A 229,767-nucleotide genomic window follows, 5' to 3' on the forward strand; every position below is an offset into this window, starting at 1 on the left:
GGCGTTTCGCCTAAGCACCACCGCGCGCCAGTTCATCCTCATCGGCGGCGATGCCGGGATTGGTCATTTTTACTATCGCCACGAAGGACCGATTACCGAGGACACGCCGCACAGCGCCTATCCGGGAAGCTACGCCCTGTCCAAGGTACTGGAAGAGGTGATGCTGGAGCAGTTCGGTATCCAGTATGACTTGAACGGTTGTTGTCTGCGTGCGCCGTGGATCATGGAAAAGGATGACTTCAAATACACGTTGTCCTTTGGCGATGATGTGTTCGGCGGGCCTGACTGGAAAACACTCGTTCCGGAAGCCGACGCGAGACGTTACGCCATCGAAGGCACTGTGCCACTGCTGCGCGATGCCGACGGGCGTCCACTGAAGCGCAACTTTGTGCATGTCGATGACTTGGTCGGCGCCATATTGGCCGCCATCGACAATCCACGCGCGAAGCGGCAACTCTTCAACATCAGCATGGACCAGCCTGTCGACTACGGTGAAGTCGCCGGCTACCTCGCCCGCAGCCGCGGCCTCGATTCGGTCGATATACCAAGCCAGTTCCATTCGAACTGGATGGACAACAGCAAGGCCAAGTACCTGCTGGATTGGCGACCCGACTACGATCTGGAATTGCTTATCGACTCGGCCTGGAAGTACGAGCGCTCACAGGATGACCCTCGCATCGTCTGGTATCCGGGTTGATGTGGCGGGCACGCCGTGCCCGTCTGTATCAAGGGAGGAAGGCATGAGGAAGATACTATTGCTAAGCGTTGCCGTTATGGCGCTTTGTGCCGGACAGGCTCTGGCCAAAAAGCAGCTTGTCATCGTCGTGAAGGGGCTCGATAACCCGTTCTTCGAGGCAATCAACCAGGGTTGCCAAAAATGGAACAAGGAAAACCCGGACTCGGAATACGAATGCTTCTACACCGGCCCAGCCTCGACCTCTGACGAGGCCGGAGAGGCGCAGATCGTCCAGGACATGTTGGGCAAGGCCGACACCGCGGCGATCGCCATCTCGCCGTCCAACGCCAAGCTGATCGCCCAGACGCTGAGGACCGCCAATCCGACGGTTCCGGTGATGACGCTGGATGCGGATCTTGCCGCCGAGGACTCTGCATTGCGCAAGACCTATCTCGGCACCGACAACTACTTGATGGGCGCGCGCATCGGCGACTACATCAAGAAAGCCAAGCCAAACGGTGGCAAGATCTGCACGATCGAAGGCAATCCGGGCGCTGACAACATTCTACGTCGCGCCCAAGGCATGCGCGATACGCTGACCGGGCAGAAGGGGCTGGCGGAACTGAAGGGCGAAGGCGGTTGGACGGAGGTCGCCGGCTGCCCGGTCTTTACCAATGACGACGGGGCGAAGGGCGTCCAGGCGATGACCGACATCCTTGCCGCCAATCCCGATCTCGCCGCCTTCGGCATCATGGGCGGCTGGCCGCTGTTCGGCGCGCCACAGCCGTATCGCGATCTGTTCAAGCCCATGGCCGAAAAGATCGCCAGCAACGAGTTCGTCATCGGCGCTGCCGACACGATCGGCGACGAGGTGGCGATCGCGCGTGAAGGCCTGGTGACGGCACTCGTCGGCCAACGGCCATTCGAAATGGGCTACAAGGCACCCTCAGTGATGGCGGACCTGATCGCCGGAAAGCCGGTTGAAGATCCGGTGTTCACAGGTCTTGATGAGTGCACCAAGGATACAGTCGATACCTGCATTCAGAAGTAACCGCGCCGTTCGGAGCGCCTCAGCCCATGGGCGCTCCGAACGGCCATGATGATCCTGAAACGACTGGAACCAAGGACAGCGACCGCCAACAGGAGCGTCAGCCTGACGAGGCTTCCGGCAAAACGTTGAAAATGACCGCAACGGAACCGAATGCGGCCATTTCCATGGGATAGTTATTGGCGACGCTGCGGCCTTTTTACCCAATTCCGCGTGCGTAAGCAGGTGGACTTCGCTGTCAGCTTTACGCCCAGTGATCCGGCATCATGCGGCATTACGCAATGCCTGGTTTCAATTGGAACCGAACGTAGTGAAGGTTGGATGGATTGCCCGGGCCAAAGACCGCGTCTGAGTTTGGACTTGGCAACGTCCTGTGCTGGCGCTTAGGCTACCGTTCATTCGACAAAAACTGCTTGAAACGGTCGGATTTTGGGTTCCGAAAAATTTCGCCAGGATCGCCTTCTTCCTCGACGACGCCTTTATGCAGAAACACAACTCTATTGGATACGTCGCGTGCAAACGCCATCTCGTGCGTGACGACGAGCATCGTTCGACCTTCTTCGGCCAGAGAGCGCATGACCTTCAGGACTTCACCAACAAGCTCCGGATCAAGTGCAGATGTCGGTTCGTCGAAGAGCATGACCTTTGGCCGCTGCGCGAGCGCACGCGCGATTGCCGCCCGTTGCTGTTGCCCTCCGGACAGGTGTGCTGGATAGTAATTTCTTTTGTCGGCGATACCGACCCGCTCAAGCAAAGCCTCCGCCTCTTCAACGCATTCGGCTCGATTGCGCTTTTGCACATGGACGGGTGCTTCGATCACGTTCTCAAGTATCGTCATGTGAGACCAGAGGTTAAAGCTCTGGAAGACCATTCCAATGTGTTCGCGAAGGCGGTCAACCTGTCGCCGATCGGCCGGCTGGGTCCTGTGCCGCCCCCTCGTCAGCGCGAACATTTCGCCGCCAATGCGGATTTCACCGCTATCGGGAACTTCGAGCATGTTGATGCATCTCAGCATCGTCGACTTTCCGGATCCGGACGAGCCGAGAATCGAGATCACGTCGCCTTCCTGAGCTTCCAGGGAAATCCCTTTCAAAACTTCAAGTGGACCAAAGCATTTACGCAGATCCTTAACTGAGACGGCGGCCATGCCATTCTTATTGTCGGCCGTTAGAAATATTCCCCTGTCAGACATGCGCACTCCCGTTTATGTCAAGGATGGTGGCCTCATACGAAGATGAGGCGAGAGCCAAAATTCGATGATCATCAGCAACCGCGTGACGAGGAAGGTAACGGCGAGATAAATCGCACCGGCGACAATGAAGACCTCAAAGGCGCGGAAGCTGTCGGCAATCAGCTTTCCCGCAAGGCCAGTGACTTCCATGATGGTGATGACAGACGCCAGCGCGGTCGCCTTGAGCATCAAGATGACTTCGTTGCCATAGGCTGGAAGCGCCTGCCGAATGGCGATTGGCAAGACGATGCGCCTGAACAGCAGCGGGCCTGACATGCCGCAGGCACGGGCTGCCTCCACCTGCTGAACGGAAACCGCCTGTAATCCTCCGCGGAATATCTCGCTTGTATAGGCCGCTGTGTTTAACGTCAGTGCGATCACTGCACACCAATACGGCTCACGAAAGATTACCCAAAGCCCCAGTTCCTGCAGCAGCGGCCGGAATTGTCCAAGGCCGTAGTAGATCAAAAACATCTGTACGAGCAGCGGCGACCCTCGAAAGACGAAAACGTAGCCCCGCGTGAAACCACGGCCGATCGGCCCCCCGGCCACCGCAACGAGCGAAATGACAAGAGCGAGGATACCGCCGGCAAGAATGGATGTCGCGGCAAGCTCCAATGTGAGCGGGAGACCTGGCAGCAGCGTGAGAAACGTCTCCCACATGAAGGCGAAGTCCATTACAAAGCCCTCCGGGTGCCACGTAGGGTTCTCGTTTCCAAGTGACGGAAAACGTTCGAGGATGCCCACGTGATGACGAGATATAGAACGACGGCGGTCAGGTAGAACTCGAAAGGTCGCCTGGTCGAACCGGCCGCGATCTGAGATTGACGCAGAAGTTCGACTAGTCCTGTAACGGAAATAAGCGCCGATTCCTTCAGCACGAGCTGCCAGGTATTGCCTAGTCCAGGGATGGCGTAGCGGAGAACCAGCGGCGCGATGATGCGACGAAACTTCGGCCAAGGCCGCATCCCGACAGCACTCGCCGCCTCAAGCTCGCCGCCGGCAACGGACTTGAAAGCGCCGCGAAACACTTCGGATTGGTAGGCCGCCGAAACGACGCCGAGAGCCAATGTGCCGGTAAGGAACGCCGGCATGCCAATGAAGCCTTGGTAGCCAAAGAGGCCGCCGACATACCCAAGAAATGCGCTCCCGCCGAAATAGAACAGGTAGATGACAAGAAGATCCGGCACACCGCGCAGGATGGTCGTATAACCATCTGCTAGCCACCGCAGAACAACGTAGCGCGATAGTTGCATGAACGTGATGACCGATCCAAGGATCGTACCCGTCAGGAAACCGCAAACGGAGACCCCCAGGGTCATAGCCGCCGCACTCAGGAGCAATGCACCCCAACCGATTTCACCAAACCCGACAAGCGCCACATATTTGTGAATGAGTTCCATTCGTATCTTGGCCTCTCCGCGCCTGGTGAGTTAATCCGCAGCCCGTCGATGCGCCCAAATACGCTGGAGCTTTGACATGTTCTTGAGTGAACTCTGAACGTGCGCGCGCGCAGCCGCCTCGGCCGCCTCGGGATCGCGCGCGCAGATGGCATCAGAGATGGCACGATGTTCGTCCAAATCGGTGTGCTCAAGATCCACCCAGAGAACCTCGAGCCACAGCGCCAGCCGCAGTTGTTGATACACTTGGTCGCTTAACCGAACGAGCGCATCGTTGCGCGTCGCCTCGAGGATTACCCGGTGGATGTAGAGCCCGAGATCGAGGTTTCGCGCCGCATCGGAAGGCGTGTCGTTCGCGCTCTCCTTGAGTTCGACCATCTGCACGATGACGCCGCGGAGCCTGTCGAGGTCTTCGTCCGTCGCCGTGGCGCACGCGAGCCGGGCCGCACACACATCGAGCGCCTCTCTGACAACCAAAAGATTGCAGAACGCGGTGATATCCAAATCCGAAACTGTGTAGCCAAGGTTTCTTTGGCCAACGACCAGACCTTCCTCTTCGAGCTTCATCAGCGCTTCACGAAGTGGCGTTCGGCTTACCCCAAACCTCTTTGCAAGCGTATTTTCAGATAGTCGTTCGGATGGGCGGAGTTGCCCGGTAAGGATCAAATCCTTCAGTTGAGCATACGTGGTTTCACGCAGCGAGCCGCGCGGCTCGTTTTTACTGAGTGTCAAGCCAATCCCCTTTCATCATCCCCAGACCCAAAATACAGGCCCCTGCGAAGACGATATCTTTTTTCCTCTTGCAGGATCAAGCGGAATACGAATATGTATACAATGTTGCCCACAACATTCAATCGAATTTTGTCGACAAGTGACAATCGGTACAACCGAACGGGCATAAGGGCGAACGGAGGACTTGCATGCCGGAGATATTATCGATCGAGGAACTCCGTGCCCGGTATGAGAACGCATCCGGGGCTGACATTTTCGATCCAGAGTTTCGCAAAGTTGCGGACCTGGTCTTCGGGGAAGGCGATAACCGCCAGGCCCCCTATTGCGGCGTTCCAACTTTGCTGAAGGCCCCTCTTCGGCAAGATGCTGCTCCTCGTTTTACAGACATCGATGTCGCGCTTCTGGGGATCCCGTTGGATCTAGGCGTAACGAACCGCCCGGGCGCACGTTTCGGTCCGCGCGCGGTTCGCAACGTCGAGAGAGTTGGGCCCTATGATCACGTGCTGCGCTCGGTTCCCGCTGCGCACGTCCGTGTCGCAGATGTGGGTGATGTGCCCTTTCGCAGCCGATTTGATCTGACCAGTTCGCACGAGGATATAGAGCGGTATGTTCGCAGCATCGTCGAGGCTGGGGTCGTGCCGCTCTCGGTCGGCGGTGATCACTCGATAGGACTGCCATTGCTTCGCGCCGTTGGTCGCGATCGTCCGGTTGGCATGATCCACATCGATGCTCATTGCGATACGAGCGGCTCGTTTGAAGGCTGCAAGTTTCACCATGGCGGTCCATTCCGACAAGCCGTACTCGACGGCGTGTTGGATCCCCGCCGGACTATACAGATCGGCATTCGCGGCAATTCGGAATATCTCTGGGAGTTCTCCTACGCCTCCGGAATGACAGTTATTCACGCCGAGGAGGTTGAGGAATTCGGCATCAAACGGGTGATCGAAAAAGCCCGCGCGATAGCGGGCGGTGGCCCGACCTATGTCAGCTTTGACGTGGACGCCCTGGATCCGGCATTTGCTTCGGGCACCGGCACACCGGAAATCGGCGGGCTCACCTCCACGCAGGCGCTTGGCATCCTTCGCGGTCTGTCCGGTCTCGACATTGTCGGCGGTGACGTTGTTGAGATCGCCCCTCAATACGATCCGACAACAAACACGGCGCACGCCGCCGCTCAAGTTTTGTTCGAACTCCTCTGCCTTGCCGCAGAGGCGATAAGGATCCGCGTGTCCGGCAAGGATTGAGCCCTCACGCTGATCAAAAGCAACCGCCGCTCGACAACGAGCGGCAAACCAAAAAGGGGAATAAAATGAAGAAAAGCAAACTTGCACTCGCCAGCCTCGTTCTTGGCACCGTTGCTGCGAGCAGCGCCCATGCCCAGAGCAAGCCAACCGAGATCACCATTGCCACTGAAGGCGCCTACGAGCCCTGGAACTTTACCGGGCCCGACGGGAAGCTTGCCGGCTTTGAAGTCGATCTCGCCAATGATCTTTGCGCACGCATGAAAATCAAATGCAACATTGTTGCGCAGGACTGGGACGGGCTCATCCCATCGCTGACTGCCAAGAAGTTCGATGCCATCATGGCATCGATGATCGTCACCGAGAAACGCCTTGCCGTCATCTCTTTCAGCGAGCCTTACGCTCCAACCGCGGCAGCCATGATGGTTGAAAAGTCTGGCCCGCTCGCAAATCTGCCCGGCACCGGAACGACTATTGACCTCGCAGGCGACAAAACAAAGGTCGAACAAGAATTGCAGCCCCTTCGCGACGCGCTGAAAGGCAAGGCGGTTGGCGCGCAGGTCTCCACGGCAAACGTGGCTTTCCTTGACACTTATTTCAAGGGTGTCGTCGACCAGCGCGAATACAAGACCGTCGAGCAACACGACCTCGATCTGCAGGCGGGTCGAATCGACGCTGTCGTGGCACAAAAGACATCGCTGACCGCGACGCTCTCGAAAGAGGATTTCAAGGACTACACGATTGCTGGGCCAACCTTCACCGGCGGGGTATTCGGTCAAGGAATTGCTGCCGGCCTGCGCAAGGACGACACCGAGCTGAAAGCGATGTTCGATGAGGCGATCGGCGCCGCAAAGGCTGACGGAACAATCAACAAGCTCTCAAAAAAATGGATGAAGATCGGCCTCGAATAATCGACCGATCCCTTTCCGACCCGAAAAACTACGGCCGTCGAGCGCTCAAGCTGCTCGGCGGCGGCATGAGACTGCTGCGAGTTTTCAACGCGCCTAGATCACCACTGGAGGGCTATCGTGACCATTCTTCTCAATTCCCTGGAAGCGCGCGACGCGGCGTTTGTCCTTCATCCCTATACCAATGCGTCACAGCATTTGAAGGACGGCCCGCTTATCATTTCCAAGGGTGAAGGAATTTACATAATCGACAGCGACGGCAATAAGTATATCGAAGGACTCGGTGGACTGTTCTGCGCTTCGCTTGGCTTTAGCGAGCAACGGCTCGTCGACGCTGCGACACGGCAAATGCAGGAATTGCCGTTCTATCACAGCTTTGGTGGCAAGTCGCATGAGACGGCCATCGAACTCGCAGAGCGGCTGATCCGCCTGGCTCCGGTCCCCATGTCGAAGGTGTTCTTCGCCAATTCTGGTTCAGAGGCCAACGACACCGCCCTGAAACTTGTCTGGTACTACCACAATGCCATCGGCATGCCGGAAAAGAAAAAGGTCATCTCCCGTTGGCGAGCCTATCATGGGGTAACAATTGCCTCGGCAAGCCTGACGGGGCTTCCCAACAACCATCGTGATTTCGATTTGCCGATCGACCGGGTTCTCCATACTGACTGCCCGGAATATTATCGCTATGGCCGTCCGGGCGAAACCGAGGAGGAATTTGCGACCCGTTGCGCGGTTTCGCTTGAAGAACTGATCCTTGCCGAAGGGCCTGAGACGATCGGCGCCTTCTTCGCTGAGCCGCTGATGGCGTCCGGCGGCTGCATCGTTCCGCCGCCGACCTATTATGAGAAGATCCAGGCTATTCTGAAGAAGTACGACATTCTGCTGATTGCTGATGAGGTGATCTGTGGTTTCGGCCGGCTCGGCACGATGTTCGGCTCCGAGAGTTTCGGGCTGCGCCCCGACATGATCGTCATGGCCAAGCAGCTTTCGGCGGCATACCAGCCGATCTCCGCGCTGATGGTCAACGAGAAGGTCCACGCGGCCATCGTCGCCGAGAGCGAGAAGATCGGAACCTTCGGGCACGGCTTCACCTATAGCGGGCACCCGGTTGCCACTGCCGTCGCATTGGAAACCCTAAAAATCTACGAGGAGCGCGACATCGTCGGGCATGTGCAAGACGTGGCGCCGCTCTTTCAACGAAGACTCCGCGCGCTCAGTGAACATCCGCTCGTCGGAAACGCGCGCGGACGCGGCCTGATCGGTACGCTGGAGCTTGTTCGCAACAAGGAAACCAAGGAGCCTTTCAAACCGGGGGACGGTATCGCGATCCATGCTGGCAAGAGGGCACAAGTGCACGGCGTCGTTACGCGTGCGCTCGGCGACAACTATTCTCTTTGTCCTCCCCTCATCATCACGGAAGCACAGATCAACGACATGTTCGACCGCTCCGAGAGGGCCCTTGACGACACCTACACCTGGGCGCGCGCCAATAATCTCTATTGATAAAGGAAGATAGCATGCGGAACTTCGAACAACCGGGGCGCTCGATTGCCGTTGGCCGCAGCGGCATGGCTGCAACCTCCCATCCCATGGCAACCTTGACGGCGATCGACATCCTCAAAAGTGGCGGCAAGGCCATAGATGCTGCGGTGGCAGCCTGTGCCGTCCAGTGCGTGGTCGAGGCGGGCTCCACCGGTATTGGCGGGGATTGCTTCGCGTTGTTCGCACCCAACGGTGGCGACCAGGTGATCGCCTTTAATGGGTCTGGCCGAACGCCAGCGGCAACGGACTTGAAATGGTTCAAGGACCAAGGCGTTTCCGAGATCACGCGGTCGTCGCCTCATGCGGTGACCATTCCAGGCGCCGTCGACGCATGGACGCGCCTCGTCGCAGATCATGGTCGCATGTCGATGGCCGATATCTTGGCGCCAGCGATCGCGCTTGCGCGTGACGGCTATGGCATTACGCCGCGCGTTTCCGCCGACATTTCGCATCAGCGCGCCATGCTCGCACTCGACCCGTCGACCCGCCGCATTTTCCTCGATAATGATGAAGTCCCCGCAGTTGGATCCATCCAGCGCCAGCCGGAACTCGCCGAGACGTTGTCGGCGATCGGCAGCCACGGCCGAGATGCTTTTTATCGCGGTGACGTCGCCGAAGACATGGTCTCTTATCTTCGCTCGCTTGGCGGTCTGCACACCATCGCGGATTTCTCTTCCGCCACGGGAGAATATGTCACACCTATCAGCACGACCTATCGCGGATGGACGGTGCATGAATGCCCTCCGAATGGACAAGGCATCATCGCGCTGATGATCCTCAAGATTCTCGAACGTTTCACGCCGTCGGGGCATCCTTTAAACGCCGACAATCTGCACATTGAAGTCGAGGCGACCAGGCTTGCCTATGCTGCTCGCGAACGCTGGTTGGCAGACGCGGCAACGTCAAACGTCCCGGTCGATTTTCTTCTATCAGACGAACTGGCCGACAGCCTTGCCTCAAAGATCAAACCGAATGAAGTTTGCGATGCTGGCGGTCTCATCGACGGCGTCGAGCACTCCGACACGGTCTACATCTCGGTGGTCGACAAAGACCGCAATGCAGTCAGCTTCATCAATTCGATTTTCCATCCTTACGGCAGTGGCCTTATGGCACCGAAGTCGGGGGTGCTTTTTCACAATCGCAGCCAGAGTTTCGTACTCGCGGAGGGGCATCCAAATGCGATCGGCCCGCGCAAGAGGCCGATGCACACGATCATCCCGGCGATGGTGACGCGAAACGGCAAGGCAACCCTCTCGTTCGGTGTTATGGGCGGTCACTATCAAGCAATGGGACATGCGCACTTTTTATCGAAGCTGTTCGATTATGGCATGGACATCCAATCGGCGGTCGACCTTCCTCGTCTGTTCCCCCTCCCCGGCACCGTGACCATTGAAGCCGAGGAAACAATCCGAACCGCGATCGGCGAAAATCTCCGGGGCCGAGGCTTCAAGGTGATCCCACCGAAATGGGCCATCGGCGGGGCACAGGCGGTCTGGATCGATCATCAACTCGGAACCCTGCTCGGCGCGTCTGATCATCGCAAGGACGGTTGCGCCCTCGGGTACTGATTTCAGAACATCGGAGAACGTGATGTCCGACTATCCACAAACTCAACTCCATATCGGCGGCATCTGGCGCGACGGCTCCAAGGAGCGCATTTCGATCGTCAATCCTGCCTCCGATGCGATCATTGGAACCGTAGCAAATGCCGGGCGGGATGACCTTGACGAAGCCCTTGCAACAGCCGCAACCGGGTTCACGGTCTGGTCTCAATTCAGCGCATTCGAACGCGCCAAGCTATTGCACAGCGCTGCCCAATTCCTGCGGGACCGGGTTGAGAAGATCGCGAGAATGATGACCCTTGAACAGGGGAAGCCAGTCGCGGAATCCAGATCAGAGACTTTGGCAGCAGCCGATACGATCGATTGGTTCGCCGAGGAGGCGCGGCGCGCGTATGGCCGGGTGGTCCCTGCTCGGTCTCTCAATGTTCGCCAGATCGTCATCAAGGAGCCGGTCGGTCCGGTCGCCGCGTTCAGCCCCTGGAATTTTCCGTTGAACCAGGCCGTGCGCAAGGTGGCTGCTGGTCTTGCGGCTGGCTGCTCCGTCATTCTCAAAGGACCGGAAGAAACACCGGCGAGTTGTGCCGAACTTGTCCGCGCGTTCGCCGATGCTGGCCTGCCTGCCGGCGTGCTCAATCTTGTCTATGGCGTACCCGCTGATATCTCCAACCACCTCATTCCCCATCCGATCATTCGCAAGATCTCGTTCACGGGTTCGACGGCTGTCGGCAAACAGCTTGCCGCACTCGCAGGTGCGCATATGAAGCGGGTGACCATGGAACTTGGCGGTCACGCGCCGGCAATCGTGTTCGACGATGCCGACGTCGATCTGGCGGTCCGGATCTTGGCTGGTGCGAAATTCCGCAATGCGGGACAGGTTTGCGTTGCCCCGACCCGCTTCCTCATACAGGAGAAGGTCTATGCCAAATTCCTCGATGGCTTCGTCAAGGCGGCCGAAGCGATCACGGTTGGCAATGGATTGGATGACGACGTCACAATGGGGCCGCTTGCTAACGGGAGGCGGGTCGAGGCAATGGAAGAACTGACGGCCGATGCTGTCGCGTGCGGTGGAAAGATCGCTACCGGCGGAGAGCGGATTGGAAACCAAGGATATTTCTACAGACCTACAGTGCTTTCCGACGTGCCCCTCGGCGCCCGGGTGTTGAACGAGGAACCGTTCGGCCCAATTGCCGTGGTGAGCCCTTTTTCGACCTATGAAGCTGCAATTGAGGAAGCCAACCGCCTCCCCTATGGCCTGGCGGCGTATGCTTATACCACGTCCGCGAAAACAAGTGCGGCACTCGGCCGCGACGTACAAAGCGGAATGCTGTCAATCAATCATCATGGTCTGGCGCTGCCGGAGCTTCCCTTTGGCGGCATAAAGGACTCGGGCTATGGGTCCGAAGGCGGAACCGAGGCGATGGACAATTTCTTCAATTCCAAGCTGATTACAGAATCCATCTGACCAATTGAATGCGAGGAAGCATCATGCGCCGCCTTTTGCCCGACACGTTCACGATCCTCCTCGTCTGCAGCGTCGCCCTTGCCTCGCTGCTTCCGGCAAGCGGCAGTTTTGCCGACTATTTTGGGATCGCGACCAGCTTCGCCATCGGATTGCTTTTCTTCCTGCATGGCGCGCGCCTGTCCACTGATGTTGTCATCGCCGGCATCCTTCATTGGCGCCTGCATCTCGTCATTCTTCTGACGACATTCGGCGTTTTCCCCTTGCTTGGCATGGCGCTGGGCCTCATCCCCGATTCGGTCCTTCCACAGCCGCTTTATCTCGGCGTCCTCTTCCTGTGCGTCCTACCGTCGACGGTGCAGTCTTCAATCGCATTCACCTCAATGGCCGGCGGCAATGTTCCGGCTGCGATTTGCTCGGCTTCGGCTTCCAATATATTCGGTATGTTGCTGACGCCGCTGCTTGTTGGCTTGCTCTTTTCCGTCGGCGGCCATGGCGGTTTTTCCTGGAATGTCTTGCAGAATATCCTTTTGCAACTGCTTGCGCCTTTTGTCATCGGGCAGATCCTGCAGCCATGGATCGGGAAATGGATCCGCTCGAAGAAGAAAATCCTCGCGCCCGTCGACCGAGGTTCAATCCTGATGGTTGTCTATCTCGCCTTCAGTCAGGCCGTGGTGGAGGGACTGTGGCAGCTCTACTCGCTGCGAGACATCGCGATCGTTGTCGGGCTCGACATGCTGCTGCTCGCCTTTGTGCTGACCTTCGCCATGCGCGGCAGCCGCGTTATGGGTTTCAGCAAGCCAGACCAGATCACCATCACATTTTGTGGATCGAAGAAGAGCCTTGCCAGTGGCGTACCAATGGCAGGCGTCATCTTCGCCGGGCAGTCGATCGGTGCGATCGTCCTGCCCCTCATGCTCTTTCACCAGATCCAATTGATGGTTTGCGCAGTAATCGCTCAGAAATATGCTGCTTCCGCTGCTACCGCATGACAAGTGCAGAGCGGGAACATGTGACCGGAAATACCAACTAGAGCCATACGGCCGAGATGCCGGCGTCGCAGGCCGTGGCAAACGAATGACGGTCGGAATTGCCAATATTCTGACACGCCTTCAGACAATTGCCCGGTCCCAGCCGCCATAGTGCTCGTCACTGCGCTTCCCACGCGATAGGCTGAGCGCGACCAGCGCCAGACCGATCGCCAGGTTGGCCAAGGTGCCTGCAATATTGCCGCCCGCAAGCAGGAACGGCGATATCGCCACCCAAGCGCCGAGCGCCACGTTGAGAAAGCGCACCGGGCGGACGACCTCCGCCATTGCCGTGACTGCGGTTAATATGACGAGGCACCCGGCGACATGATCACTGAAGTAGAGCGGCGGATCACTGCCGACGATGAGTGGCGTCATGATGAGGATTGCGCCAAGCAGAACGCTCGCCGTCAGCGTCCAGGGATAATTGACACCGCTTGTCATGAACTCCTTCAGCAGTTGCGAGGCCGGACGATCAAGATCGGGCTTCGGGGTCTGGTTTTCCGAAAGCGCGGGCCCGCCCATCCAGAATGTCCGCCAGAACGGTTCGCCCGCCCTCCTGGCTCGCCACAGATATTGGATAGTCGCCAGTACCTCGTCGACCGAATACGGGATCAACACGATGGTGACGGCGGCCTGCACGATGCAGAGCGTGCACAGCGCGCCAATCAGCGGCGGTTGGATGATGATGAACGAAACACTCACTGCGCCCAGCGGGACGATCAGCAAGCCGAACAGCAGCACCATCCAGGGCATGGTACGCCAGCGTCGGCGATCGCCGATCGCGCCGGCGAGGATATCGAGCCCGTAGGCAAAGGCGCCGAGACCGGCATCGGCGACTGGAAAACCTTTTGACACCCACGATGTCACGACAGCTTCGCTACCATTGCGAACGGGTGCCCCGCCCGGTCCAAAGAACGGATCCCAGAGGCCGTCGATGTGGCCCATCTGATAGGCGGCGAGATAGCGCGAAACGAACAAGCCAACGAAAGCGAGCGCCACGATCGGGATGCGCTGGGTGAAAGAGGATGGCGAATAGCTCCAGCCGAGCGGACGATCGTCGTCCGCCGCAAGCGCCCGCGTACTGATCCCTGGTGTTGGTGCAATCATGACGGCGAATGCAATGATCAACATGCCAACCAGCGGGTCGGCTGCGTAGGCGGCCGCACTTGGCGTCCAGAAGACGAGCGGGGCGAACATGATCCAGATGCCGACACCCGCAGTGATCCATTGCGCCCACGACCAGCGGCGATACATGCCCAGAAGCGCGAATGTCACCACGAGAGAGCCGGACATTACCTCGCTTGCCCCGAGCCGCCCGTCGCGGACAGCCGGCTCTGCGATCTCGTGCCCCAGGGCAGGCGGCGGCGGTACGACGATCGGATCAAAAAGCCCGAGCGTCATCGGCGAGCTAACGAGCCACAGTCCCAGGGCGACATTTGCCAGCGGCGCCCAAAGTGTCCGGCGCCGGTGTCGCTCCACGGCCGCCTCGACCTCTCCGTTGCTCCGTTCAAGCGGCGCGCGCAGCCTTCTGGCTGCTTCGTCGATCTCCGGCTCGGACGCGGCCACAACAGAGGGTTCCAGCTTGTTCTTCGCATACCAGGCGGTCGGATCTTCTTTCAGCCGCCGGATCATTTCCGGCAGCGTGGCGGCGAGGCTGTGCCTCGGCTCCCAGGCAAGCAGGGCGCGCGCCCGGGAAATGTCGATCTCGTAATGGTCGTCCGAGGTATCAAGCATCCAGGGCTTGATGTCGGTATCCTGATCCAATACCTCCGTCTGGACCCATGCCCCACTCTTGGCGAGGCTCTTCGGCAGGACGAAGGTGCGCCAGTCCTCATCGTGAAGCAACCGGCCGATACGTGTCTGCAGTTCCCCATAGGAGAGGGATTCTTCCTCGCCGATCAGCATCACGCTCTCATCCGGAAGCTCGGTGCGACGCTCGACGGCGCGCACGACTGCATCGACAAGGTCGTCCTTGTGCAGATAGGGCTGACCTGCACCGAGATCGCCGCTGAACAGGTAAGCAGTCGGAAGCCGCTCGAAAATACGGGCGATCTGTTGTGCGATGAAGGTAGCGCGGCAGTCCTCGTCGTAGACACCGGCAAGTCGCAGGATCGCGGTCTTGATCTTGCCGCGCTCGTTCTCGACCACCGATTCAGTCTCTGCTTTCGACTGCGGATAGGCCCAAGAAGGCTCGAGCCGAGAGTTCTCGTTGATCCTTGCGCCTTTACGCGGGCTCGGAGCATGCACCAGCAAGGTGCTGGCGAAGATAAACTGCTCGATCTTGATTGTTTGCAACGCGGCGAGCAGCCGGCGCGTTCCCTGCACATTGACCGCATCGTATTTTTGGCTGCTCTTGCCGGTTGTGTCAAAGTAGGCGGCGAGATGGATCACCGAGACCAGCCGACCACCGCTCCGCTCGCGCATCACCTCCACCGCCTGCCGCACGCTATCGTCGGAGGTGAGGTCGACTGCGATCGTCTCGAAGCTGTCCGAGGGTTTCGAAGCGGCCAGGTCGAAACCCAACAAACGGTATCGATCTCCCAAAGCCTGACCGATCGCCTGTCCAAGGAAGCCGGTCGATCCCGTGATAAGAATGGTCGGTCTATTTGTCTCTTTCGGCATGTCGAAACCTTTGCGGGAACTCCTCGCAAACGTCTCTTCCAAAGAGAAGGTTCCACCGAGCCGTGTCTTGCCGGTAGAACCGCGCGGTGGCGAAAGAGCTTGCACAAGCCCTCGGCATCCTTGGAGATAACCGGATAGATCTCGCTATAGGTGCCTCAAGATAGGTATTGGCGACCATGCCCGTTCCATGCAATCGGCGCGGAATGGCGAGGCGCCGGACGAGATTTGATTGCGTTATCGAAGGAGGGTGCGTCGGCTGCAGATGGCCGATCGCGCGAATGACGCGCAGCGCCTGCGGCTGGTGACGCGGCACAAGAGGTGTCAACGCTTCGATCGCGAGAATACGGTCATCATCAAGAGGAACGGGACCACAAAAAAACTCGCCGCCGTGGACTACGCGGGGTCCGGTCACCAATACCCGGCCGATGTTGCCGCAAACACTGCACCGCAAGAGCTAGCCGATCTTTGTCAAGGACGATTGACAAACTTGTTGAAACGGCTGGTATCGCCGCTTTCCGTCCGGTCCTGATAAAGGAAGGCAAGCGCGTTTTCATCGAAGATCTGAAAGAACTCGTCCCAGGAAATTTCTTCGAGTGTTTCTTCAGGCGCTCCGAAATCGATCCGCAACACCCCACCTTCCTTGGCGCCTTTAACGCGCGAGGGGCGGCCGTTGCGGGCCTCGACCCATTTCTGAATCTTGCTGTGATCGGTTGTGGTGTGTGACGCTGTCATCGTAGTCTCCATTGCGCCCGGCCGCCCAACGAAGGTTGCTGGGCCATCAGTTCATCGCTTTTTATGTTGGCTCTCCTGGCTTCGTCCCCGCACCAAACCGCGATCCTCGTCCTGGACGGCCGCACCTTGCTTGAGATTTCTTCCGCGGGCTGATGCACTGCGAGCGGCCGGAGACTTTTTGAGGTCCGCGGCGGCGTCGAAGCGCTCTTCGCCAAGCGCCAACGCGCTCCAAATGCGTCGAACTCGCCGAGCCGAGAAATGTTCCGGTATTTCGCGCGATCGTGTCCCTGGAGGTGGTGTAGGTCGCGGCTGAAGGCCGTGCTTTCCGACATAGGGCCGGAGGGATATCAGCGGGCCACAGCGGGCAGACTGATTTGCGGATCATCGCTCATTTGCGCCATGGTCTCAAGTGTCAGGTACCGGGCGCGTTGGACGGCCCATTCGTCATTCTGTTCGAGCAGCAATGCGCCGACGAGGCGGACGATGGCTTCGTCATTCGGAAAGATGCCAACGACCTCGGTGCGGCGCTTGATTTCGCCGTTGAGACGCTCGATTGGATTCGTCGAATGCAGCTTTGCCCGGTGCTCTTTCGGGAAGGTCATGTAGGCGAGCACATCCTCTTCGGCATTGTCCATGATGGTGGCGAGCTTTGGAACTTTCGGCCTGATCTGATCGGCGACGCTGCGCCATTGAGCGCTGGCTGCCTCCGAGGTCTCCTGGGCGAAGGCCGTTGCGATGAAGGCGGATACGACGCGCCTGCCGCTCTTTCCGGCATGTGCCAGGACGTTCCTCATGAAGTGGACCCGGCATCTTTGCCAGGTGGCATTGAGAACCTTGGTGACAGCCGCCTTGAGGCCTTCATGCGCATCGGAGACGACAAGCTTCACGCCACGCAATCCTCGGCGGGTCAGCCGGCGCAGGAACTCTGTCCAGATCGGCTCGGCTTCGGACGTGCCGACTTCCATACCAAGGACCTCACGCCGCCCGTCGCTGTTGACGCCGACGGCGATGATGACGGCGACGGAAACGATGCGCCCGCCGCGGCGGACCTTCAGATAGGTGGCATCGATCCAGATGTATGGCCAGTCACCTTCAATCGGCCTGTCGAGGAACGCCTTCACCTTGACGTCGATCTCCTCGCATAGCCGCGATACCTGGCTCTTGGAGATGCCGCTCATGCCCATGGCTTTGACCAGATCATCAACCGAGCGCGTCGAGATGCCTTGAATATAGGCTTCCTGAATGACGGCCGTCAGAGCCTTCTCCGCCATTCGACGCGGCTCTAGAAAGCTTGGGAAGTAGCTGCCCTTGCGCAACTTAGGAATGCGCAGCTCGACGGTTCCGGCCCGCGTCTCCCAGTCCCGGTCACGGTAGCCGTTGCGCTGGGCGAGCCGCATCGGGCTCTTCTCACCGAAACCAGCACCGGTCGCGCCGCCAACCTCCAGCTCCATCAACCGCTCGGCCGCAAAGCCAATCATCTCGCGTAACAAATCCGCATCGGCGCTCTTTTCAACAAGCGAACGCACGTTCATCATGTCATTGGTCATCGGTGATCTTTCCATCAGGTTGGTCTTGAACAACCCGACCCTAAATGGAAAACACTGATGGCCGCCTAAACCTCAGGACCTACACCACCTGATGGGACACGATCTTTCGCGCATCGAATGTCCCCGGAATTCTCATTTCGGAACCATCATCGGCGTCATACGTTCAGGACTAACGAGACATGAAACGGGAGGGTTGTATGGGTACGGGCAACCTCGATGTTTTCGAAAAGACGCTTCAAACCACCAATATCTGGCTCGATGAGATCACTGCCGCGCTTGGCCCGGACCGCCGCGTCGCATGGAAGGTGCTCTCCGTAGTCCTTCATAAACTGCGGGACCGCTTGCCGGCAGCGCTATCGGCCCACCTGAGTGCGGAACTTCCGCTGCTTGTGCGCGGCGTTTACTATGATCAGTTCGAGCCGGACAAACTGCCGATGCGATGGGATTATGACGAATTCGTCTCTGAAGTGTCGAAATGGCTTTCCGATACAAGACCGGTTGACCCCGACCTCGCCATCCAAGCTGTTTTCCGGGTCCTTTCGCGCCATCTGCCCCGCGGCCAGATCGACAAGGTTCAAAACGCGTTGCCGGAAGGACTGAGGTCCGTCTGGCAGACGGCCGAAGAAGACGCGGGGTTTGTACTGCCAACCAAAGCTCGTTGATCGCGCGGTGATTGCCGGCATGGCAAAGGGGAGCCGCAGCGTTCGAGCTATATCCTGAAGGAGATATGAGATGAAAGTGAGTGAAGCCATGTCCCGCGACGTCCGCGTCGCAAGCCCCGAACAAACGATCGAGCAGGCTGCCAGGATGATGGCGAGCCTGGACGCCGGTGTGCTGCCGGTCGGCGAGCATGACCGGCTCGTCGGCATGATCACCGACCGCGACATCGCCATCCGCGGCGTCGCGCAAGGAAAGGGTCCGAATGCGAAGGTACGGGACATCATGACGTCCGACGTCAAATATTGCTACGAAGACGAAGAGATCGCCGATGTAACCCTCAATATGGCTGACATTCAGGTTCGGCGCCTGCCGGTGCTCGACCACGACAAACGCCTCGTCGGCATTCTGTCGCTCGGCGATGTTGCCGTCACCAACGAAGAGGGACTAGCCGGTGTAGCGTTAACTGGCATTTCCCGGCCCGGCGGCGAGCACAATCAAATAGGCTGAGTTGCGCTATGCTTGAAGTGTCGGATTTTGCCCGCGCGCGGCGCCATATGGTTGACACGCAGATCGCCGGCCGCGGCATCCGGGATCAGCTTATACTCGACGCAATGCGTGAAGTCCCCCGGGAAGCGTTCGTCGACGAAGGCTATGAAGAGTTCGCTTATGAGGATAGTCCGCTACCGATCGCCGAAGGTCAGACGATCTCCCAGCCGTATGTCGTAGCGATGATGATCGAAGCCGGTGAAGTAAAGCCGAGAGACACCGTCCTCGAAATCGGCGCCGGCTCAGGCTATGCCGCGGCGGTGTTTAGCCGGATCGCCCACCAGGTGTTTGCGATCGAACGGCATCCGGCACTCGCTGCCACTGCCCGTGCTCGCCTGCGCGATCTCGGTTACGACAACGTTAGTCTGCGCGCAGGGGACGGAACAAAAGGCTGGCCGGAAAAGGCGCCGTTTGACGTGATCATCGTATCAGCCGGCGGGCCGAGGATACCTGCGTCCCTGAAAGAGCAGCTCGCCATCGGCGGACGGCTCGTGATACCCGTCGGAACGGAGGAGCGCAGCCAGACACTTCTGAAAATCACCCGTGATAGTGAGGCAGACTTTCGGACCGAGGACATCGGCGCGGTTTTGTTCGTACCGCTGATCGGAGAACAAGGATGGAACGAAGGAACGTGGGCGCTGCATCATCGTTGCGAAGCGCTTCCCTCGCAGTCCGTCCCACTGCCAAAGATGATCGCAGACGCCGCGGAACCCCTTCCCGATCTTGACGATCCGGCGTTTGGACGGCTGTTCGATCGCTTCGCCGATCGGCGTGTCGTTCTTCTGGGTGAAGCGAGCCACGGTACAGCGGAATTCTACCGGGCACGGGCGGCCATCACCCGTCATCTCATCGAAACCCACAATTTCACGATTGTCGCAGTCGAGGCGGATTGGCCGGATGCAGCAACGATCGACCGTTATGTGCGACATCGTCCCGTGCGGGCAAAAACCGAACGGCCATTCCAGCGGTTTCCAACCTGGATGTGGCGAAATTCCGAAGTCGATGCGTTTATCGAATGGATGCGCAGTTACAACGGAAATGTGAACCCAGATCGGCAGGCCGGTTTCTATGGGCTCGATATCTACAACATGAGCGGCTCGATAGCGGCCGTGCTCGACTACCTCGACAAGGTGGACCCCGAGGCCGCCGCCATCGGCCGCCATCGATACGGCTGCCTCACGCCGTGGCAGAAAGAGCCCTCCAGCTACGGGCGCGCCGTGCTGACGAAAAGCTATCGATCATGCGAGAGCGCCGTTATCACACAATGCCGCGAATTGCTCGCACGACGGATCTCGGACGCCCAGGATGAGGCCAGCCTTTTCGATGCGACGCAGAATGCGCGGCTCATTGCATCGGCCGAACGCTATTACCGGATCATGTATTATGGTGGATCCGAGGCTTGGAACCTGCGCGATACCACGATGTTCCAGACGCTTGAGCATATCCTTGCAATGCATGGCGAGAAGGCCAAGGCCGTGGTGTGGGCTCACAATTCCCACATCGGGGATGCCCGCCACACAGAAATGGGCGTCGTGCGAGCAGAACTGAACATCGGTCAGCTCTGCCGTGAGCGCTTTGGTGAGGATGCCGCCCTGATCGGGTTCGGCACCCATGCGGGTACGGTCGCGGCGGCATCCGATTGGGACGCCGACATGGAAGTGATGAGCCTGCGTTCAGCCCATCCCGACAGTTATGAACACCTCTGCCACGATTCCGTTGTGTCCCGCTTCCTGCTTGATCCTGGTCGCGAACAGACCTTGCGCCGCGAGCTGCTGTCGCCCCGCCTTGAACGCTTCGTCGGCGTGATCTATCGCCCCGAGACGGAACTCATGAGCCACTATGCGCAGGCCACGCTGCCGCGGCAGTTCGATGCCTTCGTCTGGTTCGATCAAACGTCGGCACTGACGCCGCTCGGTCCACAGCATGCACGCCCCGGCGCGCCGGAGACCTATCCGTTCGGGTTGTAATCAAAGGCGGAGGGCTGCGACAACTCGGGGCCGAACTTCATCCCGCAGGAGTGTGACACTTGGACCGTTTGGAAAAGGAAACGAGGTGATGACGGCACATCCACGTGAAGCGACGCTCTACCGCATGGTCATGGACGAGCACATTTGCCCGTTCGGCCTGAAATCGCGCGACTTGCTCAAGCGGGAGGGTTATTCCGTCGACGATCACTGGCTGAGAAACCGCGAGGAAACCGACACATTCAAGGCCACGCATCATGTGAAGACAACGCCGCAGACATTCATCGACGGCAAACGCATCGGCGGTTATGCCGATCTCCGGCGGTACTTTGGCAAGCCTGTCCATGATCCGAAGGCGATTACATATCAGCCGGTGATTACGGTGTTTGGCATGGCAGCGCTGATGGCGTTGGCCATGAGCTGGGCGGCTCTGGGGGACCTTTTGACGATCCGGACGGCCGAGTGGTTCATCGCGATTTCCATGTGCATCCTGGCTGTCCTGAAGCTCCGCGATGTCGAGAGTTTTTCCAATATGTTCCTCGGGTATGATCTGCTGGCGCAACGCTGGGTGCGCTATGCCTTTCTCTACCCATTCGGCGAGGCCCTGGCGGGCGTCCTCATGATCGCCGGAGCACTCCTCTGGCTCGCTATTCCCATCGCCCTCGTCATCGGCTTGATCGGCGCGACCTCGGTAATCAAGGCGGTCTACATCGACAGGCGCGAACTCAAATGCGCCTGTGTCGGCGGCGGCAGCAACGTGCCCCTCGGTTTCATCTCGCTGACGGAGAATCTCATGATGGTCGCCATGGCGATCTGGATGCTCGTGAAATAGGGTTCCAACTGCCTAAGATAAGCAGGCGTCGGCTTAACAAAATGAACGAAAGGATCGATTGAGCGTTTCAGGACCGTGAGCAACGCGTTGCGAGGAGAGCATGATGGCCCAGGCCCAAACTAATCCGGCGTATCATACCGAAAAGATAAAATCCGAAATGAATGCGCTTATTCGGCACCTGCGCGGAGACGTCGACAAGGTTGATGACCCGCAGTTCAAAGCCCTACTCGAGACGTCTGCGGAAGTGATCGGTGGCCTGATCAAGGCGTTCAACGACTATGAGCAAAAGAACGAGGCTGCCTGGAAACGATAAGCTGTTCGTCAATTGCAGCAGCATATCTGTCGGTCTAGCGTCGCCCACCGCCGCCGCTAGACTTCGTTGCGACGGCTGGATGAGGCGAAGGCGCATCGACAGGCTCACCGTTTGGGTTCGGCGACGGCGACTCTCTTGTGTCTCGGCACGGATGTCGATCGTCCGGCTCCCGTGGCTCTCCCTGGTCGTCGGGACGGCGGACAGGCTTCTCTTTAGGGTCGATCCTTTTGGGCGTACCATCAATTTTCTTCGGCATGGCCAGTTACTCCAGCTTCCACAATTAGAACCGGCTGGCAGGCTGAAGGTTCCGAGGCAAACAACAATTGAAATGGCTTATGAGAGTAAATCGGGCGATTGAAAAATAGTGGCAGGGCCGCTTCCGACGTTGGTTGTCTCGGCGGCTTCATGTGTCGTTGTCCGGCCGACTGAGGCGATGCAGGCCCGACATTTTGGAACCATCGGCATGCCACAGTGTTCTTGCTTCGACAGTGACGCAACCGGAGACGACACCAATGTTAATTCACTTCACGTTTAACGATGGACATGGCGTGGAACCGGGCGGTGCACAGGATTTTGATGACCTGAAGGCCGCCAAGCAGGAAGCGCTCCGCGCGCTGGTTGGGTGGATGCTGGAAGATGACCGGCGGTCCGGCGAAATCATCGGTGCAGTTGCTGGCGCCGATAGTGGCGGCAATGCGCTTTTCTCGGTGACGATGCACGTAACTATGGAAGACATGGCCCCACCTTGATCGTGGTCAGATGGAGACGAGTCATGTGGTCCCGCCTATGAAGCACAAATGAGACCCGAGCGCGAACGAGTTTCACCGCGCTGGCCTCCTGTCGCTTCTTAATACTCATCGCTGGTTGCGCCTCCATCGATCCGGTACGATGCGATGGGGCTGCGGAACACTTCCATGCAGAAGAAGAGCCGTCGGCGCGCAGTCTGGTTAGGTGTTGGCGGGAGAAGAGCCCCAGCGCGCCGGGGCTCCGTGTTCACCGCATATTACTTCACATAGACGATCTTGCCGCCGTTGGCCGCTGTCTGAACGCCAACCACATTCGTAAGCTGCACATTCTTCTTTTGAAGAATTGCCATGAGAGCGGCGTCCTTTTGCAGTTCGGCCTGCGCCTTGCTCATAGCTTCCGGAGTTGCATTTTTGAATTCTGCTGGGATTTGCTTCGAGGTGTCGTCTTCGCTTCCCTGCTGCGCGACGTTGACAATGGTGACCATGTCATCAGTCATCATCGGCGTGGTCGAACTCGTTGTCTGCGCATAGCCAAAGCCGCCGCTCGTCGTAGCCGAGAGCACAGTTGCAAGTATAAGTGTGATGATCGGTTTCATTGTCTCCTCCTGTTTTATTGAGAACTGACGGCACCAACCGCTCACCGTGTGATCCTCCTACAGTTCCACCAACTACGGCAGAGAGAGAGAGAGAGAGAGAGAGAGAGAGAGAACCAAAGGTCGCTCGAATTGTTCCGGAGTGAGGAAAATTTCGGGATTGGGCAGTACTTGCTGCCCGCCTCTAGACAGTAGACGCTCCCTGAAATCCCCGTGCGGACCCATGATGAGGGCAATCCGGGACAACGAGACTGCCGCCGAAGCCATAGGAAAGGATTGGGCGAGCCACGCGACGTTGCCGCTCAGATCACTTCCCCTTTCGGCGCGCTGCCTTTGGGTTCCGCCACTAACGATTCAACTGACAACAGCCGGTAAAACGGCGTTTTCATCCGTCTGCAGATGCCGACGACACAAGATAAAGCGGAACAGAGAGATAGGATCCAACTCAACCCGTCTCTACCGGGCGCGCATGAGAAACGCGTTAAATCAAGGCCTGGTGGCAAAGTGGTTCTAGTGGTGAAAGCCTGGCGCTTGGTACCCCGCGGATGACCGGCAAGATCCGACCCAATGCCGTCCTTAGCGAGGCCAAGTTCAAGGACAGTTTCGTGCTGATTGCCGTCATTCAGATTTGCTCGCGTTCCATGCAAGCTCTCCCGGCACGTTACCCCTCTCGTTCTTCCGGCCAAATCTTCATGGCCATGTCAGCAACATCGATCAACTCCTGCCGCGACGCACCGCTCTTGGCCTGCACGGCCATGCCGGTCGCGACAGTGATCACGTAGCCCGCCAACGCTTTCGCGTTCCAGCCCGATGGCAACTGACCAGCCTCCTGGAATTGCTTGAACCGCGCGGCGACATCGGCTTCCGCTTGCCGCCTAAGTTTCGCCATTGCTTGCTGGACTGCCTCTGATTCCGGACTGGTTGCGAGCGCCCCCTGAACCATCAGACAGCCCTCCGGCGTGCCCTCGCCTGAGACGAGATCGACCTCGCCCATCAGAATGCCCCGCGCCACCTCGCGGGCGGATGTCTTGGCGAAAGCCTCTTTATAGAGGCTTTCGCTGTAGCGGTCGTAATGCTCGACGGCCTTCATGAACAAGCTCTCCTTGTTGCCGAAGGCGTTGTAGACGCTGGCCACCGTCAGCCCCATCGCCTGCGCCAGTGTGGAAATCGGCGTCCCTTCATATCCGTGGCGCCAGAACAGGCGCAGCGCCGTATCCAGCGCCGTGCTCTCGTCGAACTGTCTCGGCCGTCCCCTGGGAATTTTTAGAACCATCGCTATAAAATCTTTGACACGCCTGTTGTGCCTAATATTATATTGATCGCTCTAATAATCAAGCCACTCCCGCGCAGCGCGGGTCCCGACGTTGAGAGGAGAGCGGAAAATGCAACCGACAACGCACCCTCCGGCCGGCCGCAGAGAATGGCTCGGCTTCGCCGTTCTGGCGCTTCCCACTCTGCTCGTGTCGATGGACATGACGGTACTCTATCTGGCGACGCCGTCGCTGAGTGCCGCGCTCCAACCGAGCGGCGCGGAACTCCTGTGGATTTCCGACGTCTATGGCTTTCTGATTGCTGGCGCACTCATTCCCATGGGCGCCATAGGCGACCGCATCGGCCGTCGCCGCCTGCTTCTGATCGGCTCGGTCTTCTTCGGCCTTGCCTCGATCCTGGCAGCCTTTTCGACCAGTGCCACCATGCTGATTGCCGCCCGCGCGATCCTGGGCATTGCCGGTGCGACCCTGCTGCCCTCGAGCCTGGCAATGATCCGCAACCTGTTCCACTGGCCCAAGGAGCGCAGCATCGCCATTGGTATCTGGACGACCTGCTTTACGCTCGGCGGCGTGCTCGGCCCGCTTGTCGGCGGTCTGCTGCTTCAGCATTTCTGGTGGGGCTCCGTCTTTCTCTTGGGCGTTCCCGTGATGGCCGCGCTGGTCGTACTCGGCCCGATCTTCCTGCCCGAGGTCCGTGAAGATGACGGGCATGCCGTTGATATCCTGAGCGTCGCCATGTCGGTGACCGCGTTGCTGGCGATCGCCTACGGCGTGAAGCATCTCGCCGAGACCGGCGTCACGATCACTGCGGCTGCCGCATTCGTGCTCGGTGGGGTCGTGGGCTGGGCTTTCATCCGCCGTCAGGGCCGTCTGACCGCTCCGCTGGTCGATCTCGGCCTGTTCAGGAACGGCGCGTTTACCGCCGCGCTTGGTGCGAATATGATGGCTCTGTTTGCCTGGGTCGGCGCATCCCTTCTGACCGCGCAGTATCTCCAGCTCGTCATCGGTATGTCACCCATGACGGCGGGGCTGTGGACCATTCCGCCGGCAATTGCGTGCGTCGTCGGGTGCTTGGGCGCGCCTGTGCTGGTACAGCGGATTGCGCCAGCGACAGTCGTCACGCTCGCTCTTCTTCTGGTCGCCACCGGATTCGCGATCATGGCTGCATTCACCTCCAGCTTCGGACTGGTAGCCATCATTTCAGGCATGATCATTCTGGGGCTTGGCGTCGCGACCATTGTGACGCTGGGTACCGATCTGATCCTCTCGGCGGCACCGCCGGAGAAGGCCGGCGCGGCATCAGCCATCTCCGAGACCGGCGCTGATCTCGGCGGTTCGTTCGGCGTTGCGGTGCTCGGCAGCGTGGGCGTAGCCGTCTACCGGACTGCGGTCGCCATACCCGACGGCTTGAGCCAGGACAGTGCCGCGGCTGTGCGCGACACGCTCGGCGCGGCCGTCGACGTCGCCAACGCTCTGCCGAGCCCTTCCGGTTCGGTCCTGCTTGCGTCGGCGCAGCAAGCTTTCGAGCAGGGCTTGGTGTTCGCCTCGACCGCAGGATTCTGCGTCCTGCTGTCCACCGCAATCTTTTTTGCCTCGACCAACCTACGCCGCGGTGCCCTGTGCCCGGCAATTCAAAACCAAGGAGAAGTCTGATGACCAATGAGCGCAATGAACTGGCAATTCGTGCCCTGATCAAAGACTGGACCGACGCCATCTGCAAGGGCGACATCGGCCGCGTTCTGGCTAACCGAACAGACGATATCGTCATGTACGACGTGCCTGAGCCGATCCAGGTAACAGGGATCGAGGCCTATAAGGAGACATGGAAGCTTTTCTTCGATCACAACTCTGCGGGGTCTGACCGCTTCAGGCTCAGTGACGTTCAGATTGTTGCCAGTGACGATGTCGCCTACGCCCATGGGCTACTTACGATCGGCGGTGGCGACGCCCATTGCCGCCTCACGCTCGGCCTGCGGCATACCGACGGCGAATGGAAAGTGACGCACGAGCATCATTCGATTCCCATCAAGCTCGACTAGTGCCGGAAAAACCATACAGGCGACGGCGACCGCATCAGGTTGCTGTCGAGGTCGTCACTTTGTTTATCGACAACCACACTGAGGCGGTCAGGCAGTCGGCGGCTTCACTCTGCGATGCTGACGCTCACGGATTTCCCGTTGGACTCCCGCTCTCCACCCTGAGCTGCCCTAGGCGTCGGGTACCAAGCGTCAGGCTTTCACCACTAGTTCTTGATAACGAACTCTGATGGAATCTTGCCTGGAGGTGCTGGATCGACCTCGACGCTGGAAACGGATGCACCGATCGGCCCGTTCCAAAACTGTTTCAACATGGCGGCAATTGCGCCATCCGGCCCGGCGATCAGGGCTGTTACGGATCCGTCGTCTTCGTTGCGGACCCAGCCGGTCAGGCCGAGCCCCTGCGCCTGAGCACGCGTCCAGATGCGGAAGCTGACGCCCTGTACTCTCCCCGATATGTGGACAAGTGCCGCCTTGCGATCATCCGTCATCGCTGTCTCCATCAACGCCACCCTTTTTTGAATCTGGGGCATTCGGGGGCGAATGCAAGCGTGTTTTCATCCCGGATGAGCGTGCCACTCTCACCTAAGCTTTACCCGCGCGCCCGAAGAACCACCTAGAGCGGCATCAGTCGACAGATCAGGAATCTTGAAAATTTTCGTACGCCTTAGCCTGTTTGATCGGTCAGGATCGCAAGTCATCCTGACCGAGGCTGGGCGAGTTACCTACGAGGAAGTTTCGCGCCTATAGGGGTGGAGACATCTGCATTTCCCAGGTGATGTCGCCGATCGAATAGGCTCTACTGCGCTGCAAGGTCGTTCGCTGCCGAAAGGCCGTCGTCCGCTCCCGCTTTGACAAGCCCTCCGCGGAGGTGCTCCACATCGGATTGCCGAGCGTAGTGCAGCGTGGCGAGGAAGGACTCGATGCCGAATTCGGGGAGGAGCGTTCTAACCTTCTTAACATGGGCTGCAGCAGCGACCCCATCGCCAAGCCAGCCGTAACATGCCGCGACGAATGCGTGCTGGACGTAATCCATGACGGACAGGTGCATGAATGCTTCGATCGCCTCGCCGTACTGATGCGCAGCGAAGTGTGCTTTTCCAAGATGGCTCCAAAATCTTTCAGGGTGATGGGGATTCAGCCGCATTGCCTTGCGGATCCATTCGATTCCCTCTTCAGGCGACCCCAGCCAAGTCAACAGTTCCCCTTGCTGAACCACCACAAGGTCGTAGTTGGGGTTGAGGGAAAGGGCACGCTCCTGGTGATAACGCGCTGTGGTCAGCGCATTGTTGTTCACGCTCACCGCAGCCAAAATGCGATGCACGTCGGCATCGTTGTCATCCAGCGCCAACGCCCGATCCAGAGCAGCAACGATTTCGTTCCAGACGGCATCCTTGTCTTCGCACCAGCCGTGGACCCAGGCCTGGCCAAGAATGCACGCCCGCCAAGCATGGGCATGAGCATAATCCGGGTCGAGCGCGATGGCCCGGTTTATCAGGGACTGCGCCTGCTCATTGTCGGCAACGGTGCCTCTATGATGCAGCACCTTTGCGGCCAGCGCACACTCGTATGCGGCCATGTTTGCCGGTTTCGTCCGCGCAAGATGGTCGCGCTGGGCCGCCTCGACGCGCCCGGGTAAGGTTGCTGCTATCGCCGCTGTTATTTCATCCTGGATCGCAAATATATCGTCTAGCCTCCGGTCGTATTTGTCTGCCCATATGTGGCCATCACTGGCTGCGTCGATGAGCTGGACCGTTACGCGCACCCTATCGCCGATCTTACGGACACTTCCTTCCACCAGGTATTGCGCCCCGAGTTTCTCGGCGACTTCGCGTACGTTTACGGCTCGGTTCTTGTAGACGAAACTAGAGTTGCGCGAGATGACGAACAACTCGTGGCGGCGAGACAATTCGGTGAGAATGTCTTCGGTCAGGCCATCCGCGAAGAACTCCTGATCGGGATCACCGCTCATGTTGTTGAAGGGCAGAACCACTATCGATGGTTTGGAGACAGATCGCTTTGCGTCGAAATCCGCCGGCTGATGGGGCGAGTCGGAGCGCTCAATCCCGATACGAAACAGACGAACAGGACGGCTTATATTCTTGAGCGTCTTCTCCCCCAGATCCTCGATGGAGAGTTCGAGACGGTCGGCAATTTGTATTGCCACCGCGGCGGTGACACAGATGCCGCCGACGTCGGCCAGCTGCTCAATACGAGAAGCAATATTCACACCGTCGCCGAAAATGTCCTCGTCTTCGAAAATAATGTCGCCAAGATTGATGCCGATCCTGAATTCGATCCGCCGATCCTGAGGCACATCCGAATTCCGCCGCTGCATGCGCTGCTGGATCTCCACGGCGCACTTTACTGCATCGGTCACGCTCTGGAACTCGACGAGCATGCCGTCGCCCGTCGTCTTAATGATCCGGCCCTTGTTCTTTGCGATGGCAGGGTCGATCAATTCTATCCGGTGCGTTCTGAGGCGGGCGAGCGTGCCTGCTTCGTCGGCCTCCATCAGCCGGCTATAGCCTGCCATATCGGCCGCCAGGACTGCGGCTAGTCTCTGTTCCATTGATTTACCAACATAACGATAAAAGGGACGCGCCTTCTTTCGGACTAGGAGTGGCGATTCTATAGCACCCCAATAAAATCTCCTACCTAAATTAGCGTCTTCTTCCAAATAGAAGGCATAGGCGGTGTTGACGACCAGCAGGAAGAACGTGGCGAGATTCAGCAATGCATTCATTTCGCATGTGCGAAACAATAATTTCATGACCACCAAAATGTCAAAAAAGTATCACTTGTATGCCGATGCTGTGGTAGCGGCAACTCGATAGGCCGGGTAAGGTTCAGTCATTGCAGATGCGAACTCTGGTGCCTTTGGAGAAAGTGCCGGGATGGAGTTGAAATCCCTGGAAACGAAGGAGGAAAGTGGCGTGAATCCGGACTTGGAGGTGGTTCAGATCGGACGGGGCGAGTCGTTCAAGGCGTGGGAACACGGCTATCCCTTCCATACAGTTCGCTGGCATTTTCACCCGGAATACGAAATCCACCATGTCGTTGCGACGACCGGGCGGTATTTCGTGGGAGACTTCATCGGCGAGTTCGAACCTGGAAACCTAGTCCTGACGGGACCGAACCTTCCTCACAACTGGGTTAGCAACATTCCCGCAGGCACAGATGTGCCCCTGCGCGGAAGAGTAGTCCAGTTTACCGAGGGATTCATCGCCAATGCCATCAAAACCTTTCCGGAGCTCGATGCCTGTTCACAGATGCTTGAACTAAGCCGGAGAGGCGCGCTGTTTTCCGCTGCCGCCGCGTCTCGGGTCGGTCCCATGCTGGAAGAACTGGTAAAAGCGAAGGGGGTGCGCCGCATCGAGCTTTTCTTCGGCGTGTTGGGCGCGATGTGTTCGTCCAATGATGCTCGTTCGCTGGCGAGTGCCCGGTACCTGCCGGATCCGTCAGGCTTCATGTCAACCGGGGTCAACGAGGCGCTCGCCTACATCGACAGCCATCTGACCGAGCCCTTTACGGAAGGCGATCTCGCCGACCTGAGCGGGCAAAGTCCCAGCGCATTTTCACGCAGTTTCCGCCGCCATACCGGCATGGCGCTCGTGCGATACGTCAATCGGCTGCGGATCAATTTCGCATGCCATCTGTTGATGAGCAAATCCGAGATGTCGATCACCGACATCTGCTTTTCGGCCGGGTTCAACAACATTTCCAATTTTAACCGCCAGTTCCTGGTGCAAAAGGGCATGGCTCCTTCGCGCTTCAGGACCTTGCTGGCGCAAAACGTAAGAGCGGTGGAGGCCGCCTAAATAGGAGGACCGGGAGGAGCAATACACATCGCAGAAACAGGGAAGCGGATCGCAACGGCGATTCCGTATGTGAGATCGCTTGTCCTTAACACTGGCACCTGCGGATCGAGCCGGGTCCGAAGCCCGGGCTCGGAGCGATGCCTTATCAAGCTTGAGCAATCGAGCGGGAACCTAACGTCATAGCCATTGAAAATGGAGAAAACCCAATGACACAATTCACAATGAAAATGACTGGCGTGGCAGCACTTGTCGCCGGCCTTCTCAGCGGAACGTCCGCGATCGCCCAGTCGGGCTCAACGGTCGCCTTCCTAATGCCTGACCAGGCGTCTACCCGTTACGAGGAGCACGACTATCCGGGCTTTGCCGCGGAAATGAAAAAACTCTGCGCGGACTGCCAAGTCCTCTACCAGAACGCCGACGCCGACGCGTCCCGGCAGCAGCAGCAGTTCAACGCGGTCATGTCTCAGGGCGCGAAAGTGATCGTGCTTGATCCAGTCGATTCCACCGCGGCCGCGTCCCTCGTCAAGCAGGCGCAGGCGCAAGGCGTCAAGGTGATTGCCTACGACCGCCCCATTCCGGATGCCAAGGCTGACTTCTACGTTTCATTCAACAATGAGGGCATCGGCAAGGCTATCGCAGACTCTCTCGTGGCACATCTGAAGGCGAAGGGCGTATCGTCCGCCGACGGCGGCGTGCTCCAGATCAATGGGTCACCAACCGATGCAGCCGCTGGCCTGATCAAGAAGGGTATTCACGCTGGCCTCGACGGCAGCGGCTACGAGATCCTTGCCGAATACGACACGCCGGAATGGGCTCCGCCGAAGGCACAGCAATGGGCGAGCGGCCAGGTCACGCGCTTCGGCAAGAAAATCATCGGCATCGTCGCGGCGAACGATGGCACCGGCGGCGGCGCAATTGCCGCTCTCAAGGCAGCCGGCGTGGATCCGGTTCCGCCGGTCACCGGCAACGACGCAACGATCGCAGCACTTCAACTGATCATCGCTGGCGACCAGTACAACACGATCTCCAAGCCAAGTGAGATCGTTGCGGCTGCAGCCGCCAACGTTGCGGTAGATCTGCTTGCGGGCAAGACGCCGAAAGCTGAAATGGCCTTGTACGACACGCCCTCGCAGCTCTTTACCCCGGCGGTCGTTACCGCAGAGAACCTGAAGGCTGAGATCATCGACAAGAACATCCTGAAGGCGGAAGAGCTTTGCGTCGACCGTTATGCAGACGGCTGCAAGGCGCTCGGCATCGGCGACTGATCGGCTTTGAGCGCTACCCTCTGGCCGCCTTTTGCGCGGCCGGAGGGTTCACTTCTCAACCGATCGTATCGAAAGGCTTGCCAACCATGACCGACACTCAAAACCACATGGACCCAGCGGGCGAGCTGGTGCTTAGCCTGCGCGGCATCTCCAAGAACTTCGGTGCCGTTTCGGCGCTGACCAACATCGATCTCGACGTGCATGCCGGCGAAGTCGTTGCACTCGTCGGCGACAACGGTGCCGGGAAGTCGACCCTCGTGAAGACGCTTGCCGGCGTGCATCAGCCGACGTCCGGAACCATCACCTTCTGCGGCAAGCCTGTGACGTTGACGGACCCGAGTGCGGCGCTCAATCTCGGCATTGCGACAGTATTCCAGGATCTCGCACTCTGCGAGAATCTGGACGTGGTCGCCAACATCTTTCTTGGGCGGGAACTCAACAGGCTTCAGCTTGACGAAACGACCATGGAGGTGCGGTCCTGGAAGCTTTTGAACGAGCTTTCAGCGCGCATCCCCAGTGTCCGCATTCCGATTGCCTCGCTTTCCGGCGGCCAACGCCAGACCGTCGCGATTGCCCGTTCGCTGCTCCTCGAGCCGAAGCTCATTCTGCTGGACGAGCCCACGGCGGCACTCGGTGTGGCGCAGACAGCCGAAGTTCTCAACCTGATCGAAAGGGTCCGTGACCGCGGCCTCGGCGTCATCATGGTCAGCCACAACATGGAAGACGTTCGCGCCGTTGCTGACCGCATCGTCGTGCTCCGCCTTGGTCGCAACAACGGCGTTTTCACACCCGACGCGTCGAATCACGAGCTCGTGGGAGCGATCACCGGCGCCGCAGACAATTCGGTTTCCCGAAGAGCCGGGCGGCGACACGCACAGCAGCAAGTCTCCGAGGGAGGGCAGCTATGACCGGCACGGCCAACGAGAACGCGGGCGTCGCGACGATGCTGGATCGCAGCGACATTCGCGTGAAGCATGAAACAGGCATCAGCGGAGCCGTCCGCGCCTTTATCGATCGTATACGGTCGGGCGATCTTGGCTCCTTGCCGGTCATTGTCGGGCTGGTGCTGATCTGGACCGTTTTCGCAAGCCTCAATCCAGTGTTCTTGTCGAGCAACAACCTCGTCAATCTGCTTTTCGACTGCTCGACAGTGGGCGTGATTGCGCTGGGTATCGTCTGCGTACTGATGGTCGGTGAGATCGACCTTTCCGTCGGTTCGATCAGCGGTTTCGCCTCGGCCATTGTCGGCACGCTTTGGGTCAACCAGGGCGTGCCGGTCGCGCTTGCCATCCTTGCTGCCGTAACCTTCGGCGGGATGATCGGCTTCATCTACGCGCTGCTCTTCAATCGCCTGGGCATGCCGAGTTTCGTTTCGACGCTTTCCGGCCTGCTCGCCGTTCTTGGCATGCAGCTGTACATTCTCGGCTCCACCGGCTCGATCAATTTGCCCTATGGTTCGGCCTTGGTGAACTTCGGCCAGATGATGGTCATGCCGCGTCTCGTCGCCCATGTTTTTGCGGCACTGCCAGGCATCATTTTGCTGGTCACGAGTATCCGCACGATAAGCCGCCGCCGCGAGGCCAACCTTTCCGCACCGTCGCTCCGCAGCATCATTGTTCGGGCTGCGGCAATCACCATCGCGCTGGAACTCATCGTTCTTTACCTGAACCAGGACCGCGGTGTTCCGTGGATGTTCGGCCTCTTCGTCGGATTGGCCATGATCATGAACTATGCGCTGACGCGGACGCAGTGGGGCCGCTCGATGACCGCTGTAGGCGGTAACCGTGAGGCCGCACGTCGCGCCGGTATCAACGTCCGGCGCGTCTACACCAGTGCCTTCGTGCTCTGCTCGATGCTCGCTGCGCTTGGTGGCGTCTTGGCCGCTGCGCGTCTCGCATCCGCAAGTCAACAGGCGGGAACCGGCGACGTCAATTTGAATGCCATCGCGGCAGCTGTAATCGGTGGAACGAGCCTCTTCGGCGGCCGCGGCAACGCATACTCCGCGCTACTCGGCATCATCGTCATCCAGTCGATCGCCAACGGGCTGACTCTGCTCGATCTGTCGTCGTCGCTTCGCTACATGATTACCGGTGCCGTTCTCGCCGTCGCTGTCATCGTCGATTCCCTCGCGCGCCGGTCGCGGGTTTCGCACGGTCGCGCCTGACACAACGACAAACGCCAAGTAAGGATTGATATGAAACAGGAACTTTCTGGCAAGGTAGCAGCGATTACCGGGGCTGCCTCGGGGATCGGCCTTGAATGCGCCAAATCGCTGTTGCGGGAGGGCGTAAACGTCATCCTCATCGACAGAGCCGAGGATACCCTGAAGGCCGTATGTTCGGAATTGGGTCCGCAAGCTTTCCCTCTGATCGTTGATCTTGCCAATCCCGCAAGTGTCGCGACGATGATGCCGCGAATTCTCGAGAAGTTCGGTAAGCTTGATATCTTCCACGCCAATGCGGGATCCTACATCGGCGGGGAAGTCGTGGACGGTGATCCCGATGCTTGGGACCAGATGCTGAATCTCAATATCAACGCTGCCTTCAGATCAGTGCAAGCGGTGTTGCCCCACATGGTTGAGAGGAAGACGGGTGATATCATCATGACCAGCTCAATTGCCGGCCTGGTTCCGGTGGTATGGGAGCCGATCTACACGGCATCCAAACATGCGGTACAGGCCTTCGTTCATACGGTCAGGCGGCAGGTCGTGAAGCACGGCATCCGCGTGGGCGCGGTTGCGCCGGGTCCCGTGGTAACGGCACTCATCAGTGACTGGCCTCAGGAAAAACTCGATGAGGCGATCGCTTCGGGCGGATTGATGGAGGCGACCGAAGTGGCGGAAGCGGTATTGTTCATGCTGTCGAGACGCCGCAGCGTCACGATCCGCGATCTCGTCATCCTGCCGTTCAGCACGGACCTATGACGATGGCACGTTTTTTCATCGGGATCGATGTTGGCACAGGCAGCGCCCGCGCAGGCGTTTTCGACGAGAAGGGAGGTTTGCTCGCTTCGGCAAAACAACCGATCGCGATCTGGCATGAGGCCGGCGGCATCGTGGAGCAGTCCAGCGAGCAGATATGGGAAGCGGTATGCGGCAGCGTCAAGGAAGCGGTCGGTGCGGCAGGTGTCGCGAGCGCCGAAGTCTCCGGTGTCGGTTTTGACGCGACCTGCTCGCTGGTCGTCGTCAACGCGGATGGTTCGCCGGTGGCGGTCGGGCCTTCAAGGGATCCTGCCCGCAATATCATGGTCTGGATGGACCATCGGGCGGCGGGCGAAGCGGCCGAGATCAATGCGGGAAATCATGCAGTTCTGAACTACGTCGGTGGACGGATCTCGCCGGAAATGGAAACGCCGAAGCTGCTCTGGTTGAAACGCAATCTTCCGGAATCCTTCGCCACCGCCGGCCACTTTTTTGACCTCGCCGACTATTTGACCTGGCGCGCGACGGGCTCGCTGAGCCGTTCGATTTGCACGGTGACCTGCAAATGGACCTATCTCGCCCATGAGAACCGTTGGGATCCGGACTACTTCGAGACGATCGGCCTGGGCGAGCTCGTGGCGGACGGGTTTGCCAGAATTGGGACCGACATCGTCGAACCCGGTATGTCGCTTGGTTGCGGCCTGACGGAGGAGGCCGCCGCCGATCTGGGGCTGAAGACCGGAACGGCTGTCGGAGCAGCCCTCATCGATGCACATGCGGGCGGCATCGGAACTCTGGGTGTCGCTGTCGACGGCGCCAGCTCCGACGTTGGCCGCAGACTGGCATATATCTTTGGAACATCGGCCTGTTCAATGGCGTCAAGCAAAGAACCCGTCTTTGTCGATGGGGTGTGGGGGCCATACTATTCCGCCATGATCCCGGGCCTCTGGCTCAACGAAGGCGGACAATCGGCAGCTGGTGCCGCAATCGATTATCTTGTGGCCATGCATCCAGCATCACCACAGGCTTGCGCTCAAGCCGAAGCGGCCGGATCCTCCCTGGTAGCCTGGCTTGAGGGCGAGGCCTCTAAAATGTGCGCAAGTCTGCAGAACGCGGTCACGCTAGCGGGGTCTATCCACGTCGTCCCCGAATTCCTCGGAAACCGCTCTCCTCACGCGGATCCCGATGCCCGTGCGCTCATTGCGGGGCTCGGTCTGGACGCCAGCATTTCTGACCTGATTTCTCTCTATGTCGCCGGACTATGCGGTATCGGCTACGGGCTGAGGCAGTTGCTGGTAAAACTCACAGACGAGGGAATTCCGATCGACCTTATCGTTGCAAGCGGCGGAGCGGCGCAGAGCAATCTCGTCCGCCAGTTGTTGGCCGACACAACCGGTGTGCCCCTTACTTTTGCGGACACGCCTGAACCTGTCCTTCTCGGCGCGGCCATGCTGGCGGCGGTGGCAGCAGGCCGCTACCCGGGTCTGGTCGACGCCATGATGGAAATGTCGACCGCCTCGAAAATCTTCAAGCCCGCGTTGGGCGAAATCGAGCTGGTACACGAGAGGCGATATCGGATTTTCGAGAGACTGCAGTCTGTCGGCCGTGAAATCAGGCTCGCGTCTTAGCGTAGAGGGAGCGAGGCTCAGCTACACTGATCGCGACGATCGTGACTGAATTATTCATACAACTGAGCGATTACGCCCGTGCGCAAAGACTATTCGATAAGCGAGACAGTCGCCCCGACCAGGATCTCGTCGGTTGCCGAAGCGCAGCTTTCCATCGTCGAATTGCCTGTGAAAGTAACTTGATCGGCGACGATCTGGGTGCACCCTCCCGATACGGTGGAATTGCCCGTGAAATCGATAGTCCCGGTCGGCATATAAAGGCTGCCTTTCAACGTCGATTCGGAGTTACCGGTCACCTGGTGAGTCACTCCGGACGTCTGACGGCTGCCGAAGAACAAAAGGCCGGCATAGGGTCCGTTCGTGGGAGAGGACAAATCGATATCGCCGTTGCCCGTCAGCTTAGCCGCGGCAGAGTTGGCGAAGAACAGCGTGACGCCGTCACCTGAGAGATTTGCGCCTGCAGTCACCGTGAAATCGCCGCCATCAATTATATAGAGGCCGGGCTTCAGCGTCACGGTTCCCTTGATCTCCAGTCCGCCGCAGAATCTGATCGCCTCCTCGCCCGTTGGGAGGCGATCGAAAACATAGGTGGCGTTCGAGACATAGTCGAGCGTGCGGCAAGGAAGCTGCTGAACGTGCATTTTGTCCGGCTCGGAAACGGACACATATGGGTCCGGCGTCGGAGGCGCGCGCTCGACCGGCTCTCTGCATCCGGTCATCGTCAGACCGGTCGTCGTCACGGCCTCCCCCACCGTGTACACGCAGTCGGTCGACATCACGGCGCTGCCGTTCTTCATCAGAAACGCGTCCGCAGCGCTTGAATTAGATGCGATGCTGCAGTCCGACAGCCGGACCTCTGTCGAGCCGGTCACGGTGATCGCTCCCGACGCAGAATTCGACAAGGCGAGCACACATGCCTTGGCGCCGCCCTTCACCTCGGCAACGGCTCGGGCGGTCAACTGCATCGGTTCGCCCGAAAAGATAGAGGAGAACAAACGCGCATGCGTCTCCGTCAGCACGACGGTCACTTTACCGCTTGCTCCGGTCACCCCGACTTGTGCACTCACCGTCATGCCGCCGGCTTGCGGCAGGTAACCTGATGCGCTCGCTATCCTGAGAGCCGCGGTCTCGAGACCAGGCTGACTGTCTCCGGCGCGATAGCGGACGGCTGCAGCATGCGCGGAAACGTCCGCTGCGTGCTGCAGCTTACGATCTTTCAGGTACCAATATCCAGTCTCCGCACCCAGTCCCATCGCGCCGATCACGACAGGGAAGAGGATCGCGGCGATGACGGCGACTGCGCCACGCTCATCCTCTTGCAAGCGACGCAGAAGGTGGCGCGCCTCTCCGAAAGCGGCTCCGATCTTGGCATTCATTCGAGATATCCCGAGTCCTCGTTCCAGGTCCGGCGATTATCTCCTTCCTCCAAGGTTTTACGATTCGGCCACTTGGCTAGGCCGCGCAGCGTCCTCGGTCCCCGGCTCAATAGGCCATCAGGCCGAATAGCGCTTTTGCCGGCCAAACGGCACATTCCGCCGCGGTTCAAAAAATCACTTCTGTCTCGTGAAAGGCGCTGCACATGATTTCCACATTCGCAGCTTGGCTCGCATTTTTCCTGTTCGCCGGGACAATGACCTATGCCGGCATCAGGGACGTGGTGACGATGACGATATCGAACCGCCTTGTCGGTGCATTGGCGGCCGCCTATGCGATCCTTGCGCCGGCCGCGGGCGTGGACCTGGCGACGATCTCCTCGAGCAGTCTCGTTGCCTTCGCCGTGCTGGCTTGCACCTTTTCCTTCTTCGCCTTCGGCTGGATCGGTGGCGGCGACGCAAAACTGCTTCCCGTCGCCGTGCTTTGGCTCGGGGCTGACCTCGCTCTCCATTTCGTCCTTTACGCATCGGTGATTGGCGCGGCCCTTACGCTTGTGGTGCTCCAGTTTCGTCATGCCCCGCCACCGATCGTCCTGCAACGACACACCTGGTTCAACCGGCTGCATGCGCGTGAACCGGGTATTCCCTACGGAGCGGCGATGGCACCAGCGGCGCTGCTGTTGCTTCCAGAAAGCCATTGGTTTTCCGCGTTCATCTGATGCGTCAAGCCCGAGACAACCCCACGAGGTAAGCCATGATCCGCGTCGCCATTCTCCTGCTCGCACTTGCCTCCGGCGGCGCTGCCTCCTGGCTGGCGCTTGGCGTCTCCGAGCAGCCGACGGTCGCTGCCGCCGAAATCCAAAGGGCGCCGGAACAAGAAGTGCTCGTCGCCGCTTCCGAGCTCGCCCGTGGGGCGGTGCTTGAGGAGGTCAATCTCCGTTGGCAGTCGTGGGAAGGCGACATTCCGCCTGTGTTCATCAGCCGTGCCTCACGGCCGGATGCGATAGCGGCGCTCAAGGGCATGCTCGCCCAGAGCGGCTTCGTCGCTGGCGAACCGATCCGCGAAGACAAGCTGGCTGATCGTGGAGCGGGCTTTCTCTCAAGCATGCTTCCGTCCGGAAAGCGGGCGATCGCCGTTCGCGTGACGGCGGAAAGCACGGCCGGCGGCTTCATCCTCCCCAACGATCATGTCGACGTCATCCATACCGTCACCCGTCAGGATTCCTCCGGCAAGGACGGCAAGGTCTTAAGCCGGGCGATCCTTTCCAACATACGGGTGCTCGCGGTCGATCAGACAATCTCGGAGGGGGCGGACGGTACCTCGGTCGTTGGGAAAACCGCGACGCTCGAGGTGGACCCCGAGCAGATCGCCATAATCGCCGCTGCGGAATCCTCCGGCACTGTTTCGCTCGCGCTCCGTGCGGTCGCCGACAATCATGAAGCGCCGGTTGTCGAAACCGAGGGAAACCGAAGGGGCGTCGTGCGCATCGTCAGTGGCGGACGCATGTCGATGGTCGAAGTCCCGTCCCGCTCCGACGGCAGTTGATCGATTTCAAGGAAGTCTCAGACAGATGAAACAGCTCGGCAACGAAAGACAGCAATCGTCGCAGTCAGCGGCCGCCCCACCGCTTCTACCCATCCCGAAGGTCGATATCGCGGTCTTCTGCCGGTCGGAGGAGGTGAGCGAGGCCATCCGCATCGCGTCGATCGACCGCCGCATGGCGAGGGCCAATGTGACGATCAAGGACGGCGGAATCATGGAGGCGACGGCCCTCTATGGCAGCGTCACCTCGCCGAACCTCGTCGTCGTCGAGAACAGAGATGACGACGAGGTTCGGCTGATGGCGGCGCTCGAGGCGCTGGCGGTGGAGTGCGTCACCGGCACCAAGGTCATCCTTATCGGCCGCTCCAACGATGTCGGCCTCTACAAGAAGCTGCTGGACGCCGGCGTGAGCGATTATGTCGTTATGCCGCTTGAGCCGATCGAGTTCGTCGCTGCAGTCCATCGCTGCTTTCGTGACTCGACAGAAGAAAAGCTTGGACGCATCGTTGCCTTCGTCGGCGCCAAGGGAGGAACCGGATCCTCCACGCTCGCGCACAACGTGGCCCTCGCGATGTCGACGCGCGTCGACGCCGATGTGCTGGTGGCCGATCTTGACCTCCAATTTGGCACCGTGGGCCTTAATTTCGATGTAGAGGCGACACAAGGAATGGCTGACGTGCTCAACGGTCCCGACCGTCTCGACGATGTCCTCCTGCGGCGCTTGACTGTACCCTATGGCGAGCGACTGCATCTTCTTCCATCCACCGCCGACCTCAACAGGTTCCTCACCCTGAAGGAGAACCATGTTGATCATCTGCTCGATGTCGCTCGGTCAAACTCCTGGCACGTCGTGGTCGACTTGCCTCACATCTGGATGCAATGGACGCGGAAAATCCTGCTGGAGGCTGATGAGATCGTCATCATCGCTACACCGGATCTTGCCAGCATGCGCAACGCCAAGAGCCTGATCGAACTCCTGAAGAAGGAACGTCCCAACGATCCGCCGCCGAGACTCGTGCTCAACAAGACTGACACGCCGAAGCTTCCCGAGATCAAACCGAAGGACTTTGTCGAGGCCGTTGGACTCCATGAAAGCATATGCATCCCGTTCGATCCGCAGCTCTTCGGTAAGGCGGCGAACAATGGCCAGTTGGTCATCGAGACGGCGCCCGAGTCGAAGCCCGGCAAGGCCATGGCTTCGCTTGCCTGGCACGTCGGTGGAACCGGGGAGAGACGAACCCGGCAAAAGGGCTTGCGCGCATGGGCGCGGAAACTCTTCAAAGGCGGAAAACCGAAGAGAGTCCCGTCGGCCCTGCGCACGATGGCGAGCGAACTCAAGAAGTCCGAGGCAGGTGTCTCTGCCGTAGAGTTTGCGTTGATTGCTCCGGTGCTCGCGCTCAGCCTGGTCGCCATGGCCGACGTCGGACTCGCGATCACCGAACGGATGACGATCGATCACGTGCTTCGCGCTGGTGCGCAAGCCGCCATGGCCGATCCAGGGCCGATCCAGGTCGACAAGGTACTGCAGTCGACGCTCGCGCAAAGCGCGAGACCCGCCAATGTGACGCTAGCACCCGTAAAACGCTACTGTGCCTGCCCGGAAAACGCCGATGTCACGCCGGCGGCTGCACCGGAATGCGGAAAGACGCCCTGTGCAAGCTCGGCTCCGCAATTGGTGTATTACCGCCTGGAGGCGGCGAAATCCTATCAGCCGATGTCTCTGCCGGAGGCACTTCCGCCTTTCCAGCTCAGTTCCTCGATGCAGGTGCAGGTTCGATGACGGCGTCGCCGAAGCTCCTACCTCGCGTCTGGTGCAGCCAGTCGGGCGCAATGACAGTCGAATTCGCGCTCGTGTGTTTTCCCCTGCTGCTGCTCATGCTCGGGATCATCGAGTTCGGCCGCGCGCTCTATGTGCAAAATGACCTTTCCCACGCTGCAGATGTCGCGGAGCGACAGGTGCTCATCGGACAAATCTCCCGGGATGCGCCCGACAGCGAAGCGCAAGCGAAGCTGGAAAGCGCCGTACGTGACAATTTCGACAGCGGAGAGCCGCAGTTGCTACAAGTTTCCGTCGGCAAGGAAACGGTAGACGGAATTGCCTTTCGAGTGATGTCGATCCGTTATCCGTTTGCGTTCTTCGTCCCCGGATTGACGGAGAGTCCCGTCAGCCTGGAGTTGTCGCGGCGGATCCCGATCGGCTGATGCTTTTTGCCCGCGCCGGTCATGGCCCGCCGCCATCTGTCGCATTGCCGTTTTCCGTGGCTTGAGGGGGGCTCGACGTAGGGCTTTCTTCACCGGATTGAACCGGATCGCAACGCTCCGAGCAACTATAGGTCGCCCGTCCGTTGCCCTGGTGCACGGTGACTAAACGTCCGCCAGCAGCAACCACGTCGAGGACGACATTGGCGATCTCGGCGCCGTCGGCGTCCATGACGATCAGGTTCGTTGATCCCGGTGTCTTGCCGGTGAGGATCACCGTCTTGTCGTCGCTGAGTGTCGCCTGCGCGATTGCCGGATTACCGATGATGACCGTGCTCGCGGGGCGATCAAGGATAAAAGGTCTCGCAAAATCGACGATGACCTTCACCACAGCATCTGTTTGCCGGGCGGGCTCCTGCGCATTGTCGCCTCGGGGGGGATCTTCCGCGGCTTGAACCGCATTGGCCACAGCGCATATCGCCAAGACGAGAACAGGCCATTTCACGCCAATGCGCATTCGACCACTCCCAGTTGCTGCCGATCTTGGTAAACGGACGGAAGCCTCATCCGTTCCGGTAACCAGCAAGAGCATAGCATAGTCGCGGCTTGACGATCGGACTAGGCCAACAGGCTGATCTCCTGCGGAAGGGGTATCGGCCATCAGGCTGAATGGATCAAAAGGGTTAAGAAAGTCTATATGAGGACCACACAGCAAGCGGGAAACGAGGCTTAAACCCGGCCCGGCCTGTGATGCCGAACTTGGAGTCGGCACAACCCCAACCCCTGAAGGACCGAACCATGAAGAAGCTCCTTGTTCGCTTTGCCCGCGACGAAGCCGGCGCTACCGCCATCGAATACAGCCTGATCGGCGGCCTGATCGCCGTCGCTATCATCACTGCGGTGAGAACCGTCGGCACCGATGTCGCCGCCGTGTTCACCAGCATCTCCGCCGCGATCTAATAAGCGCGCCAACATGTTGCAGAGCAAGGCGGAGACACCCGTCTCCGCCAGCTCGTTTCTAGCCTCAGTTTGAATCAATTCAGGTTGGCCAAATCGATGTTCGGCAAAAAGTCCATATCGGAGGAAAAGGTCATCGAGACCGTAGCCCAGCCTGAGACGGCGCGCGAACGGCAACCCGTTTTGGTGCCAAGCCAGCCTCAGGCGACAGTCGAGGTTCTGGTGGCGGCCAAGGCCGAAAAGGCTAAACAATACTACAGTCTGAAAAAGGAAATCTTCAGCGCCCTCATAGCCACCATCGATGTCGCCGCCTTGTCCACCATGGATAGCGATCAGGCGCGCAAAGAGATCGGCGTAATCGTCAATGACATCGTCGCGGCCAAGAAGGCCGGGATTTCGATGACCGAGCAGAACGATCTGCTTTGCGACATCTGCAACGATATACTTGGTTACGGCCCCCTCGAGCCGCTGCTCGAGCGCGACGACATCGCTGACATCATGGTCAATGGCGCCAACCACGTCTTCATCGAAGTCGGTGGCAAGGTCGAGGAAACAGACATTCGTTTCCGCGACAACGAGCAGCTCTTGAACATCTGCCAACGCATCGTCAGCCAGGTCGGCCGGCGTGTCGATGAATCCAGCCCGATCTGCGACGCCCGTCTGGCCGACGGGTCTCGCGTCAACGTCATTGCGCCTCCGCTGGCAATCGACGGTCCAACGCTTACTATCCGCAAGTTCAAGAAGGAGAAGCTAACTCTCGATCAGTTGGTTCGCTTCGGTTCGATCTCGCCCGAAGGCGCCGAGATCCTCAAGATCATCGGCCGGGTGCGCTGCAACATACTTATTTCAGGGGGCACGGGTTCCGGCAAGACGACGCTGCTGAACTGCCTGACCGGATATATCGATGCTGGCGAGCGCATCATTACTTGCGAGGACGCCGCCGAACTGCAACTTCAACAGCCACATGTCGTGCGGCTCGAGACGCGTCCACCCAACATAGAGGGCCAGGGCGAAATAACCATGCGCAGCCTGGTCAAGAACTGCCTGCGTATGCGGCCGGAGCGCATCATCGTCGGCGAAGTGCGCGGGCCGGAGGCCTTCGACCTCTTGCAGGCAATGAACACCGGCCACGACGGCTCGATGGGAACACTCCACGCCAACTCTCCGCGCGAGGCGATCTCGCGCGTCGAGGCCATGATCACCATGGGTGGTCACTCGCTACCGGCCAAGACCATCCGGGAGATGCTTGTCTCATCGGTTGACGTGATTGTGCAGGCATCGCGCCTGCGCGACGGTTCGCGCCGCATCACCCACATTACTGAAGTGCTGGGCATGGAGGGCGACGTCGTGACGACCCAGGATCTCTTTGTCTACGACATTCTCGGCGAAGACTCGAAAGGCAACATTATTGGACGGCATCGCTCCACCGGTATCGGACGCCCCGCCTTCTGGGATCGCGCACGCTACTACGGCGAGGAAGCACGCCTTGCGGCGGCGCTCGATGCGGCTGAAATGAAAGCGGCCGCGTGAGTGGGACGCTTCTGACGCAGATTGGAGACATATGCTGACGTCCCCGTTGTTTCCGTTGTTTGTTTTCGTCCTCGCTTCCACGAGCGTTGGCGGGGTTATACTCGCTATTCTCTATCCGCATGTGGCCAAAGTCAGTACTTACAAACAGAGGTTCGAACGAATAGCAGCGCTTACCGATCGCAACACCGCAGAGTCCGTCGATGAGGATGGCCGCGACCGCCGCCGCTTCGTGGAAAAGACGCTGCGCGAAATCGACGAGAAGCAAAAGGCCAATGCGAAGAAAGGCGGTAAGCCGACGATGGCAGGCAGGATTCGCCAGGCCGGCCTAAACTGGACTCGCAAGACCTATTGTCTCGTCTGCGTCGGCGCGGGCCTAGCCTGCTATGTAATAGCGCTCCTCCTGGGGCTTAATACGATCACCATGCTTGGCTTTGGCGTGGCGGGCGGTCTACTGCTGCCGCATGTCTATGTAAACTCGAAGCGAAAGGCACGCTTCAAACGCTTCAGCGCCGAGTTCCCCAACGCAGTCGACGTGATTGTACGGGGCCTCAAGGCCGGCCTGCCGATGGCAGACTGTCTGCGCGTCATCGCCACGGAAGCCCAGGAACCAGTCAAAAGCGAATTCGTCGCCATTGCTCAGGACCAGACACTTGGAATCCCAATCGATGAGGCGGTGCAAAAAATGTGGGACCGTGTGCCGCTGTCGGAGGCTAACTTCTTCGCTATAGTCATCACGATTCAGAGCCGCACCGGTGGCAGCCTGTCGGAGGCGCTCGGGAACCTTTCCAAGGTGCTGCGAGAGCGTAAGAAGATGAAAGGAAAGATTAGAGCGATGAGTGCGGAGGCAAAATCCTCCGCAGGGATTATCGGTGCCCTGCCGTTCTTCGTGGCCGGTGCCGTATATCTCACCAGTCCCGACTACATGTTGCTTTTATTTACCACGCTGACCGGGAAGATCGTGCTCGCGGGCTGTGCACTTTGGATGAGCATCGGGACTCTCGTCATGCGAAAAATGATCAACTTCGATTTCTGAGAAGCACATGAATATCACCGCCTATATCCCTGAACCGGAAAAGCTTTCGGCCATGATGGCCGCTTTCGCTGCATTCTCCGCCGTGGTCACGGTTTCCTGGCCTTACATGTTTCGCGATAATCTCGCGGCGCGCCTGCACAAGGTGGAGGGCGAACAGGAGCGCATCCGGCAGCGCGAGCGAGCCCGACTGAATGCAGACAAGCGTCCCGTCTCGCTGCGCGCGGAACCCAGAAAGCTGTTCCAGGAGATTGTTGACCGCTTCAACCTCGCCAAGCAGGCCGAGGATGGCGAGATCGTCAACAAATTGCGGATGGCCGGTTATCGTGGGCACGCTCCGGTGACGACCTTTCTGGCAGTTCGGCTGATTTCTCCGCTTGCGATCTTCGCCGCTTGCTTGCTCTACCTCCTCCTCATTGTCAGACCGGTGGCGCCGCTCCTCCTGGTCGTGGCCATCGCCGCTACTGTGGGTTCGCTCGGTTATTTCGCACCGGCGATCTTCATCAAGAACAGGATCACGAAACGACAGAAATCGATCCAGCGCTCATGGCCCGAAGCGCTCGACCTTCTGCTGATCACGGTCGAGGCGGGGATGGGTATAGAAAGCGCGTTCCGCAAAGTGGGCGAGGAAATCGGTATGCAGTCGCCCGAAATCGCGGAAGAAATTATGCTAACCACCGCCGAACTTTCCTATCTGCAAGACCGGCGGCAGGCCTACGAGAATCTCGGAAAGCGCACCGGCGTCGAGGGGGTCCGGGCGGTCGTGACCAGTCTGATACAGGCGGAGAAATATGGTACCGCGCTTGGTCAGGCGCTGCGCGTCATGGCGCAGGAAAACCGCGACATGCGGATGAGCGAGGCGGAGAAGAAGGCAGCCGCTCTTCCACCCAAGCTGACCGTACCGATGATCCTCTTCTTCCTGCCTGTGCTCTTCGCAGTAATCATGACCCCTGCGGCGATACAGATAGCCGGCATTCCATGAACGGACAGGGGCGGGCTAACCTCCCTGTCCGTTGCCGCTCAGCGCGACGATCTTCCCGGCTATCCTTTCCAACGGCAACACGAAATCGACAAGATCTGCCCCGATGGCCGCTTTTGGCATGCCGAAGATAATCGAACTCATCTCATCTTGGGCAATCACCTTGCCACCAGCCTTTCGGAGCGAGCGGAGGCCTTCGGTGCCGTCATCGCCCATTCCCGTCAGGACAACCGCGAGGGATTCGGTTTTGAATGCTCGCGCGATGGAACTGAACAGGTATGACCCGGAGGGCTTGAAACTGTAACCGGCAGCGTCATCCGTGACGCAGATCCGTGTTCGGCCCGATACTCCAAGCTGGTGCCCGTCCGGAGCCAGATAGACAGTTCCGGGTTTCAATCGTTCACCGTCCTCGGCAACCTTGACCTTCAGAGGAACTGTGGCGTCGAGGGAGACGGCCACGCCTTCGATGAAACCGCTGGAAATATGCTGGACAATCAGAATCGGAGCCGGAAAACCGGCAGAAACATTCTTCAGTATCGACCGGATAGCGGCCGGACCGCCCGTGGACGCGGTGATGCCCACAATTCCGATCGACGCGCTGCGGCCGACCGGAGGGACGTCAGCGCGCTTGTCCGCGCCGGACCTGTTGCGCCGCTGTCTGACCACCTTCACCTGCGACATCGCCTTGATCGTCGACAAGAACTTGTCGGTGCCCGTTTTTTGCAGCCGACCGTCGACTAAGGGAGGGGCAGGAATAACAGCCAGCGCCCCGGCCTCGAGTGCACGGCCGGAGAGGCTTCCCAATTCCGCGCGGTTGTCACAGGACACCACGATGACGGGAGCCGGGGCTGAAATCATGATCTCCTTCACGGTGCCGGCGCTGTCTTCGCCACTGAGTAGGAGTTCGACCACAACGATGTCGGGCGAAAGTTCCCGGGCCAACCTGACCGCCTCGGTCTCACTCCTTGCGGTCCCGACGAGCTTCACGTCGGGGTCGTCCAGTGCCGCCTTTTCGATGAGCTCCTGGAGATCGGACCTGCATGTAGCGAGAAGTATCCGGACCATCGTTCCCCTCACACGAACTGGCGAACAGTTTCCAGAAACTGATACGAGTCAAACTCGTTCTTAGTCAGATAGGCATTGGCGCCGGCATGCAGGCCGCGCAGCTTGTCTTCCGGTGTTTCGCGCCCCGTGACCAATATGACAGGCATGTCCTGGAAGTCCCCGGACTCGCGGATTGTTTGCGTCAGCGCGAAGCCATTCATCGACTGCATATCCACGTCGGCGATAACGATATCGGCCCCATGCTGCCGCAAGTGCTCCCACGCTTCCCCACCATCGGCTATCATCGCCACTTCGTATCCCGCACCCTCCAAGATCAGCCTAATGAGACTGCGGACATACACGGAGTCGTCGACGACCAGCACCTTGCGGCTTTCACGAGGTGCGACGGGTCGTAGCAGAGCATCTGTTCCTGGGTTCATCTCCCTGGCCGCCTCGGCCAGCGCCGCGGCATTAAGCAGGAGGGCGATGCGTCCGTCGGGCAGGACAATACCACCGTTATAACGTCGCACTTTCGCGAGACGCGGCCCCAGAGAACGGACGAGAAGCTCCTGCTCGCCAGCGACTTCGTCAACCAGCACGGCTGCTTCCCTGCCCGCAGCCCCGACAATGACCGCCGGCATGAATTCCATGGATGTGCGACGACTTGCTGGTCGAAGCCCAAGCCAGCGCGCCAGATCTATGAGGGGTATCGGCCCCGCGCGGGTCGTCACGACGCGCTTTTCTGCCGAGGTGGTAATGTCTTTCGCCGAAACTCGTATGACGCTCTGGGCCGAAGCGGTATCGATCGCAAAAACATGCCCTCCGACAATGACCTCCAGGGCCCTGACGGTTGCAAGCGTAAGGGGTAGTGTGAGCGTAAAGGCGGCGCCTCCGCCCGAAACCTGCGATACGTCAGCTACACCGCGCATTCCTTCGACAGCGGTTCTGACAATGTCCAGACCTATGCCGCGGCCGGACAGCTTGGTGACAGCAGCCGACGTTGACACACCCGGCTCGAAAATCTGCCGGAGAAGTTGTCTTTCATCTTCCGGCTGTTGCAGATTCGCTTTACCAGCGGCGCGGCGCAAGGAAGCCATGTCCAGGCCGCAGCCATCGTCCTCCACCAGCACCTGTACGCGATCGCCGGATATGGAAGCTGCAATGACGATCCTTCCCCTTTCCGGCTTTCCTGCCATTCGCCGCTTTGCAGGCTCCTGAATGCCATGGGCAATGGCATTGCGTACGAGATGCCGAAGCGAATCCTGCAGGCCTGCGAGGATCGAACGGTCGATCTCTATCTCTCCACCCCTTACCTCCAGTTCCGCCAGCTTTCCCGAGCTTGCAGCCATGTCTCTGACGATCCGGGCAAGTCCCTTGCAGGCCTCGGCGAAAGGCTGGGTGCGCGCACGCCGCACCTCGTTTTCAAGCGCAGTGGTGGCGCTATGCATCAGTCTGCCATCGTGATTGAGGGAAGCGGCAAGCGCGCGTAAGCCGTTTTCGATGCTCGCGGCCTCGGTGGCGGAATTCGATCCCCAGGCGCGCAGTTTCCTTGTTTGCTGCCTCAGGCGCGACGCCTCTTCGGCGTGGCGTCGTACGACAGCATTCCAGGCGAGCAACTCGCCGCTCCGGTACAGAAGAGCATCGAGCCGATCGGCGGACACCCGCATGGAGCCATCCGTATCGCTCACGCGCACCGGGACCTGTATTTCGGCGCGGGAACGGTGTGATCCCGTTCCTTCTCCGTCGCGTTCCGTTTGTCTTGTGCTCGCCGCCTCCAATTGGAAGAGCACGTTTTCGGCGTGTTTTGACGACGGCTTCTCGCCGCTTTCCAGCAGTCGAACGGCGTCGGCGATGGCATCTGCGGCTGCAAGACACAGGTCCACTTCGGGCCTGTCGAGAACACGCTCCTCCCGTGCCGCAACAGAGAGCAGCTCCTCTATCCAATGGCAGATCGACTCCACCGCCCGCACCTGAACCAAGCCCGCGGCCCCCTTTAGGCTGTGGACCATCCTCAGGAGCTGGTCCTGCAGCTTGCGCTTTGTGTCCACCCCATCAGCGTCTTCTAAAGCGAGCAAGGTGCGTTCTATGTCGGACGAGCGTTCTCTTGCTTCTTGGGTAAACAGTTCCAGCAGTTGGTGGTCAAGTTCTTCGGGTTTCATCATGTTCATTTGCCGTGATTGGAGAGCATATCCTTCAGCCTCGACCCGAGCTCGTTGAGGTCCTTTGCGGCCTCTTCCGCCTGTCGTATCGCCGAGAGGTTCTGGCTGCTTGTCTGTTCGATATAATGCATCGCGTCGTGTATCTGCTTCATGCCCGTCTTCTGCTGGCCCGCCGAGGCGGCAATCTGGGCGACCGAGCGCGCCGAATCTGCTATGATTGTTTCCAGTTGCCTGATCGTCTCCCCGGCTGCGTTCACTGTTTCGAGAGCGCGACCGACACTCTTGGTTCCCTCTTCGGCCCCGACGACAGCCGCATTTGTCGCTTTCTGTATCTCCATGAGGATGCGACGGACTCTGGTGGTTGCGGATTTCGACTGGTCCGCAAGCGTTCTGATCTCGGTGGCGACGACGTTAAAGCCCCTTCCATGCTCGCCGGCGCGTGAGGCTTCGATCGCAGCATTGAGCGCCAGTAGATTCGTCTGGTCGGCTATCTCCGCGACAACAGAGACGATCTCGCCTATTTCCAGGCTGTTTTCGACTAGCGACAGAATATCGCCAGCGATCGCTTCGGTCCGCGCGCTGACAGTGTTCATCACCAGCACCGTGTCGTCGAGTGCCTTGCGCCCGTCGCCGCTAACCTTAACGGCGGTATCGTACGAGGCCGCCACCTGCTGTGCACGTTGCGCCGCCTGTTCCGAAGTCTGCAGGACGTCATCGACGCTCGTTACAGTTTCGGCCACAGCCGAGGACTGTTCACGCATGCCTTCGACCTGTTGCGTGGTTCCGGCCAGGATTTCGGCCGCCGAAGAGGAGAGGTGTTGTGCCGTCTCGGAGATCGTGGCGAAGAGTTCTTCCAGCCTGTTCCGGTCGGCTCGTTCGTTCTCGATCATGCCGGCGAGCTTTGTCGTCATCGCATTGAAGGATGAACCAAGGATCGCCAGTTCGTCGCCATCCTCGTCGGTCGCCTTCTGCGCCAGATCACCGGCGCGAACCTTCTCCGCTACACCGGCGAGAGCACGCGTGCGGTGCACGAAGCGGCGGATGACCCATAGGACGACGAGCAGCATGATCACGCCCACGGCCGAGAGCCCGAGCTGTAGCAGTTGAGAGCGCTCGATTCTTTTCGCTCCTGCCTGCTCGATCATATCAATCCTTTCGTTGATCTGATCCGCGTAGGTCCTGATCTGACGATCGAGTTGGTCCAGCGCGGTCCGGGTCGGCGGCGCCTCGGCTATCGCACTTTCAAGGGCCGGTTTCACTTCACGCAACCAGCGCTGCCGAACCTGTTGGAGCCGCGCTAGACTCTCCGGATCGGTCTCGCCCGAAAAGCCAACCGCATCATCCCCGTTGATCAGCCTGGCAAGCATCTGCTCGTTGCGAACCATGAGGTCGCGGAGCTCGGCAGCGGCCGCTGTCCACTGCGGATCTTGCGGTCGGGGCAAGCGCCCAGCCAGGTACAGCATCTGGTAGAAGATGCGCTCGTTGTTAAGTGAGGAGGTTGCGGCAAGATCGGATCTCGCCCTATTCAAGGAGACAAAGCTTGACCCGACGAGCATGGCCGATACGGCCGCAGACAGCAGCGTTGCCACGCCCAAGGTGCCATAGAGACTCTTCGTCCACCGCGGGTTCATGGCCGCGAGCCCCTTCCATTCTCATCCTCGTCGATCATTTGCTCGCCTTCGAGGGTAAATCTGCGGTCGCTAAGGAGAGCGTCACCGTCAAGGACAGCCACGCCCTCGGCCGTGCTGCCGCGGCTCCAGAGGCCATCGTTCCCGCCCGCCTCCGTCGTCGAGATCGCGTCAGGAGCGAGCTCCACGACTTCTGGAATTCCGTCGGTCAGGACCAGGAACTCGGGTTGCGCTTCGCCGCAGACGATCGCCCAATCGACGGTTGGCACCGGCTGCGCGGGAAGACCGAGAAGGTCACGCAGATCAAAGATCGGAAGCAACTGCCCGCGCAGATCATGAATGCCCACGACATGCGCGGGCATACCCGGCAGCGGGCTGACATTCGCCTTCGTGACAATCTCACGGATATAGCGGATGTCGACCGCGTAACGGCGGTCTGAAAGTGGGAAGGATACGAAGCCGGTCGAGGACTCGGGATCGCCGGCAGCCAGGGCGACCGCAGGCGTTGTCGCTCCGGATTGGCTAGTCGGATGGGCATCGCTTTGGAGTGGATCCAGTAGTGCTCCGGTCTGTTCGATCGCGGTCGCCATCCGTTGCCTGATAGCCGCCCAATCAATGGAGGAACGGGAGTGCTTGGAAGCTTTGGTCATCAAGAGTATCCCGCCAGGCTCCGCGCAAGGTCTGCGACCTCCCGTCTAGAGCGCACCTCAAGATTGTCAGCCACTTCTGCGGGCACAAGAGGCCACGCACTGTATTCGGCCACTTTCGCCTTCATCAGAGCCCTCCTGGAAATGTCGGTGGCCGTTATTCGGGCGCTCTCGGCGAGACGTTCCTCTTCGAGAAGGATCGCAAGTGAATAAGGCCCTGTCGCACATCCAGCGCTCCAGATCTGGATCGGACAGCCGCCTGACCGGCAGCGTTTTGCAGCGAATGCCAGCCGCGTTGGCCTAAGTTTCACAGAAGCTTGGTACATATTCCCTTCCCACATCGATTTGGCTGCTCCTGTAACTATGTCTTGCCAAGCACCTACGCTATTCGTCCTGATGGCTAGTCGACTGGGAAACGGACTATCCGAGCGGACTATCGGCGAGCTATCTTCCAGCCATGGGCAGCAGGCGTGCTCCAGCCGCCGCGGCTTCCTGCCGGTTCCTTACCCGTAGGCTGCGGAAAAGGGCCGCCATGTGAATCTTCACGGTTCCTTCGCCGAGGTGAAGCTTGCGGGCAATTTCCTTGTTGGAAAAGCCTTCGATCAGGAGCAAGAGGACCTCGCGTTGCCGAGGCGTAAGGAATTCTATGGCGCGATTGGCCTCGTCCGCCCCCCCTTTTGCGACCGGCGTCGCCACCGTTTCCACCGAGTAGGGCGTGCGGCCAGCGACGGACGGGGGAACATAGATGGCTCCGTTGAGAATGGCTTTTATCGCAGCGGCAAGCTCGGTCGCGCCAAGTCCCTTCGGTACGTAACCGTGTACTCCCGCTGTCAGCGCGGTTAGGATATCCGCCCGCCGCGACGAACCCGAAACGACCGCAACCTTCAGATCCGGGTGGACGTCGCGAACGGCGCCTAGGCTCACCGCGCTTTCCATGCCCGGCATGGCGAGGTCGAATAGCGCCAGCGAAACGTCGTCACGGTCTGACAGCCGCTCTATTGCCTCGTCAAGCGACCCCGCCTCGACCACCTCGGTGAAGCCGAGTTTGCTCTTCAGAATGGCGTTTAGCGCGATCCTGAAGAATTCGTCATCATCGGCAATAAGTGCGACGCGCAACGCATCCATCAAAACTCTCCCCCAGCCAACTATGAACCCGCCGTTGGATGCAGTTTGCGTCCTGACCCTCAAGGCGACACGGTTCCTCCGATAGAGGCTACAGCATGACTTACAACTAACGATCGTCCCGGGGGATCGGTTCCCGTCAAACCTCCTATTTTGAATTTATCCGCATCGGCAATCTATCAACTGTGCAGCCTCGACTGTCACTTCCAAGTAGTCGACGACCGGCGTTGATCCCGTTTCCGGCGGACATCCTTACATGCGAGAGAAGGCGTCTCTCGGCAAAAAACTCGATCCGCGGCTTTCAGCCACGTCCACGCAATCCTGCGCAAGCTGTCACAGCTCAGGCATTGGGTGGGGCGACGGTCTGGCCGTGGGCGTCGGCCACGGTATGGTGAGGCTCAGTCGACGTTTCCCGACCATCGTAAACGCCGCGTGGGGCGAAGTTTTCATGTGGACGGCCGCGCGGCAAGCCTCGAGGACCAAGACCTTGGCCCCATTCAGTTCGTCAGCGCGACGAACATGCCGATCGAGCGACCGCATGTTTTGGCGGAGGGCGGGCCGACGCTCCCCTTTTGAGCTTCGATTTCTTCGGCGCCTCTACGTTTCTCTTTAACGGGAAAGAGAGCTAACCGGGATGTCGGCTCATGGAACCTCGAACGTTCCGGTCAGGCCGGCCTGGGCGAGCGTATGCTTCCTGGCCTCACGCCACATCGCCTCAATGCCGGCAGACGACGGCACGGAGAGATTTGGAACGTCGAGCGCTGCCAGCCGGAAGTGGTAGTGATGCACGCCATGACCCTTTGGCGGCTGAGGCCCGTCGTAACGCGCGTTGCCGAAATCGTTTTCCGCAAACCGAGGGCCGCCGCCGGGTGCGGTATCCACGCTTTCCGGTAGCTCGTTTACTTCGGCCGGAATGTTGAAAACGCCGCAGTGCCTGAACGTGCCGCTGGGCGCGTCAGGGTCTTCGACAATCAACGCATAACTCTGCACACCCTCTGGGGCGCCATTCCAGGCCAAGGGCGGAAAGAGATTCTCGCCCATTCTTGAATACTTCTCTGGTATCCTGCCGCCATCGGCAAAGGCGGAACTTACAAGTGTCAGTGACATCTCAGCCTCCTGTTTGAACTTCACACGTCTGCGTCCCGTGGCGCGCGTGTGTCGGCTTCGCCGGCACGCTCGTGGCGCTTGGCGTTGATGCCTTTGGAACCATACTCTCGTATGGCGTCGGACCTGTGTAACAAAACGGGCGCCTGAATTGTTCCCGCGCGGGGATACAGTCACCCGACTTTCAAGCTGATGCCGAATTTGATGACGTTGCAGACCAAATCCGTCCGCGTCGCGCCGGACAAACATGCGGATGTGACCGTCCCTGTTCCCTCCATCCCAACCGTCCCAGGCAAGTAACAAATCGAATCTGTTGAGGAGGAAACGGCGATCAAAGGACATATGCTGCCCCGACAACCTGCTCTGCCACAGCTATCGCAACTTCGGCCACAGCGTTTCGAGTTGTTCCAACAACTGCTCCTGCGTGTATCTTTTAGCTGCCATCATATGGAGGATGTGTGACGCAACATCCTTCCCCGCGTCACTGTCGCTCGCAATACTTCTGCTGGCACACCAAATGGCCAAGGCATCGCGCATAACCCGAATGTCGTAGGCGGTATAAGGCTGGAATTGGACCACCATCGCATCCTCCCGTTGCCAAACCATTCCTGAAGGCATTTTGCGCCTGACCAGCTATCGGATCAATATGCGCCAACTTGGTGTTGACCGAGAAAATGCATTCGTCGCCACCGTCCCGGGTTCTTTTCTTTTCCCAGATGCCGCAGTTCTCGATCCTGTGACCGCGCGGAATTTTGCCGACGAGGGGAACATCGGTGCTTCGTTGCAGCTTTCGCATGTGTCGCCGACGAGGTCGTAGGCCATGGATGCGACGTCGGTGGTGTATGATGCAGCGAGACGGATCAGTCCGGGCTCCATTTGTGAACCTGCGAAGAACCTTGATAGACACGCCGCATCAGACACATCCTAAGCAAATCTGTCTCGTGCACTAGATAATAGATGGGTCGAACTGCAGCATGAAAGAGGAGACTGCCATGTTGGCAATTCTGGTTGGCGCGATTCTAATAATCTGCGGTGTGCTATATCTTTTTTGGGAAGCGCTGAGCCGTCGTCGACTGAGCGATCCGCATCGATCTTATGGAGCCGATACCGAACCTACGTTGGAGCCGCGGCAACAAGGCCTCAGCTTTCTGGGCTTGGTAAGGAATTGGCCCGGTCTCTGTTTGCTGGTTGCAGGGGCGGTTCTCTTGATGCTTGGAGCTTGGGCTTAACAGGCTCATTTGTTCGTCGAAGCTCAACCGTCGCCAACAGGGCGATGGATCAGCCGTACGGTGCCGCCATCCGGGACGCCCTCCCCCGTCTTGTCTTCAGAGACACGAACGGAAACGGCTCGGCGCGTGTGGCTGCGCCAAGCTTGCCCCGCCGAGACTACGGAAATCGAACGCAACCTGCTGATAGCCGCAACTTGCCAGATCGATCACTGCGGCGCGAACCAAAGGTTAGCACATGAAAGAAACCCTTCTCCTCACTTTCAATGCGGGCTCATCCACCGTGAAGATCGGTATCTACAAGGTGGGCGGTGGAAAGCCGCGGCGGATCGGCAAAGCCGTCGTCGACTTCGCATTTCAAGCGCGGACACTGCACCTTAAGGAAGGCCCGGCACAATTCGACCTGCCCTTGAAAGCCGATGCCGGGGACGATCTGTTGGATCTGACAGACGAGGTATTGAGGGAACTTGGCGTGCATTTCGATCTCGACGCCGTCACCACCGCGGGCCACAGGATCGTTCATGGCGGCGATGTGTTTTCTGGCCCTGTTGAGCTCGATACGAAGGCGATCGCAGAAATCACAGCATTGACGAAGCTGGCGCCCCTCCACCAGCCCCAGGCTTTGCGACTGGTCAACGCCGTCAAGCACCTGCGTCCGCACCTGTTCCAGACCGCCTCGTTCGACACCACTTTCCATGCGACCCAGGCCGATCTGGTCCGGCGGCTGGCGATACCCCGCGCCTATCACGACCAGGGGATCAAACGGTACGGTTTCCACGGCCTGTCCTACCGGCATGTGGCGGGCGAACTCACCCGCAAAGCGCCCGATGTCTCGGATGGCAAGGTTGTCATGGCCCATCTCGGCAGCGGCGCCAGTCTCTGCGCCATTGAAAAGGGGATCAGCCGCGATTCCAGCATGGGCTTTTCAACGCTCGACGGCATTCCGATGGCAACGCGACCGGGCTGGCTGGATCCGGGCGTCCTTTTGCATTTCCTCGGCCCATTGGGCAAATCCGTCAAGGAAGTGGAGGATATGCTCTACTACCAGTCGGGCTTGCTGGGCGTCTCCGGGTTGAGCGGCGATATCCGTAATCTCGTCATGGACGGCGGGGTACAAGCCAAGGAGGCTATTGACCTCTTTACGCTGCGCATTGCCGGCGAAGTGGCGCGCCTGGCATCCACGCTTGGAGGCTTGGACGCGCTCGTCTTCACGGCAGGCATCGGCGAGAACCAGCCGAAAATCCGGGCACTCATCTGCGAGCGGCTACTGTGGCTGGGCGTCGAGGTGGATCCCGTCGAGAACGAAAACCACGCGTGGAAAATCAGCTCTTCGACAAGCCGAGTCGCGGTTTTCGTCGTTCCTACCGATGAAGAGCAGACAATCGCGGAAGAAGCGCTGTCCGTCGCTCGCAATTCGGCAAAATGATCCATGTAATGGCAGCAGCCCGTGTTGCGCGACAAATGTGTGTTGACTTACTCAAGGGAGCAAACAGATGCAGCCAGCCACCTTTCCCACAGGAACGCCGGAAATCGATGATGAGGAACTCACGCTCATTGACCGCTACTGGCGCGCTTCGAACTATCTGTCCGTCGGGCAGATCTACCTGCTCGACAATCCGCTGCTGCGCGAACCGTTGGAAGCGGAGCACATCAAGCCACGCCTGCTTGGCCACTGGGGCACGACGCCGGGCCTCAATTTCATCTATACGCATCTCAACCGGGTCATCCGCAACCGCGATCTCAGTATGATCTATGTCTGTGGTCCCGGTCATGGCGGGCCAGGCATGGTGGCGAGCACTTATCTCGAAGGCAGTTACAGTGAGATCTATCCGGAGATTACCCAGGACGCCGCCGGCATGCAAAAACTCTTCCGCCAGTTCTCCTTCCCAGGCGGCATTCCGAGCCATGCGGCGCCCGAGACACCCGGCTCCATCCATGAGGGCGGCGAACTCGGCTATGCGCTGGTACATGCCTATGGCGCGGCCTTCGACAATCCTGATTTGGTTGTCGCCTGCGTCGTCGGCGATGGCGAGGCCGAGACCGGACCGCTCGCCGCAAGTTGGCATTCGAACAAGTTTATCAATCCGGCTCGCGACGGCGCCGTACTGCCGATCCTGCATCTCAACGGCTATAAGATCGCCAGTCCGACACTGCTTGCGCGCACCAATGACGATGATCTCTCGGATCTTTTCCGGGGCCATGGCTACGAGCCTTTCTTCGTGGAAGGACAAGAGCCGGAAAACATGCACCGACAAATGGCCGCAACCTGCGACAAGGTATTCGATCGGATTCGCGAGATACAGCGTGAGGCCCGCGAAGGAAGCCCGTTCGACAACTGCCCACGTTGGCCGATAATCGTACTCCGCAGCCCAAAGGGCTGGACAGGTCCGAAGGAAGTAGATGGCAAGAAGGTGGAAGGCTTCTGGCGAGCGCATCAGGTGCCGGTCGCCAATTGCCAGGACGATGCCGATCATCGCAAGATCCTCGAGGATTGGATGCGCAGCTATGATCCGGACGATCTGTTCGACGCCAAAGGTACGCTAAAACCGGAACTTCGGGCGCTTGCGCCGAAGGGTGAGCGCCGAATGGGCGCCAATCCGCATGCCAATGGCGGTCTCTTGCGCAGAGAACTCGCGGTGCCGGATATTCGCGATTACGCGGTGGCGGTAAACAACCGCGGCGAAACAATCGTCCAGACAACCGAGGTTCTCGGACGCTATCTTCGCGATATCCTGAAGCTCAACGCAGAGAACGCCAATTTCCGCATCTTCGGACCCGATGAAACGGACTCCAACCGTCTGGGCAGTGTGTTCGAGGTCACCGATCGCATTTGGATGCAGGACATCGAGCCTTACGACGTGCATCTTTCGCGGGAGGGCCGGGTTATGGAGGTCTTGAGCGAACACCTCTGCCAGGGCTGGCTGGAAGGTTATCTCCTGACCGGTCGGCACGGTTTCTTCTCCTGCTACGAAGCGTTCATCCACATCGTGGATTCGATGTTCAACCAGCATGCCAAGTGGCTGAAGGTGTCCCGGGAACTTCCCTGGCGCAAACCGATCTCCTCGCTCAACTATCTCCTCACCTCGCATGTCTGGCGGCAGGATCATAACGGCTTCAGCCACCAAGACCCCGGCTTTATCGACCTGGTCGCCAACAAGCGAGCCGATACCGTGCGCATCTATCTGCCGCCGGATGCCAATACGTTGCTCTGGGTTGGCGACCATTGCCTGAGGACCTGGGACCGCGTCAATGTCATTGTTGCCGGCAAGCAGCCGGAACCGCAATGGCTGACGATGGACGAGGCGGTACGGCATTGCGAAGCTGGCATCGGCATATGGGATTGGGCTGGCAGCGAAGTTGAGGCGGTCGAGCCGGATGCGGTGATGGCCTGCGCCGGCGACGTGCCTACGATGGAAACATTGGCAGCCGTGACCCTGCTGCGGCAGGCGTTACCCAACCTGACGATCCGGGTGGTTAATGTTGTCGATCTCTTGGCGTTGCAATCGGCGGAACAGCACCCGCACGGCCTCGCCGACGAGGCCTTTGATCGGCTGTTCACCAAGGATCAGCCGGTAATCTTTGCCTATCATGGCTATCCCTATTTGATCCACCGATTGACCTACAAGCGCACCAACCACGACAACATCCACGTTCGCGGCTTCATAGAAGAGGGGACGACGACGACCCCCTTCGACATGGCAGTATTGAACCAGCTCGATCGCTATCACCTTGCCCTCGAGGTGATCAAACGGGTGCCGGGGCTTAAGGAAAAGGCGACCGGCACCATTGCCGCACTCGAGGCGAAGCTAGCCGAACATCACTGGTATGTCCGCCAATATGGCGAGGACATGCCGGAAATCCGCGACTGGATTTGGGATCGCTAAGAGCTTTCTTGTCCAAATGACTCTGCCCGCGAGGCAGACGGCAGGAAGCGGGGCAAAGTCCCAGCGCCCACCGTTCGGGCGTTTTCCTACCGCTCCGGAATATGTTGCTGCGCTACTGCATTTCTGTGAGGCGCAGCTCTGTCCGCTACCGCACACGCCAAGTTACATCGGAACAAGACACCCCTTCGCCCGTTGGGGAGTTTATCACGCATCAGAGGAGGTGGAATTCAATTCCCCCATTATCCCTGTCCGCGAAGTTATAGTCAAAAGGAGGAAGAGATGGCTATCCGCGATGTCCTGTGGACCCATCCGCTGAAAGTTACTTTGCGCTCCGGTTTGGAACGCACCTTCGGCAGCGTCTACGAAGCCCTCGATTTCCTGCAAAACGAATGGCCCCTCAAGCAAGGAGAGCGCTATGGTCGCGCCGTCTCCTCCTGCAGGCGGGCATTGGACCGGATGACACGAGCCGCGGTGGCGCGTGAGGCATTTATTGCCGCATGCCAGGAGGCTGGCATGCCGGCGGTAATGGCCGCGCCGCTTCCTTACGGTCGGTCAAGCCAACGCGGGCCCTCGGCTGAAGCCTGATTGTCGAAGGCTGCACGGGCAACTTGGCTGCCCCAACTCATAACTCCTGTGGCGACACCTGAACCCGGCCCGGCACCGGGTTCTTTTTCGACCCGAATGCCACTTGAAAGCATCCCAATAAAATTCCACACCGCGCCCATTTCTGTGGCTATCTTACTCAATCGGGCGCTCGGATCGAGTTGAACACGGAATGACGTGTGCTATTGCCGTCAGACATCGCGCCAGCAAAAGCGCGATTGGCGGGTCGCACGACCTCACAGGCCGGCTCTCGCATGAGACCCAGTATCGTTGGATGATCGGCCTGGTGGAAATAATCGATGATGGGCTGCCGATCGTAGGTCATCGCTGCATTCTTGGCGCATTGTAGCTCAGTTCTTTCAGCTCTGCCGAGGGGCAGCCTACATGACTTTACCATTAAATCAGAAGTCAGCCGCGAGCAGGCTGGAACAGCTCAACGAAATTCCCGGAAGGATCGATCAACAGGATTTGCGATCCGCCCGGCCCCGTGACGATATCGTTACGGAATTGTACTCCGGCAGTACGTAAACGAACGACCTCTGCAGGCAAATCATCGACGATGAGGTGAATGCGATTCCAGCCGCCAGGCCGCGGTTGTTCGCCGTCGGGCATCGGTCGTCCCGCCGAGCTGGTCGGCCCACTGAGCAATAGCCGTAACGATCCGCGCTTGATGTCGGCAAAAGCGGGTGCGTGACTGGAGAGCAGCGAAAAGCCCAAGTGTCTGGCGTACCATTCGACGGCAGCCTCGACGTCGTCGACCATGTAGCGCACATTGACGATAGTGTCTGACATTCCTGCCTCCTGACCTTAGAACCGCCGAGCAGCTTCGGCCCGGCAGTGACGTGAACACGTGATGTTTTGATATCTCGTCGTCTCGCCCCCTGCCTCGAACTATGCGTTCGGTTGCTTCCAGCGACCTCTGCCCTGCTCTGCTTCAGTGACCACAACCAGCGGGAAGATGGCTATTTCTCCGCGCAGACACTATGCCGATTGGACGAGTATCGATGAAGAAGGTGGGCCGCGCCTATGCTGCCGGTGGACGGTAGCGAATCGACTTTGCCTTTCCCAGGGCTTCTATTGTCTCCTCGACGGTGAGGAGGACCGTGGTCTCGCACGAGCTGAGCGCGCCTCCTGCGCCAATAGCAAGCGCGACAGCCGCCATTGAAACGTTGTCAGGCGCCTCCCACAAATTCCAACCATCATGCTCGCCAAAGGCGTACCAGAACCCGTGCAGCTTTCCGCCTACAGATGCAATGTAAGCACGTGCCGCCTCTCGGCGATCCTCGGGGTTTTCGATCATGCGCGCCCAAGTCTCGGGCGTGTAACTGAAGCGCGTGAGATACATGGCCATGGCTTGCCTCCTCCGTCAGAATAACGCAGTTAACGCTCAAGCTTGGGAGAACGCGAGTCATTTCGAATGTGCGGGTTTGTCGTGCCGGATGAGTTCCACTTTGTCGCTTTTTGGGCCGTGGCGGGAAGACCTGCATAGCCTTCCCACCAGCCGCAAACGGCAAACCCCTACCGTAAGATTTACATTCCAAGTGTAGGCGCTTCAAACGTCGACGTTTGGCGCGCACTTCCTGTCAAACGGGACATTTGCAGTGGATCCAGGAACCGGACAATCATTGACTGCACCCGCATGTTCATTTCCGCGAGTTGCGCAGGTTACGTCCAGCCCGTCGATGCTTCAGGTGCGCCGGGCGAGACGACCGTTTCGAATTGTTCGAGGTGCCGGGCCGCTGCGACCGATTGTCCAGCGATTTTTCCGCCCCTTGATCGTAACCAAGCATTTATATCAAATGGACAATACCCTTTCGAAACAGGCTATCAAACGCCTTCCCGTGGCCCGTGTTGGCACGCGAGTGGCATCATGGAGCGCCTTTCGCAGTGGAATACGTTCCTTCCGGCCTCCGCAATCGCGGCAAATGGCCGTTGCAACCAAGAATGCAGTGAACATTCTTGAATTCAGAGGGTTAATATCGGATCTACATCGAGAGGCACTGCCGTGGATTTCGCGCAGATGATTCGACCGCTTGAAATCTGGTTCAGGACATTCGTGTTGAGCGACTGGACGTTCTACCAGCTCGGGATTATCGCGGTCGGGTACGTGTTCGCCTCCTTCGTCGCATCCAGAACCGAGCCGGCGATGGAAACCAGGGCGCGGCGCATCAAGGGCAACCCAGATCTGCTGCGCGTCATCATCGCCTTCATGCGTCGCCTGAAATGGCTTTTTCTGATCCTCTGGCTGTGGCTTGCGAACGTCATTCTCACACAGGGTACCTGGCCCTCGCAGCGTTGGCTGGTCTCGACGGCGCTGACCCTGGCGGCCGCCTGGTTTGTAATTTCCGTGCTTACCAAGATCATCCGCAACCCGACCTTGTCGCGCGTGGTCGCCATCGTAAGCTGGGGGTACCTCGCCCTATACGCCACCGGGCTTGACGGTCCCGTCCTGTCGACGCTGGATGGTGCCGCTGTCAATCTGGGGGCGATGCGTTTCTCGCTGCTGATCGTCCTAAAGGCGGTTGTCCTAACAATCGCCCTTATCTGGGTCGCAGTGCTGATCGGCAATGTTCTTTCCCATTGGGTCCAACGCTCGGGCGACCTTTCGCCATCGTTCAAAGTGCTGATCAGCAAGATCATCAAGATCGTTCTGATCATAATCTCCGGCGCGATCGCATTGTCCGCGACGGGTATCGATCTCACGGCGCTAACAATCTTTTCGGGTGCTGTCGGTGTTGGAATTGGCTTCGGACTGCAGAAGGTAGTGTCCAATTTCATTTCCGGTATCATCATCCTGCTCGACAAGTCGATCAAGCCCGGCGACACGATCACGCTTGGCGACACGTTCGGATCCATTCGCGATCTCCGTGCACGTTTCGTGTCGGTCATCACCCGCGACGGGAAAGAATACCTTATCCCCAACGAGGACTTCATCTCGCAGCAGGTGGTGAACTGGTCCTTTTCCAGCGACTATGTCCGTATCGATGTCGATTTCGGCACGTCGTACGATAGCAATCCGCATGACGTGGTTCGGATCGCCATCGACACTGCATCGGCCGTTCCCCGCGTCGCTAACGAATACAAGGCCCCGGTCTGCTGGATGACGGCCTATGGTGCCTCCTCGCTGGATTTCCGCCTCCGCTTCTGGATCTCCGATCCGGCAAACGGTCTGACGAATGTGCGCGGCCAAGTTCTGATGGCATTATGGGATGCGTTCAAGGAGGCGGGGATATCTATCCCCTTCCCGCATCGAGAAATCATCATGAAGACGCCTGTGGAGATTCAACGACCGGCGGGGCGGGGCACCGTGAAGACGGACTAGCCAGATCCTTCTTATACTCCCCGGTCTGCTCCTGGTGACACCGTTTTTCTTGGCCGCCTGACAGTTGTTGGCACGCCCCGCCGCCTGGGCCGCGGGGCAGTTGGCCTCCAAGCCCGCGGCTACCTATTGCGACTTTTGAGGATCGTCCGCCGGATTGACATATTTGAGGCCCCATGGGCCATTGGTGGTGATTTGGATGACAGTCTCCTCATCGAAATAAACGAAATGCGCAGTGCCGGGCGGTAACGCGAAGAAACTGCCTGCAGGCAGTGCCTTGGTAGCGCTCCGATCAGCGGTTTCGCCCATCCCAAGATTAGTCGTTCCTGATATGACCGTGACCACCTCATTTGCCGGATGCGTGTGCGGTGCGACCGCATACCCAGACGGCACTTTGAGCCGAAGGGCAAACAAACCTTCCTTGGTGGGATCGCCGAACAAGACTGCCGCTTCTGCTCCCGCAGGAAGCACTTTGGGGGCCGGGGCCCACTTGATATCGTTGGGCGCGATCATTGTGTGCGCATCCTCTGCCGATGCAAAGGAGGCGATCCCGCAGAATCCGATCCAGCCGATTGCAAATATCGATGCGATTTTCATGATAAACCTCCCTGTATCGCCGGGCCTTCCCCCTCGGCTGCGCGCTGGGGCAGGCTCGCGGAACGCCCAGAATAAGCCCGCAGACCACGTCTGAGCAAGCACTCCTCGGCCATTCGAGCACCGAGATCGCCGTGAAAACCGATTCCAGCGTCACCAACGCGACAGTCCAGAGCATGATCAACAGCTACGGCAACATCACGACGCGTGCGTTCCTCGTCTTCCACAACTTCGATCTCGGCCACGGTGCTCGGGACGCGATCGGCGCCTGGCTCGAAGTCAGCCGGAAGCAGGCTTGCCCAGCGTGCGCTTGGAGCCGGTCCGCGACGAGTTATGCGCGATGAGGGCGAGGCCCGCGCTGCGGTGACAGCCCGGGCCTCTTGTCGCTTTTTCCACTAATGGTGGCGGCGACTTTTGGAGGCTTGGCCTCGGGGACCGACAAAGCCTCCAGCCGATCGAAGGAGGTTGCGTCTTGGATCGGCACTTAATATTAGCAATATGAGATATGTTCGCAATGTCAGCGGACATCATCATCATGACGGTTCGCGAGCGAACGGCGTTTGATGTCGTGCACATCACCGCTACGCCTACCGGGTGGGAGAGGTGCCCGCTCGTCGGCCGGTTCGTCCATAAGGCGCACGGTGGTTGGACACCGGCTATAACCAGCTCATCAATCCGGATAGGCGCTTCGATGGCCGGCGGCAGAGCGCACCCCCTTCCTTTGGCATCTCTGAGCGCTGGATAACCGATTAACTGAACGACCTTACCGACAGCATTCGGCTGTCGCTTTTATTGGCCGCGCAAGGTTGGCAGGACAACACTCGCTCTTGCTGTAAGCAAAAGTCGCCATCTATCTATCTGGCGCCGTTTCTTATCCTGGATGCATGGCTTTCCCTCAAAAGCCCTAGCTCCGAAATCGATCGGCTGTTCGAAGAATCCGCTTCGACATTTCGGGGGGCCGGCAGAGATGTCGACAGTTCCCGGCGCGCCGCCGCGCGTGCTCGACATTCGGCGCAAGCGGATGTCGCCCGCGATACGTGTCCAGCGGCTGCAGAGGTGGGAAAGGATTTGGCAAAGTTTCCAATTCCGCATCGAGCGCTATCTCTTGGAATGAGATTTGGCCAGCCCAAGACGAAGGGTCTTCGCGACCGCAGTGATGCCTCGCAAGCCAAGGAGCGACCGGATGGAAAAGGAGAAGTCTGCCATAGCCCTCCAGGCACGGGCGCTCACCAAGATTTACCGGATGGGCACGGTGGAGGTCCATGCTCTGCGCGGCGTTGACGTCGACCTGTACGAAGGCGAACTGGTCGTCCTGCTGGGGCCTTCCGGAAGCGGCAAATCGACCTTGCTCAATATCCTCGGCGGCCTTGATACGCCGAGCGGCGGCTCAGTCATGTTTCGCAATCAGCCTCTGACGATGGACAATGAACGGGCGCTTAATCTCTACCGGCGCAACCACGTTGGCTTCGTCTTTCAGTTCTACAATCTCATACCGAGCCTGACTGCGCGTGAGAACGTCGCTCTTGTCACCGAAATCGCGAAGCATCCGATGCGACCGGCCGACGCACTGACAATGGTGGGACTGGGCGACAGGCTGGATCATTTTCCAGCACAACTCTCGGGCGGAGAACAGCAGCGAGTGGCTATTGGCCGCGCCATCGCCAAGCGGCCGGATCTGCTTCTTTGCGACGAGCCGACGGGGGCGCTCGACAGCAAGACCGGTATCCTCGTTCTGGAAGCGATCCTGAGGATCAACCGGGAACTCGGCACGACCACGGCGCTCATCACTCATAACGCAGTGATTGCCGAGATCGCCAATCGCGTACTCTACTTCGCCGACGGGCGTATTGTGGAGATGCGTCGAAACGCTTTACAGCGCGCCCCTGGCGAACTCGCCTGGTGACCATGATGCGCAGCCTCGACCAAAAGCTTCTTCGTGAACTTTGGCGACTGAAGGCGCAGGTGCTGGCAATCGCACTGGTGATCGCTTCGGGCACGGCTCTGCTCATTATGGCGCTGACGACGATCGAGGCTCTCGAAGAGACGACCACCGCCTACTACGAACGGACGCGTTTTGCCGACGTGTTTGCCCAAACCAAGCGCGCACCGGAACAGCTGGGACGCGATATCGCGGAAATTCCCGGCGTGCGGCTCGTCGAAACGCGCATCGTCGAAGGCGCTATTCTCGATATGGCCGACTTTCCCGAGCCTGTCGTTGCCCAGTTGCTTTCGCTACCCGAACGGGGCCCTCAACTTTTGAACGCATTGGTGATCCGGTCGGGACGTCTCGTCGACCCCACCCGGCCCGATGAGGTGGTCGTGAGCGAACCCTTCGCCGAAGCACACCGATTGAGACCGGGTGACAGTTTCGATGCCATCCTGAGGGGCCGTAAACGCACGCTGCACCTGGTGGGCACTGCGCTCAGCCCGGAATTCGTCTACGCGATCGCGCCCGGCGGCTTGATGCCGGACGACAAGCGTTTTGGCGTCCTATGGATGGGCCGGGATGCGCTGGCGGCAGCCTTCGACCTGCAGGCCTCCTTCAACAGCGTAGCGCTCAGCCTTCTGCCCGATGCAGATGCCAAGGATGTCATTCGGCGGCTCGATAGCCTCCTCGCCCCCTTTGGCGGTGCCGGGGCCTATGGCCGTTCCGATCAGACCTCAAACTGGTTCCTGGAAAGTGAGATTGCCCAGCAGAAGAACATGTCCCGGGTCATGCCAGCCATCTTCCTTGCGGTCGCCGCGTTCCTGACGAACATGGTGATGGCCAGGCTGATTGAAACCGAGCGTCGAGAGATCGGCCTGTTCAAGGCGTTCGGCTACGGCAACTGGGCGATCGGTTGGCACTACGCCAAGATGGTCCTCGTCATCGGGACAATCGGCGTCCTCATCGGCTCGCTGACCGGCGCCTGGCTCGGCCACTGGAACACCGAGCTCTACACCCAGTTCTACCGCTTTCCGTTTCTGCTTTATCGCCCCGGCCCGGCCGGATTCGTGATCGCAGGCGCAATCAGCGTGGTCGCGGCGCTCGCCGGCAGCCTGGCCGCCGTGCGCCGCGCAGTCCGGCTTCCTCCTGCAGAAGCCATGCAGCCCCCCTCCCCGCCGATCTACCGACGAAGCTGGGCGTCGCGAACTGCTCTCGCCGGGGCATTGGACGAGCCGTCGCGGATGATCCTGCGGCGAATAATCCGATGGCCGGTGCGGGCGTTCCTCGCCAGTCTGGGTCTCGCCATGTCGATCGCCGTGCTTATCATGGCGCTACAATGGGTCGACGCTATCGATTCCCTTGCCGAAACCGCCTTCGAGCGCGGACAGCACCAGGACGCGACCGTCGCGTTCGGGGACTTGCAACCCATTGACACGATTGGAGACTTCGAGAACCTCTCCGGAGTGCTGGCGGCGGAACCCTACCGCCATGTGCCGGCGCGCATCAGCCACGGGCATCTTGTCGAGCGCCAGGGTATTATCGGTGTACCGGGCGGCGCCATCCTTAGCCCCATCTTTGACGTCGAGCGCGGACGCATTGAAGTGCCCTCCGGCGGGCTGGTGGTGTCGCGAAAACTGGCCGAACTTCTCGATGTGAAGACTGGCGACACCGTCGCCGTCGAGTTCTTGGAGGGGCGACAGCCGCGGTTGAGCCTTCCCGTCGTGCAGATCTTCGAAACCTATATTGGCAAGCCCGCCTATATGGATATGACCGTCCTAAATCGTTTGGCCGGAGACGGCCGCGTCGTCAGCGGGCTGCACATCCGAGTCGATGCCCTGAGCCGCTCGACCTTGCTGGCGAGGCTCAAGGACATTCCCAATATCGCCGCCGTTCTTTTTCGCCAGGCTGCCATCGATACGTTCTACAAGACGATGGGCGAAACGATCTTCATCTTCATCGGCTTCTTCGTCGTCTTTTCGATGACGCTCGCCGTCGGCGTCACCTACAATTCCATTCGCATCGCGCTCTCCGAGCGGACACGCGATCTCGCGACCCTGCGCGTTCTCGGTTTCAGCCGCTGGGAAATCTCCTACATCCTTCTTGGGGAAGTCGGCATTCTAACGTGGGTCGCCATTCCGCTCGGGGCAATCATCGGCTTTTGCCTTGCGTGGTACATGACCAGTGCCTTCGAGACTGAGCTGTACCGCGTGCCGCTCGTATTGCGGGACGCAACCTACGGCAAGGCTGCCCTGATTGCCCTCGCGGCCACGCTGATCTGCGCCGCCATCGTGCGGCGGCGGCTCGATCGTCTAGATCTGATCGCCGCGCTGAAGACAAGGGAGTAGCCTATGAGCTTCGCAAGACGCAGATTGGCAATCTGGGGCAGCCTTCTCGCCGTTCTGGCAGCTGGCATCGCCTATGCCTTGCGACCGCAGCCGATACAGGTGGACCTCGCCACAGCCGAGACCGGTTTGCTGCGGGTCACTATCGACGAAGAAGGCGAGGCGCGGGTTCGCGACGTGTACACCCTTCACGCACCGCTTCGCGGCCAATTGGAGCGCATCACCGCGGAGCCGGGCGACGTCGTCGAGGCCGGGGAAACACAACTGGCACAAATCGAGCCTGCACAACCGGCCTTTCTGGATGCGCGCACGGAGGCGGAGCAGCAGGCGGCCGTGGAGGCGGCACGGGCGGCGTATAACCTCGCCGCCGCCGAACTCAACAAGGCCAGAGCCGATCTAGCCTTCGCAGAGGGAGAGCGCGCCCGCGCCCGACTCCTGATCGAGCGCAACACGATTTCGCGGCGGGCTCTCGAGGATGCGGAGCGCGCCTATAAGGTTGCGGAAGCCAACCTCGCCACGGCCGAGGCCGCCTTGAATGTACGTCAGCATGAGCTCAACCAAGCGCGGTCGCGCTTGCTATCGCGCCAGGAGATCCGCAGTCGTAGCAGGCCCTGCGAATGCGTGCCGCTAACCGCGCCCGTGAGCGGCGTGGTTCTGCAGGTCATACGCCGCAGCGAAGGGGTCGTTGAGGCTGGAACCCCCTTGATAGAGATCGGCGATCCCGCCGATCTGGAGATCGTAGTCAACTTCCTCTCGGAAGATGCGGTCAAGATCAGGACCGGCCAGAGAGCCATCATCACGGACTGGGGTGGCCAGGACCTGAAGGCGGTCGTACGGCGAATTGACCCCTTCGGGCAAACCAAGGTGTCTGCACTCGGAATTGAGGAGCAACGGGTCGATGTCGTGCTGGATTTTGCCGAGTCAGCTGAGCGTTGGGGCTCGCTCGGACATGGTTATCGCGTCGACGTGCAAGTCATTCTGTTCGAAGGCAACGTCCTCAAATTACCGCTCGGGGCCTTGTTCCGAAAAGATGATCACTGGGCAGTCTTCGTTGCGGATCAGGGACGGGCACAACTGCGGCCCGTTATCGTCGGCCAGCGGAACAGCCTTTCGGTCGAAATCCGCGACGGGATGCGCTCCGGGGAGAAGGTCATCCTCTATCCGAGTGACCGCATCATAAGCGGTGTGGCCATTGTAGAACGCTAATTTAGGTCATGAACTGACCACCGCCGGCGACGGAGGCTCTCAGCAGTACCCTCGGCAGAAGACCAGACCATGGTCCGGGCCGGCAAGCGCGGTCGCAAGCTTGGTCAGGGCAAGGCCGACAGCCCGCCAACGGCGAAGAGGAAGAGCGTCTCACCGAAAATCAGCGCCATGATAAAACGCGAGCGGCAACTCCCGATCTACCGCGCTTGCGACGCAGCCCATGAAGCGATGGGACCCTTGGCGCTTGGCCGCCGGCTGCCGAACTCGCAGCGGTCCTGGCCAATGCCCGTGATCTTGGGAACGGCGCGCGCGGGTGAAGCCTACGCGTCTATCCGCCGGGCGAGATCCTTGTCGAGGTTGGAGCGCCGGATCGGCATTTCGCCCAAGGGCAGTCTTGGTCGATCTAAAGCGTCTTGCAGCTTGGGCTTGCTGCAGTAGGATGCGTTCCGCATGATCGTTGGTTAGCGGCAAGGGAGTTTCCCCATGAGCGCGCCCTTGGAAGAATCCTCAGGAGAGTCTCGGGAAAGACGGACGATACGGCTGTTTCTGTCCGGCGACGTCATGACGGGACGGGGTATCGACCAGGTGATGCGCTACCCCTGTGATCCGGCCCTTCGTGAAGGTTACGTTCACTCGGCGCGGGGTTACGTTCGACTGGCAGAGCAGGCGCATGGGCCGATCCCCCGGAATGCGGACTCATCCTATATATGGGGTGTTGCGCTCGATGAACTCGATCGGTCGCGGGTCGACGCGCGCATCGTCAATCTCGAAACAGCCGTAACCCGCAGCGATGACTATCTTCCGAAAGGCATCAACTATCGCATGAGTCCCGAGAATGCACATTGCCTCACTGCCGCAGGCATCGATTGTTGCACGCTTGCCAACAATCACGTGCTCGATTTCGGGCCTGCCGGGCTATTCGATACATTGGCAACATTGAACGGCCTTTCGATCAAGACGGCCGGTGCCGGGCGTAATCCGGGAGAGGCCAGCGCACCCGCAATTATTGAGGTAGCTGGTAAGAGCCGCGTGCTTGTATTCTCGTTCGCCTCGGTCACAAGCGGTACGCCGCGGAGCTGGGCGGCGACGAAAGAAGCCATGGGCGTGAACCTTTTGGCAGGCCATTTCGATTCAGATGTCCAGTGCATTACCGATCAAATCACCAGAGTCCGTCGGCCGCGCGACGTGATCGTTGTGTCCATTCATTGGGGCGCAAATTGGGGCCATGAAATTCCGGCGGTCCAGCGACGATTTGCGCACGCGCTGATCGCCGATGCTGGGGTTGCCGTAGTGCATGGGCATTCATCGCACCACGCCAAGGCAATCGAAGTCCATCGCGGTCGACTTATTCTTTATGGCTGCGGCGACCTTTTGAACGACTACGAGGGAATTAGGGGATACGAGGAGTACAGGGGCGACTTGTGTCTAATGTATTTAGCCGACATCGATTCCATGACCGGCGGTCTCGCGGCGCTTGAAATGGTGCCCCTTCAGATAAGGCAGTTTCGTCTCGTTCGGTCCTCGAAAGGAGATGTCGAATGGCTCCGTCAAACGCTAGATCGGGTGAGCCTGCGATTGGGGGCAAGCATAATACAGATGCGAAACGGGCGACTTGCCCTGCTTTGGCACGAGAAGCGAGCGGGGTGAGATAAGATGTTATGCAGACTTCCGCATGCGTACCGCGTCTCGATCTCGTCTCGCTGCGGAGAGCCCGATCTCGGGGGGGCTGGCAAAACCCGAACAATCGCAAGCCATGGCGCAGACAAGTGGCGCGCAAACCCTGCCGACATGATCCCTCGGACGAGGACAGACGTGATTTCAGCTTAATCTACGGCCGCGGCCTCACGCGCGCGGGACCGACCGGGCGGCTTATCTGCCTCGTCATTGGCGTCTTGGTCACAGTGCCGTCAGCGATCGAAAGCATGCTATCGTAGAATTCCTCGCCTTTCGCAGACTTCGGAGGCGTGGCGTCGTGCATGACGCTGATCACCGTGGCTCCGGGGCAGTTGTCCCGAATGGCCTGGTGAAACGCGATGGTCGCCTCGCTGTCGAGGGCGCTCGTCGGTTCATCGAGGAAAATGAGCCCCGGGCGCAGTAGCAGAATTCGCGCCAGCACGAGTTTCTGCTTCTGGCCGCCGGAAAGAAGCTGGTCCCAGCTTTGATTATCTCTGCCTTCCTCGACAAGGTCGCCGGCAAAGTGAGCGAGACCGGCCTTACCGAGCGCCGCTGACACTTCCGCGTCCGAGCGGTCGGCATCGGGCAGGCAGACCAGCTCCCTCAACGACACTGCTGGCAGATGTACGTCCTGCGCGGCAAAGAAAGTCCGCACGCTCCTTGGCAACACGATCTTACCGCGGCCGTGCGGCCAGAGGCCGTTGATCGCCCTGAGCAAGGACGACTTGCCGCTACCCGAGTCCCCGACGAGGAGCGTCCATTCACCAGATTTGAAATGAAGGTGCCCGGCCCGGATGAAGGGTTCATCATCGTCCGGATGCATCAGTTCAAGATGCTCGATCGACAGGCCAGACTGCGCATGCTGCTCGTCATAGAGCAGTTCGGAAAGTCCGGTGCGGGCATGGAATTCGCGCGGCTGCTGCACGTCCTCGATCGCCTGTGCAAGGTCGGTTACGCGACGAGCGTTCGCCCTTAGCTGCGCAATGTCAGGCATCACGTGGATGAACCATGAACAATCGTTGATGATCGCGTTGGCCAACTCGGCGCCGGTAACGTAGGCCTGCAGGCTGATCTTGTTCTCGACATAGGGAAGCAGTCCCGGCGCGTAGGCAACGATGCGAGAGCCGAAGAAGTTGTAGACGAGCTCGAAACCCATATAGATCGCTGTCAGGATGTTGAGGCTCGCCCAGGTACGGTCGACCTCGAGATAGCGTCGCCTGTGGAGTCGCCCTTGTGCTCCCTCCCCACCAGCGGCCGCTACGTGGAAGCTGCGGTTGAGGAGCGTCGTCAGCTCTCGACGATAGCTGCCCTCGGCCGATTGCATTCTGACATCCAGCCTTTGCTGGATCGCTCCGAGCTTGGCTGCCAGCAACGTGCTGATGGGGACGTAGGCGATGGCGGCTGCAGCCGTCAGACAGGCGCTGGCATAACTGCCAAAGAACTCCAGTCCGCTGACCTCTGTCGAGGTCTCGATAATCTTGCCGCCGACGAAGAACAGCGACAGAACTACGCCGGCGACCCCCATGGCGAGACCGATGGCGCCACCGGTCATGCCCTTGATCGATTCTTGGATACGCTGATCGATATTGTCCGGTACTGCAGCCTTCGTCGGGACGGTCTTCGCCGGACCTTGCTGCAGGTGAAAATGCGTGTGATTGCGATCGAGCAGTGCATCATTGAAGCGACGGTCGAGCCAGACGCGCCATTTGCGATGCAGACTCGTCGAGAAGAAGTGGCGGACTGCCGTGAACCCAATTTCCTTGACCACGACGATCGTCGCCAACGTTGCAGCGCTCGAAAGAATGGTCTTGAGCGTTGTCGGGTTTTCAGGGTGGTGAAGAAAGGCGATCGCGCTCACAAGTTGGCCCGACGCTTCCGCAAACCAGACGCTGGCCATTGCTGACAGCGCCGTAAGCACGAGGATGATCGCCGCAAGCCCCCAAGCCTCGTGCCATCGGTCGGTGAACCAATAGGCGAACATCAGCCCCCAAAAGCTGCGCATCGAAGAAACGGGGGTAGACTGCGGCTGCTTTTTCAATCGAGGCTCCACCAGAGAGGCGGTCGGAAACGACGTGATCAAGTCGCTGACCGAGAAACGTGAGCCCAATTGAGCACATTCGGATTGGTGCTGTCGGGCGGTCAATGACCAGGCCGTGCATATAAGTCGGCGAAAGCCGCTGGAAGCTGGTTAAGTCAGCATGATAGTAGTGTTAAAAGCTCCGGTCATATTCAAGGCGGTCAGCCATCTTCGGACAAGTTTCCAAGCGCGAGAGCGATTTTAAAAGTCCAGCAACGCATTGTCGACCACTTCCTTCATCACGAAAAAAGTGCGGGTCTGGCGCACGCCGGGTAATGCGATCAACTGCGTGCCGTGGATTCGGTTGAAGTCCGCCATGTCGCCGACACGGATTTTCAGGAAATAGTCGAAGTCTCCTGCGACCAGATTGCAATCCAGCACGAAGTTCAACTTGGCGACCGCCTTTTCGAATGCGCCGAAGCTTTCCGGCGTCGAGCGGTCCAGCACCACGCCCACCATGACCAAAGCGCCGCGACCGACCTTCTGCGGCTCGATCATTGCCCGCACGGACGTGATATAGCCCTCTTCGAACAGCCGCTGCGTACGGCGATGGCAGGTGGCGGCGCTGACATCGACCAGCTGCGCGAGTTCCGCATTGCTGAGCCGGCCGTTTTTCTGCAGCAGGCGCAGCATTTTCAGGTCGATACGATCCAGTTCAGAGGCCATGAAAGAATCTTCCGAGAATAGAGGATATTGTGAAATCTATCTCTCTTGTTTTCGAAGATTGTATCAGCCTTACAAAATCTGAACACCATCTTTGAGAGCACCTTTCATTGAAGTGGTGCTAGCGTTTCCTTCGCGTCACAATAAGGAGAAGCGATCCCATGCTGGAGAAATTCGAGCGCTATCCGCTCACATTCGGACGGACCCATATCGAGAAGCTGGAACGGCTTTCAAAACATCTCGGCGGCAAGGTCGAGCTCTATGCCAAGCGCGAGGATTGCAATTCTGGCCTGGCCTTCGGTGGCAACAAGCTGCGTAAGCTGGAATACATCATTCCCGATGCGATCGCCTCGAAGGCCGACACACTGGTGTCGATCGGCGGCGTGCAGTCAAACCATACGCGCATGATCGCCGCGGTCGCGGCCAAGATCGGCTTCAAATGCCGACTGGTCCAGGAAAGCTGGGTGCCGCATGAAGATGCTGTCTATGATCGCGTCGGCAATATACTGCTGAGCCGCATCATGGGAGCCGATGTTCAGATGGTCGACGAAGGCTTCGACATCGGCATCCGTCAGAGCTGGGAAGAAGCGATCGAGGATGTCAAGGCCAAAGGTGGCAAACCCTATCCGATCCCGGCCGGCGCTTCCGTGCATAAATATGGCGGTCTGGGTTATGTCGGCTTTGCTGAAGAGGTCCGCGCCCAGGAAGCCGAGCTCGGCTTCAAGTTCGACTACATCATTGTCTGCACGGTGACCGGCTCCACCCATGCCGGCATGACCGTCGGCTTTGCCAAGGATGGCCGTGAGCGCACTGTCATCGGTATCGATGCCTCCTTCACCCCGGCCCAGACCAAGGCGCAGGTGCTAGAGATTGCCCAGCGCACCGCCGAATTGGTCGAGCTTGGCCGAGAACTGATGGCAGACGACATCATCCTGATCGAAGACTATGCCTATCCGGTCTATGGTGTGCCGTCGGACGAGACGAAGGAAGCCATCCGGCTCTGCGCTCGCCTCGAAGGCATGATCACCGATCCGGTCTATGAGGGCAAGTCGATGCAGGGCCTGATTGATCTGGTAAAAAAGGGCTATTTCCCAGAGGGTTCCAAGGTGCTCTACGCCCATTTGGGCGGTGCACCGGCAATCAACGGATATGCCTACACGTTCCGCAATGGCTGATGCCTTGCCAAACCCGTCCGGCCGGAAAATACCCGGCCGGACGTCGCAGACATGGGTAACCGGATAGGGCCGGAGCAAAGCGAAAAGCAGACGGGCGACCACTCAACCCTCGGATAAGGCGATCGCAATGCTCGTGCATTCACCTCGCATGTGTTTTGCCTGCGACCACCGTTCCTCACTCTCTGTAAGAGGCATCGGTCCGGTTGAGCTTCGATTTGAGGTAGTCGAAGTGTGCGAAAGCCATGCCCTTGTAGGCACGCCAGCCTTCGGCAGTTTTTTGGGCGACCTCATCGGACAAGATGTTCAGAGCCTGTCCGGTCGAATAGGCTAATATCAGGGTTTTCGCGGCTTTTTCGAAGAAATAGAGATCCTCGAATGCCTCTGCGACCGTATCACCGGTACAAGTCACTCCGTGATTGCCCATTATCAGAGTTTTGTTCTTGCCGAGTGATTGAGCCAGTCTTGTGCCTTCTTCGGCTTCATCCGCGATGCCACCGAAGCCGAGATCAATGCCGAGCGCGCCGAAGAAGCGCGCTGTGTTGTTGTCGATCGGCTTCATCGACGGATCCTTGAGCGTGGAAAGCGCCGTTGCATAGGGCGGATGGCAGTGCAGCAGCACGCGCACTGAGGGGCACTCGCGATGCAGCGTGCCGTGAATCGTCCATGCTGAAGCGTCAGGGGCGTCGGGATCATTCATCACCGTCGGATCATCCGCATCGAGCAGCAAAAGATCGCTTGCCCGGATCGATCCGAAATGTCTCCACTTCGGGTTCATTAGGAACCGCTTGCCGTCTGCGGAGACGGCTGCGCTGAAATGATTGCCTACGGATTCGCTCCAGCCGAATTCGACACAGAGACGGAAGGCGGCCGCCAGATCGATTCGCAATTGCGCAAAATCGTCGCCGGCAATACCGATAGATGAATTAAGTCCGCTCATTTGAATCGCCCTTCTGACGTTAGCGCGCGATAGGTGCTGCGCATCTCACCACGGTCGGCATAGCAACCGCGCAGATAGCGCTCGCCGCTGGTCGCTGAATAGGCTGACCGACCATGCACGATGCGGTGATTGTCAAAAACGATGCATTCCGTGGCTTTCAGGGTGAAGCGCATCAGGTATTGGTCGGACTGCAGCATGCGCCCAAAACGGCAGAATGCCGGATAGTATTGATCGAGGAAGGTCTGCGGCAGGTCGAAGATATCGGCCATATGCTGGCTGATGGTGACCCCGGACACCTCTCCGTCTTTATCCAGCTCGATGACCCTCTGGCGGGAGCGAACATCATACCTGTCGTGCTCGCAGTAATAAGGGATTTCCGTCTCCGACAGAAGCTTGAAATCTTCGGGAAATTCTTTCTTCAGGTCATTGGCGACGGCCACACCGTCGAGAAAGAGGTTCCGGCCACCTTCGACGGTATTGGCTCGGCAATGCAAGAACTGCACGCCAGGAGCCATTTCTTCCGCAGGGGTATCGGTATGCAACTCCAGCGCCTTCGCCGTATAGGCAAGGTTTGTCGGTTTGATATGCGTGCGCACGTCAAAATATTCGCCGAAGAATGTCGGGCGCACATGCCCCATCAGGCGGACCAACTCTGTCAGTCCCTCATTGCTGTCTGGCATGTCCGTCACGATTGCGACGCCTTCAACAATGATCGCTTCCAGCCACTTGGCGACGGTGGACTTGTTTGCAAGAAGGTCCGGTTGCGCAAACCTCGCTATCGCCGGATAGTGATCCGAATACCACGCCCGCCGTGGACGATCTGCAGGGTCGGGCCGGCGCTTGCCGCCATCATATTGCGCCAGCCAATCCAGCGGATAGCGACTTTTATGTCCTTCATCTTTCCAGACGATCTCCAAGGCACCATCGACCACTGCGACCCGCGCCGGGACAGGCGCGCCGTCAAGATGGAAAACATCGAAAACACGTTCGCGCGTCTGACTGTCGAACGATGTCGGGCAATTGTCTCGCAGCCAATAATAATTGAAATAGCTTGCTGCTCCACCTGTCACGCGGAGATGGAGGCCGCGGTGGTCCAGTCTCACAGGCACACTCGTATCCATTTCACCCTCTTTTCCACTTATATTAATCATGAGGGTTTACTTGAAAACCCATTGTTTATGGAGAATATTGCCGGGATACGCTAATTTGAATATCGAAAAAAATGCACATTATATAAGTTGGGAGTTATATTGGATACTCGCTTGCCTCCCCTTCGGCTGTTAACGGTTTTCGAGACGGTGTTGCGCGCAGGCAGCGTCCAAAAGGCAGCATCGGATCTAAACGTGACACAGCCAGCCGTCAGCCAGTCGCTCAAGGCGCTTGAAGACCATGTCGGGACACGACTGCTGGATCGTAGCAAGCGCCCCTCCACGCTCACGGAAGCGGGCAGGATCCTGCACGTCGGCATTTCGGAAGGGTTTGGACGAATTACGGACGCCTTCGTCCAGATACGTTCTCTTCAGAATGCAGCAGAACAATCTGTCACCGTTGCCAGCAGCATTGGTACGGCAACCTACTGGCTCATGCCACGACTGGCGGACTTTTACAGCGAGCATCAAAACATCGCGGTGAACGTGCTGACCACGGCGGGTGCGCCGGAGTTCCAACCTGGGGTGGATCTCATCATCCGCTACGGTACAGGCAACTGGAAAGATGGTCGAAGCATCAAGCTCTTTGATGAGAAAGTTGTACCCGTCTGTAGCCCGGCAGTTGTAGATCGGATTGAGGCGGAGGGAGGTCTTTCGACCGCAACCTTGCTGCATGTCAGGAGCGACGACAACAGCTGGCTCACATGGAAGGACTATCTGAGCCTCAACGGATTGCCCGAAAATCGCGCGCTCGGCCGCTATTTTACCAACTACGTTCAGGCGACGCAGGCCGCCTTGTCAGGCCAAGGGATGTTGCTCGGATGGGAATCGAACGCCGGTGACCTTGTGCGCGAGGGGCGCCTCGTCGCGTTTGGCGCAACGGCTTATCATCCCAAGGAAGCGTTTTTTCTGGTTTGTCCCGCCGCGGCAGAGCGAAGGGAGGCGGTGGAGCTTCTCACGGGATGGATCACGAACCTTCGATATTGAAATGATGCCAAAAAAAGCTGGTTGAGTACCATGACCCTGCTGGCGACGCTGATGAGCAATCTCGGCGGCCATTGCCTGGAGGCGCTGACCGAGGTTTCCGCTTGTCATTGATCACGACCGCAGGTCGGGTCTTCCTCGCCTATATAATCAAGGGGTGGTAACCCACTACAAGGACAACTGTGCCGGCCTGACGACGAGCCAGTTGGCCGAAGAGCGCGACCCCGCCGGCATTTGTCGATTGCTATCAATGCAGCTCGGCTCGAGACGTTCTCTTTTGTTGCCATGTGGTGAAAGCCACTCCGGCAACGGCGGCGCAAAGTCGCTTCTCGCGATATCCGGCCAAGTCTTTTGAAGGACGATGATGGACATAGTTCCACGCCATTCTGCGCGAAGAATGAAGAACATCGGAGGCGATTCATGTTTACCCAGAACCAGACTGCGGTCGTCGCATTTCTCAACGATGCCGACACTTATGGACATGGAACCGACGCCGTTGAAACGATCGAAACGCACATCTCCTGCATCTTTCTCGTGGGCGATCGCGCCTTCAAGATGAAGCGTGCGGTCAAGTTGCCCTATGTGGATTTTTCGTCGCCGACGCTGCGCCTGAGGGCCTGCAGGAGGGAAGTCGAGCTGAACGCGACGACAGCGCCGGGTCTATATATCGGTGTTCGACGAATAATGCGCGACAAAGAGGGCCGCCTCAGTTTCGATAACGGGGAAGAGCTTGTCGATGCCGTTGTCGAAATGGTTCGTTTCGATCAGGGCTCATTGTTCGATCGTATGGCCATCGAGGGCAGGCTGAACGCCGAGCTTATGACGCGAGCGGCACGCATGATCGCTCGCTTTCATCGCGGCGCTCCAATCGCCCACCAAGGCCCCGGTTCGGCGAATATCGCCGCCGTGCTCGGCATTAACGCCGCGGGTTTCGCCACCAGCCGGGTTTTCAATGCCAACGAGCTTGCAGCCTTCGATCTTGCATTCCAGAGGAAGCTGGCAGCTCATGCACCACTGCTGGATGCGCGTGAAGCGGCCGGAAAGGTGAGGCGTTGCCATGGCGACCTGCACCTTCGCAATATCTGCCTTCTCGATGGCGAGCCGCGGTTGTTCGATTGCATCGAGTTCAACGATCAGATCGCCACGGTCGATACGCTTTACGACCTTGCTTTTCTGCTTATGGACCTCTGGCATCGCGGTTTCCCGCAACTCGCGAACCTGGTGATGAATCGATACCTTGATGAATCGGATGACGAAGACGGCTTCGTGCTTTTGCCTTACCTCATGGCAATTCGCGCGGCGGTAAGGGCCCATGTCACCGCCACGCAGGTCGAGGAAGGCAGCAATGACGCGGGACTTGTCGCTGAGGCCCGAGCCTATTTCGATCTGGCGCTCACTTTGATTAATACAGAGCCGCCGCGACTGATCGTCATTGGTGGTTTGAGCGGTTCCGGCAAGACAACTGTGGCAGAAATGTTGGCAGCGCAATTCGGTTCGCCTCCGGGCGGAAGGGTTGTCGAGAGCGACCGCATTCGCAAGGCCATGCACGGGGTTTCGGCCGAAACAAGGCTTCCGCCCACCGCCTATCGTCCGGACGTATCTGAAAGGGTGTATCGCGAGATGGAACGTCGCGCCGCCTCGGTCTTGAATGCGGGCGGCTCCGTCATCGTTAACGCGGTGTTCGACAAGGCCATCAACCGCGAGCGGATCGAGAAGGTGGCGCGTGAGGCTCAGGTGCCGTGCACGACTGTTTGGCTCGAGGCGGATCCGGCAGTCCTTCGCCAGCGCGTCGCTGCCAGGCTGGCTGGACCGTCCGATGCGGACCTAGATATCCTCGCGGGGCAACTTGGTGGCGAGACAGGGAATATTCCCTGGTCTAGGATCAACGTTGAGCGAGGGGCGGACCAAATCGTCCGCGAGATCTTGGAGCGAAGAGTGCGCCTTCTTGGAAATCGTCAATGACGCAGAGGTACCCAAAAGCCTCAGCTCGCGTTACCTCGGACGACAGACCCGATTAACAGAGTCGGCGCAGGGCCTGTCGACGCTCTCAGGATCAGGTGGCTCTCGAGCGGTGCCGGGCGGGCAGGAATCTTGCCGCTCAAACAGGCCAGGAGATAGTCTGCCGCCTGCCTGCCGATTTCGGCGTTATCGACACGCATGGTCGTCAGCGGCGGATCGGTTTGCTCCGCCATTGCCGCGTCGTCGAAACCCGTTATCGAAAGCTCATCCGGCACACGGAGACTCAGGACGCGGGCTTCGATCAGCGCGCCGATTGCCAGCGCGTCGTTGCCGCAGACGACCGCAGTCGGGCGCGGCCCGGGAGCCCCCATGATTGCGCGCAGGCTCTGCCGGCCAAAAACGATGCTCGAAGGCCCCTCGTGCACGTGCTGCGGCCTGAGTGCCAGACCTTCCTCGGCCAGCGCTTGGCGCAAACCCTTGAGGCGGGCAACGACACGGTCGTTGTCGATCGACGGCTGATGGATCAGGGCAAAATCACGATGCCCGAGATCGAGCAGGTGCCGAGCAATGCGACGGAAAGCGGCGGCATTGTCGAAGCCGATGCAGGGATGCGGGGAGCCGGGGCGATAAGAATAGGTGACCACGAACGGCACGCCACGCGCGGCGATGGTCTCGAACATGCCAGGGCGGTGGGATTCGCCGACGATGGCCAGCGCCTCGACGCCGCGCGCCAGCATGGTGCGCACCTGATTGACGGCCTGGTCGGCGTCGTAGTTGGAGCAGCCGATCAGAACGGTGACGCCGTCGGCCGAGAGCCGGGTCTGCAGCGCGCCGACCTGCGAGGCGAAGACATCGTTGTCGAGCGTCGGGATGAGCACGCCGGCGAGCCAAGTGCGCCTGCTCGCCAGTGCGGCACCGGCCGGATGCGGCATCCAGCCGAGTTCGGCCGCTGCCTGGAGAACCTTTTCGCGAATCTCAGGTGCAACCTTTTCCGGTGCGTTAAACGCACGTGAGACGGTGGCCGTCGAAACGCCAACGAGCGCCGCAATATCCAGCGCGCGCGGTTGCGAGCGTCCATTGCTGTCTTTACCTCCACGCCCCATGCCAACCATGTCCTTTCTCAATCGATTAGATTTGTATACGCTTACAGTACTTTTTCAAAGTTATTTCCCAGTTATTTCCCAGCATCTTTGCGTTCAGTTGACAAAGAACGCGAAACTGATATGTAAGCGCTTACATCAAGTGAGGCTGTTGGGAGGCGGCCGTGCGAGCATCGACTGATGCGCATGGTCTTGCTGCAGCTGGTCCTGGAGGAGGCACACCCTTGGTCGCGATACGCAAATTCTTGCTGAACCCCTTGCAGTTCGTCATCGCCGCCTGCCTGGCAGTCATGGTGATACTCGTCTTCGGTAATGTCGTGTTGCGTTACGCCTTCAACACCGGGATCTCCGTATCGGATGAGCTGTCGCGGCTGCTGTTCGTCTGGATGGTTTTCCTCGGGGCCGCCGTAACGCTCTTCGAGCAGGCGCATCTCGGCGTCGATACACTGGTGCGCCGGTTGTCGCGCAAGGGGCGTATTGTCTGCTTCGCGCTTTCCAACCTGCTGATGCTCTACACGACCTGGCTGATATTCTCGGGCACCTGGCGACAGGCGGGGATCAATCTCGGCATGACGACGCCGGTGATGGGCGTATCGCAGGCCTGGTTCTTCGTTCCGGTGCTGGTCTTCACGGTGCTTGCAGCCGGCTGGTTCTGCTTATCGCTGCTGCGCTCGCTGAGTGGGCGGATGAGCGACGAGGAGCTCATCGGAGTCAGGGAGTCAGAAGAGGATTTTGACATCAGCGCGCTGCCGTCGTCCGGCAAGGAGGCGCCGTCACGCTGAAGGCCCTCGCGGCGTTTCCATAGCGCCGCGCCGGCGCCTTTTTCAAAGTTCGCGGCCGCAAGTCGACGGGACGTGTTCCCCGGTCATAAGCGCCAAAGAGTTGATCCGCCATGACAATTCTCATTTTCATAACAGCCCTTCTCGCCGCCATGGCAATCGGTATGCCTATCGCCTATGCGCTGCTCATTTGCGGTGTGGCACTGATGGTGCAGCTCGCCATGTTCGATCCGCAAATCCTGGCGCAGAACCTTGTGAGCGGCACGGACAGCTTCACGCTGCTTGCGGTACCCTTCTTCATGCTTGCGGGCGAGGTGATGAATGCCGGCGGGCTGTCCAAACGAATCGTGGCACTTGCCCTGACGCTGGTCGGCCATGTGCGCGGCGGGCTCGGCTATGTCGCGATTATCGCCGCCTGCGTTCTCTCCGCGCTCTCCGGATCCGCAGTTGCAGACGCGGCCGCACTCGGGGCGCTCTTGGTGCCGATGATGGTCAAGGCCGGGCACGACAAGGCGCGCTCGGCTGGCCTTGTGGCCTCCGCCTCGGTCATCGGGCCGATCATTCCACCCTCCATCGCCTTCATCCTCTTCGGCGTCACCGCCAACCTGTCGATCTCCAAGCTCTTCATGGCCGGCATTGCGCCTGGCCTGATGATCGGTGCCGGCCTTGCCGTCGCCTGGTGGATCATGGTGCGCAAGGAAGACATCCAGCTCAGGCCGCGCGCTAGCGGCGCTGAGCGGCTGAGGGCATTGCGTGAAAGCCTGTGGGCGCTCGGCCTGCCGGTCATCATCATCTTCGGCCTGAAATTCGGCCTGTTCACGCCGACCGAGGCCGCCGTGGTCGCCGCCGTCTATGCGCTGTTCGTTGCCACCTGCGTCTACCGTGAACTGAGCCTCGGTCAGCTCTATGCGGTCTTCGTCTCTTCCGCCAAGGTGACCAGTGTCGTCATCTTCCTCGTTGCAGCGGCCCTCGTTTCGGCCTGGCTGATCACCATCGCCGACCTGCCCGGACAGGTGGTCGAGCTACTCTCGCCGTTCATGGACCGCCCAAAGCTGCTGATGCTGATGATTATGATCCTTGTCGTCGTTCATTGGCACGGCGATGGATATGGCGCCGACCATCCTCATCCTCGCGCCGGTGCTGGTGCCCGTGGTTCAGGCAGCCGGCATCGACCCGATCTATTTCGGCGTACTGTTCATCATCAACAATTCCATCGGCCTCGTCACGCCGCCTGTCGGCACCGTGCTCAACGTCGTGGCGGGCGTTTCTCGGATCAATATGGAAACCGTCATCAGGGGCGTCACGCCCTTCATGGTCGCGCAACTCGTCGTGCTCGGGCTAATGGTCGCCTTTCCCGAACTCGTTACCGTGCCCGCCGGCTGGCTGGGACGTTGATTTTTCGAATTTTTCGCATCGTAACACGGAGGAAAGCGATATGCGTAAAACTCTCATGGCCTTCATGGCCGGCCTGCTGCTGGCATCAGTCTCGCCGCCTGCGGCAAACGCCGAAATCCGCGAACAGATCATCCGTTGCGCCAGCGCCGGGGCTGAAGGCTCGCCGCTGGTGATCGGCCAGCGTAAATTCGCTGAGATGGTCAAGGAAAAGAGCGGCGGCAAGATCGACGTCAAGGTGTTTCCGGCCGGCATGCTCGGCGGCGACCTGCAGTCAGTCGCCTCGTTGCAGGGAGGCCTTCTGCAGATGTCGGTCATGAATGCCGGCCTGATGGCGAGCCTCGCGCCCGATTTCGCCCTGCTCGACCTGCCGTTCCTGTTCGAAAACGCGAAGGAAGCCGATGCGGTGATGGACGGCGAGGTCGGCAAGAGCTTCACCGAGGAACTCGCAGACAAGAACCTCGTCGTCCTCGCCTATTGGGAACTCGGTTTCCGCAACCTGACCAATAGCCGCCGCCCAGTCGAGAAGGTTGACGATATAGAGGGCCTGAAAATCCGCGTCGTGCAATCGCCGATCTATCTGGAAATGTTCCAGGCACTCGGGGCCAATGCCGTGCCGATGCCCTTCCCGGAGGTCTATACCGCGCTCGAAACAGGCACGGTCGACGGGCAGGAAAACCCGGCGCCAAGCATCCTGACGGCCAAGCTCAACGAAGTGCAGAAATACATCACGCTGACCCGCCACACCTATAACCCGATGGTGCTGCTGTTCTCCAAGCCCCTATGGGAACAACTGGACCAGGAAGAGAGGGATCTGCTTCAAGCGGCGGCGAGCGAGGCGGCGGCATTCCAGCGCCAGCTTTCACGTGATGCGGATGCGAAAGCCGTCGAGGCACTCGCCGCTTCGGGCATGACGGTGACCAAGTTGCCGCCCGAGGAAATCGCCCGTTTCCGCGAGAAAACCAAACCGGTTGCCGACAAGTTCGCGGCTTCCGCGAACCCGGACCTGGTAAAGGCTCTGACCGACACGATCCAGCGCGTGCGCGCCGCAAACTGAAAATTCGAATATCGGGATGGAGGGGGCTCGCCCTCCATCCCTTCCTTCCCATCAAAGTCGAGGCTGATTGCTCATGTACACACCCAACCGCCTGAAAGCCCATCTGGCCGCCGGTCATGTCGCGTTCGGATGCTGGATCGGCGGCGGCTCGCCGACCAATGCCGAAATCCTCGGTCACATTGGTTTCGATTTCCTGCTCGTTGATCACGAGCACGGCGTTGGCGAAACCCGCGAGATCATCGACACGCTGCGTGCGGTTGAGACGACACCTTCGCCGGCGCTGGTGCGCATTCCGTGGAACGACCACGTCTTCCTGAAGCGGGTGCTGGACGCGGGCGTGCAATCGGTCATGATCCCTTCCGTCGATACGGCGGAGGCGGCCCTCGCCGCCGTGAGGGCCTGCCGCTATCCGCCAGCGGGCATTCGCGGCTATGCGGCCGGGGTCGTACGCGCCTCTACCTTCGGGCTGGAGCCGGACTACATCCACAAGGCCAACGAGAACATGCTCATCGCTGTACAGATCGAGTCCCACACGGCCGTCGACAATGCGGCGGGTATCGCTGCGGTCGAGGGCGCGGACATCATCTTCATCGGCGTCAACGATCTGGCCGGATCGATCGGCCGGCTGGAGCAGACTGGGCATCCGGAGGTGCGCGAAATGGTGCGCCGGGCGGAGGAGGCGATCCTCGCCTCCGGCAAGATCATGGGCACAGTGCCGAACGCCGGTGCTTCCGTCCGCGACCTGATCGACCGCGGCTACCGCGCCATCGCCGGCCCGCACGATGTGGCACTGCTGCGCGACGCCGGGCTGGCGGCGATGGCCGATTATCGCGAACTTTGTCAATCCGATACCGACGGTAAGAAGGCTGCAGCGACGAACCACATGCAGAAATCCTACTGATGTGCGGGGTATCGCAAAGTCGACAGCAGTGTGCCAGCACGGTTCGGTGGACAGGCTCGCTGCCGGCGGCCTAGGCCAAGCGTGAACTTCACCGCACCAGCTTTCTCGTGACGTTGCGGAGGCAGCTCAGTCCTGTAGCAGGGTGAAGACCGAGCAGGGATGGGCGATACCGCGCAATAGGTGCTCGCCTAAGGGGATCAAAGCCGTCGTCGTCTCCGTCGCCGCCGCGCCCGAGATGAGCACACTGCGACCAAGGGGCTTGCATAGTCCTTCGAGCCGGCTGACCAGATTTACCGCGGGACCGATGGCGGTAAAGTCCAGCCGGTCGGCCGCGCCGATATTGCCCCATAATATCTCGCCGAAATGCAGTGCCACTCCAAAGGGCAGCGGAGACAGCCCTTGCGCCTGCCGCACTGCGTCGAGATGGGCCATCCCGGCGCGAGCGGCGGCGATCGCGCGCAACGCCGCCTCGCAGGCTTCGCTTGGCGCGCCGGTGACCGGGAAAATCGCCAGCACGCCATCGCCGATGAACTTCAGCACCTCACCCCCGAAAGCATGCACCGCCCCGGTGATGCGGTCGAACCAGGCGTCGAGGGCGGCGATCACCGCTGCGGGCTCCGTCACCTCGGACATGGCGGTAAAGTCGCGCAGATCGGCACAGAGCAGTGCAGCGCGGATCGTCTCCCCGGTGCCGCGGCGCAACGTGCCGGCCTGCACCCGGGCGGCACTACGCCGGCCGAGATAGGCCTCGAGCAGCGCCGTCAGCGCCGCCCGCGCGCCCAAGGCGGCTAAGGGCGCCGCGGCAAAGCGCGCAGCTTGGCGCAGCCGTCCGGCTTCGGAGGGGGCGAATGGCCTGGCTCCGGCCCAGCCCAGCACCGGGTTATCCAGTGCCGAAGCCGCGACAGTGTCCTCCTGCACCGGGCCTAGCCCGGCCAGCCAGTTGCGCCCCGCTTGGCTGGGCGGACCGCCGACGAAACCCAGCGCCTCCATCACCGCTCCAGTCTCTGCCCGCCACAGCCACGTGCGGCGGGCGATGATCGGATGCGCCACCGCGAGCGTCAGAGCCCCACCGGCAAGTGGCAGGCCGTCGGCCAGCAGCCGGTCGCCGAGCTCGGCCAGAAACGATTCAGGGCTGGGCGAGGCACCGGCCTCGTCAACCAGCCAGGCAAGGGGCGCGGGTAGATCCATGCATCGATCATGCCATGACGGACCCATCCTGTCATCCGCGCTGGCGCTGGTGCTTCTGCCCTTCTGCCCGGCATGTTGTCGACTGCGAGCATCCCACAACAGGACACCCTTCGGGCGGTGAGGTGACACGTGCAGCCCAATCTCTTGAGGACGGCTTCCAACGCATGCGAGCCGGCGGCTGCATCAAGGGCGACGATTTCTAAAGCGGAAAAACAGTCACACCCGGCCGGCCCAGGGGTCCGGACCCGGTTCGCGCCCGGCTGCAACCTCGGCCAACCGGTCGAGGTAATGAGCCCAGCCTTCCGCATGGCCGGCGCATTGCTCGGCATTGGGCAGGCCGCTGTGGGTCAGACGCAGAAGCGTTCCGTCCGGCTGCTCGATCAGGTCGATCTCGACCAAGCTCGACCCAGGCGGCACCACCTCGCTGCCGTCCCAGCCGAAGCTGTAGGCCAGGCGATGTACCGGCACCACCTCGCGAAATGAGCCGCGAGCAAATCTCGCGCCGGTGACATTGACGAGATAGAGTCCTCCAGGCTGAGGCTCGACCTGCGCTTCTGTTCCCATCCAGCGGAGAATATTCTCTGGATCGGTCATGAGCGCGAACACCGCGGCGGGCGGCGCCGGGATGCGCGTCTCGCGGCGAACGACGTTTGGCTCTTGCATCGGTCTCTCCCATGGTTGCTTGGCTAGCCCCTTTAAGCGGCGGATGGACCGGAGCGTCCTGTGCTGTCGTGGGACGTCCCCAGGCGACAGTATGTAGGCGAACGCTCGTCCTCAACAAGGGCGCCGTTGGTTGGTATCGCTGGATCAGAATCGCCGGGCGGCCCCGTTTCGCCGACTGGCGATCAATCTTAGCCACTGCGCCGAATGGAAGACGCTCATCAGCGCGTACATGACAGCCATTCCGCTGGACGGTGATGCATCTTGTGCGGCCGAGCAGATCATGTCGGCATCACCGTCAAATGCTGTCAGCAGTGTCATCATTGCGAATGTCGGCGCGGCTGCGAGACATAACCAATCGGCGGCGCTGCGGGCGCCAACGCTGCCGCTGCCGCCACCCGCAGATCCGCTGCCTGCGGGTGGCATCCCCTGTGCGTTATTGGAGTGGAGGGCCATCGAATGTTCAGCCTTGGCCGTATTCGTCGTGGAGGCGCCACCAAATACCGTTTTCGTTTCGCCCCATCGGCGCACGATCGAGCCATTGATACATGCCCCAGATGCCGTCCAGTCCGCGCGCATAGCTGGAATAGGTGTGGTAGATGGTGCCCTCGTTGAGCACGAAGGCACTGAGGCCAGGCCTATCGCGGGTATATGTGGCAACGTCGGTGCCCGTCATGGCAGCGATTTGGGCGACCGGTCCCTCGCTGCCGCGCAACTTCCATTCCTGCATGGTCTGGCCTGCAAGTGCCTCGGGGCTCGGCGCCTCGCGGCGGAAGTTATATTCGATGCTGCCTTCGCGTTGTTGCTCCGCGGTGAACCAGACGCTGAAGTCGCGGTTGAAATCGCTGCTGAAAGAGGAGGCCCAAGGAAAACTCCACCCCATCCGATGCTTGAAGGCTTGCAATTTTGCCAGCGGCGCGCGCGATATGGCCGAGAAGGCGACATCGTGGTTCTCCAGATGGGTGGTAATGCCGTTGAACCCGTCCGCGATCGAAGAGCATGATGGGCACCCGGCCGTATAGTCAGGCCCGAACATGAAATGGTATACGAGCAGTTGCGAACGCCCCCTGAAAAGATCCGCCAGCGAGGCGCTGCCTTCATCGGTGTCGAACAGGTATTCCTTGTCGACCCGGACCCAGGGCAATTCCTGCCGTCGCCGTGCCAACTCGTCGCTGCGCCGAGTGAGCTCCTTCTCATCCTGGAGCAGATCGAGCCGCGCTTTCAGCCACTCTTCACGTGTCCCTGTCATATGATCCATCATCGTTCTTTCCTTCTGGCTGTCTGTCGTCCACCATTATCGGTGCGACGTGTTGCTTGCTGGTCGTGAATAGATTAGGGCCGATGAACGAACTCATGGGAGTTACAAGTGTGACGGGATTCCGATGGACTCGCTGATCACCGCTGCAGCGCGTGCGCTCGCGGCAGGTGATCGCCTCGGCGCATTGAAGCGGGTCGCCTTGCGTGACGACGCGCCGGCGCTGGCGCTCCGAGGTATCGTGATGGCACAGCTCGGCGATTTCGCTCGGGCAAAAGCACTTCTGAAAAGTGCCGCGCGCGCGTTCGGCCCGAGAGAGGCGGTGGCGCGGGCGCGATGTATCGTCGCCCAAGCAGAGATCGCGCTTGTCTCGCGCGACCTCTCTTGGCCGGCCAAGTCGCTCGAGCTGGCGCGGGTGACGTTGGAAGCGCATGGCGACGGCGTCAATGCCGCGCATGCGCGCAATCTCGAAGTCCGGCGTCTGCTGCTGCTCGGCCACCTTGACGAGGCCGAGCGCACGCTCACTGATCTTGATCCCACGTCGCTCCCGCCTGCCACAAGAGCCGCGCACGCCCTTGTGGTTGCGGGCATCGCTATCCGGCGCCTTGATACGAAGGCGGCCCGCACTGCGCTCTTGCGGGCAGGGCAAGCCGCACATCAGGTTGACATTCCTGCGCTGACGGCGGAGGTCGAAAGCGCGTTCCTCGTCCTGAATACGCCCGCAGCACGGTTAATCGCGCATGGCGAGGAGCGTCCCCTGCTGCTCGAGGATGTCGAAGGACTGCTGGCGTCAGAGACACTTGTCGTAGACGCATGCCGCTTTGCCGTTCGTGAGCGGGGCACAACAGTTTCGCTCGCGACACGCCCGGTCCTGTTCGCGCTGGCGCGCGCACTGGCTGAGGCATGGCCCGGAGACGTCGGCCGCAGTACGCTGATCGCACGCGCCTTCGGGGGGAAACATGTCGACGAATCGCATCGCGCGCGGCTGCGGGTCGAGGTCGGGCGACTGCGCGCCGCGCTTGGGACGCTTGCTGACGTCAGTGCGACGAAGCGCGGCTTTGCGATGAAGCCGCGCCGTGCATGCGAAGTCGTCATGCTGGCCCCGCCCGTTGACGAGCAGCATGCCGGTGTGCTTGCCTTTCTTGCCGACGGCGAGGCGTGGTCGAGCTCAGCGCTCGCGATTGCGCTCGGCGCCAGCCCTCGTACTGTGCAGCGGGCGCTCGATCAGCTTTCAACGACAGGCAAGGTGCAATCGTTCGGTCACGGGCGGGCGCGTCGCTGGATGACACCGCCGGTGCCAGGTTTCCCGACTATCTTGTTACTCCCCGGTCCGCTGCCGAGTGACTAATATTGACGTACCGCATATGATGAGGATGCAATCATGAAGCGCTCCGCTGCCGAGATACTCCGTGAATATGGGCCCTTTCCGGGAGCCGACCGCGTAAATGGCGTCACGTTTGACGGTCAGAACGTCTGGTTTGCGTCAGGCGACAAGGTTAACGCCTTTGATCCGGCGAGCGGCAACATGGTTCGGTCGATTGATGTCGCCGCGCATGCCGGGACGGCTTTCGACGGTCAGCACCTCTATCAAATCGCCGAGGATCGCATCCACAAAATCGATCCGAAGACCGGCCGCATACTCACCACGATCCCTGCGCCCGGCGACGGTGGCGATTCCGGGCTCGCCTGGGCCGAAGGCACACTCTGGGTGGGCCAGCATCGAGGCCGGAAGATCCATCAAATCGATCCCCAAACAGGGGCGGTTCTTCGCACCATCGAGTCCAAGCGTGTCGTCACAGGCGTCACCTGGGTCGACGGCCAACTCTGGCACGGCACCTGGGAAGGTGACGAAAGCGATGTCAGGCGTATCGATCCTGAAACGGGAGAGGTCCTGGAGAGGCTCGAGATGCCGATTGGAGTGGGTGTGTCGGGACTTGAGTCTGATGGCGGCGATCAGTTTTTCTGCGGGGGCGGAGGCAGCGGTAAGGTGCGCGCTGTCCGCCGGCCCAGACGCCGCCAGCCCTGACCAGGCACTGCGGGCAGGCCCCGGCGCCGAGACCCCCGTTGACACCACGAGCAAGCCGAAGCGGCGCTGGCGGGCGGCAAGTTGCGCCGATATCGCACCTCAACGGCGAGGCGCGTAATCTCGACCGCCGTCAATCTTTGCCGGGCGCCCTTCCAGGAAAAGCTCACCAATGCGCGGCTCCGAGCGGGCGATGATTTTGCCGCACCGGATCACTGCCAGCCGGTTTGGTTTCAGTCGTAACGCTTCCAGCGTATCCCGTGCCTGAAGGACGACGAGATCTGCATTGCAACCCGGTTCCAGACCGTAGCCTTCGATGCCCATCGTCTTTGCCGAATTGACGGTCAGCGCGTCGAAGATTTTCTTCTTGTCCTCGATGCTGCCCATCTGCGCCACATGGATGGCCATGTGGCCGACCTCCAACATGTCGCCCGATCCCATCGAATACCAGGGATCCATGACGCAATCGTGCCCGAAGGAAACATTGAGCCCGGCATCCATCAGCTCGCGTATGCGGGTCATGCCACGACGTTTCGGATAGGTGTCGTGCCGGCCCTGCAGCATGATGTTGATCAAGGGATTGGGGATCACGTTGATCTGCGCCTCCGCCATCAGCGGGATGAGCTTGGAAACATAGTAGTTGTCCATCGAATGCATCGACGTTAGATGCGAGCCGGCGACGCGTCCCTCAAGGCCAAAGCGGATGGTTTGCGCAGCCAGCGTCTCGATATGGCGTGAGAGCGGATCGTCAGTTTCGTCGCAATGCATGTCGACCGGGAGCCCGCGATCGGCAGCGATGCGGCAGAGCGCTTCAACCGAAGCAGTGCCCTCGCCCATCGTGCGCTCGAAATGGGGAATGCCGCCAACGATATCGACACCCATGTCGAGCGCGCGCTCAAGGGCGTCGATCGCGCCCGGCGAGCGATAGTAACCATCCTGGGGAAAAGCGACCAGCTGCAGGTCGATATAGGGCGCGACCTTCTCGCGGACCTCAATCATTGCTTCGACGGTTATCAGTTTGGGATCGCTGGTATCGACATGGCTCCGGATGAAAAGCAGACCTTGCGTGACCGCCAGATCGCAATAACGTAGCGCGCGATCGACCAGTTCCTCCTTGGTTGCGTTCGAGCGGAGTTCGCCCCAGAGGGCAATGCCCTCCAGCAGCGTGCCCGAAACGTTCATGCGCGGCAAGCCGAGGGAGAGGGTCGCATCCATATGAAAATGCGGATCCACAAATGGCGGTGTGACCAGGCGCTCCGTTGCATCGATTTCGTCCTTTGCTTGCGCCTCGAGATTCCTCTCGACCGCGACAATCTTCTTGCCGGCGATGCCTATGTCGACGCCCGTGCGGCCATCGGGGAGATTTGCATTTCTGACGATCAGATCGAACATGGGAACCTCATGGGAATTGGATTATGTCAACGTTCGCCGCGGCGAGCCGTGATGCCAAGGGCGACGATAGAAAGGATATAGGCGTCATCTAAAAGAGCGGATAGGGCACAAGCCTATCGCTGTTGGCAGGCGGAGCTGAAACGCATCAAGGAAGACCACCATGAGGGCAACGAAGAGTGCCCGGCCCGACCGCCAGGAGGCGAACATAACGAGCGAATGCAAACCAAGCCGGCCTTCTTGGCCACATCTGCCATGGTTGGAGGTTTGCGCTTGTAATGCATGGCGCCATGTCATCGCTACCAGCTCAATAGATCCGGTTTAACCGGCGATTGCAAATGTTGCGGTAGACTTGTGGGACGCACGTCTTTTGCTTGGAGGCGGCGCGGTGCTTGAAAAGGGTGCCGCGCCGCCAGTGTCGATCGTCCCGATCAGAGCGGGAATTCGTTCGCTTGAGTGACGTGGTGGTGGATGCGACCGTCGAAGAAACGGGCCATTACCTGTTCCGTCGCAGCTTTCGCAGCAGCACGGGCCGGGCTTGCCAGGGCGGCTTCGACAGAGGGCAGATCGGGATAATTGATGGCGAGGATCATCGGGATTTCCGGTGCGCCATCGTCGCGCGCGTCTGTGAAGCTGACGCGGACATCAAGGGCGCCGGGAAAGGCCTTCCATTTCGGCAGGATGGTGTCGAGCACGGCAGCGCGAAACGCCTCGGTCTGACCGTCCTTTACTTTGCCTTCAAACAGAGCGTAGCGTGTGATCATTGGATGATATCCTTGTTTGGTCCCCGGAAAAATTCCATCAATGCGGCCTGGTCTTCACCGCCAAGGCCGGCGGCCGTCAGCATGCGATGCACCTCGGCGCAGGTTGCCGTCAGCGGCATGGCCGTATTGGTCAGGCGCGCCAGGTCCTGCGCGCCGTTCAGATCCTTGACCATGTTGTCGATGCGCCCGGTGCGCCTGTAGTCCTTGGTGACGAAGCGCGGCATATATTCCTGCAATATGGCGCTGTCGGCGCGCCCACCCTTGAGTGCCTGCGGAATCTTTGCCGCATCGACGCCGGCATCGAGTGCCAGTTGCGTGGCTTCCGCGACGGCGAGGAAATTGAGGCCGCACAGCACCTGATTGATCAGCTTCGTCGTCTGTCCCGCGCCCGACGGACCCATATGCGTGTAATTGCTGGCAACGTGCTTCAGAACCTCGTAAGCGTCGGCGACGTCCTGATCCGCACCTCCGGCCATCAAAGTCAATTGGCCGATCAGCGCCTTCGGTGCGCCACCCGAAAGCGGGCTGTCGACCCAGCGCAGGTCCTTTTCCGCCGCATCGGCCGCCAGCGCCCTCGTCGCTTCCGGATCGATCGACGACATGTCGATGATCAAGGTCCCCGGTCGGGCACCTTCGGCGACGCCGCCGGCACTGAACACGGCCGCCCGGACGACCTTTGCCGAGTTGAGGCTGAGGATCACATAGTCCGATTGGGCGGCCGCTTCCGCTGCACTGGGCGCTGAAATGGCCCCCTTGTCGACCAGCGCCTGCACTTTTGCCGGATCAAGATCGAAGACCACCAGCCGGTTGCCCGTCTCTGCCAGCCGAGTGCCGATGGCGCCCCCCATCGCGCCGGCGCCTATCAAGGCCACATTGTTCGTCATTTCGGAACTCCTCCCACCCGGATGTCTCCCAATTGTGCCGCAATGGCATCAATCCGTGCCGTCAATGCGGTACCGACGGAAGGCTTGCCGCAACCTGCCACACCCATCAGCACCATGCGCGCCGCCATGTCAGAGCGACGCTGTTATGCCGCCGTCGACATAGAGCACATGCCCATTGACGAAAGACGAAGCGTTGGACGCCAGGAAGATGCAGGCGCCGAGAAGCTCCTCGACCTTGCCCCAGCGGCCGGCCGGCGTCCGCTTGGTGAGCCAGGCCGAGAAATCGGGGTCGGCCACAAGGGCAGCGTTGAGCGGCGTATCGAAATAGCCCGGCGCGATGGCATTGCACTGCAGGCCGTATTTGGCCCAGTCGGTCGCCATGCCCTTGGTAAGATTGCCGACGGCACCCTTGGTCGCAGTGTAAGGCGCGATGCCAGGCCGGGCGAGCGCCGTCTGGACGCTGGCGATATTAATGATCTTGCCCGCCCGGCGGCTGATCATGTGGCGGGCGCAGGCCTGGCCGACATTGAAGACCGTCGAGATATTGGTGCGCAACAGGCGCTCGAAAGCATCCGCGGGGAAATCTTCCAGCGGCGCACGGTGCTGCATCCCGGCATTGTTTACCAGGATATCGATCGCCCCGATCTTCGCCTCGAAATCGTCGATAGCGGTACGCACGGCCGTGTGATCGGTTGCGTCGAAAACGAGTTGATGGACCGTGCCGTCGAGCGTTTTTGCCGCCACGTCGAGCTTTGCCTCATCACGGCCGTTGAGCACCACGTTCGCGCCGGCTTCGCGCAATCCGCGCGCCAGAGCAAAGCCTATACCCTGCGAGGATCCCGTCACAAGGGCGCGTTTTCCTGTCAGATCGAACAATCCGTGAGCCATCGCTTTCCTCCTTTTTCATCTCGACAACGCTCTTTCGCATGTTTATGTTATCGATAACATTTATTGTCAAGGGACGGAGATGCCAAATGACCAGACACCAGATCCTGCAGGTCGGACCCTATCCGGAATGGGACGAAGGCCCGCTGAACGAGGCATTTGCCATTCATCGCTATTTCGATGCGGCTGACAAGTCGGCTTTTCTGGCCAGCGTCGGGCCGTCGATCCGCGCCATTGCCACGCGCGGCGAACTGGGTGCGAACCGGGCCATGATCGAGGCCTGCCCGTCGCTCGAAGTGATCTCCGTTTATGGCGTCGGTTTCGATGCCGTCGATCTGGCGGCCTGCCGCGAACGCGGCATCCGCGTCACCAATACGCCCGATGTTCTGACAAATGATGTCGCGGACCTGGGCGTTGCGATGATGCTCTGCCAGTCACGCGGCATGATTGGCGCCGAGACCTGGGTGCGCGATGGCAGCTGGGCGGCCAAGGGGCTCTATCCGCTGAAGCGCCGGGTCTGGGGCCGGCGCGCCGGCGTTCTGGGCCTTGGCCGCATCGGCTTCGAAGTGGCCAAGCGCCTGAATGGCTTCGACCTGGAGATCGCCTATTCCGATGTTGCGGCCAAGGATTATGCGCCCGACTGGGAGTTCATCGCCGACCCGGTGGCCCTGGCCGCGCGCTCGGACTTTCTCTTCGTCACGCTCGCAGCTTCGGCAGCAACCCGTCACATCGTCGGTCGCGATGTCATTGCGGCGCTCGGGCCGGAGGGCATGCTGATTAACATTTCCCGCGCTTCCAACATCGACGAGGCCGCCCTGCTCGACGCGTTGGAGACCGGCGCTTTGGGCTCCGCGGCGCTGGATGTGTTCGAAGGCGAGCCGGCCCTCAACCCGCGCTTCATCGATCTGCCGAATGTGTTGCTCCAGCCGCATCATGCTTCGGGCACGATCGAGACCCGCAAGGCCATGGGCAAGCTGGTCCGTGACAATCTCTCGGCGCATTTTGCCGGTCAGCCCCTGCTGACCCTTGTCTTGTGAGGAGACATCCATGAAAGCAATCGTTGTCCATGCGGCTCGGGATCTGCGGATTGAAGAACGTGCGGCCGAAAAACCCGGTCCCAATGAGGTGCTGCTGCAGCTTGCGACAGGCGGGATATGCGGCAGTGACCTGCATTACTTCAACCATGGCGGCTTTGGCGCGATCCGGCTGCGTGAACCGATGATCCTTGGCCACGAGGTCTCGGCTTATGTGGAGGAATTGGGGACGGGCGTCGACGGTCTGGTGCCGGGGCAACTGGTGGCCGTGTCGCCGTCGCGTCCCTGCCGGACCTGCCGCTTCTGCCAGGAGGGGCTGCACAATCAGTGCCTCAACATGCGCTTTTATGGCAGCGCCATGCCGTTTCCGCATATTCAGGGCGCTTTCCGCGAAAAGCTTGTGGCTGATGTGATCCAGTGCGTTCCGGCTGACGGGTTGACGCCGGGCGAAGCGGCCATAGCCGAACCGCTGGCGGTCGTTTTACATGCAACGCGTCGTGCCGGAGAGATGCTGGGCAAGCGGGTTCTGGTCACCGGCTGCGGTCCGATCGGTGTTCTGGCCATTCTAGCGGCACGGCGTGCCGGTGCAGGGGAAATCGTGGCAACCGATCTCTCTGATTTCACCCTGTCGGTGGCGCGAAAGGCCGGCGCGGACCGCGTGATTAATATGGGGAACGAGCCGGATGCACTGACCCCTTATGCTGCTAACAAAGGCGCGTTCGATGTGCTGTTCGAATGCTCCGGCGCTGCCCCGGCCCTGATCGCCGGCATCAATGCACTGCGGCCGCGCGGCATCATCGTGCAGCTCGGGCTCGGCGGCGATATGAACCTGCCGATGATGGCGATAACCGCGAAGGAACTGGATCTGCGCGGCTCCTTCCGCTTCCATGAGGAATTCGCCATGGGTGTCGAATTGATGCAGAAAGGCTTGATCGACGTCAAGCCGCTGATCACCCATACCGTGGCGCTGACAGACGCTGTCTCGGCCTTCGAACTGGCCAGCGACCGTAGCCAGGCGATGAAGGCGCAGATCGCATTCGCCTAAGGAAGGAACTGCCGTGGCCTGCCCGAACCGGTGCGCAACCGGTGAAGGTTGCGCGGCGGTGTCACGCTCGCCCCAAATTCCGCAGTCGAAGCTCCTGATGTGGACCTGGAACACGAGTAAGGTCGCGAACAAGAGCGTTTGCCGCTAGCGCGAAGAAAGGCGTGTTTCGTCGATTTCGTGCTCGTAGAGCTGGTCCATGCTCAACGAGGCGACTGCTGCAAACGGAGCCTGGTTCCTCACCCGGCCGTCGCCTAGGATGACGATGTCGTCGCAGAACGAAATCGTGCTGCGGTGGTGGCTGATCACAATGGTCGTGCGGCGACCGGCCCTCGACCTCAAGGTCTCGACGATTGCGGCTTCCGACAGGCCATCCATGGCGTTTGTTGCTTCATCGAGAATGAGGACTTCGGGATCCCGCACCAAGGCTCTCGCCAGCGCTATTCGCTGGCGCTGCCCGGCCGACAGACTTGCGCCGCGATAGCCGACGATCGTTTCGTAGCCTTGAGGGAGTTTCTCGATAAATTCGTGCGCCTCTGCAAGCCGGGCGGCATGCTCCGCATCGGCTATTGAAGCGATCCGACCATAAGTGATGTTCTCCAGAATAGTGCCATCCACCAGTTCAAGATCCTGGCTGGCAAGGGCAATCTGGCTTCGCCATTGGGCCGGATCGATTGTGTTCAGAGGCATCCCGTCGATCAGAATTTGGCCCTGATCGGGCTCAACAAACCGGCACAGGAGATTGACGATCGTCGTCTTTCCGGCGCCCGATCGACCGATGATGGCTGTCGAACAACCGCTCCGGACTTCAAATGTTGCGGCCCGCAGAACGCCAGGCCGTGCGTCCGCGCCGGGGTACTTGAACGTCACGCGGTCAAATTTGATCTGTTGGCGCAAGGCCCGGGCCGGTTCATCGCCTGCCGGCGGTGGCGGCTTGTCCGACGGGTCCAACAGCCATCGCACCTCTTCCAAAGAGCCGCTCCAGCCCTGTATTTGGCTCCACGCCAGCTGCAGGGCGCGGATATGCGGCTGCAACCGATAGAGAAGGACGACGAACGCCACAATAACGGGAAAGGTCACTCCCAAAGTCCATGCGCTCACGACCGCCGCCAGAAAGAGAGCCGAGTGCAGCACTTCGGTCAGTGGCGGCAGAGCGCCCTGCCGGGTTTGGAGGACGAAGCCTGCTTTCCGAACTGCGTCCGATGCGGTGTCGAAGACGGCCTTTTCCCGCGGCTCCTGTCCGAACACGCGGATGAGCCGCCCGGCGTGAACGAGGTGGAGCATCCTTGCGGCAAGTTCACTGTTGAGCGATGCGACATTGCGGCTCGGATTTTTAAGGCTTGCCGATAAAAGCGCGTGTGCGAGTTGGACGATAACGAGCCCAAGCGCGACGCACAACGTCATCTGCCATGACAGGAGCAGCAGGAAGCCGAGCAGAATGACGGCGGCCGATGCGTTCACGATTGCACCAAGGACTGTCTGCATCGCATCCGACGCGCGCCAGGACTCGTTGGAAATAATGTTCAGCAATCGCCCCGGGCTTTGTTGCAGGAAAAACGGGTAACCAACCCTCAACAGCTGATCGGCGAGCGCGCTTCGTATGGCATCGCTGGCTTTGCCATAGATGAAATTGGTAAGGACGGTATTCGCAAATGCGAGAATGTTCTTCAGGGTGATCAATGCAAGAACGGCAACGGAGATCACCATCAATCGTTCTCCATCGTCGAAGCCCGACCCCACCTGTTCAAAGAGGGCAGACAGTCCGCTTGCGCCCGCGCCGTCCTTCTGACCGGCAATGATGCCGAGCATTGGAATGATGAGGCCGATGCCTGCGCCTTCAAGCACGGCGCTGCCCAGCCCCAGAGCAACGACAGCCGCAAGCAGGCGCCTCTGTCGTCCAAGTGTGCTGCGCAGTACCTGAAAGCCCGGCAGGAGGAATTGCAACATGATCGATATCACCTCAGCGAACGAGCCGCCTGTTTGATCTGGGTTACTTCAGAGGGCTGCGCCCGTCTGGTTATGGCAACACGCGCGAACCGGGCCGCTCCGAGCAAATTCATGAACACGATCGGCCAGTGGGACAGAGAAACCTCAGGATCGAACCGGGGGCCGCCAAAAAGTTCCCGCCACGCTGACCTCACGGACCAGCAAAAATGGCGAAGCAGCCAGGGAGCCTTGAGGATGTGTTTCAGGCAAAGCGCCCCATTCCCAAGGCTGTAATCTCGGTGAAGCCTTTCGATTGCCTCGCGTGTGTTTCGACCATGATAGTGAAGGACGGTCATGTCGGGAACATATTCAATCGGGATGCCGAGTTGAAAAGCCCTGACCAGGTAATCCGTGTCCTCGGCCGACTTCAGGGAACTGCCGGCCCCAAGCCGTTCGTCGAAATGGCCGACCCGGAGTGCAATCTCACGATGCATCGTCATGTTACAGCCCAATATGAAGCCGCCAGGATGGACATCTTGGGTAAAACGCTCGCGCCTCTGCGACCGCTTGATTGTGAAGGGGAAATCGAGCGAACTGCCGAGTTCGACGCGACCGCCGCGGATGATGCAACGCTCGCCGGTCGCGTAATGCCGTTCCAAATCCTGCAGGTAGCGACAGTCGACTTTGCAATCGTCATCGATAAAAACGAGTATCCGGCCGCGCGACCGTTCCATTCCTGCATTGCGGGCGGCGGCCAGGCCCGGGCGCGGCTCTGTTACAATCGTAATCGCAATGCTTAACGTCGCGGCGATATGGATCAACCGTTCGGCCGTGTCGTCCGTTGAACCGTTGTCGACCACCACGAGTTCGCTCGTGACCGTTGCATGAGACTGGCAGGCTTCCTCAATTGATTTGATGCAGGCCTCCAGTGCCTCGGCGCGGTTCCTTGTGCAGACAATGAAGCTTGCCAGCGGTTCGCGTCGCTCGGCAGGTGATGGAGCGGCAACATTGGCCCGGGTGCACTCTTGGACGATTTTGGGGCGTTCCGGAGCCATACTAACCAAGACCATGCTGCGGTAACACGGTGGCGGCAGGCACGGACGCAAAATACCGCGATAGCGCATCGAGCTGCCTGGTTGCCGCAATTGAGAGACGACTGCACCACGGCGCGTAAGCACCTGCGCGTAGGCCGTATCGCTCCCGGCGTCGAATGAGCCTCCATTTCCCGGTCCGAGTCAGAAACTCATGCGTCAGCCGAGGCTGCTCCGCGTCGTTGATGAGCTGATAGAGGAAATAGAAGAAACACAGGGCGCCGTCCTCATAGCTGGACTGCGCCGCTCTGGGGCGAGCGGCGATTTTCGCTTCGAGCGTCAGAACGAATTCGGCCGCACGTCGTGTGGTATCGGGCGTTACCGCGACACCGACGTCGCGCAGGGCATCGAGATCGTCGATAAGAGATTCACGCTCGAGGTTCTCCGCGACAATCTTCAGATGCGTCTGACGCATCAACCGCTTATGCTTGCTTGTGACGCTGTGGTCGTGGATGCGATAGGCGACCAGGCTTTCATCGATCATCGCCGCGGGAAAGCGGGCCGTAATCCGTCGGAACAGATCGAAATCTTCCGCATGCACATAGCTCGCGTCGTAGACCAACATGTCTTGCGGGATGACCCGCCGGTTATACATCACGGTCGAGTGCATGAAGATGGTGAAGAACATCGACAAGATATGCCAATCTCCCGACCTGTAGATCGGATTGGGGGTGCCGCGCACCATTCGATTGCCGAGAAGGCGATCAACGCCCGTACCGCTGATCGCAAGCTGAGGCTGTTGCATGAACAATGCAACTTGGCGGGAAAAACGCGCGGGATAGGCAATGTCGTCGGCGTCCATCCGGGCGATAAGGCCGCCCTTGGCGATGGCCAAGCCCTCGTTCAATGTCGCGATAAGGCCGCGGTTCTCCCGCGAGACGATGGAAATACGATCGTCGGCCTTTCGATACTGCTGCAGGATTTCCAGCGAGCGGTCGGTCGAGCCATCGTCGATCGCAATGACCTCCAGGCGTTCATGGTCCTGGCGCAGGATGCTCTCGAGCGACGCAGCGAGATAGGGTTCGCCATTGTAGACAGGCAGCAGGACGGAGACCAGTGGGACGGACATGCTTCAGCTCGCGTGTTTATTGAAGATCGGAGGTTTGGAAAGCATCGCCGCGATCGGCGCGTGCATGAACCACGGATGGATGGTCGCTTCTACCGTGAACCCAGTCGACCGGGTTGCCAGCACGCGCGAACGATGGGCGGTGGTCTCGAGGGACGACGTAGGGGAAGTGGCGCTTGAGCAGGTTGAGCTGCTTTTCAAAGACCGACCAGGAAATCGAGGCAAGCAAAACGGTGGCTGCGCCTGCGACCACAAACCGTCCGAGCCCCTGCTGCGAAACATCAACGGGAATCCAAGGTTGAGCCTTGACCACCAGAGAGAGCACGATCGGGTGGATGAGGTAGACGCCATAGCTAATGCGCCCCAGTGCCGTTAATGGAGAGAGCTCAGCTAGCCGGCCGAGATAGCCTCCGCCCCCTGCCGAACAGCCTCCCACAAGCATTGTCAGCGGCAAAAGGGGCAGAACCTCCATGCCGATCCAGGTTGCCCAATCAAGTGTTGGCGTCATGGGTCTCGATTCCAGCCACAGCAGGATGACGAAGCCAGCGGCAAACGGCATCCAACTGAGCCTCATCCATTGGGGCCAGGACGGGCTTCTGGTTCGATAAGCGGCCAGCAGCGCCCCCGATGCGAGCGCGTCCATTGACGCTGAGGGGAGCAGATCACGCATCAGAGAAGGCGTCCCGGTCACGGGCCAGCAGAAGCGGTATGCCAACGAGCATGCAATAACGGCGATGCAGATCCGCTCAATCAGGTGGCGCGGCGCCAGCAGGATCAAAAGCGGCCAGACGATATAGAACTGTTCCTCAATGCTCAGGCTCCACGTGTGACATAGAACCCAAGGGGCCCACTCATCCTGCAGGGCATACCAGAAGTTCGACAGATAGAACGCGTGCCACATCAGGTTGCCTCGGGCGCCTTCGAGATTGATAACCCAGATGAAGCCCAACATGGCGAAATAGGGAGGAAATATGCGCAGTGCGCGACGTATATAAAATGATTTCAGCGCAGTAATCGGTTGATACCGGTCGGCGCGGCGCGCATCCAAAAGGAGCCGAGTTATCAGAAATCCGCTGAGCACGAAGAACAGACGTACGCCGAGGTGACCCCAATGGGACCCGTCAGTGGCGAAAAAATGTGCGTACAGCACCATCGTGACGGCAACGGCTCGCAGCCCGTCCAACTGCCGGTCGCGTGTATTCGACATAGACACCCCTCGGCAATAGGCCTTCGTCTGCCACTCTCCTTGCGGGTGCCAGCTCCCCATTTGTTCTCGCCTTCTGCATCGTTTTTGGCGTCACAAGTGACATATGAAGCGGTGAGGCGGAGCCCGGACTGTAAGCGTGAATTCGGCCAAACTTTGACAGCGACTGCTTGATCAGCAGATTGCGTCACAGAATCGACGGCTGGCCTCTCATCGGTGGAGCGCAATCTCAAATGCAATTTGATGCACAGGTGGGGTAACGCCGGGTGCCGGGCGCGACCCGATTTATTCACTTTTTGCAGCGTTTTCGGACGTGTCGCGGGCCAATCATGGTGTTGGTCAAAAGCTCTTTTCTTTTTCACCTCGTCCTCCGACACGCTCGGAGTTTTATTTTCTTCAAGCTCAAAGACGGGAACAATTTCGATGGCCGCGTGTTCCAGGACCTAGGGTACCGAGCCGCTTTTCCGGCTCAATCAAGGTGATAAGTTCTCCGAAGACCTTCGAAATGTTGGCGCGATTGATCTCGTCGATCACCAGGACATGTTCTTCCGCGGTGGCCTCCGCGGCTTCTGCCATGCGGCGTAGGATGCCGGGTTCCGCCACAAGCGTGAAGCCGACGCTATCGGCCGTAGCCCCTCGACAAAGTCCTCATAGGCATAGTTCTGGTGGAAGGTGACAAAGCCGATCTGCCCTTGGCCGCGCAATTCCTCATAAGCCTTTCGCAGCTCCTGCCGTCGTACCCGGTCGGTAAGCAACGGATCGTTATCGGCAAGGCCACGACACAACCGCACAGCCTCGGCCATCGTGCGATAGGTCTTGCCAGTACCTGGCGGGCCGTAGAGAATCAGGTTGAGTGGCTAACGCTTGACCGGATCCGGCGCCGGCGTTTCTTAGGCGGGCAGGCCGCCCCAGTGAGGCAGGTTCTGGAGGAACCAGTTGTAGTCCTGGGTCTCGCCGTCGAAAGCGAAACGGATCAGCCGTTTCGCCATGTCGTTGTTCGGATAGACTCCCCAGATCCTCGGCTGGTAGGGGTAGTGGTACCATTCCCGCGCCGTGTAGTCAGTTTTCCAGGCAACCGAAACCCGCTCACCACCTGCCGCATTGGCCGTTATGGTTACCGACGGCCTTGATCTGCATGACCGATACAATTTGAGCGCGATTATCAAAAGGTAGTCCGTTCCTACGGGTATAGGTTGCCTTGATCGCGATCCGCTCACCGGGCTGCATTCGCAGTATCTGCTCCCGCTGGCGATCACTGGGATTGCCAATGTCCCAGATACCTTCGGCCAGAAAACGGTCGGACTGATCATCACGCCCGCCATAGGAGGCGCCAACGAATCAGCACGGACCACTCTGCAGAGCTTCCCACTCGTCCTGCGCGGCGGGAAGCGTATTAGGCGACGTCATGGGCGCACGCGGCCATTCGTGAGCAACCAGTCCACTTCATCGCAACTTGCGTCGCTGCAGCAAGCCACGCCCTGGCTGGACAAACTCCAGAGGCCACGGAGGCAATGAAGCGATTGCGTCAGCTTGATCCCGACTTCCGCCTGTCGAGGCTCAACGATTTCTTCCCGATCCGGCGACCGGATGATGCCGCACGATGGGCCGATGGTTTGCGAAACGCAGGCCTGCCCCCCTGACGGCGAGAAACTACCGGTAATTCGTGGAATCGCTGAGGTCCGCTAAAAACCGGCCCGTAGGACTGAAGGTGACGACCGTCAATTGGTCCCTTCATATATTAACTTAAGGCCAAATCGATCCGGGGAAAGGATTTCGACGCGGCGGTGGCCGAGCAAGCGCGGCGATATTTGGAGGAAGGCTGCAAGAGTTCCGATTTGACACCTTCGGCAGCGATGATTTTTGGGGCGGCAAGCTCAAGCTGCATGAGGCGATCGCCGGCGAAAAACTGTAGCCCGCAAAAGGCACTTGAGCTCGGTCTGTGTGATGCAGCTTTATGTCGTGCCCGAAGTTGTCTAAACGCCTTTATGAGAGATGAACCCTTAAAGCAGGCGGTCCTCGGCGGCAAAGTATCTAAAAATACTAAGAAAATAAAATGCGCATTGGACGCCTTGAATGGATGCGAACCAGCGCACCCCACGCTTTTCGCACTCGACGCCACTCGATTGGCTGACACGCATGATCGAACTCCCTTTCGGCCGAGGAGCACCGACTGCGCCGGCAAGCGAAGGTCCGCCGAGCGCGACCGCAGTGATGGCGTCGACCTGTTGGCCCCGCCGGATTTGATCTGTAGGAAAGAGAGGCATAAGTAACGAGAGAGCCGCTGGTGGTAGCGATCACGGCTGAACTCATGAAAACGACGACGCGGTCAAATGCTGATGCCGGAAAGACAGCCGCCTCGCGAGGCCTTCGTACGGAGAGACGACTGTGACAATAACGTCTCCACTTGCATGCCGGACGCCCGGCATCTAGATTGGCTATATGCTTGACCATTCGTCCCGGCCGCCCTCGCCGCACCAAATCCCAATGGATGCCCTGAGCGAAGTCCTACAAGACTTTCGCTTGAGTGGAGTGAACTATGGCCGCTGCGAGCTCCGACATCCATGGAGCATCGCCTTTCCACAACAACAACTGCTTCGTTTTCACTTTGTCAGCCAGGGTCCATGCTGGATCCATACCGAAGCCCAAGGATGGCAGGAGTTGCACGATGGCGATCTGGTGCTGCTGCCGCAAGGCATCGCACATCGATTGGCCAGCGCGCCGGATGTTGTGGGCGACTCGCTCAAGGGGTGCCAGGTGACAAAGTTGGGGAGCAACGTCTGCGAAGTGGTGCGGGAAGGAACGGGTGCGACCAGCACCCTGTTCTGCGGCTCCATGGCTTTGGGCGCGTATGCGCTTAACCCCTTGATCGCTTTGATGCCGCCAATCATCAAGGGCTGCGATGTGGCTGGCAATGACCCGATCGTTGGTCCCCTGCTGGCGGCTATGACGGCGGAGGCCGCACAACCCCAGATGGGCAGCGCAACAGTCTTATCACGTATGGCGGACTTGCTCGCAGCGCGGCTCATCCGCTGCTGGGTCAATTGCAGCGGAGCCTCGACCACTGGTTGGCTCGCCGCCATCCGGGACCCCCACATCGGTCGCGTTCTGGCGGTAATGCACCGAGACCCCGGCCATAACTGGACCCTCGAAAGCCTCGCCAGTGTGGCAGGTCAGTCGCGCTCGATCTTCGCCGAGCGCTTCAGCGCTGTTTTGGGGGAAGGCGCGGCACGCTATCTCGCCCGTCTGCGTATGCAGCTTGCCCGCGAGTTGCTGGGGCAAAGCGGCATGTCGGTTGCCGAGGTTGCTTCCCGCTTGGGCTATGAATCCGAGGCATCCTTCGCTCGCGCGTTCAAGCGCATCACGAACGTCTCACCGGGCATTGTGCGTCGCACAATTCCCGGACGAACGGACATGGATTTCGGATTTTAGGATACATATCATCCCAAAAGATTCGTCTATGAAGTCTCCGAACCTAGGAGATAATTCAAATGACGGACACAATATCGCAGCTTGACGGCGCAGTGATAGGCCTTGATGCCACTGAGCCAACCGCGTGGAGCGCGGCCACCTGGTTCGCGGTCTTTTCGATGGCGGCCACCAGCTTTGCGCTGGTGTCAGCTGAGTTCCTGCCGGCAGGCCTGTTGACGCCAATGGCGCGCGATCTCGGCGTTAGCGAGGGAACAGCCGGACAGGTCGTCACCGCCACCGCTTCCGTAGGCGCCGTGACGGCCTTGTTGAGCAATGTTCTCATCGGCAGATTGAACCGCAAGACGGTGCTCGTCGGCCTCAGTGCGTTGGCGATCGGCTCCAATATTCTTGCGGCTTTAGCGACCGATTTTTGGCTATTGTTGTTAGGCCGGGCCGGCCTGGGCATTGCCCTCAGCGCCTTCTGGGCGCTTTCCGTTGCCGTCGTGGCGAGGCTGGTTGGCGCCAACGCAACAGGTCGGGGCATGGCGATCGTCACCCTGGGCGTCTCGCTCGCCACCATAGCTGCACCTTCCATGGGCGCTTTGATTAGCGACTGGGTAGGCTGGCGCAGCGCCATGGCCATGACAGCGGGGCTTGCCGCGCTTGCCATGCTGCTGCAGTTGCTCAGCCTGCCGACGCTGCCTGCGAGCGAAAGCAATAGTCTCAGCGATGTCTTTCGGCTGACACGGCGGCGTCGTATTCAACTGGGAATGCTTGCTATCCTTTTGCTGATGACGGGGCATTTTGCTGGCTCAGTCTATGTGCGTCCCTTCCTCGAACAGGTGACGCTCCTTGCAACCGGGCCGATTGCCCTGGCGCTGCTCGGGTTTGGCATCGCCGCCGTGATCGGTAATATTGCCGGTGGCCGAATGGCCGACGCCAATATCCGCATGGCCTTGGCAGTCAACGCCGCGTTGATGGCTTTTGCAGCACTCGCTTTGGTGCTTTGGGGCGCTCACATCGGCGTTGCCTTCGGCTTTGCTACGCTTTGGGGCTTCGCTTTCGGCATGGCGCCGGTGGTGCTGCCTACCAATCTGTCCCGCGGGGCACCCGACGCGCTGGAGGCAGCGGGCAGCCTAATGGTCGTCTCTTTCCAGGTCGCCATCAGTATCGGCGCGGTTTTGGGCGGCTATGTCGTGGACAACTATGGCGCTACGGGACCCTTAATCCTTACCGCCGTCCTTGCCGCATCGACAGTCGCCCTGGCGCTGCTAGGCAAAACCAGTTTGCCATGACGCACCATCGTTCGCGACGACGACAGATGGTTCGGCTTCAGCCCATAGCGGTCCGCCACCGCGTTCACCGTCACGCCCGGTTGCAGGCTCTCCGAAGCGATCCCGGCCTTCAACTCGTCCGGCCATTGCAATGCACCTCACGTCCGGCCTGTCCGGTTGTGACCCTGCTCCTCTCCGCCGAGGACGCTTGTCCCGTTCCGTATTTAGATGGAGACGCCGGCCTCGCGGAGTCCGTCCACCAGCCGATCGAACAGATTGGGATCCCGGTATGGTAAAGTCCGCTTGAGGTGATCGATAGAGAAGTTCGGGTTAACCTCCAGGACCTCACGCCAATAGCGCCGCGCTTCTTCGTGCCGCCCGATTCGTCCATAGAGACACGCGAGATAAAAGCGCGTCATGTCCGATCGCGGCGCAAGCGTTAACCGACGCTTGAAGGCGATCTCGGCCTCGTCAAAGCGCCCGAGACTCAATAGCGCCCTCCCCAGGAAATGCAGCGACAGGTCGAATTGCGGGTCAAGCCGGTGGGCCCGTGTATACAGCGCCAGGGCGTCTTCGTGCCGACCCTGGAAATCCCTTATGGCGCCAAATGCCGTATAGGCGTTGGCCGAATTGGGGTCGAGTTCGATCGCCCGCTCTTCAGCGCGCTCCGCCTCATCCAGACGCCGCATGAAGGCAAGCGCGAGCCCGAGCGCGTGATGGCCTTGCGGCTCAGTATCGTCCGTCTCGATTGCCCTGTGTGCCAGCTCGAACGCCTGTGTGAGATTGTCAGGCGTTGCGCCGTTCCACTGGTTGATGAAGTCAGTTAAGGTGGTAATCGAGAGCGAAGCATAGGCCGCCGCCAGCCCCGGATCGATCACGATGGCGCGCTCCAGCATGCTGCGCGCCTCAGCGGACGATACGGAGTTGAACTGCAGAATGGACTGACGGGAGCGGACGAGCAGGTCGTAGGCTTCGGGATCGACCCTGCCGCGGCTCTCTCGCCACTCCTCTTCGCGGGGTGTCAGCTTCACTCTGAGCGCGTTGACGATCGTGCGGGTCACTTCGTCCTGAACAGCAAAAATATCCTCAAGTCCACGGTCGTAGCGCTCGGCCCACAGATGACCGCCCGTCGTGCCGTCGATCATCTGGGCGTTGATGCGAATACGGTCGGTGGCCCGGCGCACACTGCCTTCAAGGATATAGCGGACGCCGAGTTCCCGGCTCACCTTGCGGATGTCCGGCGTCTTGCCTTTATAGGCGAAGGAGGAGTTCCGGGCGATCACGAAGAGACCGGAAACCTTTGAAAGATCCGTGATAATGTCCTCGGTGATGCCATCGGCGAAATAACCCTGCTCCGGGTCGCCGGACATGTTGTCAAACGGTAGAACGGCTATCGATGGCTTCTTTGGAAGCTGCGGCGGGGGTTCAGCGGCAGTCTTGTTGGGATCGCTCGCGCGGTCGTTCGGCGACCAACGCCAAATATGCACCGGGCGCTCGATGTTCTTGACCTCATAATCGCCGGCGTCGACGAAATCGAGGCCGACACGCCCATGCACGTATTCATGAATTCCATCCGAAATCGCCACGCCGCCAGGATCGGCAAGCGCCTCGATACGGGCAGCCACATTGACCCCGTCCCCGTATAGATCGCGGTCCTCGACCATGATGTCGCCCAGGTTGACACCGACACGGAGCACGATCGCCCGGTCCTCCGGCATATCTCCGTTTGCGACGGCCATGGCCTGCTGAATTGCTGCTGCGCATTCGATGGCGTTGACGGCGCTGCCGAACTCGACAAGGACACCGTCACCCGTCCTCTTGAAGACGCGGCCCTGATGACTTGCGACGAGCGGCTCCAGCACCTCTTTCCACCGCGCCATGAGCAGCGTGTGGGTGCTTTTTTCGTCCCGCTCCATAAGCCGGCTGTAGCCGACCACATCAGCGGCCAAAATGGCAGCAAGCCGACGTCTGATGGATTTGTTGGCCATGAGCAATGGCGCCTTCCTAGCACCGATTAGCCAAACTTTACTGCCGTATTGCTGCCATGTCTATTTGGCTTGAGGCAGACCCTTGGTCGACAACCAACGTTCGCTCGCAAACGTCCGCTTGTCCCATCTCCTTGCGCCAGCGGCCGAGCGGTAGCGTTCATCGGGCGCATCCGGAATGACCGGCTGGGGTCAACTTGCACCCTGGCGCGGACAAACCTGGATGATCGCAACGAGTGGAATCCGAACATTCGCGCCAGTGTGCCAAAAAGGTGGCATTGCAGACACTTCACTTCATCCTTCGGGCGACCCGATGCACTGGAAGCACCACGACGAAGCAGGCGCCGCCGCCCGACGGAGATTCGTATCGGACCGCGCCGCCGTGGCGCTCGGCGATCTGGCGCACCAGCGCCAGCCCCAAGCCCCAGCCGCCCGCGGCCTCGCTGCGGCCCGAGGGCCTGTAGAAGGGCTCGAAAACGCGGGCGCTCTCGCTATCCGGTAGACCCGGGCCGTGGTCGCGGACCCTGATTTCCACCTCGCTACCAGCCTGCGCGACAGTGGCTGCGACGGGCGGGTCGCCGTGGCGTAGCGCGTTCTGCATCAGATTGCGCACGAGCCTGGCGAGAAGGCGCGCATTGCCTGTGACCGTCGCCGGCGTGCCGGAGACCTCGACGCCGTTGCGCGCGCCCTCTTCCGAGACCAGAGCCAGAAGGTCGACGGACTCCGGTACATCGAGCTCATCGACATGATCGAGCCTGCTTGCCAGCAGGATCTCCTCGACCAGCGTGTTCAGCTCGGCGAGGTTATGGACGATCTCCTCCCTGCGACTGTCGTCCGGCGCCTGTTCATAGAGGTCGATCGCGATACGCAGGCGCGCAAGCGGCGAGCGCAATTCGTGGCTGGCATTGGCGAGCAAAGCGCGGTGTGACCTGATCAGCCGCTCGACATGGTCGGCGGCCTTGTTGAAGCTCTTTGCCACCGCCGCGACCTCGTCGCTGCCGTCCTCAGGCACGCGGGCCACGAAATCGCCCCTGCCCCAGGCGTCAACGCCCGCGCGTAACCGTTCCAACCGTCGGGTCAGGTGACGCACCACCGGATAGGCGGCGAGCCCGATGACGGCGGCGATCAACGCCAGAAAGGCGAGCGGATTGCGGCCAGCCGGACGGAAAGGCCGCTCCATGCGCGCAGCTACTGCGCGACCGTCGGGCAACTCCGTTACCACGGTGTGAGAATTGCCTAAGGGGCGGTGGCGCCAATGCCGCTGGAGAATGTCGCGCGGGAGCGGTCGGCCGGCGCTCGCGATCAGTCTGCCACGCGGATCGTATACCGCTATGTCGGCGTCGAAGGCCCGTGAAAACCGCTCCAACGTCGCCTCGACCGACCGCCGGTCCATGTCGGGCGGAATCAGCGCGGCGACGAACCGCGCGCGTTGGCTCTGCCAACTGGACTCCTCCTCGCCCTGTCCCAGCCACACGAAGGCCGCGCTGGCGACGGCGACCGCGGCAAGGCTCGCCAGCAGCGTCAGATAGATTTTTAGGAACAGCCGGCTGCGCATCGCTCTATCTCTCGTCATCCTGGAAGCGGGCGAAGACATAGCCGGCGCCGCGCACGGTGATGATGCGCCTCGGATGCTTGGGGTCGCTCTCAATGGCCGCCCTGATGCGCGAGATATGGACGTCTATGGAACGGTCGAAGGCTTCCAACTCCTCACCCTTGACCGTGTCCATCAACTGCTCGCGCGACAGCGTGCGGCCGGCATTTTCGGCAAGCGCCACAAGCAGGTCGAACTGGTAGCTGGTCATCGCACATTCGCGGCCGTCGATCCTGACCAAGCGGGATCCCGGCTCGATCTCCAGCCGTCCGAAGCGCAGGACGCGCGAAACGGCCGCACCACCGTTGCGGCGGCGCCGGATCGCTTTCAGCCGCGCCAGCAGTTCGCGCGGATTGAAAGGCTTGGGTAGATAGTCGTCGGCACCTAGCTCCAGCCCGACGATGCGATCGGTCTCCTCGCCCTTGGCCGTGAGCATCAGGATCGGCACGTCGGAGACGGCGCGCATCCGCCGACAGGTCTCAAAGCCGTCGAGGTCGGGGAGCATGACGTCGAGGATCACGGCGTCCGGCGCGCGGCGGCCGAGGTCAGCAAGGCCCGCCGTGGCCGTCGCGGCGGCGTGGACGATGTAGCCGTTTGCGGAGAGATAGTCGGCGAGCATGGCGGACAGGCGCGTATCATCATCGACGATCAGGACCTGTTCCACCATCGCTCCGCTCTCCGTTCAGTCCCTTGGCCGACGCAGTCTACCACCGGCCGCGGCCTCCGCGCTCCTTCAAATGCGCGGCCAGCTTGGTGCGTTGTTCGGGGGTCAGCACTTCGGCGGCGTCGAGGAGCGCAGTCGTCATCTTGCGCGAGGCCTCGTCGATGGCCGCGATGCGCTCACCGCGCAGTTTCTCGGCGGCGGCGCGGTCGATGGTCGGCGCGCCGAGGAGTTCGATAACCGCCTCACGCGTCTCGCGGAAGTCCCGGAAAGTCGGCCTGATCTCATCGCGCGCCTTGTCGATGATGTCCCAAAGCTTGTCTTCCTGTTCGGACGTTGCATTGAGTTCGTCGAGCAGGGAGCCGATCCGGTGTTCCATAAAGTCGCCACCTCCCATATGCGCGTGCATCAGGTGGCCGCCCATGCCGAAGCGGCCCATGCCAAAGCCGAAATCGTCGCTGCGCGCGGCTGCAAAGCCGATCCCGCCGACAACCGCGACGGCCGCGATGCCGCCGATCGCCGCGCGCCGGCGCCAGCCCTTCGAAGCGGCTTCGCTGGCGGCCGGGTTCGCCAGGTTCTTGTCCTCAGTTTCCATCATTCGTCTCCTTTTCCTCCGCAGCGCCTGCTGCAATGGAGGAAAGCTAACAGGCCAACGTTTCGCGCGTTCTGGGCGAATGTAAAGAAATGTAAAGCCGGAGCATTGCCGCCGCGGCGGCTCAACGCCTCTGCAGCAGTGGAACAGATGAAGATGCGCGCAGAAGCTGCGGCCGGCGAGCTCATGAGGGAGCCGATCGCGAAAACCTTCTCCCCAGGCCGTTTGTTTGTAAGCGATGAGGTGACACCGTTACTTCTGGAAGTTCCAGGGCATCAGCGCGTCGATCTCGCTCGATGGCCAACCTGCGGGATACGCTCAAGCGTCTGTGTCAGCCAGGCCAGCGGGTCGACTTCGTTCATCTTGGCGGACTGGATGAGCGTAGAGGTGGCCCAAGTCCTTCCGCCGCCGGCATTTCCGGCAAATAGGCTATTCTTCCGATTATGCAAAGATTTGCATAATCGGAAAAACTGGCTCTTCGCCTCGGTGTCGGTCTATCTCGAGGAGGCCGCTCACCCGGCGCGGCCAGCGCGCTTGACGAGCATGGCGATGAACGGCACGTCGTCACCAGAGACGGTATCGATAAGCCCGTCAGCGATCCATTGCACGAGCTCCGGCAAAGGATCGCGTCCGCCACGCCAGTACTGGGCGAGCACGTCGGGGCGAGGCACGTGTACGCGGTTGCTACAGCCCGCTTGATGCAACGCCTTCGCATCGTCGGGGCTGAACATGTCGAGCTCGATCGAGACCGAGTTCGCGCTGCATGCCCTCAAAACCCCAACGAGGTCGGCGTGGCGGGCATGAGTGATGGCTTCGGTCCTAAGGCCTGGATGGCGTTCGACCGCACGCTTCAGCATCACATGGTCGAAACTGATGACAATGACCCGGTCGGCCGTGCGCGTTGTTCGCAGCAAAGCTGCCACGCGATCAACGGCGATGTCCGGCCGCTCCGCCTCCTTGATCTCGAGCACAACCCCCATGTTGTCCGCCTTCGCCCAATCGAGCGCCTCCGCTACGGTCGGTACCTTCGTTCCGGCGAAAGTGGGATGAAACCGCCCCCCCGCATCCAATCTGCGGATCTGCTCGAGGCTGAGGTCGGCTGCAAAGCCGTGTCCGTTTGTCGTCCTATCGACGGTCAAGTCGTGCAGGACGATCGGCTCACCGTCTGCGGTCAGGACGACGTCGATCTCGACCGTGGTCGCCCCTGCAGCCTTTGCCGCTTCGAATGCCGGCAACGTATTTTCCGGGTAAAGGAGGCTGTAGCCGCGGTGGCCACAGACATGGACACGTCCCGCTTCGCGGGCAAGGAAGCTGAAGGCCATTTTCGATTTGATCCTCCATCGTTTGCACGCAAGTTGTCTACCGGCGCGCTCTGACTGTTTCGCGAACGACGAGCTCGACCGGGAAGTACAGCGAAATCGGCGGCGAGTCGGGTTCGGCGAGGCGCCGGTCGAGAATCGATATGACATCCCGGGCAATCCGCCGAGGATCTTGCCGCAGAGTGGTCAAACGGTAGGAGGACCATGTGGCCATGGGGATATCGTCGAAACCGATGACCGACACGTCGTTGGGAACGCGCAGGCCCGCGCCGCGAAGGTGATCGAGGGTGCCGAACGCCATGAGATCATCCACGCAGAACACCGCGTCGGGCGTCGGGCCACTCGCCAGGAGCTGTCGCGCCGCCTCTTTTCCGCCATCATAGTCGGCGCGGCCGGCCCGAACGATCTTCGTCTCGAATCCGGAAGCGGCGGCAAATTCAACGAAGGCATGCTCGCGGACGGAGAAGCTCAGGCTCGGATTCGCCCTGTTGACCACGGCGAAACGACAGGCTCCTGCCAGGCGTAGGGCCTCAAAGGCCTGCTGCGCACCGTCCCTGTCATCGCAATGGACGCTGTCGAGGCCGGTCTCGGTTCGATTTACCAGGATGAGCGGTTGTCCGTTTCGCCGCGTGAGCTCCAGCAGAGTGGCCGGCGGCGAGCCCGAGAGGAAGACGGTCGCCTCCGCCCGATAGCGCAACAACTGGCGGCTGGCATTCGCAATGTCGTCCGCCGTGGGCCCGATGTTGATGATCGCCGGGACGTTGGAGCGCTCGATCAAAGCATGCGAGATGGCGGCAACCATCTGGGCCTGGAATGGAGCATCGGCGTCGGAGGTCACGAGCCCGACGAGCCGACTCCGATTGGCGAGAAGCCCGCGGGCGAGATCGTTGACCTGGTATCCGAGTGCCGCGGCTGCCTCCTGCACCTGCGCCAGCGTCGCCGGTGCGATGCTTGCGCCAGGGGTGAAGGCCCGCGAAACCGCCGACCGGGACACGCCTGCGCGCTCGGCAACTGCCTGGGCGCTCACGAAGCGGCCTTGGTTGCTGTCTCTGGTATCCGACACCGGCTCGACTCCGCTGGACATTCCCCGAAACGCATTCATAATTGTGTTGCACAGCATTGCAACAATCAATGACGGCACGATAAAAAAACGTGTCGCGGCTGGGAGGAAATCAGGATGATTCACTGGAAAATCGGAACCGCTGCGCTTCTGAGCGCGGCATTGATGGGCGGCAGTGCGGTCTTCCTTGCGGCGACGCCTCTGTTGGCGCAAGAAACCGTGAAGCTCGAGCTCTGGTCGCGTCAGGATCCCTCGGGGCCACTGCGCCCCGGCAATGTGATCAAGGCAGCCGAGCGGCTGAACAAGGAACTCGAGGCCGAGGGCTCCTCCAAGCGCGTCGAGGTTGCCGTGCGCGAGAGCCCCGCCAAGGGCTTCGACGACGACGCACTACAACTTCTCAAGGTATTCGGCATCGGCGAAGGCCCCGATATATTCATTGCCGCGCACGAATGGATTTGCGCCTTCCAGGAGGATGGCTTCGTTCTCAAGCTTGACGACTATATCGCCAAATACCCTCAGCACTTCGGCACGATCTTTCCGTCGCTTTGGTCCTCGGCGAAGTGTCCCGACGGCACCTACGCAATTCCGCAGGACGCCGAGGCGAGGATGTTCTTCTACAACAAGAAGTTGCTGCGTGAGGCCGGCTACGACGCTGCCTTCGTCGATGCCATGCCGGAGCGGGCGTTGTCGGGTGACCTGACGATGGACGAGGTGCTGGAGATCGCCAAGCAGGTCGTCGATAAGACAAAAGCGCAATACGGCGTGCTTCACCGGCCAAACAAGGGGCCGGACTACATCATGGTCTTCCAGACCTATGGCAGCAACTTCGCCGATCCGGAAACCGGCAAACTGCTCCTCGAGCGCGACAAGCTCGCCGCCGCGTTCGGTTGGTTCGAGCGCGGGGTGAAGGAAGGGGTCATCCCGGCCAACAACACCGCGATGGAATTCGATGCGCTGCGCAAGGAATTCTACACTGGCAACGCCGCATTCTTCATGTACGGCATCTGGGACCTCGGCAGCGTCGCGTTCCCGACCTACGGGCTGCCGCAGGACGAAAAGGCCTTCTTCGCGGATTGGGGCTGGATTGCAGCGCCGGCACCTAAGAAAGGTGGCTCGCCAGTCAGTCTGACCCATCCGATCGTTTATGCTATCGCAGCCGACACGAAGGAGCCGGAACTCGCCGTCCGCCTGGTGGGCCACGCCTCGGCGGCCGACCTCAACACCGATCACGCGGTCACAACGACGCATCTCGGCATCAAGCCCGAGCAACTCGAAGACCCGCGCTACGCCAAGGCCTGGCCGCTCGCCAGGGCAACCGAACTGCTCAAGATCACCAAGTTCCTGCCCAACAACTCGCAGTTCGGGGAGCTCAACGGCATCATCTATGCCGGAATTCAAGGCATAGAATCGGGGCGGTTGACGGCGCAGAAAGCAGCTGATTTCGTCATCGAGGAGGCATCGTCCACTCTCGAGGACGTGATCGTGAAATAGGTCAAATACGTCTCGCGACCGTCAACCTGGCGCGCCGGGGTCGGCGGTTGCGAAGTCCGCCGTGCGAGCCAAACGATGACGACGATAGCAGATGAACTGACGATCGCGCGACGCGGCCATGCGGGCTCGGTTGCACGCAGGCGCACGAATTTTGTGATCTTTCTCGGCCCGGCGATCGTCTTGACGGTCCTCTTCTTCGTTGTCCCCGTGGTCATCGACATCGCAGTATCATTCACCGACCTCAGCCGCTCGCTCCGCATCAGCGAGTTCACCACCGAGCAGTACGAGAAGGTGTTTCGAACTGATCGCCGCTTGTCGCAGGTCATAGGGCTGACCTTCATCTACGTCTTCGGCACACTGGCTATCTTCAACGTGACCTTTGGCCTGATCCTCGCCATCACCACCACGGCGATCAGGAATGTATCCGGGAGCTTCTTCCGGGGCGTGTGGCTGCTGCCGCGGATGAGCCCGTCGGTTCTTTACATCCTGCTCTGGCTGTGGGCCGTGAGCCCCACCGAAGCCGGCCTCGTAAACCAGGTCCTCATGCAAGCGTTCGGGCTCGACGCACCGCTCGACCTTTTGACCTCGGCGCCGATCGCGCTCATCATCATCTCGAACGGCTTCATCGGCGCTTCGATGGGCATGATCATCTTCACCGCCGCGATCCGCGGGATCCCGGAGCACCTGTTCCACGCCGCGGCAGTGGACGGCGCCGGAACATTCGCAACGATCCGCTTCATCACCCTGCCGGCGCTGCGTTGGCCGATCAGCTTTGTGACCATCTACCAGACACTCTCGCTGCTGGTCAGCTTCGAATACATCCTGCTCCTCACCAAGGGCGGTCCGTTCTACGACACGACTGTCTATGCGCTCTACGTGTACCGTCGCGCCTTCGAGAGCGGCCAATACGGCTACGGAGCCGCGCTGGCGCTTTTTCTCATCGTCATCGGCGTGGTCGTCGCGCTGCTCGGCTGGCGCTTCTTCGATATGGAGCGCCTGCTGCAACGCCCGCGTATCGAGGTGCATTGAGATGGCCGCGCAACCCATCCCCATGGCACTCACGGCGGCATCCGAGCCAGCGGCTGATTGGGACGCATTGGCAGCGCGGGCGCGTGGCGTCCGGCGCACCAAGGCGGTCGTCCTCTACGCCTTCCTGATCGCCGTGTCGCTGCCGATCATCCTCCCCTATTTCTGGCTCGTCACCATCGCCTTCTCGGCCAAGACCGGCGTTGCGGAGACAGCGGTTCTATGGCGCTCGATGGCCGTGGTCGTGCCGGCCGTCGTCGCCTTCTGGCTCACGGCCGCGGTCGCGCAAAGCCGGCGCCAGTTATGGATCGGCATTGCTGCAGTCGCCGCGATCGCTCTCTTCGCCTTCGCCGTGCTCGTCGGCCCGGACCTTCACCTCGACAATTTCATCTTCCTGTGGGAGCCGGACTTCGCCTCGGTGGTGCGGTCGCGGATCGGAGAAGTCAAAGGCGCGGTCCGGTTTCCCAGCGTCTGGCATGCCTTCGGCAACTCGATCCTGATCGCCGGAACGCAGACCGCCATCGTCGTCACCGTCGCCTCATTGGCAGCCTACTACCTGTCGCGCTTCCAGTTCCCCGGCCGCTCCTCGATGCTGCGCGGGCTTCTGGTGCTCCACGCTTTTCCCGTGCTGACGCTGATCGTGCCGATGTTCCTGATGCTCTACTGGATCGGGCTCCTCGACACGCTTTACGGCGTCATACTCGTGCTTGTCGCATTTGAGCTGCCGTTTGCGATTTTCATCATGAAGGGCTTCTTCGACGCAGTGCCGTGGGACATCGAGATGAGCGCTCTGACCGACGGTGCGTCACGGCGGCAGGCATTCGTGAGCGTGGTGCTGCCGCAGGTGAGGAACGGCATCCTCGCGATCGCAGTCTTCACCTTCATCCGCGGTTGGGAAGAGTACATCTTCGTGTTCACGTTCCTGATCAGGAACAGCAACTGGACAATGAGCCTCTACATGTACTGGGTGCGCGATGATGTCATGGGTGTCGACTACGGCGTCGTCTCTGCGGTCGGCGTCTTCTACCTTGTTCCCAGCCTCATCCTCTACATAGCCGCGCAGCGCTATCTCATGCAGATGTCGATCGGCGGCGTGAAGGGCTGACGACGATGGCGAAGATCGAATTCCGTAACGTGGTGAAGAGCTTCGGCGCCGTCGAGGTCATCCCCGAAATGAACCTCGTCATTGAGGACGGCGAGTTCGTCGCACTTCTCGGCCCCTCCGGCTGCGGCAAGTCGACGAGCCTGTTCATGCTCGCCGGCATCTACCTTCCGAGTGGCGGCGAGCTCCTCTTTGACGGCCATGTCGTCAACGAGGTGGAGGCACGCGACCGCAATGTCGGCATCGTCTTTCAATCCTACGCTCTCTACCCGCACATGAGCGTGCGCGACAACATCCTGTTTCCGCTGCGGTTCAAGAAAACGCCCCGCGACGAAGCTCTCGGCCGAGTGAAGGCAGCGGCGGATCTTGTTCGGGTCGCTGAACTGCTGGACCGTCGCCCCGGCGAGCTTTCCGGCGGTCAACAGCAGCGCGTCGCCCTTGCGCGCGCCCTCGTGAAGGAGCCGCAGCTGCTGCTTCTCGACGAGCCGCTTTCCAACCTCGATGCGTCCCTTCGCCTTTCGATGCGGACCGAGATCAAGTCGCTGCACGCGCAGCTCGGCGTGACGACCGTCCTCGTCACGCATGATCAGATCGAGGCGACCACGATGGCTGACCGTATCATCTGCATGCGCGCCGGCCGGATCGAACAGGTCGGAACGCCGGACGACCTCTATCTCAGGCCCTCGAGCCTGTTCGTAGCCGGTTTCATCGGCTCACCGCCCATCAACCTCATTGCTGGCGAAGCCGAGAGTGGCACGGTCACCGTGAACGGCGCCAGATTTCCGGTCGAGGGCGCGTCGGGGTCGCTGACGGTCGGGCTGAGGCCGGAGCACCTCAGGATCGGTGATACCGGCTTTGCCGGCCAGATCGCGCAGATCGAGCCGATGGGCCGCGAGATCCTCTATGTCGTTGAAACCAGCGTGGGCGCAGTTCGCGTGCTTGAACAGGGTTCGTCCGCCGGGCACGCGACAGGCGAGCAGGTAAAGATCGGTTTCCTTCCCGAGAATTCGCTTGTGTTCGAGACGACGCGGCAGAAGCTCATTGCGGGCGCGCATATCCGTGAACCGGCTTGACACGACCGAGCGACAGCCGCCCCATTTCTCGAGGCGGAGAGGAGGGCGCGCCAGTGGCAGCGTTTGAGACGAGCAACCTGACGTCGAACACGCCGGTGGTAGTCGAGGGTCCGTACGGCCCTGTCCGGCTGAAGTGGCACAAACTGCGCACGCACCTCGCCGAAGCGCCCTTCAAGCGCTCGAACCTCGCCCTCGGCTGGCAGCTCGGCGCGAGCCTCGAGGTCGACATACTCGCCACCGCCGATGGCCGCTTCGCGGTTCTCCACGATCCGACGCTCGGTCCCTCAACGACCGGCCGCGGCCGCGTTCCGCGCATGCCGATCACATCGCTGAGGGGACTTTTCCACCGAAACGCCGAAGGTGCCCCCGACCCCGACGCACCGGTGCTGTCGCTCGCCGAACTGATAGCCCCGCTTCGAGGGCGGCCGAGAGCGCCATCAGCCAACCTTCAGCTCGACCTCAAGCTGCTCCAAGGACACTCCCTCCCGGATTCGGCGATCGCCGATGCGGCAGCGGCCGTCGCCGGGCTGGAGGACGCCATCGTCGTCGGATCACATCATCTGGATGATGCATGCCGTCTCGTCGCCGCCATTCCCGGAGCCCGGCTCGGCTACGACCCGAGGCTGGAGGTATCCCGCCAGCCAGGTCTGCGCGATCCGGAGCGGCTGCTGCGCCACATCGAGCGGCGCAGCGCCGGCGTGAGCCTCGTCTATCTCCGGTTCGATGCCATCGTTGCCGCGGAAAGCCAGGGCTTCCCCCTCGTTGCGCGCCTTCTCGACCTCGGCATCGAGACGGACGCCTGGACGATCAATCCCGGCGGGGACACCAGCGACGCCATCCTGCGTACGCTCGTGGAGGCGAAAGTGCACCAGATCACGACCGATGTTTCGAGCGAGATCTTCCGCCTGATCCGCTCGCTTTGAGCATGTTCCGCTGGCGGCCGGTGTCTCGGTCCTGTGGCCCGCCCGGAACTAGAGCCGCTGGAAGACGTCGAACCCGAGGCGTTTCTGGCAGACAAGTTACGTTCTCTATAGAGCGCGAAGTCGGTGTCACGCTGGACAAGCCTTTTGGCTTGGTCAGGATGAAGAGCGGACCGGATGGATTTTATCGGCGCTCGCTCCCCGCCCAATCCGCACCTGAAGGTTATTTTCAGGTGCGGCTAGTTAGCGCCTGGATGAAGTCGCAGTGACTACTCAGCCGCGACCGCATCGGCCAATGGTGAGCCTTCGGCTATGGGAGGAGCTTGTTCGCTCACCCCTTCGAGGTCGTCCAACAGCGCCATCCATAAGGAGACGCACAGCCCGACCATGACGACGAGGAAGGGCGCGGCCGCGATGATCGATGCGGTCTGCAGACCCTGCAAGCCTCCCATCACCAGCAACACGCAGGCTGACGCTCCTGCAAGGACGCCCCAGAGGACGACGACGCCGCGTGCTGGCTCAAGCGTGCCGCGAGACGACAGCATACCCATCACGATTGAGGCGGCATCCGCTCCCGAGACGAAGAAGATGGCGACAAGGAAGATCGCGACGAACGAGGTGAACGCTGTTCCTGGATATTGTTCGAGGAGGGCAAACAGCGAGATAGCGGCACCTTTGTTGTTGACCGCCTCGACCAGGCCGCCAATTCCCATCAGTTCGGAATGCAGCGCGGTGCCGCCCATGATGGTGAACCAGAGGAAGGTTACGCCGCTCGGAATGAGCAGAACGCCAATGACGAATTCGCGGATGGTCCGTCCCTTGGAGATGCGCGCAATGAACACGCCGACGAAAGGTGCCCAGGATACCCACCAGGCCCAGTAGAAGATCGTCCAGCTGCCCAGCCATTTGCCGTCGCTGAAGGCGGCGGTGCGGAACGACATGGTGACGAGATCGGCCAGGTAGTCGCCAAGCGCTTCGGTGAAGGTGTTGAGAATGAAGATGGTCGGTCCGACGATGGCCAGGAACAGCAGTAACGCGGCAGCGACCACCATGTTCATGTTGCTGAGGAACTGAACGCCCTTGCCCACCCCGGACACTGCCGACAGGATGAACAGCACCGACAGCACCGCGATGATCGCAAGCGCAATGCCTGTCCCCTCGCCGGTTCCCCAGAGAAAATTCAGACCGCTGTTGATCTGCTGGGCGCCAAGGCCGAGCGATGTCGCAGTACCGAACAGCGTGGCGATGACGGCGAGGATATCGATCGTCTTGCCAATCGGCCCGCTGACGGCGCTGCCGAGAAGGGGGGTGAATGCGCTCGAGATCAGGATTGGCAAGCCCTTGCGGTAGGTGAAGTAGGCGATCGCCAGGCCGACAATGGCATAGATCGCCCAAGGGTGCAGCGCCCAATGAAAATAAGAATATTTCATCGCGACCAGCGCGGCTTCCTTGGATTGCGCGGCCGCCAGCCCGTGAGGCGGTGCGCCAAAATGGAAAACTGGCTCGGCAACGCCCCAGAACATCAGGCCGATGCCCATGCCGACACTGAACATCATGCACACCCACGAAACTGTCCGGAATTCCGGAAGTTCGTCATCGGCCCCGAGCTTGATCTTGCCGAAACGGCTGATCGCCAGGAACCCGGCAAAGACCAGGAACAACGCGGTCGAGACAACAAAGCCCCATCCGAAACCGCTGATAATCGCCGAAAGCGTAGCTTGGGTGACGGAAGCGAGGCTGTCTGGAGCCACCGCTCCCCATGAGATGAACCCGGCCGTTATCGCTATGGCCGGCCAGAATACCGCCGGATCTATGCTTCGCAGTCTGTCTGTGGTCGACATGTTTATCCCTCCATATTTATGTGTTGACTATTTCCCTTTGTTTAATAAATGCGCCCACCCCCACTCTCCCGCGGACCGCCTGCCCATTCATGCGATCCTGTCCGGCGGATCGTGACCGTCGAAGAAGGCGGTGATGTTCTCCACCACCTTCATGCCCATTGCCGTCCGCGTCTCTGATGTCGCGCTGCCGAGGTGCGGAAGAAGAACTACATTTTCGAGGTCGACGAGCCCAGCGGGAATGGCGGGCTCGGCCTCATAGACGTCGAGTCCCGCGCCCGCGATCGACCGTGACGTCAGCGCCGCGACGAGGGCTGGAGTATCGACGACATCGCCCCGCGCCGTGTTGATGACATATGCACCGGGCTTCATCAGCGCGAGCCGCCGTGCATCCACGATATGCCGGTTCTCGGCGCCGCCGGGGCAATGCAGCGAGACGAAATCGCTCGCGGCCATCAACCTGTCTATTGAAGTCATCTGCTCCGCGTTCATGGCCCGCGTCTCGTCGTCATCGACATCCGAGCGATTGAAGAAGACAATCTTCATGCCGAAGCCGAAATGGGCGCGGCGGGCGGTGGCCTTGCCGATCCGCCCCATGCCGATGATGCCAAGTGTCTTGCCGCTGAGCTGGCTACCCAGCATGTGGGTGGGGCACCAGCCCTTCCATTCACCGGCCCGAAGCTGCCTTTCGCCTTCACCAGCGCGGCGGGCGATCATCAGCATCAGGGTGAGCGCGATATCGGCGGTGGCGTCGGTTAGCACGCCGGGCGTGTTGGTAACCATGATGCCGGCCGCCTTGGCGGCTGATATGTCGATATGGTTGAAGCCGACGCCGAAATTTCCGAGGATTCTGGCGCGCAGCCCCGGCTCACCGAAGAGTCCCGATGGCAGCCTGTCGCTGACAGTCGGCAGGACAGCATCGTAATCCTTCATCGCCGAGACGAATTCCGTTCCGGTGAGAGGACGATCGGCTTCATTCAACGTGGTGTCGAAGCGCGCTTGTAGCACGCGCTCCACTTCTTCCGGCCAGCGCCGGGTTACGAGCACGCGGGGCTTTGCCATTCAGGCAGCCTTGCTCATGGCCGACAGCACCTCGGCCACCGTCTCGCCAAAGGCGGATGGCGTCGGCACGATGGTGACGCCTGCGCCTTTCAGGATCTCGACCTTTTCCTGTGCCGATTCCCCGAAGGCGGAGATGATCGCGCCGGCATGGCCCATGCGGCGGCCCTTCGGGGCGGAGAGGCCGGCAATGTAGGCGATCAGCGGCTTCTTCATGTTGTCGCGTGCCCAGAGCGCGGCCTCTGCCTCCTGCGGGCCACCGATCTCGCCGATCATCAGCACCGCGTCCGTGCCGGAATCTTTTTCAAAGAGCTCCAGCATGTCCTTGAAGGACGAGCCGTTGACCGGGTCGCCGCCGATGCCGACCGAGGTCGAGACGCCAATGCCAAGTGCCTTCATCTGGCTCGCTGCCTCGTAGCCGAGTGTGCCGGAGCGGCCCACGATGCCGATGCCGCCCGGCAGGTAGATCGAGCCCGGCATGATGCCCATCATCGCCTGACCGGGCGTGATCATGCCGGCGCAGTTCGGCCCGATCAGGGTCATGCGATCCTCGAAGCGATAACGCTTCATATATCGCTTGACCCTGATCATGTCCTGGGAGGGAATGCCGTCGGTGATGCAGACGCAGAGCCTTATGCCCGCATCCGCCGCTTCCATGATCGAGTCGGCAGCGAAGGGCGGCGGCACGAAGACGATCGAGGCTTCCGCGCCGGTTTCCTGCACCGCGCCCTTCACCGTGTTGAAAACCGGCATGCCGAGATGGGCTTGACCGCCCTTCCCTGGGGTGACGCCGCCGACCACGTTGGTGCCGTAGCGTTTCATGTCTTCGGCATGGAAGCTGCCGATCTTGCCGGTGAAGCCCTGGACGATGACGCGGGTATTCTTGTCGAGTAGAATGGACATGTCTCGATCTCCCTCAAGCAGCCTTGTTTGCAGCGAAGGCGCGCCACGCGCCAACTGCCTTGTCGGCAGCCTCCGCAAGCGTTTCCGCAACGATGATATCTTCACCTGACTCGGCAAGGATTCGTCGGCCCTCCTCCATGTTAGTCCCCGACAACCGGACGACGAGTGGGACCGGGACACCGACTTCCTTCAACGCCTTGATCACGCCCTCGGCGACCCAGTCGCAGCGGTTGATGCCGGCGAAGATGTTGACGAGGATCGTCTCGACGTTTCTGTCGCGCAACACCGCGCGGAAGGATTTAGCCACCCGTTCGGGCGAGGCGCCGCCGCCGATATCGAGGAAGTTCGCGGGCTCGCCTCCGGCGATCTTGATCATGTCCATGGTTGCCATGGCGAGCCCCGCACCATTGATGATGCAACCGATATTGCCATCGAGACCGACATAGGAGAGGCCGCGGTCGGAAGCGAACGTCTCGCGCTGGTCTTCCTGGCTCTTGTCACGCATCTCGGCAATATGCGGCCGGCGGAAGAGCGCATTCTCGTCGAAGCTCATCTTGGCGTCGAGCGCCACGAGGTCGCCGCCGCGGGTCACGACCAGCGGATTGATCTCCAGCATTGCGGCGTCATAATCGACGAAGGCGCGGTAGCAGCCGAGCAGCGTCTGCGTGGCGCGGCCGATCAAGGCATTGTCGATGCCCAACCCGAATGCGATCTCGCGGGCCTGGAAGTCCTGCATGCCGACGCCGGGATCGACGGTGGCGCGAATGATGGAGTCGGGTTCGGCCTCGGCGATCTCCTCGATCTCCATTCCGCCCGAGGACGAGGCGACGATCATGATACGCTCGGATTTGCGGTCGAGTACAAAGCCGAGATAGATCTCGCGTTCGATGTCCATCGCCTCCTCGACATAGAGGCGGCTGACCAGCTTGCCCTGCGGCCCGGTCTGGTGCGTCACCAGCTTGACGCCCAGCATGGCATCGGCAGCCTCGACGATCTCATGATCGGAGCAGCAGAGCTTGATGCCGCCCGCCTTGCCGCGCGCACCTGAATGGATCTGCGCCTTCACAACCCAACGGTTGCCGCCGATCTCGCTCGCGCGATAGGCTGCTTGTTCCGGGCTGTATGCCAGCCCGCCGCGTGGAATGTGGATCTGGTAGCGGGAGAGAAGTTCCTTGGCTTGGTATTCGTGGATATCCATGTCTTCCTCCTCTCAGCGGTTGGCCGTAATGGCTTCATGTGTGGCAAGCACGTTGCGCGCCATGCGCTCGGAAGCGGCGTCGATCATCTTGCCGTCGAGCGAGGCGGCGCCCTTGCCCTGGCGTTCGGCAACCTTCAGCGCATCGATGATGCGTCGGGCTCGATCGACCTCTTTCTCGGGCGGCGAGAAGATGTCATTGGCGAGAACGATCTGGCTCGGATGGATGGCCCACTTGCCCTCGATGCCGAGGGCCGCGGCACGGCGGGCGGCCGCCATGTAGCCGTCGGGATCGGAGAAATCGCCGAAGGGGCCGTCAATGGCGCGCAGGCCATAGGCGCGGCAGGCGACCGTCATGCGCGACAGGCCGAAATGCCACTGGTCGCCGGGATAATCGGGGTTGAGGCCGCCGATATTAACCGTGCGGGCTTTGAGGCTCGCGGCATAGTCGGCGACGCCGAAATGCATGGCCTCGAGCCTGCCGCCGAAAGCAGCGATGGCCTCGACATTGGCCATGCCGAGCGCGGTCTCGATCAGGGCCTCGATACCGACCCTCGTCTTGTAGCCCCTGGCGATCTCGATCTGGTTGACCATCGCCTCGACCATGTAAAGATCGGCGGGCACGCCCACCTTCGGCACCAGCAGCGTATCGATCCGGTCGCCGGCCTGTTCCATGAGGTCGACAACGTCGCGGTACATGTAGTGCGTGTCCAGCCCGTTGATGCGGACCGAGATCGTCTTGCCGCGACCGCGCCAGTCGATCTGGTTGAGTGCCGCAACGATATTGACGCGGGCGCGCTCCTTGTCCGGCGGCGCAACGGCATCCTCGATGTCGAGGAAGATGTAGTCAGCATCCGAATTGACCGCCTTCTCGATCATCTCGGGATTCGATCCCGGCACGGCGAGCTCGCTGCGTTGCAGCCGCAACCGGCGCAAATGGTTTATCGTATGGCTCATGAAATCCTCCCCTTCTTGTTCTTCAAGCTGCCTTGGCGGTTGTCGTCGCGGCGGCGGAGCGGAACTGGTTGATCGCCGCACCCACGCCCGAGCCCGGCTCGATCTTCACGCCGCAGTCGAGCAGTGTGAGTTCGGCGGCGGAAAGCGCGCCGAGTATCATGACCTCGTTCAGCGAGCCGAGATGGCCGATGCGGAACACCTTGCCCGCCACCTTGCTCAGCCCGCTGCCGAGTGAAGTGTTATAGGTGCGGAAGGCGTGGCGGATGACCTCGGCGCCATCGACGCCTTCGGGCAGATGGATTGCCGAGACGGTGTCGGAATACCATTTTGGCTCGGTGGCGCAGAGCTTGAGGCCCCAGGCCGAGACCGCCGCGCGGACGCCGTTGGCGAGGTGACGGTGTCGGACAAAGATATTCTCGAGGCCTTCCTCGAAGATCAGGTCCAGCGAGGTACGCAGACCGCGCAGCAGTTGTGTTGGCGGTGTATAAGGGAAATAGCCCGTGTCGTTGGTCTTGATCATGTCCTCGAAGGAGAAGTAGCAGCGCATGTGGCGGGAGGTCTTCGCCGCCTCCAACGCCTTCTGACTTACGGACAGAAAGCCGAGACCGGCGGGCAGCATGAAGCCCTTCTGCGAACCGGAAACGGCGCAGTCGACGCCCCATTCGTCCTGGCGGAAATCGATCGAGCCGATCGAGGAGACGCCATCGACGAAGAGCAGTGCCGGATGGTCGCAGGCAGCGAGGGCGGCACGCACGGCGGCGACATCCGAGGTCACGCCGGTCGCGGTCTCGTTATGCGTCACGAAGACCGCCTTGATCTTGTGCGCCTTGTCGGCAGCCAGCTTTTCCGCATAGAGCTCGACCGGCACGCCGGTGCCCCACTCCATATCGAGGCAATCAACCTCGAAACCGAAGCGCTCTGCCATGTCGACCCAGAGATGCGAGAACTGTCCGAAACGGCTCATCAGCACCTTGTCACCGGGCGAGAGGACGTTGGTCATCGCGGCTTCCCAGGCGCCGGTGCCCGAGGATGGATAGATGAAGACGCGGCCTTTCTCGTTCTTGAAGACGCGTCTGACGTCGGCGAAGAGCGGCAGCGTCAGCTCCGGATATTTCGGAGAACGCATGTCTTCCATCGGCAGGTTCATCGCTTGGCGAACCTGCTCGGGAATGTTGGTGGGGCCGGGAATGAAGAGATGATTGTAACCTGGCATGGTATCCTCCGATACAGTGTCCGCGGTCGGACTGTTCCTCGACGCCAACACTGCCTTTAGGGCCATGTCCGCACAACACTCGCTCAGGCAGAAAAGAATGCCTGACGGGCAGCGCGAGCGCGGCCCTAATGGGTGGTTGCTGGAAAGGATGGGTAGGGCGCGGCCTACCCGCAGGTAGTCTCAAGCCGAGTTGCGCCGGCGCTCCTTGGCGTAAAGCGCGACGGCCATGGCGCGATTGCGCACTTCGAGCTTGTCGTAGAGATTCTTGAGGTGGTATTTCACCGTATTTTCAGAAATGCCGGTGCGGCTGGCGATCTGTGTATTCGACCAACCGTTGGCGAGCATGCCAAGCAGTTCCGCCTCCCGTGCGGTGAGTTGTTGGAAGGGCGTGTTGGAGATTTTCGAGAGCATCGTATAGGGAATGCAGATCCGACCCTTCATCACGGCGGTGAGGGTCGCGAAGAGAATCTCCGGGTCTTCGAACTGGTAGCAAAGCCCGTTCACGCCGAGCCGGATCGTCTCATTGACCATCGCAGGATTACTGGTATCGGCAAAGAGCACGATTTTTGGATCGAAGCCTAGACGGCCGATATCCGCCAGCACATCCGGAGCCTCGGCATCTTCGAGCTGCCATGAGAGCAGCACACAATCAATCTCGATGAAGGCCAGCTTCTCACAGAGTTCGGCGGATGTCCGCGCCGTATCTGTGATGGAAAACTTGGCGTTTTCCGAAAAGAGTCCGCGAAGAGCGGCAATCACCAACGGATTGCGCTCCGCAACCAGAACCCGGCCTCCTCCATCGTGCGACATGTGCCTCCCTGTGCCGTATGCCGGCCATGCGGATATATCCAGCGCCGAGGGAACACTAACATCAGAAATCACCCACGTTTCATCGTCGAGCGACGAAACTTGTCCTAAAACGCCTCGCTGTTCAGCTGAGTGCCCTTGCAGCATTCGACACAGGGCCTTCCGTTTGTCACAGAAAGCTCGTTGAAACAAAACCGACGAGTAGTCCGCATGCCTGCGTCCCGCTTCCAAATCCGCCTTGTCCAGACAAAAGTCCGTCCTTCATCAGCAGAATACGGTCGCATATGGGAGCTGAGACAAGAACTATTCAAGATATCCGGCCGGAGTGCTAAGGAAATCAGATCGCCTCGATGGGTTGCCAAGCCGCCCCCATCACGGACTGTTCATCGTCATAGTATTGACGCCAAACCGTCCGGCTTCGTCGAAATTCGCAACCCGTGCGGATTTCGGGTCGACAGGGAAGAAAAATTAGACTGCCAGATAAGCCCCAATGACTGCCGCTATCTGATCCGAATTCAGAGCCCCCATCTGGGAGTCCATCAAAGCGTCCAGCTGTTCGCTGGACAGGTTCGCAATGTCTTCCGTGGACAGCCCCGCTACACCGGCTGAGCTGAACGACGCGACATCTTCCGTTGAGAAGGTTGCCAGATCGTCCGTGGTCAATGCCGCGACTTGCGCAGACGTCAGGGCACTGACCTGGCCCGATGTCAAAGCCTCGGCCTGCTCTGTCGTCAAGGCGGCAATGACCCCGGTGCTCAATCCAGCGACAGCGTTCGTGCTTAACACGATGATATCATCGGTGGAGAACTGGGCTATGTCGTCTGTGCCGAGCGCTGCGGCCTGTATTGCGTTCAGGGCGCCGACCTGCGACGTGGACAATGCCGCGATTTGGCTGGTGCTCATCGCCGCCACTTGGTTGTACCCCAGCGAGCCAATCTGGCTTGTCGTCAAACCGGCAATCTCGACGGTGGAAAGGGACGCGATGACAGCCGTGGATAGACCCTTTATGGCGTCGGTGCCGATCAACGCGAGTTCGGCGGTTGAGAATGTGTCCAGGTCCTCCGTGCTCAAGCCTGCGACCCCACCCGCACTCAAAGCGGCAATTTGGCTGGTGGAAAACGCTTCGATCTGCTCGGTGCTCATGGCGCTGACCTGATTGCTGCTCAGGCCTTTGATGCCAGCCGCGCCCAAAGCGGCGATCTCCGCAGTGGAAAGTGCCGCGATGAAGGTTGCAGACAGTCCCTTTATAGCGGTCGAGCTGATCGCCGCGAGTTCAGCGGTCGAGAATGCCTCCAGATCCTCCGCGGTCAGGCCTGCAAGCCCATCCGCGCTCAAAGCGGCAATTTGGCTGGTGGAAAGCGCTGCGACCTGCTCGGCGCTCAATGCCCCGACCTGATCGCTGCTCAGGCCTGCAATACCGCTCGTGCTCAAGGCGGCAACCTGATTGGTCGAGAGAGCCGTTATATCGTCGGTGCCCAGAACTGCCACCTGGTTGGAACCGAGAGAGCCGACCTGGGCAGTGGTCAAGACGGCAACCTGGTCGGTGCTCAAGGCAGCGATCTGGCCCGTGGAAAGACCCGCAATCCCGGCCGCGCTCAACACGGCGATCTGGTCTGTTGAAAGCGCGGCGATCGTGTTCGTGGACAGACCTGTTATGGCTCTCGAACTGATTGCCGCGATGTCGGCGGTCGAGAACGTTTCGAGGTGGTCCATACCGAGCACCGCAATCTGCTTCGAGCTCAGCGCAGCAACCTGCGCAGCGTTCAAGGCTTCAACCTGGCTGGTATTCAAGGCGGCGACCTGGCCGGTGGAAAGGCCCGCGATACCGCCCGCGCTCAAGGCAGCGATCTGGTCCGTCGAAAACGCGGCGATTGTGTCCGTGGAAAGGCCCGGAATGGCGCTCGAACTGATTGCCGCGATGTCGGCGGTTGAGAAAGCCTCCAGATCGTCCGTACCCAGGGATGCAATCTGCGTCGAACTCAACATTGCAACCTGGACAGAGGACAGCGCCTCGATCTGGTCGGTGCTCAACGCATTGATCTGGCTAGTGGAAAGGCCCGCAATGCCAGCCGTGCTCAAGGCAGCGATCTGGTCCGTCGAAAGGGACGCTATGTCGTCTATACCCAGGGATGCAATCTGTTTGGAGCTGAGTGCGCTGACCTGAGAGGGTGTCAATGCCTCAAGCTGGTCGGTGCTCAACGCGTTGATCTGGTCTGTGGAAAGGCCCGCAATGCCGGCCGTGCTCAAGGCGGCAATCTTGTCCGTCGAAAACGCGGCTATCGCGCCTGTGGACAAGCCTGATATGGCACTCGAACCGATCGCCGCGACATCGGCGGTTGAGAAGGCCTCCAGATCGTCCGTACCCAAGGCTGCAATCTGCGTCGAACTCAGCGTTGCAACCTGGGCTGTGGTCAGGGCCTCAAGCTGGTCAGTGCTCAACGTAATAATATCGATGGTGCTCAGGCCCTTGATGCCAGCCGCGCTTAGGGCGGCAATCTGGTCGGTCGAGAGGGCCGCCATGTCGTCTGTACCCAAGGCCGCAACGTGTTTGGAGCTGAGAGCGCCGATCTGGGCAGTGGTCAAAGCCTCAACCTGGTCAGTACGCAACGCATTGATCTGATCGGTCGCAAGGCCCGCAATGCCGGCCGTGCTGAAGGCGGCAATCTGGTCGGCAGAAAGGGCCGCTATGAGGTCTGTCGACAATCCCGATGTGGCGCTCGAGCTAAGCGCCGCGATGTTCTTGGGCGAGAGGGCCTCTAAGTCGTCCGTTCCCAAAACCGCGACTTGGGCGGAGCTGAGAGCGCCGACCTGGGCGGTGGTCAAAGCCTCAAGCTGGTCGTTAGTCAAAGTAACGAACTGTGTGGTGCTCAGTCCTGCAACGCCAGCCGTGCTCAAGGCGGCAATCTGGTCCGTCGAGAGAGCCGCTATGTCATCGGTGCCCAGGGCCGCAACGTGTTTGGAGCTGAGAGCACTGACCTGATTGGTCGACAAGACCTCAATCTGGTCAGTGCGCAACGCATTGATCTGGCTCGTGGAAAGGCCAGCAATGCCAGCCGTGCTTAGGGCAGCAATCTCATCCGTGGAAAGGGCCGTTACAACAGCTGTGGACAATCCCGATACGGCACTCGAACTGATCGCTGCGATATCGGCGGTTGAGAAAGTTGCGATGTCATCAGCGCTCAAAGCAGCGACTTGCTTGGAGCTGAGGGCGCTGATCTGAACGGTGGTCAAGGCCTCAACCTGGTCAGAGCTCAACGTAACGATATCTATGGTGCTCAGTCCCGCGATGCCAGCCGTGCTCAAGGCGGCAATCCGGTCGGTCGAGAGGACCGCTATATCGTTCGTGCTCAACGTAGCGACTTGTTTGGAGCTGAGAGCGCCGATCTGGGCAGTGGTCAATGCGGCAACCTGATCGGTGCTCAAGGCGTTGATCTGCTTCGTGCTTAATCCCGCAGTGCCCGCCGTGCTCACGGCGGCAATCTGGTCGGTCGAGAGGGCTGCTATAACATCTGTCGACAGACCCGATATGACATCCGCGCTGATCGCCGCGATGTCCGTGGTCGAAAACGCCTTGATGTCGTCCGTATCAAGCGCCGTGATTTGCTGGGAGCTGAAGACGCTGATCTGCTTGCTCGACAAGGCCTCAATCTGGCCGGTGCTCAGGGCGTCGATCTGCGTCGTGCTCAGTCCCGCAATGCCAGCCGTGCTCAGGGCGGCAATCTGGTCGGTCGAGAGGGTTGCTGCAACAGCGGCGGACAGGCCCGATATGGCACTCGAACTGATCGCCGCGATGTCCTTGGTCGAGAAAGTTGCTACGTCGTCCGTGCCCAGGGCAGCGACCTGTGTCGAGCTGAGAGCGCCGACCTGGGCAGTGGTCAGGGCCCCAACCTGATCAGTGGTCAGAGCAACGATCTGTTTGGTGCTCAGTCCTGCAATGCCGGCTGTACCCAAGGCGGCAATCTGGTCGGTCGAGAGGATCGCTATATCGTTCGTGCCCAAGGCAGAGACTTGCGCCGAATTCAGCGCTGCAACCTGCTTGGTGCTCAAAGCGGCGACCTGGCTGGTGCTCAGGGCGGCAATCTGGCTGGTGCTCAGTCCCGCAATGCCAGCCGCGCTCAAGGCGGCAATCTCATCAGTGGACAGGGCCGTTACAACAGCGGTGGACAGGCCCGATATGGCACTCAAACTGATCGCAGCGATGTCCTTGGCCGAGAAGGTTGCTATGTCGTCCGTACCCAGGGCAGCGACCTGTGTCGAGTTGAGAGTGCCAACCTGAGCAGTGGTCAAGGCCCCAACCTGATCGGTGCTCAGGGCAACGATCTGTGTGGTGCTCAATCCTGCAATGCCAGCCGTGCTTAGGGCGGCAATCCGGTCGGTCGAGAGGATCGCGATATCGTTCGTGCCCAAGGCAGCGACTTGCCCCGAACCCAGCGCTGCAACCTGGCTGGTGCTCAATGCGGCGATCTGGCTGGTGCTCAGGGCGTCAATCTGTTCGGTGCTCAGGCCCTTGATGCCAGTCGTGCTCAAGGCGGCGATCTTGTCGGAGGACAATGCCGCGACATTATCCGTGCTCAAGGCAGCGACTTGCGTCGAGCTCAGCACCACAATCTGTTTGGTGCTCAAAGCAACGATCTGGCTGGTGCTGAGGGCGTCGATCTGGTCCGTGCTCAGTCTCGCAATGCCAGAGGTGCTCAGGGCGGCGACCTGGTCAGTGGAAAGGGCCCCGATGAGGTCCGTCGACAATCCAGCTATGGCACTCGAGCTGATCGCCGCGATATCACCGGTCGAGAAAGTTGCTATATCGTCCGCATTCAGAACCGCAAGTTGTGTAGCGCTGAGAACACCGATCTGTGTCGAGGACAAGGCTTCAATCTGGCCCGTGGACAAGGCTCCAATCTGATCGGTGCTGAGGCTCCCAGCGGCCTTCACACTCAGGGCGGCGACCTGGTCAGTGGAAAGGGCTCCGATGAGGTCCGTCGACAATCCCAATATGGCACTCGAGCTGATCGCCGCGATATCACCGGTCGAGAAAGTTGCTATATCGTCCATATCCAGGGCCGCAAGCTGTGCAGAGCTGAGAACACCGATCTGTGTCGAGGACAAGGCTTCAACCTGGCCCGTGGAAAAGGCGTCAATCTGATCGGTGCTGAGGCCCGCGACGCCCCTCGTGCTCAGGGCGGCAACCTGATCGGTGGACAATACCGTGACATTGTCCGTGTTCAAGGCAGCGACTTGCGTCGAACTCAGCGTCTTCACCTGAGCGACGGATAGTGCCGCAGTCTGGCCGGTAGACAAGGCAGCGATCTGTGCGGTCGCCAGGCTCGCGACCGCACTCGTGCTCAAGGCGGCGACCTGAGCGGCGGAAAGCGACGCGATAACGCCTGTGGTCAAGCCAGATACGGCTTTATTACTGATCGCCGCCATGTCGGCGGTCGAGAATGTCGCTATGTCGTCTGTTCCCAGGGCCGCAAGCTGTCCCGAGCTCAGCGACTTCACCTGTGAAGCCGATAGCGCCTCAGTTTGGCTGGTGGACAGGGCAGCGATCTGGGCGGTCGCCATGCTCGCGACCGCACTCGTGCTCAAGGCGGCAACCTGAGCGGTGGAAAGCGCCGCGATAACGCCCGTGGTCAAGCCCGATATGGCGTTGCTGATCGCGGCAATGTCGGCGGTCGAGAATGTCGCTATGTCGTCTGTCCCCAGGGCCGCAAGCTGTCTGGCGTTCAGCGACTTCACCTGTAAGACGGATAGCGCCTCAGCTTGGCTGGTCGACAAGGCGCCAATCTGCGCGCTCGTTAGGCCTGCGACGCCGTTGGTGCTTAGGGCGGCAACCTGATCGGTGGACAATACCGTGACATTGTCCGTGCTCAAGGCAGCCACTTGCGTCGAACTCAATATCCTGACCTGTGCGACGGACAATGCCGCAGCCTGGCCGGTAGACAAGGCAGCGATCTGCGTGGTCGCCAGGCTCGCGACCGCACTCGTACTCAAGGCGGCGACCTGAGCGGCGGAAAGCGACACGATAACGCCCGTGGTCAAGCCCGATATGGCTTTATTACTGATCGCGGCCATGTCGGCGGTCGAGAATGTCGCTATGTCGTCTGTCCCCAGGGCCGCAAGCTGTCCCGAGCTAAGCGACTTCACCTGTGAAGCCGACAGCGCCTTAGCCTGGCCGGTGGACAGGGCAGCGATCTGGGCGGTCGCCATGCTCGCGACCGCGCTCGTGCTCAAGGCGGCGATCTGAGCGGTGGAAAGCGCCGCGATAACGCCCGTAGTCAAACCCGATATGGCTTTATTACTGATCGCGGCAATGTCAGCAGTCGAAAATGTCGCTATGTCGTCCGTCCCCAGGGCCGCAAGTTGTCCTGAGCTCAGCGAGTTCACTTGCAAGGCGGATAGTGCCTCGGCCTGGCCGGTCGACAGGGCCCCGATCTGCGCGGTCGTTAGGCCTGCGACGCCCTTTGTGCTGAGGGCAGCGACCTGATCGGTGGACAATACCGTGACATTGTTCATGCCCAAGGCAGCGACTTGCGGCGAATTCAACGTCTTGACCTGTGCGACGGACAATGCCGCAGTCTGGCCGGAGGACAATGCGCCGATCTGTGCTGTCGTCAAGCTCGCAACCGCGCTTGTGCTAAAGGCCGTAATCTGGTCAGTGGAAAGGGAGGCAATAACATCCGTGGTCAGGCCCGCTACCGCGCTTCCGATAGCCGCGATATCAGCGGTTGAAAAGGTTGCCAGGTCATCCGTGTTCAAGGCCGCAAGTTGCGACGCGCGAAGGGCGCTGACTTGAGAAGAGGTCAAGGCTTCGGCCTGGCCCGTCGTTAAAGCACTAATCTGCGTCGTGGTGAGCGCTGCAACCTGGCTCGAGCCCAAACTTTCGACGTCATATTTATCCAGAACAGCCAGTTGATCCAGAGTCAAACCAACGATGGCGCTTTGTGAAATGGCGTTCAACTGCCGACTGCTGAGAACATCGACATCCTCGGTGTCTAAAGCGGCGATTTGAACTGAAGAAAGCGCTTTGATCTGAGTTGTGGAAAGCGACGCCACATCTTCCGTGGTCCAGGCCGATACTGCCGCAATTGAAAGAGACCTGATCTGACCGGTGCTCAGGGAAGAAATGGTCGAGGTCATGCGTGAAAGCCCTTGATGTAAGCCGATTGTCTAAATCAATTTAATTTACCGACAGTCGCCCTGTAGGAGGATGGACCTCCATGCAAGAACCTGCAGCGCATCCACGACCAGCGGCTGGTGTTGCCTGTCTGGCCGGACGCTGACATTGCTACCGGTCATTCAAGCCCACCACCTCACAGGAAAGGATTTTAGGTGAATTGGCTTGCCCGAACCTGAAGTTGTGATGTGCTCCCGGCAAATTGAGCGCCATTTGCCAGCTATTTTCCAGTTATGATCTCTGCGGCGAGACGAGCAGAGTTCCATCAAGTCCGAAGTCTTTCCGAGGGGCAAATTGCCTTTGTTCTGAAATAGGCGAAGCATGGCGCGCCCACCGCGGAGGTTTGCCGGGAGAGAGGACCGCACGTCTCTCTTGCCTCAAAACAGCAATAACGCCTTGCGCACGCCTGTCCCGCCCGCAATGCCGTTGAAAGGGCTGCAGCTCCATCTATCTACGTTGCAACAACCATAACGGGATATCCGCATACCATCGACGACGTCCTCCGACCGGCTCGTGGCGCCAACCGAAATCGTCTCGACCTCCGTCAAGAAGCATGGCGTCTCCGGTGGTGAAATCACCAAGGCGATCGCGGATGTAGATGCCGCTCCGGCGTAAAACCAGAGCGGCAGCGACACCTATTCGGTGATCGTATACTCGCCGAGTTCGCAGAGATTCTTCTTATCTTCGGTGGTATCGAGTTTCGTACTTCCCTCGAATTCCATGCGCATATCGTACTCACAGACGGTCCGCCCGTCCGCGATCGTCAGTTCGATGCTTTCGCCCGGTTCGAGAACCTGGTTACCGAAAACATCCCCCTCCCAATCGTTCACGCCGACGGGCGATGTATAAAAATGCGTGAGCGTTTCGCTCGTCCCGTTTTTCAGCGTGAAGACGAGGTCTTCCGCGAAGGAGGGGCCGGCAAAAAGAACAGCCGCGGCGGCGGCGAAGGCGAGGCGTTTCATGTAGGATTGTCCTGTGGTGAGAGTTGTGTACGAGAGAGCTAACGTTTTAAGACATCAGAATATTCTAGGTGTCACGTGCGGGAGGGGCGAAATGACACCTAAGGGGACTGGCATGATCAAGATACCTGAACCGCCGGGCTTCACCTCCGAAATTCCAATATTCATCGAATATAGGCGGAAGGCGAGACGATTTCGTCGGTCTGCTTGACGATGAAGGCGGCTTATGAGGCCCCTCTGTGACCACGCCGTCCCTCGACCATCCACGCCTCACTCGGACCTGCGGCGGCGATGAGGTCTGCCGCAACGTTTGCTTTCAAAAAGAATCAAGAAAACTTATACAACCTGAAATTGACAAGTATTTTTATTCGCGCTAAGAGTTAAATGCAACCAAGAGGAGGAATGCAAATGGCATACGCAAAAAACCCCTTCCTTCAAGCAGCGCGTGCAACATCGTCGACCAAACCCAGCAGCGGTTTCTGGTCCTCTCCGGCCGGAAAACATGTGCGTCTGGCCAGAAGCTGCTTCGCGTTGGCCAAGAAGCACCAGACGGCTGGCAACAAAAAGAAATACTGGAACTTGCTGAAGACGGGTCGCGGAGCCTTGGCTCTGGCGCGGCAGGAAATTTATCTCTGGAAGCGCGGGCAGAGCATCCGGCGCAAGTCTTACGCGATCCACCGAACCGCCTAGGCGGAACGGTCCACCTTTGCTTAGGACCCTGTTTCCCCCTGGATTCATTCGGCGGCAGAGGACGGTTGCCTTACCACAGGCAACCTGCCTCTCGGCAGCTGCTCCGATCTCTGGAGGAACGACTTGTTCGGAGAGAATGAGATGAGTGACTCCTTGCTTTTTGGATATTCGGTAGAAGAGAACGGCGGCAAGTTTGTAATTACGCTGGCGGGCACGCTGGCGGTTCCGATTATGCAGGATATTGCCGCCAATATCGGCCCCGGCGGCGCAGGTACGCCGGGACTGCCGATGATGTTTCCCTACAGCCTTCTGGCATCCCACGCCGTCAGGATGACCGCTCAGGCGGGAGGCGAGGCCGATGAACAGGAGGACGCCACGCTGGCAGATATCTTCGGTCAGGGCTTCGACAAGGACCTTGGCGAGTTCGACCGGCAAGTGGGGCGTTATCGGGAACTATTGTCAGCGACCGTCGCAGTCGGCCCGGGGCTCGAAGTGCCATTCACGAAGGGCGAGGCAAACGATGCCGCCAGGCCAAAGAGAGCCGAGATCAAAACCTAAGAGTACCCAGGGAGAGAAACGATGGTTCAACTGTCCCGCGAGGAGACCTTTCTCCTTTTGACTTGCAGGCCGTGTCTGACGCCCGCCGACGATCAACGCCTGCTACAAATCGTCGATCCGGACCTGGATTGGCCCTTTGTACTATGGCGCGCGGAAAGCTATCAGACGCTGTCATTGTGCGGCTTCCACCTCGGTCGACTGGGCCTGATCTCCCGGACGCCGGCTTGGGTCATCAGCTACATTCACACGTGGTCGCAATTGTCCAAGGCGCGAAGCGAAGTGCAGTTCCGTCTGCTTGGTGAACTTCTGGGCCTTTTCCGCGCCTGCGGCCTGGAGCACTATTTGTTCAAGGGGCCATTGTTGTCCGCCCTACTCTATCCAGACCCGGCGTGGCGGCCGATGCAGGATCTGGACATCATGGTACGTACGGCGGATGTCCTGCGGGTCCAGAAGGAACTCTACCGGCTCGGGTACAAGCACGGCGTCTTTAATCCCGCCGACGGCGTTTTCACGCACATGTTCCGCAAGATCACGCCCGAAACCTTGGAGCACAAATACGCGCTTCATTCGGTCACCAAGGTCGAGGTGATACGGCCGAGTTTCGATACGAGCCTGATCGCGCCGGAATGGAGACTGCGGCAGATCAAGTCCTTCGTTCAAGAGGATGGATCAGTAAGGATGCCGGTGTTCGTCGACATCCATTTCAATCTCGGGGCCGGCATGGACGAGATTGACGTCTGGCGCCACGCACGCGCGCTCAAGCTGCTCGGCCACGATGTGCCTTGCCAATCGATCACTGCCGCCCTCTGGTTCAGCGCGGCGCGCATCTATTTTGAAGCCTATCAGCATGGCACGCTAAAATTGCAGATGCTCGGGGATATTGACGCGCTGCTGCGTCTCCACCCCGCAGACATTGATTGGGCCGAACTGCTTGCCGTCGCGACAAAATACGGTTTCTCGGCGGCAATCTTCTACGTTTTGGAGCAGGTGCGGCGTCTATTCGACGCGCCGGTGCCCTTAAAGGTACTGGCTCTGCTAATGCCAGATCCACAACGACAGCCGGATCCGGCTGACTTCGGAGATATCATCCCGAAACTACTGTCGCGAACCGTCGTAAGCGACTTGCAACTCGCCTGAACCGTAGCGTCAGCAGCCGTTTCGTAGGCAAACACCTCTTACACTTCAATCACAGCGGGCATGGACACGCCGCCGCATGGCAGCGCAATGCCCATCCTCATGAGGAGAAAATAATGGAATGCGTGGCTATCATCGGAGGGGGGCCAGCTGGCCTTGCGACTGCTCAGGCGCTCGCCAGACAGGGAATCGAATTTGTTCTCTTCGAGGCCGGCCCCACGCTCGCCGAACGCAAGCACGACGCGGCAGCCCAACTGGGCAGCGGAATTGGCGGGGCCGGGCTTTTCTCGGACGGCAAGTTCAGCTTCTTTCCCTCCGGCACGCACCTTTACAATCTGGAGAATTCCGCCCGCCTTCATCAAGCCTATGGCGCGATCCAGTGCCAACTGACCGAGGTCGGTATATCAGCCCCCGCCTTGATCGATGAAGCTGCCCCCGGCTTTTCCGGTGAAGATGAAAGCATGGTTTCGAAGCCCTATCTATCAACCTATGGCTCGCTTGAACAACGCAACGCGCTGATTGCGGCCATGAGCCACGAGTTTCGCGAAAGGATCCGCGCCAATACGCGCGTCTTATCGATCCTCCCCTCGCCCGCCGGCTATTTGGTGCGCAGCCGCGGAGCGGATGGAACCATTGCAGAGGACACCTTCGATCACCTTGCGATCGCAACCGGACGCTTTGGTCCGCAGGCGCTGCCGGACATGCTGCCAGCGCCGGAGATGACCGACTTGCGATACGAGTTCGGCATTCGTATCGAACATCCAAACGGAGTCGGTTTCCTGGAGGTGGTGAAGCGGCCCGACGTCAAATACATCCTGGACGCAACCGAAGCCGAGGTGCGGACTTTTTGCACCTGCCGCGATGGTGAAGTCTGGATGATCCCCTACGGCAATGTCGCCGCGCTTTCCGGCCGCTCGGACGGACCGCCGAGCGGATACTCCAATTTCGGGCTATTGGCGCGGTTCACGGGAGATAACCTCGACAAAGGCCGGCAGATCTGGGCGGAGCTGCGGCATCAGCTCGGGGACGATGTGCCGGCGACATGGCAACCGCTGGCCGAGTTCCTTGGGGGCGCATCCGCACCGAACGAACGCGATCCGGAGCCGGCTCGTCGCCCCTGGTTCCCGCAGCAACAGTTTCGCCGCGGCGACGTTGCCGCCCAGCTGCCTTCCGAACTCTACCGAATCCTCGCCGAGAGCGCGCGCAAGATCATCCAGCGGTTTCCCGACATGGCAACGCCGGAGGCAGTCTGCCTGTTTCCGGCGGTGGAGGGCGTCGGCGCTTTTCCGGCCATCGACGCGGGTCTGCGAGATTACTGCGGACGCATTTGGTATTGCGGCGACGTCGTCGGTCGGTTCCGCGGGCTCGTACCGGCCCTCGTGAGCGGATATTATGTGGGAACGGCCATCGCGGCTCATCTCCGCGAAAAGCAGGACATGACGGCACCGGGCGAATGGCGGGTGGCCGCGGCGCAGTAGCATCAGGAACTGGCAGCCATTTTGAACACCCCGTAGATGGGCCGGCTGCTGAAGCCGGCGCCACGGGCGATCATCAGCAAGGACGGAAAATGCTGGTAGCTATTGAAGGAATTGACGGGGCGGGCAAAACCCACATTGCGCGAAAGCTCGCTCCCTATCTGAATGACCGAGGGTATGATGCTCGGTATCTAAACAAGAGTGATATATCGTTGGGGGATGACTTTGCCGACAGCCGGCTTGGGCTGCTGCGGGAGATTATCTGGCCGGAACGGGGAGAACCGGCGCAAGACTTGCTTGGCACGCATTTCTATCTGTTCCTACTTGCCTCCTGGTTCTCCGCGGTGGGTCAGGTACTTCATCGGGAGCAAAGCTCCGGCGACCGCGTCACGGTGATGGACGGGTCGCATTACCGCGTCGTTGCCAAGGCGCATTGCAGGGCGCGGATCGAACTCACTCAGCTTTTCAGGTTGTTCGCACAGGCTGCCGAGCCCGATTTGGTCGTCCTGTTGGAGATCGACCCGCACGTATCATGGCGTCGCCGCACAGCCTTCAAAGAGACCGAGATCGGCCGCTGGGACGGTTATTGCGGCGATCCCTGCGAAGCTTACTGCGCCTATCAATCGACGATCCAACAGCTCTTGCTTCACATGGCCCGCGAACGGGGTTGGCTCGTCGTTCCACAAGACGAAAACACGCGGGATACCGACATAGTCGACTGCATTGTCCATCACGTTGACAACGCAACTTACCGCGGGAGAGGCAGTCCAACCAGGACTTCCTTGCAGAGCAAGCAAAGGCTGCTCTCTCGATAGCATAAATCCCAGCAGTGGCGCCGCATCAAAAATCCGAGACGCCGTCCGCTTCGCCGCTGGCGCATAGCGGTTGCTGATCTCAGCGGATTTGTTGCCGGGCGCGTGTGGCGATTCTTTCGTAGATGTCATGAATTAGTTCACGCATCTGAAAAGCGCGACGGACCCCCTGGGGCAGAAGCGCCTTCAGGTGCTCTCGGCCGGAATCGAGGCCGACGATGGGGGCGAAAGGCGTCATGACAGTGGTCTGATCGGCAGGATAGAGGCGCACGAATTCGACGAAGTTGGTGAAATCCTCGTGGTTATAGGACTGGAGCAGGAACGTCTCGGCGGCAAGCCCCTCGGCCAGGACCACTTCATGGGTATCGAGCACAATGTGGAAATATTCGATCATCTCCTGGTTTTCCGGAAGGGCAGGCGCAATCGAGATCCCATTGACCAGGTCCTTCACCCGGATGAGCACACCATCGATGAACAGGGCGTGACCGGCAGAGAGATAGAGATCCCGGTGGGGCGTCTGATGGTCAAGAGCGTGTCGCGAAATGCGGATCGGCACGACGCTGTCATTCCAGGATGATCCGCTTCGCTTGTAAAGATGGCGACCGATCCATTTGACCGCCAGGGCTTCGCCTCGCACCGTTTCAACGCGATCACCGATCTGAAGATCCTCAATGCAGACCTCGCCCGTCGGGGTCAGGATGGCGGTGCCGCGCAGGAAGCACATCGGGCTGCCGCCGGACTGGCCATTGCCCCCGGACTGGCCATGGGATTTGCCTCCGGGCTGGCTATGGGGCTTGCCGTCGTGTTTCCACCATTTCCTTCCCCTGGCCTCGGTCGAAGACGGAAACATTGCCGCCGCCGCAAGCGTACCCATCGCCGCAATTCTGGCGCTCGTTGCGGCCGCCAACCCGAGGGAGTGACGGCGTGCCCGATTGAGCTGCATTTTTGGTTCATTGCCGGACATCTTCCTCTCCTCATTCGGTTTTTACACCGGTCCAGGAAACACACGTCGATTTTGCATCAGGATGCCGTGTCAGGCTATCGCTCTTTTCGTGCATGCACCGTAACTCGCGCGCGCTATAGGGCGTAGGCGCCGGAGGGGGCCGCAGCCCTTTGATGGACGGATTGAACGCCACCATCGCAAAGATCGGGTCGTGGACGACCGGAGTTTTCGCTGAGGCTGTGATTGCATCCTGACTGTACAGTGCCGATAAGGCTTCGTGGCGCCCCGGCTCTTGCCTCTTCCAAGACTCGCAATGGCCGCCCGATCGTCGCCTCCCCCTGGCGTCAAGCGTGGCAGCGCGCAACCGCACTTGGTGCGGGAAACGAAGCGAAGCCTTGCAGGAGCGCGGGCATATTGAGCAGTTATAACGCCGCCATATTCGGACGAAACCGCACGGCATGTCGAGGCAACAAAAATGTTCGATAATGCTCAGGTTCGGCGGGAACAAGTCTTTACGGGCTCTCGCCGCTCCGGGTAGCCGCTTCCCGCACCCGCGTTTTCAAGCGTGCGATGCCACCTGCCCCCCTCACCCGACGGGTTTCTGTAGTCGAAGCCGATCAAAATGAGTTGACTTCGCCGAACGCCAGCAGCCGCACTACATTCCTCTGGACGGCCCGGCCACGGAGGAGCTACCCCTTGCGCGCGTTTCACGTCACACACATCGTCGCGCTATTGCTTGCGCTTCTGGTCACATCCGCACCGGCACAGGAGCAGCGCGACCGGCCACAGCGGCAAGACGCGCAGAGCGGGATTTTCAGCCTTATTCCGCCGGACTCCGTTACGGAGCATAGTTTGAGGTTTGGTATCAAGACGCTGCCTTATAGTGCAACGATGGGCACGCTCGACGTGTTCGGGCAGAATGGTGAGCGCTCAGCCAAAATCTTCTACACAGCCTATGTTGCGAACGACCGGCCGATCGACCGGCCCCTCACCTTCGTCTTCAACGGTGGCCCTGGCGCCGCTTCGGCGTATCTTCACCTAGGGCTGGTCGGTCCACGCATACTTGAGTTCGGTCCACGTCAGGACGATGGAACGCGACCATTGCTCACGGATAATCCGGACAGTTGGCTCGCCTTTACCGACCTCGTCTTGATCGATCCAGTCGGGACTGGCTGGAGCCGCGCCGCCAGCAATGAGGATGCCAAAAGTTTCTATGGGGTTCGTCAGGACGCCGAAAGCCTTGCCAAGATAGTCGCGTTGTACACGCAGAAGAACGGTCGGCTCCCGTCGCCGAAATATCTTGTGGGTGAAAGTTATGGCGGATTTCGCGCCGCAAAGGTTGCTTCGGCGTTGAAAGACACGCAGGGAATTCTTGTCTCAGGCATCATCATGATCTCACCGATGATCGAGGGCCGGTTTCTGTGGGGCGCCGATGAGGATCCACTAACCGCTGCTCTGCGCTTGCCATCGCTCGCCGCTGCAGCTCTTGAACGGAAAAATGCGTTCGATCCGACCCTCGTGGAAGAGGCCGAACGGTTTGCCATGTCCGACTATCTTGTCTCGCTCGCAGGTCCTTCCCCCAGGGGGGCTTCCGCTGATGCGCTGTATGCGCGCGTCTCGGCACTTACGGGTATCCCGCAGCAGGAGGTTTCGCGAACGCGCGGCTTCATCGGTGACATTTACGCAAAGCAGTCAGCAGGCGCCGGCAGGGTCGTCAGTCCCTATGACGCGGCGCATTCTGTTGTCGACGCCTATCCCGACGCGGCCACAAGCCGGAATGATGATCCGGTCCTTGACGGTTATACCCGGGCCTACGCCGCTGCCTTCGTCGCTTACGCGCGCGACGAACTCGGCTTCAAAACGGATATGACCTACACGCTCTTGAACGAGGACGTGAACCGCCGCTGGGAATGGAACAGCGGCCGGGGTGCCGATAGCCGCGTTACCGCGTCTGCGGCAACCAATATTCGCGACCTCTTATCGGTGATCCCTCAGTTTCGGGTGATGGTATCGCATGGATACAGCGACACGCTGACACCCTATGGCTTCAGCAAATATGTTCTCGACCATTTGCCGTCGTCTCTCGGCGCGGGACGGGTGAAGCTCGATCTGTATCGGGGCGGACATATGTTCTATACGGCACCGGCATCGCGGGCTGCATTTTCGCAGAACACACGCCGCTTTTACGAGACTGTATGGAAATAACTGTGAGTCGAAATCACTTGAGCGGGTTGGCTTGGGCTCAGAGTCGAACCGCGCGGCTCCGCAATAAGCACGAATTTTCGTTTCCGTCTGATCGGCTGACAAGAAAGGCCGGACTGCTGCGGAACCTATGCATTCCCCCTTCAGCCGACCCTGCCAAGCGGATGACCGTTGGCCCGCATCAGCGCCAAGATCATCGGTCCGAGCGAAAACTCGCCTTTCGCCGCTCGCCGCATCAGGTCGCGCAGATAGCCGCCGGCCGAATTGATCTGGCCACCACAGGCCGGGACACGATCAAGCGCTGTTTCGGCGCTCAAGTGGCTCTGCAGAAAGAAGCTCACCAGAGCATTCAAACCGCAAGTGGACGATCCATGGCGGTGAACTCAGGTCAACGGGGATTTCGGGGCCCTACAGCGAGTCGCTTAGCGCAGCACCAGCCGCAGCGCTTTCCGTGTCTCATTCAACATCGGCAGATAACGTGCAGCCATCTCGGCAGCGGGCACATGGGCGGCGGGTGCGCCGATGTTGATGGCGGCGACCACCCGGCCGCGATCGTTTTCGATCGGCACGGCGATCGAGCAGAGGCCGAGCTCCAGCTCCTGATCAATCACGGCGTAACCCTCGGCGCGGATACGGCGAAACTCCTCCATCAACACATCCGGATCGGTCTTGGTTAGCGGCGTGTTGGCCTTGAGGTCCGAGCGATCGAGAACATTGCGCGCCTCTGCCTCGGCTAGTGCCGCCAAAAGCACACGTCCCATCGAGGCGCAATAGGCCGGCAAGCGAGAGCCCGGCGACAAATTTATCGACATGACGCGCTTCTGCGACGCGCGCGCAATATAGACGACTTCCGTTCCATCCAGCACAGAAGCCGAAGCACTTTGTCCCGCTTTTTCCGAGAGTTGGTCGAGATAGGGTTGGATCAACAGAGGCAATGGCGTGGCGGACAGATACGCGTGTCCAAGCCGCAGAACCTTCGGCGTCAGCGTAAAGAACTTGCCGTCATAGTCGGCGTAACCGAGATCAGCGAGCGTCAGCAGACAGCGCCGCACCGTTGCCCGGTCAAGATCCGTTAGCTTGGCAGCCTCGGCAATGCTGAGCCTTGGCCGCGTCTCGCCGAAAGCCTCGATGACCTTCAGCCCTCGCGCAAAACCACTGACAAAGTCCGATTCCCGCATATCCCGCTCCTTAAAGGCTGAGTCTATTATGTGCGATATACGAACAAATGTCAAATACCGCACAAAATATTTGACGGTCACCGGATTTGAGCGCTTATTTACGGCGACCTAAATCCATTTGAGGAGGAAAATACCTTGGCGCGATTGACTTCGCTGGCGGAAGCCATTTCCGAAAACGTGAAAGACGGCGATACGGTCGCCATGGAGGGCTTCACCCACCTGATCCCATACGCCGCCGGGCATGAGATAATCCGGCAGAGCAAGAAGGATCTCTTCCTGATCCGCATGACGCCGGACATTCTCTATGACCAGCTGATCGGCGCGGGCGCTGCGCGCGGCATGAAGTTCTCCTGGGGCGGAAATCCCGGCGTCGGCTCACTGCATCGTTTTCGCGACGCCGTCGAGAACCAATGGCCGCGACCGCTGGAGATCGAAGAACACAGTCATGCGGCGATGGCCAACGCTTACGAGGCAGGCGCGGCCAACCTGCCCTTCGCGATCCTGCGCGGCTATATTGGCGCCGACCTGCCCAAGGTAAACCCGAACATCAAGCAGATCACCTGCCCTTTCACCGGCGAAATCCTGGCCGCCGTTCCCGCCATCCGCCCGGACGTGACGATCATCCACGCCTTGCGAGCCGACCGGAAGGGCAATGTGCTGCTGGAGGGAATTGTCGGCGTTCAAAAGGAAGCGGTACTTGGCGCCAAGCGCTCGATCGTCACGGTGGAGGAAATCGTCGACGAGCTTGCCCCACCCTCGCCCAATTCCGTCGTCCTGCCGTCTTGGGCAATCACGACCGTTGTCGAGGTACCCGGCGGCGCCTTCCCGTCCTATGCACAGGGCTATTATCCGCGGTCCAACGCATTTTACATCGCCTGGGATGAGATCGCCCGCGATCGCGACAGCTTCCAGAAATGGATTGAGGAAAACGTCATGAAGGCTGGTCCGCAAGACTTTGCCAAGCATGCAAAGAAAGCTGCGTGAGGAGACGACAATGACCGATTTCACCCCCACCGAAATGATGACCATCGCCGCTGCCCGCGCGCTCACGAATGACGACGTCTGCTTCGTCGGTATCGGCGCGCCCTCCGCCGCCTGCAACGTCGCTCGCCTCACCCACGCGCCCGATATCACACTGATCTACGAAAGCGGTACGGTTGGCACCAGACCGGACGTGCTGCCGCTGTCGATCGGCGACGGCGAGTTGTGTGAAACCGCCCTCTTCACCGTCTCGGTGCCCGAGATGTTTCGCTATTGGCTGCAGGGTGGCCGCATCACCACCGGCTTCCTCGGCGGCGCCCAGATCGACAGGTTCGCCAACCTCAATACCACGGTCGTCGGCCCGTATGCGCGTCCGAAGGTCCGCCTGCCCGGCGGCGGCGGTGCGCCGGAGATTGCCAGCAATTGCGGCCAGGTCTTTATCACGATGGCGCTTTCAAAGCGCGGCTTCGTCGAGACGTTGCCCTTTATTACCTCCATGGGCCATGGCGAGGGCGGTAACCACCGCGAACGGCTCGGCATGAAGACGAAGGGTCCGACACGCGTCGTCACAGATCTCTGCATTCTGGAGCCGGATCCGGTCACCAAGGAATTGGCCGTCGTATCGATTCATCAGGGCGTCGCACGCGAACAGATCATCGACAATTGCGGCTGGTCGATCAAATTCGCCGAAACGGTGATCGAGACGCCCGTGCCGACCGAGATCGAGCTGAAGACGCTGCGCGACATTAACGCACGCACGAAAAAGGCCCATCAGGGCGACAAGGAGGCTGCGTAATGGCTGACGCTTACATCTGCGACTATATCCGAACGCCGATTGGTCGGTTCGGCGGTGCATTGTCTTCCGTTCGGGCCGATGATCTCGGGGCTATTCCGCTGCGGGCTCTGATGGCGCGCAATACTTCCGTCGATTGGCAGGCCCTCGATGACGTCATCCTTGGCTGCGCCAACCAGGCGGGAGAGGACAACCGCAATGTCGCGCGCATGTCGCTCCTACTGGCCGGCCTGCCGCTCGCGGTCTCCGGCACGACGATCAACCGGCTCTGCGGCTCGGGCATGGATGCAGTGATCACCGCCGCCCGAGCCATTCGTTCCGGTGAGGCGGACCTAATGATCGCCGGCGGCGTTGAAAGCATGTCGCGGGCGCCCTTCGTTCTACCCAAGGCCGAAAGCGCCTTCTCCCGTTCAGCCGAAATCCATGACACGACCATCGGCTGGCGCCTCGTCAATCCGTTGATGAAGAAGCAATACGGCGTGGATTCCATGCCGGAGACCGGCGAAAACGTTGCCGAGGACTACAAAGTCAGCCGCGAGGATCAGGACGCCTTTGCCGTCCGCTCCCAGAACAGGGCTGCCGCCGCACAGGAAAACGGGCGGCTGGAGCAGGAGATTACCTCCGTCGCGATTCCGCAACGCAAGGGCGAGCCGATCGTGGTCGAAAAAGACGAGCATCCGCGCGCAACCACGATCGAGACGCTCGCCAAGCTCAGGGCACCTTTCCGCGAAGGCGGTTCGGTGACGGCGGGTAACGCCTCCGGCGTCAATGACGGCGCTGCCGCACTGATCATCGCTTCGGAAGCCGCAGTGAAGAAACATGGCCTGGCGCCGATCGCCCGCGTCATGGGTGGCGCTGCCGCCGGCGTGCCGCCACGCATCATGGGTGTCGGCCCGGTTCCGGCGTCGCGAAAATTGATGGCGCGGCTTGGGCTGGAGGCGAGGGACTTCGATGTCATCGAACTCAACGAAGCTTTCGCGTCCCAGGGTCTGGCCGTGCTACGCGAACTTGGCATCGCCGACGACGATCCGCGCGTCAACCGCAACGGCGGCGCTATCGCGCTTGGCCATCCGCTCGGTATGTCCGGCGCCCGGATCACCGGCACAGCGGCGCTCGACCTGAAGCTGACGGGCGGCCGTTATTCGCTGTCGACCATGTGCATCGGGGTAGGGCAGGGCATCGCGGTCGCGCTGGAGCGCGTCTGATGTCGTTTTGCACTTAATCGCAAGACGCTGCCTGCAAGAATTTCAACAAGATAGCCCGACAGTTAATTTGAGACTTGGCACTTAATGTCAGATTTTGGGTATCCATGCGCGGAAGGCCGCGGAATGGCTCGCGCGCAGGCGCACTTGCTGATGTATGGTGAGGCTGTCGCTCACGCGATGTACTGATCCGGGGCCTTTTCGGCCTCACGGAGGCTTTTCCACGTCCACGGGAGCAGTTCGTGGAGGCGGGAGACGGGGAGATCGGCGATGCGGGCGAACACATCGGCGAGCCATTCCTTTGGGTCCAGGTCGTTGAGGCGACAAGTCGTGATGAAGGTGAGCATGAGAGCGGCACGATCGGCCCCGCGCTGGGAACCGGCGAAGGTTCAATTGCGGCGCCCGAGGGCAATACCTCTCAGCGCGCGCTCTGCGGCGTTGTTCGTGAAACAAATCCGGCGGCTGTTTTTAATACGGACCAAAATTTGTATATATTTTTCGGCCAGAAGGGTGACCTGTCATGCCTGATCCCACATCCGATACGCTGGAGCGCATTCACGACCGTATCGCCAAGGCCGCACCTGCCGGCGTCTGATCGCGTGCCGATTTCCTGGATATCGGAACCCCCAACGCCGTCGAAAAGGCACTGCAGCGGCTTGCCAACCGAGGCGCCATTCGTCGCCCTCACCGAGGCCTCTACGACAAGCCAGCCACCAGCCAGCTGACCGGCAAGATGTTCTTCCGCCGCGGGCCTCATTCATCGATGCGATTGCCCGGCGCGACAAGCTACGGGTATGCGTGGACGGCATGACCGCCGCCAACGACCTGGTCTAACGACAGCCGTCCCGGCACGCTCGACGATCTACGCCGACACCTATCCAAGGACGATCGAGATCGAGGCCAATGCCGGCGACCCGAACGCGACGAAACCCGTTATTTATACGCTGGATTTCAAGCGCATCTCGGCAAAGACCGCCTTCTGGGCGGGACGAACGGCGATGCGCGTGATCCAGGCGCTCAATTGGTTTCGCGACGAACGATCCAACTTGGACATCGTTGTCGAGGGTATCGCGCGCCACCTGGCGCAAAACCCGCACCAGGAGGCGATCATCCAGGATCTGCGCGAAAACATCCACGCCATCCCCGCCTGGATGTATTCGACCGTGGACACGATAATCCGTGCTCCGCGTGGCTCAACCCACAAGGCACTGGAAGAGCATGAAACAGGCGTTCATTGAAATCCTTCGTTCGACCATCGATGAGCGCCGAGCACTCTTTTCTGCCGTGGCTTCCGATCTGGAAACGCGGGCTGAAAATATTGAAAAGGACTAGGCAGAAGCAGTAGCCGCTGCCAAAAACCGCTAAATTCAAAGTGTTCAGTGCCTGAAAACGCAAAAACTGCGGTTCCCGACGAGATGTTATGCGATGCTGCAAGCACAGAACGAGAACAGAAACCAAGCCCGCTTGGGCGCTGGCGACAAGCGCGCGGATCCGATCAGCGAAAGGCAAATGAACGCCGCCGATGAATTGCTCCGCGCCACCGCGCGCTGGGCGCAGACGGCTATTGGATCGTCTGCCGGATTTGCGGTGAAGGCTATTCTTTGGGGGAAGTCGTCCGCCCCGGCAGGAGCAAGCGGGCCAAGCTCAACGCCGCCGCCGATCTCCGGGCCCTGTCTCGATAAGCTCGCAGAAATGTGGAACCTCGCTACTCAGCGCTGATGGCCCGCGTTGCCGCGCACGGAGGCCGACAAGCACCCGCCCTGCGGCAGAACGATAGTCTTATGTCATTGCTTAATCGTCCTCGACATACAGGTCGAACCGCTTCCGAACTTTTTAGAACACTCACCGATAACTGATAAAGCGCACCTAATTTTTGTTCCCTCTGCCGCTGTCGCGCACCAGGCTTTGGTTGTCCCGTTGCAAATAGCCAGCTTCTCCTTGCAGTAGTTGGCCCGGGTGAGGCTATGCGGCTGACCACTATCAAGAGCCAAAGCGACCCCGCCCCAGAGAAGCCCGCCAACGCACAATGCCACAGGGGCCGAGTATTTATGAAACCGCATGGCAACAACCTCCATCGCCGATCTTACGTGAATACGAGTGGCCCAGATGGGCGAAGGGACCCGTCTAGATTTTGCCTGTCTTTTTGCACCGATGGTATTGGTTGGTGCAATTTGTCGTGCAGGTCCTCGATGCCTGCTGTTCTGTGCCAAGAACCTCGTAGCAACGGCTCACACAGGAATTGAGAACAAAGTCGCATAACTGCTTTTGCGGTGAAGATGTCGATGTGTCGGGTTGCCTGCGCGTTTCCGCGTCGGCTTGTACAGACGAAATCAGCACAACGAGCATTGCCGCGACTGCCATGACAAGGTGTCGTATCATTGGATGTTTTCCTTCCAGCGGCATCGGAACCGAAACGAACCGTCCCCCTATCGCCCCAGTTTGGCAATTAGTCACTTTGGGGGTGAGCCGGGAGCTGATCGAGCAAAGGCGGCGCTCGGTCACGGGAATTTCCTCGCGTGGATCAAGGTCGAATTTGGCGGATGACGGATTTGGGCGAGGGCTGCTTCATGGCGGAGGACAGAGCGGGCGCGGTTCCGCCCTCGAAAGCGGCCACGGAAACGAAAGATGAACAAAACCCCGAAATAGCAGGGCATGACGCCCAAAGCGCCCTTGTGCGAATCAGCCACTGCTCTGAAATTGAAAAGGCGACTGTCTAGACCACAGTCGCCTTTTGTCAAACCAAGCCATAGGACGGCAAGGCATGAAGACATTTCAGACTTTAAACCTGCGGGCAGAGTCGTCAAGCCGTCCTTGGCTCCACACAAGGACTTTTTGAAATGGCTAAAGCACCTAAAAACCACGGCACCCCTTGGACAAACAAGGACGTAAATCAGCTTAAGAAAGAGGCTGCCGGCAACACGCCGACGCGGGTTCTTGGTCTGCATCTCGGCCGCACCCCTGAAGCCGTTCAGGCGAAAGCGAGTGAGATCGGGGTTTCTTTGAAGCTGACGAACCAAAGCCCATACGGCACAAAGAAGTCTTAGCTGGCTTACAGCTCCGGGCGTCCCCTTGCCGACCCAATATCGCCGAGCCAGCGGGCTGCAGCCCCTCCTCTCGGCGATCTTCGCCATGGATCCCTCGAGCGGTTCCGGCACGTGCTGGAGGCGGGCCAACAGGTCCTTCACGTAGTCCAGGGCAGTGGCAAGGGGCGTCCCGCCCATGTGCTCGGGCCGTATCCGGTTAGGGGCCGATAGCGGCCTACGTCTCAATTGCTCGCCTTGAAGGGATCAGAACCGTCGACCCTGTTGTTACAACTTCCATCCGTGTCAAATTCTCTAGCCCGGACATGAACTTGGTCTGGGTTGAACGACCGATTCGGGGCCGATTGCGGACTGGTAGATTTCGAGCTCCCGACTGACCAAATCTGCCGTTCTTGGCTCAGCGATTTTGATTCGACGGATAACGGCCGGTGTCACGCTCAGGTATCAACGCTTCACCCGGAAGCTTTCACCGACCCAGGTAGCGGAATTTTCGCCGCCTTAGCAAAAGCAGCGGAAAGGGCGCGCCTTACGGCTGCTTCCCGTGAAGGCCAATGTGGAAGCATTCGCTCGATGTCGCACTCCCGGTCAAGTTCCGCCAGCCTTGTTTCGAACTGGTCGGGATGAACCTCGTAGTAGGCGAGCCTCTCCTCCATCTGCCAGCGCAGGCGTCGGTTGATTTCGACGGAAGTCTGGGCGCTCACCCGGTTCGCTGTCGTGGCCATGGTTGTTTCTCCTCTGCGCCGGGAACCACAGGACGAGCACAAAGTTCCGCGCCTGATCTTGAACGCATGTCATTATTCATTATACAATATATTAGATCGTATATTGATACGATATACGGAGCCAGCCATGCCTATCACCGCAATATCCGAAAAACTGTCGGTCTCGCCGCAGCCAAGTGTCGAGGACGTCCGGTCGTTGCGCGACCAAGGATTTATGACACTCATCAACAACCGACCGGACAACGAGGATCCTTCCCAGCCGGGAACGCAAGCCGAAAGCCAAGAAGCGAAGCACTGCGACCTGTCTTACGCGTTCATTCCTGTCACGGCCGACACGATCACCGAAGCGGATGTGCGTGCCTTTCAGCGGGCGGTCGATGAGTCGGAAGGCCCCGTCCTTGCACATTGCCAGACCGGCAAGCGCTCGCTGAACCTCTACCTCATTGGCGAGGTGATTGATGGTCGGATGTCTGCCGACGAGGTCGTTGAATTCGGACGCAGCCGCGGCTTCGACACTTCTTCCGCTGCAGCTTGGCTGGAGAGGCATGCCGCGCACCGGCCGCAGGTGAAGGGCTTCTTCGACAATCGCACCTGGAGCGTCCAGTACGTGGTGTCCGATCCCGCGACCCGCAAGTGTGCCATCATCGACCCAGTCCTCGACTTCGACGAGAAGGCCGGAGCAACGGCGACCATCAATGCCGACGCGATTCTCGACTACGTCCGCGAAAAAGATCTGACGGTCGAGTGGATTCTAGACACCCATCCGCATGCGGATCATTTCTCCGCAGCCCAGTATCTGAAGGAGAAGACGGGCGCCCGAACTGCCATCGGCGAACGGGTCGTGGACGTCCAGGAGCTGTGGAAGGGCATCTACAACTGGCCCGAACTTGCCACCGATGGCTCGCAATGGGACAGGCTCTTCGCTCATGGCGAGACTTTCAAGGTCGGCTCCATCGATGCGAAGGTGCTGTTCTCGCCAGGACATACGCTTGCCTCCATCACCTACGTTATCGGCGAGGCGGCCTTCGTGCACGACACGCTCTTCATGTCCGACAGCGGCACGGCTCGGGCCGACTTTCCCGGCGGCGATGCCCGCGTCCTGTGGAAGTCGATCCAGGAAATCCTCGCACTCCCGGACGAGACGCGGATCTTCACGGACCACGATTATCAGCCGGACGGGCGCGCACCCCGTTGGGAAAGCACGGTGGCCGAGCAGAAGAAGTCCAACCCGCATCTTGCCGGCGTGAGCGAGGAGGAATTTGTGGCGCTGCGGACAAAGCGCGACAAGACGCTGCCGATGCCGAAGCTCATCCTGCATGCCCTGCAGGTGAACATCCGCGGCGGGCGTCTACCGGAGCCGGAAGCCAACGGCAAGCGCTACCTCAAGTTTCCCCTCGATACATTCCAGGGAGCAGCATGGGAATGAGCACCGACCTCAAGGCAATGATGAAGCCGGGGCTTTCCCCCGCCGAAATGGCCAACCGGGCCGGAGAAGTCGCAATCCTCCTGAAGACGCTGTCCCATCCGGCGCGCTTGACGATGGTCTGCACTCTTGTGGAGGGCGAGTATTCGGTCGGCGAGCTTGAAGAGAAGATCGACGTCCACCAGCCGCATCTGTCGCAGCACCTGACGGTGCTGCGCAACTCGGGCATTGTCGAAACCCGTCGGGAGGGAAAACAGATCTTTTACCGCCTGACGGAAGAGAAGGCCGCGCAACTGGTAGCCGCGCTCTATGACATCTTCTGCGTGAAGGAAGACAAATGAGCACTTATCTCCCACCTCTGCTCGGCGGCATGCTGATCGGCGCATCGGCCGTCATGCTTCTGCTCCTCAACGGCCGGATTGCAGGGATCAGCGGGATTGTCGGGCGTCTCGCCCAAGGCGTCGGCTTGACCACCAATCTCGCGTTTGTGCTCGGGCTGCTGCTTGGGCCGCTCACCTACCTGCTGGTGTTCGGCGGCTGGCCGGCCGTGCAGATCACCGCCGGCTGGCCGCTGATCATCGTCGCGGGGCTGCTCGTCGGCTTTGGCTCGCGCATGGGATCGGGCTGCACCAGCGGCCACGGCGTTCTCGGGCTTGCCCGCCTGTCGGCGCGATCGATGGTGGCGGTCGCCACGTTCCTGACGGTCGGCGTGTTTGCCGTCGCAGTTCTGCGAGGTCTCGGACTATGAACAGGAACAGCTACCAGTTCGGGGCCGCTCTCGCCTCGGGCATCGTCTTCGGTTTCGGCCTGTCTTTGTCCGGCATGCTGAACCCGGTCCGCGTCCAGGGCTTCCTCGACGTGTTCGGCGCATGGGATCTGAGCCTTGCCTTCGTCCTCGGCGGCGCCGTCGTTGTCGCCTTCATCGGCGTGCAGGTGATGAAGCGTATGCGGCATCCAGCCTTCGACGACAGTTTCCATGTGCCTACGAGCCGGCGGGTCGACTCGCCACTGGTGATCGGCTCGGCCTTGTTCGGCCTGGGCTGGGGGATCGGCGGCTTCTGTCCGGGTCCGGCGGTTGCGTCCCTGTCGAGTGGCATCCCCCAGACAGCGCTGTTCGTCATCGCGATGCTGGTCGGCATGACCTTGTACGACAGAGTATGGAGCCGACGGACGTGAGCACCTCTATTTTGGCGCAGTCGGCTCCTGCAAGCCCAGCATCCACGGCGCGTTCCGCCCAGGCGATCAACGTAAATGGGATCATACTGTTGAGGCAGGCCCGAAACAGGAAACGCCGCCATATCGCGACGTCCCTTGGCAAGGCCAACCCGCGTGACCTGATGACGCCAAGGAGGATCGCGCCAGCCATCAAGGTGCGTGCGGCAATCAGTGTCACCGGCGGGATCGTTTCCACGTCGATTTTGGTGAAGGTGTACGATGCGCCCTGCGCGGACCGATTTTTCGCGCGGCGACTGACAAATCTCGGTCAGCGGCCGGGATCGACTCACAGCGGCCACTCTTCAGCATCTCAATTACTGTAACTTACTGGCTCGTAATCGATGCCGCCGACGCGGTGCAAAGCAAATCATAGCGATTTGAGCCATTCAGCTAGCTCGCTTTCAGCGCGTTCTAAGGCACTATAGTTGAGAAGCTTGCGCAGCATCGCAACAGTTACCGCCCTTGCTCGAAGGTTGAAGCGGCTATCATCATGGTCGTCTGATGCGGTTTGATAGACGTCGAGTTTTTCATAAAGTTGCTGAAGTCTGTTCTGGACACTGCGAAGCGAAAGATTGCGTCTTCTCGCAATGGCTCGATCCGTCAGGCCCAACGCAATATCGACCAGGATTTCATACTCCGTGTCGCTAAACCCTTTTGTCTGGCCGAGGCTCTTTTGCTGCATCCCGCGTACTTCCCGATCAATGACGCATTGCGCCTCGACGAAAATGCTGCGCAAAGCCAGTTTCAACCGCTCGTCGGAGGCGGACTTGAGCACATATCCATAGGCCGCACCGTCCGGCACGATACGCGAAACACCCCGCACGTAGGCCTCATCGGAATAGTTGGACCAGAAGAGGATGCGCGTATCCGGCCGCTCTTTCCAGATCGTGCGGGCGGCCTCGATGCCATTTCGATTGTTCATCTGTAGATCCATGACGACATGGGCCGAACGGTGGTCGCGTGCGAGCTTTTCGCCCGCGGTGCCGCTTTCCGCCTCGATCACCGTTTCGCATTCCGGCAAGGCGGCACAGACGGCTTCATGTAGGTAGGAGCGGTGCAAGGGGTCGTCTTCGACGATCAGAACTTTCATGGCTCGTTCCTTAGGCCCGCTTGGCGCAGCGTTTGCGCCGCCACTGGCAGATGCACGCCGATCGCGGTCCCGAGATTGTTTCGACCCGCACTGATGGAAAACTTGGCGGAAATCAGCCTAGCCCGCGTTTTCATATTGTCGATACCGCCGCCATTGCGCCGGCGCTGTTTGGCAATACCAACACCGTCGTCACAAACTTCAATTAAAAGGCCATCGGTTTGCTCACGAAGCCGCACCACAATGCGGTTAGCCCGCGCATGGCGCACAGCATTGTTGATCGCCTCCTGGGTAATGCGAAACAGCGCAATGCAGACGGTCTGATCAAGGCCATCGATGCCGCCGTCCGTCTCGTCGATCAACTCGCGCTCGATCGAAAGGGCGCTGTCGCGCACCGATCGGTCGAGGTGGTTCTCCACTGCCTGCACGAAACCGAAGAGCTGCAGGACGGAGGGTTTGGCCTCCTCGATGATTTGCCGGAGATCCTGCATGCATTGCTGCAGGCTGCGAACCAACGGCTCCAATACTTCGCCGGCAACATCCGGTTCGTGGGTAAGCCGCTCCAGCCGTCGCGACAAGCGCGTGAGGTCCGCCAACGTCTGGTCGTGCAGGTCCATGCCGATGCGCTGCCGCTCGCGCTCGAGGGCTTCCGTCAAATTGAGTGCGCCAAGCCGCAGTCCCTCTTCGCGTGCTCGGGCCTCGGCCTCGACAATCGCCGATTGCTGCGCCTGCTCGGCAGCCCGGAGAGCAAAGAAATAAGGTGACAGCAAATCTGCAATGGAGCGGGCGTTGATGATGTCTTCCATCGTGTAAAGTCCTGCCTGGTGCGACGAACAGCTCAGTGCACCGATCACGTCCCCTTCCACTTTCAGCGGAACATGGAGTCGGCTGCGTAGAGCCTGATCGAAAATAGGCAAGGTAAAGGCACCTTCGAAATTGAACCGCGGATCGATTCCAGCGTCATCTGTCAGAAAATACGAAACCTCGCCCCAGAGGAGGGTACGGATCGGGCTGCCGGAGACGAGCGCCGGCGGATGGTTACCCCATGCGGTTTCGAGCCCGGTCTCATAGGCCGTATGGTATTTGCCACCGTGCATGATGATGCAGACGTCCAGATGATCATGCGGGATGATATGGGAGATCTCCACCGCCACGGCGCGAATGGCGGAGCGGAACTCAAGCTGCCCGGCAAGCAGGCGCGATATTCCCAGATAATGATCGAGAAGTGCCGATGGCGCCATTTTGAGCACGGTGTATCTCCCCCCCGCCGACTTCGTCCCGCCTCCACGGTAAAGCCCAGGTCGTTCCTCATTCTCTAGTAAGCGCCCGACAGGCGCCGCGCGTCCTGCAGGATCCCGCATCATCTACAGCAGATACCGCAAAAGCGCTGCCTCAAACTTCCTATACAAGCCTCCAGTTCTATACCATCCTGTGCCTGCTGAGAGGAGGAAGCTCGGCATTTCACAAAAAGCTCGTCACCGCTTCGGCCAGGATGGACAGATCCCGCTCAATGAAAGTCGGATCAACAGGGAGAGAGAGATGAATTTCAGAAAGATGCTTCTGGCATCGGCAGCACTGTCGTGCGCCGTAATGCCGATTCAGGCAATCGCCGATACGTCGGCCAAGAAGATTGCGTTGTCCAACAACTACGCCGGCAACTCCTGGCGGCAGGCAATGCTGACAAGTTGGGAAAAGGTGGCCGGCGAAGCTGTGAAGGCCGGCATCGTTGCCGCGGCCGATCCTTTCACCACTGCCGAAAACCAGGCGACCGAACAGGCGGCTCAGATTCAAAACATGATTCTGCAGGGTTATGACGCCATTGTGCTCAACGCCGCGTCTCCGACGGCGCTCAATGGTGCCGTCAAGGAAGCTTGCGATGCTGGCATCACCGTCGTGTCATTCGATGGCATCGTCACCGAACCGTGTGCGTGGCGCATCGCTGTAGACTTCAAGGAAATGGGTCGTAGCCAGATTGAATATCTGTCCAAAAAGCTGCCGTCGGGTGGCAATTTGCTTGAAATTCGCGGCCTCGCTGGCGTCTTCGTAGATGACGAGATCTCGGCCGGTATCCACGCCGGTGTGGCGCAGTTCCCGCAATTCAAGATCGTCGGCTCCGTACACGGCGACTGGGCGCAGGACGTGGCCCAAAAGGCCGTGGCTGGCATCCTCCCGAGCCTTCCCGACATTGCCGCGGTTGTCACCCAAGGCGGGGACGGTTATGGCGCGGCGGAAGCCTTCGCAGCCGCCAAGCGGCCGATACCAACCATCATCATGGGCAACCGGCAGGACGAGTTGAAATGGTGGAAGGAACAGAAGGATGCCAATGGCTACGAAACCATGTCGGTTTCGATCGCACCTGGCGTGTCAACGCTCGCCTTCTGGGTTGCCCAGCAGATTCTCGACGGTAAGGAAGTGAAGAAGGATCTCGTCGTTCCCTTCCTCAGCATTAGTCAGGACACGCTGGAAACCAATCTGGCCAACACCCAGGAAGGTGGCGTCGCCAACGTCGAGTATTCGCAAGCTGATGCCGAAAAGGTCATAGCGGAAGCAAAATAAGGTATCCTCCCAACTTACGGTTCTGTCTGGTCTTCGAACCGGCCAGAACCGTCCCTTTTTCCGGGAATGCACAGTAATGACGGCAATACCGCTGCGGGACGCGGTCATCGAGGTCGCGGATGCCAAGGTCAGCTTTGGCGCGGTCAAGGCACTCGATGGCGTAACCATGAGAATTCTGCCTGGCGAATGCGTTGGCCTCGTCGGACACAACGGCGCCGGCAAATCGACAATCGTCAACGTCATCAATGGCGGGTTGTCGCCCCATCAGGGCACGATCGCATGCGGGGGGGAGCCGATGCCCCGTTATGGCATCACTGCGGCGCGCGCCAATGGCATTCGCTGCGTCTTCCAGGAACTGTCGCTGTGTCCGAACCTGACGGTGATCGAGAACACCCGCGTAATGCACCGCACGCTCGCGGGCTGGGGCTGGCGGCATCGAGCAGCACGCATTATCGGCGACAAACTCGATGAGATCTTCCCCGGTCATGGTATCGACCCAACCGGTGTCGTCGGAGATCTTTCGATCGCAGAGCGTCAGATGGTGGAGATAGCCACGGCCTTCTCGCAGGTAGCACAACCAGTGAAACTGGTGATTCTCGATGAACCCACGTCGTCACTCGATGCAACCCTCGCGACGCAGTTGCTGGGCTATGTCCGCAGCTTCGTCGAGACCGGCGGATCGGTCATCTTCATCTCCCATATCCTTGGCGAAATACTATCGACGTCCGACCGCATCGTCGTGATGAAGGACGGCAAGGTGGTAACCGATCGACCTGCCGGCGAATTCGACGCGCACAGCCTGGTCGCGGCGATGGGGAGCGTGGTCAAGGGTCGCGATCAAGAAAAGCGCGTCAAGGATACCGCCGGGCTGACGCCGCTTCTGTCGCAGCCTTCGCGTCGCGGCAAGGGTCTTGCCTTTCAGGCTTTTCCTGGCGAAATCATCGGTCTTGCCGGCCTGGGTGGCCACGGCCAAACCGATACGCTAGTCGAGCTCTATCTAGGGCGCACTGGGAGCTGGTTCCGCCGGCGCGAAGCTCAGGTTGCCTTCATCGCCGGAGATCGCGCGCTAAATGGCGTATTCCCGCTTTGGAGCATCCTGAAGAACCTGACGATCGCTGATCTTGCAGGCCTCTCCCGCAGCGGCATCGTCAGCGAGCCCGCCGAGGCTGATCTCGGGCAGGCCTGGAAAGAGCGTATCGAGATCCGCACCCAGAATGTCGGCAATCCGATTCTGTCGCTGTCAGGCGGCAACCAACAGAAGGTATTGTTTGCCCGTGCCCTTGCCACGCCGGCACCCGCCGTACTGATGGACGATCCCATGCGCGGCGTCGACATCGGCACGAAGCAGGAGGTCTATGCCATCCTAAGGGCTGAGGCGGATAAGGGACGCACATTCGTCTGGTACTCGACCGAGATGGATGAAGTCTGCCTTTGCGACCGGGTTTATGTGTTCAATAACGGTATAATCGTTGCTGAGCTCAAGGGAGACGATGTGACGGAGAAGAATATCCTGGCAGCCTCTTTCATGGGCGCCGCGGCATGAAGAGAGCCCTACCCTCCGATTCGATCCGACTTTTGATACCCGCGTTGTCGCTGACCATCCTGCTGATCGCAGTCTTCTATCTTCAGCCGCGCGCCATGAGTTATGTGGGACTCAACCTTCTCTTCAATCTGGCCGTGCCGATTGCTTTGGCGACGATTGCGCAGATGTTGATCATGACGGTCAACGATCTCGACCTGTCGATGGGTACTTTCGTCAGTTTCGTGGCTTGCGTCGCTGCGACGTTCCTAGAGGCCACCCCCGTGATCGGTGTGCTCATCCTTGCGGCCGCTATCGCGACCTATGCAGCACTCGGCGTGTTGATCCATGTCCGTACGCTTCCGTCCATCGTCGTCACACTCGGCATGAGCTTCGTTTGGGGTGGTCTTGCAGTCCTCATCCTGCCGGCTCCTGGCGGACACGCGCCGGAGTGGGCGCGCGCCGTCATGATCTCCCGGCCACCGTTGGTGCCGATGGCGATCATCGCCTGCGTCGTCATCGCGATGGTCGCGCATTTTGTGATCATACGTTCGTCCATCGGTGTTATCCTGCGCGGCGTCGGCGGCAATGCCCGCTCCGTAGAACGCGCGGGCTGGTCTATTCTGGGAGCGCGGGCAGCGACTTACGCGCTGGCGGCTTTTTTTGCCATTCTCGCCGGTATCTCGCTGGTCGGATTGACCACCTCGGCCGACGCCAATATTGCGCTTCGCTACACGCTCTTGTCGATTGCCGGTGTCATCCTTGGGGGCGGCGAGTTCACCGGTGGCCGCGTCTCTCCCATCGGCGCGGTCATCGGCGCGTTGACGCTGACGCTTGCCGGCTCGTTTCTATCCTTCCTGCGGATCTCGCCGGATTGGCAGATTGGCGCGCAGGGTGCGATTCTGATCGTCGTGCTTGGGCTCCGGCTGCTGCTCAAACGCCTTGAAAACCGGGAGAAGCGATCATGAGCATCTTCGCTTCCCTGTCTCGTAAGCCCTGGATCTGGTCTTTCGTTGCAGCATTCGTCGTCTGGATCGCCACCATCCTATTTACCGGTGGTACAAGCGCAATTGGGCTCAGCCAAGCGGCGCTGACTTTCGCCGCTTTCTCCATACTTGTCGGCATTGGCCAAATGTTCGTGATCACGCTGGGGCCGGGCAACATCGATCTCTGCGTTCCGGCCACAATGACGCTTGCGGGCACTGTCGCACTGAAATTCATGCAGGTCGATAATTCGCTCGTCCTGCCGGGTCTTGCCGTCGCCGTCGCGATCGGCGTTGTCGTCGGCATCGGCAACTTTGCTCTGATCAAGCTCTTGCAGATCCCGCCGATCATTGCGACGCTGTCGATGAGTTTCATTGTGCAATCGACGGCGATCTGGACCAATCGTGGCCTACGTATCAAGCCGCCACAGGCCCTTGCAAAATTCACAACCGAAACGACGATCGGGATCCCGCATGTCGCGCTCGTTGCCTTGGTCCTTTCGGTTTTGGCCTTTGTCCTGTTGCAAAAGACTGTCTACGGGCGCTGGATCGCGGCAATCGGTCAGAGCAACCGTGCGGCTCGGATGGCCGGCATCCCGGTCGACGGAACGCGCTTCGCCACCTACATCCTGTGCGCCATTTTGGCCGCGGTCTGCGGTTATCTCCTTGCCAGCTTCTCCGGTGGCGCCGCGCTCAACATGGGTTCGGAATACCTCTTGATGTCGATCGCCGTCGTCGTCATCGGCGGCACGGCTGTTGCCGGCGGCAACAGCAATGTGGCCGGAATCTGGGGAGCATCGCTCTTCATGTTTCTTGTTGTTTCCATGCTCAATACCTATGGAGCCGGAGCCGGCATCAGGCTGATCATGACAGGCCTCATCATTATTGCCGTCATTGTGGTCGCAGGCGGCCGCAATCCAAACCAACGATAATCCGGTCCGATCCCATGCTCCAAGTATCTCCCTATGAAGTCCATGACCCAAGATTTAAGGCGCTGTTCATCGGCAGTGTCGTCCTCGAAGAGCTTTATACCGGCTGCCGCTGGGCGGAGGGTCCGGTCTGGTTCGGCGATGCCCAGCAGCTTGTCTGGAGCGACATTCCGAACGAGCGCATGTTGCGCTGGGTGCCGGACGGCGGGGTTTCCGTGTTCCGCGCGCCGTCGAACTTCGCCAATGGCAACACCCGCGATCGGCAGGGGCGGCTGATTTCTTGCGAGCACGGCACGCGGCGCGTCACGCGTACCGAAGCGGATGGTTCGATCACGGTTCTTGCCGACAGCTATCAGGGAAGACGGCTGAATTCACCCAACGATGTCATCGTCCGGTCGGACGGCACCATCTGGTTTACCGATCCGACCTACGGCATTCTCTCGGATTATGAAGGTTATCAGGCAAATCCGGAACAGCCCACCCGCAACGTCTACCGGCTCGATCTCGCCACCGGCGATCTTGCCGTCGTTGTCAGCGATTTTCTGCAGCCCAACGGCCTTGCCTTCTCACCGGACGAGACCAAGCTCTATGTCACCGACAGCGGTGCGAGCCACGACGATAACGCGGCCCGCCATATTCGGATCTTCGATATCGGGGATAACGGAGCGCTGACAAGCGGGCGAGTTTTCTGCAACATCGATAACGGCATCCCAGACGGGATGCGCGTTGATGTGAGTGGAAATGTCTGGTCAAGCGCTGCAGATGGGGTGCACTGCTTTGCGCCGGACGGTACTCTCATCGGCAAGATCAAGGTTCCCCAGACGGTCGCAAATCTCACATTTGGCGGGCCACGTCGCAACCGCTTGTTTATCACCGCCACACAGTCGCTTTATGCCATTTATCTGACGACAACGGGAGCGACCTGGCCTCGGTGACGCGCAGACGGCGGAACTCGCGGACGCCGTCCTCACAAGCCGCCGTCTCACGGCGCCCCGGACGACATTCGGTTGCAGACTGGATCGATCTTCACCTGGATAGCGCTGCGACGCCAGCGAGATTGGCAAGTTCATGACCTCTCATCATCGATTGGTTCCACTGCTTAAGTCCGGCTCGGAAGATGGCATCGAGCTGTTCCGCCAACCCGGCGAGTGTGACCTCACCCAACCTGCCAATCAGTAGCCGTTCGGTTCATTGAGCATCCGCGACTGAGCTGTGACGACCTGTTCTGCTTAATCGCGAAGAGATAACTGCCAACCAACACGCTTCATACCCCAATTCGCCAGCCGGAGACGGCTCGGGTTCCCGAGCCTCCGAAAACAGTCGCGCAAATAGGCGAAGCTCGACCTCCTTACCCTCGAACCAGGCGTCCAGCCGCTGCATCAGCATTTAATGAAAGGCCGAATCTACGAGCGCGAGAATGGAGGTGAAGTCACTTTGATTTCAAAGTCGTTTGGTGTCCGTTTCAAGCTCCGGTCTATGGGGCCTTTCCTCGACCCATCTTGACTTTAAGGTCTACAATGAGCACGAGCGAGTGCGCGGTTGACCAGGATGGTTATGTTCTCGATGAGATCGTACAGACCCGCCGCGATACCAAAGCCGCCAAGCGATTGCTGATCCGGTTTTTAAAGAAGCAAGGTCTCTCGTCATCAGTATTGCATACGCGCAAATGGGCGCAGCCCATCTCCGCTTGGGAGACTCGCCGGCGGTTAGGTTTCAACGACATGATATTGAATCCGATCAATCTTAAAGCTACCCGTTTCAACTCCACGTGGCGCTGTCAGAGCATAAGCCTTGATCAAAGGAACGCTGAAAATCGACGCGATCATAAGAATAATCACGATCAGAAGCAGCCATTTTATGATGGCTGATTGAATGAGTCGGAGTTTGTCTCGGGCCGGCATTTTGGAGGACTTCATCATTCGAGCCGAGGTCCTTTGAATCCGGGCAGTTGGCCATCAACCGTCCTCCGGTGTCGCCTGACCTCGGCCTCCTTCGCAGTCTCAACACTCCCATGGTTTTCGCTAGGGCGCATTGCTTTTTGTCAAATTGGCCATGCCAACCGAACCACCTACCGGTGAAAGGTGCATATTCGCGGATTGCGCGCGTCCGACCAGCCGCGAGTGGGGGCCGGCGGCGCTATAAAGCAGGTGTCTCATTTCATGTTAGGCCCTACGAATGTTGTCGAGGGAATGTCCTCGTTGATTCAGCTCGACCACAAGGGCAAGTATTTCTCCGTCAAGGGACCGCTGAACATTCCGCGCGCGCCGCAGGGGCACCCGATCCTGATCCAGGCCGGTTCCTCGGGACCCGGCCAGGACCTCGCCGCGCGGACGGCCGACGTCGTCTTTACGGCTCAGCAGAGCCTCAAAGAAGCGCAGGTCTTCTACAGAAGTCTCAAGGACCGCGTCACCCGCTTCGGCCGCCGGCCGGACGACGTCGCGGTGATGCCAGGCTTCTTGCCGGTGATCGGCCGCACGGCGAAGGAAGCCGCCGACAAGCTGGCAGAAATCGACCGGTGGACGGACCTGAAGAGCGCCATGCCGCTTCTGGAGGAGCGCATCGGCCACAGCCTCGCCGACTACGATCCGGACGGCCCGCTGCCGGATCTGCCGATTTCCGACCAGTTGCGCAGTCGTGCCGAACTTCTGACGGCACTCGCCCGTCGCGAGAACCTCACCATTCGCCAACTGGCCCTGCGGGTTGCGGCGGGCCGCGGGCACCATATCGTGCTCGGCACGCCGGCGGAGATAGCCGACCGCATGCAGCAATGGTTTGAGACCCATAGCGAAAGTTCGGTTGCAAGTTGTCTGGGCGGCCTGACCAACGAGCGGGCAATATCGATGATGTCGTCACGCGCGGCGGTCGGATCCTCGGTGTTCCAGGCAACCCCCATGCCGATCCGAAAGTCGACAGGAGATATTGTGCGATCCGGCAAGCACAGATCGGGAACGCTCCGCGCCGCAAGCAGACATGCCGCTTGGCGGTGTGCTAGTTGCGGCGCTTCAATGGGTGTAGACTGCCGTTACAATTGCATGTTCATGCAAGGCAACGATGATGATCGACGGCGTTTCTACAATGAGTGATCCATTTCCCGCCGACGGTGACGACGCGTGTCGAAGCACGGGCGCGAACGAAGCTCGCTTTGGCCGCACTTTCAACGAGGCCGGGGCCTGCGCACGTCAATCGCGGACGTCTTCGCAGTTGCACTTTATTTGAGATTCACTCCGCCGTGAATCTCAAATAAAGTGCCAAACGAAATCCGAACAACCGCATTCTTACGTTTAAGTGCCAAACGACAACAGCTTTTTGACCGGGCAGTTGGAATGGATGCCACCAACGGCTAGGCGTTGCGACCACTGCCTGGTCTGATCCGAATACTTTCTGCCAGCGTCCTGATGCGCCGGTGTCAGAACGTCCCTGCCGGGACGTGGGTACGGTGATTCCGCAAAGATGGGGTGCAACCGCAGTTGACCGGCGGATTGCGTTAACCACATTGGAACACTCGACCTGCGAAGCCCCATCATGCGGCGATCGTGTATCGGCCGCGAAGACGACCCTGCTTCCGGCAAACGCTCACTCGGCACACGCGAAATCCAGCTGCTCGGCCCCTGCATCGTTCGCTCACCGGCACTGGCCTCAGTTCCGACTGGACAGATCTTTTAAAAAACGCTTGCAAAACGTCGTGCGATTAGACGACCCCACCTTGTTCTGATCCCAACTTCGAGGACAGCAAAACACAACGGGCTTTCCCGCCTTTGCCAGACCAGAGGTGATCAACATCCGGCACCTGTCGACATCACTGGTGCTGAGCCCACAGGCTTCAATCCCTCTATGGCTCCTGCCCGATCTGCCGCCGGCGCCAAGCCGCAGGTGCTTCTCCTGCACGGTTCCGGAAAAACCGCGAAAAATAAGCCGGATCCTCGAAGCCGATTTCTCGGCCGATATCCTCAACAGAGCGGATTGTGAATTTGAGCAATCGCTTGGCCTCCAACAAACGACGATCGAGTACAAGATCCTTGACCGATTGGCCAAAAACCTCGCGTGCCGCCTTGTCGAGCAGATGCGGCGTGGTGGCCAGAAGATCGACATAGCGACCCACTGACCAAGCCTGCTTGTAGTGGTCGTCGATGACCCTTCGAAGAGCCATGCCGAGGGCACCCTCCGGGGAAGTCGCGTGAATGTTCTTCGCCCCAGCAAGACGCGCCATCATGGACAACGTAACCGACACAAGGCCGACCAGAACCTTCTCGTCCTTGCTGACTTCGTCCCGATATTCATCGGCGATCATCTCGAGCAGCGTTCCGAGCCTTGCCCACCCCGGATCAGGCCCATCACCGATGAGCATCATCGATGTGTCAAGATCGAGCTCGATCTGTGGCTCGATCGCCGCCAGCAAGTCATCGGACACGGACACGACAATTGCATCGGATTGTTCGCCAACATCGAAGCCGTGAATCACTTTACTGGGCACGAAGCTGATCGCTGGAGCCGAAAAACTCCAAGTCTGTTCATCGATTCGATACTCGCCGCTGCCTTTGAACCAATAGGTGATCTGGCCCATCGAGGGGTGCTTGTGCGGCGCTACATGGCCGAAATGCACGCTCCTTCGCGCCATGACCGTCTCGACATGGAGGAAGCCTACATCGAGCGAACGGCTTGGCTCGCCATAGACAAAGAAGGAGGGAATATCATTTTTTGCCATCGTGCCGGAAAAAGTACCAGCGAATTGCCTGCTTTGTCCATGGTTGAAAATCATGTGCAGTCTTACCTTCTTGCCACAATCTCAAGGGAGGAACACGAGATGCGACCTGAAGACCACCGCGCAGAGAAGACCCGTCCGTTTACCGGCGCCGAATACCTGGCGAGCCTGCGCGATGGCCGGGAGGTCTATATCAATGGTGAGCGCATCGCCGATGTCACCACACACCCGTCAATGCGCAACTCGGCCCGGTCGATCGCACGCATGTATGATGCGCTTCACGACGAAAAGACCAAAGCGCGCCTGACCTCGCCGACCGATACCGGCTCTGGCGGATACACCCACAAGTTTTTTCGCGTCGCCAAATCGTCCGAAGACCTTGTCGGACAGCAGGGTGCGATCGCCGACTGGGCGCGCATGTCCTATGGCTGGATGGGCCGCACGGCCGACTACAAGGCCGCCTTGATGAATACGCTCGGCGCCAATGCCGACTGGTATGGTCCGTTCAAGGACAATGCCCTTGCCTGGCACAAGCGCGCCCAGGAAGCCGCGCTGTTCATGAACCACGCGATCGTCAATCCGCCGATCGACCGGCACAAGCCGGCCGACGCGGTGAAGGACGTGTTCGTCCACATCACCAAGGAAACCGATGCGGGCATCTACGTTTCGGGTGCCAAGGTCGTCGCGACCTCTTCGGCCCTGACGCACTACAACTTCCTCGCCCAGAGCTCGGCAACCATAACCGAAGACCCTTCGCTGTCTGTCATGTTCATCGTTCCGATGAATGCGCCGGGCATCAAGATGTTCTGCCGCGTTTCCTATGAACAGACGGCCAATACGGAAGGCCAGCCTTTCGACTATCCGCTCTCCTCACGCTTCGATGAAAACGATGCCATCCTCGTGCTCGACAACGTGTTCGTGCCATGGGAGGACGTTCTGGTGATCCGGGATGCGGCGAAGATCCTTTCCTTCCATCCGGCCTCGGGCTTCATGCATGGCTACTGCTTCCAGGGCTGCACGCGTCTCGCCGTGAAAATGGACTTCCTCGCAGGTCTTCTCGCCAAGGCGCTCCGAGCGACGGGCGGCGATGCCTTCCGCGGCAACCAAGCCATGCTGGGCGAAGTGATCGCCATCCGACACCAGTTCTGGGCTTTTTCCAATGCCATGGCGCACAACCCTATTCCTTGGGCGAACGGTGCCGTGCTGCCGAACCTGGAGGCCGCGCTCTGCTACCGGACCTTCATGTCCGAAGCCTATCCCAAGGTCATCGACATCGTCCGGCGTACTGTGGCGTCCGGCCTCATCTACCTGCCATCCTCGGCGAAGGATTTCCAGAACCCGGAGATCAATCAATATCTCGCGCAATATGTTCGCGGTTCCAACGATATGAGCCATATCGAGCGCATCAAGATCATGAAGCTGCTCTGGGATGCGACCGGAACGGAATTCGGGGGGCGCCACGCTCTTTACGAGCTGAACTATGCCGGCGCGCCGGAAGAGGTTCGCTTGCAGGTTCTCAAAGGCGCTGAACGCGGCGGCCGGTTGAAGGAGATGGAGGCGCTCGTCGATCAGTGCATGGCGGATTATGATGAGAACGGCTGGACGGGCGACACCTGGCTGCCGCCGCTCAACGACATCCGCCCGCTGCGCGACGCGGCCGAGTGAGGGTGTTGTGATGGACCCTTCCGTCTCGAAGACCGAATTTCGCAATGCCATGGCGAGGGTATGCGCTCCCGTCAATGTCATCACCACCAATGGATCCGCCGGCCGCGGCGGGTTCACGGCGACAGCCATGTGCTCGGTCACCGACGAGCCACCGACCTTGCTTGTCTGCATGAACAGCCGATCGGCCCAGACCGGTATTTTTGTTGAGAACCGCCGGTTCTGCGTCAATGTACTGACGCCGGAACACAAGGATTTGGCCAGCTATTTCGCCGGTCAGCAAAGCGACATGGATGCCCGCTATGCCGCAGCCGACTGGGTGAGCCTGTCATCCGGCAACCAGGCCCTCGCCGATTCGATCGTCTCCTTCGACTGCCGCCTGATCGAGGCACGGTTGGTCGGGACGCACAACATTCTGATCGGAGAGGTCGTCGAAATCCGCTCCCGCAAGGACGGGCACGCCCTTCTGTATTTCGACCGCAACTATGTGCATGTGCCGACACAGACCGGCAGCTTCGGGGGCTGATCTTTCCACCGCTCATGTCGGGAGCGGTCAAGGGAGCTCAAATCTCCCTTGACATCCGCCAAACTATTTAACATGTTAAATATACACGGCGTCTGGGAGGACACATGCCACATCTGACCGTCGAATATTCGGCCAACCTGGAAGGTCGCGCCGATCTGGACGCCCTTTGCGGAACCTTGCTTGAAACGGTTCTGGAAACGGGCCTGTTTGAAATTGGAGCCGTCCGTGTGCGGGCGCTGAAGGCGGATCACTACGCCGTCGCCGACCGCCTTGCGGAAAACAGCTTCATCGACCTCAATTTCCGCGTCGGCGCGGGCCGCAGCACAGACGAGAGGAAACGCACGGGCGAGGCTCTGTTCGCCGCGGCAAGCGCCGCCCTGGCACCGCTCTTTGACACTCCGCATTTCGCGCTGTCACTGGAAATCCGCGAGATCAACGCGGAGTTGAGCTGGAAGAAAAACGCCATTCATCCGCGCCTGCGCGGCAAATAACCCCGACTGCCGCTGGTATCGCGAGCGGTTGAGCCAAGGATCATTCCATGTCCAGACTTGAGGAAAACATCGCCAAGGCGCAAGCCTATCTCGCCCGGTTCAGGGACAACGGCGTCTTGAACCGTATTGGCGGCGAGGACGTCGCAGCGGCCGACGGTTCCACGTTCGAAACCATTTCGCCGGTCGATCTGAAGCCGCTTGCGAGCATCGCCCGCGGCAAGGCTGAAGACATCGATCGCGCCGCAAAGGGCGCAAAGACTGCATTTCCGGTCTGGGCCGCCATGGATGGCACGGCGCGCAAGAAGCTGTTGCACAAGATTGCAGACGCCATCGTGGCTCGGGCCGAGGAGATCACCTTTGTCGAATGCATGGACACCGGGCAATCGCTGAAGTTCATGGCCAAGGCTGCCCTGCGCGGCGCTGAGAACTTCCGTTTCTTCGCCGACCGCGCCCCGGAAGCCCGTGACGGCAAGTCGCTGCGCGCCGATGGCCAGGTGAACATCACCACGCGCAATCCGATCGGCCCGGTGGGGGTCATCACGCCGTGGAACACGCCCTTCATGCTCTCCACGTGGAAGATCGCGCCGGCGCTGGCCAGCGGTTGCACCATCGTCCACAAGCCCGCCGAATTTTCCCCGCTGACCGCGCGCCTCCTGATCGAGATCGCCGAGGATGCCGGCCTGCCCAAGGGTGTGTGGAACCTCGTCAATGGCTTTGGCGAGGATGCGGGCAAGGCATTGACGGAGCATCCGCTGATCAAGGCCATCGGCTTTGTGGGCGAAAGCCGCACCGGCTCCATGATCATGAAACAGGGCGCCGACACCTTGAAACGGGTCCATTTCGAACTCGGCGGAAAGAATCCCGTCATCGTCTTTGCAGACGCCGATCTGGAACGCGCTGCCGATGCGGCCGTGTTTATGATCTACTCGTTGAACGGCGAACGCTGCACCTCGTCCTCGCGACTGCTTGTCGAAGAGAGCGTCTATGACACTTTCACCGCGATGGTCGCCGAGAAAGCCAAGCGCATCAAGGTCGGCCATCCGCTCGATCCGGAAACGGTCATCGGCCCGCTGATCCATCCGGTGCACGAGACGAAGGTTCTCGAATATATCGACATCGGCAAGGCCGAAGGCGCAACCATTGCCGCCGGCGGCGCAAAATTCGATGGACCGGGCGGTGGATGCTATGTCTCGCCGACGTTTTTCACCGGTGCCAACAATCAGATGCGCATCGCGCAGGAAGAGATTTTTGGACCAGTGCTCACAGCGATACCGTTCAAGGATGAAGCCGAGGCCCTCGCGCTTGCCAACGACGTCCAATACGGCCTGACGGGCTATCTGTGGACGTCGGATCTCACCCGCGCGTTCCGCTTCACCGACCATCTTGAGGCGGGCATGATCTGGGTGAATTCGGAAAATGTGCGACATCTGCCGACGCCCTTCGGCGGCGTCAAGAATTCCGGCATCGGCCGCGACGGCGGCGACTGGTCCTTCGATTTCTACATGGAAACGAAGAACGTCGCCTTCGCTACGAAGCCCCATGCCATCCAGAAGCTGGGCGGCTGATTTTCAAAAACCCGACGAACACGAGTGCCTGTTTCATGGAGCGAGACAGGCCGGAGGAGGACCCAATGGCACTGCCTGAACCCAATCTCTACCCGCCCTTCAACATCGTGCGCCTCAGCCATGTGGAATTCGGCGTCAAGGATCTCGCCAAGTCGCGCGCCTTTTATGTCGATACGCTCGGCCTGCAGGTGACGGACGAGACCGCCGACACGATCTATCTGCGGGCGATGGAAGAGCGCGGGCATCATTGCATCGTGCTGAAGAAATCGGACACGGCGGAAGCGCGCGACCTGGGCTTCAAGGTCTATGACGAAGCGGAACTCGACAAGGCCGCGCATTTCTTCAAGAGCAAGGGCCTGCCTGTGGATTGGGTCGAGCGCCCCTACCAGTCGCGCACCTTCCGCACCCGCGACCCGCACGGCATTCCGCTCGAATTCTATTCAAGGATGGACCGCCTGCCGCCGATCCATCAGAAATACGCACTCTACAGGGGCGTGAAGCCGCTCCGGATCGATCACTTCAACTGCTTCTCGCCCAATGTGGACGAGTCGGTCGCCTTCTATAACGAGATCGGCTTCCGGGTGACAGAATACACGGCGGACGAGGAAACCGGGCGCCTCTGGGCGGCCTGGACCCACCGCAAGGGTGGCGTGCACGACATCGCCTTTACCAACGGCACCGGCCCGCGCCTGCACCACACAGCCTTCTGGGTGCCGACGCCCCTCAACATCATCGACCTGCTCGACCTGATGGCGACCACCGGCTGGGTGGCCAACATCGAGCGCGGCCCCGGCCGTCACGGCATCTCGAACGCCTTCTTCCTCTATATCCTCGATCCGGATGGCCACCGCATCGAGATCTATTGCTCGGACTACCAGACGGTCGATCCGGATCTGGAACCGATCAAGTGGGACCTGAAGGATCCGCAACGTCAGACGCTCTGGGGAGCGCCCGCGCCGAAGTCCTGGTTTGAGCATGGCAGCGTTTTTGCCGATACGCCGGTACGCGCTTCCGACCTCAAGGCTCAACCGATCATCGCGCCCTAAGTCTCCCAGACCTCCCCACCTGGCGGACCTTGGGGTCCGCCATTTTTTGCACAGCAAGTGAGAAGCGAACATGCAGCTCAAGGATCCGACGCTCTTTCGCCAGGCCGCACTGGTCGGGACCCAATGGATCGAGGCCGATCCGGACAACGCCATCGAGGTCACCGATCCGGCGACAGGCCAAATCATCGGTCGCGTGCCGAAGCTCGGCGCGACGGAGACCCGTGACGCCATCGTTGCGGCCGAACGCGCGCAAAAAGAATGGGCTGCACGCACCGCCAAGGAGCGCTCGACCATCCTGCGGAAATGGTTCGAGGTGATGATGGCGAACCAGGATGATCTCGGTCGCATCCTGACGCTGGAACAGGGCAAGCCGCTGGCCGAGGCCAAGGGTGAAATTGCCTATGGCGCAAGCTTCATCGAATGGTTCGCGGAGGAAGCGCGTCGCGTCTACGGCGACATCATTCCCGGTCACCAGATCGACAAGCGAATCCTGGTGCTCAAGCAGCCCATCGGCGTGGTGGCCGCAATCACACCATGGAATTTCCCCAATGCAATGATCACCCGCAAGGCTGGCCCGGCCCTGGCCGCAGGCTGCGCCATGGTTCTGAAACCGGCGTCACAGACCCCATTTTCAGCCATTGCTCTCGCCGTCCTTTCCGAACGCGCCGGCCTGCCGCCCGGTCTCTTCAGCGTGCTCACCGGCTCGGCCCGCGAGATCGGCGGAGCACTGACCGAAAGCCCAATCGTCCGCAAGCTGACATTTACCGGCTCGACCGAAATCGGGACAGAACTCTATCGCCAGTGCGCGCCGACCATCAAGAAACTCGGTCTGGAACTCGGCGGCAACGCACCCTTCATCGTCTTCAACGATGCGGACCTCGATGCCGCCGTCGAGGGCGCCTTGATCGCCAAGTTTCGCAACAACGGCCAGACCTGCGTCTGCGCCAATCGGCTGTATGTTCAGGATGGCGTCTATGAGGCCTTTGCGACCAAGCTTGCTACCGCTGTGGGCACTCTGAAAGCCGGTAACGGCTTCGACGACGGCGCCGTTCTCGGCCCGCTGATCGATGAGGCTGCCGTGTCCAAGGTCGAGGAGCATGTCTCCGACGCACTGGCCAAGGGCGCGCGCCTGATACAGGGGGGCAAGCGCCACGAACTCGGCGGCAGCTTCTTCGAGGCGACAGTGCTCGCCGATGTCACGCCGGACATGGCTGTGGCGCGCGAGGAGACTTTTGGACCGCTTGCCCCTCTCTTCCGGTTCAAGGACGAGAACGATGTCATCGCGCAGGCTAATGACACCGAATTCGGCCTGGCGTCCTATTTCTATGCCAAGGACCTCGCCCGCGTCTTCCGCGTTGCCGAGGCACTCGAATACGGCATGGTCGGCGTCAATACAGGCCTGATCTCGACCGCCGAAGCGCCATTTGGTGGCGTGAAGCTTTCCGGCCTCGGTCGGGAAGGGTCGAAATACGGCATCGAGGACTTCATCGAAATCAAATATGTGTGCCTCGGCGGCATCGCCTGAGGAGGCAAGGAGAAACCATGTCTCATCCCAAGTTCGTCAGCTTTTCCCGCAATGGCAGCACCGGTTATGGCCTGCTGACTGAGACAGGGGTTGTCGACCTTTCCGCTCGTCACGGATCGAAATGGCCAACCTTGCGGGAAGTCATCGAAGCAGGCGCACTCACCTTGCTGGCCGAAGACGCAGCGAGCCTTCCCGACGATTTCGCGCTGTCCGAGATCGCTTACGAAATCCCGATTCCCCAGCCGGAAAAAATCATCTGCGTCGGTGTGAACTTCCCGGACCGCAACGAGGAATACAAGGACGGCCAGTCGGCGCCCGCCAACCCGTCCCTGTTCATTCGCTTTCCGCGCTCGTTTACCGGCCATGACCAGCCGTTGATCCGCCCGCCGGAAAGCCCACAACTCGACTATGAAGGCGAGATCGTCATCGTCATCGGCAAGGGTGGGCGGCGCATACCCGAAGCGCAGGCGCTCGATCACATCGCGGCGCTGTCGCTCTGCAATGAAGGCACGATCCGCGATTGGGTCCGCCACGCCAAGTTCAACGTGACGCAGGGAAAGAATTTCGACCACACCGGCTCGATCGGCCCTTGGCTCGTTCCCTATGTCGACGAAAACCAGCTTGCCGATATCCGGCTGGAAACCCGTGTCAATGGCGAGGTCCGCCAAAGCGACCGTACTGGCCGGATGATCTTTTCCTTCCGCAAGATCATCAACTATATCTCGACCTTCACCACGCTGGTGCCGGGCGATGTGATCGTTACCGGCACCCCGACCGGCGCCGGCGCCCGGTTGGATCCTCCGATCTGGCTGAAGCCCGGTGACGTCGTGGAAGTCGAAGCCGACGGCATCGGAACCCTACGCAACACTATTGCCGACGAGGTTTGAGCCATGCTGACCAAAGACCAGATTGATGCCGCGGCAACCCGTCTCGATGAAGCCGAGCGCACGCGTGTCCAGACAGGGCTCCTGTCCCTGCAATACCCGCAGATCTGCATGGACGACGCCTATGCGATCCAGAACGCCTGGGTGCAAAGGAAGATCGCCGCAGGCCGCAGGGTGATCGGCTGGAAGATCGGGCTGACCTCCAAGGCCATGCGATATGCGCTGAACATAAACATACCGGATTCTGGCGTGCTCCTCGATGACATGGTCTTTGAAGATGGCGCGATCGTGCCGAAGGATCGTTTCATCCAGCCCCGCATCGAGGCCGAGATCGCTTTTGTAATGAAGGCCCCGCTGAAGGGTCCGGGCGTCACCGTCTTCGACGTCCTGAGCGCCACGGATTATGTGACGCCGGCGCTCGAAATTCTCGACACCCGCATCCTGCGCATCGACCCGGACACGAAAAAGGCCCGCACCGTCCACGACACAATTTCGGACAACGCCGCCAACGCCGGCATCGTCACTGGCGGGCGGGCGGTGCGCCCGGACCAGATCGACATGCGCTGGATGGGGGCTATCGTGTCCCGTAATGCCGAGGTTGAAGAAACCGGCCTCGGTGCGGGGGTGCTCAACCAGCCGGCCCGTGGGATTGCTTGGCTTGCCAATCGGCTGGCCCAGTATGGCGACGGTATCGAAGCAGGACAGGTAGTGCTCGCCGGTTCCTTCATCCGGCCGATCGAAGCCCGGCATGGCGACACCATTATCGGCGACTTCGGCCCCTATGGCACCGTCAGCCTGTTCTTCGAATAAGGATCTCCATCATGCCCGCACCGCGGAACCTTTTCAGACAGGCGCTGAAGGAAGGTCGTGCCCAGATTGGCCTCTGGCAGGCGCTCGCCAATCCCTACACGGTCGAGATCTCCGCTGGAGCCGGGTATGACTGGCTGCTGCTGGACGCCGAGCACGCGCCGAACGACATCCCGCTTCTGGTAGCCCAATTGCAGGCGATGAAGGGAAGCGGCAGTCATGCGATCATCCGGCCGCCAATCGGCGAAACCTATATCATCAAACAATTGCTCGATATCGGCGCGCAGACGCTGCTGGTGCCGATGGTCGACAGCAGGGAACTGGCGGAGGCCATGGTAAGGGCCGTACGCTACCCGCCGCACGGCGTGCGCGGCGTTGGTGCCGCGCTGGCGCGAGCCTCGGCTTTCAACCGCATTCCCGATTATCTGCAGACTGCCAATGACGAGATCTGCCTGTTGCTGCAGATCGAAAGCCGGGCGGGTCTGGCGGCCCTGGACGAGATCGCCTCGACCGAAGGCGTGGACGGCGTGTTCATCGGACCAGCCGATCTCGCCGCCGACATGGGCTATCTTGGCAAACCGGGCGCACCGGAAGTTCAGGCCGAGGTCGAACGGGCCCTTTTGCGCATCCAGAGCCATGGCAAGGCTGCGGGCATTCTCACTGGCGACCTCAACCTTGCCAAGCGCCACCTTGAACTCGGTGCCACCTTCGTCGCGATCGGCAACGACGTGACGCTGCTCGCCAATGCCACGACAAGGCTGCTCTCCGACTTTCAGGCCACCAAGCCGGCCACGGCGCTGGCGACGACCAACGCCTACTGAGCTAGGCGTCCTCGCCGCTTGGCTTGCCGTCGAGCTTTAGGGCGGTAAGGTCGTCGAGCATATTGAGTAACTCTTCGACACGGCTCGCACCGAAGCGAGCATCGATTTCCGCATAGACCCGACGGCTGTCCGGCATCACCTGATCAATAATGGCCCGGCCGGGAGGGGCGAGCTTCAGAAGCACCCGCCGCCCATCCGCCTTGTCCTTGTGCCTAGTGATAAAACCGCGCTCCTCGAGCGAGCGGATCATGCGGGTAAGGCTGGGCGCGAGAATGAAAGCTTTTTCCGCGACTTCCGTGGCGTCCAGCGTTCCGGCCTCGGCAAGCGCCCGGATTACCCTCCACTGCTGCTCGGTCAAATCATGGGCCGCGAGGACTGGCCGGAAGTGGCTCATGACCGCCTCACGGGCTCGCAGGAGCCCAATCGCCAGCGAGCGGCGTTCGCGGATAACGGGGCCTACAGAACTTATGCCGCTTTCTCTATTATCGATCGGTTCGTTCATCATGCTGGTTCTTTCTATCCGCATTTTTTCCGCTTGCGCAATTACGGGAGGTCGCAGATCCCGGGTGATCCAACCGCAATAGAGTTGACAAACGCCCCGAAGACTACTTCCTTAACATGAAAAATATCTCGGTGGAGACCGGGAATGTTCAATCGGTCTTTGGGAGGAGGCTGACATGCAGCAAATGGTGGAATTCGGGGCGATGATCCCCGAGCAATGGCCCGTGACCCCGGTAGACGACTGGACTGATCAACTGAAATCAATCTGCGGCAGCTTCAATCCGCGCCGCGCCGAGTGCAAAGTCGTCACCGGCAGCGCTACGATCATGGACGCTGGCGGCTTGGAACTGGCACAGGTGGCAAACGATCTCGACATCATCCATCGCGATTTCGTCGACATCAAGCGTGACTACGGCGAGAACCTGTTCCTGTTGTTGCAACTGGAGGGAACCTGCGGCATCGAGCAGCGGGGCCGCCAATCGATCATCGCGCCGGGCGACTGCATTCTGGTGGACAGCTCGGCACCCTCAATCTTTCATTTCGGCGGGAATTTCTCCAACCACCTCTCCGTTCACCTGCCACGCCAGTTGATCGTCGCCGGCAAGGCGGCACAGGTGGAGATCTCGCGGCGGCTCGAAGCCGAAGACCCGATGTCGACCATGTTGCGGGCGCTGGTCGCCAAGCTGATCCGCACCGATGCCCATGACAAGCGGGCGCAGAATTTGCGAGAGCTGCTGTTCAGCGCCACGCGTCAGGCCTTCGCAATGGATGAGGAGCCGGATCAGTCCTTTCCGGCTGACAATGCGGGCGGGCGATTGGAAATCGTCCAGATTCTAATCGACCGGCACCTCACGGACGAACACCTGACACCTCAGTGGCTGGCCGACAAGGTCGGAATCTCGCTGCGGACCCTGCAAGAGGACTTCTCGGCGCTCGGCACCACTGCCACATCTCTCATCCGCTTGCGGCGGCTGCACCTGGTTCACGAACAGCTGCTCCAAATGAAGAACGTGCCGTCGGCGCCGACCATCGCCGAGGTGGCCTATTCCGCCGGCTTCAACGACATTTCCTATTTCAACCGGTGCTTCCGCAAAGCCTTCGACTGCTCGCCGAAGGATATCCTGCAGCACTAGACCCGCGCTTTTGTCCTATTCGGGCCGCGCCCGAGCCCAAGACAGCGCGGCGCACATGGAATTGAATACCTCTCGAATCATTGCTTTGGGAGGAGCTCGACATGAAGCGCTATACGCTGCTCATCGGCGGTACCGCGGTGGAAACCGCAAACCACGTGGACATTCGCAACCCATCCACCGGCGACATCGTCGGCGCCATGCCAATGGCGACCCATGCCGACCTCAATGCCGCAGTGGAAGCAGCTACCCGGGCATTCGCGACGTGGAAGCAGAAGTCCAGCTCCGAGCTTGCCGATGCATGCCGGGCCGTTGCGGCGAAGATAGAAGCCCATGCCGAGGAACTCGCGCAATTGCTGACCCTTGAGCAGGGCAAGCCGCTCAACGGGCTTGGTTCACGCTTCGAAATCGGCGGTGCGCTGGCCTGGACGCGCCATACTGCCGAAATCGAACTTCCCGTCGAGGTGCTTCAGGATGCGCCGGAAGGCCGTGTCGAGTTGCATCGCAAGCCGATCGGTGTCGTCGCCTCGATCACGCCGTGGAACTGGCCGGTTATGATCGCCTGCTGGCACATCATCCCCGCCATCCGAACCGGCAACACCGTCATCATCAAGCCATCGCCGATGACGCCTCTGTCGACGATCCGTCTTGTCGAGTTGATGAACGAGGTTCTGCCGCCGGGCGTCGTCAATGTGGTGACGGGCGAAAACGAAATCGCCGCCGCATTGACCGCCCATCCGGGCATCGCCAAGATCACCTTCACCGGCTCCACCGCCACCGGCAAAAAGGTCATGGCCAGCGCCGTCGACACGCTGAAGCGTTTGACGCTGGAACTTGGCGGTAACGACGCCGGGATCGTCCTGCCCGACGCCGATCCGAAGGCGATCGCCGAGGGGCTCTTCTGGGGAGCCTTCATCAACAACGGCCAGACCTGTGCCTGCCTTAAACGCCTCTATGTGCATGACAGCATCTATGACGCCGTCTGCGAGCATCTTGCCGCCTACGCAGCCAACATTCCGATCGGCGACGGCATGGCGGAAACCTCTGTGCTTGGCCCGGTGCAGAACAGGATGCAGTACGAGATCGTCGCCTCCTTTGTCGAGGACGCGAAGTCCAAGGGCGGCCGCATCCTTGCTGGCGGCAATCCCAACGGCGGCCCGGGCTATTTCTATCCGATAACGCTGGTCGCCGACATCGATCATGGTGCCAAGCTCGTCGACCTTGAGCAGTTCGGCCCGGCCCTGCCGATCATCCGCTACACTGATGTCGAGGAGGCCATCCGAAAAGCAAACGACAATCCGGCCGGCCTCGGCGGATCGGTCTGGGGAAGCGATCTGGCCAGGGCGAAAGAGGTCGCAAGCCGTCTCGAATGCGGCTCGGTCTGGATCAACAAGCATGGTGCGATCCAGCCGAATGCACCGTTTGGTGGGGTAAAGCAGTCCGGTATCGGCGTCGAATTCGGCGCCGACGGATTGAAGGAATTCACCACCATCCAGACCGTCTTCTGCTGACGTTAAACACCCGGCACGCGCTGTTTTATGCGTGCAGCCGCGATGGAGCCTATCATGAACGAATTTGACTACATTATCGTGGGAGGCGGCTCGTCCGGCTGCGTCGTCGCGGCACGTCTCTCCGAGAACCCCGGCAACAGGGTGCTGCTCATAGAGAGCGGCACGCGGGATGCCGACAGGTTCATCCACATCCCGGCGACCTTTTTCAAGGTCATCGAAAAGGGCAAGGACGTCCAGTTCTATGTCTCGGAGCCTGACACAGGCCTGAACGGCAAGCCAAACGTCGTACCGCAGGGCCATGTCATCGGCGGCGGCAGTTCGATCAATGCGATGATCTACATTCGCGGTCAGCGGGAAGATTATGACACCTGGGCCCAGATGGGGTGTCGCAACTGGTCCTACGACAAGGTGTTGCCGGCGTTCCGGGCTGTCGAGGGCAATCAGCGTCTCTCCGACGAATTCCATGGCGCAGACGGTGAGCTCAAGGTTTCTGACCGCCGCTTCGGCCACCCCCTGTCCTGGGCGTTTATCCGCGCAGCTCAGGAAGCGGGAATCCCCTATAACGAGGATTTCAACGGCAAGGCCCAGGAGGGCGTCGGCTTCTATCAAACGACGACCCATAACGGACGGCGCCGGAGTTCCGCGCAATCCTTCCTGCGCAACGCCGAAAAGCGTCCCAACCTGACGATCCTGACCAGTACGCGCGTTCACAAGGTGCTTTTCGAGGGCAAGAAGGCCGTCGGTGTCCTGACCGAGACCGGCGCAACCTACAAGGCCCGCAGCGAAATCGTTCTGACGTCCGGTGCCATCGCCACGCCGAAGATCCTGCAACTGTCCGGTATCGGCGCCGCCGCCCATCTGCAGAGCCATGGCATCGACGTCGTGTCCGATCTGCCCGGCGTTGGCGAGAACTACCAGGACCATCTCGAGGCCACCGTACAGGTCGAAGTCAAGGATCCGATCTCCATGTTCGGGCAGGACAAGGGGCTCCGGGCCGTTGGCCACATGCTGAACTACCTGCTCACCAAAACGGGCCTGCTGACCTCGACCGTGGTCGAATCCGGAGGCTTCGTCGATACGGCCGGCACCGGACAGCCCGATGTCCAGTTCCATGTGCTGCCGAGCTTTGTCGGCTTTGGCGAACGCGCAGCCGCGCTGGGCCACGGGATTTCGATCGGCCCCTGCTTCCTGCGGCCCCAATCCCGCGGCACTGTCAAGTTGCGCTCGGCCGATCCGAAGGACAGCGCCCTCTTTCACGCCAATTCCTTTTCCAATCCGGCGGATCTGGAAACCCTTGTGCGCGGCGTCGAATGGGCAATCCGGATCACCGAGGCTCCGTCCCTGGCGCGCATTGTCAAACGGCGGGTGTTGCCGGAACCTGGCCTCGAGAAAGATCCGATCGCTCTGCGCAACTATATCCGGAGCATTTCCAAGACCGTTTTCCATCCGGCGGGAACCGCCAGGATGGGCCCTGCCGAGGATCGGATGGCGGTCGTTGGCGAGGATCTGAAGGTGCGCGGTGTCGAGGGCCTTCGGGTCGCCGATGCCTCCATCATGCCGACGCTCGTATCGGGCAACACCAATGCGCCCTGCATCATGATCGGCGAGCGCGCATCCCGCTTCATTCTCGGTACGGAGGCCGCCGCATAAGTGAGAGCGGCGCCCTTTTTTACCTTCATGCAACGTTTCTTTGGGAGGAGAACACATGACCAGGACAACTCTGTTTCTTGCGGCATCCACCGCCGCGATCATCTTCAGTGGCGGCTCAGCCTTCGCGGCACCCGCCTGCGGGCTCAACAATGGCCAGAAGGCGGCCGGCGAACCGATCAAGGTGGGTGCAGTGGTCGGCCAGACAGGACCCGACGACTTCTCGTCCTCAGCCGACGCGGCGCGCGCCTATTTCAGTTGCGTCAATGAAAATGGCGGCATCAACGGCCGGCCGATCGAGTATCTGGTCGAGGATGACCAGTGGAATCCGGAAGTCGCCAGCCAGGTCGCGACCAAACTGGTCAAGGACGAACAGGTCGTAGCTCTTGTCGGCAACGGGTCCTTTGTAGAAATGGGCGTCAACGCCAAACTCTATGCCGCTGAAGGCGTCATGGCTATGGCCTCGGCCTGTGCCGTGGCGGAGTGTTTCGAATCCTCGAACATCGTTTCCACCAATGAAGGGCCTTTGCCCTCCAGCGTCGGTGCGGCGCAATGGGCCGTCGGCAATCTCGGCGCGAAAAACGTCGTATGCATCGGCCTCACCATTCCGTCGGTTGGCCCCTACTCCTGCGGCTGGACGGAAAAATACATGCAGGCCAAGGGGCTGGCAGGAACGAGTATTCTGCTCGATCCTGCGGCCGCCGACATGAATGCATCCGTATTGGAAACAGTCGCCAGCGGTGCCGACACCGTCCTCGTCAACCTGCCCGCCGGCATGGCGGCCGCCTACCTCAAGGCAGTCGAAGAGCAGAACCTTCGCGACAATTTCAAGTGGATCTCCTCGACCCCGCTCTATGATGCCGACGTGCCCGGCATGCTCGGCGCCTATTGGGATGGCGTGATGAACGTCAACATCGAACTGACGCCGATCGACGGTACCGGACCTGACGCCGCCAACTGGCGGGCGATCATGGACAAGCATGCCCGGCCAGAGGACCCGCGCGACACCTTCAGCCAGTCCGGCTATCTCTCGGCTCGCTTCTTCGTCGATGCCCTGCTGAAGCTCGATCCGGCCAAGATCGATCGGGCTGCGGTGACCGAGGCGATCCAGCAGATCAAGAACGAAACGTCCGACCTGTTGTGCGGCTCGTACTATGTCGGCAAGGCGGATCGGCATCTGCCAAATCATGCCAACATGATGGTGCAGATTGCCGGCAATGGCTTCAAGGTCATCAGCGAATGCGCCGACGTCGACAGCGCCTATCTCGACCCGATCCGCGCCGCTGAAAAAGAACTCGGCATCACCCCCAACTGATTGGATGCGCGATGAACGCTCTCGGCCTGTTCCTGGTCTCCGGTCTAGCCGTCGGGGCGCTTTATGCCCTCGGCGGCGTCGGGCTGGTGCTTCTCAACCGCGCCACGGGCGTGCTAAATTTTGCCTACGGCGCCATGGGCGCCGCAGGTGCCATGACCGCCTGGCAGCTGTTGCAGTGGAAATGGCCCGAGCCCCTTGCCTGGCTCGCCTGCATCGGCGTCGCGTTGGTATTGTCGCTGACGTTCGGCCGGCTGATCGCACCGGGGCTTGCCCATCGTGAACCGGTGGTCAAGGCGGTGGCGACCCTGGGATTTGCACTTGCCCTGCTGGGCGTTATGAATCTGATCTGGACGGTCACGCCGCGCAAGCTGTCGCTGACACCCGACAGCCTCTCACTGTCGATCTTCGGCCTGCGCGTGACCGCGACGCGGTTGATCGCACTGGCTGCCGGCATCGGCGTGACACTCGGCATGGGCTTGTTCCTCGCCCGCACGCGCATCGGCCTGATGATGCGTTCGCTTGCCGACAATCGCGAAATCGCGGCCATCCTCGGAACGCCGGTCAGGCGCGTCGAAACTTTCGCCTGGGGCATATCCGGAGTTCTTGCCGGTTTCACCGGTCTGTTGTTTGCCACCCTGGTGCGGCTCGATCCGGCGGTGCTGACCTTTCTCGTCATCCCGATCATCGCCACGACTATCATCGGCCGGCTTTCGTCGATCACCGCGACCTTTGCCGCAGGGCTCGCCATCGGCATGCTCGAAAGCCTGCTGACTCTCTACAAGCCCCTTGCGCCCTTCCGCGTGGCAACGCCCTTCCTTGTCGCGATCATTGCGATGATGTGGATGCAGCGCGGCCGCAAACTGACATTCGCCGGACAGGATTGACGCCATGCAAACTGTCATCGAACCGCTCGCCGGAAAAACCGCCATGTCCCTCACGGCCTTGAGACCACTATTGCAGAGATACGCGCCGCAGATGTTTTTTGTTGCGATGGCCGTTATCGTGCCCCTCGCCGCCAATGCGCTCTGGGTGAAGGTGTTGACCGGCACTGCAATCTATACGCTGACCGCCGCCAGCATCGCGTTGCTGTATCGACGGCTTGGGCTGGTATCCCTTGCGCAGGTGGCGCTGATGGGCTGCGGCGGCTGGATCGCCCTGCGCTTTGCCCATGGCTTCGGCCTGCCGTTCGAACTGAACCTCATTGCAGGGGGCTTGTTTGCCGGAATGATCGGCATGGTGCTCGCCTATCCGGCCCTGCGCATGCGCGGCCTCTATCTGGCTCTGATAACGCTGATGGCCGCCGGCGGGTTCGGAATCCTGATCAACGTCCTGCAGTTTCCAAACGGCGGCAGCGGCCTGACCGGTTTTGCCGTCCAGGCCGTTACCTACATGCCGCGCCCTTTTCTCGCAAAAACGGATAGCGCCTATTTCCGCTATTGCATGCTGGTGGTGGCGCTCGGCTTCCTGTTGATCGATTGGCACGAGCGAGGCCGTGCTGGCCGCGGCTGGGCCCTGATCCGCAAGAGCGAGGCCTCCGCCATGGCAGCGGGGGTTGATGTGACCCTCTACAAGGTCTGGGGCTTCGCGCTGTCCGGCGTTCTTGCCGGTGTGGCCGGCGCACTTCTCGCCGGCAACCTCCAGCTTCTTGATGCCCGTTCCTTTCCGCCTGCTGAATCGGTGATGATCTTCGCGCTGACCATCGTTGGTGGCGCCTGGCACTGGTATGGCGCGGTGATCGCCGCCCTGCTCTACCGGCTGGTTCCGGCTTACCTCAACGACCTCGGCATCAATGGCGATACCGCCTATGTGATCTTCGGCCTTGCCCTGATCCACGCCCTGATCACCGCGCCGAAAGGCCTCGCCGGTCAGTTGACCGATGCGGTCAGGGTTTTGCGTGCACGGGGGGAGAAACGATGATCTCGATCGACGACGTCACCGTCACCTTCGGCGGTGTCACCGCGCTCAGCTGCCTGACCGTCACCCTCGACACGCCGGTCTTCGGTATCATCGGCCCGAACGGCGCCGGCAAGACCACCTTCCTCAATGTCCTGTCGGGCTTCGTCACGCCCCGATCCGGCCGGATCACCATGGACGGCACGGACATTCTTCGCCTCGCTCCGCATCTGCGTGCCCGCTGGGGACTGCGCCGTTCCTTCCAGAAGGAACAGGTGGTCGATGAACTGTCGGTCGAGGACAATGTTCGTGTCGTGCTCGATCCGTTTGCACTCTCGGCAAACGAGCGCGAACGTGCGCTGATGGCCGCCCTGGAGTTCGTGGGCCTTTCTGCCGTTCGTGGCCTGTCCGCCGCAGGCCTCAATGCCTTTGAACGCCGAATGGTCGAGATTGCACGATGCATTATTGGCAAGCCGAAGCTGATCCTCCTTGATGAACCCGGCGCCGGGTTTTCACAGGGCGAAGTTGACAGGCTTCGCCAAGTGATCAATGGCATCAGGGCCTTCAATGGCGCAACGACGCTGCTGATCGACCACGATGTTGATCTCATCCAGGCGGTCTGCCAGGACACAATGGTTCTTGATTTCGGATCGCTGATTGCCGTTGGCGCAACCGCCACAGTGCTGAGGGATCCAAAAGTCCGCGCAGTCTATCTGGGCATGGAGGAGATGGCTGCATGAGTACGTTTACGGTCAGCAAACTGTCGGTCGAGCGCGGCGGCAAGCGGGTCATCGATGACCTGAGCTTCACTTTGCAGAGCGGTCGCATCACTGCACTGCTCGGCCCCAATGGCGCGGGCAAGAGTTCGCTGGTGCTGGCGATTGCCGGCGCTCTGCCGGTCGCCTCGGGTACGGTGACGGTCGATGGACGCGTGGTTTCGGGGCAATCGCCGGAGGTTGTGCGTGCCGCCGGCATTGCCGCGGTCCCGGAAGGCCATCGCGTGCTCTCAGGCCTCAATGTGGAGGACAACCTGCAGGCGGCCGGATTCCAGCAATCGGCGGCCGATGCAACAAAGGCCGTGGACGAGGTCTATGCCATTTTCCCAGAACTGGCGGAGCGCAAGAAGCAATGTGCCGGCTCCATGTCCGGCGGCCAGCAGCAGATGCTGGCATTGGGCCAAGGCCTTGTTGCCCGCCCGAAATTCATCCTCGCAGACGAGATGTCGCTTGGGCTCGCGCCCCTGATCGTCAAACGGCTGATGGCTGTTCTGTCCCGTCTCGCCGCCCAGGGAACCGGCATCCTGTTGATCGAACAATTTACCGCTCTCGCGCTCCACGAGGCGCACGACGCGCATGTCTTGTCGCGCGGCCGGTTTTCTTTCAGTGGGGCGCCGGAAATACTGCGGCAAAATCCCGACATCCTGCACAAGGCCTATCTTGCCTGACGTCTTCTATTGCTCGTCATCTGGGCGCTGACCTTGAGGTCGGCGAGATGTGCATTATTCAGGCAGAAGCAGTAGCCGCTTCTAAAAGCCGCTAAGTTCAAAGTTGTCAGCGCTTGAAAACGCAAAAACTGCGGTTCCCGACGAGTTGTTATGCGATCCTGCGAGCACAGAACGGGAACATCTCCGGCAACGGTTGTGTGAGCTTAGCGCGGGTTGCCGTCGACTGCTGCGCTCGCAGGCGGTGCTGCCAGTTCTACCGGTTAGAAATCAAAATAGATGGTCACTCCCGACCGCCGGTGGTACGGGTAATGGTCACGATAGCCGTAATACCCGTCGTAATACCCGTAATGGCGAGGGTAGCACCTGCCGTAGTAGCGGCAGGAACGGGAAGCGTACCGCCTGTTCCAGTGGCGATCCGCGCGCCAATGACGATGACGCCAGTGATTGACCTGTTCGACAGCACCGGTCTCCACTTGCTCGGGCTTCGGCACGAAGATGGGCGCGGCATTTAGCGGCAAAGAGAAAGACGCAGCCAAGGCTACGGCTGCGAGGGCGGATAAGAGCTTTGTCATCATGGACTCCTCCTCGTTGGCTATCACATTAAGCCATCGAGCCTGAACCTCCGGTGAACGTCAAAGCGGCCACCCCACCCGCCTTCGCACTTCACCTATCCCGGCTTGGAGCCTTAAGACCTTCACAACGGAACTGATCGCTTCCCGACAGATAACGCCGACGATCGCCGCCACGCATATCGCGATGGCGAGGACAAGCCCCGTTTGTTTTATGAGGTTTACAGAGTCCGCATGCCGCAATTCGCGGACGTTTTCTCTTGTGATGCATTTGAATCTCCGAACGGTGCGGCCCGATGCCGCCCGAATATGTGTCGGAGATGGATGAGAGCGTAAGTCATGGGCGGTTTATAGCATGGGACGCTAAAGAAACAAAAAACCGCCATCTTTCGAGGTGGCGGCCAGGCTTTATGCTAGGCCGACGTTTCAGAATCTGAGGAAAAGCGCCGTAAAACGTCGGCGTATAACCTGTCAATTTGTTCCCCCTTGTAGGCGGCCATCACGCCACGCTTGCGCTTTTGTCGGATTTTCACGTTCTTCATACGTTCACGGCTACCGTATAATTTTGAACCGTTCTTGTTCCGACCCCTAGAAGAAGAACCTCAATCTTCAACAAGATCATCAGCGAGTCGCCGCCGACGCGAGCTAGAGGCTAGGCGGGCAAGCCGCCAGACTATCATGCGGATACGCGACGAAGGTTCACGCTCCGTTCGATCTTAGCGCAGGATTTTGAACTGCTCTTGTCCTGACCCCTCTTATGTGAACGCACTGTTCGCGCTTGCCGCGGACATCGTTCGAATTCATGCGCCCGGACGGATACGGTGTGCTGTCGGGCATAGACGAAACAAAAATTTGAGAAGATGTCGGGGCCGTAAGAAGCCTTCAGCAAATTCTTTCCAGCTCATGCGGACAGTGCTGTCATGGCGCAATCGACGGATCAATGGTTCTTGCCTCATCGGCTGTCAGCGCACTTTCTCGCGTGCCGGAAACGATGATCTCCAGCACTTCATGCTCGTCCGTGTTCCTGATGTAGCGGTCGCCGACATACTCACCGCGCTTGAGAACCATGACGCGATCACCCACGGCAAAAATGTCGACAAGGCGGTGTGAGATGATGATCTGGGCAACGCCCTGCTTCTTTAGCTCCAGCATGGTTTCGAGCAGCCGTTCGGTCGCCATCACGGAAAGGTTGGCGGTCGGCTCGTCGAGGATCACGACGCGCGGCTCGAACGAGATCGCGCGGGCAATCGCAACAGATTGCTGGCGGCCACCCGACAGGCTTTCGACCTTCTGGTAGACAGAATTCACGTCGACCTTGAGACGTTTCAGCACGCTGTCGGCGTCCGCATACATCTTTCGCCGATTGACGAAGGGGCCTTTGAGCGGCCAGCGGCCAAGAAAGATGTTCTGGCCGACGTCCATGTTCCCGCAGAGCGCGAAATCCTGGTAGATCATCTCTATGCCCACGTCACGGCTCTCATGCGGGCTCTTGAAGCGCACCGGTTGCCCGGCAACCCGGATTTCACCGGCATCGCGTTGATAAGCACCGGTCAGGATCTTCATGAGCGTCGATTTGCCGGCCGAATTGTCTCCCACCAGACCAAGAATCTCACCGGGATAAAGCGTGAGATCGACGTTGCGAAGCGCCTGCACGGCTCCGAAGGCTTTTTCGATGCCCCGCATTTCCACGATCGGCGCGGATGGTGTCACGTCAGCCATAACCACCGTCCCGTGTTGGCGCGCCTCTTGCGATGCGGGTTTGCAGGCGTCCGAAAATATTGGTCTGGCGTACCCATATGTCGATCAGCACCGCGACGATCAGGATGATGCCGATAAAGACATTGATCCAGTGCTGCGGCATGCTGAATCCCTGGACGTTAAGTTGCATAAGCGCCCGCACGAGCGTGATGACCGCCGCGCCCGCAAGCGCGCCGACCATGGTGCCGTAACCACCGAAGATCGAGCCTCCGCCGATGATCACGGAAGCGATGGCGTCAAGTTCGCGAAACTGGCCGGCAACCGGGTTGAAACTGCGAAAGTAAGCGACATTGATAATCCCCGCCATGCTCGCGCAGAGTGCCGCCAGCAAGAGCGAGATGAAGCGCGCCCGGTTGGTGTTGATGCCGGCATAGGCCGCGGCGCGGATGTTGCCGCCGGTGGCGCAGACCTTCAACCCGAACGGTGTATAGACGAGCACGACGCCTGCGATCAGCGCGACGAAAGACATCCAGATCGTCTGGACGCTGACGACCTCGGCCACCGTGCGAATGATTCCCGAGGGCAGCGAAAGGCCGAAATGGAGGAGAACATCATTCACCTTGCGGCCGAACAGATTGTAGCCCTCGGGCCAGCCGGTCAGCTGTTGTCCTGCGACGAACCAGGCGGCGAGGCCTCGGGCAATGTAGAACATGCCGAGCGTGGCAACGAAGGCGGGCAGTTTGAAACCGACGGTGACGACGGCGTTGACGAGGCCGGCCGCCATCCCTGCAAGCAGGCCCATCGTTACGGCGGTGAGCGGGTCGGCGCCGAGCACCTTCAGAAAATAGGCTGCGGTGCTGCCGGCAAGGGCGAGCACCGCACCTACGGACAGATCGATATCGCCGGCTGCGATGACATAGGTGAGCCCGACCGTAATGAGCGCCAGCTCGGTGTAGTTGAGCAGGATGGCAAACGTGTTGGACAGGTTCCACCAGTAGTCCGGTCTCAGCGCGAAGCCCGTCAGCCACAACACGGCCGTCAGGATAATGGCAAGCGCGTCGCGGCGGGCGAGAAAACGGCCGTGCCCGGTGGCAGAGAGTGCAATGTCGGCTGCCATCGCGCCCTTGGTCTGGACGCCCTCAAGCGCCACCCCGCCCATCTCGTAGGCCGGCGGCGGTGGTCGGCCGCGGAGCCACGCCCAAAGCCGGGCCGCTATCTGGCGCCGAATGAGGTAGGGTTCAATAAGCACGGCTATGACAAGAAGCAGCCCAAGGAAAACCAGTACCGCACCCGCAGGCAAGGTGAACTTGGCGCCGACTGCGATGTTTTCGCCGTCGATAACGACGATGCGCGTGATCGGCCACCCCTCACGCAACACCTTGTCGATCAGGACGACAGCCACCGCACCAAGGCAGGAACCGATCACTCGGCCGCGGCCGCCAAGGATCGACGCGCCGCCGATGACGACGGACGCTATGACGGTAAGTTCCCAGCTGACGCCATAGAGTGGGGTCACACCCTTGTCCTGTGCGGCCGACAAGAGAGCCGCAAGGGTCGCGCAAAGCGCCGAGATCAGGTACGCACGGATGCGCACCCAGCGCGTGCGAATGCCGGCATAGATTGCCGCTTGCTCGTTGCCCCCGGTCGCGAAGGTCTCGTAACCCCAACGGGTTTTGGCAAGCGCATAGGCTCCGACGACGGCGACGACGGCGAAAATCACGATTTGGTTGTTGAAGCCGAAGACATTCGTCTCGCCCAGATGGAAGAAAACCGTATAGCCCTTCGCCTTGTCGGAATAGTAAATCGCCTGGCCGTGCGTCAACGCGAGCACGAAACCGCGGCCGATGAAAAGCATCGTCAGCGTGGCGATGAATGCCGGCACTTTCAGGGTCGTCACGAGCACGCCGTTGGCCAGGCCAATTGCGGTACCCAGAAGCGCGCAGAGGATCACCGAGGTGATGAGGTCGAAGTCGAGAAAGCTCGACGCAAAAAGCCTGGCGAAAACCACAGCGACCAGACCGTAGGTAGAGCCAACCGAAAGATCGATATCCTTGTTGGCGATGACGAAAGTCATTCCAACTGCGATGATCCCCACACGGGACGCGTCGCGCAGCAGCGCGTTAAGCGCCTCCGTTGATCCGAAGAAGGTCGGATTAACGAGAGCCCCGCCGAAGTAGAGTAGCGCAAGGAATATGATGAGTCCGGCCTCCCAGCCGCCGACGAGCTGGGGCGGCGCACGGCCAATCGATGTCGTCGTGGCGAACTCCATGGGTTTCTACCGAGCGATCCTTGCTGTCGCGATGCGGGACGGCTCGCGCCCTCCCGCATCAATTTCAACGTCTCCAATGGAAATCAATTCTCGAAACGCTTGCCGACGTTTGCGACCGTGTCCTTGGTAACGAGCTGGGCGCGCGTATCGAGATTGGCAGCCGCGATGCCGCGATCGATCTGCAGATAAAGCTGCATGACCGGCCAGAAGCCCTGCAAGAAGGGCTGCTGTCCGAGCGAGCCGGTCAGATTTCCGGCCGCGATGCCTTCTTGCTGCGCTGGACCGAGATCGAAACCATAGGCGCAGAACTTGCCGGTCCACCCCATCTGGGCTACCGCCTTGACAAGCGGCGGCGTGAAGACGTTGTTGGCTGTAAAGGCGCCGACCACGTCACCACGGGACTCGAAGAGCGAAACAAGGGCATTGACCGGGTCGTTCGGGTTGGTATCGATGCCGACGTTCTCCGGACCGGCGTCAACCTTGAAGGCCTCGAGCTTGCCGGCGTCCTTCAGGGTCTTCACAATCGCATTGAAGGCAGCCGTGACGCGGTTGTTCACCTCGATATTGCCCATCGCTGTGGAAGACGGCAGCACGATCGAGCCGCTGGGCTTGCCGCTGTCAAGCACGCATTTGGCCAGCGCCTCGCCGCCGATCGCGGCGGCCGAGGCATCTTGACCGGTGTGGCTGATGCTGCTGCGATTAAGGATCGTGCCGTCGAACGAATTGGTCGTCGCGACCGGGATTCCGGCCGTTTCGGCGGCCTTGACGATGTCGTTATAGGCGCCGGCCTGCGGCGTCGTCATAATGATGCCGTCGATGGTCGGATCCTGAACGATCTGGTTCAGGATTTCGATCTCGCGGGCGGGATCATCCACCGGCGATTCCGAACCGAGCAGCAGGATCGTGGCACCGATCATGTTGCCGGCGACGGTTGCGCCGACATAGACGGGGTCAAAGAAACCATTGCCTGCTGTGTGCGTCACGATCGCGAAGGTCAAATGACCGTCAGCCGAATGGAAATCCTTCGTGCCGGGGGCCTCCTTGGCGGCTTCTTCGAAATTGTAGCCGCCAACCGCTTTCTCGACACTACCCGATTGCGCGAATGCTTGCGAGGTGCCGAGCGATAACGCCGCGGCCGATGCCGCGTACAACAATATCCGCTTCATGATCGTCCTCCCTTGAAGCCAAGGGACGAAAGCCGTTCGAGCGCTATTTATCGAGAGTTGGGCCCAAGGCTTCCTCCCATTCTCCAATATTCCGCGCAATTCCGGTTCAAGTAAACGGTAAACCAATCGACTTGCGAATTTTTCGAAACCGCCGAACTGATGGCGGCAGCCGTCGCCGAACCTTGAGCCGTACTTTGGGCCTTGGCTTCCTGTTTCTATCGATCACTCTTATCGTGTTCAGCGCAACCTGGCACTGGGTGTTGCGGTGGGGCGTCCTCCTCAGCGGTGTGTTGTTCACGTTCAAGGTTGCGCGTCTATTGTGGGTGAAAACCGAGACCGACGCTGCTGCTGGTCGTTTGAAATATCGTGTCTCGGGCCAAGTCGATCGCCTTGCTGGCGTTTTCCCAACGCCGCCGCTGGCGATCGTCGTTGAGCAGTAAGTCGAGCTGACGCTCATGGGATGGCGAAAGGTCGTAAAGCGTGACGCCGATCCGAAAAATCATCACGCCGCGCGGATAGTCCTTCCATACGTGGCCCCACAACTCGGAAAGCGCTGAGAGTATGGCCTGGTCGTCGTTGACGACAGGCAGATGACGCTTTCCCATCCAAGACCCGTCCCGGATCGACAACCAGAGCCACAGGCCTGCCGCATAGAAATTCTCCCGCCGCGGTCGCAATTTGTCTAGAAGTTCACGCAAACTCCGGCAGGCAGACCACACAAAATCACCGGCGGTGATACCGGCTAGCATCGCTCCCCTTGTGATCGATGCCATGGATGAGGTCGCGCGGATCGACACTCTTGCGACGGACCAAATCGTTGCCAAAGCAAGCGAGACATCGGCATCGCCGGTTATTTTTGCTGGTCGATCCGGCGAATGGGACCAAGGCCGAACAGCCTATGTCGAACATTGTTTCGGGCGGAACCCATTGTCGTCTACCTGCAGGCCTTCACGGAGCTAGAACAACGCCAACTTTTTTCAGCCGGGTTTCCGGATGAAGACTTTGACGTCTTTGCCTCCGAGGTTCGCAAGTTCGAGCTCGGCCCGCTTCTTGGCAACCCTCAATTCCTGAAGTTGCTTGGCGAAGCGTATCTGGGAAGTGGTCGCGTTTTCGTCTCGAAGGCCAAGATCTTCGCTGATGCAGTGAAACGATTGGCGCACGAAGCGAACCCGGAACTGGGACGACAGAAGACACGTCCGCCGGCGGATGAGATCATTACTCTCGGCAAGAAAGTTTTTGCAAAGCTTATGCTCTCCGGCGCGGCGGGCGCCGCCACAACTGAACAGCTTAGCGATCGCGACTTTCCCTACGTCAACGGGCTAGTTGGAAAGAATGCGGCTCAAGCCCAGTTTCTCCTGGATACAAGACTTCTAAAGCCGTCGGAAGACGCCGACAAACATGAGCCGATTCACCGCATCGTCGCGGAATATTGCGCTGGGGGATACTTGGTGAAGCGGATTGAGGATCCGGTGGATAGGCTGACGCTCGAGCGCGTTGTCTCGATAATCGCGCCCAACGGAGTAACCCGCGACGAGCTGCGCGGCATGCTCGGCTGGATGGCAGCTCTCGGACGCGAGCCGCTGCAACTCGCTCTTATCAGCCTCGACCCTCATGCTGTCTTGGCCAACGGCGATCCCAGCAACTCACCCCTGCCTCAAAGCGACACTTGTTGATCTCGCTGGACAACCTCGCCGAGATCGATCCCATGTTTCGACGCAGTGACGTCTGGCGCAAGTTCAATGTCGGCCAGTTTTTTACGGCCGATATCCTTGGAGAAATCCGTAGTGCTCTTACCAAGCCGGGATCGTTGCGAAACCTCCTTCTCGAACTATTGAACGGAACGTCGGCAGCCGCCGACCTAATCCCGGATCTCAGCGGTCTGATGAAGGACCCCTCCGCTGATGGTCAGACGCGCAGATTGGCGCTGGAATCTTTGCTTAGCGTTCCGGCCTATGACCTTTCGACCGACTTTGCCGACCTGCTCGCGGAGAATTCTTTGACCGCGCTCGAAACTGCGTCCAAGGGCCTAATGGAGCGCAGTGCGGCGGCCGAAGCCGGAAGTGCGCGCTCGGGACGGGGCGTCGCGTTATTTCATCTCTAGGCTCGTCAAGACATTCGACCCAGCCGATCTGCCAACCCTGCTTGACCGCCTATCCGTCGCGCTGACCTGCACCTGTTCGGCAAAGCACGACTACGAATGCCGTTGTCGACTTGGGATGAGCAAAATAATCGGGATGCTCGTCGACCGGTTCTTTGAATCGTCCCCCTCAAATCTCGACCCAGCGCGCGTCTGGTCCTGGCTCAAGCCACTGCATTTCAGAAACGGTGTGACGCCAGAGCGTAGCGCATCCGTCCAGTATCTCAGCGAAGCACATGACCTGCGGCGGTCGGTACAGCAACTGGCGATCCTGGGGGTGACGGGGGACGATGCTGCCCATGACGTCGTTATGAGCCTCTATTCGAGCCACACCCATGCTGGAATAGTGGTGCACGAAGGCGACCGCGACGCCCTGAGCAGACACGCTTTCGCGCAAGGGCTTGTTGATGTCTGGTCGGCCCTTCGGTCTGGACACAGTCTTTACGGCAACAGTAAGGGACCAAATCTCACCAGGACCGAACAGCGCAAGCAGAGCCAAACCTCGAGAGCTTTCCTTGAGGCATGGTCACGGAGGGAACGGCTGCTGCGTGACCGGATGAAACGCGAGCGGCGGGCTAACCGGATTCGCAGTCGCAGAAGGCATGTGAGTCGCGACGTACCTTCGGAGATAAACCGGCTGCTTGATGCGAATGAAGTCGCTTCGGTCGAAGACCTGCGCGCCCTGATGGTGCAAGAGCTGGCTGAGGTGCAAAAGTGGCTCAAGGGATCTGAGACCGATCCGCTGGGCACCTTCTATTCCGGCGGGACGCGGGTCGATGAGAACACCGCGCGAAACCGTATCGTTGACCGCCTTCAAGGGCGGATGACCGCGCTCGGCCTTTCTGTGGTCATTGAACGACACATGGCGGGCAGCAATCGTTGCGATATCACCGCGTCAGCGGTGCTCGAAGGAGCGAACCGTCTCCTCGTCACTGAGGTCAAGGGCCAATGGAACAAGGAACTGTCCACAGCAGCGTCCGTGCAGCTGGATCAGCGCTATGCTATTCATTCCGACGCGGCCAGGCAAGGCGTCTATCTTGTGCTCTGGTATGGAAATCGCGAAAAAGTCGCGGGACTCGCGGATCCGACAATCACAACACCGGCGGAGCTCAGGGATAGCATTCTATCGGAGATGCCCGACGAACTAAGACGGCGTGTCGATGTTGTCGTGCTCGACCTGTCTAGGCCGCCGAAACCGCAAAAGCCTAAGTCGACCGCCCGTAAGAAGACGCCAAAGTAAAGCCGACAACGCGGAAGCGCGTCATCCTCTGCCGACTGAACGGTGGAGATGGTGGCAAAACACTACGGCCGGCTCCTGCCGCAGGACAAGGCGGCGCGGGCGGCAGGGATTTAAACCAGGTCAAGCGGTGTCCGCTGTCCCGGGACCAAGGACGATCTGAAACGACCCGTACTGGTCATTTTCATGTGTGTGGTTTAGCTGTCGTAAGGGTAGGTAACCGCACCGCCCGTCGCCGCATCATTACGACCGATAATGTTGGCTTATCGGTCGTTCTTCTATTTGGGTGGGAAATGGCTGACATGATCGAGCAGAACCGTGAAAACATCGCTAACGAAGACGCAGCAGACTCCTATCGCTAGCGACCGCACCCGCAGATGCTTTTTTTCGTGTTATGATGGGCTTGCGGCGCGTCATCACGACCTCGGCAATATGGCAGAGGCCGAACGCTATGTTTGCTCTGGCGCAGGAAGTTTGGCGCCCCCAGCATAGGCTCAACCCCGAAGCTGGGTGTGCTGCCTTTTCCTGACTGATCCGGGGCGAGGAGGTAGTCCGTGTCCACGAGTAGTGTCGACCGCCCGCTGCAGCCGGGCGACCAGGCCCCGAATATAGTGCTCGATGCGATATCGCGTGACGGCAAGATCGCGCTAGATGATTTTCGAGGCCGTAACCCGTTATTGATCGGTATCTTTCGAGGCCTACACTGTCCGTTCTGCCGGCGCCATGTCGCAGCGATGGCGCAACTCAAGCCGGCCCTGCGTGAGAAAGGCGTCGAATGCCTGGCGGTGGTCATTACGCCGGTCGAGCGGGCGCGGCTCTATTTCCGTTACCACCCGGCCCCCGATCTTCTCGCCGCATCCGACCCGGAGCGGGCCTCGCACCGAGCTTTCGGCTTGCGCGAGGTCGGGATGGACACGGTCATGACGATACGGGTCCATCTCCCGGGCGAGTTGCCCGAGCCTATGGATGTCATGGCAATGAACGAGTTTCTCAACAAGAAGGAAGGATATGAGATTACCGAAGCCGATCAGCAGGCGATGGTGGCTTCCAGCCAGGGGCAGCTTGTCGGTCAGTTCCTGATCGACCGAGGGGGCATCGTACGCTGGAGCTTCACTGAAGTTCTGGAGGCTGGCCTCCATACGTTCAGGGCGCCGACTCCCGAGGAATTGATGTCGGCGGCTTCCCAAGTTGCCCATTGATAGGCCCTGTCGGCTCAAAGCTGGGATTTTGGCCAAGTTGAAGAACGTTGTGGGAACACGGCAGCGATGATTGACAGCTGAATCTGCGGGGAATGACAGTCTGCTCCGAATTATGGAGTAGACTGATGGGTTTGGGTATTTCGAATGAGGATTTTATCGGGCGTTGGAGCCTGAGCTTTGCCGACATAGAATTTGTGAACGGCAAGCCGGCCCCGGTGCGACTGGGATTGGGGGTCCAGCTTAAGTTCTTCGCCGCGCACGGCCGATCTTAGCCGGCCAGCGCGGGCTTGCGAGCGGGGATGGCCATCGCTGCCACACCGGCAATGACGCAGGCGAGCTGCAGCGAGGTTTCATCGCCGCCTTTCAGCTTCAATCGGCGCTACTAACTTCCAAGTCAATTTTGGGACGCTCGATCTCCTCGCCATGACGAACGCTGACTGGGAGTTTGGAGTTGGCCTCGGTTACGCCGGACGACCAGGATCGTCAATAGTCATCCCAACAGCCAGATCGACGATCTGTTGCCTTGGGCCTATGCCGCAAAACTCGATAACAGAGCAGGGCTTGAGAACCGCGCAAAAGAGAAAAACAATGAAACAGACGATGTTTGCCTCACTTGTACTACTGATCTTCGCTTGTTCATCGGCCAATGCCCAGGATTCCGAAAGGATCACGGTGGAGGCCTATATCAAAGCGGTCGAAGGCGGCACGCCCCAATCCTTGATCGGAAAAAGGTCGGTCGTGGACTATCTCAAAGGGGTCAGAGATCATTTATGGTGGGCGTGCCAGCACAAAACAACGCTCCAGGAGTTATTTAGCTCAGGCGCTACACAGATCGACAAGGCGAAGAAATCGAAATCCGAAGAGACGTTCGCCCTGTGGGCGAAGTCAACATTTTACGGGGATGTCGTGTTCAACGCTATCGACGACAACGTCACCTGCAACAAGTGATCCCAGGAACGAGAGCGTGGCGCAAGAACGGCGCTTACTCAACACACTGGACTTCGAGCGCCTGAAGCGGCCGCACCATGCAGATAAGGCGACGCCGGTCCTGAACGCTTCCATTACATCCTCGGGCCTCACGAGACCAGCATGATGAACTATATGAGCGAAGCTCTGCAGGTAACAGCGGGACGAACGGACCTGGCCATCGTCCTGCGATTTGCGTTACTGCAGACTCCCGTCGCCGCGGCGGTCAGCGGCCTTGAAATCTGCCATCACCCTATTCAGGAACTCGCTCTGGCTTACTTTGCCGCTGCCATTGGTATCGGTGGCGGCGAATTGCTGGGCATTCAGCACTCGGGCAACTTCGTCAGAGGTCAGGCTGCCGTCCTTGTTCTTGTCGAGACTCGCGAAGGCCAACGTCATGAAGGCCTGATATTCGGATTGATCGACCGCTCCGTTCTTGTCACCGTCGAGCCGATCCATTTGGCCCTGGTTCATAGCCATCGGTTGACTCTGCGCGGCAGCCGCAACGGCGGTGAAAAAAACGAATCCTGTCACTAGGACTACTGTCTTCATCATCCCGGCCCTTCGGATCAACTGCATGTCAGGGCACTGCCGCCCGCAGCGCCTAGCGTGGCGCCGCCCCCAACAGCCCAGAGCTGTCCGGTCCCCGAGCCAATGGTCGCGCCAGCCAGTCCGCCGACGACCGCGCCGCCGACCGTACCGGCGATGCAGCCGAACTCGTTACTGCGTCCTCCTTGCGACATTGCAGCAGATTGGCAGCCAGACAAGGCAAGGCAGCCCAAAAGAATAAGACCTATCGTACATTTGGTCATTTTTTCCTCCAAGTATATCCGTTCACTTTTAGACAGATCGACGGAGGCGCCATTGAATGGCGTCGGATGATAACAAGCTTCTGAGTATGTCTCTGAGTTAAAAGGGGTTCTTCTTCTTGATCAGAAGCAACTCATAGATAAAAAATGCAACCGCCCGGAAAAATGGCAATTCTACTGGTGAATACTACCACTCCGCATGGGCCAAGACAACACTTGGCGCTGTCTTGGCCGTTGCCATCCTATCAGATCGACATCAGACCGCTGGGTTCGGAGCTGCAAGACCGGACATAGGCATTGCACTCCAGCGAGAGCCCCAATGACCGTTTCCGCATCTCACCAGGCGCTCCGGGCTTTCCTGCTGCGTGGCCAGAAAGCTGCGAACGCATCAAGAGATGTTTCCAAAGTAACCTTTTCTCACGCATTGCATAAATGTAAAACGTCGGCGAGAATCCGCCCATGTCAGCGCCCTATAACACCCTCCCCTACTGCAGATCACCGAGGGCATAACTGCAAACATTTTCCACGTCATCAACTCATTGGCTATCGAGGCAATCGAAAGCGGAAGAGAGCGGATTACCACGAAACCATTGAGAAATGGGAGCCGGAATTTGACGCCGAAGCAGCCTTCGCATGAGGTGGGAAGATCCGCACGGCAATTGCCGGTAACGCTGGCTCCCCACACCGACGAATTCCTGTCGTCGTGGATCACTCGGCATGCCGCGTTTTATGAGGTCCCTCCCCTGGGCTATGCTTCAGCATTGCCTTCCCGAGGTGCTATCATTGCGCACGGCCGATTTAGATCTCACCGAAGGTCAGGTCGTCCGCATCGCCTGCATGTCCTCGGTCGATCCCGCCACGGTCCGCCGCATGACTTTCTCGAATATTGCGCAATCGTCACGGCGGCTGATTGCCGGCGAGCCACGGCAATTATGCTGCAGCTGTCGTTCGACTATCGACGGGTTGCAAACCATTCTTCGAAGCCACTTTCTTGGCTGGCGGATCACCTGTCCGCTTTGTGGTACCCACCTTCAGAACATTGGCGGGCGTGACCGCCCCTCTCCCTTCAGTCGCTACCACAATGCTGCGCTGATAGGAGAACGGTTACTCGACGACGAGGCCGAGAGCGGCATCCAAAACTGGGTGTCGCCAAGTGAGATTGCCCGCCTTCTGTTGATGCGACGCGTTCCAAAGCCTTTCCCCGATCAATACGAACCGTCAGGGTTTAGAGTGCTCGGCGTGATCATTCCTGATCTCGATGACGTTCTCAAGATGAGAAAGTAGCGAACTCCCGACGCCAGCAAGTCCGATCTTGCCACTGCATTTGAGGCAGGCTCTTTTAGCTGGCGTGGCCATCGTCCAGCGCGCCGGACCTGAGATGCTTCACATGCTGCGTAGCCATATGATGGGCGAGAACAAAGCCCGCTTCGGCAACGCTATAAACGATATCGTGGACTGCGCACGTCAATCTCGGACGTCTTCGCAGTTGCACTTAATGTGAGATTCACGGCTAAAGGAATCTCAAATAAAATGCCAAGCAAGAAAGAAACAGCCGCAGTCTTACGTTTAAGTACCAAACGACACCGTTTTCGGTTGTCAAGGACTTGAGAGCAATTCTCAGCTCTTGTCCTCATTCTTCGCGAAACGTTCGTAGAGCTCATCGAGATTATCGGTCAGGAATTTGCCGAACTTCACAGCATTTCTGGCCTTCAGGGACAGCGAAAATCCATTGTTGCCGCTTTTGATCTGCGCCGAAACGCTCTTGTCGGCGGGCGTCCAGGTGCTGCCGCTCGCGACCGACTTTGTTACCCGCTTAGCCGTCGTCTTCAGCCCGGCGAGAACAGAGTTGAACCGGGTATTGCTGTCCAGCGCGCGCACACTCTCATCCGCGAGAATAGCCTTTGCCTTCAACAGATTTCCGGCTTTGCCCATCAGCAGCGAGAGTTCCACCCAGCGCTCGCGCCCAACGGCGGACGCCGACCCGATCTGCGCGATGACATCGGCGGGAATCCGCTCCGTAACGGACATCATTTTTGAGACGGATGCCGCATTGGCCGATAACGCGGTTATGATGGTCTCACGGTCGTAACCGAGATCATCCAGCCGCCTGGCAAAGGCGGCGCGCTCGATGAAGGTGAGGTCGGCGCGGGCGGAGTTTTCCTGGCCTTGGGCGATCACATGCGTGCGGTCATCCAGCGCCTTGACGATCGCCCGCACCGGCCGGCCGATCTCTCTTGCCACGCGTACACGGCGGTGGCCGAAGACGATCTGGTAGCGGCCGTCCTTCTCCGGGTGAGGGCGCACCAGAATGGGCGAGTCCTGACCGCGTTCCTGCATGGCGCGCAGCAGTTCCTGATATTGCTCGCCGTCGTCTTCCATGCGATCCGTCACGAAAGAGCCCTCGACCGCATCGGGGTCGATCTCGATGACCGTCTCTCCCTCCATCAGCTTCTCGGCCTGCTTTGCAAGCTCATCAATCGAGCGGATCATCGTTTTCGAGGCACCGCGGACCGGATAGGCCGGCATATCGGTGGCATCGTCCTGATCCATAAGACCTGCGAGCAAGTTTTTCCTAGCCATGGCACCACTCCGAATAGTTTCTAGAGAGTTGAATTTACGAACGAAAATCCGAAATTTGTCAGCTGACAAATTCAGCGCCTCCAGGCGTCGTGAATAAGTCCCGCGATCTCGGTATTTACGGCATCGAGCGACTCGATCGCACGGTCATAGGTCGAGCGGATCATCTGCGCCCTTTCGACCTCATACAAGCTCTGCTTGGTGATGCCGGCATCGGAGATCGCCGTCGATTTCAACATCTGGTTCTTCAGCATATTCTGGTGGAACATCGACTGCATGAAGCCAACCATCTGCGCCTGCGGCACGTCCGTCGGCTCGTAGCGAGTGACCAGGTAGCGGTACCATTCGAGATTGACCGCAGCACCGGCCGCCCGGATCGGTTTCAGGATACCGCCGAGCATCAAGAGGAACTGGCCCATCGACATCACATCGAGCATCTGCGGATGGATCGTGATGAGCACGCTGGTCGCGGCTGTCAGTGCGGTGATCGTCAGGTAGCCGAGCTGGGGAGGGCAATCGATGACGACGACGTCGTAGCGATCGTCGACCTCGCCCAGCGCTTTGCCAATGCGCGTAAAGAATGTCTTGCCTTCCGTCGACCCCTTGTTGCTCATCGCCAGCGGCGTATCGTACTCGAACTCCTGGAGTTCCAAGTTGGCCGGGACGATGTCGAGGCCCGGGAAATTGGTTGTGTGGATGATCTCTGAAAGCGGCTTCTTCTCGCCGTCATAGCGGATCGCGTCATAAAGCGACGGCGTCTGGTCGCGCTCTGGCTGAAAGCCATGAAGGGAGGAGAGGGAAGCCTGCGGGTCGAGATCAACGGCGAGCACCCGGTGCCCGGTCAAAGCCAGGTACTGTGCGAGATGCGCCGCGGTCGTCGTTTTTCCCGAACCGCCCTTGAAGTTGACAACAGCCAGCACCTGCAGCTTCTCGCCGGACCGCCGGTGCGGCACATACATCTTGGCTTCCGAGCGGCCATGCAGGTCGAGATAGTGCCGAAGTTCCAGCATCTGCTCGGCGCTGTAGGTGCGCCGGCCGGACGCAGAGGTCTGCGGAACCGGGCCTTTGCCTTCGAGATGCAGCTTCTTCAAATTACTTTGGGATACGCCGATATAAGACGCGGCTTCCGCCAGGCTGAACGACCGCAAGCTCTTGCGTGCATTGGGGGGGAAACGCTGAACGCTAAGCAAATGCAGCTTCTTGGAGATCAGGTCGCCCTGTTCAAGAATTTGGTCCTCGAAATGGCCAAGCATGGACTGTGCGGAAATGGACGAAGTAGCGTTCATTGGCGGCATACTTTCAAATAACGATTTTCAGGTGATTTGCTGCTGATAACCGTTTTTATGGCCGCGTTTTGTCATACGCAAGGAAATTAGCGTTAACAAGACGTTACATCATTGATTGCAAAGGACTTTATCTTTGACCGACAAAACAGGGGGATAAAAAAGACGCGGCAGCAGCAAGATTGCCGCTACCGCGCTCGTTGGGGCAAAGGCCGCACCGCCTTGCCCGCCGCCTCAACCGCACCGCCTGGGGAGATGCAAGCGATGCGATCGAGAAAAAATCACCTGATCATGCAGCCTTGCGCTTCTTCTGACGATAGACGTCGACGACGACAGCGGCGATGATGATGATGCCCTTGACGATCTCCTGGTAGTAGGCGTCGACGCGCAGGAAGGTGAAGCCGGAGGTCATGACGCCGAGGATCACCGTGCCGATGACCGTGCCGGTGATGCGACCAACGCCGCCGGTCAGCGAAGTGCCGCCGATGACGGTGGCGGCGATCGCATCGAGTTCGTACATCACGCCCATGCCGGCCTGTGCCGTCTGCGCCCGCGCCGCCGTCACCACGCCGGCCAGCCCCGCCAGCATGCCGGCGATTGCATAGACCTTGACCAGATGCGCCTCGACATTGATGCCCGAGACCCGGGCGGCCTGGACGTTGGCGCCGATCGCATAGGTGAACTTGCCGTAGCGGGTGTAGCGCAGCGCAATGTGGAAGATCAGTGCGACGACGAGGAAGACGACGACCGGCCAGATGCCCGTGCCGATGAAGTTGAACTGGTCGGTGAGGCCAGAAACCGGCTGACCCTTCGTATACCATTTGGAGAGACCGCGGGCCGAGACCATCATGCCGAGCGTCGCGATGAAGGGCGGGATCTTCGTGCGGGCGATCAACTGGCCATTGATGAAGCCGGCCAACAGGCCGATGCCAAGGCCAAGGCCGATCGGCACGATCGCCGGCAGGTCGGTCAGCGACGGATAAAGCGCCCGCGGCCAGGTCGAGGCCTGCGCCACGCTGGCGGCGATCATCGCCGTCATGCCGACGACGGAACCGGAGGACAGATCGATGCCGCCGGTGATGATCACCTGCGTCACGCCGACGGCGATGATGCCGATCACCGCCACCTGCAGGATCATGATCGTCAGCCGCTGCGGGTTCATCAGGAAGCTCTGACCGACGAAGATCCAGCCGAGCACTTCATAGACCAGCGCGATGCCGATCAGCACCAGGAAAATGTTGAATTCCGCGGGCATCCGTCGTCTGGATTTGGCAAGCGGTGTGCCCGCACTCCGTGCAGCGACATTGGTTTCCATTTCTCTTTCCTCCCTGTGGTTGGCATTTCCTGCGCCGTCAGCGTGCGGCAAGTTCCATCACCTTGACTTGGGTCGCTTCCGCCCGATCCAGGAAACCCGTGACCCGGCCTTCATGCATGACCATGACCCGGTCGCTCATGCCGAGAACCTCGGGCATTTCCGACGAGATCATGATGACGGCGACGCCGTCGCGGGCGAGTTCCGTCACAAGACGGTGGATTTCCGCCTTGGCGCCGACGTCGATGCCGCGCGTCGGCTCGTCGAGGATCAGGATGCGCGGATTGGTCAAGAGCCAGCGGCCGATCAACGCCTTCTGCTGGTTGCCGCCGGAGAGATTTTCGATGCGCTCGGCAAGGTTCGGCGTCTTCACCCGAAGCTTGCGAGCCATGTCCTCGCATTGCGCCGAGACGCCCTTCTCATCGACAAAGCCCATCTTGACGAATTTGTCCTGGAGCACGGCGATCTGCATGTTTTCCAAAATGTCGAGGATCAGCAGGCAGCCGGTGTCCTTACGGTCCTCGGTCAAAAAAGCCATGCGGTTTCGGATGGCCTCTGTCGGCGAGGCAATGCTGACCGGCTTGCCGTTGATCCGGATCGAGCCCGAACTGGCCGGCGTCACACCGAACAGCGTTTCGGCGACATTTGAACGGCCGGAGCCGACGAGACCGGCGACGCCAAGGATTTCACCGGCACGCACGTCGAACGAGACGTCGTGGAAGACATCCTTCAGGCAGAGGTCCTTGACCGACAGCACGACATCGCCGATCGGCACCTCCTCCTTCGGAAACATCTGGGTGATCTCGCGGCCGACCATCATCCGGATGATGTCGTCGCGCGTCACGTCGCTCGAGGCATGGGTGCCGATATACTTGCCGTCGCGAAACACCGAGAACTCGTCGGCGATCTCGAACAGCTCGTTCATCTTGTGGGTGATGTAGACGATGCCGATGCCCTGGCTGCGCAGGTCACGGATGATCTCAAACAGATGCGCCACCTCGCGGTCGGTCAGTGCCGAGGTCGGCTCGTCCATGATCAAGACGTCGGACTGGTACGACACCGCCTTGGCGATCTCGACCATCTGGCGGTTGGCGATCGACAGGTCGCGCACCTCTGACTGCGGATCGAGCGCGATGTTCAGCCGCTTAAACAGCGCGGCCGTCATCCGGTTCATCTCGCCGTGATCGACGAAGCCGAACCGGGTCAAGGGTTCGCGGCGGATCCAGATGTTCTCAGCCACTGTCATGAACGGCATCAGGTTGAGCTCCTGATGGATCATCGCGATGCCGTTTTCGAGCGCATCGAGCGGCGATTTCAACTGGATATCGACGCCCTTGAACTTCACCTCGCCCTTGTCGGGGGTGTAGATGCCGGCCAGGATCTTCATCAGCGTCGATTTGCCGGCACCATTCTCGCCCATCAGCGCATGTACCGTGCCGCGCTTCAGCCGGAACGACACGTCGTCGAGCGCCACCACGCCCGGAAACTCCTTGCGCACGCCTTCGACCGCAAGCAGATATTCGGCATTCGGCACCGCGCCACTCGCACGCACTGCCGCCATCGTTGTCGGACTAACCATTGTTCTAATGCCTCCCTGTCGCCTCATCGGCCAGAACCCGTGCGCGCAGGCACCAAGGGTTCTCGGATGGTTCACCGGACACACAGCGCGTGTCCGTCATAAAAACCGGGCAATCCGGAGCGCGGCCGGCCGCGCTCCGGGGATCATTGGCTTAGTTCTTAGCCTGATAGTCTTTGAGGTTGGCCGGAGTCACCAGTTCGAAGGGGATGTAGACCTTCGTGTCGACCGTTTCACCGCGAGCAAACTTCAATGCCGCGTCGAGCGAGCCCTTACCCTGACCGGCAGCGTTCTGGAATACGGTGACATCGAGGTCGCCTTCAGCCATGGACGCAAGCGCGTCCTGCGTCGCATCGACACCGCCGATGACGACGCTGTCCATGGAGCGGCCGGCGGCCTTCAGCGCCTGGATAGCGCCGATGGCCATTTCGTCGTTGTTGGCGATGACGGCATCGAATTCCAGGCCGGCCGACAGCCAGTTGGTCACGAGGTCGGCACCCTGGGTGCGCGACCAGCTGGCCGTCTGCTCTTCGACGATCTCGATGCCTTTGCAGGCGTCGGTCGCGAGTACGTCATGCACATCCTTGGTGCGCATGCGGGCCGCCTGGTTGGAAAGCTCGCCCATCATGACGACAGCCTTGCCCTTGCCGCCAAGCAGTTTGCAGACTTCCTGGGTTTCCAGTGTGCCGGATTCGGCCTCATTGGAAGCGACGAAAGCCTGCTTCTCCGGAAGGCTGTCGATGTTGCTCGGCTCGCGGTTGACGTAGACCAGCGGGATGCCTGCATCCGCGGCGATCTTCGACATGGCAGCGGTCGCATCGGTATCGACCGGGTTGACGATGATGGCATTGACGCCGGCAGCGATGAAGTTCTGGATCTGGCTCTGCTGCTTGGCGACATCGTTCTGCGCGTCTTCGACCTGCAACGTCACGCCGTCGAGCGTCTTGGCGTAGTCCTGCATGCCGTTGCGCAGAACGGTCAGGAAGTTGTCATCGAACAGCGCCATCGAGACGCCGACCGTTTCGGCATGCGCCGCCGTCGACATCATCACAGCCAGAGCCGCGCCCATGATCATTTTCTTCATGTGTATTTCCTCCACAAAACGGTGTCCGGCAACCACCCTCCACAAGCCGGAGGCATCCCGGTCCCCGGTGATGCCCGTTTCCCATTACCGCCTCTCCCGTGGCGGGCCTTCAAAACAGAATAAACAAACCGATCGCTTGCCAATACGGAATATGTATTCCATTTATTAACGTGCCGTCAAGTGCGCATCGGCATATAATCACGCAAAAATGCCGGCCAATGCGCTTCATGCCTCATCCTCCCGCAGCAAGGAACTCCATACTCTCGCGCACGGCCATCCCGATGTCGCTCCGTTGATGTACCGCCGGAGAAAAAGGTTCGAAGGAGAAGAAGCCGGCATAACCGCTTGTTCGTAACCTCTCGATCTGGCCGGCATTGTCGATCCGGTCATCGGCATCGACCAGCACCCGATGCGGATCGCGCATCTCGCTAACAGTGACGCCGGCATCCGCGACGCCGGATATATGCACGAGACCGGTTATTTCAGGATAGAATTTTTCTTCTCCTGCTAGATAGTGATGGAACGTGTCATGCACGAGTTTGAACCTGCCGTCGCCGCCGACGGCACTTATCCCTTCGGCCGCCTCGGTTTTCGAGCGTAGCGAGCAGATCTCAAAGCCGAGCGGCTCGACAAGGCCGATGACGCCTGCTTGCTCCAGCATCGGCTTCAGTGCGCTCAGCGCCTGACGCAGGTTCGCCTGCCGCTCGCCGTCCTTCTGGCCGCTGCCGTCATTGACGGGCACCACAACTAGCGCCTCTGCGCCGCAATCCCGCGCGTAATTGATAAGTTCCTGGGCCTCGCGGGCGCGGTCATCGTTCCAGTCGTTGAACCGTTGCAGCGCGTTGATCGAGATGATCGTCAGCCCGTGTTTTTCGGCGAGAGCCTTGACCTTGTTCGCAGGCGTTCCATCGATGATGGCGTTGCCGGCAAGGTCGTTGCGGATCTCCACCGCAGAAATGCCGAGTGATTGGGCGAGTGTGAAGAATTCGTGCAGCGGCAATGCCGGCGCGGTCATGTGATTGAGGGCGAACGAAAGAGTCGTCATAGGTGATATTTCCTCCTGCAAGTAAATCGAAGGGGAGCAGCCCGGCGCGCGCAGCGCTGGGAGCACGGTTCCGCCCCTCGAAGACTTGGAGGATCATCAGCTTATTGCCATGCAGTCAAAGCGGAACACCACCGTTTCTCTTTCATCCGTGAAAGAATACGAAAACGTCATGATGGAATTCCATCATTCTGTGCCTGGTCGCTTAAATATTCTCAGGCGTGAAAATATCGAAGGGGAGGAATGTCTGGCCAGGAACCCCGGCAACTCCGCGATCGATGGCACTAACCATCAGGCCAACCAGTTCCCGCGCGAGCGGAGCGACCGGCGTTGCAATCGCCATGGTGACGAGATCCTCGGCCAGCGCCGCGCGCGATTCCGGTGTCAGTTCGTTGACCACCACCAGCAGCTTTCCGGCGAGCTTCTCCTCGGCCAGGGCCGAAACGGCACCCTCCATTCCGCCACCGCAGACGTAGAAGCCGACCAGATCAGGGTGGCGCTGCAACAGGTTCAGCGTCGCCTCATGGGTGATCTCGGCTGTCTCAAGGTTGACCAGCGTATCAAGGACCTCGAACTCGGGGGCGTGCTCCCGAAAATAGGATCGAAAGCCAATCTCCCGCAGTTCGTGCCCATGAAACCGATGACTGCCGACGAAGGCCGCCACCTTTCCCGGCTTGCGTGCCGCCTTGGCAATCATCCACGCCGCCGTGCGTCCAGCTTTCCGATTGTTGAGACCGACATAGCCCTCACGAACGCCGGTCGCAAAGTCCGACAGAAGCGAAAAAACCGGAATCCCTCTTTCCTTCAGTTCCTCCACGACTGCCGTCACTGCCGGGTAATCGGGTCCGACAAGGGCGATCGCTTGATGGCGCGCCGCCATGGCCCGCAGCTTTTCCGTGATGGCCGCGGGCGTTGCGCTTGCAGCAAAATCGATCTGTGGAACGACGCGAATGCCCGGCGCCGAAAGCGCAGCATTCTCGATCTCCCTTGCCATGGACTGGTAGAAATACTGGTTGGGCTTTTGCAGGATAAAGCCCAGCCTGTATTGCGGCAAATCCTCGAATACCCTTTGCCTCAGCAGGCCGATCGCATGATAGCCGATCGATTTAGCCGCATCGTAAACCCGGCGCGCCGTTTCCTCGCGCACGCGGTGACGTCCGTTCAGCACCCGGTCAACAGTGGCGACACTGACGCCGGCAGTTTTGGCAAGATCGGCAATGGTCGGTCGTCCGCTCATGTCTCCTCCTGATGTAAACCATCATTCTCTACATCCATTTTTGATGTACTTTGATAGAATATATCAAGGCTGCATTGAGCCGCCGCGAAAGTCAACCTATCCTCACGATTACAGCACAGGGCGCATCCGGAAACGATGCGCAGGGAGGATCACAGATGAACAGGGCCGCCACGAAACGCGATTACAGTCTGCTCGGCCGCGATGCCCAGACCGCTGTCGAAAGCGGGCTTGCCGCAGCGGAATGGTATCACACCGACATTCCGCGCAAGCAGATGAAGGAGCTGATGAAGCGCGAGGACGGTCCGGCCATCCGCGATACCATCCTCTGGCTCGGCAGCATGATCGTGTCCGGCGGCCTCGGCATCATTTTCTGGGGTTCCTGGTGGTGCGTACCCTTCTTCCTCGTCTACGGTGTCCTGTATGGCTCAGCCTCGGATTCACGCTGGCACGAATGCGGCCATGGCACCGCCTTCAAGACCCGGTGGATGAATGATGCGGTCTACGAGATCGCCTGCTTCATGATCATGCGCAACCCGGTAACCTGGCGCTGGAGCCACACGCGCCACCATACAGATACGGTCATCGTCGGCCGCGACCCGGAAATCGCGGTCATGCGGCCACCGGATCTTGTTCGCCTCGTGCTCAACTTCTTCGGTATTCACGACGTGTCCTATGCGATGATCGACATGGTCCGCAATGCCGCCGGTGTGATCAGCGCCGAAGAAAAGACCTTCATTCCCGAGCAGGAGCAGTCGCGCGCCATCCGCATCGCCCGCATCTGGCTGGCAATCCATGTCGCGACGATCGCCCTTGCGATCGCCATGGGCTCGATCCTGCCTCTGATGCTGATCGGTCTGCCGCGTCTCTATGGTGCCTGGCACCATGTGATGACCGGCCTGTTGCAGCATGGCGGTCTAGCCGACAACGTCATCGATCACCGGCTGAACAGCCGCACAGTCCATATGAACCCGGTGAGCCGGTTCATCTACTGGAACATGAACTACCACGTCGAGCATCACATGTTCCCGATGGTGCCATATCATGCGCTGCCGCGGCTTCATGAAATGATCAAGCACGACCTGCCGGCGCCGAACACGTCGATCCTTGGGGGCTATCGCGAGATGATCCCGGCCTTCCGGCACCAACTCCGAAACGAGGATTATTTCCTCAAGCGCGAACTGCCGCCGACGGCCAAGCCCTACCGGGAAGAGCTGCACGCCGAACCGATCGCCGCCGAATAGAGCGGCGCCCCGAACAAGATCGAATGGAGGAAACCATGAGCAACTGGGTGGAAGTCTGCGCGACCGACGAGATCGACGAAGAGGACGTCATCCGCTTCGACCACGCGGGCAGGACATTCGCCGTCTATCGCAGTCCAGACGACGAGTTCTTTGCAACCGAAGGCCTCTGCACGCATGAGAAAATCCATCTCGCCGACGGGCTGGTAATGGACGACATCATCGAGTGTCCAAAACACAATGGCCGGTTCAGCTACAAGACCGGCGAAGCCAAGGGCGCTCCCGCATGCATCAACCTGAAGACCTATCCGGTCAAGGTCGAAGCCGGCAGCGTCTTCATCTCGCTTGCCTGAAGGACCCATCATGTCGCACATCGTCATCATCGGGGCAGGGGAGTGCGGCGCGCGTGCCGCCTTCGCGCTGCGTGAAAAGAATTTCGACGGGCGGATCACACTGGTCGGCGCCGAAGAGCATCTGCCCTACGAGCGCCCCCCGCTGTCGAAGGACGCGCTACTGCATGGCCTTGAGCCGAAACTTGTCTCGGACGCAGCCCGCTATGCTGACGCAGATATCGACGTCTTGACCGGCCACAGCGTCGAAAGCCTTGACCCGGCTGGAAAAACCTTTCAGCTCTCGAACGGCAACTGCCTAACCTACGACCGCCTGCTGCTGACGACGGGGGCTCGACCACGGCCATTTCCGGGACTTTCCGGCGTCAATCATCGTATCAGGACGCTGCGCACACACGGCGACGCCGTCGCGATCCGCGCCGCCCTGCAGCCGGGCAAGCACCTGGCCATCGTCGGCGGTGGCTTCATCGGGCTTGAGCTTGCCGCAACCGCCCGCAAGCTCGGTGCAACGGTGACGCTTGTTGAGGGTTTGCCACGCATCCTCAGCCGCGGCGTGCCCGAGGAGGTGGCTGTGGTGGTCGCCACGCGGCACAAGGCGGAGGGCGTTGAAATCCTCTGCAGCGTGAAGATCCAGGGACTGTCGGAAGATCGTGAAGGCGCATACGTCCTGCTCGATGATCGCCGCACCATTGAAGCCGACCTGATCGTCGCCGGCATCGGTGCCATCCCGAATGTCGAGCTTGCCCGCGACGCGGGGCTGGCGACCGATAACGGCATTGCCGTCGATACGCATCTTGAAACATCCGATCCGGATATCTTTGCCGCCGGCGATTGCTGCTCCTTCCCGCTTTCGCTTTACGACGGCCGCCGGGTACGGCTGGAGGCTTGGCGTAATGCCCAGGATCAGGGCACGCTTGCTGCTGCCAATCTGCTCGGGGCAGGGGAAGCGGTATCGGCCGTGCCATGGTTCTGGTCGGATCAATACGACTTGACGCTGCAGATCGCCGGGCTTGCCGACGGCGCGATGCAAACAGTCCGCCGGAATATGACAGACGGGGCTTTCATCCTCTTCCATCTCGACGCCGATGGTCGCCTTTTGGCAGCAAGCGGCATCGGAGCGGGTAACGCCGTTGCCCGCGACATCCGCCTTGCCGAAATGATGATCGCGGCAAGTCTCCGCCCCGATCCCGTGGTTCTGGCGACACCGGGGACCAAGCTCAAAACATTGCTCGCAGCCTGAAACGCCGGATGCCGCCAGTTTCCTGCGGGATGCGGTTTTCCAACCCGACGCCATTCGCCTCAATTTCGATATCACAACAGAACCAGACGGTGGCGGGCACCTGCCGGCCGGCCGCGACAAGGGGAGAGATCAATGAGACACCGCCGCCCGACCGTGGCCGACCTTCTGTCAATCAAGGGCAAACGCCAGCTCAGCATGCTGCGCGTCGAAACGCTGGATGAGGCGGATGCCGCCGAGCGGGCAGGGGTTGACCTTCTCTCCGTACCACCATCCCTGCTCGGCCCGGCCTTTCGCGAAGCCGCGCCCTCCTGCTTCGCCTTCCCTGGGCTTGAATATGGCGACTTCGTCACAGCGGACGAATATATCCGGGCAGCCTTCCAGGCGCTGAAGGCCGGCGGCGACGCCGTCTATTGCGCCGCCAGCCTGCAGACAGTGCGCCGCATGCGCGACGAAGGCATCCCCGTCTGCGGCCATGTCGGCCTCATTCCCTCCAAAGCCACCTGGACCGGTGGTTTTCGCGCCGTCGGCAAGACGTCGCTGAGCGCGCTCGAAATCTGGCGCCAAACCAAGGCGCTCGAGGCAGCCGGCGCTTTCGCCGCTGAAATCGAAGTCGTGCCCGTCGACGTCGCGAGCGCGATCAGCAAACGCACCTCCATGCTGATGCTCTCGATGGGCGCCGGAGCGGGCTGCGACGCACAATACCTCTTTGCCGACGACGTGCTCGGTGCCAACAAGGGCCACGTCCCGCGCCACGCGAAGATCTACCGCAACTTCGCCGCCGAATATGACCACCTGCAACGGGAGCGCATCGCCGCCTTCTGCGAATATGTCGCCGACGTGAAATCCGGCACCTATCCGGGCAAGGCGCATCTGATTGGTATCGAGCCGGTGGAACTGGAGGCATTCCTGAAGTCGCTGGACTAGCGCAATCTCAATAAGGCAATCCCACATAATTTTCGGCAAGTGCCGTCGCCGCCGCGCGGGAATGGGTGAGATAGTCGAGTTCGGCTTCCTGGATCCTCTGGTCGAAAGCGCCGGCCTCCGGGAAGCGGTGCATCATCGTCGTCATCCACCAGGAAAACCGCACAGCCTTCCAGACGCGGGAGAGGGCGCGGGCCGTATAGGCATCAATGCCGGCGAGTGAGCGGTCCTGGTAATATTCAGCGAGACCTGAAGCGAGGTAGTGGACATCGCTCGCCGCAAGATTGAGCCCTTTAGCGCCGGTCGGCGGCACGATGTGGGCGGCATCGCCGACGAGGAAGAGCTTGCCGAAACGCATCGGCTCGGCAACGAAGGAACGGAGCGGCGCGATCGATTTTTCGAAGGATGCGCCTGTCACTAGGGTTTCGGCATGATGCGCGGGGAGCCGCCGGCGCAGCTCGTCCCAGAAGCGATCGTCGCTCCAGTCCTCGATCTTCTCGTCAAGCGGACATTGCAGATAATACCGGCTGCGCGTTTCCGATCGCATCGAGCAGAGCGCAAAGCCGAGCGGATGGTTGGCATAGATCAGCTCTTGGCTGACCGGAGGTACGTCGGCCAGAATACCCAGCCAGCCGAAAGGATAGATCTTCTCGAAGGTACGGATGGCCCTTTCGGGAATGGACTTGCGGCTGACGCCATGAAAACCGTCGCACCCGGCGATGTAATCGCAGTCGATGCGATGGGTAACGCCCCCGATCTCGTAGGTCACATAGGGCGACTGGCCATCAAAATTGTGCGGGCAGACATTGGATGCATCGTAGATCGTCGTGGCGCCGCTCGCTTCGCGGTGTAGCATCAGGTCGCGCGTCAACTCAGTCTGCCCGTAAACCATGACGCCCTTGCCGCAAGTCAGTTCCTTAAGGTCGATGCGGTGATCGCGCCCATCGAAGGCAAGCGAGAAGCCGTCATGCGGCAGACCCTCGGCGTGCATGCGTGAGCCGGCTGCTGCTTCGTCCATGAGTCCGACGGTCCCGTGTTCGAGAACACCCGCACGCACGCGTCCGAGGATGTAGTCTTTGCCCACCCGGTCCAGAATAACTGCGTCGATGCCGGCTTTCGCCAGCAATTGTCCGAGCAGCAAGCCGGACGGACCCGAACCGATGATGACAACCTGCGTGCGCATCTCTTCCTCCCGAAGCCGTGCATTCCTCCGTTGTGCCACCGGCACAGGATCGCCTCCATGGACATTGCGGCCAAGAAATTGCACAAATCGAACACTCTGGAATTTGTAGATAGATGATGCGCTCCATCCCCACATACGACCTCTACGGCGAAAAAGCTGGTGATTCTCCGGATTTCTGGCTGCATTGCGAAACGATCCCGTCTCGTAGCAGCCTGCATCACTGGGAGATCGGATCGCATCGACACGAGCAGTTCTTTCAGATCCTGTACATCGAGGCCGGATCCGGCGATGCGGTGTTCGGCGATGATGTCCACCCAATCGTGCCGCCCATGGTGATCACGGTGCCGCCCTTCGCGCGCCACGGATTTCGGTTTTCCAAGGACATCGACGGTTATGTCTTCACGGTGCTGACCTCGCATCTGAAAACCATGCCCGTCGACCGTGGCCGGCTTGGCGAGTGGCTGGGCGTGCCCCGTTTGACGGGACTGTCAAGGGAGCACGCCGACAGTCGCTATATTGCCGAGACCTTGCATCGGCTCGCCGCGGAAACAGCCGCGCGGCGGACGGGACCCGCCGATCTGTGCGAGGCTTATCTGACGGCGGCGCTGAGGCTGACGGCACGGTTGTTTGCCACCGGACACGGCGACGAGGAGGACGGAGCAAATGAAAACGAGCGTCGCCTGAACAGGCTGGCGGGCCTGATCCACCAGCATCTCCGCTCGCACAAACCGGCATCCTTCTATGCACGCGAACTCGGCATTTCCCCGACGCACCTGAACCGCGTCGTCAAGCAGCTCACCGGCCGCAACACCCAGACACTCATCAACGGCAAACTGATCGACGAAGCCCAGCGTGAACTGCTTTTCACGCAGTTACCGGTGCAGGAAATCGGCTACCGTCTCGGCTTTTCCGATCCCGCCTATTTCTCGCGCTTCTTTTTGACTCACACAGGCCTGTCGCCGCGGCAATGGCGGATGGCGCAGAACAGGGTGGCTTGAGCCGTTACCTCTCGGCACGCTTGCGCCCGGTGGAATAACCGAGTTGCTCGGACAGTTCGTGTGCGGCGGCGAGCAGGCTATCGAGATAGGCCTGACGATTGCGCAACCCGTCTTCCTTTGGCGTGACAAGGCAGAGCGTGGCGACGCATTGACCACCGGCCTGATGCACCGGCACGGCGAAGCAATGGGTGAAGGTTTCCACTTCGCTGTTGAAGGTGAAATAGCCGTCGATGGTCGCCTGCCGGACTTCGGAGATGAACCGCGCCGGATCCAGCCGCTTGCCGCTCGGCAGAACGAAATCGTCGGCGGGAATGAAGTCGACAATCTCCGCGTCGCTGAGATGCGCCACCAGCAGGCGGCCGGAAGCCGTCCACGGGATCGGCACCAGCTCGCCGATATTGGACGAGATGCGGAATGCGCGCACGCCTTCGCGCATCATGACGACGGTGTATTTGTTGCCCTCCAGGAGGCACATCTGCGCGGTTTCGCGGGTTTCTTCCGCCAGACGCGCGAGCAGGTCCTCGGATTCGCGCATCAGATCGAACTGGTCGGCATAGGCCGTGCCGAGGAAATAAAGCTTGCGCCCCAAAAACACCCGGCCGTCGCCGCCCTGATAGTCCAGCATGCCATGGCGTAACAGAAGATTGATCAGTTCGTAGACCGACGAACGCGGTGCGCCGATCTCGACGGCGATCTCGTTCGGTCGCATCGGCTGGCGTTTCGTGCGCAGGAATTCGAGAATCTCGAAGGCACGATCAAGACCCCGCGTGCGCCGCGATACGATGTCTTCTGCGCCATCTGTCATTCGATCCGTCCTCGTCAAAAGTTAAGCGCGCGACCTTTGCAAGCCGCGCCCGGCATTTCAAGCCCTGTCCGCCCGATAGGCGACGCAATCGACTTCCACCTTGCAATCGACCATCATGCGCGACTGCACACAGGCCCGCGCCGGCGGATTGGCGCCGAAATATTCAGCATAGACGCCGTTGAAGCTCCAGAAGTCGCGGGGGTCGTCAAGCCAGACGCCGACGCGCACCACGTCCTCGATACCGTATCCTGCCTCATGCAGGATGGCGATCAGGTTCTCGATCGCCTTGCGGCTTTCGGCAACGATGCCGCCGCGGATGATCTCGCCGTTTTCCATCGGCACCTGACCGGACACATGCAGCCAGCCATTGGCTTCCACCGCACGGGCGAAGGGCAGGGGCTGTCCGCCTGCACCCGTTTCGCCGGCGCCATAACGCTTGATGGTCATGAATCTTTTCTCTCTTTTGTTTTAGTTGAAACTGGATGTCTTGAGGAATTCCGCAAGCCGCTCGGTTTTCGGCCGGACGAACATCTCCTTCGGGTCGCCTTCCTCGCAGATCACGCCCTGGTTCATGAAGATCACCCGCGAGGAGACGTCATAGGCAAAACGCATCTCGTGCGTGACGAGCAGCATGCTCATGCCGTCCGCCGCCAAGCCCTTGATCACCTGCAGCACCTCGCCCACCAGTTCGGGATCGAGCGCCGAAGTCACCTCGTCGAACAGCATCAGGCGCGGGTTCATAGCAATCGCCCGAGCGATCGCGACGCGCTGCTGCTGGCCGCCGGAAAGCTGGCCGGGGTAGTTATCGGCGCGGGAGGCAAGGCCGACGCGGTCGAGCCATTTTACGGCGACGGCACGCGCCTCGTCGCGGGGCATCTTCTTCACCTTGACGAGACCGAGCATGACGTTCTGCGCCGCGGTCATATGCGGGAAGAGATTGAACTGTTGGAAGGCCATGCCGGTCAGCGCGCGCTGGCGGGCGATGTCCTTCTCGCTCTTGCGCCTGCGGACAGAGCCGGTCTGCTCATAGCCGATGTCCTCACCTTCGAGCAGGATGCGCCCGCCCTGGAATTCTTCCAGCATGTTGATGCAGCGAAGCATCGTCGTCTTGCCCGAGCCGGAGGAACCGATGATTGAGATCACTTCGCCCTCATTCATCGTGCAATCGACCCCCTTCAGCACTTCGACGGTGCCATACTGCTTGCGCAGACCCTGTATTTCGAGAAGTACCTTGCTCATGGCGATCGAGCCCTCAGGACGGAACGGCGGTCTTGCGCTCGACATATTTGCCGAACCGCTCGATGCCGTAATTGATGACAAAATAGAGAAACCCGGCGAAAAAATAGAACTGCAGGCTCAGGAAATTGCGCGAGATGATTTCCTGCGTGCGCAAGAGCAACTCGGCTACCCCGATGACGGAGAGCAGCGTCGAAGCCTTGACCATCTCGGCCGCCGTGTTCACCCAGGCGGGCAAGAATTGCCGCAACGCCTGCGGCCAGAGCACATAGGCGAATGTCTGGCGGAAGGTCAGCCCGATCGCCTTGGCGGCTTCCGTCTGACCCTTCGGGATCGCCTGCAATCCGCCGCGGACGATCTCGCCGACATGCGACGAGCAGAAGATTGCCAACGCCAGAACTCCGGCTTGGAACGGTCCAAGCTCGATACCGATCGTGGAGAGCACATAATAGCTGGCGAGAACCAGCACGAGCACCGGCGTGCCGCGAATGAAGTCGGTATAGGCGCGCACCACGAGCCGCAGCACGCGGTTGCCGTAGACGAGCGATAGACCGACGAGTACGCCGAGCAGCGATCCGGCAATGATCGAGAGAAGCGAGATCGACACAGTGATGCCGAGCCCTTTCAGGACGACGAAGCGGGCGATCCAGAGCTGATCGAAGAAAGCGGAGAAATCCATCATGATCATCACCTTGGAACCGAAAGCCGCCGCTCGACCAGACGCATCAGCGCGGCGAGCACGGAACAGGTGGCGACATAGAGACCGGACGCGACAATCCAGGTCTCGATGACGCGGAAAGTCTCCACGTTGATCTTGCGCGCCTCGAAGGTCAGTTCCGGCACCGCGATGGCTGCTGCCAGCGACGTATCCTTGAACAGCGAAATCACCGTCGAGGACAATGATGGCAGGACGTTGCGCAGCATCAGTGGCACGATGATCGACACGCGGATCTGCATCGGCGTCAACCCGATGGCGAGCCCGGCCTCGGTCAGCCCTCTGGGTATGGAAATAAGGCCGGCCCGGAACACTTCCGCCAGATAAGCGCCGGAATAGATCGACAGGACGGCGACGAAACTCTCGATCTTGCCGAGCCGAACGCCCATCTGCGGCAGCGCGAAATAGGCAAAGAGCACCAGCACGAGGATCGGCAGGTTGCGAATGATCGTCACATAGGCCGCAGCCGGCCGCTGGATCCAATCGCTCTTGGCGGCAAGCGCAAACGCGACCAGCAGACCGATGACGGCGCCGATCAGAATGGAAACGAACGCCAGGCCGAGACTGAGCAGCAGGCCTTCGAGAAGCTGATCGAAGCTGCGCCAGACGGCGGCGAAATTGAGCGTATAACCCATGGCGGCATCCTGCCGTAGCGGGTGGAGGAAGGACGAAGGGCAAACGCCCTTCGTCCCAACGACTGCCGTGCGGCTTACTTGTACTCGACCGGGAAGCCGATCTGCGGCGGCGTCAGATCCTTGCCGAACCAGGTCTTGAACGATTTGGCATAGAAGTCGAACTCGACGCCGGTCATCGCCTCATGCAAGGCGGTGTTGACGAAATTCAGCCAGTCCTGATCACCGCGCTTGACGCCGCAGGCATAGGTCTGCGGGTTCCAGCCGTAGCCGGCATCCTTATAGCGGCCCTGATTCTGGGTCATGTACCAGGCAAGCGACGACTGGTCGGTCGCCGCCGCATCGGCGCGGCCGGATTCGAGCGCCTGATAGATCAGGTCGACCGATTCATACTGATCGACGGTCGCCTCCGGCAGGGCGGCATGCACCATGTCCTCGGCATAGACGTTCTGCAGGACCGAAATGGTGACGGACGAACCGGCCGCCTTCAGCGCTGCATAGTCAGCATGCTTGCCGTCAGCTTTCATCATCAGGCCGACGCCTTCCCGGTAATAGGGAATGGTGAAGGCGATCTGCTGGGCGCGCTCGCCGGTCACCGTCATGAACTGGCAGGTGAGATCCACCTTGTCGGTGGTGATGTTCGGGATGCGCGCGTCGGACGACTGGTTGACGTACTCTATCTTGTCGGGATCGCCGAACAGCGCCTTGGCGACGATGCGGCCCATGTCGACGTCGAAACCCTGCAGCTTGTCTTCGGCGCTCTTGAAGTGCCACGGCGCATTGGTGCTGCCGGTGCCGAGAACGAGATGGCCGCGGGCCAGAACCTCGTCGAGCTTGCTCGCCGCCTGCTGGGCGGCTGCGGGCATTGCAGAAAGAATGAAAGCGGTTGTCAGCGAAAGCGCGCTGGCGCGGAGCGAAATGATCATGATGTTCCCCTGGTGAACGGTTATTCTTATTGTCCGGTATTGTGGACATATGTCTGCTTTACCGGATTGACGTATTCAGCGCCAGGATGCATAAATTGTCAAGACGTGACCGATGGGAATCGGCGCACCAGCCGTGCAGCATTTCCTTCCGCCTGAAATTGCATCTGAAATTTTTTCCGGAGATCTCATGGACAAGCCCGCAGCGACGCTTCAGACCGTGAACACACCGGCCGTGCTGGTCGATCTCGATATCGCCCGCCGCAACATCGGTCGCTACCAGGCCTATGCCGATGCGCACGGGCTAAAGGTCCGCCCCCATATCAAGACGCACAAACTGCCTGCAGTGGCGGAAATGCAGCTCAGGGCAGGGGCCGTGGGCATTACCTGCCAGAAGGTGTCGGAGGCAGAGGCCATGGTTGCCGGCAGCTCGGAGATCCGCGACGTACTGATCACCTACAACATCCTCGGCGCCGAAAAACTTGGGCACCTCGCACAGCTCGCTCGGAAAGTAACGCTCAGCGTCGTCGCCGACAATGAAACGGTGATCGACGGCCTCTCGGCTGTCTTTGCCTACCAACCGGCGCCGCTTCGGGTTCTGGTCGAATGCAATACCGGCGCCGACCGCTGCGGCGTGCCAACCCCGGAAGCTGCCGCCGGGCTTGCGCAACGAATAGCCAAAGCGCCTGGCCTCGTCTTCGGCGGCCTGATGACCTATCCGCCGGCGAACGGCGAGACTGCAGTAGAATCCTTCATGCGCCGTGCCAAGGCCGTCATCGAAGCGGCGGGCATCGCCGTTCCCGTCGTTACGTCAGGCGGAACCCCGTCGATGATGCATGCCGCCGACGCACCGGTGACGACTGAATACCGCCCCGGCACCTATGTCTACAACGACCGCTCGCTCGTCTCGCGCGGCGTCTGCGGCTGGGACGACTGCGCACTCACGGTGCTCGCGACCGTCGTCTCCGTCCCCGCCGCAAACCGCGCGATCATCGATGCCGGGTCAAAGACGCTGACCTCCGATCTTCTCGGCCTTTCAGGTTATGGCCATGTTCTCGGTCGAGGTGACATCTCCATCGACCAACTCTCGGAAGAACATGGCCGCCTGGTCTGCGAAGGCCCGATCAATCTCAAGGTCGGCGACAGGCTTCGCATCGTCCCCAACCACGCGTGCGTGGTCACCAACATGGTCGATGCGGTGAATATCGTGGAACAGGGCGAGATAAGCGGCATATGGACGGTCGCGGCGCGCGGGCGGATTGTTTGAGTAGTCCGATGGCAGGCTGAGCCAGCTGCGACAACAATCTGGAGATGCAGGAATTGGCTTCGGCGTTTTCGCAGGCGTTCGCCGAACCTGTCCAGGCGTGCGGCTTGAAAACGCCAATTCGGTGGTAATTCGAGGTCTAGGAATCGCCAGCTGACGATGCGCCCTAGTAAGATAAAATTTGACCTGCCTTCAAAAGAGTCTGTCTCAGCATTGTGCGATTAACGCCGCTGACGTTGCCTTTAACAGCGAGCGCGGCCGCAGCGCCGGCTGCTTGGCCCAATACCATGTAGGTAGGCTCAACCCGCAAGGATGTATATGCAACATGGCTGGATGACAGCGCGACCGGAACGATAAGATTAGTAACCTCAGTGACTTTCGGCAACATTGCGCGATATGGGATCTGATATGGACCTCCGGACGAAATTCCCTCGCGCGCCTCATCTGCAATAAGCCCGCTCACGACTGTCCTGATCATGCCGTGTTGATCCATTGTGTAATATCCGAGGCCGATCGAATCGGGAAACTTCGTCTTCTTTAAAATATTGTTCTGCGTCATGACGTATTGCCCGACCAAACGCCTCCCTTGCCGTGCATAAATCTGGCGCGGAAAATTATCGTTGTCCTTAAATTCATCCGCGCAAAAACCAAACCTGGCCGTTGCTTCCCTTGCAGCCAAAGGAATGCGCGGATCCGTCTGACCAAACCAGAGAAAGCCCAGTATATGACTTCTGACCCTATTTCGGATAGCCTCACGTCCGGCCTCGCTCGCGAGAATATATTCCCGACCGACGTGCCAAACATTTGTTGAGAAAAACCGGGAGGAGTTGACGTCCTGCTTGCCGAGGACGGTTTTACCGTTGCCTATAAAGTACTGCGGGGAAATACCAAGGCCCCTGTTCTGAAGGGCTGCAATAAATCTGGCGGTTGTTTCATACTCCGCCGGATTGTAATCTGCGGGTTTACGAAATGGAACGCGATTGTTGGGCACATCAGTAACGCAAAGCCTGAAATTGAAGGCCATGAGGCTTTGGTCCGCAGAACCGATCGGCTTTTGAACGTGATTGATCACGCCTGGCAGGAGTCCACTGGATGGATCGCCTTGGACGACATAAGGATCGACCGAAATTTCCGTCCCATCGTCCAGAGTAGGCTTTTGCAGCTTCTGCACACCAGCCGCGCTTTCACCGTATTGGGAGCGACCTTCGCGACCGAGGATATTCTTAGCGCCAGAAAGGGTCATGAGGTCTCCCTCATAGCTTGCGTCGATGAAGACATCGCCGCAATAACTTTGATCTGACGTCATCGTGATCCGTTTGATGACGCTGGTTGACTTCACGATGTTACGGATGCGCTGACCGTATATCACCTTGGCGCCAGACGCTTTCAGCATGGCTACCATTGTTGATTCAGCCCACTTGGATTCAAAATAAATCCGAACGGGGTCCGTCGTTTGATAGTGCGCCTTGGCTCTTTTGAGAAATTCCGCGACGATCCCGCCGTAGACTTTCTGCCGCGGTGACGCGTCTGTTTTCGTAAGACCGTTGCTCATCATCCCACCGACGTGCTGCGTCGGCTCCAAGAGAATGACACTTTTCTTCTGGCGTGACGCCTGAACAGCCGCGGCAAAACCCGCAGGTGTGCCGCCATAGACGACAATATCTGCGCTGGTGCAGGTAGCAGCCAAGACATTGGAGGCCCCAACAATAGCAAAAAAAAGCGCAAACGTTATCCGCCTAATCAAACTCATTTCATATGTTCCAATTTCGCTTTCGCAATTTACAGGGCTCGATAGCTAACAAAAAATGGCAAAATTCCAAATTGGCAACGCCACGAATTCGCGATGAACCCGGTTTCAGCCGTAACGACGTCGGAACGAGCGCGATCAGCCCATCCCTCCCTTTAACCGCTACAGTGATCGCCGCCAATAACTCGACCAAAAGTGGAAAACTTATTTTGGTTGCATTTTTGAGGTTGCGACCGTTCCTATCTTGATTTGCAACTGGAATCAATCTAGCCGTGCTCAACTTCAGGTTAGGATGATCCCTTATGATATTTCAGGACGTTCGTATTGTTTTTTTAATCGGCTTTCTTTTTCTCTTTAACAGCAATGTGTTAGCGCAATCTACTTCGGAAACGATTGTTACCAATACATCTGCCGATGAACAATCCGGCGGTGTTTGGGGCGCGCAACCTACACTTGGCGACGTGACCAACAACGGCGCGTTCTCCTACCGTTATCCGATCGATGTTCCGACTTTTCGTGGTCTGGAGCCGAAGCTTTCGCTTACCTACAATTCGAGCCGGAAAACCAGAACCGGCGGCGACTACCAGGGCTGGCTCGGCTACGGCTGGGGGCTTTCCGGTGTGCCGGTCATTGAGCGCGCCGGCGCTACGCTCGGCGCCCCGCAGTATGGGACGGACGATGTCTACGTGCTCAATGGCGAACCGCTGGCGAGGTGCGTGAACGAGACCTCCGGGGCCTCCTGCGGACCGGGCGGCAACTGGACGTCCGAGGTCGAGAACTACTTAAGGATCAAGTTCGACAGTGCCAACAACATCTGGGAAGTCACCGCCCGCGACGGCACGAAGACCACTTTCACGTCGGTTGGGAACATCGCCACCGCATCCGCGACCGTGCCCGGTGACGTGAACAATGATGTGCGGCTGAAGTATCGCTGGCTGGCGACGTCCGTCAGCGACACCGTCGGCAACCAGGTAAGCTATCGCTACAACTGCTCGGACCTGCCGGTCTGCTACCCGACGACGGTTTCCTACAATGGCCGGGACATTCGGTTCATTTATGAAACCCGTCCGGATTACATCACGACGGCCAATGGTCACTCCATTTCGACCATAACCAAGCGCATCAAAACCATTCTGGTCCAGACGTCGAATGTGACGACCTGGGGTTACAAGCTTTCCTACAATCAGGCACCGCTGAGCGATGCGTCGCGATTGATCTCAGTGCAGCAGTTCGGCAGCGATCTCAAGCTCGACAACGCCGAGACAATTATCGCGACCGAAGGCACAGCTCTCCCGAAGACATCGTTCGACTACAATGACTCAACGGAATTCAGCACCGTCAAGCATGTCGCTGGGCTGAACGGCCTGCCGTACCAGAAGGTCAGCAAGAGTTATAGAGATTACTACGAGACCAATCGCTATAGAAATGCCCAGAAGAATTTCTGGACAACGGCCTTTGCGGCATTCGATGTCAACGGCGACGGTATCACGGAGATTCTGAAGAGCAAGTTTCCCGCTTTGGGCAGCTCGAGTTGCAACTACCTCCTGTTTCACAGTCCTGCGCGGACGACGACTTATCTGGAGCAGGACCTTCCGCTTAAATGCCCAGGCTTTGTCTACACCAACGGCCGGAGCACCGATAAGGAAGTGAAAGCGGCAAAAGTCGTGCAGGGCCTGTCGGTCGGCCGCTTTGGCGCCGACAGATCAAAACCGCAGCTAATGGTGTTGAGCGGTGCGGAATATCCTTCGGTTGTGCGGTGGCAGGCAACGCTGACCAAGAGCGGCGACACGTTCGCGGTCGATGCCAACGATTGCGCGGCAGCCGAGGGCGCCAGCAGTGCCGTGACGGACCCACGTATGAAGGCGCTTTGCGGCAGGGCCTATCCTTCGGTCTATGCGACGGATTGGGACGGGGATGGCCGAGACAACATCGCTTCAGGCTCGGGTAAACTCGCCAGCTTTTTCGGCGACGCGCGCCAGCAAAGAGTCATCAAAGTAGACGATCACACCGACTTTAAATTTATCAAGGACGCAAACGTACAAGTCGGCAGACTTGGGGATTTCGTGTGCGACGCAAGCTGCGCCGTCGCTGACGTCAACGGTGACGGTCTTGATGATATCGTCAATGTGGTCGGGACAAAATTGACGATTTATCTGCACACGGGCGATAGATTGGCCTCGTGGATCGAAGCGTCTGTAAATAGCGACAGCGGGCCGGTGACGGATTGGCTCGTCACGGACGTGGACGCCGATGGCAAGGCCGAGTTTTCGGCGGGGAGAACGCGTAGCGCTGACGGCTTCGCCAACCGGAATTGGGTCATATTCCGCGCCACACATGGCCCTGGTGGGCGAGGGATCCGGGATAATGGCCTCGGTTTTTCGAGCAGCTTCGCCACGACGGGCGATTTCAATGGCGACGGGCAAACGGACCTTTTGGTGGCGCCCAACACCAATGTACAGGAAAGCTCTTACGATAATGCTGCGGAGTATCGGGCGGCTTTGTTCCAATCCTTCGAGGATCGTACCTTCCATATTCGCTATGGCAGCGCGTCCGGCGGCATCGCCAATCTTCTGAACACGGTGACGACGCCGCAGGGCGGCCAGGTGAAGGCGGCCTACACGCCTTCGACGGCTTACACCAACAGCTACCTGCCTTACAGCATGCCGACGGTAAGCTCGCTATCGGTCCTGGATGGACGCGGCCAGACTGCGACGACCAGCTATGCCTATGCCGGCGGGCTCTTTGACATCGACAAGCGGCGCTTTCTTGGATTCGGGACGGTAACGAAAACCTTGCCGAAAATTGCGAGCGAGGCCAATGCTCCGATGGTCAGAACGGCCTACAAGCAGACGATCGCGACGATCGGGCTGCCGGCGAAGACGGAGTACCTGGAAGGCGACGGCGATGTGCGACGCGCGGTGACCGAAACCTATGCGATCAACACGGCAACGGTCCCCTACACCTCCCAGAACACAGAGACGACGACGGCAATCACAGTGGGGAGCAACACCCGGACAACCAAAACCACGCGCGTTTTTGACATCTACGGCAATATTACCGAGGAACTGGATCACGGCCGCACGGATGTGGGTGGCGATGAGGTCTTTTCGCAGACCGCTTTTGTTCACAACAGAAACGCCTATCTCGTTTCGCTTCCGGCATGGACACGGCTGTATAAGGGAACGTCATCAAGCGGCCAACTGTTGAAGGCGCCGAACTTCGGCTACGATAGTCAGGGGTCTGGGGCCGTGCCGACAAAGGGACAACTGACAACCCGCCTAGACTACACGAAACCAGGCACCGCTCAGAGAAATACCTTCACCTATGATGCTTATGGAAATTTGGCGACGTCGACGAATGGCGAGAACGAAACAACATCCTATGCCTATGATGGCACGCATCATCTCTTCGTCATCAAGACGACCCATCCAAGCGGTCTGATAGAAACCGCCACGCCGAACGCCGCTTGCAGTGCGCCGGCGACAAAGAGTGGCGTGAACGGCGTGGTCACCCGCTACACTTATGACGTCCTGTGCCGGCCAACCTTGGTCGAGAATACTGTGACCGGTTCCTACACCAGGACGGCTTATCATGCGTTTGGCAACCCCGCTGCCCAGCGTATCCAGACCACCACTAGCCGGGCGAACCCGACCGGCACGGCGGATCAATACCAGTATTTCGACGGAGTGGGACGAACCTGGCGGGTGATGACCGGCGGAGACAGCTCGTCGCCGACATCCTGCGTCGACACCAAATATGATCTGCGCGGCAACGCCTGGCAGGTGACCCTGCCGTATGAGGAGGGCAAGGCACCTTTTACGACGACGACGGTGTTCGATTGGGCCAACCGCCCGATCAAGATCACCAATGCTGACGGCAGCGACAAGAGTTTCGTCTACGGATTGCAGGATGCCATCGACGTCTCAGGAAACCCTGGCTTGGAATATATCAGGGTGACGGACGAAATGGGGGCGATGACCTACACCTATACGTCCGCGGCCGGCGATGTGATCGGTAAATTGGAGCGCGCACCCAGGGTGGATGGGACCCTTATAAGCCGGTGGCTTTTCGGGGCGACCTTCGATGGCGCCCATCGGATGATCGCCGCCATGGACGCATACGGTGCCGTCTGGTCCTACACCTACGACTTCATGGGCAACCGGCTGACGGCGAAGGACCCGGATCTCGGGGAATGGTCGTATGTTTATGACAATACCAATCGTCTGATAAAGCAGACGGACGCGCGCAACGTCGTAACGACCATCACCTACAACAAGGATGGCCAGCCGCTGAAGACGACTGCGGGTGGCGTGACTTTGACGGAGAATGTCTACAGCGAAGGAGAGACCGGTTATTATAATGGGGGCATGCTGACGACCGCCAGGAACGGAGCCGCGACGCAGTCGTTCGACTATAACGCCGATGGTCTTCTACAGAAAAAGGCAGCGGTAATCGACGGTGTCACACAGGTGGAAATGACGGGCTACGACGGTGGCCGCCAGCCGATCTGGAAGGCCTATCGGCCGGACGCCAAGGCATTGGATATCGGCTCGTCGTCGAGCAAGTGGGTCTACAACCGCAAGAATCAGCTGATCTCCATCCCCGGCTATATCACCGCGACCACCTACGAGTTGGACGGGCAGACATCGTCAATCTCCTATGCCAATGGCGTGGCGACGACCTTTACCTATGACCCGCAGCGCCGTTGGCTGAAAAGCCTCGTGACGAAGAGGCAGGACGGCAGCGTCATTGTAAACGGGACCTATACCCGCGACAGGACCGGTCGCATCCTGACGATCAATGCCGACGGCATAAACAACGACTGGGCCTATACCTATGACGCCTTCGGACGCATCGCCAAGTCGGTCCGCGGGAATGACCTGTCGACGGAAAATTTCACCTATCACGACAACGACAACATGTTTACGCGCTCGGGGCTGACGGGGCGTTTCGTCTATCCCGCGGCCTCAGCCGCCCATCCGCATGCGCCGGCCTCGCTGAACGGTGTCGAGTTCACCTATGATGCCAACGGCAATCTGCTGATAGACCGGCAGGGCACGGCAGTCGAGGCGGACGATCGCATCCTCACTTACGACCTCGCAAATCGCGTCTCGAACGTGCACAGCAAGAGCGGTCCGGATGTCGCATTCACCTACGGGCCGGACGGCGCCCGGGCGAAGAAGAGTTCGGCCTTAGGCGCGACGCTCTATCCCGATGCCAACGCCGAATATGATACGGCAACGCAGGTCTTCACCCGCTATCCGCATATGGATATCAAGGTGGTGGGCACTGACACGTTCTTCCTGCACCGTGATCACCTCTCCTCGGTGCGGGCCGTCACCGACAAAAATGGCGCGATCATCGAAACCAACAGCTACGTCACCTTCGGCGAAAGCGCCAACAAGGCGATGACGACGCAGAAGAACTATATCGGCGACCGCTTCGACGCCGAGACCGGACTGCTCTACCTCAACGCGCGGTACATGGATCCGAAGTTCGGACGGTTTATCCAGCCGGATGGTTGGGATCCGACGATGGAGGGGGTGGGGACGAACAGGTATGCCTATGCCGGAAATGATCCGGTCAACAGGAGCGATCCGAATGGGCATGTGTCGGGCGCTACCGGCCAAGCACAAGCGATGAAGGCCTATGAAAAGCAGCAAATAGCAGAGCGGCAGGACCACGAGGCGTCAAAGCTAGCGGTTCAGTTGCAGCACGCCGGCGATAACTCGGATAAACTCGACGGGTTTTTGGATGGGGTAAGCCCCGAAACGGAGGCGCTTGCTAGAAGAAAGTTAGATATTTTTCGGTCCGGCGCTATTGAGCCTGATGACACCGTCTTGGCGCTTATACCAGGGGCGGCCGTCGGCCGCGTTGCTGGGATATTAAAAGGCTTCGCTGCAGCCGAGGCGCGCACAATTGCCGCAGAGAGTGTGGTACCAAGAGGCATGGTCTATCTTCGCACTGACATTTCTGGAAAGCTTGCACCATATGGGGGGCAGGCAATTAACGATGCTCGATATCTTGCTCGCCAGGCCGAGCATGCGCGAAAATTCCCGAATTCAAAGTTCGACTTCGAAATTATTGACCGTGCGAATCCAGGTAAGGCGCTAGACGTCGCGGAACACAACTTCATACAGGAGTTGACTGGCGGCGTCGCGGCTCGTCGCTCATCTGCGGTCGCTAACCTGCGAGATCCAGTTGGAGCGGCTCGTCGTCCCATGTTTGGACTGCTCGAGCCAAAGTAAATGAAGGAAAATCTGATGGGAATTCAGGCAAAGGTTGGTGATGTGTTCCTTGTCCCGCTTGATAATCGAAGTTGGGCTTGCGGGCAGATTGTCAGTGCATGGAACGACGAACTTTACCTCGCGATATTCGGACAAAAAGTAGAAGATCGAAACGTCGATCCTCGCAGTGCCATTGATCAAGAGCCGGCTCTTTTAGTTCTGACCCTAGATGCAAAATTTTGGCATGGGGATTGGCCAATCATTGGGAACGTTCGGGAGAATCTGGCTGACTTCCCACAACCGGCGTTTAAGGTCCGGCAGTCCGGGGTCGTATATGTGGAATCTAGGGATCGAGCCATCAGCCGCCCTGCATCTCCATCAGAAGTTGAAATACTGAGATACCGCAACGTGTCGTCACCAGCAGTGATCGAGGAGGCCATCCAAGCGTATTTTGGCATAGGCGAGTGGAACCCGCACTTTGATAAATTCCATGCTGACTATGCGTATCGGTCAGCGCAGTTGCTGTAGACGCCGTCGTCGACCAAGTGGGTCTACAACCGCAAGAATCAGCTGCTCGCGATCCCCGGCTATATCACCGCGACGACCTACGAGTTGGATGGGCAGACATCGTCGATCAGTTACGCCAATGGTGTGGCGACGACCTTTACCTATGACCCGCAGCGCCGCTGGCTGAAAAGCTTCGTGACAAAGAGGCAGGACGGCAGCGTCATTGTAAACGGGACCTATACCCGCGACAGGACCGGTCGCATCCTGACGATCAATGCCGACGGCATAAACAACGACTGGGCCTATACCTATGACGCCTTCGGACGCATCGCCAAGTCGGTCCGCGGGAATGACCTGTCGACGGAAAATTTCACCTATCACGACAACGACAACATGTTTACGCGCTCGGGGCTGACGGGGCGTTTCGTCTATCCCGCGGCCTCAGCCGCCCATCCGCATGCGCCGGCCTCGCTGAACGGTGTCGAGTTCACCTATGATGCCAACGGCAATCTGCTCACGGACGGAAGTCGTGAGTTCTCCTACGATCTGGCCAATAGAGCCTCCACCGTGAAGAATGGTGCCGGTGCGACGGTGACGCTCACCTACGGACCGGACGGCGCCCGGGCGAAGAAGAGTTCGAGCTACGGCACGACGCTCTATCCCGATGCCAATGCCGAATACGATACGGCAACGCAGGTCTTCACCCGCTATCCGCATATGGATATCAAGGTTGTGGGCACGACGAAGTATTTCCTGCACCGAGATCACCTCTCCTCGGTGCGGGCCGTCACCGACATGAACGGCGGCATCGTCGAAGACACCGCCTACGTCACCTTCGGCGAAAGCGGCAACAAGGTGATGACGACGCAGAAGAACTATATCGGTGAACGCTTCGACGCCGAGACCGGCCTGCTCTACCAAAACGCGCGGTACATGGATCCGAAGTTCGGACGGTTTATCCAGCCGGATACCTGGGACCCGACGATGGAAGGGGTGGGGACGAACCGATATGCCTATGCCGGCAATGATCCGGTGAATAAGAGCGACCCGAATGGGCATACATTCTGGGACGCTGTGAAAAGCATTTTTGGAGGCTCTGGCAACTCTGAAGCTGCCCCTTCAAATTGGAGGGCAAATGGTTCTGCTCCTCCCATGGGAGACAACTATTTCCACAGCCCAGAAACAACGGCAGATACCCTAATAGAATCTGGTGCGAAACGTGCATTCGGTCTTGGTCCTGGGGTGTTCCTGGGGGCCTATTTCGGCGGAAACTCAGAAAAGGGAGCAGGTGCGTATCAGTGGAACGACGACTTGAATCCAGCAGATATCCTTGTTAGCCAAAGGGAAGTTAAAGGCGAAAAAATAGATCGATTGACCGAAGACATGACAGCAAACGGCTGGACTGGAGGCCGCGTCGATGTGGTATTAAATGGTGATGGTCGGTACGTAACTCTTGATCATCATCGCGTGATCGCGGCTCAAAGAGCGGGTATTAGTGTAAAAGCGAATATTCACCGGGCGGACGAGCCGCTTGATGCAACTCAACAGCAAAGGTTTGAAGTTAAAGGCACGCAGCCGCAAACCTGGGGCGAAGCAATGAGTAATAGAATAGGTTCGCAAGGAGCAATATTCCGAAATACATATCCAAATGGATCCCCATTTATAGGATTGAAGTAATGGATAATTTCGAGCAAAAAATTCAGGAGAAATTTGAGTGGGTCAAACTACCGCCTTCATACCTGAAGGTAATTCAACTTAACCTCTGCGATATCGAGTTCTGGAGCATAAAGGTAAATGCCGAGTCTATTATTAGTTATAGCGTAAACCTAAAAACGCGGTTCCCTGAACGAGACCTAGTCATATTCGCGAAGAGAAATGACAACGATTTGATTGCATGTTGGGAACGCGGCAAGCCGGGGAAGGCAGTAATAATTAATGATTTTGCTTCTGGCGGCTATGAGAATGAGCAGGAGTATGAGACTTTCTGGGACTGGTTCCGTGCAGCCATCGAGCTAATGATTGACGAAGGAGATTGAGTGCCCAGCGGGCACGGTCGTGCCATTTGTGTGGTTCACCATCGTCTACAGCGATCGAACGCATACTTTACAAATTGAGCTGTTCGCGTCGGCTCCGCCTGGGAGGAGCAAGGTATTTTGTGATTTGATATGAAACATAATGCTGTGGAAACGCCCCGCTTACGTGCTGACCCCATTCCCCCACTCCACCCACACCTATAAGGTGTCAAAAGCATAAGTTGAGGGATTGGGGTGCGTGCGATTCGGGTTGGTCTCAGCATGGTTTTGGCCGTGCTGGCGGGGTGCGCCTCGGAGAATAGCGACGACAAATGGACGTCGCTGATGGAGGGCGTCGAGCGGCCGCAAGCGCATCAGACGCGCGGCTACCCGAATTCCAGTGTCATCAAGAACGGCGGGATTACCGGAGCGACACCGGCGGGCTTTGCGCAGGTCGGCAGCGGCGAATTCACCGGGCAGTCCCTGTCTTCGGTCACGAGCGGTCCTGCCCCGGACGGTTCCGAGGGCTACACCATCAACCTCGTCGATGCGCCGGTGGCTTCGGCGGCCAAAAAAATCCTCGGCGATATCATGGGCTACAACTACCTCGTCGATCCCAAGGTTGTCGGCGCCATCACGCTGCAGACCAGCAATCCGATGTCGAAGCAGAGCCTCCTCGATATCCTCGAAGTGTCGCTGGCGACCAATGGTGCGGCGATCATCAAGAAGGCCGATCGGTACGAGATCGTGCCGCTCACCGAGGCGACGGCGTCGAATGCGATCATCAGCGGCGGGCGTCTGCCGAAGAACGAGCCCGGCACGAAAGTCCAGGTCCTCCAACTGAAATACATCGCCGCCGACGAAATGCGCGACATCATCGAGCAGGTGAGCAAGAAGGGTGCTGTGCTGCGCACCGATCCGGCGCGCAACTATATCGTCGTTGCCGGCAACAATGGCGAGCTTTCTGCCATCCGCGAATCGATCTCGGTATTCGATGTCGACTGGATGAAGGGCATGTCCACGGCGCTTTACCCCCTGAAAGCGTCGCAACCGCAGGAACTGGTAAAGGAGCTGAATTCCGTTTTCGGTGCGGAGGACGGGCCGAACGCCAAAACCATTCGTTTCATCCCCAATACCCGCCTCAACGCCGTTCTCGCCATTACCTCGCGACCGGCCTACCTGTCGAAGGTTTCGGCCTGGATCGCCAAGCTGGACAAGATCGCGCAGACCAACGAACAACAGCTCTTCGTCTATGAGATCCAGAACCGGCCTGCGGCGGAACTGGCAAAAGTTCTGCAGAATGTGCTCGCCAGCGCCAAATCGAACGCGAGCACGGCAAGGCAAAACCCGATTGCGCCTGATCTCGTGGCCGACACGATACAAAGTGAGGGGCAAAGTGAAGGCATAGATTATTCGCCGGAAGCGAAAATGGAGCCGGATACAATGGGTTCCACCTCCAGCGCCATGCCGTCCGTTGTTGCCGATGTGGAAAACAACGCGCTACTTATCTCGACCACTGCTCGCGAGTACCAGAGAATCGAGCAGATCCTCCACCGGCTCGACGTGCTGCCGACCCAGGTCTTCCTCGAGGCTGTGATCGCCGAGGTGGCGCTGAACGATGAGCTCAAATTCGGCCTTCGCTGGTATCTGGAGAACGGCAACCATTCCCTTGGCCTGACCGATCTTGCCTCCGGCGCGGTTACGGCTGCGTTCCCCGGGTTCAACTGGACCTACCTCGCCACCGACGCGCAAACCGCCCTGTCGGCGCTTTCCAGCGTGACCAAGGTCAAGGTCATCTCCTCGCCAAACCTGATGGTCATCAATAACCAGCAGGCGAAGCTTCAGGTCGGCGACCAGGTACCGGTCGTCACGCAGACGAGCAGCAACACCTCGTCGGCCGACGCCGTCATCATCAATTCGGTCGAAATGAAGGACACCGGCATTATCCTCTCTGTCACGCCGCGGATCAACAGCTCCGGCCGGGTGATGCTCGATGTACAGCAGGAAGTAAGCAATGTAGTAGCAACGACCACCTCTGGCATCGATTCGCCCACCATCCAGCAGCGAAAGATTTCGACGCGCGTGGTCGTACACG

General features: G+C 59.8%; 195 protein-coding genes and 15 pseudogenes (2 of these 210 only partly in view). 116 read left to right on the top strand and 94 right to left on the bottom strand.

Translation table 11 applies throughout. The annotated features are described in order from the left end of the window. Positions 1–697: the 3' portion of an NAD-dependent epimerase/dehydratase family protein gene (locus ACSQ2Z_RS24245; protein WP_436083757.1), read on the top strand. 284 nt of this gene lie to the left of the window's left edge; 697 of the gene's 981 nt are visible here — the last part of the coding sequence; its start codon lies beyond the left edge, outside the window; the stop codon is at positions 695–697. 43 nt (positions 698–740) lie between these two features. Beyond that, the gene (locus ACSQ2Z_RS24250) at positions 741–1,727 is read left to right on the top strand and encodes a substrate-binding domain-containing protein (protein ID WP_436083758.1); all 987 of its coding nucleotides are present in this window, start codon (positions 741–743) and stop codon (positions 1,725–1,727) included. A gap of 385 nt (positions 1,728–2,112) precedes the next feature. On the opposite strand, the gene ACSQ2Z_RS24255 is transcribed toward ACSQ2Z_RS24250, so the two are convergent. The 4 genes from ACSQ2Z_RS24255 to ACSQ2Z_RS24270 are packed head-to-tail and all read right to left on the bottom strand — an operon-like array spanning position 2,113 to position 5,087. Further along, positions 2,113–2,916, bottom strand: a complete 804-nt coding sequence (locus ACSQ2Z_RS24255; protein WP_436083759.1) for an ABC transporter ATP-binding protein — start codon at positions 2,914–2,916, stop codon at positions 2,113–2,115. A 12-nt stretch (positions 2,917–2,928) separates the two neighbouring features. Then, a complete protein-coding gene (locus ACSQ2Z_RS24260; protein ID WP_436083760.1) occupies positions 2,929–3,633 on the bottom strand; it encodes an ABC transporter permease in 705 nt (234 codons plus the stop codon). Next, positions 3,633–4,358, bottom strand: a complete 726-nt coding sequence (locus ACSQ2Z_RS24265) for an ABC transporter permease (RefSeq protein WP_436083761.1) — start codon at positions 4,356–4,358, stop codon at positions 3,633–3,635. Before ACSQ2Z_RS24265 ends, ACSQ2Z_RS24260 begins: the two co-directional genes overlap by 1 nt. 30 nt (positions 4,359–4,388) lie before the next feature. Next, positions 4,389–5,087 carry a GntR family transcriptional regulator gene (locus ACSQ2Z_RS24270; protein ID WP_436083762.1) on the bottom strand — a complete coding sequence of 233 codons (699 nt, stop codon included), beginning with the start codon at positions 5,085–5,087 and terminating at the stop codon, positions 4,389–4,391. A gap of 188 nt (positions 5,088–5,275) precedes the next feature. Between ACSQ2Z_RS24270 and speB the strand changes: the two genes are divergently transcribed. From speB to ACSQ2Z_RS24300, 6 genes are all read left to right on the top strand, one after another. Then, on the top strand, positions 5,276–6,331 hold the full coding sequence (gene speB / locus ACSQ2Z_RS24275; RefSeq protein ID WP_436083763.1) for an agmatinase: 1,056 nt from the start codon (positions 5,276–5,278) through the stop codon (positions 6,329–6,331). Between the two features lie 65 nt (positions 6,332–6,396). Next, positions 6,397–7,239: a lysine/arginine/ornithine ABC transporter substrate-binding protein gene (locus ACSQ2Z_RS24280; protein ID WP_436083764.1), complete on the top strand. Its 843-nt coding sequence runs from the start codon at positions 6,397–6,399 to the stop codon at positions 7,237–7,239. Between the two features lie 117 nt (positions 7,240–7,356). Continuing rightward, positions 7,357–8,739, top strand: coding sequence for an aspartate aminotransferase family protein (locus ACSQ2Z_RS24285; protein ID WP_436083765.1), 1,383 nt, complete (start codon positions 7,357–7,359; stop codon positions 8,737–8,739). Positions 8,740–8,753: 14 nt separating this feature from the next. Then, on the top strand, positions 8,754–10,346 hold the full coding sequence (gene ggt / locus ACSQ2Z_RS24290) for a gamma-glutamyltransferase (RefSeq protein ID WP_436083766.1): 1,593 nt from the start codon (positions 8,754–8,756) through the stop codon (positions 10,344–10,346). Positions 10,347–10,368: 22 nt separating this feature from the next. Continuing rightward, positions 10,369–11,802, top strand: coding sequence for an NAD-dependent succinate-semialdehyde dehydrogenase (locus ACSQ2Z_RS24295; protein ID WP_436083767.1), 1,434 nt, complete (start codon positions 10,369–10,371; stop codon positions 11,800–11,802). 23 nt (positions 11,803–11,825) lie between these two features. Next, positions 11,826–12,791, top strand: coding sequence for a bile acid:sodium symporter family protein (locus ACSQ2Z_RS24300; protein WP_436083768.1), 966 nt, complete (start codon positions 11,826–11,828; stop codon positions 12,789–12,791). A gap of 120 nt (positions 12,792–12,911) precedes the next feature. Here ACSQ2Z_RS24300 and ACSQ2Z_RS24305 read toward each other — a convergent pair whose 3' ends face one another. The 4 genes from ACSQ2Z_RS24305 to ACSQ2Z_RS24320 form a co-directional block, all read right to left on the bottom strand. Continuing rightward, complete coding sequence (locus ACSQ2Z_RS24305) at positions 12,912–15,452, bottom strand: NAD-dependent epimerase/dehydratase family protein (RefSeq protein WP_436083769.1); 2,541 nt, start codon at positions 15,450–15,452, stop codon at positions 12,912–12,914. Further along, complete coding sequence (locus ACSQ2Z_RS24310) at positions 15,433–15,864, bottom strand: hypothetical protein (RefSeq protein WP_436083770.1); 432 nt, start codon at positions 15,862–15,864, stop codon at positions 15,433–15,435. Before ACSQ2Z_RS24310 ends, ACSQ2Z_RS24305 begins: the two co-directional genes overlap by 20 nt. A gap of 56 nt (positions 15,865–15,920) precedes the next feature. Continuing rightward, complete coding sequence (locus ACSQ2Z_RS24315; RefSeq protein WP_436083771.1) at positions 15,921–16,184, bottom strand: hypothetical protein; 264 nt, start codon at positions 16,182–16,184, stop codon at positions 15,921–15,923. A 347-nt stretch (positions 16,185–16,531) separates the two neighbouring features. After that, positions 16,532–17,731 (bottom strand): IS256 family transposase, encoded by a 1,200-nt coding sequence (locus ACSQ2Z_RS24320; protein ID WP_436080955.1) that lies wholly within the window; start codon positions 17,729–17,731, stop codon positions 16,532–16,534. Between the two features lie 197 nt (positions 17,732–17,928). On the opposite strand from ACSQ2Z_RS24320, the gene ACSQ2Z_RS24325 reads away from it, so the two are divergent. The 6 genes from ACSQ2Z_RS24325 (at position 17,929) to ACSQ2Z_RS24350 (ending at position 22,795) form a co-directional block, all read left to right on the top strand. Beyond that, on the top strand, positions 17,929–18,393 hold the full coding sequence (locus tag ACSQ2Z_RS24325) for a DUF2267 domain-containing protein (protein ID WP_436083772.1): 465 nt from the start codon (positions 17,929–17,931) through the stop codon (positions 18,391–18,393). Positions 18,394–18,463: 70 nt separating this feature from the next. Further along, the gene (locus ACSQ2Z_RS24330; RefSeq protein ID WP_436083773.1) at positions 18,464–18,898 is read left to right on the top strand and encodes a CBS domain-containing protein; all 435 of its coding nucleotides are present in this window, start codon (positions 18,464–18,466) and stop codon (positions 18,896–18,898) included. Positions 18,899–18,915: 17 nt separating this feature from the next. Then, on the top strand, positions 18,916–20,904 hold the full coding sequence (locus tag ACSQ2Z_RS24335) for a protein-L-isoaspartate(D-aspartate) O-methyltransferase (protein WP_436084143.1): 1,989 nt from the start codon (positions 18,916–18,918) through the stop codon (positions 20,902–20,904). A gap of 88 nt (positions 20,905–20,992) precedes the next feature. Further along, complete coding sequence (locus ACSQ2Z_RS24340; RefSeq protein WP_436083774.1) at positions 20,993–21,733, top strand: MauE/DoxX family redox-associated membrane protein; 741 nt, start codon at positions 20,993–20,995, stop codon at positions 21,731–21,733. 103 nt (positions 21,734–21,836) lie between these two features. Further along, positions 21,837–22,046 (top strand): hypothetical protein, encoded by a 210-nt coding sequence (locus ACSQ2Z_RS24345; protein ID WP_436083775.1) that lies wholly within the window; start codon positions 21,837–21,839, stop codon positions 22,044–22,046. A 512-nt stretch (positions 22,047–22,558) separates the two neighbouring features. Beyond that, positions 22,559–22,795: a DUF6894 family protein gene (locus ACSQ2Z_RS24350; protein WP_436083776.1), complete on the top strand. Its 237-nt coding sequence runs from the start codon at positions 22,559–22,561 to the stop codon at positions 22,793–22,795. Positions 22,796–23,049: 254 nt separating this feature from the next. Here the strand turns inward: ACSQ2Z_RS24350 and ACSQ2Z_RS24355 are convergent, their stop codons facing one another. Both ACSQ2Z_RS24355 and ACSQ2Z_RS24360 read right to left on the bottom strand, forming a co-directional pair. Then, positions 23,050–23,388: a hypothetical protein gene (locus tag ACSQ2Z_RS24355; RefSeq protein ID WP_436083777.1), complete on the bottom strand. Its 339-nt coding sequence runs from the start codon at positions 23,386–23,388 to the stop codon at positions 23,050–23,052. A gap of 658 nt (positions 23,389–24,046) precedes the next feature. Further along, entirely contained in the window at positions 24,047–24,658 is a 612-nt protein-coding gene (locus tag ACSQ2Z_RS24360) for a TetR/AcrR family transcriptional regulator (RefSeq protein ID WP_436083778.1), read from the bottom strand. A gap of 109 nt (positions 24,659–24,767) precedes the next feature. Here ACSQ2Z_RS24360 and ACSQ2Z_RS24365 point away from each other — a divergent pair, with 109 nt between their 5' ends. Further along, the gene (locus ACSQ2Z_RS24365) at positions 24,768–26,309 is read left to right on the top strand and encodes an MFS transporter (RefSeq protein WP_436083779.1); all 1,542 of its coding nucleotides are present in this window, start codon (positions 24,768–24,770) and stop codon (positions 26,307–26,309) included. Further along, the gene (locus tag ACSQ2Z_RS24370) at positions 26,309–26,695 is read left to right on the top strand and encodes a YybH family protein (protein ID WP_436083780.1); all 387 of its coding nucleotides are present in this window, start codon (positions 26,309–26,311) and stop codon (positions 26,693–26,695) included. The genes ACSQ2Z_RS24365 and ACSQ2Z_RS24370 overlap by 1 nt, the downstream gene beginning before the upstream one ends. A 203-nt stretch (positions 26,696–26,898) precedes the next feature. Here ACSQ2Z_RS24370 and ACSQ2Z_RS24375 read toward each other — a convergent pair whose 3' ends face one another. Both ACSQ2Z_RS24375 and ACSQ2Z_RS24380 read right to left on the bottom strand, forming a co-directional pair. Next, positions 26,899–27,183 (bottom strand): acylphosphatase, encoded by a 285-nt coding sequence (locus ACSQ2Z_RS24375; protein WP_436083781.1) that lies wholly within the window; start codon positions 27,181–27,183, stop codon positions 26,899–26,901. 308 nt (positions 27,184–27,491) lie between these two features. Further along, entirely contained in the window at positions 27,492–29,264 is a 1,773-nt protein-coding gene (locus tag ACSQ2Z_RS24380; RefSeq protein WP_436084144.1) for an adenylate/guanylate cyclase domain-containing protein, read from the bottom strand. 364 nt (positions 29,265–29,628) lie between these two features. Between ACSQ2Z_RS24380 and ACSQ2Z_RS24385 the strand changes: the two genes are divergently transcribed. The 6 genes from ACSQ2Z_RS24385 (at position 29,629) to ACSQ2Z_RS24410 (ending at position 36,326) form a co-directional block, all read left to right on the top strand. Continuing rightward, positions 29,629–30,513 (top strand): helix-turn-helix domain-containing protein, encoded by an 885-nt coding sequence (locus ACSQ2Z_RS24385; RefSeq protein WP_436084145.1) that lies wholly within the window; start codon positions 29,629–29,631, stop codon positions 30,511–30,513. 206 nt (positions 30,514–30,719) lie between these two features. Then, the gene (locus ACSQ2Z_RS24390; protein ID WP_436083782.1) at positions 30,720–31,778 is read left to right on the top strand and encodes an ABC transporter substrate-binding protein; all 1,059 of its coding nucleotides are present in this window, start codon (positions 30,720–30,722) and stop codon (positions 31,776–31,778) included. Between the two features lie 86 nt (positions 31,779–31,864). Then, positions 31,865–32,686 carry an ATP-binding cassette domain-containing protein gene (locus ACSQ2Z_RS24395; protein ID WP_436083783.1) on the top strand — a complete coding sequence of 274 codons (822 nt, stop codon included), beginning with the start codon at positions 31,865–31,867 and terminating at the stop codon, positions 32,684–32,686. Beyond that, positions 32,683–33,942 carry a sugar ABC transporter permease gene (locus ACSQ2Z_RS24400; RefSeq protein WP_436083784.1) on the top strand — a complete coding sequence of 420 codons (1,260 nt, stop codon included), beginning with the start codon at positions 32,683–32,685 and terminating at the stop codon, positions 33,940–33,942. Before ACSQ2Z_RS24395 ends, ACSQ2Z_RS24400 begins: the two co-directional genes overlap by 4 nt. A gap of 30 nt (positions 33,943–33,972) precedes the next feature. Then, positions 33,973–34,701 (top strand): SDR family oxidoreductase, encoded by a 729-nt coding sequence (locus ACSQ2Z_RS24405; RefSeq protein ID WP_436083785.1) that lies wholly within the window; start codon positions 33,973–33,975, stop codon positions 34,699–34,701. Between the two features lie 2 nt (positions 34,702–34,703). Beyond that, positions 34,704–36,326: an FGGY-family carbohydrate kinase gene (locus ACSQ2Z_RS24410; protein WP_436083786.1), complete on the top strand. Its 1,623-nt coding sequence runs from the start codon at positions 34,704–34,706 to the stop codon at positions 36,324–36,326. Positions 36,327–36,415: 89 nt separating this feature from the next. Here ACSQ2Z_RS24410 and ACSQ2Z_RS24415 read toward each other — a convergent pair whose 3' ends face one another. Next, positions 36,416–37,702 (bottom strand): pilus assembly protein TadG-related protein, encoded by a 1,287-nt coding sequence (locus ACSQ2Z_RS24415; RefSeq protein ID WP_436083787.1) that lies wholly within the window; start codon positions 37,700–37,702, stop codon positions 36,416–36,418. Positions 37,703–37,905: 203 nt separating this feature from the next. Between ACSQ2Z_RS24415 and ACSQ2Z_RS24420 the strand changes: the two genes are divergently transcribed. From ACSQ2Z_RS24420 to ACSQ2Z_RS24435, 4 genes are read left to right on the top strand one after another with little or no spacing between them, the layout of a single operon-like run. After that, positions 37,906–38,418 carry an A24 family peptidase gene (locus ACSQ2Z_RS24420; protein ID WP_436083788.1) on the top strand — a complete coding sequence of 171 codons (513 nt, stop codon included), beginning with the start codon at positions 37,906–37,908 and terminating at the stop codon, positions 38,416–38,418. Positions 38,419–38,453: 35 nt separating this feature from the next. Beyond that, positions 38,454–39,245, top strand: coding sequence for a Flp pilus assembly protein CpaB (cpaB, locus tag ACSQ2Z_RS24425; protein WP_436083789.1), 792 nt, complete (start codon positions 38,454–38,456; stop codon positions 39,243–39,245). Positions 39,246–39,270: 25 nt separating this feature from the next. Continuing rightward, entirely contained in the window at positions 39,271–41,022 is a 1,752-nt protein-coding gene (locus ACSQ2Z_RS24430; protein ID WP_436083790.1) for an AAA family ATPase, read from the top strand. After that, entirely contained in the window at positions 41,019–41,444 is a 426-nt protein-coding gene (locus tag ACSQ2Z_RS24435) for a TadE/TadG family type IV pilus assembly protein (protein WP_436083791.1), read from the top strand. Before ACSQ2Z_RS24430 ends, ACSQ2Z_RS24435 begins: the two co-directional genes overlap by 4 nt. Before the next feature lie 19 nt (positions 41,445–41,463). Here ACSQ2Z_RS24435 and ACSQ2Z_RS24440 read toward each other — a convergent pair whose 3' ends face one another. Beyond that, positions 41,464–41,958 carry a pilus assembly protein N-terminal domain-containing protein gene (locus ACSQ2Z_RS24440; protein WP_436083792.1) on the bottom strand — a complete coding sequence of 165 codons (495 nt, stop codon included), beginning with the start codon at positions 41,956–41,958 and terminating at the stop codon, positions 41,464–41,466. Between the two features lie 281 nt (positions 41,959–42,239). Here ACSQ2Z_RS24440 and ACSQ2Z_RS24445 point away from each other — a divergent pair, with 281 nt between their 5' ends. The 4 genes from ACSQ2Z_RS24445 (at position 42,240) to ACSQ2Z_RS24460 (ending at position 45,940) form a co-directional block, all read left to right on the top strand. Next, on the top strand, positions 42,240–42,401 hold the full coding sequence (locus tag ACSQ2Z_RS24445; protein WP_436083793.1) for a Flp family type IVb pilin: 162 nt from the start codon (positions 42,240–42,242) through the stop codon (positions 42,399–42,401). A gap of 96 nt (positions 42,402–42,497) precedes the next feature. Then, positions 42,498–43,928: a CpaF family protein gene (locus ACSQ2Z_RS24450; protein WP_436083794.1), complete on the top strand. Its 1,431-nt coding sequence runs from the start codon at positions 42,498–42,500 to the stop codon at positions 43,926–43,928. Positions 43,929–43,959: 31 nt separating this feature from the next. Beyond that, positions 43,960–44,961 carry a type II secretion system F family protein gene (locus tag ACSQ2Z_RS24455; protein ID WP_436083795.1) on the top strand — a complete coding sequence of 334 codons (1,002 nt, stop codon included), beginning with the start codon at positions 43,960–43,962 and terminating at the stop codon, positions 44,959–44,961. 7 nt (positions 44,962–44,968) lie between these two features. Further along, a complete protein-coding gene (locus ACSQ2Z_RS24460; protein ID WP_436083796.1) occupies positions 44,969–45,940 on the top strand; it encodes a type II secretion system F family protein in 972 nt (323 codons plus the stop codon). 15 nt (positions 45,941–45,955) lie between these two features. On the opposite strand, the gene ACSQ2Z_RS24465 is transcribed toward ACSQ2Z_RS24460, so the two are convergent. The 6 genes and pseudogenes from ACSQ2Z_RS24465 to ACSQ2Z_RS24490 form a co-directional block, all read right to left on the bottom strand. Continuing rightward, positions 45,956–47,002 carry a chemotaxis protein CheB gene (locus tag ACSQ2Z_RS24465; RefSeq protein WP_436083797.1) on the bottom strand — a complete coding sequence of 349 codons (1,047 nt, stop codon included), beginning with the start codon at positions 47,000–47,002 and terminating at the stop codon, positions 45,956–45,958. A gap of 8 nt (positions 47,003–47,010) precedes the next feature. Then, positions 47,011–49,143 carry a hybrid sensor histidine kinase/response regulator gene (locus ACSQ2Z_RS24470; RefSeq protein ID WP_436083798.1) on the bottom strand — a complete coding sequence of 711 codons (2,133 nt, stop codon included), beginning with the start codon at positions 49,141–49,143 and terminating at the stop codon, positions 47,011–47,013. Beyond that, positions 49,121–50,771 (bottom strand): annotated as a pseudogene (locus tag ACSQ2Z_RS24475) (methyl-accepting chemotaxis protein). Before ACSQ2Z_RS24475 ends, ACSQ2Z_RS24470 begins: the two are co-directional and overlap by 23 nt. After that, positions 50,768–51,418 carry a chemotaxis protein CheW gene (locus ACSQ2Z_RS24480; RefSeq protein ID WP_436083799.1) on the bottom strand — a complete coding sequence of 217 codons (651 nt, stop codon included), beginning with the start codon at positions 51,416–51,418 and terminating at the stop codon, positions 50,768–50,770. Before ACSQ2Z_RS24480 ends, ACSQ2Z_RS24475 begins: the two are co-directional and overlap by 4 nt. Continuing rightward, positions 51,418–51,756, bottom strand: coding sequence for a CheR family methyltransferase (locus tag ACSQ2Z_RS24485; protein ID WP_436083800.1), 339 nt, complete (start codon positions 51,754–51,756; stop codon positions 51,418–51,420). The genes ACSQ2Z_RS24480 and ACSQ2Z_RS24485 overlap by 1 nt, the downstream gene beginning before the upstream one ends. A gap of 103 nt (positions 51,757–51,859) precedes the next feature. Further along, on the bottom strand, positions 51,860–52,540 hold the full coding sequence (locus ACSQ2Z_RS24490; RefSeq protein WP_436083801.1) for a LuxR C-terminal-related transcriptional regulator: 681 nt from the start codon (positions 52,538–52,540) through the stop codon (positions 51,860–51,862). Positions 52,541–52,793: 253 nt separating this feature from the next. Here ACSQ2Z_RS24490 and ACSQ2Z_RS24495 point away from each other — a divergent pair, with 253 nt between their 5' ends. Then, the gene (locus ACSQ2Z_RS24495; protein ID WP_436083802.1) at positions 52,794–53,150 is read left to right on the top strand and encodes a cytochrome c peroxidase; all 357 of its coding nucleotides are present in this window, start codon (positions 52,794–52,796) and stop codon (positions 53,148–53,150) included. 29 nt (positions 53,151–53,179) lie between these two features. On the opposite strand, the gene ACSQ2Z_RS24500 is transcribed toward ACSQ2Z_RS24495, so the two are convergent. Further along, positions 53,180–53,644, bottom strand: coding sequence for a YbhB/YbcL family Raf kinase inhibitor-like protein (locus tag ACSQ2Z_RS24500; RefSeq protein ID WP_436083803.1), 465 nt, complete (start codon positions 53,642–53,644; stop codon positions 53,180–53,182). A gap of 1,461 nt (positions 53,645–55,105) precedes the next feature. Here ACSQ2Z_RS24500 and ACSQ2Z_RS24505 point away from each other — a divergent pair. From ACSQ2Z_RS24505 to ACSQ2Z_RS24515, 3 genes are all read left to right on the top strand, one after another. After that, positions 55,106–56,293 carry an acetate/propionate family kinase gene (locus tag ACSQ2Z_RS24505; RefSeq protein ID WP_436083804.1) on the top strand — a complete coding sequence of 396 codons (1,188 nt, stop codon included), beginning with the start codon at positions 55,106–55,108 and terminating at the stop codon, positions 56,291–56,293. Positions 56,294–56,360: 67 nt separating this feature from the next. After that, entirely contained in the window at positions 56,361–58,751 is a 2,391-nt protein-coding gene (locus ACSQ2Z_RS24510) for a phosphoketolase family protein (RefSeq protein ID WP_436083805.1), read from the top strand. A 279-nt stretch (positions 58,752–59,030) separates the two neighbouring features. Beyond that, positions 59,031–59,336, top strand: a complete 306-nt coding sequence (locus ACSQ2Z_RS24515) for a DUF982 domain-containing protein (RefSeq protein WP_436083806.1) — start codon at positions 59,031–59,033, stop codon at positions 59,334–59,336. A gap of 157 nt (positions 59,337–59,493) precedes the next feature. On the opposite strand, the gene ACSQ2Z_RS24520 is transcribed toward ACSQ2Z_RS24515, so the two are convergent. From ACSQ2Z_RS24520 to ACSQ2Z_RS24530, 3 genes are all read right to left on the bottom strand, one after another. Beyond that, complete coding sequence (locus tag ACSQ2Z_RS24520; protein WP_436083807.1) at positions 59,494–59,751, bottom strand: DUF4334 domain-containing protein; 258 nt, start codon at positions 59,749–59,751, stop codon at positions 59,494–59,496. A gap of 11 nt (positions 59,752–59,762) precedes the next feature. Beyond that, complete coding sequence (locus ACSQ2Z_RS24525; RefSeq protein WP_436083808.1) at positions 59,763–60,146, bottom strand: VOC family protein; 384 nt, start codon at positions 60,144–60,146, stop codon at positions 59,763–59,765. A 232-nt stretch (positions 60,147–60,378) separates the two neighbouring features. Beyond that, on the bottom strand, positions 60,379–60,705 hold the full coding sequence (locus tag ACSQ2Z_RS24530) for a GYD domain-containing protein (protein WP_436083809.1): 327 nt from the start codon (positions 60,703–60,705) through the stop codon (positions 60,379–60,381). Between the two features lie 669 nt (positions 60,706–61,374). On the opposite strand from ACSQ2Z_RS24530, the gene ACSQ2Z_RS24535 reads away from it, so the two are divergent. After that, positions 61,375–62,676, top strand: coding sequence for a mechanosensitive ion channel family protein (locus ACSQ2Z_RS24535; protein ID WP_436083810.1), 1,302 nt, complete (start codon positions 61,375–61,377; stop codon positions 62,674–62,676). 123 nt (positions 62,677–62,799) lie between these two features. On the opposite strand, the gene ACSQ2Z_RS24540 is transcribed toward ACSQ2Z_RS24535, so the two are convergent. Then, entirely contained in the window at positions 62,800–63,270 is a 471-nt protein-coding gene (locus ACSQ2Z_RS24540) for a cupin domain-containing protein (RefSeq protein ID WP_436083811.1), read from the bottom strand. A 131-nt stretch (positions 63,271–63,401) separates the two neighbouring features. Between ACSQ2Z_RS24540 and ACSQ2Z_RS24545 the strand changes: the two genes are divergently transcribed. The 5 genes from ACSQ2Z_RS24545 (at position 63,402) to ACSQ2Z_RS24565 (ending at position 70,389) form a co-directional block, all read left to right on the top strand. After that, on the top strand, positions 63,402–63,611 hold the full coding sequence (locus ACSQ2Z_RS24545; RefSeq protein ID WP_436083812.1) for a hypothetical protein: 210 nt from the start codon (positions 63,402–63,404) through the stop codon (positions 63,609–63,611). A gap of 839 nt (positions 63,612–64,450) precedes the next feature. Beyond that, entirely contained in the window at positions 64,451–65,170 is a 720-nt protein-coding gene (locus ACSQ2Z_RS24550) for an ABC transporter ATP-binding protein (protein ID WP_436083813.1), read from the top strand. Between the two features lie 5 nt (positions 65,171–65,175). Beyond that, positions 65,176–67,539, top strand: coding sequence for an ABC transporter permease (locus tag ACSQ2Z_RS24555; RefSeq protein WP_436083814.1), 2,364 nt, complete (start codon positions 65,176–65,178; stop codon positions 67,537–67,539). A gap of 3 nt (positions 67,540–67,542) precedes the next feature. Further along, complete coding sequence (locus tag ACSQ2Z_RS24560; RefSeq protein ID WP_436083815.1) at positions 67,543–68,742, top strand: efflux RND transporter periplasmic adaptor subunit; 1,200 nt, start codon at positions 67,543–67,545, stop codon at positions 68,740–68,742. Between the two features lie 483 nt (positions 68,743–69,225). Continuing rightward, positions 69,226–70,389 (top strand): CapA family protein, encoded by a 1,164-nt coding sequence (locus ACSQ2Z_RS24565; RefSeq protein ID WP_436083816.1) that lies wholly within the window; start codon positions 69,226–69,228, stop codon positions 70,387–70,389. A 181-nt stretch (positions 70,390–70,570) separates the two neighbouring features. On the opposite strand, the gene ACSQ2Z_RS24570 is transcribed toward ACSQ2Z_RS24565, so the two are convergent. After that, positions 70,571–72,418 (bottom strand): ABC transporter ATP-binding protein/permease, encoded by a 1,848-nt coding sequence (locus ACSQ2Z_RS24570; RefSeq protein ID WP_436084146.1) that lies wholly within the window; start codon positions 72,416–72,418, stop codon positions 70,571–70,573. A gap of 276 nt (positions 72,419–72,694) precedes the next feature. Continuing rightward, the gene (locus ACSQ2Z_RS24575) at positions 72,695–73,159 is read right to left on the bottom strand and encodes an Lrp/AsnC family transcriptional regulator (RefSeq protein WP_436083817.1); all 465 of its coding nucleotides are present in this window, start codon (positions 73,157–73,159) and stop codon (positions 72,695–72,697) included. Positions 73,160–73,317: 158 nt separating this feature from the next. On the opposite strand from ACSQ2Z_RS24575, the gene ACSQ2Z_RS24580 reads away from it, so the two are divergent. Beyond that, positions 73,318–74,331 carry a 1-aminocyclopropane-1-carboxylate deaminase gene (locus ACSQ2Z_RS24580; protein WP_436083818.1) on the top strand — a complete coding sequence of 338 codons (1,014 nt, stop codon included), beginning with the start codon at positions 73,318–73,320 and terminating at the stop codon, positions 74,329–74,331. A 175-nt stretch (positions 74,332–74,506) separates the two neighbouring features. On the opposite strand, the gene ACSQ2Z_RS24585 is transcribed toward ACSQ2Z_RS24580, so the two are convergent. Then, positions 74,507–75,268, bottom strand: a complete 762-nt coding sequence (locus tag ACSQ2Z_RS24585; protein WP_436083819.1) for a class II aldolase/adducin family protein — start codon at positions 75,266–75,268, stop codon at positions 74,507–74,509. Beyond that, positions 75,265–76,419 carry a TauD/TfdA family dioxygenase gene (locus ACSQ2Z_RS24590; protein ID WP_436083820.1) on the bottom strand — a complete coding sequence of 385 codons (1,155 nt, stop codon included), beginning with the start codon at positions 76,417–76,419 and terminating at the stop codon, positions 75,265–75,267. Before ACSQ2Z_RS24590 ends, ACSQ2Z_RS24585 begins: the two co-directional genes overlap by 4 nt. A 111-nt stretch (positions 76,420–76,530) precedes the next feature. On the opposite strand from ACSQ2Z_RS24590, the gene ACSQ2Z_RS24595 reads away from it, so the two are divergent. Then, complete coding sequence (locus ACSQ2Z_RS24595; RefSeq protein WP_436084147.1) at positions 76,531–77,403, top strand: LysR family transcriptional regulator; 873 nt, start codon at positions 76,531–76,533, stop codon at positions 77,401–77,403. Positions 77,404–77,820: 417 nt separating this feature from the next. Continuing rightward, a complete protein-coding gene (locus ACSQ2Z_RS24600; RefSeq protein ID WP_436084148.1) occupies positions 77,821–79,362 on the top strand; it encodes an AAA family ATPase in 1,542 nt (513 codons plus the stop codon). 20 nt (positions 79,363–79,382) lie between these two features. On the opposite strand, the gene ACSQ2Z_RS24605 is transcribed toward ACSQ2Z_RS24600, so the two are convergent. Beyond that, positions 79,383–80,462 (bottom strand): LacI family DNA-binding transcriptional regulator, encoded by a 1,080-nt coding sequence (locus ACSQ2Z_RS24605; RefSeq protein ID WP_436083821.1) that lies wholly within the window; start codon positions 80,460–80,462, stop codon positions 79,383–79,385. Between the two features lie 221 nt (positions 80,463–80,683). Between ACSQ2Z_RS24605 and ACSQ2Z_RS24610 the strand changes: the two genes are divergently transcribed. The 4 genes and pseudogenes from ACSQ2Z_RS24610 (at position 80,684) to ACSQ2Z_RS24625 (ending at position 84,588) form a co-directional block, all read left to right on the top strand. Next, the gene (locus tag ACSQ2Z_RS24610; protein WP_436083822.1) at positions 80,684–81,241 is read left to right on the top strand and encodes a TRAP transporter small permease; all 558 of its coding nucleotides are present in this window, start codon (positions 80,684–80,686) and stop codon (positions 81,239–81,241) included. Between the two features lie 110 nt (positions 81,242–81,351). Then, a pseudogene (locus ACSQ2Z_RS24615) lies at positions 81,352–82,633 on the top strand (TRAP transporter large permease subunit). Between the two features lie 40 nt (positions 82,634–82,673). Continuing rightward, positions 82,674–83,687 (top strand): TRAP transporter substrate-binding protein, encoded by a 1,014-nt coding sequence (locus ACSQ2Z_RS24620; protein WP_436083823.1) that lies wholly within the window; start codon positions 82,674–82,676, stop codon positions 83,685–83,687. A gap of 73 nt (positions 83,688–83,760) precedes the next feature. Then, entirely contained in the window at positions 83,761–84,588 is an 828-nt protein-coding gene (locus tag ACSQ2Z_RS24625; protein WP_436083824.1) for an HpcH/HpaI aldolase family protein, read from the top strand. Positions 84,589–84,714: 126 nt separating this feature from the next. Here the strand turns inward: ACSQ2Z_RS24625 and ACSQ2Z_RS24630 are convergent, their stop codons facing one another. The 3 genes from ACSQ2Z_RS24630 to ACSQ2Z_RS24640 form a co-directional block, all read right to left on the bottom strand. After that, on the bottom strand, positions 84,715–85,776 hold the full coding sequence (locus tag ACSQ2Z_RS24630) for an adenylate/guanylate cyclase domain-containing protein (RefSeq protein WP_436083825.1): 1,062 nt from the start codon (positions 85,774–85,776) through the stop codon (positions 84,715–84,717). 216 nt (positions 85,777–85,992) lie between these two features. After that, on the bottom strand, positions 85,993–86,439 hold the full coding sequence (locus tag ACSQ2Z_RS24635) for an SRPBCC family protein (protein WP_436083826.1): 447 nt from the start codon (positions 86,437–86,439) through the stop codon (positions 85,993–85,995). A gap of 460 nt (positions 86,440–86,899) precedes the next feature. Beyond that, positions 86,900–87,697, bottom strand: coding sequence for a DUF899 domain-containing protein (locus ACSQ2Z_RS24640; protein WP_436083827.1), 798 nt, complete (start codon positions 87,695–87,697; stop codon positions 86,900–86,902). A 121-nt stretch (positions 87,698–87,818) separates the two neighbouring features. Between ACSQ2Z_RS24640 and ACSQ2Z_RS24645 the strand changes: the two genes are divergently transcribed. Next, positions 87,819–89,039, top strand: coding sequence for a helix-turn-helix domain-containing protein (locus ACSQ2Z_RS24645; protein ID WP_436083828.1), 1,221 nt, complete (start codon positions 87,819–87,821; stop codon positions 89,037–89,039). 33 nt (positions 89,040–89,072) lie between these two features. Continuing rightward, positions 89,073–89,717, top strand: coding sequence for a Vgb family protein (locus tag ACSQ2Z_RS24650; RefSeq protein ID WP_436083829.1), 645 nt, complete (start codon positions 89,073–89,075; stop codon positions 89,715–89,717). 99 nt (positions 89,718–89,816) lie between these two features. On the opposite strand, the gene ACSQ2Z_RS24655 is transcribed toward ACSQ2Z_RS24650, so the two are convergent. The 4 genes from ACSQ2Z_RS24655 to ACSQ2Z_RS24670 form a co-directional block, all read right to left on the bottom strand. Further along, positions 89,817–91,106: an amidohydrolase family protein gene (locus ACSQ2Z_RS24655; protein WP_436083830.1), complete on the bottom strand. Its 1,290-nt coding sequence runs from the start codon at positions 91,104–91,106 to the stop codon at positions 89,817–89,819. A 428-nt stretch (positions 91,107–91,534) separates the two neighbouring features. Next, the gene (locus ACSQ2Z_RS24660; RefSeq protein ID WP_436083831.1) at positions 91,535–91,867 is read right to left on the bottom strand and encodes a hypothetical protein; all 333 of its coding nucleotides are present in this window, start codon (positions 91,865–91,867) and stop codon (positions 91,535–91,537) included. Continuing rightward, entirely contained in the window at positions 91,864–92,751 is an 888-nt protein-coding gene (locus tag ACSQ2Z_RS24665; protein WP_436083832.1) for an NAD(P)-dependent oxidoreductase, read from the bottom strand. The genes ACSQ2Z_RS24660 and ACSQ2Z_RS24665 overlap by 4 nt, the downstream gene beginning before the upstream one ends. Positions 92,752–92,880: 129 nt before the next feature. Next, the gene (locus ACSQ2Z_RS24670) at positions 92,881–93,639 is read right to left on the bottom strand and encodes an SDR family oxidoreductase (protein WP_436083833.1); all 759 of its coding nucleotides are present in this window, start codon (positions 93,637–93,639) and stop codon (positions 92,881–92,883) included. Positions 93,640–93,725: 86 nt separating this feature from the next. On the opposite strand from ACSQ2Z_RS24670, the gene ACSQ2Z_RS24675 reads away from it, so the two are divergent. After that, complete coding sequence (locus tag ACSQ2Z_RS24675) at positions 93,726–94,673, top strand: 2-hydroxyacid dehydrogenase (protein WP_436083834.1); 948 nt, start codon at positions 93,726–93,728, stop codon at positions 94,671–94,673. Positions 94,674–94,683: 10 nt separating this feature from the next. Further along, positions 94,684–95,715 carry an L-idonate 5-dehydrogenase gene (locus tag ACSQ2Z_RS24680; RefSeq protein WP_436083835.1) on the top strand — a complete coding sequence of 344 codons (1,032 nt, stop codon included), beginning with the start codon at positions 94,684–94,686 and terminating at the stop codon, positions 95,713–95,715. A 144-nt stretch (positions 95,716–95,859) separates the two neighbouring features. Here ACSQ2Z_RS24680 and ACSQ2Z_RS24685 read toward each other — a convergent pair whose 3' ends face one another. The 7 genes and pseudogenes from ACSQ2Z_RS24685 to ACSQ2Z_RS24715 form a co-directional block, all read right to left on the bottom strand. Beyond that, the gene (locus ACSQ2Z_RS24685; RefSeq protein ID WP_436083836.1) at positions 95,860–97,659 is read right to left on the bottom strand and encodes an ABC transporter ATP-binding protein; all 1,800 of its coding nucleotides are present in this window, start codon (positions 97,657–97,659) and stop codon (positions 95,860–95,862) included. A gap of 8 nt (positions 97,660–97,667) precedes the next feature. Further along, positions 97,668–98,693, bottom strand: coding sequence for a glycosyltransferase family 2 protein (locus tag ACSQ2Z_RS24690; RefSeq protein ID WP_436083837.1), 1,026 nt, complete (start codon positions 98,691–98,693; stop codon positions 97,668–97,670). A gap of 1 nt (position 98,694) precedes the next feature. Next, on the bottom strand, positions 98,695–99,798 hold the full coding sequence (locus ACSQ2Z_RS24695) for a glycosyltransferase family 2 protein (protein WP_436083838.1): 1,104 nt from the start codon (positions 99,796–99,798) through the stop codon (positions 98,695–98,697). A gap of 16 nt (positions 99,799–99,814) precedes the next feature. After that, positions 99,815–101,002 carry an acyltransferase family protein gene (locus tag ACSQ2Z_RS24700; RefSeq protein WP_436083839.1) on the bottom strand — a complete coding sequence of 396 codons (1,188 nt, stop codon included), beginning with the start codon at positions 101,000–101,002 and terminating at the stop codon, positions 99,815–99,817. Between the two features lie 447 nt (positions 101,003–101,449). Further along, positions 101,450–101,850, bottom strand: a pseudogene (locus ACSQ2Z_RS24705) (AAA family ATPase); the annotation flags it as partial. A 39-nt stretch (positions 101,851–101,889) separates the two neighbouring features. Then, positions 101,890–102,165, bottom strand: a complete 276-nt coding sequence (locus ACSQ2Z_RS24710; RefSeq protein WP_436083840.1) for a hypothetical protein — start codon at positions 102,163–102,165, stop codon at positions 101,890–101,892. A gap of 572 nt (positions 102,166–102,737) precedes the next feature. Continuing rightward, a complete protein-coding gene (locus tag ACSQ2Z_RS24715) occupies positions 102,738–102,884 on the bottom strand; it encodes a hypothetical protein (protein WP_436083841.1) in 147 nt (48 codons plus the stop codon). A gap of 554 nt (positions 102,885–103,438) precedes the next feature. On the opposite strand from ACSQ2Z_RS24715, the gene ACSQ2Z_RS24720 reads away from it, so the two are divergent. Continuing rightward, positions 103,439–104,428: an AraC family transcriptional regulator gene (locus ACSQ2Z_RS24720; protein ID WP_436083842.1), complete on the top strand. Its 990-nt coding sequence runs from the start codon at positions 103,439–103,441 to the stop codon at positions 104,426–104,428. A 59-nt stretch (positions 104,429–104,487) separates the two neighbouring features. After that, on the top strand, positions 104,488–105,702 hold the full coding sequence (locus ACSQ2Z_RS24725) for an MFS transporter (RefSeq protein ID WP_436083843.1): 1,215 nt from the start codon (positions 104,488–104,490) through the stop codon (positions 105,700–105,702). A gap of 20 nt (positions 105,703–105,722) precedes the next feature. On the opposite strand, the pseudogene ACSQ2Z_RS24730 reads toward ACSQ2Z_RS24725, so the two are convergent. The 8 genes and pseudogenes from ACSQ2Z_RS24730 to ACSQ2Z_RS24765 all read right to left on the bottom strand — a co-directional run. Then, positions 105,723–105,776, bottom strand: a pseudogene (locus ACSQ2Z_RS24730) (hypothetical protein); the annotation flags it as partial. Positions 105,777–105,905: 129 nt separating this feature from the next. Further along, on the bottom strand, positions 105,906–107,669 hold the full coding sequence (locus ACSQ2Z_RS24735) for a tetratricopeptide repeat protein (RefSeq protein WP_436083844.1): 1,764 nt from the start codon (positions 107,667–107,669) through the stop codon (positions 105,906–105,908). A 286-nt stretch (positions 107,670–107,955) separates the two neighbouring features. Continuing rightward, positions 107,956–109,221: a sensor histidine kinase gene (locus ACSQ2Z_RS24740; protein WP_436084149.1), complete on the bottom strand. Its 1,266-nt coding sequence runs from the start codon at positions 109,219–109,221 to the stop codon at positions 107,956–107,958. 4 nt (positions 109,222–109,225) lie between these two features. Then, the gene (locus ACSQ2Z_RS24745; RefSeq protein WP_436083845.1) at positions 109,226–109,924 is read right to left on the bottom strand and encodes a response regulator; all 699 of its coding nucleotides are present in this window, start codon (positions 109,922–109,924) and stop codon (positions 109,226–109,228) included. A gap of 37 nt (positions 109,925–109,961) precedes the next feature. Continuing rightward, positions 109,962–110,513, bottom strand: a complete 552-nt coding sequence (locus tag ACSQ2Z_RS24750; protein WP_436083846.1) for a Spy/CpxP family protein refolding chaperone — start codon at positions 110,511–110,513, stop codon at positions 109,962–109,964. Positions 110,514–110,762: 249 nt separating this feature from the next. Then, positions 110,763–110,950 (bottom strand): annotated as a pseudogene (locus ACSQ2Z_RS24755) (transposase domain-containing protein); the annotation flags it as partial. Positions 110,951–111,022: 72 nt separating this feature from the next. After that, positions 111,023–111,832, bottom strand: coding sequence for a glycerophosphodiester phosphodiesterase (locus tag ACSQ2Z_RS24760; RefSeq protein WP_436083847.1), 810 nt, complete (start codon positions 111,830–111,832; stop codon positions 111,023–111,025). Between the two features lie 37 nt (positions 111,833–111,869). After that, positions 111,870–113,015: a LacI family DNA-binding transcriptional regulator gene (locus ACSQ2Z_RS24765; protein WP_436083848.1), complete on the bottom strand. Its 1,146-nt coding sequence runs from the start codon at positions 113,013–113,015 to the stop codon at positions 111,870–111,872. Here ACSQ2Z_RS24765 and ACSQ2Z_RS24770 point away from each other — a divergent pair. From ACSQ2Z_RS24770 to ACSQ2Z_RS24790, 5 genes are all read left to right on the top strand, one after another. Next, positions 113,007–114,380 carry an ABC transporter substrate-binding protein gene (locus ACSQ2Z_RS24770; protein ID WP_436083849.1) on the top strand — a complete coding sequence of 458 codons (1,374 nt, stop codon included), beginning with the start codon at positions 113,007–113,009 and terminating at the stop codon, positions 114,378–114,380. The genes ACSQ2Z_RS24765 and ACSQ2Z_RS24770 overlap by 9 nt on opposite strands. A 153-nt stretch (positions 114,381–114,533) precedes the next feature. Continuing rightward, entirely contained in the window at positions 114,534–115,409 is an 876-nt protein-coding gene (locus tag ACSQ2Z_RS24775) for a carbohydrate ABC transporter permease (RefSeq protein WP_436083850.1), read from the top strand. Position 115,410: 1 nt separating this feature from the next. After that, positions 115,411–116,511 carry a carbohydrate ABC transporter permease gene (locus ACSQ2Z_RS24780; protein ID WP_436083851.1) on the top strand — a complete coding sequence of 367 codons (1,101 nt, stop codon included), beginning with the start codon at positions 115,411–115,413 and terminating at the stop codon, positions 116,509–116,511. A gap of 5 nt (positions 116,512–116,516) precedes the next feature. After that, a complete protein-coding gene (locus tag ACSQ2Z_RS24785) occupies positions 116,517–117,581 on the top strand; it encodes an ABC transporter ATP-binding protein (RefSeq protein WP_436083852.1) in 1,065 nt (354 codons plus the stop codon). A 53-nt stretch (positions 117,582–117,634) separates the two neighbouring features. After that, positions 117,635–118,504: a glycerophosphodiester phosphodiesterase gene (locus tag ACSQ2Z_RS24790; RefSeq protein WP_436083853.1), complete on the top strand. Its 870-nt coding sequence runs from the start codon at positions 117,635–117,637 to the stop codon at positions 118,502–118,504. A 266-nt stretch (positions 118,505–118,770) separates the two neighbouring features. Here the strand turns inward: ACSQ2Z_RS24790 and ACSQ2Z_RS24795 are convergent, their stop codons facing one another. The 9 genes from ACSQ2Z_RS24795 to ACSQ2Z_RS24835 form a co-directional block, all read right to left on the bottom strand. Then, positions 118,771–120,342, bottom strand: a complete 1,572-nt coding sequence (locus ACSQ2Z_RS24795; protein ID WP_436083854.1) for a BCCT family transporter — start codon at positions 120,340–120,342, stop codon at positions 118,771–118,773. 87 nt (positions 120,343–120,429) lie between these two features. Then, the gene (locus ACSQ2Z_RS24800) at positions 120,430–121,401 is read right to left on the bottom strand and encodes a 2-hydroxyacid dehydrogenase (protein ID WP_436083855.1); all 972 of its coding nucleotides are present in this window, start codon (positions 121,399–121,401) and stop codon (positions 120,430–120,432) included. Then, positions 121,402–122,301, bottom strand: coding sequence for a succinate--CoA ligase subunit alpha (gene sucD / locus ACSQ2Z_RS24805; protein WP_436083856.1), 900 nt, complete (start codon positions 122,299–122,301; stop codon positions 121,402–121,404). Positions 122,302–122,314: 13 nt separating this feature from the next. After that, positions 122,315–123,499, bottom strand: coding sequence for a malate--CoA ligase subunit beta (locus tag ACSQ2Z_RS24810; RefSeq protein ID WP_436083857.1), 1,185 nt, complete (start codon positions 123,497–123,499; stop codon positions 122,315–122,317). Positions 123,500–123,511: 12 nt separating this feature from the next. After that, complete coding sequence (locus ACSQ2Z_RS24815) at positions 123,512–124,453, bottom strand: HpcH/HpaI aldolase/citrate lyase family protein (protein WP_436083858.1); 942 nt, start codon at positions 124,451–124,453, stop codon at positions 123,512–123,514. Between the two features lie 22 nt (positions 124,454–124,475). Then, positions 124,476–125,666, bottom strand: a complete 1,191-nt coding sequence (locus ACSQ2Z_RS24820) for an aminotransferase class V-fold PLP-dependent enzyme (protein ID WP_436083859.1) — start codon at positions 125,664–125,666, stop codon at positions 124,476–124,478. A 180-nt stretch (positions 125,667–125,846) separates the two neighbouring features. Further along, positions 125,847–126,476, bottom strand: coding sequence for a LuxR C-terminal-related transcriptional regulator (locus ACSQ2Z_RS24825; RefSeq protein ID WP_436084150.1), 630 nt, complete (start codon positions 126,474–126,476; stop codon positions 125,847–125,849). A gap of 465 nt (positions 126,477–126,941) precedes the next feature. Next, positions 126,942–133,607 (bottom strand): hypothetical protein, encoded by a 6,666-nt coding sequence (locus tag ACSQ2Z_RS24830; protein ID WP_436083860.1) that lies wholly within the window; start codon positions 133,605–133,607, stop codon positions 126,942–126,944. Between the two features lie 672 nt (positions 133,608–134,279). Next, complete coding sequence (locus tag ACSQ2Z_RS24835; protein ID WP_436083861.1) at positions 134,280–134,606, bottom strand: hypothetical protein; 327 nt, start codon at positions 134,604–134,606, stop codon at positions 134,280–134,282. A 405-nt stretch (positions 134,607–135,011) separates the two neighbouring features. Here ACSQ2Z_RS24835 and ACSQ2Z_RS24840 point away from each other — a divergent pair, with 405 nt between their 5' ends. The 5 genes from ACSQ2Z_RS24840 (at position 135,012) to ACSQ2Z_RS24860 (ending at position 139,275) form a co-directional block, all read left to right on the top strand. Further along, entirely contained in the window at positions 135,012–135,293 is a 282-nt protein-coding gene (locus ACSQ2Z_RS24840; protein ID WP_436083862.1) for a hypothetical protein, read from the top strand. 141 nt (positions 135,294–135,434) lie between these two features. Then, the gene (locus ACSQ2Z_RS24845) at positions 135,435–135,851 is read left to right on the top strand and encodes a hypothetical protein (RefSeq protein WP_436083863.1); all 417 of its coding nucleotides are present in this window, start codon (positions 135,435–135,437) and stop codon (positions 135,849–135,851) included. 21 nt (positions 135,852–135,872) lie between these two features. Further along, entirely contained in the window at positions 135,873–136,988 is a 1,116-nt protein-coding gene (locus ACSQ2Z_RS24850; protein ID WP_436083864.1) for a nucleotidyltransferase family protein, read from the top strand. A 113-nt stretch (positions 136,989–137,101) separates the two neighbouring features. After that, positions 137,102–138,463 (top strand): FAD-dependent oxidoreductase, encoded by a 1,362-nt coding sequence (locus ACSQ2Z_RS24855; protein ID WP_436083865.1) that lies wholly within the window; start codon positions 137,102–137,104, stop codon positions 138,461–138,463. A gap of 89 nt (positions 138,464–138,552) precedes the next feature. Then, entirely contained in the window at positions 138,553–139,275 is a 723-nt protein-coding gene (locus tag ACSQ2Z_RS24860) for a hypothetical protein (protein ID WP_436083866.1), read from the top strand. Positions 139,276–139,354: 79 nt separating this feature from the next. Here ACSQ2Z_RS24860 and ACSQ2Z_RS24865 read toward each other — a convergent pair whose 3' ends face one another. Beyond that, positions 139,355–140,236, bottom strand: coding sequence for a Hint domain-containing protein (locus tag ACSQ2Z_RS24865; RefSeq protein WP_436083867.1), 882 nt, complete (start codon positions 140,234–140,236; stop codon positions 139,355–139,357). Between the two features lie 675 nt (positions 140,237–140,911). Between ACSQ2Z_RS24865 and ACSQ2Z_RS24870 the strand changes: the two genes are divergently transcribed. Further along, positions 140,912–142,420: a S10 family peptidase gene (locus ACSQ2Z_RS24870; RefSeq protein WP_436083868.1), complete on the top strand. Its 1,509-nt coding sequence runs from the start codon at positions 140,912–140,914 to the stop codon at positions 142,418–142,420. A 140-nt stretch (positions 142,421–142,560) separates the two neighbouring features. Here ACSQ2Z_RS24870 and repC read toward each other — a convergent pair. Together repC and ACSQ2Z_RS24880 are read right to left on the bottom strand one after the other, a co-directional pair. Further along, positions 142,561–142,695, bottom strand: a pseudogene (gene repC, locus ACSQ2Z_RS24875) (replication initiation protein RepC); the annotation flags it as partial. A gap of 144 nt (positions 142,696–142,839) precedes the next feature. Continuing rightward, the gene (locus tag ACSQ2Z_RS24880) at positions 142,840–143,595 is read right to left on the bottom strand and encodes an IclR family transcriptional regulator domain-containing protein (protein ID WP_436083869.1); all 756 of its coding nucleotides are present in this window, start codon (positions 143,593–143,595) and stop codon (positions 142,840–142,842) included. A 135-nt stretch (positions 143,596–143,730) separates the two neighbouring features. On the opposite strand from ACSQ2Z_RS24880, the gene ACSQ2Z_RS24885 reads away from it, so the two are divergent. The 3 genes from ACSQ2Z_RS24885 to pcaF are packed head-to-tail and all read left to right on the top strand — an operon-like array spanning position 143,731 to position 146,574. After that, the gene (locus ACSQ2Z_RS24885; protein ID WP_436083870.1) at positions 143,731–144,579 is read left to right on the top strand and encodes a CoA transferase subunit A; all 849 of its coding nucleotides are present in this window, start codon (positions 143,731–143,733) and stop codon (positions 144,577–144,579) included. Positions 144,580–144,589: 10 nt separating this feature from the next. Next, entirely contained in the window at positions 144,590–145,372 is a 783-nt protein-coding gene (locus tag ACSQ2Z_RS24890) for a CoA-transferase subunit beta (RefSeq protein WP_436083871.1), read from the top strand. Next, on the top strand, positions 145,372–146,574 hold the full coding sequence (gene pcaF / locus ACSQ2Z_RS24895) for a 3-oxoadipyl-CoA thiolase (protein WP_436083872.1): 1,203 nt from the start codon (positions 145,372–145,374) through the stop codon (positions 146,572–146,574). The genes ACSQ2Z_RS24890 and pcaF overlap by 1 nt, the downstream gene beginning before the upstream one ends. 170 nt (positions 146,575–146,744) lie before the next feature. Here pcaF and ACSQ2Z_RS24900 read toward each other — a convergent pair. Beyond that, positions 146,745–147,029, bottom strand: a pseudogene (locus tag ACSQ2Z_RS24900) (transposase domain-containing protein); the annotation flags it as partial. Positions 147,030–147,181: 152 nt separating this feature from the next. Between ACSQ2Z_RS24900 and ACSQ2Z_RS24905 the strand changes: the two are divergent. The 4 genes and pseudogenes from ACSQ2Z_RS24905 to ACSQ2Z_RS24920 all read left to right on the top strand — a co-directional run bounded on the left by ACSQ2Z_RS24905 (position 147,182) and on the right by ACSQ2Z_RS24920 (position 149,615). Further along, a pseudogene (locus ACSQ2Z_RS24905) lies at positions 147,182–147,809 on the top strand (DUF6088 family protein). After that, a pseudogene (locus ACSQ2Z_RS24910) lies at positions 147,790–147,900 on the top strand (nucleotidyl transferase AbiEii/AbiGii toxin family protein); the annotation flags it as partial. The pseudogenes ACSQ2Z_RS24905 and ACSQ2Z_RS24910, both read left to right, overlap by 20 nt. A 144-nt stretch (positions 147,901–148,044) precedes the next feature. Next, positions 148,045–148,290, top strand: a pseudogene (locus tag ACSQ2Z_RS24915) (hypothetical protein); the annotation flags it as partial. A 1,118-nt stretch (positions 148,291–149,408) separates the two neighbouring features. Next, entirely contained in the window at positions 149,409–149,615 is a 207-nt protein-coding gene (locus ACSQ2Z_RS24920; RefSeq protein WP_436083873.1) for a hypothetical protein, read from the top strand. Between the two features lie 449 nt (positions 149,616–150,064). On the opposite strand, the gene ACSQ2Z_RS24925 is transcribed toward ACSQ2Z_RS24920, so the two are convergent. Next, positions 150,065–150,334 (bottom strand): hypothetical protein, encoded by a 270-nt coding sequence (locus tag ACSQ2Z_RS24925; RefSeq protein WP_436083874.1) that lies wholly within the window; start codon positions 150,332–150,334, stop codon positions 150,065–150,067. A 127-nt stretch (positions 150,335–150,461) separates the two neighbouring features. Here ACSQ2Z_RS24925 and blh point away from each other — a divergent pair, with 127 nt between their 5' ends. From blh to ACSQ2Z_RS24945, 4 genes are read left to right on the top strand one after another with little or no spacing between them, the layout of a single operon-like run. Continuing rightward, the gene (gene blh / locus ACSQ2Z_RS24930) at positions 150,462–151,760 is read left to right on the top strand and encodes a bifunctional sulfur transferase/dioxygenase Blh (RefSeq protein WP_436083875.1); all 1,299 of its coding nucleotides are present in this window, start codon (positions 150,462–150,464) and stop codon (positions 151,758–151,760) included. After that, on the top strand, positions 151,751–152,098 hold the full coding sequence (gene bigR, locus ACSQ2Z_RS24935) for a sulfite-sensing transcriptional repressor BigR (protein WP_436083876.1): 348 nt from the start codon (positions 151,751–151,753) through the stop codon (positions 152,096–152,098). The genes blh and bigR overlap by 10 nt, the downstream gene beginning before the upstream one ends. Next, complete coding sequence (locus ACSQ2Z_RS24940; protein ID WP_436083877.1) at positions 152,095–152,505, top strand: YeeE/YedE family protein; 411 nt, start codon at positions 152,095–152,097, stop codon at positions 152,503–152,505. The genes bigR and ACSQ2Z_RS24940 overlap by 4 nt, the downstream gene beginning before the upstream one ends. Continuing rightward, entirely contained in the window at positions 152,502–152,933 is a 432-nt protein-coding gene (locus tag ACSQ2Z_RS24945) for a DUF6691 family protein (protein WP_436083878.1), read from the top strand. Before ACSQ2Z_RS24940 ends, ACSQ2Z_RS24945 begins: the two co-directional genes overlap by 4 nt. 28 nt (positions 152,934–152,961) lie before the next feature. On the opposite strand, the pseudogene ACSQ2Z_RS24950 reads toward ACSQ2Z_RS24945, so the two are convergent. The 3 genes and pseudogenes from ACSQ2Z_RS24950 to ACSQ2Z_RS24960 all read right to left on the bottom strand — a co-directional run. After that, a pseudogene (locus ACSQ2Z_RS24950) lies at positions 152,962–153,198 on the bottom strand (EamA family transporter); the annotation flags it as partial. A 141-nt stretch (positions 153,199–153,339) separates the two neighbouring features. Further along, entirely contained in the window at positions 153,340–154,062 is a 723-nt protein-coding gene (locus tag ACSQ2Z_RS24955; RefSeq protein WP_113007828.1) for a response regulator transcription factor, read from the bottom strand. Beyond that, entirely contained in the window at positions 154,059–155,309 is a 1,251-nt protein-coding gene (locus tag ACSQ2Z_RS24960; protein WP_436083879.1) for a GAF domain-containing sensor histidine kinase, read from the bottom strand. The genes ACSQ2Z_RS24955 and ACSQ2Z_RS24960 overlap by 4 nt, the downstream gene beginning before the upstream one ends. Before the next feature lie 289 nt (positions 155,310–155,598). On the opposite strand from ACSQ2Z_RS24960, the gene ACSQ2Z_RS24965 reads away from it, so the two are divergent. The 7 genes and pseudogenes from ACSQ2Z_RS24965 to ACSQ2Z_RS24995 all read left to right on the top strand — a co-directional run. Further along, positions 155,599–156,615, top strand: coding sequence for an ABC transporter substrate-binding protein (locus ACSQ2Z_RS24965; protein WP_436083880.1), 1,017 nt, complete (start codon positions 155,599–155,601; stop codon positions 156,613–156,615). Positions 156,616–156,691: 76 nt separating this feature from the next. Next, on the top strand, positions 156,692–158,158 hold the full coding sequence (locus ACSQ2Z_RS24970; RefSeq protein WP_436083881.1) for an ATP-binding cassette domain-containing protein: 1,467 nt from the start codon (positions 156,692–156,694) through the stop codon (positions 158,156–158,158). Beyond that, positions 158,155–159,102, top strand: a complete 948-nt coding sequence (locus tag ACSQ2Z_RS24975) for an ABC transporter permease (protein ID WP_436083882.1) — start codon at positions 158,155–158,157, stop codon at positions 159,100–159,102. Before ACSQ2Z_RS24970 ends, ACSQ2Z_RS24975 begins: the two co-directional genes overlap by 4 nt. After that, a complete protein-coding gene (locus ACSQ2Z_RS24980; protein WP_436083883.1) occupies positions 159,099–160,049 on the top strand; it encodes an ABC transporter permease in 951 nt (316 codons plus the stop codon). The genes ACSQ2Z_RS24975 and ACSQ2Z_RS24980 overlap by 4 nt, the downstream gene beginning before the upstream one ends. A 14-nt stretch (positions 160,050–160,063) precedes the next feature. Further along, positions 160,064–160,981 (top strand): SMP-30/gluconolactonase/LRE family protein, encoded by a 918-nt coding sequence (locus tag ACSQ2Z_RS24985; protein ID WP_436083884.1) that lies wholly within the window; start codon positions 160,064–160,066, stop codon positions 160,979–160,981. Between the two features lie 600 nt (positions 160,982–161,581). Next, positions 161,582–161,713 (top strand): annotated as a pseudogene (locus ACSQ2Z_RS24990) (DDE-type integrase/transposase/recombinase); the annotation flags it as partial. A 540-nt stretch (positions 161,714–162,253) separates the two neighbouring features. Continuing rightward, a pseudogene (locus ACSQ2Z_RS24995) lies at positions 162,254–162,832 on the top strand (LLM class flavin-dependent oxidoreductase); the annotation flags it as partial. A 20-nt stretch (positions 162,833–162,852) separates the two neighbouring features. Here the strand turns inward: ACSQ2Z_RS24995 and ACSQ2Z_RS25000 are convergent. Both ACSQ2Z_RS25000 and ACSQ2Z_RS25005 read right to left on the bottom strand, forming a co-directional pair. Beyond that, positions 162,853–162,957: pseudogene (locus tag ACSQ2Z_RS25000) on the bottom strand (LysR family transcriptional regulator); the annotation flags it as partial. 918 nt (positions 162,958–163,875) lie between these two features. Next, complete coding sequence (locus tag ACSQ2Z_RS25005; protein WP_436084151.1) at positions 163,876–164,748, bottom strand: helix-turn-helix domain-containing protein; 873 nt, start codon at positions 164,746–164,748, stop codon at positions 163,876–163,878. Positions 164,749–164,847: 99 nt separating this feature from the next. Between ACSQ2Z_RS25005 and ACSQ2Z_RS25010 the strand changes: the two genes are divergently transcribed. From ACSQ2Z_RS25010 to hpaI, 9 genes are all read left to right on the top strand, one after another. Further along, complete coding sequence (locus tag ACSQ2Z_RS25010) at positions 164,848–166,410, top strand: 4-hydroxyphenylacetate 3-hydroxylase N-terminal domain-containing protein (protein ID WP_436083885.1); 1,563 nt, start codon at positions 164,848–164,850, stop codon at positions 166,408–166,410. 10 nt (positions 166,411–166,420) lie between these two features. Then, complete coding sequence (locus ACSQ2Z_RS25015; protein ID WP_436083886.1) at positions 166,421–166,933, top strand: flavin reductase; 513 nt, start codon at positions 166,421–166,423, stop codon at positions 166,931–166,933. Between the two features lie 104 nt (positions 166,934–167,037). Then, complete coding sequence (locus ACSQ2Z_RS25020; protein WP_436083887.1) at positions 167,038–167,424, top strand: 5-carboxymethyl-2-hydroxymuconate Delta-isomerase; 387 nt, start codon at positions 167,038–167,040, stop codon at positions 167,422–167,424. Positions 167,425–167,471: 47 nt separating this feature from the next. Continuing rightward, complete coding sequence (gene hpaE / locus ACSQ2Z_RS25025) at positions 167,472–168,989, top strand: 5-carboxymethyl-2-hydroxymuconate semialdehyde dehydrogenase (RefSeq protein ID WP_436083888.1); 1,518 nt, start codon at positions 167,472–167,474, stop codon at positions 168,987–168,989. 65 nt (positions 168,990–169,054) lie between these two features. Then, positions 169,055–170,035 (top strand): 3,4-dihydroxyphenylacetate 2,3-dioxygenase, encoded by a 981-nt coding sequence (hpaD, locus tag ACSQ2Z_RS25030; RefSeq protein WP_436083889.1) that lies wholly within the window; start codon positions 169,055–169,057, stop codon positions 170,033–170,035. A 70-nt stretch (positions 170,036–170,105) separates the two neighbouring features. Continuing rightward, positions 170,106–171,560 carry an NADP-dependent succinate-semialdehyde dehydrogenase gene (gene gabD, locus ACSQ2Z_RS25035; RefSeq protein WP_436083890.1) on the top strand — a complete coding sequence of 485 codons (1,455 nt, stop codon included), beginning with the start codon at positions 170,106–170,108 and terminating at the stop codon, positions 171,558–171,560. Between the two features lie 17 nt (positions 171,561–171,577). Continuing rightward, positions 171,578–172,447: a fumarylacetoacetate hydrolase family protein gene (locus ACSQ2Z_RS25040; protein WP_436083891.1), complete on the top strand. Its 870-nt coding sequence runs from the start codon at positions 171,578–171,580 to the stop codon at positions 172,445–172,447. 3 nt (positions 172,448–172,450) lie between these two features. Further along, positions 172,451–173,254, top strand: a complete 804-nt coding sequence (gene hpaH, locus ACSQ2Z_RS25045) for a 2-oxo-hept-4-ene-1,7-dioate hydratase (RefSeq protein WP_436083892.1) — start codon at positions 172,451–172,453, stop codon at positions 173,252–173,254. Between the two features lie 11 nt (positions 173,255–173,265). After that, positions 173,266–174,072, top strand: coding sequence for a 4-hydroxy-2-oxoheptanedioate aldolase (hpaI, locus tag ACSQ2Z_RS25050; RefSeq protein WP_436083893.1), 807 nt, complete (start codon positions 173,266–173,268; stop codon positions 174,070–174,072). Between the two features lies 1 nt (position 174,073). Here the strand turns inward: hpaI and hpaR are convergent, their stop codons facing one another. Continuing rightward, a complete protein-coding gene (hpaR, locus tag ACSQ2Z_RS25055) occupies positions 174,074–174,577 on the bottom strand; it encodes a homoprotocatechuate degradation operon regulator HpaR (protein WP_436083894.1) in 504 nt (167 codons plus the stop codon). 172 nt (positions 174,578–174,749) lie between these two features. Here hpaR and ACSQ2Z_RS25060 point away from each other — a divergent pair, with 172 nt between their 5' ends. The 8 genes from ACSQ2Z_RS25060 (at position 174,750) to ACSQ2Z_RS25095 (ending at position 183,513) form a co-directional block, all read left to right on the top strand. Next, complete coding sequence (locus ACSQ2Z_RS25060; protein WP_436083895.1) at positions 174,750–175,706, top strand: helix-turn-helix domain-containing protein; 957 nt, start codon at positions 174,750–174,752, stop codon at positions 175,704–175,706. 101 nt (positions 175,707–175,807) lie between these two features. Beyond that, positions 175,808–177,214, top strand: a complete 1,407-nt coding sequence (locus ACSQ2Z_RS25065) for an aldehyde dehydrogenase family protein (protein WP_436083896.1) — start codon at positions 175,808–175,810, stop codon at positions 177,212–177,214. Positions 177,215–177,268: 54 nt separating this feature from the next. Then, positions 177,269–178,864: a GMC family oxidoreductase gene (locus ACSQ2Z_RS25070; protein ID WP_436083897.1), complete on the top strand. Its 1,596-nt coding sequence runs from the start codon at positions 177,269–177,271 to the stop codon at positions 178,862–178,864. A 55-nt stretch (positions 178,865–178,919) separates the two neighbouring features. Beyond that, positions 178,920–180,176, top strand: a complete 1,257-nt coding sequence (locus tag ACSQ2Z_RS25075) for an ABC transporter substrate-binding protein (RefSeq protein ID WP_436083898.1) — start codon at positions 178,920–178,922, stop codon at positions 180,174–180,176. 11 nt (positions 180,177–180,187) lie between these two features. Next, positions 180,188–181,060, top strand: coding sequence for a branched-chain amino acid ABC transporter permease (locus ACSQ2Z_RS25080; RefSeq protein ID WP_436083899.1), 873 nt, complete (start codon positions 180,188–180,190; stop codon positions 181,058–181,060). 4 nt (positions 181,061–181,064) lie between these two features. Then, entirely contained in the window at positions 181,065–182,093 is a 1,029-nt protein-coding gene (locus ACSQ2Z_RS25085) for a branched-chain amino acid ABC transporter permease (RefSeq protein ID WP_436083900.1), read from the top strand. Beyond that, positions 182,090–182,809 carry an ABC transporter ATP-binding protein gene (locus ACSQ2Z_RS25090; protein ID WP_436083901.1) on the top strand — a complete coding sequence of 240 codons (720 nt, stop codon included), beginning with the start codon at positions 182,090–182,092 and terminating at the stop codon, positions 182,807–182,809. The genes ACSQ2Z_RS25085 and ACSQ2Z_RS25090 overlap by 4 nt, the downstream gene beginning before the upstream one ends. After that, on the top strand, positions 182,806–183,513 hold the full coding sequence (locus ACSQ2Z_RS25095) for an ABC transporter ATP-binding protein (protein WP_436083902.1): 708 nt from the start codon (positions 182,806–182,808) through the stop codon (positions 183,511–183,513). The genes ACSQ2Z_RS25090 and ACSQ2Z_RS25095 overlap by 4 nt, the downstream gene beginning before the upstream one ends. 260 nt (positions 183,514–183,773) lie before the next feature. On the opposite strand, the gene ACSQ2Z_RS25100 is transcribed toward ACSQ2Z_RS25095, so the two are convergent. The 5 genes and pseudogenes from ACSQ2Z_RS25100 to ACSQ2Z_RS25120 form a co-directional block, all read right to left on the bottom strand. Then, positions 183,774–184,085, bottom strand: coding sequence for a hypothetical protein (locus ACSQ2Z_RS25100; RefSeq protein ID WP_436084152.1), 312 nt, complete (start codon positions 184,083–184,085; stop codon positions 183,774–183,776). Positions 184,086–185,000: 915 nt separating this feature from the next. After that, entirely contained in the window at positions 185,001–185,801 is an 801-nt protein-coding gene (locus ACSQ2Z_RS25105; protein WP_436083903.1) for an ATP-binding cassette domain-containing protein, read from the bottom strand. Continuing rightward, positions 185,794–188,049, bottom strand: coding sequence for an ABC transporter permease (locus ACSQ2Z_RS25110; RefSeq protein WP_436083904.1), 2,256 nt, complete (start codon positions 188,047–188,049; stop codon positions 185,794–185,796). The genes ACSQ2Z_RS25105 and ACSQ2Z_RS25110 overlap by 8 nt, the downstream gene beginning before the upstream one ends. Before the next feature lie 83 nt (positions 188,050–188,132). Beyond that, positions 188,133–189,215, bottom strand: coding sequence for a substrate-binding domain-containing protein (locus ACSQ2Z_RS25115; protein WP_436083905.1), 1,083 nt, complete (start codon positions 189,213–189,215; stop codon positions 188,133–188,135). Positions 189,216–189,664: 449 nt separating this feature from the next. Then, positions 189,665–189,988, bottom strand: a pseudogene (locus ACSQ2Z_RS25120) (hypothetical protein); the annotation flags it as partial. Positions 189,989–190,123: 135 nt separating this feature from the next. Between ACSQ2Z_RS25120 and ACSQ2Z_RS25125 the strand changes: the two are divergent. From ACSQ2Z_RS25125 to ACSQ2Z_RS25145, 5 genes are all read left to right on the top strand, one after another. Next, positions 190,124–190,888: a hypothetical protein gene (locus ACSQ2Z_RS25125; RefSeq protein WP_436083906.1), complete on the top strand. Its 765-nt coding sequence runs from the start codon at positions 190,124–190,126 to the stop codon at positions 190,886–190,888. Next, positions 190,885–191,316, top strand: coding sequence for a hypothetical protein (locus ACSQ2Z_RS25130; protein ID WP_436083907.1), 432 nt, complete (start codon positions 190,885–190,887; stop codon positions 191,314–191,316). The genes ACSQ2Z_RS25125 and ACSQ2Z_RS25130 overlap by 4 nt, the downstream gene beginning before the upstream one ends. 133 nt (positions 191,317–191,449) lie before the next feature. Then, on the top strand, positions 191,450–192,592 hold the full coding sequence (locus ACSQ2Z_RS25135) for a hypothetical protein (RefSeq protein WP_436083908.1): 1,143 nt from the start codon (positions 191,450–191,452) through the stop codon (positions 192,590–192,592). Positions 192,593–193,143: 551 nt separating this feature from the next. After that, positions 193,144–193,788 carry a peroxiredoxin-like family protein gene (locus ACSQ2Z_RS25140; protein WP_436083909.1) on the top strand — a complete coding sequence of 215 codons (645 nt, stop codon included), beginning with the start codon at positions 193,144–193,146 and terminating at the stop codon, positions 193,786–193,788. Positions 193,789–194,376: 588 nt separating this feature from the next. Next, positions 194,377–194,736 carry a hypothetical protein gene (locus ACSQ2Z_RS25145; protein ID WP_436083910.1) on the top strand — a complete coding sequence of 120 codons (360 nt, stop codon included), beginning with the start codon at positions 194,377–194,379 and terminating at the stop codon, positions 194,734–194,736. A 216-nt stretch (positions 194,737–194,952) separates the two neighbouring features. Here the strand turns inward: ACSQ2Z_RS25145 and ACSQ2Z_RS25150 are convergent, their stop codons facing one another. Next, positions 194,953–195,306: an EF-hand domain-containing protein gene (locus ACSQ2Z_RS25150; RefSeq protein ID WP_436084153.1), complete on the bottom strand. Its 354-nt coding sequence runs from the start codon at positions 195,304–195,306 to the stop codon at positions 194,953–194,955. Positions 195,307–195,323: 17 nt separating this feature from the next. Next, complete coding sequence (locus ACSQ2Z_RS25155) at positions 195,324–195,566, bottom strand: hypothetical protein (protein ID WP_436083911.1); 243 nt, start codon at positions 195,564–195,566, stop codon at positions 195,324–195,326. Between the two features lie 780 nt (positions 195,567–196,346). On the opposite strand from ACSQ2Z_RS25155, the gene ACSQ2Z_RS25160 reads away from it, so the two are divergent. Further along, positions 196,347–196,847, top strand: a complete 501-nt coding sequence (locus tag ACSQ2Z_RS25160) for a hypothetical protein (RefSeq protein ID WP_436083912.1) — start codon at positions 196,347–196,349, stop codon at positions 196,845–196,847. 333 nt (positions 196,848–197,180) lie between these two features. On the opposite strand, the gene repB is transcribed toward ACSQ2Z_RS25160, so the two are convergent. The 7 genes from repB to ACSQ2Z_RS25195 all read right to left on the bottom strand — a co-directional run bounded on the left by repB (position 197,181) and on the right by ACSQ2Z_RS25195 (position 205,674). Then, positions 197,181–198,143, bottom strand: coding sequence for a plasmid partitioning protein RepB (gene repB / locus ACSQ2Z_RS25165; protein ID WP_436083913.1), 963 nt, complete (start codon positions 198,141–198,143; stop codon positions 197,181–197,183). A gap of 71 nt (positions 198,144–198,214) precedes the next feature. Beyond that, entirely contained in the window at positions 198,215–199,426 is a 1,212-nt protein-coding gene (gene repA, locus ACSQ2Z_RS25170) for a plasmid partitioning protein RepA (protein ID WP_436083914.1), read from the bottom strand. A gap of 286 nt (positions 199,427–199,712) precedes the next feature. Beyond that, positions 199,713–200,738, bottom strand: a complete 1,026-nt coding sequence (locus tag ACSQ2Z_RS25175; RefSeq protein ID WP_436083915.1) for an ABC transporter permease — start codon at positions 200,736–200,738, stop codon at positions 199,713–199,715. Positions 200,739–200,775: 37 nt separating this feature from the next. Then, on the bottom strand, positions 200,776–202,314 hold the full coding sequence (locus ACSQ2Z_RS25180; protein ID WP_436083916.1) for a sugar ABC transporter ATP-binding protein: 1,539 nt from the start codon (positions 202,312–202,314) through the stop codon (positions 200,776–200,778). 151 nt (positions 202,315–202,465) lie between these two features. Further along, positions 202,466–203,395, bottom strand: a complete 930-nt coding sequence (locus tag ACSQ2Z_RS25185) for a sugar ABC transporter substrate-binding protein (protein WP_436083917.1) — start codon at positions 203,393–203,395, stop codon at positions 202,466–202,468. A 232-nt stretch (positions 203,396–203,627) separates the two neighbouring features. After that, positions 203,628–204,440 carry a TIM barrel protein gene (locus ACSQ2Z_RS25190; RefSeq protein WP_436083918.1) on the bottom strand — a complete coding sequence of 271 codons (813 nt, stop codon included), beginning with the start codon at positions 204,438–204,440 and terminating at the stop codon, positions 203,628–203,630. Positions 204,441–204,642: 202 nt separating this feature from the next. Next, positions 204,643–205,674 carry a LacI family DNA-binding transcriptional regulator gene (locus tag ACSQ2Z_RS25195; protein ID WP_436083919.1) on the bottom strand — a complete coding sequence of 344 codons (1,032 nt, stop codon included), beginning with the start codon at positions 205,672–205,674 and terminating at the stop codon, positions 204,643–204,645. Between the two features lie 155 nt (positions 205,675–205,829). Here ACSQ2Z_RS25195 and ACSQ2Z_RS25200 point away from each other — a divergent pair, with 155 nt between their 5' ends. The 4 genes from ACSQ2Z_RS25200 to ACSQ2Z_RS25215 all read left to right on the top strand — a co-directional run bounded on the left by ACSQ2Z_RS25200 (position 205,830) and on the right by ACSQ2Z_RS25215 (position 209,426). Next, entirely contained in the window at positions 205,830–206,915 is a 1,086-nt protein-coding gene (locus tag ACSQ2Z_RS25200) for a fatty acid desaturase family protein (protein WP_436083920.1), read from the top strand. Between the two features lie 35 nt (positions 206,916–206,950). Further along, complete coding sequence (locus ACSQ2Z_RS25205; RefSeq protein ID WP_436083921.1) at positions 206,951–207,265, top strand: MocE family 2Fe-2S type ferredoxin; 315 nt, start codon at positions 206,951–206,953, stop codon at positions 207,263–207,265. A gap of 10 nt (positions 207,266–207,275) precedes the next feature. Then, on the top strand, positions 207,276–208,502 hold the full coding sequence (locus ACSQ2Z_RS25210) for an NAD(P)/FAD-dependent oxidoreductase (protein WP_436083922.1): 1,227 nt from the start codon (positions 207,276–207,278) through the stop codon (positions 208,500–208,502). 132 nt (positions 208,503–208,634) lie between these two features. Further along, on the top strand, positions 208,635–209,426 hold the full coding sequence (locus ACSQ2Z_RS25215; protein ID WP_436083923.1) for a 3-methyl-2-oxobutanoate hydroxymethyltransferase: 792 nt from the start codon (positions 208,635–208,637) through the stop codon (positions 209,424–209,426). A gap of 7 nt (positions 209,427–209,433) precedes the next feature. On the opposite strand, the gene pobA is transcribed toward ACSQ2Z_RS25215, so the two are convergent. Then, positions 209,434–210,606 carry a 4-hydroxybenzoate 3-monooxygenase gene (gene pobA / locus ACSQ2Z_RS25220; RefSeq protein ID WP_436083924.1) on the bottom strand — a complete coding sequence of 391 codons (1,173 nt, stop codon included), beginning with the start codon at positions 210,604–210,606 and terminating at the stop codon, positions 209,434–209,436. A 113-nt stretch (positions 210,607–210,719) separates the two neighbouring features. Between pobA and ACSQ2Z_RS25225 the strand changes: the two genes are divergently transcribed. Then, positions 210,720–211,604 (top strand): helix-turn-helix domain-containing protein, encoded by an 885-nt coding sequence (locus ACSQ2Z_RS25225; protein ID WP_436083925.1) that lies wholly within the window; start codon positions 210,720–210,722, stop codon positions 211,602–211,604. Positions 211,605–211,608: 4 nt separating this feature from the next. On the opposite strand, the gene ACSQ2Z_RS25230 is transcribed toward ACSQ2Z_RS25225, so the two are convergent. The 6 genes from ACSQ2Z_RS25230 to ACSQ2Z_RS25255 all read right to left on the bottom strand — a co-directional run bounded on the left by ACSQ2Z_RS25230 (position 211,609) and on the right by ACSQ2Z_RS25255 (position 215,918). Next, on the bottom strand, positions 211,609–212,409 hold the full coding sequence (locus tag ACSQ2Z_RS25230) for an IclR family transcriptional regulator (RefSeq protein WP_436083926.1): 801 nt from the start codon (positions 212,407–212,409) through the stop codon (positions 211,609–211,611). Positions 212,410–212,466: 57 nt separating this feature from the next. Then, on the bottom strand, positions 212,467–212,856 hold the full coding sequence (locus ACSQ2Z_RS25235; RefSeq protein ID WP_436083927.1) for a RidA family protein: 390 nt from the start codon (positions 212,854–212,856) through the stop codon (positions 212,467–212,469). Between the two features lie 21 nt (positions 212,857–212,877). Beyond that, positions 212,878–213,648 (bottom strand): amino acid ABC transporter ATP-binding protein, encoded by a 771-nt coding sequence (locus ACSQ2Z_RS25240; RefSeq protein ID WP_436083928.1) that lies wholly within the window; start codon positions 213,646–213,648, stop codon positions 212,878–212,880. Between the two features lie 13 nt (positions 213,649–213,661). After that, positions 213,662–214,324, bottom strand: coding sequence for an amino acid ABC transporter permease (locus tag ACSQ2Z_RS25245; RefSeq protein WP_436084154.1), 663 nt, complete (start codon positions 214,322–214,324; stop codon positions 213,662–213,664). 8 nt (positions 214,325–214,332) lie between these two features. After that, positions 214,333–214,995, bottom strand: a complete 663-nt coding sequence (locus ACSQ2Z_RS25250; protein ID WP_436083929.1) for an amino acid ABC transporter permease — start codon at positions 214,993–214,995, stop codon at positions 214,333–214,335. 74 nt (positions 214,996–215,069) lie between these two features. Continuing rightward, positions 215,070–215,918 (bottom strand): transporter substrate-binding domain-containing protein, encoded by an 849-nt coding sequence (locus ACSQ2Z_RS25255; RefSeq protein ID WP_436083930.1) that lies wholly within the window; start codon positions 215,916–215,918, stop codon positions 215,070–215,072. Between the two features lie 187 nt (positions 215,919–216,105). Here ACSQ2Z_RS25255 and ACSQ2Z_RS25260 point away from each other — a divergent pair, with 187 nt between their 5' ends. After that, entirely contained in the window at positions 216,106–217,182 is a 1,077-nt protein-coding gene (locus ACSQ2Z_RS25260) for a D-TA family PLP-dependent enzyme (protein ID WP_436083931.1), read from the top strand. Between the two features lie 163 nt (positions 217,183–217,345). Here the strand turns inward: ACSQ2Z_RS25260 and ACSQ2Z_RS25265 are convergent, their stop codons facing one another. Next, positions 217,346–218,929 (bottom strand): FAD-dependent oxidoreductase, encoded by a 1,584-nt coding sequence (locus tag ACSQ2Z_RS25265; protein WP_436083932.1) that lies wholly within the window; start codon positions 218,927–218,929, stop codon positions 217,346–217,348. A 458-nt stretch (positions 218,930–219,387) separates the two neighbouring features. On the opposite strand from ACSQ2Z_RS25265, the gene ACSQ2Z_RS25270 reads away from it, so the two are divergent. From ACSQ2Z_RS25270 to gspD, 5 genes are all read left to right on the top strand, one after another. Further along, complete coding sequence (locus tag ACSQ2Z_RS25270) at positions 219,388–225,174, top strand: RHS repeat-associated core domain-containing protein (protein WP_436083933.1); 5,787 nt, start codon at positions 219,388–219,390, stop codon at positions 225,172–225,174. Positions 225,175–225,189: 15 nt separating this feature from the next. Further along, the gene (locus ACSQ2Z_RS25275; protein ID WP_436083934.1) at positions 225,190–225,681 is read left to right on the top strand and encodes an Imm26 family immunity protein; all 492 of its coding nucleotides are present in this window, start codon (positions 225,190–225,192) and stop codon (positions 225,679–225,681) included. A gap of 84 nt (positions 225,682–225,765) precedes the next feature. Next, positions 225,766–227,337 carry an RHS repeat-associated core domain-containing protein gene (locus ACSQ2Z_RS25280; RefSeq protein ID WP_436083935.1) on the top strand — a complete coding sequence of 524 codons (1,572 nt, stop codon included), beginning with the start codon at positions 225,766–225,768 and terminating at the stop codon, positions 227,335–227,337. Then, positions 227,337–227,696 carry a hypothetical protein gene (locus tag ACSQ2Z_RS25285; protein WP_436083936.1) on the top strand — a complete coding sequence of 120 codons (360 nt, stop codon included), beginning with the start codon at positions 227,337–227,339 and terminating at the stop codon, positions 227,694–227,696. The genes ACSQ2Z_RS25280 and ACSQ2Z_RS25285 overlap by 1 nt, the downstream gene beginning before the upstream one ends. A gap of 231 nt (positions 227,697–227,927) precedes the next feature. Continuing rightward, positions 227,928–229,767: the 5' portion of a type II secretion system secretin GspD gene (gene gspD, locus ACSQ2Z_RS25290; RefSeq protein ID WP_436083937.1), read on the top strand. 284 nt of this gene lie beyond the right edge of the window; the window shows 1,840 of its 2,124 coding nt (coding positions 1–1,840); it begins with the start codon at positions 227,928–227,930; its stop codon lies off the right edge, out of view.

Origin of the sequence: Pararhizobium sp. LjRoot235 (genome assembly GCF_964254145.1) — a bacterium.
Classification (GTDB): Bacteria; Pseudomonadota; Alphaproteobacteria; order Rhizobiales; family Rhizobiaceae; genus Pararhizobium.

Excerpts from the sequence above, each read along its gene's own strand:
- ACSQ2Z_RS24250 (WP_436083758.1), top strand. The coding sequence starts at position 741 with ATGAGGAAGATACTATTGCTAAGCGTTGCCGTTATGGCGCTTTGTGCC.
- ACSQ2Z_RS24255 (WP_436083759.1), bottom strand. The coding sequence starts at position 2,916 with ATGTCTGACAGGGGAATATTTCTAACGGCCGACAATAAGAATGGCATG.
- ACSQ2Z_RS24260 (WP_436083760.1), bottom strand. The coding sequence starts at position 3,633 with ATGGACTTCGCCTTCATGTGGGAGACGTTTCTCACGCTGCTGCCAGGT.
- ACSQ2Z_RS24265 (WP_436083761.1), bottom strand. The coding sequence starts at position 4,358 with ATGGAACTCATTCACAAATATGTGGCGCTTGTCGGGTTTGGTGAAATC.
- speB (WP_436083763.1), top strand. The coding sequence starts at position 5,276 with ATGCCGGAGATATTATCGATCGAGGAACTCCGTGCCCGGTATGAGAAC.
- ACSQ2Z_RS24280 (WP_436083764.1), top strand. The coding sequence starts at position 6,397 with ATGAAGAAAAGCAAACTTGCACTCGCCAGCCTCGTTCTTGGCACCGTT.
- ggt (WP_436083766.1), top strand. The coding sequence starts at position 8,754 with ATGCGGAACTTCGAACAACCGGGGCGCTCGATTGCCGTTGGCCGCAGC.
- ACSQ2Z_RS24295 (WP_436083767.1), top strand. The coding sequence starts at position 10,369 with ATGTCCGACTATCCACAAACTCAACTCCATATCGGCGGCATCTGGCGC.
- ACSQ2Z_RS24300 (WP_436083768.1), top strand. The coding sequence starts at position 11,826 with ATGCGCCGCCTTTTGCCCGACACGTTCACGATCCTCCTCGTCTGCAGC.
- ACSQ2Z_RS24305 (WP_436083769.1), bottom strand. The coding sequence starts at position 15,452 with ATGCCGAAAGAGACAAATAGACCGACCATTCTTATCACGGGATCGACC.
- ACSQ2Z_RS24315 (WP_436083771.1), bottom strand. The coding sequence starts at position 16,184 with ATGACAGCGTCACACACCACAACCGATCACAGCAAGATTCAGAAATGG.
- ACSQ2Z_RS24320 (WP_436080955.1), bottom strand. The coding sequence starts at position 17,731 with ATGACCAATGACATGATGAACGTGCGTTCGCTTGTTGAAAAGAGCGCC.
- ACSQ2Z_RS24325 (WP_436083772.1), top strand. The coding sequence starts at position 17,929 with ATGGGTACGGGCAACCTCGATGTTTTCGAAAAGACGCTTCAAACCACC.
- ACSQ2Z_RS24330 (WP_436083773.1), top strand. The coding sequence starts at position 18,464 with ATGAAAGTGAGTGAAGCCATGTCCCGCGACGTCCGCGTCGCAAGCCCC.
- ACSQ2Z_RS24340 (WP_436083774.1), top strand. The coding sequence starts at position 20,993 with ATGACGGCACATCCACGTGAAGCGACGCTCTACCGCATGGTCATGGAC.
- ACSQ2Z_RS24345 (WP_436083775.1), top strand. The coding sequence starts at position 21,837 with ATGGCCCAGGCCCAAACTAATCCGGCGTATCATACCGAAAAGATAAAA.
- ACSQ2Z_RS24350 (WP_436083776.1), top strand. The coding sequence starts at position 22,559 with ATGTTAATTCACTTCACGTTTAACGATGGACATGGCGTGGAACCGGGC.
- ACSQ2Z_RS24355 (WP_436083777.1), bottom strand. The coding sequence starts at position 23,388 with ATGAAACCGATCATCACACTTATACTTGCAACTGTGCTCTCGGCTACG.
- ACSQ2Z_RS24360 (WP_436083778.1), bottom strand. The coding sequence starts at position 24,658 with ATGGTTCTAAAAATTCCCAGGGGACGGCCGAGACAGTTCGACGAGAGC.
- ACSQ2Z_RS24365 (WP_436083779.1), top strand. The coding sequence starts at position 24,768 with ATGCAACCGACAACGCACCCTCCGGCCGGCCGCAGAGAATGGCTCGGC.
- ACSQ2Z_RS24370 (WP_436083780.1), top strand. The coding sequence starts at position 26,309 with ATGACCAATGAGCGCAATGAACTGGCAATTCGTGCCCTGATCAAAGAC.
- ACSQ2Z_RS24375 (WP_436083781.1), bottom strand. The coding sequence starts at position 27,183 with ATGACGGATGATCGCAAGGCGGCACTTGTCCACATATCGGGGAGAGTA.
- ACSQ2Z_RS24380 (WP_436084144.1), bottom strand. The coding sequence starts at position 29,264 with ATGGAACAGAGACTAGCCGCAGTCCTGGCGGCCGATATGGCAGGCTAT.
- ACSQ2Z_RS24390 (WP_436083782.1), top strand. The coding sequence starts at position 30,720 with ATGACACAATTCACAATGAAAATGACTGGCGTGGCAGCACTTGTCGCC.
- ACSQ2Z_RS24395 (WP_436083783.1), top strand. The coding sequence starts at position 31,865 with ATGACCGACACTCAAAACCACATGGACCCAGCGGGCGAGCTGGTGCTT.
- ACSQ2Z_RS24400 (WP_436083784.1), top strand. The coding sequence starts at position 32,683 with ATGACCGGCACGGCCAACGAGAACGCGGGCGTCGCGACGATGCTGGAT.
- ACSQ2Z_RS24405 (WP_436083785.1), top strand. The coding sequence starts at position 33,973 with ATGAAACAGGAACTTTCTGGCAAGGTAGCAGCGATTACCGGGGCTGCC.
- ACSQ2Z_RS24410 (WP_436083786.1), top strand. The coding sequence starts at position 34,704 with ATGGCACGTTTTTTCATCGGGATCGATGTTGGCACAGGCAGCGCCCGC.
- ACSQ2Z_RS24415 (WP_436083787.1), bottom strand. The coding sequence starts at position 37,702 with ATGAATGCCAAGATCGGAGCCGCTTTCGGAGAGGCGCGCCACCTTCTG.
- ACSQ2Z_RS24420 (WP_436083788.1), top strand. The coding sequence starts at position 37,906 with ATGATTTCCACATTCGCAGCTTGGCTCGCATTTTTCCTGTTCGCCGGG.
- cpaB (WP_436083789.1), top strand. The coding sequence starts at position 38,454 with ATGATCCGCGTCGCCATTCTCCTGCTCGCACTTGCCTCCGGCGGCGCT.
- ACSQ2Z_RS24430 (WP_436083790.1), top strand. The coding sequence starts at position 39,271 with ATGAAACAGCTCGGCAACGAAAGACAGCAATCGTCGCAGTCAGCGGCC.
- ACSQ2Z_RS24435 (WP_436083791.1), top strand. The coding sequence starts at position 41,019 with ATGACGGCGTCGCCGAAGCTCCTACCTCGCGTCTGGTGCAGCCAGTCG.
- ACSQ2Z_RS24440 (WP_436083792.1), bottom strand. The coding sequence starts at position 41,958 with ATGCGCATTGGCGTGAAATGGCCTGTTCTCGTCTTGGCGATATGCGCT.
- ACSQ2Z_RS24445 (WP_436083793.1), top strand. The coding sequence starts at position 42,240 with ATGAAGAAGCTCCTTGTTCGCTTTGCCCGCGACGAAGCCGGCGCTACC.
- ACSQ2Z_RS24450 (WP_436083794.1), top strand. The coding sequence starts at position 42,498 with ATGTTCGGCAAAAAGTCCATATCGGAGGAAAAGGTCATCGAGACCGTA.
- ACSQ2Z_RS24455 (WP_436083795.1), top strand. The coding sequence starts at position 43,960 with ATGCTGACGTCCCCGTTGTTTCCGTTGTTTGTTTTCGTCCTCGCTTCC.
- ACSQ2Z_RS24460 (WP_436083796.1), top strand. The coding sequence starts at position 44,969 with ATGAATATCACCGCCTATATCCCTGAACCGGAAAAGCTTTCGGCCATG.
- ACSQ2Z_RS24465 (WP_436083797.1), bottom strand. The coding sequence starts at position 47,002 with ATGGTCCGGATACTTCTCGCTACATGCAGGTCCGATCTCCAGGAGCTC.
- ACSQ2Z_RS24470 (WP_436083798.1), bottom strand. The coding sequence starts at position 49,143 with ATGATGAAACCCGAAGAACTTGACCACCAACTGCTGGAACTGTTTACC.
- ACSQ2Z_RS24480 (WP_436083799.1), bottom strand. The coding sequence starts at position 51,418 with ATGACCAAAGCTTCCAAGCACTCCCGTTCCTCCATTGATTGGGCGGCT.
- ACSQ2Z_RS24485 (WP_436083800.1), bottom strand. The coding sequence starts at position 51,756 with ATGTGGGAAGGGAATATGTACCAAGCTTCTGTGAAACTTAGGCCAACG.
- ACSQ2Z_RS24490 (WP_436083801.1), bottom strand. The coding sequence starts at position 52,540 with ATGGATGCGTTGCGCGTCGCACTTATTGCCGATGATGACGAATTCTTC.
- ACSQ2Z_RS24495 (WP_436083802.1), top strand. The coding sequence starts at position 52,794 with ATGCGAGAGAAGGCGTCTCTCGGCAAAAAACTCGATCCGCGGCTTTCA.
- ACSQ2Z_RS24500 (WP_436083803.1), bottom strand. The coding sequence starts at position 53,644 with ATGTCACTGACACTTGTAAGTTCCGCCTTTGCCGATGGCGGCAGGATA.
- ACSQ2Z_RS24505 (WP_436083804.1), top strand. The coding sequence starts at position 55,106 with ATGAAAGAAACCCTTCTCCTCACTTTCAATGCGGGCTCATCCACCGTG.
- ACSQ2Z_RS24510 (WP_436083805.1), top strand. The coding sequence starts at position 56,361 with ATGCAGCCAGCCACCTTTCCCACAGGAACGCCGGAAATCGATGATGAG.
- ACSQ2Z_RS24515 (WP_436083806.1), top strand. The coding sequence starts at position 59,031 with ATGGCTATCCGCGATGTCCTGTGGACCCATCCGCTGAAAGTTACTTTG.
- ACSQ2Z_RS24520 (WP_436083807.1), bottom strand. The coding sequence starts at position 59,751 with ATGGTAAAGTCATGTAGGCTGCCCCTCGGCAGAGCTGAAAGAACTGAG.
- ACSQ2Z_RS24525 (WP_436083808.1), bottom strand. The coding sequence starts at position 60,146 with ATGTCAGACACTATCGTCAATGTGCGCTACATGGTCGACGACGTCGAG.
- ACSQ2Z_RS24530 (WP_436083809.1), bottom strand. The coding sequence starts at position 60,705 with ATGGCCATGTATCTCACGCGCTTCAGTTACACGCCCGAGACTTGGGCG.
- ACSQ2Z_RS24535 (WP_436083810.1), top strand. The coding sequence starts at position 61,375 with ATGATTCGACCGCTTGAAATCTGGTTCAGGACATTCGTGTTGAGCGAC.
- ACSQ2Z_RS24540 (WP_436083811.1), bottom strand. The coding sequence starts at position 63,270 with ATGAAAATCGCATCGATATTTGCAATCGGCTGGATCGGATTCTGCGGG.
- ACSQ2Z_RS24550 (WP_436083813.1), top strand. The coding sequence starts at position 64,451 with ATGGAAAAGGAGAAGTCTGCCATAGCCCTCCAGGCACGGGCGCTCACC.
- ACSQ2Z_RS24555 (WP_436083814.1), top strand. The coding sequence starts at position 65,176 with ATGCGCAGCCTCGACCAAAAGCTTCTTCGTGAACTTTGGCGACTGAAG.
- ACSQ2Z_RS24560 (WP_436083815.1), top strand. The coding sequence starts at position 67,543 with ATGAGCTTCGCAAGACGCAGATTGGCAATCTGGGGCAGCCTTCTCGCC.
- ACSQ2Z_RS24565 (WP_436083816.1), top strand. The coding sequence starts at position 69,226 with ATGAGCGCGCCCTTGGAAGAATCCTCAGGAGAGTCTCGGGAAAGACGG.
- ACSQ2Z_RS24570 (WP_436084146.1), bottom strand. The coding sequence starts at position 72,418 with ATGCGCAGCTTTTGGGGGCTGATGTTCGCCTATTGGTTCACCGACCGA.
- ACSQ2Z_RS24575 (WP_436083817.1), bottom strand. The coding sequence starts at position 73,159 with ATGGCCTCTGAACTGGATCGTATCGACCTGAAAATGCTGCGCCTGCTG.
- ACSQ2Z_RS24580 (WP_436083818.1), top strand. The coding sequence starts at position 73,318 with ATGCTGGAGAAATTCGAGCGCTATCCGCTCACATTCGGACGGACCCAT.
- ACSQ2Z_RS24585 (WP_436083819.1), bottom strand. The coding sequence starts at position 75,268 with ATGAGCGGACTTAATTCATCTATCGGTATTGCCGGCGACGATTTTGCG.
- ACSQ2Z_RS24590 (WP_436083820.1), bottom strand. The coding sequence starts at position 76,419 with ATGATTAATATAAGTGGAAAAGAGGGTGAAATGGATACGAGTGTGCCT.
- ACSQ2Z_RS24600 (WP_436084148.1), top strand. The coding sequence starts at position 77,821 with ATGTTTACCCAGAACCAGACTGCGGTCGTCGCATTTCTCAACGATGCC.
- ACSQ2Z_RS24605 (WP_436083821.1), bottom strand. The coding sequence starts at position 80,462 with ATGGGGCGTGGAGGTAAAGACAGCAATGGACGCTCGCAACCGCGCGCG.
- ACSQ2Z_RS24620 (WP_436083823.1), top strand. The coding sequence starts at position 82,674 with ATGCGTAAAACTCTCATGGCCTTCATGGCCGGCCTGCTGCTGGCATCA.
- ACSQ2Z_RS24625 (WP_436083824.1), top strand. The coding sequence starts at position 83,761 with ATGTACACACCCAACCGCCTGAAAGCCCATCTGGCCGCCGGTCATGTC.
- ACSQ2Z_RS24630 (WP_436083825.1), bottom strand. The coding sequence starts at position 85,776 with ATGGATCTACCCGCGCCCCTTGCCTGGCTGGTTGACGAGGCCGGTGCC.
- ACSQ2Z_RS24635 (WP_436083826.1), bottom strand. The coding sequence starts at position 86,439 with ATGCAAGAGCCAAACGTCGTTCGCCGCGAGACGCGCATCCCGGCGCCG.
- ACSQ2Z_RS24640 (WP_436083827.1), bottom strand. The coding sequence starts at position 87,697 with ATGATGGATCATATGACAGGGACACGTGAAGAGTGGCTGAAAGCGCGG.
- ACSQ2Z_RS24645 (WP_436083828.1), top strand. The coding sequence starts at position 87,819 with ATGGACTCGCTGATCACCGCTGCAGCGCGTGCGCTCGCGGCAGGTGAT.
- ACSQ2Z_RS24650 (WP_436083829.1), top strand. The coding sequence starts at position 89,073 with ATGAAGCGCTCCGCTGCCGAGATACTCCGTGAATATGGGCCCTTTCCG.
- ACSQ2Z_RS24655 (WP_436083830.1), bottom strand. The coding sequence starts at position 91,106 with ATGTTCGATCTGATCGTCAGAAATGCAAATCTCCCCGATGGCCGCACG.
- ACSQ2Z_RS24660 (WP_436083831.1), bottom strand. The coding sequence starts at position 91,867 with ATGATCACACGCTACGCTCTGTTTGAAGGCAAAGTAAAGGACGGTCAG.
- ACSQ2Z_RS24665 (WP_436083832.1), bottom strand. The coding sequence starts at position 92,751 with ATGACGAACAATGTGGCCTTGATAGGCGCCGGCGCGATGGGGGGCGCC.
- ACSQ2Z_RS24670 (WP_436083833.1), bottom strand. The coding sequence starts at position 93,639 with ATGGCTCACGGATTGTTCGATCTGACAGGAAAACGCGCCCTTGTGACG.
- ACSQ2Z_RS24675 (WP_436083834.1), top strand. The coding sequence starts at position 93,726 with ATGACCAGACACCAGATCCTGCAGGTCGGACCCTATCCGGAATGGGAC.
- ACSQ2Z_RS24680 (WP_436083835.1), top strand. The coding sequence starts at position 94,684 with ATGAAAGCAATCGTTGTCCATGCGGCTCGGGATCTGCGGATTGAAGAA.
- ACSQ2Z_RS24685 (WP_436083836.1), bottom strand. The coding sequence starts at position 97,659 with ATGTTGCAATTCCTCCTGCCGGGCTTTCAGGTACTGCGCAGCACACTT.
- ACSQ2Z_RS24690 (WP_436083837.1), bottom strand. The coding sequence starts at position 98,693 with ATGGCTCCGGAACGCCCCAAAATCGTCCAAGAGTGCACCCGGGCCAAT.
- ACSQ2Z_RS24695 (WP_436083838.1), bottom strand. The coding sequence starts at position 99,798 with ATGTCCGTCCCACTGGTCTCCGTCCTGCTGCCTGTCTACAATGGCGAA.
- ACSQ2Z_RS24700 (WP_436083839.1), bottom strand. The coding sequence starts at position 101,002 with ATGTCGAATACACGCGACCGGCAGTTGGACGGGCTGCGAGCCGTTGCC.
- ACSQ2Z_RS24715 (WP_436083841.1), bottom strand. The coding sequence starts at position 102,884 with ATGCAGCTTGAGCTTGCCGCCCCAAAAATCATCGCTGCCGAAGGTGTC.
- ACSQ2Z_RS24720 (WP_436083842.1), top strand. The coding sequence starts at position 103,439 with ATGCTTGACCATTCGTCCCGGCCGCCCTCGCCGCACCAAATCCCAATG.
- ACSQ2Z_RS24725 (WP_436083843.1), top strand. The coding sequence starts at position 104,488 with ATGACGGACACAATATCGCAGCTTGACGGCGCAGTGATAGGCCTTGAT.
- ACSQ2Z_RS24735 (WP_436083844.1), bottom strand. The coding sequence starts at position 107,669 with ATGGCCAACAAATCCATCAGACGTCGGCTTGCTGCCATTTTGGCCGCT.
- ACSQ2Z_RS24740 (WP_436084149.1), bottom strand. The coding sequence starts at position 109,221 with ATGCGCAGCCGGCTGTTCCTAAAAATCTATCTGACGCTGCTGGCGAGC.
- ACSQ2Z_RS24745 (WP_436083845.1), bottom strand. The coding sequence starts at position 109,924 with ATGGTGGAACAGGTCCTGATCGTCGATGATGATACGCGCCTGTCCGCC.
- ACSQ2Z_RS24750 (WP_436083846.1), bottom strand. The coding sequence starts at position 110,513 with ATGGAAACTGAGGACAAGAACCTGGCGAACCCGGCCGCCAGCGAAGCC.
- ACSQ2Z_RS24760 (WP_436083847.1), bottom strand. The coding sequence starts at position 111,832 with ATGGCCTTCAGCTTCCTTGCCCGCGAAGCGGGACGTGTCCATGTCTGT.
- ACSQ2Z_RS24770 (WP_436083849.1), top strand. The coding sequence starts at position 113,007 with ATGATTCACTGGAAAATCGGAACCGCTGCGCTTCTGAGCGCGGCATTG.
- ACSQ2Z_RS24780 (WP_436083851.1), top strand. The coding sequence starts at position 115,411 with ATGGCCGCGCAACCCATCCCCATGGCACTCACGGCGGCATCCGAGCCA.
- ACSQ2Z_RS24785 (WP_436083852.1), top strand. The coding sequence starts at position 116,517 with ATGGCGAAGATCGAATTCCGTAACGTGGTGAAGAGCTTCGGCGCCGTC.
- ACSQ2Z_RS24795 (WP_436083854.1), bottom strand. The coding sequence starts at position 120,342 with ATGTCGACCACAGACAGACTGCGAAGCATAGATCCGGCGGTATTCTGG.
- ACSQ2Z_RS24800 (WP_436083855.1), bottom strand. The coding sequence starts at position 121,401 with ATGGCAAAGCCCCGCGTGCTCGTAACCCGGCGCTGGCCGGAAGAAGTG.
- sucD (WP_436083856.1), bottom strand. The coding sequence starts at position 122,301 with ATGTCCATTCTACTCGACAAGAATACCCGCGTCATCGTCCAGGGCTTC.
- ACSQ2Z_RS24810 (WP_436083857.1), bottom strand. The coding sequence starts at position 123,499 with ATGGATATCCACGAATACCAAGCCAAGGAACTTCTCTCCCGCTACCAG.
- ACSQ2Z_RS24815 (WP_436083858.1), bottom strand. The coding sequence starts at position 124,453 with ATGAGCCATACGATAAACCATTTGCGCCGGTTGCGGCTGCAACGCAGC.
- ACSQ2Z_RS24820 (WP_436083859.1), bottom strand. The coding sequence starts at position 125,666 with ATGCCAGGTTACAATCATCTCTTCATTCCCGGCCCCACCAACATTCCC.
- ACSQ2Z_RS24825 (WP_436084150.1), bottom strand. The coding sequence starts at position 126,476 with ATGTCGCACGATGGAGGAGGCCGGGTTCTGGTTGCGGAGCGCAATCCG.
- ACSQ2Z_RS24830 (WP_436083860.1), bottom strand. The coding sequence starts at position 133,607 with ATGACCTCGACCATTTCTTCCCTGAGCACCGGTCAGATCAGGTCTCTT.
- ACSQ2Z_RS24835 (WP_436083861.1), bottom strand. The coding sequence starts at position 134,606 with ATGAAACGCCTCGCCTTCGCCGCCGCCGCGGCTGTTCTTTTTGCCGGC.
- ACSQ2Z_RS24840 (WP_436083862.1), top strand. The coding sequence starts at position 135,012 with ATGGCATACGCAAAAAACCCCTTCCTTCAAGCAGCGCGTGCAACATCG.
- ACSQ2Z_RS24845 (WP_436083863.1), top strand. The coding sequence starts at position 135,435 with ATGAGTGACTCCTTGCTTTTTGGATATTCGGTAGAAGAGAACGGCGGC.
- ACSQ2Z_RS24850 (WP_436083864.1), top strand. The coding sequence starts at position 135,873 with ATGGTTCAACTGTCCCGCGAGGAGACCTTTCTCCTTTTGACTTGCAGG.
- ACSQ2Z_RS24855 (WP_436083865.1), top strand. The coding sequence starts at position 137,102 with ATGGAATGCGTGGCTATCATCGGAGGGGGGCCAGCTGGCCTTGCGACT.
- ACSQ2Z_RS24860 (WP_436083866.1), top strand. The coding sequence starts at position 138,553 with ATGCTGGTAGCTATTGAAGGAATTGACGGGGCGGGCAAAACCCACATT.
- ACSQ2Z_RS24865 (WP_436083867.1), bottom strand. The coding sequence starts at position 140,236 with ATGTCCGGCAATGAACCAAAAATGCAGCTCAATCGGGCACGCCGTCAC.
- ACSQ2Z_RS24880 (WP_436083869.1), bottom strand. The coding sequence starts at position 143,595 with ATGCGGGAATCGGACTTTGTCAGTGGTTTTGCGCGAGGGCTGAAGGTC.
- ACSQ2Z_RS24890 (WP_436083871.1), top strand. The coding sequence starts at position 144,590 with ATGACCGATTTCACCCCCACCGAAATGATGACCATCGCCGCTGCCCGC.
- pcaF (WP_436083872.1), top strand. The coding sequence starts at position 145,372 with ATGGCTGACGCTTACATCTGCGACTATATCCGAACGCCGATTGGTCGG.
- ACSQ2Z_RS24920 (WP_436083873.1), top strand. The coding sequence starts at position 149,409 with ATGGCTAAAGCACCTAAAAACCACGGCACCCCTTGGACAAACAAGGAC.
- ACSQ2Z_RS24925 (WP_436083874.1), bottom strand. The coding sequence starts at position 150,334 with ATGGCCACGACAGCGAACCGGGTGAGCGCCCAGACTTCCGTCGAAATC.
- blh (WP_436083875.1), top strand. The coding sequence starts at position 150,462 with ATGCCTATCACCGCAATATCCGAAAAACTGTCGGTCTCGCCGCAGCCA.
- bigR (WP_436083876.1), top strand. The coding sequence starts at position 151,751 with ATGGGAATGAGCACCGACCTCAAGGCAATGATGAAGCCGGGGCTTTCC.
- ACSQ2Z_RS24940 (WP_436083877.1), top strand. The coding sequence starts at position 152,095 with ATGAGCACTTATCTCCCACCTCTGCTCGGCGGCATGCTGATCGGCGCA.
- ACSQ2Z_RS24945 (WP_436083878.1), top strand. The coding sequence starts at position 152,502 with ATGAACAGGAACAGCTACCAGTTCGGGGCCGCTCTCGCCTCGGGCATC.
- ACSQ2Z_RS24955 (WP_113007828.1), bottom strand. The coding sequence starts at position 154,062 with ATGAAAGTTCTGATCGTCGAAGACGACCCCTTGCACCGCTCCTACCTA.
- ACSQ2Z_RS24965 (WP_436083880.1), top strand. The coding sequence starts at position 155,599 with ATGAATTTCAGAAAGATGCTTCTGGCATCGGCAGCACTGTCGTGCGCC.
- ACSQ2Z_RS24970 (WP_436083881.1), top strand. The coding sequence starts at position 156,692 with ATGACGGCAATACCGCTGCGGGACGCGGTCATCGAGGTCGCGGATGCC.
- ACSQ2Z_RS24975 (WP_436083882.1), top strand. The coding sequence starts at position 158,155 with ATGAAGAGAGCCCTACCCTCCGATTCGATCCGACTTTTGATACCCGCG.
- ACSQ2Z_RS24980 (WP_436083883.1), top strand. The coding sequence starts at position 159,099 with ATGAGCATCTTCGCTTCCCTGTCTCGTAAGCCCTGGATCTGGTCTTTC.
- ACSQ2Z_RS24985 (WP_436083884.1), top strand. The coding sequence starts at position 160,064 with ATGCTCCAAGTATCTCCCTATGAAGTCCATGACCCAAGATTTAAGGCG.
- ACSQ2Z_RS25005 (WP_436084151.1), bottom strand. The coding sequence starts at position 164,748 with ATGGCAAAAAATGATATTCCCTCCTTCTTTGTCTATGGCGAGCCAAGC.
- ACSQ2Z_RS25010 (WP_436083885.1), top strand. The coding sequence starts at position 164,848 with ATGCGACCTGAAGACCACCGCGCAGAGAAGACCCGTCCGTTTACCGGC.
- ACSQ2Z_RS25015 (WP_436083886.1), top strand. The coding sequence starts at position 166,421 with ATGGACCCTTCCGTCTCGAAGACCGAATTTCGCAATGCCATGGCGAGG.
- ACSQ2Z_RS25020 (WP_436083887.1), top strand. The coding sequence starts at position 167,038 with ATGCCACATCTGACCGTCGAATATTCGGCCAACCTGGAAGGTCGCGCC.
- hpaE (WP_436083888.1), top strand. The coding sequence starts at position 167,472 with ATGTCCAGACTTGAGGAAAACATCGCCAAGGCGCAAGCCTATCTCGCC.
- hpaD (WP_436083889.1), top strand. The coding sequence starts at position 169,055 with ATGGCACTGCCTGAACCCAATCTCTACCCGCCCTTCAACATCGTGCGC.
- gabD (WP_436083890.1), top strand. The coding sequence starts at position 170,106 with ATGCAGCTCAAGGATCCGACGCTCTTTCGCCAGGCCGCACTGGTCGGG.
- ACSQ2Z_RS25040 (WP_436083891.1), top strand. The coding sequence starts at position 171,578 with ATGTCTCATCCCAAGTTCGTCAGCTTTTCCCGCAATGGCAGCACCGGT.
- hpaH (WP_436083892.1), top strand. The coding sequence starts at position 172,451 with ATGCTGACCAAAGACCAGATTGATGCCGCGGCAACCCGTCTCGATGAA.
- hpaI (WP_436083893.1), top strand. The coding sequence starts at position 173,266 with ATGCCCGCACCGCGGAACCTTTTCAGACAGGCGCTGAAGGAAGGTCGT.
- hpaR (WP_436083894.1), bottom strand. The coding sequence starts at position 174,577 with ATGATGAACGAACCGATCGATAATAGAGAAAGCGGCATAAGTTCTGTA.
- ACSQ2Z_RS25060 (WP_436083895.1), top strand. The coding sequence starts at position 174,750 with ATGCAGCAAATGGTGGAATTCGGGGCGATGATCCCCGAGCAATGGCCC.
- ACSQ2Z_RS25065 (WP_436083896.1), top strand. The coding sequence starts at position 175,808 with ATGAAGCGCTATACGCTGCTCATCGGCGGTACCGCGGTGGAAACCGCA.
- ACSQ2Z_RS25070 (WP_436083897.1), top strand. The coding sequence starts at position 177,269 with ATGAACGAATTTGACTACATTATCGTGGGAGGCGGCTCGTCCGGCTGC.
- ACSQ2Z_RS25075 (WP_436083898.1), top strand. The coding sequence starts at position 178,920 with ATGACCAGGACAACTCTGTTTCTTGCGGCATCCACCGCCGCGATCATC.
- ACSQ2Z_RS25080 (WP_436083899.1), top strand. The coding sequence starts at position 180,188 with ATGAACGCTCTCGGCCTGTTCCTGGTCTCCGGTCTAGCCGTCGGGGCG.
- ACSQ2Z_RS25085 (WP_436083900.1), top strand. The coding sequence starts at position 181,065 with ATGCAAACTGTCATCGAACCGCTCGCCGGAAAAACCGCCATGTCCCTC.
- ACSQ2Z_RS25090 (WP_436083901.1), top strand. The coding sequence starts at position 182,090 with ATGATCTCGATCGACGACGTCACCGTCACCTTCGGCGGTGTCACCGCG.
- ACSQ2Z_RS25095 (WP_436083902.1), top strand. The coding sequence starts at position 182,806 with ATGAGTACGTTTACGGTCAGCAAACTGTCGGTCGAGCGCGGCGGCAAG.
- ACSQ2Z_RS25100 (WP_436084152.1), bottom strand. The coding sequence starts at position 184,085 with ATGACAAAGCTCTTATCCGCCCTCGCAGCCGTAGCCTTGGCTGCGTCT.
- ACSQ2Z_RS25105 (WP_436083903.1), bottom strand. The coding sequence starts at position 185,801 with ATGGCTGACGTGACACCATCCGCGCCGATCGTGGAAATGCGGGGCATC.
- ACSQ2Z_RS25110 (WP_436083904.1), bottom strand. The coding sequence starts at position 188,049 with ATGGAGTTCGCCACGACGACATCGATTGGCCGTGCGCCGCCCCAGCTC.
- ACSQ2Z_RS25115 (WP_436083905.1), bottom strand. The coding sequence starts at position 189,215 with ATGAAGCGGATATTGTTGTACGCGGCATCGGCCGCGGCGTTATCGCTC.
- ACSQ2Z_RS25135 (WP_436083908.1), top strand. The coding sequence starts at position 191,450 with ATGCTCGTCGACCGGTTCTTTGAATCGTCCCCCTCAAATCTCGACCCA.
- ACSQ2Z_RS25145 (WP_436083910.1), top strand. The coding sequence starts at position 194,377 with ATGAAACAGACGATGTTTGCCTCACTTGTACTACTGATCTTCGCTTGT.
- ACSQ2Z_RS25150 (WP_436084153.1), bottom strand. The coding sequence starts at position 195,306 with ATGAAGACAGTAGTCCTAGTGACAGGATTCGTTTTTTTCACCGCCGTT.
- ACSQ2Z_RS25155 (WP_436083911.1), bottom strand. The coding sequence starts at position 195,566 with ATGACCAAATGTACGATAGGTCTTATTCTTTTGGGCTGCCTTGCCTTG.
- repB (WP_436083913.1), bottom strand. The coding sequence starts at position 198,143 with ATGGCTAGGAAAAACTTGCTCGCAGGTCTTATGGATCAGGACGATGCC.
- repA (WP_436083914.1), bottom strand. The coding sequence starts at position 199,426 with ATGAACGCTACTTCGTCCATTTCCGCACAGTCCATGCTTGGCCATTTC.
- ACSQ2Z_RS25175 (WP_436083915.1), bottom strand. The coding sequence starts at position 200,738 with ATGGAAACCAATGTCGCTGCACGGAGTGCGGGCACACCGCTTGCCAAA.
- ACSQ2Z_RS25180 (WP_436083916.1), bottom strand. The coding sequence starts at position 202,314 with ATGGTTAGTCCGACAACGATGGCGGCAGTGCGTGCGAGTGGCGCGGTG.
- ACSQ2Z_RS25185 (WP_436083917.1), bottom strand. The coding sequence starts at position 203,395 with ATGAAGAAAATGATCATGGGCGCGGCTCTGGCTGTGATGATGTCGACG.
- ACSQ2Z_RS25190 (WP_436083918.1), bottom strand. The coding sequence starts at position 204,440 with ATGACGACTCTTTCGTTCGCCCTCAATCACATGACCGCGCCGGCATTG.
- ACSQ2Z_RS25195 (WP_436083919.1), bottom strand. The coding sequence starts at position 205,674 with ATGAGCGGACGACCGACCATTGCCGATCTTGCCAAAACTGCCGGCGTC.
- ACSQ2Z_RS25200 (WP_436083920.1), top strand. The coding sequence starts at position 205,830 with ATGAACAGGGCCGCCACGAAACGCGATTACAGTCTGCTCGGCCGCGAT.
- ACSQ2Z_RS25205 (WP_436083921.1), top strand. The coding sequence starts at position 206,951 with ATGAGCAACTGGGTGGAAGTCTGCGCGACCGACGAGATCGACGAAGAG.
- ACSQ2Z_RS25210 (WP_436083922.1), top strand. The coding sequence starts at position 207,276 with ATGTCGCACATCGTCATCATCGGGGCAGGGGAGTGCGGCGCGCGTGCC.
- ACSQ2Z_RS25215 (WP_436083923.1), top strand. The coding sequence starts at position 208,635 with ATGAGACACCGCCGCCCGACCGTGGCCGACCTTCTGTCAATCAAGGGC.
- pobA (WP_436083924.1), bottom strand. The coding sequence starts at position 210,606 with ATGCGCACGCAGGTTGTCATCATCGGTTCGGGTCCGTCCGGCTTGCTG.
- ACSQ2Z_RS25225 (WP_436083925.1), top strand. The coding sequence starts at position 210,720 with ATGATGCGCTCCATCCCCACATACGACCTCTACGGCGAAAAAGCTGGT.
- ACSQ2Z_RS25230 (WP_436083926.1), bottom strand. The coding sequence starts at position 212,409 with ATGACAGATGGCGCAGAAGACATCGTATCGCGGCGCACGCGGGGTCTT.
- ACSQ2Z_RS25235 (WP_436083927.1), bottom strand. The coding sequence starts at position 212,856 with ATGACCATCAAGCGTTATGGCGCCGGCGAAACGGGTGCAGGCGGACAG.
- ACSQ2Z_RS25240 (WP_436083928.1), bottom strand. The coding sequence starts at position 213,648 with ATGAGCAAGGTACTTCTCGAAATACAGGGTCTGCGCAAGCAGTATGGC.
- ACSQ2Z_RS25245 (WP_436084154.1), bottom strand. The coding sequence starts at position 214,324 with ATGGATTTCTCCGCTTTCTTCGATCAGCTCTGGATCGCCCGCTTCGTC.
- ACSQ2Z_RS25250 (WP_436083929.1), bottom strand. The coding sequence starts at position 214,995 with ATGGGTTATACGCTCAATTTCGCCGCCGTCTGGCGCAGCTTCGATCAG.
- ACSQ2Z_RS25255 (WP_436083930.1), bottom strand. The coding sequence starts at position 215,918 with ATGATCATTTCGCTCCGCGCCAGCGCGCTTTCGCTGACAACCGCTTTC.
- ACSQ2Z_RS25260 (WP_436083931.1), top strand. The coding sequence starts at position 216,106 with ATGGACAAGCCCGCAGCGACGCTTCAGACCGTGAACACACCGGCCGTG.
- ACSQ2Z_RS25265 (WP_436083932.1), bottom strand. The coding sequence starts at position 218,929 with ATGAGTTTGATTAGGCGGATAACGTTTGCGCTTTTTTTTGCTATTGTT.
- ACSQ2Z_RS25275 (WP_436083934.1), top strand. The coding sequence starts at position 225,190 with ATGGGAATTCAGGCAAAGGTTGGTGATGTGTTCCTTGTCCCGCTTGAT.
- ACSQ2Z_RS25285 (WP_436083936.1), top strand. The coding sequence starts at position 227,337 with ATGGATAATTTCGAGCAAAAAATTCAGGAGAAATTTGAGTGGGTCAAA.